Raw genomic sequence first — 171,528 nt, 5'->3', positions numbered from 1 at the left:
TGTTTGACAATGAATATGATTTAGCCCTGGCTGTGATGGAGGGCATGGAATCACGAAGTGAACAAGGTGGGTATACGATGGAGCGTTTTAGGTTTAAATCATCCTAGCTACTTAGCGTCCATTAAGATAAAGAGCGATCGCTTCCCTATGCCTACCTGCATCAAACTGAAGCTAGAGTAGGTTACACAAAGCGATCGCTCTAAAAATTCACTTTAAACTTACCTGCCCGATTATCAAGATAAAGCTCCGAACTTCTTTCAAATAAGCTAAAAATCACTGGATATATTCTTTGTACACAACTTGTACCCAAAGGTTATTTCTAGCTTATCAAAGATTCTTCATCAGCAAAATCCCCTGTAGTTTTAGATTTCTTGAAGGGTAAAGCGTGAACAAGCATACTTAAACCTATTACGGCAAAAAGACCTCCCATTCCCAATAAAAATATCGCCGCAAACCAAAGTGACCAAAAAGAGTTTATCTCTGCTTCGCTCGGATTATTAGGGCTATAAATAATCGGCACGGATTGCCCAATTTCATATCCGGGTGGATTACTCCCCATATTAGATTCAACCTTTATCGTTTCTCCATTGGGGGTTTGAAATTGGAATACAGGGAAATAAGCCCGCGATTTTCTAGATACTTGAAGTTTTAAATTAATGATTGTACCTGTAGTAGAGGATGAGCTTTTAATAAAATCTTGCTTTTGATGGTAATTTACAAAACTGCCAAGTACCATACCCGCTCCAACTACAAAAAATATACCCCCCAGTCCCATTAACCCTGGCTTATCAGACATTTTTAACTTGTTTTCCTTTCTCTAAATATTTTTAACCTAAGTTGGCGACGGCTTAACTATCCAATTGCTCTCACCATTTTTGGGTCGGTAGTGTCAACCTCCCATCAGGTAAGGGAAGAACACCTGTCTGTCTGGATCGCCTGTCCGATTAAAGCTACAGGCTATCCGGTAATGATTCCGCGATCTTTTGTTTAATTTTGCTTAAATATCTGATAAAAGTTAACAATAGGTAAGGTGAGCGAGAGGAGAAGCAATGGCTGTTACTCAGCCAAATATTGATATTGCTCCATTTATCGATCATGCGCTGCTAAATCCAACGGCAACCCCAGAGCAGGTTAAGCAGTGGTGTGAAGAGGCTGACAGGTTTCAGTTCGCGGCAGTGTGCGTCTATCCGGCATACGTGCGGCAAGCGACTGAGCTTCTCAAAGGCAAGCAGCCGAAAGTTTGTACAGTGATCGGTTTTCCCTCTGGAGCGACAACATCGGCGGTTAAGCTCTACGAAGCCCAAGAAGCCGTGGAAAATGGGGCGGTGGAATTGGATGTTGTTATCAACCAGGGTTGGTTGAAAATTGGGAAGACTGAGGATGTCCACCGAGAAATTGCAGAAATTTGTGAAACGGGTCAAACCGTCAAGGCAATTTTGGAAACCACCCGCCTGACAGATGCAGAGAAACGACTGGCAGCGGAAATATGTATGGATGCAGGAGTAGCATTTTTAAAAACCAGCACTGGTTTCTTTGGAGGTGCCACAGTAGCGGATATCCAACTTTTGAAAGAAGTAGCACGGGAACAGGTAGGTATTAAAGCATCGGGGGGAATCCGTACCCCTGAGCAAGCCTTGGAGTTAATCATGGCAGGAGCGACGCGGCTAGGCACGTCATACGGTCCCGATCTGCTTCGTGAGCGCGATACGCTGGAGAAGGAGGGAAAGGGGAATTGGTAATGGGTAATCGGGAATGAGTCACTAACTCTTGACCAATTACCCATCACCTCTTGACCAATAACCCCACGTCATGAGCCGAACTTACAAAGTAACCGGAATCAATCTAAAGAGTATGGCGCTGGGCGAGTCTGACCGGCTGCTAACGATTTTGACGCCTGAATTTGGTTTGATTCGGGCTGTGGCTCCGGGGGCACGCAAGCACCACTCAAAGCTAGGCGGCAGGAGTGCTTTGTTTGTAGTGAATGAGCTACTGATTGCCAAAGGGCGATCGCTCGATAAAATTACTCAGGCAGAGACGCTAGAGTCCTACCCTGGCTTAAGTCAGGATCTTCAAAAACTGACAGCCAGCCAATACTTAGCGGAAGTAGTTCTTTGTCAAGCGTTGAGCGACCAGCCGCAAATGGAATTGTATGAGTTGCTTAACGAACATCTGCATCGATTAGAGCGGTTGCCTGCCAACAGCGCGGCTCTGGTTTTAGCTCACTTAGCCCACGGCGTGTTTCACCTGATGGCTTTGGCTGGTGTTGCGCCGCAGGTTCAACATTGTTGTGTCTCGCGGCATCCCCTGATGCCGGAATTTACCGATCCAGACTGGCGGGTTGGGTTTAGTACTGCTGCCGGTGGCACAGTGAGCTTACCAGCATTAGAACGCTTGCAAGCCGAAGCGCGATCGCGCACGTCTGGTATTACAGCAAAAGGCATGGCAGTACACGGGAAAGTCTCGCCTACAGCCATACGCTTTTCACCGCCAGGTCAAGGCACAATGCCAGAGGAACTCAGTGGGAACTACCAAACAGTTGTTCATCCACAAACGCCCGTGATGCTGAACACCAAACTGAACGCCGTTGAGCTAGCGCTGCTACAGCAGTTAGCTGAGCCAGAGCTACCCCAGAACGGAAAAAGTAATGAAGAATTAACTCATCCGACCTCCCTCATCTCTCATCCTTCCGAAGACGCCGCTTGGGTTTCAGTAGAGCAACTCTTACGTCAGTACGTCCAGTATCACTTTGGTCGGTCAATTCGCTCTGCTGCTTTGATGGATGCTTGTTTCTCGTCCCAGCTGAATTTATCCTGAACCATGATGCAACGGTATGATTCCGATCTACAAGCTCGAATGTCCCTAAGTCAGTCTAGACAGAAGATTGAGGATGGCGAACGGTGGACGGAGGAAGGGAAATTTCCTCGTTCTTCCGGATTCAGCATTCCCGCTTCCGAGCGCCCCCGCCCTGCTTTTACTGGATCGTCAACACCTACCACATTACGCCCCTTGTCTGACGAGCGCTTAACACCCCATGAAACCACTGAATGGGAAGAGGTTCGCCCGGCGATTTCTTTTCCCCACTCCCCGGTGGACGATGCTGTAACCCCAGAGATAGATACAGAAACAGAAACGGACGACCCTTCTGATGGAGGATTGAACCACAGCACCTCGGCGTCCAATCTGGTTGTCGATGAGGAAGTAGAGGAGGAAGCACAAGGGTTTTTGCCGGTTTTAAAAAACCGTAACTTCCTGGCTCTGTGGGGGGGTCAAGTTTTCTCGCAGATAGCCGATAAGGTTTATCTGGTGCTGGTAATTGCATTGATTGCTACTCACTTTCAAGCACCAGATCAGACGATCAGCGTGTGGGTATCGGCGATCATGATGGCCTTTACGATTCCCGCCATACTATTTGGTTCCGTTGCGGGTGTGTTTGTAGATCGGTGGCCCAAGAAGGCAGTGCTAGTGGCAACGAACCTGCTGCGGGGGGCACTGGTTTTGGCGGTACCGCCGCTGCTGTGGATCTCGCATGGCTGGTCAACTCTGGGAGGGTTGCCGGTGGGATTCTGCATTCTGCTGGGATTAACATTCCTGATTTCTACGCTGACGCAGTTTTTTGCCCCCGCTGAGCAGTCAGTGATTCCGCTGGTTGTGGGACGGCATCATTTGCTTTCGGCGAATTCGCTGTACACGATGACAATGATGGCTTCGGTAATCGTGGGATTTGCCGTGGGAGAGCCGTTACTGGGAATTGCAGATACCCTAGCAGGACGCTTGGGTGTGGGAGCGGACATTGGTAAAGAATTGGTGGTGGGAGGCAGTTATGCGATCGCAGGATTGCTGTTGCTGATCCTCCGCACGGGTGAAAAAACTAACACCCCCGAACACGAATCACCCCATGTTTGGGAAGATCTGCGTGACGGACTGCGTTACCTCAAAGAACAAAAGCGCGTCCGCAATGCCCTAATCCAACTGGTAATTTTATTTTCAGTTTTTGCGGCGCTGTCGGTTCTAGCTGTGCGGATGGCAGAAGTTATTCCTGGCTTGAAATCCTCTCAGTTCGGCTTTTTACTCGCGGCTGGTGGGGTTGGCATGGTGGGAGGGGCGACGGTTCTGGGACACTTTGGGCAGCGGTTCTCCCATAATCGGCTCAGCCTCTATGGTTCTATCGGAACGGCAGCCTCTTTGGTTGGTCTGGGATTGTTTACGAAGCAGCTATTGCTGGCATTCCTGTTGACCACGCTTTTAGGCTTTTTTGGGTCGTTGGTGGCTATCCCGATGCAGACAACCATCCAAGCCGAAACCCCCGACCAAATGCGAGGGAAAGTCTTTGGGTTACAAAACAACGTCATTAATATTGCTCTAAGCCTGCCTTTAGCCTTAGCAGGCGTTGCAGAGACGATTTTGGGGTTACAGGCAGTATTTCTCGGTTTAGCTGCGATCGCGATCGCAGGAGGACTCTTAACCTGGTATATTTCCGGTACAGGAAAAGAAAAGTGATGAGTTTTGAATAACGAGTTTTGAATGATTAACTCAAAACTCAAAACTCAAAGCTAAAAACTCAAAACTCTTAGAAAATGCATATAGCCTGGCTTGGAAAAAAATCACCCTTTTGCGGCAATGTCACCTACAGTCGAGAAATTACCAATGCGTTGTTAGCCCAGGGCCATCGAGTTAGCTTCCTCCACTTTGCCCAAGACGAAGAATCTGACCTCCAGGCTTGGCCTGGATGTGAGGAAGTGTCTCTACCGTTCCTGTACAAGTCCCAGGTTTATACAATTCCTACTCTGAGATCGAGAAAGGTTCTGACTCAGTCGCTCGATGAGCTAAAGCCAGACCTAGTACACGCTTCGCTCACTCTGTCACCTCTGGACTTTCTGCTGCCGGAAATCTGCGAAGAACTGAATTTACCCCTGGTTGCTACCTTCCATACCCCGTTTGATGGGAAGCGACGCAATCTCAAATCAGGGACGCAACTCCTGACTTATCAGCTGTATGCGTCTTGTCTAGTAGACTACGACCGAACGATTATCTTTTCTCAAGTTCAGCGGGATTTACTAGCACGGCTGGGAGTCGCTGCGTCAAAGGTAGCTGTGATTCCCAATGGCGTTGATGTCCAGAAGTATTGTCCAGGGCCTTCTAACATCAAATCTGAAGTAAACGCTAAGCGCCTGTTTGTCTACCAGGGTCGAATTGCCACCGAAAAAAATGTGGAAGCAATGCTCCGCGCCTGGAAAGAGTCAGAAATGGGGCCAGAGTGTAAGTTATTGATTGTTGGTGATGGACCGTTGAAACCGTCTTTAGAGCCGTTTTATGACTCAGAATACGGCATCATTTGGTGGGGAACCGAACCGGATGAGCAACGGCGAATCGAAATTTTGCGGGGAGCCGATGTATTTATTTTGCCTTCTCTGGTAGAAGGGCTTTCACTCTCCTTACTAGAAGCAATGGCTTGTGGCGTTGCCTGTGTAGCCACTGATGCCGGTGCTGATGGCGAAGTTTTGGAGGGAACGCCGTTGGAGGGAGACGCTGGGATAATTCTCAGAACTCAAGGGGTCGCTGGGCAGTTGCGAACCCTACTGCCGTTGTTACGAGGCAACCCGGAGTTTACAAAGCGACTAGGACAAAAAGCGATCGCTAGGGTTGTAGAGCGATACACCCTCAGCCGCAACATCGACCAATTGGTAAAACTTTATACTGAGTTGCTACAGGAACGGCGCGTCCAGTTGAGCGATTGGCGTTATCCAGGTAGAACGAAAATCAGCTAGTTATCATTCTGAAGGAGCTAGTTGTCCTTCAGAAGAGATGATCGCATGTTGTTGTCTGATTCCTGATTTCCGTTCTTAATTAGAGAAACGGCTTAACTTTCTATGAAATCCAAAGCGAATTTATACGCAGTCTTCCGTTAGGCTCCCAACCAATCTAGCTAATGATTGACGGCTTACAGGTGCGCCTCTAGCCCCACCACTGCACGCCTAGATGGCAGATGAGTTATTCACCAATCCTGTACGCTTGAGGTGGCTTTGGGTAGCATTTTGCAAAGGCCATCCCACTCGTGTTGGCTGTTCGTAGATCCGCTTGAGGGTGTTGATATCTCTCAAAGAAATTGGGGGAGGATTACGCACCTGGGAAAAATATAGGGCGTCTGTTTCTAAAGGACTGTGCCCCCAGATACCCAGTGCGTGCCCGAGTTCGTGACGGGCAGCAGATTGAATATAGTCGCCGGTTTGAGTCGGACTCAGTTGAATCGTAAATCGATGGGATAGAACAGAGGGTGTGCCTGTTACTGGGTTGAGATAGAATTCATAGCGGGTTTCAGCAGAACGAGCGCGAGGCAGATGAAATTCCCCAGTGCGGCGGTTAAAGGATGGCTTAAGGGAAGGAAGCGATCGCACGATCTTGATATCAGCCATCTCTGACTGCTCGACCACCTGGAGGGGCAAATAAACGCCCCATTCCTGCACAGCATTTAACACAGCACTTGCCCACTGTTGGCTTACGGTAGAAGTTTCTGACCTCTCTACGAAGACCTTAACCGGAAACTGCGACCAAACCAGATAGCCAACAGGGGTAGGCTTTACCTGAGAGAAGTAATCACCACTGTTGCTGGTATCTTGCCATTGCAACAGTGTCGGCGGTAGGACGTGGGCTTGGGGTGTCGGGAGCGAGGTTGCAGATAGCTGGCGTGACACTTCAGATGCCCAACCATCACCCGCGTCCACTACCCGAAAATGGGCTAAAACTACCAATAAGCAAGTTGCGATCGCGATTCCCGCCGTGATGAATCGTTTTGAGTTTTGAAAAGAGTTTTGATGTCGCAAGCGTTTCTGTAGGCTTCGTCTAAGAGTTTGAAAGTTTGATGCTTTCGCCTTTTCAACTTTCCTACTTTTCTCCTTTTTCCACTCAAAACCCATCATTGATCATGCATCCCAATTGGATACTATTGCCATAACCGATCCATGCTCAAAATTACCGACAAGCCCAGAAAGATGACAGTGAATATCCAGGTTACTCGATTCAGCGCTGTTTCTGCACTTCTGGTGCTGGTAAACAATTGAGCCTGTCCGCCAATCCCCCCAATTCCATCTCCTTTAGGACTATGTAGCAGCACTAAAACAATCAGAATGGCGGAAGAAGCCGCCCATATAATTTGAAGAATGCTATATAGATTCATAGTTGGTTGTTCGGTGTCAGTTTTTAAGAATCGTGAATTGCCGAGCGTGAAGAGCTAATCGCTAATTATCCGCAAAATGCAATCAGTCATTAGCCATTAGCTCCTAGCACTTTACAGAGAAACTCGCACGGGTGTGCGATTGGCGCGGACATCAAATTCCAGAGGAACCAGCATCGAACGACCTGTCATCTCTATTGGCTGTGGCAGCTTTAAAATTTCCAGAATCGTCGGTGCAATGTCCGACAAACGTCCATCAGTTCGCAAAGTTACTTCAGTCCCATAGCCGGGAATTTTTAACCCTTCCCCTTCCACCAGGATAAATGGCACAGGGTTCGTTGTGTGAGCAGTCCAAGGGTTGCCTTCTTTATCCTGCATATATTCAGCATTCCCGTGGTCGGCAATGATGATCGCTGTGCCACCCGCCTTACTGATACTTTCTAGAAGGCGTCCCAAACATCGGTCTACGGTTTCCAGTGCTTGAATTGTTGGTTCTATCTGACCTGTATGCCCCACCATGTCTGGGTTGGCGTAGTTGATCACCATGAGGGAGTAAATGCGTTTTTCAACGGCAGCGATCGCTACATCCGTCGCCGCTGCTGCTGACATCTCCGGTGCTTGGTCATAGGTTGGAACCATTGGACTCGGTACCAGTTCCCGGTCTTCCCCTTCAAAAGGCTGTTCCCGACCCCCGTTGAAGAAATAAGTAACGTGGGCGTATTTCTCGGTTTCAGCAGTCCGAAACTGGCGCAGTCCCCGATTGGCAATGACTTCCCCCAGGATGTTACTCAGATTCTGGGGTTCAAAAGCCACCAAAACTGGCAAATTCGGTTCGTACTGAGTAAAAGTGACAAAGCTCAGCGGCTCGATGTGCTGTCGTTCAAATTTCTTAAAACCGGGAGACACCAAGGCTTGAGTAAGTTGTCTGGATCTGTCGGGTCGGAAGTTAAAGAAAATGACGCCATCTCCTGCTTCCACAGCTCCAGGAGCAATTCGGGTTGGGATGATAAATTCATCGGTGACATTTTCAGCATAGGAAGCCTGTAAAACTTCCTGCGCCGAGCGACCGTCTCCCAAGCCATCCTGGGTCATCACATCGTAGGCACGTTTCACCCGATCCCACCGCTGGTCTCGATCCATTGCGTAGTAGCGACCGCTAAGGGTGACAATGCGTCCGACCCCAATCTGGTCAATGTGGTCTTGAATTTTCTGAATTGCCTCTATCCCCTCATGGGGATAGGTATCGCGCCCATCTGCGATCGCGTGGATACAAACTGAGGGAATCTCTTGCGCTTTCGCTAAATCTAGTAATCCTAAAAGATGCGCCAGATGAGAATGCACCCCACCTTCAGAACAAAGCCCAATTAGGTGAAGCTTACCACCCCGGCTCTTGACTTCCTGACAGACTTGCACCAGCGCGGGATTGCTCAGTAAACTACCGTCTTCCACGGCGTCTGAGATCCGAACTAATTCTTGCGGTACAACCCGACCAGCACCAATGTTGAGATGGCCCACTTCTGAGTTCCCCATCTGACCTTCTGGCAATCCTACAGCCTTGCCGGAGGTGTAGATGAGTGTGTGGGGATAGGCTGCCCAGAGGCTATCCATCACAGGTGTGTTAGCAGCGGCTATGGCGTTTCCATCGGTTTCTTCGCGGTACCCCCAGCCGTCTAGAATGACTAGCACCACGGGAGAGACAGGTGCTTGCGCCATACTCAATTGCCCTTTGTTTTCAGTAATTTCTCCGTCATGATATCATCGCGCTTTGTACTCGCAGTGTTATTTTTAGCAGCTTTTGCTAGCTTTTTTGTTTTTTTCCCTAGGACAGCACAGCAATTCTCTCTAGATGAGATGACTATTTTTTTACAGGTTTCGCAAGACTGTCCGAGTAGGGAGCGATCGCACGTTGAGAATAGCTGATTGCACACTTGCGATCGTCAATGGGTTTGCGAGTCACGTATCCTATACTGTGTTTAACTTATCGCGTTTACGAGGTTAGCTCTTTTCACCTATCTGAACGCAACTAGCACACAAGGGTGTCACAGACACAAGCGTTACTATCTGGCTTTTGGCTTTGCTAGGAGTTCGACGGTGGTATGTCAGAAAAACAAAACAATTTCCCCCCTCTCTACTTAGGCAACTGTTGCCTTATTTTAGCTTGCATCCCTCTAAAGGAGGGGGGTTTTCGATTTTTCAAACGCAAATCAGGCAAAGGCTTACGCCGAGTAGCGCTAAACAGGTAATTGGGAAAATATCCAATTCATGCTGTATTTATAAAAATAAATTGTGGTAACGTGACAATGTTTAAAAGGATTCTTCCAATCAAGAGGCAAAAGCTATGATAGTGCTGGGGTTCACGCTATTGTTATCTGCACTAAATGAACTTTGGCACGTCAGTAGGGTATGTTAGCAATCGCTTACCGCACCCGCCCATCAAGCACACTGAAGATTTTATTTTGCTTGATAATATTTTATGTGATTAATATTGTATACATAACAGAATATTATAAGTAGTATTGAACAAGCAATTCCTATTTTTTCATTTAGAAATCAATGAATTGGATAGTCAATTTTATAGATTTATAAACCGAAGTAGCTATATTTTCTTGAATAAAAAAATCAGAGAATTAGCTGCAAATAATCAGCTCGATTTACTAAGTTTGATATTATCTAAACAAACTGTAGGGTGGGCATTATCCACCCCACTAATTTATTTGCGCCTATTTGCGTTTGCTAGATTCCTTGGCAGCTTTCGCAGCTTTCTTGGTAGCTTTCTCAGCAGCGATCGCAGCTAATCTTGCCTCCTCTTTTTCCTCAGCAATTTTGTCCAGATAGTAATGGTAATCTCCTCGATACAGGCGGAATTCTCCATCGCGGATCTCGACAATTTTATTAGCCACTTTGGAAATAAAATATCGGTCGTGGGAGACTAAAATCACCGTACCCTCATAGTTTTGGATTGCCTCTTCCAACATTTCTTTAGCTGGAATATCCAAGTGGTTAGTAGGCTCATCCAAAATCATTAAATTAACTGGGCGCAAAAGCATTTTTGCTAATGCCAAACGAGCTTTTTCACCACCGCTGAGAGCCTCAACTTTTTTGAATACGGTGTCACCGCTAAACAAGAAGCGTCCTAGAAGTGTGCGAACTTCCTCATTTTTCCATTCAGGTACTTCATCATGGATAGTTTGCATGACAGTTCTAGAAAGATCCAACGCTTCCGCCTGATTTTGCTCAAAGTAGCCAGGAATAACATTGTGAGCCCCTAATTGAACTGAACCTTCAGTAGGTTTTTCCATGCCCATAATTAGGCGCAACAAGGTAGATTTCCCAGCACCGTTCGGGCCAAGGAAAGCAATGCGATCGCCTCGTTCCAGTAGCAGATTCGCATCTAAAAACAGAATTTTTTCGTCGTACATATGTACTAAATTATTGATTTCCACCACCTCGCGACCACTTCGGGGAGCAGCAGGAAAGCGGAAACGTAGAGTTCTTAATCCCCCAGTCGGTGCTTCAATCCGTTCGATTTTTTCTAGCTGTTTCTCGCGGCTTTTCGCTTGGGTGCTGCGGGTAGCACTGGCACGGAAACGGTCAACAAAGACTTGCTGTTTCTCTAGTTCTTTTTGCTGACGTTCGTAGGCGCTGAGTTGGGCTTCTTGGTTTTCCGCTTTTTGTTGTAAATAAGCAGAATAGTTGCCTAAGTAGGTGGTAGAAACGCCGCGCTCTGTTTCTACAATTTGGGTGCAAAGACGATCGAGAAATTCTCGGTCGTGCGATACTATCACAATTGGGGTTTTCAGCCCTTTGAGATAGGTTTCCAACCACTCAATCGTTTCTAGATCCAGGTGGTTGGTTGGTTCATCCAGCAGTAATAAATCGGGTTTTTGAAGTAAGATTTTGCCCAAACTCATCCGCATCTGCCAGCCACCGCTGAAAGCACTAACGAGGCGATCGCCATCTTCTGACGCAAACCCCATTTCTGGCAACATCTTCTCAATCCGTGCATCTAACCCGTAGCCATCCAGCGCTTCAAACTGCCGCTGTAGCCGATCCAATTTGTGGATCAGTCGGTCTAATTCCTCTGGATTAGCAGTTTCCATCTCTCTCGGCACCTTTGCCAGAGCGTGCTGTACTTCGTTGGCTTCTTTGAAAACTGTCCAAAGTTCTTCTCGCACAGTGCGCGTGGGATCTACCTCAAATTCTTGAGTCAGGTAGGCAATGTGCAAATTCGCAGGACGAATTACTTCCCCAGCAGTGGGTTCCATCTCCCCCGCAATAATTTTGAGCTGGGTTGATTTCCCAGCACCGTTAACGCCGACTAAGCCAATGCGATCGCCTGGTTTGACTTCCCAGTTGACATCCTTGAGAACTTCGCCGGTCGGGTAAATTTTACTGATATGTTCAAGTCGTAACATCAAGAGTCTCCAAGGATGCTGGGGGGATGAGCGAATTATTTGACGGATGTTAGTTGGTGTTGCCCGTAAGTCCGTCAGGCGATCGCAAGAGTCCAGTTCATCTTAACAAAATTTAATTCTAAAATAAGACCTAGCAACGATTGGGAGGCAGTTGAAGATCCAACAGCGCGATCGCCTTTCCCTAGATATACCGAGTGCAAGGCTAATTTTGTCTTATCTGAGTCCTTCTTCTCATCTATTCCTGCACGTGCTTTTGTTAGTAGCCAGTCAACGCCCATAAGAACTACTGGTATTCTTTGATGCAAGAAGATGATTAAAGATTGGGAATTTTTATGTGGCCCTACGTCCCCCTGATCACAAATTGTCTTTAATTCCGCCCCCTTACTCGCATTAGCCTCGCATTAGCGATCGCCTCTAGGAGGTGGCCCATCCCGCACTTCAATCAACTCTTCAATGGATTTCCCAATGATTCGGGCAATTGGCCCTAGCTGATTATCGTTGATTTCTTTTCCTAGAAAAATTTCTTTCAGCTCTTTCCAAGACAATCGATAAGAATCACAGAACCGGGCAAATTCTTTATCACTAATATCAAGTTCATCTTGTCTATCCTTTAATAGCAAGGCAAGCGCCGCCGATCCATATTTAGGACGTTCGGTACTTGCAATATATCTTTTCATTAAAAGATCAACTCTAGTCGTATCTCCCCCCGCTTCAGTTATCAAGTCAAAACAAGCCATTTTGAGAGCTTTGCGGAGCCTTTCATCTTCATTAAGAAAATCAACGATTCGGACTGCATATTCTGGTTTGATAAATCCAACAACTGCTCCCTTATAGTAAATTGGAGAATAGGGATCATTGGGATCGTAATTCCAATCCGAAGCTTGATTATTATTGTTTGGCATCTCGGCACCTCTGGTCAACGCTATCTATACAAGCCTTTAGAGCAAGTTTTTAATTAATTTCCACCAGTCTTTTTCACATCTGTTTTATTTAAGCCCAAAGTTAGAGAAACTTGACTTAATAGTGTTATTAATAATACATGAGTAATTATTGATATCTCTCTAATAAGAATAAAATACAAGAAAATAAGGCTTTTGAACAGTTTGATTCATCCTGCCCTCACTTTTAACCCAGATAGGGGGAAAAGTCAGCTCTTGGTTAGGCAAGGGCTATCACTATCCTGATTTTCGAGCCAGACAGCAGGGTATAACCGTTCCTTAGCTAATTTTGCCAGAATTTTAGCCTGCGGATAGTCATATAAAACGCAAAAACGCTGGTTTTGAAGCGATCGCCTTTAAGAGAAGGTGAGTTAGTTCTCCACAATGCTCTAGCAGGGCGAGTTTCTCCAATGGTGGGTAATTTACCAGAGATGATATGGAAAAAATAAAAACCCAGCCGTTTACACGTCGGCTGGGTTCGGGATGGCAAAAACGCGACTAATCGCGTTTTCCATACATTTAGCGCTCGTCTTAATTAAGCGACTCAGCGTTAGTAGTGGAAGCGGCTAATTCTGCCAAGCGTTCTTGCTGGTCTTGAGAAATACAAGCCTGAATAATATGTTCTAGGTCGCCTTGCAGAACCGGGTTTAGGCTGTAGTTCTGACCCAGCCGGTGATCCGTAACGCGGTTATCTTTGTAATTGTAAGTGCGAATTTTTTCTGAACGGGAGCCGGTACCTACCTGAGAACGCCGCATGGAAGTCACAGCTTCCTGTTGTTCGCGTAGCTTTATTTCGTAAAGCTTGGCACGGAGGATTTGCATAGCGCGTTCTTTGTTTTGCAACTGCGATCGCTCTTCCGTACAGAAAATCCGAATTCCCGTCGGTTTGTGGAACAGGTCGGCAGCGGTTTCTACCTTGTTCACGTTTTGACCGCCAGCACCGCCAGACCGAGCTGTGCTCATTTCAATATCTTTCGGGTCAATGTGTATCTCTACATCATCCACCTCTGGCATCACCGCAACTGTTGCAGTTGAGGTGTGAACCCGTCCTCCAGCTTCCGTCACTGGCACTCGTTGTACCCGATGGACGCCAGCTTCAAACTTCAGTTGGCTGTAAACGTTGTCGCCCTGGATTTCTAAGATGGCTTCTTTAAAACCACCTGACTCTGCCCGCGACTCGCTGAGTAACTTAATCTTCCAGTTTTGAGTTTGGGCGTAGTACGAGTACATTCGCACCAAATCGCCCGCCCAGATACTCGCCTCATCTCCACCTGTACCAGCGCGAATTTCCAACATGATGTTTTTGTCATCATTGGGATCACGGGGCAGAAGTAAAATCTTGAGGCGTGTTTCCAAATACTCAAGCTTGCTCTCCAGTTCTTCCACTTCCAAGGCTGCCATTTCCTGCAACTCAGGATCGCTGGCAGAGTCCTTATGTACGAGCCTTGCCCCCACCAAGTCTTGCTGAGTTGTTTTCCAGCTTTCGTAAGTGTTGACAACTTCCTCCAATGAGGAACGAACCTTTGCCACCCGTTGATACTCGTCTGGATTAGAAGCAGTATCAGGATCTGCCAGTCGGTGGGTTAACTCATTAAAGGTTTGCTCAACGGAATTTAATTTCTCCAGCAGGTATGTTTCAGCCATAGGAAATGCGATCGCTCCACAAAAACAGCAGGAAAGCTTATCATCAATAACTTCGACCCAACAGGTGAGCCGTGCTACGAGCAAGCCAACCCGCTACTTTTTGCCTTGGGAACCAGCATCATCACCTTGGGCTTGGGTAGTTTCCAACATTCCGTATTTCCGCATGAAGCGCTCTACCCGACCTTCGGTGTCAATGATTTTCTGGGTTCCGGTGTAAAAGGGGTGGTTGCCCGACCAAACATCAACGTGAAGTTCTGGCTGTGTTGAGCCAACGGTCATTACTACTTCTCCGTTGCAATAAACTTTTGCTTCTGGATACCACTCCGGATGAATTCCTTGTCTTGCCATGATTTCTCCTCGACTGGGAATGTCCCTATATAAATTCTAGCTTTCCAGTATTAGCGAGTGCGAGGCAGACCTCGCACCGACCATCGATCAACCACTCAAAAGCGATCGCTTTTTTATCGCTTCGAGTATTGCGGAGCTTTCCGGGCTTTGTGCAAGCCGTATTTCTTCCGCTCTTTCGCTCTGGGATCGCGGGTTAAATAACCCTCGCTTTTCAGCGGCTGGCGATTGTCCGGGTCGAGTTGGCACAAGGCTCTCGCCACTCCCAAACGAATCGAATCCGCTTGCCCGGTTAATCCACCACCGTGGGCTTTCACCAGAATGTCATACTCATTTTCCAGACCCAAGGTTTCCAGGGGGGCTTTTGCCGCTGACAGATAAGCCGCTTGGTAATTGAAGTAATTGTCGCCCGGTCGGTCATTGACAACCATCTGGCCGCTTCCGGGAACCAGGCGAACCCTGGCTACGGAAGATTTGCGGCGACCTGTTCCCCAATATACGACTCGATCGCTCTGTTCTACTGCTTGCATTAATTTTCTCCTCCTGGAATTGTTTGAATTTTGAGTTCCTGGGGCTGTTGAGATTCATGGGGATGGGATGGCCCTGGATAAACTTTCAGTTTGGTGAACAGTTGTTTCCCCAGAGAACTCTTAGGCAGCATCCCGCGCACGGCGTGTTCGATAATCCGCTCTGGGATACGACCTTGTAGCTTAGCAAAGGTTTCTGTCTTCATTCCGCCCGGACGCCCCGAATGTTTCCGATAGAGCTTTTGAGTGCGTTTTTTGCCCGTTACGACTACTTTTTCGGCATTGACGACAATCACAAAATCGCCGGTATCCAAATGAGGAGTGAAGGTTGGCTTGTTTTTGCCTCTTAGAATCATGGCAATTTCACTTGCCAAACGACCCAGACGCTGCTCTGCGGCATCGACAACGTACCAATTGCGTTCGATGGAATCTTGGGATGGGATGGGGGTTTTGTTCATGGTTCTTTTTATACGCTTCAAGAGGTGAGTCAAAAGTTGCTAAGTGGGAGATTTGAATGTTGAAGAATTTTTAAACTTCAACCTTCTCACCTTCAACTTTTCAACTTAGGCAATATTCGGCTGCGGTGACAGTCGGTAAGACCAACTTAGGCTGGGTGTCAAACCAGACTTCCGGGGGAAAGGGAAACTCAGGGTAGCCAACTCGCAACAGGCACAAACCTTTAGCGGGTGCAGAGTACTTCACTTCGTGACGGCGCTGGTTTACCCACAACTCGGTAAAGCTTTCTGGCGAAAGCTCTCCTTTTCCTACCTGCACCAGTAATCCCACCAGCAGCCGCACCATGCCATACAAAAATCCGTTGGCTTGAATCTCAATATGAATAAATGAGCCGTTTCGGTAGCACTCTGCCGCCTGCACGTCTACCCAGGAATGCGATCGCGCTGAATTCGCCCTGTGAAAAGCAGCTAGGTGGTGGCTACCTATCAAAGGGGTTAAAGCTGCCTGGATGAGAGATTCATCTAACGGTGCATAATAATAATGCCAACTAAAAGGCTGCACAAACAAGTTTGGCTTGGGATCTGTATAGATCGTGTATCGATACCGACGCCAGCTCGCAGAAAACCGAGCATGCCAGTTTGAACCCACAGCAGCTGAGGCTCGAATCAAAATATCATCGGGCAGATGAGAATTAAGAATCGCAGCCCACTTTTCAGCGGGAATCGGGCCTGTCACCTCAAAGTGTGCCACTTGGGCTGCTGCATGGACACCGCTATCAGTGCGCCCTGCACCATGTAGAGTAACAGCTCGCTCCTGCACCTTGGACAGGACGGTTTCAATCTCTTCCTGCACAGTGCGACCATTGGGTTGCCGCTGCCAGCCATGAAAATGAGTGCCCAGGTATTGGATTACCAGGGCAACTCGCTGGGTCGATAATGGCATGGCTTGTAACATGATGAGTTGCGAGTTTTGAGTTGTGAGTTTTGAATGCTCTCAGTCCTCAATCCCTCACTTTAAACCAGCTCGATAATAGCCATTTCAGCATTATCGCCCCGACGTGGCACGGTTCGCAGGATACGGGTGTATCCTCCGTTACGTTCGCCATAACGGCTAGCGGCTTGCTCAAACAGGGCATGAACCAACTGTTTGTCATAAATGTAGCCCAAGGCTTGTCTACGAGCTGCCAGAGATCCGTCCTTTGCCAGAGTAATCATTTTTTCCACTTCCGGTCGCAGCGCCTTGGCTCGCGTCTTAGTGGTGGTGATTCGACCCTGACGGATTAGTTCTGTTGCCAGCGCCCTCAAAAGCGCTCGACGCTGGTCGGCGGGTTTACCCAGTTTTGGAATACGACGACAGTGACGCATAACGATTTTGACTTGCTAATTGGTAATTGGTAACTGCTATGGGTACTCGGTGAAAAAGTAATTGGTAACAGGTAATTGATTTTACCCATTACCCCTTACTCCATACTTCAAGTTGTTTTCGCAACCTTTTCGTGGGGCAGGGTAATTCCTAGCCGCCGCTGCAAGGCTTCGATAACTTCTTCTGCCGACTTTTGACCAAAGTTTTTAATCTCTAGCAGATCCTCTTGGCTGTAATCCAGCAAGTCGGCTACAGAGTTAATTTGCGCTCGCTTGAGACAGTTGTATGCCCTCACCGAAAGCTGCAATTCTTCGATTGGAATCTGGCTGGTGGGATCTTCGTCATCGGTATAGTCTACCGTCATCGGATCGAGGGTGATATCTTTCAGGGGATTGAACAAATCCACCAAAATACTCGCTGCTTGAGAAAGTGCCTCTTGGGGACTAAGGCTACCATTCGTCCAGATTTCCAGGATTAGCCGGTCTCTTTCCAAAGACCCGTCAATTCGGGCATCTTCAATGCTGTAGTTAACTTTATGCACCGGCATAAACACAGCGTCAATCTGGAGGAAGTCCAAAGCAGCAGTTTCGTCTCGTGTCCGGTCTACTGCGCGATATCCCTTTCCTCGTTCGATACGAAATTCCATTTCCAGCCTAGCGTCGTCTGCTAGAGTGGCAACGTATTGATTGGGATCGACTACCTCAACTTCGGAGGGTAAATCAAATCGTCCCGCTGTCACCGTTGCTGGGCCTGTGACAGTTAATCGAGCAATTTGGGGATGGGAGGAATGACTTTTGAGTACAATGTCCTTCATGTTCAGCAGAATTTCTAGGACATCCTCCCGCACTCCCTCAACTGTGGCAAACTCATGATTAACCCCTGCAATCCGAACAGCTGTTACGGCTGTCCCTTCTAAGTTAGACAGTAGAACCCGCCTCAGCGCATTGCCAACGGTGGTGCCTTGACCGCGTTCTAGAGGCTCCAGGACAAATTTGCTATATTGGCTCCGATTATTCTCAGTTTTGGACTCTACACACTCAATTTGAAACTGCGCCACGGAGTGACCTCCCTTCTTCATAAAACCCCTGGAAAAAACGCTAAAAGCGCTTTCCTAGCATTGCCCTTGCTGTCTCAATGCCAACTCAGCAGTTAACTTGTTTGCCACTTGCTGATAATTAATAATTGCTTTGACAGCGATCGCTGTCAAAGCAATCCTAGACTCGACGTCGCTTGGGCGGACGACAGCCATTGTGGGGGATTGGCGTCACATCTCGAATTAAGGTAATTTCTAGCCCCGCCCCTTGCAGCGCTCGAATCGCGGTTTCCCGACCAGCTCCTGGACCGCTAACCATCACTTCAATCTGACGCATCCCTTGATCGGTCGCTCGGCGAGCCGCACTTTCAGCTGCGGTTTGCGCTGCAAAAGGAGTTCCTTTCTTAGCTCCCTTAAAGCCACTTGAGCCAGCTGAAGCCCAGGAAAGTACGTCCCCGTTCGTGTCAGAAATCGTGACAATCGTGTTGTTAAAAGTGGACTGGATGAAGGCTACGCCATTAGGTACGTTGCGTTTTTGTTTTTTTGGACCAGTTTTTTTTGTTGGTTGTCGCGCCATTGGGATCTAATTGACAGTAGTTATAATGGGTTGGCTGAATTGGTTGGTTAAGTTCGCCTTTAGCAAACAAACGAAATTCGAGCCTCTGCTTTTAGCTTTTCAGCTAACAGAAGCAGGTTATTTAGGCCCTGGTGCCTTTCTCTTACCTGCGACTGTGAGACGCCTGCCCCGACGAGTTCTCGCATTTGTACGGGTTCGTTGACCCCGAACTGGCAAGCCCATCCGATGACGCCGACCCCGATAGGTGCCAATGTCAATCAGGCGCTTGATGTTCATTGCCTCCCAGCGTCTGAGGTCTCCTTCAATCTGATAGTTGCTTTCCACTGCTTCGCGCAGGGCAGCAACGTCTGAATCACTTAAGTCTTTTACTCTTGTGTCTGGATTAACTTTGGATGCTACCAAAATTTCTTTGGAGCGCGAGAGTCCAATTCCATAGATGTAAGTCAGACCAATTTCTACGCGCTTATCGCGAGGAAGGTCTACCCCAGCAATCCGTGCCACGCTTGTTTTCTCCCTAGTCTTGCTTTTAGTGCTATAAACTTGTTCTGAGGTTCGGGTTGAGTTAACCTTGGCGTTGCTTGTGTTTTGGGTTAGAACAAATCACCATGACTCGACCGCGCCGCCGAATGACGCGGCATTTTTCACAAATTTTTCGGACTGATGCTCGAACTTTCATGCCTATTTTGGCTACATTGCAAGCTCTACATTATATCACTTTTTAAGTGTATTTTAAAGTTCATCTGCTTGACGAATTTTTTAATTAAGACAAGCTTTTTTAAGATGAGCGAATCGCTTTTTTCGCCACTACTTTTTGTTACGCAGTCGGTAAGTAATCCTGCCTTTGGTTAGGTCGTATGGAGTGAGTTCCACTTTGACGCGATCGCCCGGTAGAATTTTGATGTAATTCCGACGAATTTTTCCGGAAATATGGGCTAATACATTAAACCCATTATCTAAATCGACGCGAAACATCGCATTAGGCAGGGATTCTGTTACCGTGCCTTCCATTTCAATTAAATCTTGTTTAGCCAAGTTATCCTTTTCCTCAATTCTTCAGCTTGCCTACAGTCATTCACGGATCATGCCCCTGATTGACAGTCAAGGTCTTATTAACATATTTTATCAAAATTTACTTCGTTCAGTTGGGAGTCAGTCCCAGCCGCCAGTCTGGGAAGTGGATTGGCAGTAAACTGACTCCAAATATCTGGGAGATTGCACCCACTCTCTCAAGAATGAACAACTTGTTTGAGTGCAGAAGTAACTTCCTCTAGAGAGCGATCGCCATCAACTGAAACCAACTGTTGGCGTTTCTCGTAGAAATCAATTAATGGAGCCGTTTGGTTGCGATAAACTTCCAAACGGCGACGAATGACTTCTTCTGTATCATCCGCGCGTCCTTGCTTACGCCCTCGTTCCAGCATCCGCTCCACCAACACTTCGTCCCGAACTTCCAGGTTGAGAACGCAATCGGAGACTTGATCTAATTCCTGCAACAATTCATCCAGGAAAGTTGCCTGAGAGACGGTACGCGGGAAACCATCTAAAATCCAACCGGGTTGGGCATCCGTTTGGCTCAGGCGATCGCGCACCAGATCCAATATCAAAGTATCTGGAACCAACTCACCCCGATCCATAAAAGACTTTGCCTTTAAACCGAGTTCGGTTCCAGCAGCCTTGGCATTTCTCAAGATGTCACCCGTGGAAATATGAGGAATCTCCAAGTCTTGAGCGAGGATATGTGCCTGAGTTCCCTTTCCCGCCCCTGGCGGCCCCAAAAAAATCAATCGCGTCACTACTGCTTCACCATTCCTTCATAGCGCTGGGAAATGACATAAGTTTGGATTTGCTTCGCGGTATCAATTGCCACGCCCACTAGAATTAGCAAAGAAGTCGCTCCCAGCCCTTGAAAAGTTGTAATGCCGGTGGCTCTTTCTACAATTGTTGGCACGATTGCCACTAATCCCAAAAAGATAGCGCCTAAAAAAGTTAGCCGGTTCAAAACTCCTTCCACATAATCGCTAGTAGCCCGACCCGGACGGATCCCTGGGATGCTGGCTCCCATTTTTTTCAAGTTCTGTGATAAATCCACAGGATTTACAATTAAAGAGGCGTAAAAATAGCTGAAAAACAGAATCAAAATCAGATAAACAACCTCATAAACTCCAGGCGTCTGACTGTTCGGATTTAGAGCATTCGCAACTTGGTTGAGAACTTGATGAACTTGACTCAAAACCGGGTTATTGCCTGTGTTTTGAGTAATCTGAGCTAGGAAACCTGGGAAAATCAAAACGGAAGACGCAAAGATGATCGGCATAACGCCACCCTGGTTTAGCCGCAAAGGCAGGTAGCTAGTTCTTTCCCGGTAGAGCCGTTTGCCCACCTGTCGGCGTGCTGAAATAATTGGAATCCGTCTGGTTCCCTCCTGAACAAACACAATTCCCAGGATCATGACGAGGAAAACGAGCAGCAGAATGATCACTGGTCCCACATTGCGATTGTCAACCTGGGCGTAATTAATAGTTTGTCCAAGCGATTTAGGTAGAACGGCAACAATATTGATAAAAATCAACAAAGAAGCACCGTTACCAACCCCCCGCTCAGTAATCAGCTCTGACACCCACATAACAAACATCGAACCAGCTGTTAAAGCAAGTGCAGTCTCCGCAATGAACAGAGGTCCCTGAACGTTCGTTGCATAGCGTTCAAGCCATATCGAAATGAAGGTAGTTTGAATCAAAGCCCCTCCCAGCGCTACATAGCGAGTAATCTGAGAGATTTTTCGCCTTCCCGCTTCTCCTTCATCCTTCTGCAATTTCTCCAAAGCAGGGATAGCGGCTGTTAGCAGTTGGATAATGATCGAGGCATTGATATAGGGCAAAATCCCCAGAGCAAAAATCCCCAAGGCAGTAATTCCACCCCCAGAGAAGATGTCCAGAAATCCAATTAATTGGTTATTTTGAATATCTTGAGCAAACCTAGCCCGGTCAATTCCCGGTACTGGCAAAAAGATGCCAATGCGAACTAAAATCAGCAAGCCGATGGTGAGAAGCAGTCGACCTCTAAGACCGGCTGCTTGAGCCATCTGTGCAAAGGTTTCCTGAGCAGTTGGGCTTTTGTCTCGACTAACGACCATGAAGGGATACCTCAACGATGAGCAAGAGACGCTGGCATGCAATGTGCTTAACCCTTACGGGCACGGGCAGAAACAACTTCGCAACTGCCACCAGCAGCTTCAATCTTGCTGCGAGCCGAGCTAGTGAAAGCAGCTGCTTTTACGTTCAGAGCCACATTCAGTTCCCCGTCACCGAGTACTTTCAGCGAACCTTTATTGGCAGTGACAATACCCGACTCCATCAATGAGTCTAGAGTTACTTCCGTGTTAGCAGGGAGTGATGCCAGCTTACTTACGTTGATCGTAGTGTATTGCTTACGATTAATGACCGTAAAGTGCTTTAACTTAGGCAGGCGGCGGTACAGTGGCATTTGTCCACCTTCAAAACCGGGTCGTGTGCTCCGCCCCGATCTCGATTTTTGACCGCGCATCCCAAAGCCACCACTGGCCCCTTGACCAGCCGCTATGCCTCGTCCAATGCGTCGGCGGCGCTTCTTTGAGCCTTTTTTAGGAACTGCATCTTCTAATCTCATTCGCTTGACCTAGAGAATTGACGACTTAATTTTTTTTTGGGGAAGCTTTTAGCTATTAGTTGTTAGTTTTTGCCTTTTGTCTAAGATATTAAAGTTGCCTTTAAACTGAGAGCCACTAATAGCTAATCGCTGATGGCTAAATTTAGGCGTAGAGATTTTCGATAGGAATCCCGCGTTCTTCAGCCACTTCCGAAAATGTACGTAAGGTGGAAAGAGCATTAACGGCAGCTCTAGCATTGTTCAAGGGGTTATTAGAACCCAGCTGCTTTGCCAAGATGTTACGGACACCAGCCAACTCCAGCACAGTACGTACAGCACCACCGGCAATAACACCCGTTCCTGGGGCTGCGGGTCGCATCATCACTTGGGCACCACCCCCGGCTCCGTTGATGGGATGGGGGATAGAATTTGCCTTGGTCAAGGGGATGTCAATCAAGTGCTTTTTGCCGTCGGCAACGCCTTTGCGAACAGCTCCAATTACATCACTTGCTTTGCCAACCCCGACGCCAACTTGACCGCGTTCATTGCCAATGACCACGATGGCGCGAAAGCTGAGTTTTTTACCGCCTTTGACGACCTTACTAACACGACGAATCTGAATCACCCGTTCTTGAAAGGTGATTTCTTTTTCCCGACGCGCAGAACTTTTCCGACGCTCTTTTGCCATAGTTTTATCCTGAACCTTGAGAGTGAAAGTAAAAACTAAAAATGTAAAAAGGCAAAAGAAAGAGAAATCACAGGGAGAAATCTAGAGATAAAACTTCTTTCTTTTTACTTTTGCCTTTTGCATGCTTGGCTTTAGAAATCCAAACCAGCTTCGCGAGCAGCGTCTGCGAGGGCTTTGATTCGACCGTGGTAAAGGTTGCCGCCTCGGTCAAAGACAACCCTTGAAATGCCTTGAGCGATCGCTCGCTGAGCAATTAACTTCCCTACCTCAACAGAGGCGGCACAGGTAGCTCCTGTTGTTAACTGTGATTTTAGATCCGGCTCCAAAGTTGAGGCACAGGCAAGAGTCCGTTGTTGAGTGTCGTCAATTACCTGGACATAAATGTGCTGATTGGATCGAAAGACAGCTAACCGAGGACGCTCACTACTGCCATTTACCTTACGCCGTACCCGGTGGTGCCGACGTTGGATTAATTCTTTACGAGTTAGCTTCATCTTTACTTCTTACCTGCCTTTCCAGCTTTACGTCTTACCACTTCACCCGCATAACGGATGCCTTTACCCTTATAGACTTCCGGTGGACGGACAGCACGGATGCGAGCGGCAATGTTTCCTACGATTTCTTTATCAATGCCGCTTACAACCACATTCGTGTTGTTTTCCACGGCCATTTGAATACCGTCGGGAGGTTCAATCTGAACTGGATGGCTGTAACCCACGTTCAGAACCAGATTGCGACCTTGAACTGCGGCACGATAACCGACTCCCTGGATTTCTAGACGACGCTGAAATCCTTGGGAAACTCCATCGACCATGTTGGCAACCAAAGTCCGAGAAAGACCGTGGCGCTGACGAGCTGCACGAGATTCATCTCGCCGCTTGACCAGGATCGTTTCTCCCTCTTGCTCTATACTCACCTCAGATGGCAGAACCCTGGATAATTCTCCTTTAGGCCCTTTCACTGCAACATGTTGCCCTTCGATCGAAACTTGTACCTTAGCAGGAATATTAATAGGGCGTTTGCCAATACGAGACATGACTTAATCCTCCTAATCAATTAGCCGTTAGCCGTTAGCTGTTAGCTGTTAGCTTTTGGTCTATCGGTGAGTCCGAAAGTCTGTGCTTTTCTAGGTTGGTGAAACCTACCAGCCAATCAAGCTAATAGCTATTAGCTAATAGCTTATCTACCAGATGTAGCAAAGCACTTCTCCACCTACACCCTGACGCCGCGCTTCCCGGTCAGTCATAATGCCGCTGGAGGTAGAAATGATCGCAATTCCGATACCGCCCAGCACGCGGGGTAGTTCTTTGCGGTTAGAGTAAACCCGCAGACCAGGTTTGCTGACCCGCTTCAAGGTATTAATAATCGGTTGACGGTTTTTACCTTTGTACTTTAGAGAAATTAGCAAGTGTTGCTTGATCCCTTCGCCAACTTCTTCAAATTCAGCAATAAAGCCTTCCTCCCTGAGGACTTTGGCAATACTGCGAGTCATCTTGGTCGCTGGTATTTCTGTTGTTTGGTGCCGCGCCAGATTCGCATTCCGAATGCGAGTCAGCATATCTGAAATTGTGTCGTTCGCCGCCATTATTCCCTCCTTATTTTGACTGCCTCATTGATCCCGGAAAGGCATTCCCATTTCTTTTAGCAAGGCGCGGCCTTCTTCGTCGGTATTTGCTGTAGTAATGATGGAAATGTCCATACCCCGAATTTGGTCGATGCTGTCGTATTCTATTTCGGGAAATATCAGCTGCTCTCTAATGCCTAAGCTGTAATTCCCCCGACCATCGAAGCTTTTGGGACTAATGCCGCGAAAGTCCCGAATTCGTGGCAGCGACAGGTTAATCAATCGGTCGAGAAAGGCATACATCCGATCCGCACGCAAAGTCACCATCACGCCTACTGGCATACCTTGGCGAAGTTTGAATCCAGCGATCGCCTTTTTCGCCCGCGTCACTACTGGTTTTTGACCCGTAATTTTGGCAATTTCAGCGAGGGAAGATTCCAGCGCTTTGGCGTTGGTAGAAGCCTCGCCTAGACCTCGATTAACTGTGACCTTTATGACTTTGGGTACCTGATGGGTATTCGTGTAATTAAACTGAGTCATCAGTTTAGGAACGATCGTATCTTGGTACAGCGTTTTCAGTTTTTGTGTCATTGTTTTTTCCTTAATACCCCTGGGCTTGGTCAGGGAAAATAGAAGTTAGTAATTAGCAATTCGCTTTAACTAACAACTACTTAGTCAATAATTTCACCAGTTTTTTTGAGCATCCGCACTTTGCGTCCTTCGTCATTCAAGGTATAGCAAATACGACTGGCAATCTTTTGTTGAGTCGAGTAAAGCATCACGTTAGAGCTATGGATCGGTGCCTCCACTGTCACGATTTGACCCGATTCACCTTCTTGCTGAGGTTTAACGTGCTTGGTTTTAATGTTGATGCCTTTTACAATTACCCGACTTTCTTGGGGGATCGTCCGCAAGATTTCACCAACTTTGCCTTTATCACGACCGGCAATCACTTGTACTGTGTCGCCTTTTTTGACGTGCATTTTATAACGCTGGGGAAGCTTCGTCCCGTTTCTTTTAGACTGTTTTTTCGCGGCCATTAGAGTACCTCCGGAGCTAGAGAAACAATTTTGGTAAAGTTTTTGTCGCGCAGTTCGCGTGCAACTGGTCCAAAAACGCGCGTTCCCCTAGGGTTGCCATCTGCGTTGATGATGACGGCGGCGTTATCATCGAAGCGAATACTCATACCGCTGTCCCGGCGCATATTTTTTCGGGTACGGACAATCACGGCTCGCACAACATCTGACTTTTTAACTGCCATGTTGGGAATGGCGTCTTTGACAACCGCAATGATTACGTCGCCAACACCGGCATAGCGTCGGCCACTGGCACCTAAGACGCGGATGCACATTAATTTGCGAGCGCCGCTGTTGTCTGCGACATTAAGGTAGGATTGGGGCTGAATCATAGTTCTTAGCTATCGGATGCGTGAGTTTTGAATAATAGTTTTGAGTTGTAAGGTTTGAGTTTTTAACAAGAGAAAGAACTTGAACTGTGGTTTTTATTCCCGAAATTCTTTAACTTGAATTTTTCACTCAGAACTTTTTACAGGCAGGTTTACCTCATTAAAGATTCGGTATAAAAAAATCGAGATTTTCGATTAACCCGCCTTTACAAACTCAAAACCCATAACTTTACTTATTGAACCTCACGGTTGAGAATTTCAGCGACTGCCCATCGTTTGGTGCGGCTCAGAGGTCGTGTTTCCAAAATCCGGACGCGATCGCCTACCTTGCACTGATTTTCTTCATCGTGAGCTTTGTAACGCTTTGTACGCACTACAATCTTTCCGTACTTAGGGTGCGGCGAGCGGTTCTCGACGGTGACCACTACGGTCTTTTGCATCTTGTCGCTGACGACCACGCCAACTCGTTCTTTAACTGCCATTGGGGTCTACTCCTCGGATGTTGCATCTGGTTGTGGCTTTTGAGCCTTTGCAGCTCGTTGCCGCTCCCCTTCTACAGTTAGGAGCTGACCTAAACGATGCTTCGTATGCTTGAACTGGTGTAACTTTTCCAGGCGTCGAGTTGCCTGTTGCAGTCGTAAATCAAACAGCTGGCGCTTGACAGCTAAAATTTCTTCAGCCAGTTCTTGATCGCCTAAATTTCTGGCTTCTTCTATCTTGGGCAGAGCCATAACTCACACAGTCCCTTCTTCTTCACGAGTGATGAACTTCGTCTTAATTGGCAACTTGTGGGAAGCTAGACGCATTGCCTCCCTGGCGGTTTCTTCCGGAACCCCGGCAATCTCAAACAAGATCCGCCCGGGCTTCACGACAGCTACCCAAAATTCTGGAGAACCTTTACCAGAACCCATGCGGGTTTCAGCAGGACGCATTGTGACTGGTTTATCGGGGAAGACCCGAATCCAAATTTTGCCACCCCGACGGATGTAACGGGTCATGGCTCGGCGGCTGGCTTCAATCTGACGCGAGGTAATCCAAGAAGGTTCTGTGGATTGGAGGCCAAAGTCACCAAAGTTTAGGCTATTGCCCCGAGTCGCCAAACCGTTCATTCGCCCGCGCTGCTGTTTGCGAAATTTTGTTCTTCTGGGACTTAACATGACTTGGTAATGGGTATTTGATAATTGGTAATTAGTAATTGGTAACTGGTAATTGGGCGTTTTCTTTTTGATTACCCATTACCGATTACCGATTACCTATCAACTTATTCATTAGAGCGGTCTTCAAATTGCTGGCGGCGACGCTGTTGACGACGCTTAGGTTGAGCGTTGTTAGGAGCCGGAATTTCTTCCTGACCAGGAATCACTTCGCCTTTAAAGATCCAAACTTTAACGCCAAGAATGCCATAAATGGTTTTGGCGGTGCGGTAAGCGTAGTCAATGTTGGCTCGAAGGGTATGCAGAGGCACTCTGCCTTCCCGCGTCCACTCGGTTCGGGCAATTTCCGCCCCGTTTAACCGTCCGCTGACTTGGACTTTAATTCCCTGGACTTCAGCACGTTGGGCGCGTTGAATCGCTTGCCGGACAACGCGCCGGAAGGAAACTCGTCGCTCTAGCTGTTGGGCAATATACTCAGCAATCAGTCCGGCGTCGGCATCTACCCGTGCTACTTCGATCACGTTGATCCGAATTTGACGATTGCCACCGCCTAAAGCCTGTTGAAGATCGCCGCGTAATACTTCAATGCCAGTACCACCACGACCTACCACAACACCCGGTCGAGCGGTGTGGATTTCTAAGTCAATTTGATCAGCTTTGCGCTCGATCCGTACTTGAGAGATACCAGCGTTACTGAGTTTTTTCTCCACGACCTGCCGAATGGTGTGGTCTTCTTGCAGGAGTTCTGGGTAGCGCTTAGCATCCGCAAACCAACGGGAGCGGTGTTCTTGGGTAATCCCCAGTCGAAAACCAATTGGATGAATTTTCTGTCCCACGAATGCGTCCTCTTAAATCAGCGAATTGCTAATTGCTAATTGTTCAAAAGCTTGTTTCTGACAATTAGCGCTTAGCCAAATTAGTGTTATTCATCTGCCGCTGCTTGGGCAACAGCTACGGTGATATGACACGTTGGTTTACGAATTTGATATGCACGACCTTGAGCGCGGGGTCTGAAGCGTTTCAAGGTTGAGCCTTGGTCAGCATAAGCCTGAGAAACCACCAACCTGGCGGGGTCTAAACCGGCGTTATGTTCGGCATTGGCAGCTGCTGAGCGCAGTACCTTGCGGACAGGATCGCAAGCCCGATAGGGCATAAATTCCAGAACGATCAGCGCTTCCCGATAGGAGCGTCCCCGGATTTGGTCGAGAACCCGGCGCACCTTGTGGGGAGACATCCGGATGTATCGCGCGATCGCTTTCACTTCTTCTGTAGTATCAACTGCCATAGATTTCTCCCTTTTAATAATTTTGAATTTGGAATTCTGAATAATCTCAAAACCCAAACTTCAAAATTACCTCTTTGCCTTGGAATCTTTCGAGTGCCCCCGGAAGGTGCGAGTTGGAGCGAATTCTCCCAACTTATGCCCTACCATTTGCTCGGTGACGTAAACTGGCACGTGAGTCCGCCCATTATGAACCGCGATAGTATGACCCACCATTTGCGGTAATACAGTTGAAGCACGAGACCAAGTTTTAATAAGCTGCTTATCGCCCCTAGCATTCAAATTTTCAATCTTTTTCAGCAAATGGTCCGCAACAAAAGGACCTTTTTTAAGAGAACGACCCATACTTCAAATAACCCCAATTACTTTTGGATTTTCGGATTTCGGATTTTGGATTTTGGACTTATTACTAATCTAAAATCCAAAATCTAAAACCTAAAATTCTAGGACTCCCGACCGCCCCGACCGCGCTTGGAAGATTTGCGACGACGCCGGACAATCAATTTATTGCTTGGCTTATTTCGCTTACGGGTCTTGGCACCTAAAGTGGGCTTACCCCAAGGGGTCACTGGACCACTTCTACCAATCGGTGCCCGTCCCTCACCACCACCGTGGGGGTGATCGACTGGGTTCATGACGCTACCTCTTACCTTCGGACGGCGTCCCTTCCAGCGATTGCGACCAGCTTTACCGGCACTCAAGTTGCGATGATCGACATTGCCGACTTGTCCGATGGTTGCGTAGCACTCGCGACGAATCATCCGGACTTCACCGGAGGGCAGCTTGATCGTGACATAGTCGCCTTCTTTAGCGACCACTTGTGCACTGGCACCAGCCGCGCGAACAATTTGCCCGCCCCGTCCAGCAGTCAGTTCTACGTTATGAACGGCAGTTCCTAACGGAATCCTGCTTAAAGGTAACGCATTGCCAGTTTCAATTGGGGAGTCTGCTCCAGCAGTGATTACTGTACCCACCGTTAATCCGACTGGATGCAGAATATATCGCTTTTCCCCATCCCGGTAATAAACTAGGGCAATCCGGGCATTACGATTAGGATCGTACTCAATGGTTGCCACTTTCGCAGGAATATTGTGCTTGTCGCGGCGAAAATCAATCTCCCGGTAAAGCTGTTTATGACCGCCGCCCCGACGGCGGCTGGTGATCACCCCACGATTGTTTCGACCTTTGGGGCGATGCTTTGTGTAGGTTAGTGACTTTTCCGGCTCGCTCCGCGTAACTTCGGCAAAGTCCGAGATGGTAACTTGACGAGTACTGGGAGTATAAGGCCGATAAGAACGGGTACCCATAACTTAAAAAAGAGGTTTGAAGGTTGAAGGTCGAAGTCGCTTTTAGGGCGGCTTTCCATTGAGATTAAGTTGAAAAGAGTTGAGGTTTTAAATTTCAACTGGTCAACTTTCTCACTTATTAAACTTCTGGGAAAAGGGTAATGGTCTCTCCGCTTGCCAGAGTTACGATTGCTCGCTTGTATTGAGGCTTAAACCCTGCAAATTTGCCGACGCGGCGCTTTTTGCGCGGTAGGCGAAGGGTGTTCACACTTACAACCTTTACTTTAAACAGGTCTTCAATTGCTGCTTTAATTTCTGGCTTAGTCGCTTTAGGAACGACTTCAAAGACATACTTGTTCTGCTCCATCAGCAGAGTTGCCTTCTCAGTTACAATCGGTCGATACACCAGATCCGCAAGTGCGCGGGGGTTATACTCACTCACTGTAAACCTCCTGGATTTTGACAAGGGCGGATGGCGTCGTCACGATTTTGTCAGCTGCCAGTAGGTCAAAGACATTCAACTGGGTTGCAGGAATGATCTTCATCTTGGCAACATTCCGTGCTGACAAATAAACGTTTTCTTCACGTTCTGCTAAGATAAGCAGTACTTTAGAATTTGGTTCGACGCCCCAACGTGCGATCGCTTCCACCAATTCTTTAGTCTTAGGGCGAGGCAACTTGTCAGCAAATTCCTCTACCACAATCATGTCTTCGGCTCGGCTAAAGAAGGCGGTTCTTAGGGCTAAACGCCGTTCCTTCCGGTTCATCTTTGTGTCATAGTCTCTTGGCTTAGGACCAAAGATGACACCGCCACCTCGCCACAGTGGTGAGCGAATCGACCCAGCACGAGCGCGACCCGTTCCTTTTTGACGCCAAGGTTTACGACCTCCCCCCCTAACTTCTGCGCGGGTTTTGGTACTGGCTGTGCCTTGACGAGCATTCGCCTGTTGTCTTACCAAGGCTCGGTGGACGACATGAGCCGCATTCTCTTCTTTGGCAACCTTTAATTCTAGGGTTGCTTGTCCGACCTCTTCCCCGTTCCAGTTTCGTACTACACAGTTAACCATATCCGTTGTCCTTTGTTCGTTGCTAATTGCTAATTGCTAATTGAAGATTGCTAAGTATCAAAAGCTCTTAGCGATTAGCCAGCCTGACCTTAGAAAATGACTACTTTCGACCTACTTTCTTGGCAGGAACAATATTAACCAGCGCCCCTGGTTTACCAGGAATCGCTCCTTTGATCAGTAGTAGGTTGCGTTCTGCGTCTACCCGCACCACTGTCAATTTGCGAATGGTAACGCGCGTGCCGCCTAAACGACCAGCCATCCGCTTACCGGGATAAACACGCCCCGGTGTGGTTCCAGGACCGATAGAACCGGGTAGACGATGGTTTTTAGAACCGTGGGACATGGGTCCCCGCTTAAAGTTGTGGCGCTTTTGATAACCGGCGAAGCCTTTTCCGATGCTTGTGCCGATTACATCCACAATTTGGCCAGCAGTAAAAATATCTGGTTTGAGTTGTTGCCCTAGCTCGAACTCTCCCACATTCTCAAAGCGATACTCCCGCAGCTTCCGCAAAGGAGGAGCACTTGATTTTGCCAAATGCCCCAATTCAGGCTTGTTTAAACTTTTGGGTTTGACTTCTCTATAACCAATCTGGACGGCAGTATAGCCATCTGTTGCTTTGGTTTTAATTTGCGTAACGGTGCATGGCCCTGCTTGAATGACCGTCACAGGAATTGCTTTTCCTGTTTCGTCAAAAATTTGGGTCATGCCGAGTTTGGTGCCGAGGATACCAACAGACACGGCTTTCTGGTCTCTCCTTTCTACACAGTACAAAGAGGCGGTATTACGAGTATTTCGTAAATCCGCTTGCTTCAACAAACGTTGTTATCAAACCAGCGAGCTGTGGCACATCCTCGGATTGAGAGAGGCAAGCTTTTAAGTCAGCCTAATTTAGGCTTTTTCTTTAGCTGGTATGAAGCTATTCGACGGTCGGGTAAGCGCTAGAAGCGCGTTGCCTATATTCGCGGGGACTTAGGTGGCAAGCCATCCAGTATCCGAGAAAGCGAAAGGGCTTTTTCCGGCTTAGAAGAGTTCTTCTCAAGGAACCTTCTAGATGCGATCGCTAATCCTGAAATCGATGTCTCTGTTGCTTGACGCTCACTAGGGGCACTGAACTCTTCTGGGAAAGACTCAATCGTTTTTCACTGGTAAAGTCGTGCTGTCCCTGGACTCGATTTCAACTTTAGTTTTGACTTCAGCGGCAATAGCTGCTCGAATTTTGACCACAATCGTTAACTATAAACGATTTGTTACAACTTGTCTAGCAATTGTCCGAAAAAAAAATTAGTAGTCTGCTGGATCGTATGCCTCGCTTGAAGCCCAACTCCAAATCCAGAAGACGACTGTCCGCTTAGCGGCTCACTAACTCATAGAGTCACTGATTGATAGAGAAGAAAGCAATCGCTTACCAACGACCGGCACTTAGGTCGGTTATAGCATTTCACGATTTGTTTGCACAGTATTTATATACACAGTATTACAATGCCTATATGTTCCCAGAAGCCATAGGAACTACAAGAGATTGCAGATAGAAGAAAGCAAAAGCAAGCTTTCAAACCTAGATTCAGCCGTTCAATGTCACCTGTTTAAGCTTTGCCTTACCTACCTGGGGTATAAAATGCCACGAAGGAGTAGCAGAACATAATTTATAGGGTTGATTCGGATTTGTATCGATTGCTACTCACCTTCAAGAAAAGCCTGTTCCCTTAATGTGCGTTGATGTTGAGTCAAAATTAAGTTAAATCTTTTCTAACTCTAACTAGCGATCGCACCTCCACAAAAAGCGCGATCGCTCAACCCATTCGACAGCTTGATTGTCTGTAAGCCAAGTTGATAGGTGCCTCAGCGCCCAACTATAATAAATTGCCAGCAGCAATTAACAAAACTTAAAGCTGGTAGAACATAAAAATATGGCACTGATCACCATCGGCAATCAATTCGTCAAAGACTTAGAAAAGTCTGGTGCTTTAGGAACGTATGTACCCTTAGAAGGAGGTTTTGAAGGGCGTTACCAGCGGCGGTTGCGTGCAGCTGGCTATACCACTTTAAGCCTCTCAGCACGGGGGCTTGGCGATGTAGCAACGTATTTAACTGGCATACACGGCGTTCGTCCCGCGCATTTGGGCAAGAAAGACATTCGCGTCTACTACGTGCCACCTATCGTGAACTATCAGTTGGAACAACTACCTCCCAAATCGAAGGGATTGGTGTTGTGGATAATTGAAGGACACGTATTGTCGCGTGAGGAAGTGGAATATTTAACCACGTTGCCAAGTATAGAGCCACGCCTAAAAATTGCTGTAGAAATGGGAGGCGATCGCGCTTTCCGCTGGACACCCCTTAAAAACGCGATCGCTGCTGCTTAGAACAAGCGTCAAGTAATCCAATTTAAGCGTCGCATCCAAGCACTCAAGGACTGATGCGGCGCTAACTCATTCCGAGTCAAAACGAGGTGGAACGGCTGAATGGTGACGCTTTGTGACCCACCAGAACCTTTAGGCTTGGCTAGAGGATTTTGATACCTTTAAAGAAGTAAGCGAATTAGGAAAACTCTTATGGTTGAAAACCGCGACTATACATTAATTATTGACAAAAGCGGCAGCATGTCGATTACAGACCAGCCGGGTGGAAAAAGTCGCTGGGTCGTGATGCAAGAGTCTACTCTCGCCTTAGCCAGTAAATGTGAAGAATTTGATCCAGATGGCATCACTATTTACCTATTTTCCGGTCGATTTAAACGTTATGACAATGTGAACGCTAGTAAAGTCGCACAGATTTTCCGCGAAAATGAACCGTCTGGACGCACTGACTTAGCAGGAGTCCTTCTAGATGCGACGAATAACTACTTCCAGCGTAAAGCAGCCGGACAAACCAAGACAAATGGAGATACTATTCTGGTCGTCACAGATGGCGAACCGGATGACCGGAAAGCGGTCATGAAGGTAATTATTGAAGCATCTCGCCGTATGGAGCGGGATGAAGAACTGGCGATTTCCTTTATTCAAGTTGGCACAGATGCACAGGCAACGAAATTTCTTAAAGTGTTGGATGATGAACTGCAAAGTGCAGGGGCAAAGTTTGATATCTGCGACACAGTGACGATGGATGACATGGAGGACATGACCCTGACTGAAGTGTTGATAAATGCCATTACTGACTAGGGTTATATTCTAATTTGGGATTTGGGATTTTGATAGTGAAGAGAAATCTAAAATCTCTATGGAGGCGCTCAATTTATGGAATCGATCGATGACATACTCGCGGCAGTCAAGGCTGAGTATGAGACAAAAGATAAACCAAAAGAACTGCAAAAACCACCACAACTGAAAGAAGAACCAGTTAAACCACAACCGGCGAACTTCCTACAAAATCAATCGCCTAGTATCCCACTTGGCAATGCAATTCCGGAATTACCTCGGCAAAAGTGGCAAAACAATCCCATTCCCTCATCTGAAGACCTTGTTCTATCTCAAGTTAAGGCTGAGTTTGAAGAACAAGAACGTGCAGAACAGCTAAAAAAACAGCAACAACTCAGAGAAGAACAACTCAAACAGGAGCAACTAAAGCAGCAACAACAGGAGGTATTTAAAAACCAAGCGCGAGAATGGTTGAAAAATTTAAAGCCACTTTCAGAAGAAGGTCTTTGGTTTGAAGAGTTTGCCGATGCATACCCCTCTAAACTAGAGGCAGCGATTGATTATTTGCAAGCCTTGCGGGAAACTAAAGCATAAAAGCCACGTGCGATCGCCAGATAGATAATCGCCTCTCTCTGATGTAGAAATTTTAGGTTTCTTTTATCTAAACCAACGAGATAGTCACGGCAGGTGGGCTAGGCTAGATTGAGAAATCTTGACAAACACTGGAGGTTATCTTTGGTGGAAGGAGGATCTGTGGCAGAAGATCGTGACTATACATTAATCATCGATAAAAGCGGGAGTATGTCTACTCCAGAGCCACCGAGCGGTAGAAGTCGCTGGGAAACCGCAGAGGAATCTACTCTGGCGTTGGCGAGAAAATGTGAAAAATTTGACCCCGATGGGATTACGCTTTATCTGTTTTCTGGTCGCTTTAAGCGATTTGATAATGTGACCTCTAGCAAGGTCGCACAGATATTCCAAGAAAACGATCCCTCTGGCACTACGAATCTTGCCGACGTCTTGAAAAACGCTACTGACAACTATTTTGAGCGGAAGGCGGCTGGTCAGACTAAGCCAAATGGCGAGACAATTCTAGTGATTACAGATGGTGAACCCGATGACCGAAAAGCCGTGATGCGGGTGATTATTGAAGCCTCTCGCCGGATGGATAGAGATGAAGAATTAGCCATCTCCTTCATTCAAGTGGGTTCAGATCAAACGGCAAGTCGGTTTTTGAAAGCTTTGGATGATGATTTGCAAGATGCTGGGGCAAAGTTTGATATTTGCGACACTGTAACGCTGGATGACATGGAGGGGATGACTTTACAGGAAGTGCTGCTCAACGCTATTCACGACTAAGTGCTGTCTGTTTATTTTGGATTTTGGATTCCACATCTAAAATCCAAGATTTTGTTTGCCAGTGTTTAATCGCAATTTTGTTGTGGAATCAGCAGCAAATCGTTCAATCAAAAAAGTAATGTGGAGATTAGCTAATGAGCGCAGAAGATCGGGATTATACGTTAATTATTGACAAAAGTGGCAGTATGTCCACGCCAGACCAGCCGGGAGGCAGAAGCCGGTGGGATGCGGCACAGGAGTCTACCTTGGCGTTGGCGCGAAAATGCGAACAATTTGACCCAGATGGGATTACAGTTTACTTATTTTCCAGCCGATTCAAACGCTACGACAATGTAAATTCCAGCAAAGTCGCACAAATTTTTCAAGAAAACGACCCGGCTGGCACAACTAATTTGGCAGGTGTATTACAAGATGCGATCGCTGCTTACTTTCAGCGGAAAGCAGCAGGTCAGACTAAGGTGGGTGGCGAAACCATTTTGGTGGTCACAGATGGTGAACCCGATGACCGAAAAGGCGTGATGCGGGCGATTATTGAGGCGTCTCGTCAGATGGAACGCGATGAAGAACTGGCAATCTCAATGGTTCAAGTAGGGTCAGACTCCACAGCCGCCCGGTTTCTGAAGGCGTTAGATGATGACTTACAAGGTGCAGGGGCAAAGTTTGATATCTGCGACACGATAACGCTGGATGACATGGCAGATATGACCTTGGCGGAAGTGCTGCTCAATGCGATCGCTGACTAAAAGCAAACGTTAGATTTTGACGGTTTTTATGAAAGGGGGAGTAGTGAAAACTCCCCTGATTTTTACTGTTTGCATCTCCCCATTTATTCGGGAACGCATTAGCATATAAAGGTGACTGATACCTACTATCCCTTACGTTCCTTAAGAGAGGGTCACTGGTTTAAGCTCATTTGCGGAGCTAGTTTCCAACACCTCCCTGCCGTCCGAAATCTTACGTTGGCGTATACCCTAGCTGGGGCTGATTGTATCGATGTTGCCGCTGACCCAGCAGTGATTGCTGCGGCACAAGAAGGCCTAAGAGCTGCTGCTACCCTTGCCGATGTCGCTCGCGAACGCGGCTACTGCGTAGAAGGTTTGCCTTGGCTGATGGTCAGCCTAAATGATGGGGAAGATCCTCATTTCCGGAAAGCTGAATTTAACTCAACTGAGTGTCCGGCAGATTGCTGGCGACCTTGTGAAAGTATTTGTCCGGCTGATGCGATCGCTTTTGACTTTAGCCAGAACGGTTTCTCTGGCGTGATTGACAAACGTTGTTATGGCTGCGGACGGTGTATTCCCGTATGTCCAAATAATTTAATTTATACTCGTTCTTATGTATCCGCACCGGAAGCGATCGCACCTTTGGTATTTCAAAGCGGCGTAGATGCCCTAGAAATTCACACGCAAGTTGGCAGAGTAGAGGACTTTAAACGACTCTGGAGTGCGATCGCGCCTTGGGTAAACCAGCTCAAGCTTTTAGCCATTAGTTGTCCGGATGGTGAAGCAATGCTTGATTACCTCCGGACGCTATACGAATTGATGGCACCCCTACCTTGTCCTCTCATCTGGCAAACAGATGGGCGTCCGATGAGTGGCGATATTGGCGATGGCACAACGATAGCTGCTGTAAAGTTAGGTCAAAAAGTTCTAACTGCGGGATTGCCCGGATATGTGCAGTTAGCAGGAGGCACCAATCGCCACACTGTTGGCAAACTCAGGACAATGGGACTGCTCAACAGCCGCCAAAAGTCAGAAGTTGTAAGGGCATCTTTATCAGGCATCTCTGTAGGGAACCAGGGATCGAATAAAAACCCGCCCCAAGCCACTCAAACTTTTCCCCCTCAATCCCCTGCTATCGCCGGGATTGCTTACGGTAGCTACGCTCGTGTTTTGTTATCACCCATTCTGGATGAATTAGAAAAAATGAATATGAACGAAGTATGTGGGGATGCATCCGCGTCAAGTCGGACACCTTTACCTGGACGCTTGGAAGAAAAGCCAGATTTACTCTGGCAGGCTGTTGATCTTGCTCACTCGCTAGTTTTTCAACTCAAAACCTTGCCCCAATAGCCAATAGAAGCGCGATTTTAGATATGTCATCGATTAAAAGGTTGGAAGTTAAAAAATTGACGGTTAGCACAAAACAACCTTTCAACCTTGCGATCGCTAACTTGCAACAATTCCCAGGCAGAAAACAAACAGAAGTTATTTAATTCGCCGATTGTGGATAAAAACGTCACTGTACAAAGAATGCAGATTACAGACGATCTCCAGAAATTACTGGACGTGTTACCGAATGAAATTCGGCAACCTTTAGAGCAGCATCCCGGACGAGATAAGTTAGTTGAGGTTGTTCTAGACTTGGGGCGTCTTCCAGAGGCTCGGTTTGCTAAACAGGCAGAGTATCTCTCCGAAACGCCAGTGTCTAGAGAACAACTGAATTATTGTATAGACCGTGTAGGAAACTTTGGTGGGGATAACCGGGCGGGGCTAGAGCGAACTCTGCACCGGATTAGCGCTATCCGCAACCGAAGCGGCGAGATTATTGGTCTAACCTTGAGGGTAGGTCGAGCCGTCTTTGGTACTATCGGCATGATTCGCGACCTGGTAGAAACAGGTCAATCAATTCTGATGCTGGGGCGTCCCGGCGTTGGCAAAACAACAGCACTGCGGGAAATCGCCAGAGTTTTAGCCGACGATTTACAGAAACGAGTTGTAATTATCGACACCTCCAACGAAATTGCTGGGGATGGTGACGTTCCTCATCCAGCAATTGGTAGAGCCAGACGGATGCAAGTTGCCCGTCCAGAACTCCAGCATCAAGTCATGATTGAGGCAGTGGAAAACCACATGCCAGAAGTCATCGTCATTGATGAAATCGGTACAGAACTAGAAGCCTTGGCAGCTCGAACGATTGCGGAACGAGGTGTCCAACTGGTGGGCACGGCTCACGGAAATCGGATTGAAAATCTGATTAAAAATCCAACGTTATCTGACTTAGTGGGCGGCATTCAGGCTGTAACCCTGGGAGACGATGAAGCCAGACGCCGGGGCAGTCAAAAGACGGTTTTGGAACGAAAAGCCCCGCCAACCTTTGAAATCGCTGTTGAAATGCTAGAACGGCAGCGCTGGGTGGTGCATGAAAGTGTTGCCGATACCGTGGACACCCTGCTGCGGGGGCGTCAGCCGGGTTATCAAGTTAGGACAACCAGCGAAACTGGGGAAGTTACGATTACCCATGAGACCCCTCAAGCATCGTCACTCATGCGACCGGCGATGAGCGGAGGCAGTCGGATATCTTCCAACCACGACGCCCCAGCGCGACCAATGGGCTGGCGGGCTTCTGGGCAAATGACGCCCTTACCGATTCAGTCAGAACCAACACGAGGCATGAGAGCAGAACCGCAAAACCTATTGACTAGAGCAGAAGAATCTGCCTCTAGTACATTGCCTGTCTCTTCTAACCTTGCACCTTCTTTTGAGCAGATGCTGGATCAATCTTGGCATCAACCTCAGACGATTGGAAATGAAACCTTTGTGGGACCAAATGGCGAAGAGTTGCCGCTGCACGTTTATCCTTATGGGGTGAGCAGCCAACAATTAGAGCAAGTCATTCGGGTGCTGAATTTGCCTATCTTGCTGACGAAGGATATGGATAGTGCGGATGCAGTTTTGGCGATTCGGTCGCACGTAAAAAACCATTCCAAACTACGGCATATTGCCAAAGCCCGTCAGGTTCCCATCCATGCGATTAAGGCAAGTACCATTCCTCAGATTACCCGTGCCCTGCGGCGTTTGCTAGATATGGATGACTCGCACATCCTGGATGTCCCCGAACTTAGCTTATTTACCAGTAGTGGTAGTGAAGACGAGATTGAGGCTCTCGAAGAAGCCCGCCTTGCCGTGGAGCAAATCGTGATTCCCAAAGGACAGCCGGTGGAACTCCTGCCGCGTTCCTCTAAAGTCCGTAAAATGCAACACGAACTCGTCGAACACTATCGCCTCAAGTCTGACAGTTTTGGGGAAGAACCGAATCGACGGCTGCGAATTTATCCAGCCTAGTTGAAAAAGCTGTCACTCTATAGGGGCGTTGCACAGTAGAAGGATAAAAGGACGATAATTTCGCGCAAAAACGAGGCCCTTTGCTGCTTTGCGCGAAATTCAAAAGAAAATCATCCCCTGATTGTGCACCACCCGATATGAGTTTCAAAGAGCTATAAATGTCAAAAAAAGCTCAAACACTGTTCAAGTGGCCTTTCCGCAGGTAGAAGGGGAGCCTGTTATAAGAGCCACACTCTTGAACTGGTAAGCGTTGCAGCAGCTTTTTCTATGAGTCTACCCCCTAAAATCCATCTTGAGCTTTCAGCATTTATCCACTGGTGTAGAAGGATTTTCGAGAAATTTTCTGAAAATTGTTGACAATCCCCTAGTAGGAACTGCTACTATAACGAAGGTTGATGCGATGGGGTGTCGCCAAGTGGTAAGGCAGCTGGTTTTGGTCCAGCCATTCCGAGGTTCGAATCCTTGCACCCCAGTTGAATTTTAAAATCTAAATTTTAGAACACCAGTAGAGACGCGATGTATCGCGTCTCTACTGGTTATTGGGGTTGTTGGGCAAATTGTGCCAAGATAAACCGTAAAATTGCGGCTTTAGAACCATGCGTGCAAGTTATCCAAATATTCTCGCCCTTGACTTTGACGGTGTTATCTGTGACGGGCTAATCGAGTATTTTCAGACAGCTTGGCGCACCTATTGTCAAATTTGGGCACCTCCTAATCTCACACCTCCAGATGGTTTGGCTGAAAGTTTCTACCAGCGACGACCGATTATAGAAATCGGTTGGGAAATGCCGGTGGCAATCCGGGCGCTAATATTGGGCATTCCCGACGAAAAGATGTTGCAAGATTGGTCAGGGGTGGCTCAGCAAATCCTGCTAGAAGATAATCTGAATGCGGCTGATATCGGCACGAAGCTCGATCTCATTCGGGATGAGTGGATTGCTAGCGATTTAGAGGGTTGGCTAGCTTTGCACCGTTTCTATCCGGGTGTTGTAGAAAAAATGTATCAGATGCAATCGGAGAAGGCATCGCTTCCAGATACACCCATCCAAACGTACATTGTCACTACTAAAGAGGGGCGCTTTGTCCGCCAGTTGTTGCAGCAACAGGGCATTCAACTCCCCGATCGATGCATTATTGGAAAAGAAAATCGCCGTCCTAAGTACGAAATTTTGCGCGAACTCAGCGGCGATCCATCGGTTCGCCTTTGGTTTGTGGAAGATCGCCTAAAAACTCTGCAAACTGTACAGCAGCAACCAGACCTCAATCACATCGAGCTTTTCCTGGCAGACTGGGGCTATAATACTGCTGCTCAACGGGAGTCTGTCAGTTATCAGGAGCGAATTAAGCTTTTATCTCTCTCTCAATTTGCTCAAGATTTCCCGGCTTGGATTTAAATGAGGGCAGAGAGCTTTAGGGTACAGGAGTCAAGAAGTATCCAGTGTAAATTATAAATTTATCCCGATCGCCTTGATGTTTCATGCTTTAAGCTGAAAGCTGATAGGCGAAAAGCGGATAGCTGACTATGCTTGACCTAACCAAACTCTCGCGGGAAATGCAGGGGATTAGTCAACACCTAACGGTAGAGGCTGCTGCTAGTCGCCAACGCTTGGAACGCGCCCAGCAGTTGCTGACACTAGCTCAAAAGTCTCAGGCAGATTTGGTACAGATGCAAGAAAAGTGGCGCGATCGCATGGGGTTCGCAGCAGCCGCACCCATTGAGTCGCTAAGCACTGCCATTGACCTTCCTACCCCTCCGGCTGTTCATACGATTATCGCCACAGATGGATCTCAGATTGCTCCGAGTCACCATGAAATCGCCTACTGCTATCTGATTAACGTGGGTCGGGTGGTACTGCATTATGGACAAAGCTTGTATCCGCTCTTAGATAGTCTCCCAGAAGTCTTTTATCGCTCAGAAGACCTTTACATTTCTCGCCAGTGGGGAATTCGCACTGAGGAATGGATGGGCTATCGACGCACGGCTTCAGAGGCATCTGTATTAGCAGAATTGGCTGCTAGCTGGATTGACCGACCTTCAGAAGTCACATCAAAACAGGGAAATGGAAACAGGAAATCGAAAATTCCATCTTCAATTCCCGATCCCGAATCCCCAATCCCTGCCCTAGCAATGGTAGATGGATCACTAATTTATTGGTTTCTAGAGCAGCTACCGGGGGAAGCCCGCGACCATATTTTGCCTCCGATTCTCGAAGCCTGGGATGTTCTGCGCGACACAGGGATTCCGATCATGGGCTACCTGAGTGCTTCTCGCAGCAGCGAAGCACTGAACTTCCTGCGTCTGCCAGCCTGTCCGCATCCAGTTCCCGACTGCATGACTCATTGCCCTGGCCAGTTTGACCGGGCACCTTGTCAGGTTTTCGATCCCTTGCGAGATACTGCCCTCTGGGCATCTCAATTACAACCCGGTCAACGCAGCCCTCTCTGGCGTAGTTCTGCACGGATTCTGGAGTTGTACGGTGCCCATCAAATCTACTTCTGCTACGTCCATGTTGGGACTGAAATTGCTCGTGTGGAAGTTCCCGCTTGGGTGGCGGAGAATCCGGAGAAGCTGGATGTTTCGCTCAGCTTGATGTTAGCTCAGGTGCAGAAGGGTTATGGCTATCCGGTGGCGCTTGCAGAGGCACACAATCAGGCAGTGGTGCGAGGGGGCGATCGCGCTCGTTTCTTTGCCTTACTCGAACAACAGATGATTAAGGCTGGTTTGAGAAATGTTGGGACTTCTTATAAAGAAGCTAGGAAGCGCGGTAGTATCGCCTGATGCCATCTCTCAAAAGGACGTTGGTTCATCTGCCAGCGTCTCAATTAATAAATTCATCTGCTGTTGCCGCTCTTGTAGAAAGCTTTCACATTGACGCAAGTATTCTACCGCAGCGGTAAATTCTTCAAAAACGTCGGCAAGTTCTAGTTTCCCGGCTTCAATTTGCCGAATAATCCCTTCAACTTTGGCAACAGTCGCTTCGTAGTTCCAATCTTTCGGAAATTGGGTATCAATGCGGCGATCGCTTGAGCCGTCAGTGGTGCTGGTGGTTTTGCTCATAAAAAATACCCGTATCGCGTGAAATTGCTACTCTTTGCTATTTATAATTTCACTAATTTTGACTTTAATTTGTCCTGTGCCCAGCTGAACTTGTAGTTCCTGTCCGAGTGCCAAACCTTCTGTGGACCGCGCGATCGCGCCATCTTGTTGTCGGACTACGGCGTAACCTCGTTGCAGAACGCTTTCGGGGTCAAGGGTAGCTAGCTTTTGTCGGAGCATCTGACAGTGTTGGTTTGCCTGCGCTAAATGCCGCGCTGTTCCTTGTAACAGTTGCTGACGTTTCCAAGCGATCGCTTGTTTTTCTTGGTGAATTTGTCGGTCTAGGGGAATCCGTCGCAAGCGGCTTCGCACTCGTTGCAATTGTTCTTGAGCGTTTTCCATGTGTTGATTCACAGCTTCAGTCAAGGCGAGGACGCGCTCCTGGTGTTCTGCGTAAAGGCTTGCCAGCTCTGGAACCACCTGTTCGGCAGCGGCGGTGGGGGTGTGAGCATAAGCATCGGCAACTAAATCAGCCAAAGACTCATCTCGCTGATGACCAATCCCAGTAATCACGGGAATCGAACAATTTGCGATCGCTCGCACCACCCGCTCATCATTGAAGCAAACTAGCTCCTCTACCGCACCACCTCCACGCGACAAAATCAGTACTTCAGCGCGATCATCCCGCTCCACTCGCTCAATCGCCGAGACAATCGATGTCGGAGCTTGTTCGCCCTGAACTAACGCTGGTGAAAACAGAACTTGCAACCCAGGATAACGTTGTCTGAGCGTGCGTTGAATGTCTCCCCACGCAGCAGCTTGCGGCGACGTGACGACAGCGATGGTTTGGGGATGAGTAGGAAGCGATCGCTTGCGTTCTGGATCGAATAATCCTTCTGCCTCCAACCGATTTCGCAGCTGGCGATAGCGCAATGCCTGTAACCCCTCTCCCGCCGGTAGAGCCTGCCAGACAATCAGCTGGTACTGTCCTCGCTGGGGATAAACCCGGATACTGCCCAAAACAATTAGCTGCTCTCCTTGCACCGGCAGCTGCATCAGTTTATTTAGCTGGCTGTTCCATATCACACAACTCATTGCCGCCTTAGCATCGGGATCTTGCAGGGTGAAGAATAGTCCGCTGCGATACTGAGAGGCGCTGGAGACTTCACCTGTTACCCAGACTTGCTGTAGTTGTTCATCCTGCTCTAACAGCAGTTGTAGATAAGACGTTAACCCAGCCACTGATACAGCTGTATCTGGAACCAGCTGATTGGAAAGATAATAGTTCATCGCCTAAAGATAAGGAGAATACAGGAATTGAGACATCAGTCAATGCAGAGGATGCTCAAATCAGCTTAGATCAAGCCATTTGCAGTTTATGTCTCTAGATTAGCGAGACCCGGCTGCATTCGTTGACTTTTGACGAAACTGGCGTAACTGCGTCACTAAAGTGGCGATCGCGAATCCCATCCATTGCTTCAAACCGGCTAGGTGTTTCTTGACCGATTTTATCTCTCAGTGTTGGCTAAAAGTAGAACATTTGAACTACAATGGAGGTTCCCATCGCTAGCCTTGCCAGGGGGTTCCCCCATCCGTGTAAAGCTTGATGTAAGGGCACTTGCGGCTCTACTTTGTTGCCAAAAGTGATATAATAAATTATCTGAAACTAAAATTTGTCGCTGTTTGGGACAATTTTAAGTTTTGGTGCCAATTCTTGATGTAACCCTAGTTAGTGAAAATTTCCTACTTACTTACAAAGCCAAAAACTGAGTAACCCTGAGTAGGCAAATGGCTAGAACCAGCATTCATTCTGTATCAAAAGGCGGTGGATTCCATCGTTTCTGCCTGTGGAGACTGTGAGGGTGTCTTGTTAGACATCCCTTTTATAAGAAGAGTCATCGAAGCAGGAAGCTCCGATCCGCGAGGCGGAGAAGCCCACACTAAAGCAACTTTTGCTAAGTGTGGAATAAAATCTCACCACACCTGATTCTGTTCTTGAGGCATTAATGGCTATCCAAATCACGAACAATCCCGACAAGGACAAAGCCCTGAGCCTAGTGCTAAACCAAATTGAGCGCAGCTTTGGCAAGGGAGCAATTATGCGCCTAGGAGATGCCACCCGCATGAAGGTGGAAACAATTTCCACTGGAGCGCTGACACTGGATTTAGCTTTAGGGGGTGGCTTGCCAAAGGGACGGGTGATTGAAATATATGGCCCGGAAAGTTCCGGTAAGACAACCTTGGCTTTGCACGCGATCGCCGAAGTGCAAAAACTAGGAGGGGTCGCTGCTTTTGTTGACGCTGAACACGCCCTAGATCCCGCTTATGCAGCTGTACTGGGCGTTGATATTGACAATCTTTTGGTTTCTCAACCTGACACCGGAGAAGCTGCCTTAGAGATTGTCGATCAGCTAGTTCGCTCTGCGGCAGTGGATATCGTCGTCATTGACTCGGTAGCCGCTTTAGTGCCTCGAGCTGAAATTGAAGGCGAAATGGGTGATTCCCACATGGGCTTGCAAGCCCGTTTGATGAGCCAAGCTCTTCGCAAAATTACCGGAAACATCGGTAAATCAGGCTGTACAGTGGTTTTCCTCAACCAGCTGCGCCAAAAGATTGGCGTCACCTACGGGAACCCAGAAACAACTACTGGCGGTAATGCCCTCAAGTTTTACGCTTCAGTGCGCTTGGATATTCGTCGAATTCAAACGCTGAAAAAAGGCAACGAAGAATTTGGCAACCGCGCTAAAGTTAAAGTTGCCAAAAATAAAGTTGCCCCTCCCTTCCGCATCGCCGAATTTGACATTATTTTTGGCAAGGGGATCTCGACACTAGGATGTATGGTTGACTTAGCAGAACAAACTGGAGTCATTACCCGTAAAGGAGCTTGGTATAGCTACAACGGTGATAACATTGCCCAAGGTCGGGATAACAGCATTAAGTACCTGGAAGAAAACTCAGAATTAATTCAAGAAATTGAGCAAAAGGTACGTCAAAAGCTGGAGATGGGGGCAGTCGTTCCTGCCAACTCTGTCACGCGAGTTGACGCCGAAGACGAAGACTTAGAGGAAGAACTTCTAGACGACTAAAAGCACTTTAGGGTGGGTTTTCCTACCCTAAAGTGCTTTTTAGGAAGCTTAGGGCGACTCCTACATATAAAAAACCCCGGTTTCTACTTGAAACTGGGGTTTCTACATAAATTTTAGTTCTTTGTACCTTTAGTTCTTTGTACCGACATCAGAAATCTGTCTGCTGAAAAAACGGTCTAAAATTTCTGATTGCTGAGTGGGAGTTAGCTGAGGTTCTAACGGAGTTTCTACGACTGAGACTAATGGATCTCGAATAGCCGCAGAGTTAGCTAGAAAATGTGAAGTATCCTTCTGACACTCGGTGTTCGGTGTCTGAACTTTTGTCGGATGAACTTTTGTTGGAGCGGTCGGTATTTCTAAATCTGTAACCGGAAGCGGTGGCTCTGCATTGGTCAGGGCGTTAATTTCTGCCATCAAGCCAGCAGGAACATTATCCACCATGCAGATAGTACTTCCTAAGAAAAAGGAAAAAGCAAGACCACCTAGGCGAATGCGATCGCCATCCTTAAGAAGAACACGTTTATATACGGGTTCGCCATTGACGAAAGTCCCATTTGTACTCTTTAAGTCAACCAGATAAAAACCTTGGTTGTCGATATATTGAATCGCCGCATGATTACGAGACAACCGTCTATCCGGAATCGGTAGAGCAACTTGACGTGACCGTCCCATCGTCCAAGTCCGCTGCGGCTGACACAACATCTGCGTTTTAGCATCTATTAAGTTTGTGACTAGATAGACTTGCTGTTCCTGCGCCACGCCCTGTACATATCGCGGTGCAATGCCACTAAGAAATTTATTGCCGCTATCTTCTAGCTTAAGAATCTCATCTAGTAAACCACGATGATGCTCATAGAGCTTCAGGAATACCTGATATAGACCCAAGCGTTGTTCTAGTTCCATGTCTGGGGATGAACTCTATCTTAGGTTAGGCGTCTAGCCGATGAAGTAACGCAGAACTTTATCGGCTTTCAAGAAGGGAAGCCAAAGACTGCAAGAAGGTTGTTAAGCCAAATTACCGATCTAGCCTATTTTCCTCGCAAGTTCTAAAGATGTGAAATACTCACCAGATCCCTTCTTTCAAGCTTAAATTGTCTTACCCATTGGGGAATCCGCAAAATTACTGGAAATTCTCAGCCTTATAGCTTACGTTCAGATTTTTGTTCTAGGCGAAACAGCCAAACCATCAAAGCAACCACTCCAATTTGAAGCGCCAAGTTAGGCACGGCTGAGGAGATTTCCTGACCAGAGGCTAATTTAGCAAGAAATACCACGCCTCCGATGAAGCCAGAAGCGCCACACGCCACATAAACAAATTGTCTCAGACCTTTGTAGGGAGTAGCAAGTTCACCTTTGAGCCGTGCATACTGTTCAACGCTGACTTGCCGAGTGCCTTTGGTGTTGCGGGCACGATTTTTTAATTTTGGGTCTACCATCCGTCTCGATCCCCACCGACTTTAGATCCATCTTGACATGATGGGGTTCAGCAACGGCGGCGGTGGGTGCTAGAAAATTGGACGCGATCGCTTTTTTACCAAAAATTGGGTGCAACAGTTTTTATCTAAACCTGCTACGATAGTAAATCGGCAGTGCCGGTGTAGCTCAGTGGTAGAGCATTCGATTCGTAATCGAACGGTCGGCGGTTCAAATCCGCCCATCGGCTTGAATAAAATAAAATAAAAAACAACAACAGCCATAGGGAACAGCCAAAGAACTTCAAAAGGTCGCCCCATCATGCTCAGGATTATGCTTTTGGGTGCGGGACAGTGGGAACGGAATCAGGCTGAGCAAGGTGCATAAGAAAGAGGATGCAGTTGAAAGTTCTATCTCAGCAGCTATCAGTTTCCTAAATAAATGATAAAGCCGCCGTTGATGAACATCATCACTGGCTGATTTAATCGCTCAACAATAATGACGCTAAATATCAATTTACTGCCTCATCACCGTGCTAAAACGCTACGGGAATATGGAAAACAATTTTATGTGGATGCGAAAGGCGATCGCTTTCCCAGCGTCTCCACTATCCTCAACGCCACCAAACCGCAAGAAGATCGAGAAGCACTCTTCAACTGGCGCAACCGAGTCGGAGTAGAGGAAGCCAACCGAATTTCTGGTGCTGCTAGCCGTCGCGGCACGTCCACCCACAAGCACATTCAGCGCTATCTACTGGGGGAAAATGTCGCCTGTCCAGACGCGGCTAAACCTTACTGGGATAGTATAGAGCCGGTGTTGCAGGACATTCAAGAGGTGCGGCTGGTGGAAGGGTCTGTCTTCCACTACGATTTGAGTTATGCGGGTCGAGTGGATTGCGTTGCGAGTTATCAAGGCATTCCCTGCGTCTGTGATTGGAAAACTGCCGATAAGCCCAAAGGATCAGTCGAACGCCTCCGCGATAGCCCGATCCAATTAGCGGCTTACACGGGTGCGGTTAACCAATTTTATCAAGAGTCCGGCATCCATCTGAGTCATGCCTTGCTGGTTGTAGCGGTTCCGGAAATGCCTGCTGAGGTGTTCTGGTTTGAACCCGATAATATGATGATTTACTGGCAGCAGTGGGAGCGAAGAGTTAAGGAATTTTGGCAGCGTAGAGGAACAAGGACGCCTTCGAGCATCTAATTCTCCTTGAGATGATGCCATCCCCTGCGAACTATTAACATGGCTGCGGGCCGAATGCACGCACAATTGCGATCGCAAACTACCCTGGAATTATCAGTAGTCTGGATAAAACACTTGAAATGAAAACAAGCTCTAAAGTCTTGGCAGGGCTGATCGGTGTATGCGTCGGTGATGCGTTGGGTGTTCCAGTCGAATTTACTAACAGAATTGACCGGATAAAGTCACCTGTGACGAAGATGATAGGTTACGGAACTTATCATCAACCTGCTGGCACTTGGTCAGATGATAGCTCTCTTACCTTCTGTTTAGCGGACGCTCTGTGTAGTGGATTTTCTGTGGATGCGATCGCTAGCTCTTTCTGTCGTTGGTTTAACGAGGGTTTCTGGACTCCCTACGGCGAGGTTTTCGACATCGGGCATACCACCCATTATGCTATTAAGCGTTTAAAACAGGGCGTTCCACCCCTAGAAGCGGGAGGAAAAGATGAGAGGAGTAATGGTAATGGCTCATTGATGCGAATCTTGCCTTTAGTTTACTATCACAAAACCCTAGACTTTCCCGAACTAATAGAGCGATCGCATCAAGTCTCTTGCATCACTCACGCTCATCTAAGGAGCCAAATTGCCTGCGGAATTTATATCAGCATTGGTGTTTGTTTATTGAAAGGTCTTGCTCCACAAGCTGCTTATCTGCAAGGCATTCAAGATGTCAAAGAGATTTATTCCCAATCTTTATATGCACAGGAAAAGCATCACTTCCAACGAGTTAATAGCGGTGAACTTGCCAGTTTACCAATAGACTCGATCCGCTCTGGAGGCTATGTAATTGATACGTTAGAGGCGTCGCTTTGGTGTCTCTTAAATAGCTCCTCTTATGCCGAAGCAGTACTAAAAGCGGTAAATTTAGGTGAGGATACAGATACCACTGCTGCTGTTACTGGTGGTTTAGCGGGAATTTATTACGGTGTTGAAAATATTCCCGACGAATGGATCAATCAAATTGCCAGGATTGAAGACATCATTGACTTAGCAACACGCCTAGAAGCAGCTATCTACAGATAGCCTTTTACATTGTCTGCAATCCACTGAAGATAGGGCGGAAAGCCAGCTAAGATTGGCAAAGCAATGATTTCTGGTACTTCATAAGAATGCAACTCTCGAATCTTGGCTTCGAGAGCGGAAAATTGTGCTAAATCTGTTTTGATGGTTAGCTGCCACTCCTCTTCTGAGTTAACCTTACCTTGCCAACTATAAACAGAATGCACTGGCATGAAGTTAACACAAGCCGCTAGCTGGGATTCAACTAAATTTTGGGCGATCGCTTCTGCTTCTTGCCGCGAAGACGCCGTTACCAACACTACACCGTAACGAGTTGCACCCGAATCTCCATCCATAGCCTGTAACCTAGTCCACAGAAAAGCCTAAATCTATCAGCAACGCTCGGTTAGCGTTCTCTCAACTACCCAACCATTACTCTAACTGGTTGTTCAAACGGTGTCACATTGCCACTAATCGTTGCTTCTGACTGTGAGTTTCGGTGTTCTAACGGCAGCACAGCGCCATTCATCTGAGCATCTTCCAAGTTAGTTCCTACCAGCTTTGCCTCACTCAAATCTGCTTCACTCAAGTTTGCTCTACTCAGAATCGTCCAGCTCAAGTCTGCCCCCTCCAACGATGCCCTGGCTAGATTGGCTCCCCGTAAGTCTGCCCCTTTCAGATTGGCTTTACGCAGTGTCGCTTCGCTGAGATCCACTGCACTCAGGTTAGCGCCTTCCAGGTTAGCGCCGCTCAGTTTGGCATCATTAAGGTTGGCTCCCTCTAAATCGGCTCCACCCAGGTCTAATCCTTTTAAAAAAGCTTTTTTGAAGTTAACTCCACTCAAGGAAGCTCCATACAATTTCGCGCCCGTGAGTCTCGCTTCACACAAATTAGCCCAATTCAGGTTAACGCCGCTGAGATTCGCTTCCCGCAGGTTAATCCTTTGCAAATTTGCTCCACAGAGATTAGCACCCCAAAGGTTAGCAACTCGAAGATTGGCATTGCTGAGATTTGCACCGCTCAGTTTGGCTCCAGGCAGTTTTGATTTTACTAAGAATGCGCCACTGAGGTTAGCTTTCGTCAAGTCTGCCTCTACCAGTTTGCCTTCACTCAGCTTGACAAAACTCAGATCCGCCCAGTTCAAATAAGCACCCGTCAAGTCGGACTTCGTCAGGAAAGCCCGACTCAGATTGGCTCCCCTCAGATTAGCGCCCGTAAGATTGACCCCAATTAGCGTAACTCCCCTCAAGTCACTTCCGTTGAGATCGATCCCAGCAAAGTCTCTTTGCCCGTCTTCATAAAGCTTTAGTAAATGGCTTACTTCCATAGCGCGATCGCTCCCTAGTTTATATAAACCGTTGAAGAGGCTTGAAACAAATCTTACTTGGCTTAATAACTGCCTTTTTGGCGGTTACTTTTATAACAGAATCTTTCTTCACTCAGCTTCTATCTGTTACTCATCAATATTTTAAAAAATATTTTACTTCTCTAGACTACCCCCCCTAGAAGGCTCAAACAGATGATGTTACAAATATTTTTTAATCTTTTTTCAAAACTCAATAATTGAGTGATTTCTCTAATGATAATTCTATAGAAAACTTATTTTCCGTAAAAATACGGTGGTCACTTTATCTATAAATTCTTTGAGTTTTTATAAACAGTTGAAGCCTCGTTAAACAAGCAATAGACTCTGTGAGTCAAGATTCATCCATAACAGGGGCTTACTCTGTTTGCGTGTGGGGGCAGACTGCCATACATCTACACAGGTATCTGTTTCTCAAACCCTATCCCTCTTTTGTCACTTGGGAAAATTCAACGAATTTACGTTGTTATAGCCCACCAAAAATTAAGGTTTCACCCCAGTTTGACAAAAGAGGGCTATTTTAAACAAAGACGCAAAACTTCGGGTCTCTACTGATTTCTCAATTTTATTCAATCACTCTTGCAAACTCACTTGAATTCGCAGAATGCCACTACTGCCATCCATTCGATTCTCATCTTTCAGTGGCTGCTGTTGGCGTGAAGACGTAGCGCGAGCAAGTAAAGTATAACTTCCCGGCTGCTGGGGCATCCATAAATAACGCCAGAGCGTCCACTCGTGGGGAGACGCCGGTTGATTTTGCTCAGCATTCTGCCAAGTCTTACCATCGTTGGTACTGACCTCAATGGCTGTAATCGGACTAGATTTGTCTAAAGCAACACCAGCAATCAAAATGCCGTTTGCCCAACCTGTTTCACCTGTGCGCCCCAAATGCAACCGATGCTGTCGGTTCCAGACACGAGTGTTTTGTACTTGGCGCATCAGTGCATGAGTAGGAATTTCCGCTGTATCAGACCAGCCTTGACGTTCCCAAAAACCTCGCTTCTGGCTGCTGATAGCTTCAATCTCGACCAGCCATTTGGGTTGCTTCTGACCAAAGTGACCGGGAATTATGATGCGTAAAGGGTAGCCATGAGACTGAGTGAGAGCTTCGCCATTCATCTGGTGAACCAGTCGCACTTCTTTTCTCATGACTTCTGGAACTGGCAATGTTGTCTCGTAAGAATCAGCTCCGTGCAGCCTAAGTTCTATCGCCTCTGATTTAACGCCAGCTTGCTCTAGAAAAGGTAGCAAAGGGGTACCTGTCCACTGAGCGTTTCCAATCAGGTTGCCGCCACTGGGATTGCCAATGCACTCCATTGTCAGGTAAAAATTTTCCTGCGGCGCTGCCACAATGTCTTGAAAGGTCAGCGTCAGAGGCTGGGCAACCGCACCCGTAACTTTTAACCGCCAGTTGTCAAGATTAATCCTAGGCGGCAAGGCATAAGATTGCACATAAAATTCGCTCAATGACGTGAGCAGGTGTTCTGGCAGTTTTGAGTCTGGCTTGAGCAGGTCAAGCAAAAACAGCGGCTCCACTGACCCTGCTAACTGACAGCCTGGGAGTAAGCTAGCAGCAATCAGCCCGCCGGATGTTTGTAGCAGCTGTTTGAGAACTTGACGGCGTTTCACCACTGCCTCTTATAACGAATACACTTGACCATCAATCAGCAAGCGAGTAATTCCCTTCGCTTGCAGTTGCGAACAAGTTTTCTGAAGCATCCTGCCATCTGGAACTTTAATCACTCGTTGGGTGCGGTTAGAAAACCTTCGAGCTACCCGATGGTTATCGAAAACTGGGAGTGTTCTCTGCTGAACCTCTTGGGCAGGAATTTGTCCGAGGTCACTGAACTCTCGCATAGGTCTCGCTATCAATTCCGCTGCTCGGTCTACCACTAAATAGCAGGTTTTGGGAAGCACCGCGTTAGAAAGTGGTAAAACTTGAACACTAGCGCGATTTGCTCGCTTAAATGTTCCTGCTGGAATTGGACTTTCGAGAGTTGCTGTATCATCCTCCCAGTCGTCTTCATCTTCGAGGTCTTCTAAATCGTCGTCCTCCTCATCGTCCTCGCCGTCCTCGTCGTCCTCTAAATCAGTTAGGTCTTCCCCCAGCATCTCTTGTATGACACTGGCTTCTGTACTGTAATTTTTATCAAGTAAATTGGGACTATTACTTGGTACTGCATCTACAGCCACCTGAAAGAGGGGCATAGAGGAATCGATTCCAGAGAAAATTTCGACAGGAATGTTTTCCGGCTCTTGTGCCTTCTCTTCCTCAGTAGGAACTGAGGAACGCCTACGACGCCGCGGGGCGCTAGGGCTTGCATTCAAGGATTCTTCACTCTCTGCAAAGGACTCTTGGATGCCAAGAAAGAATTCTTCGTTCTCTGTCGATGTAGTAAGCGATGTTTCTACTGGCTCCTCATCAGCTTCAGTGACAGGTTCGGAAATCGAGTGGGAGCGATTGGTTCGCTTTTGCTGTATCAGAGCTTCATATTCTTGCTCGGATAGACGAGTTTTTAAAAGACGGCTAATCGTTGAATTACTGACATCATAACGACTAGCCAGGGTTGAGGTTGTCTCTCCTGGCTGTCGATACAGGTTGAGGATGTCGCGCTTATCTAATTCAGAGAGTTTTCTCACACTCATGCTACTTCCTAAGCACGTTTGCGTCCGGTACGACGGGAACGACTGGATGTATCAAATTCCAGGACAGCGCCGATGGCAAACAGGACGCCGCTGAAAACCCAAAATACTTCCAATAGTCCTCCGCTTTGATAATCATCAATGAAAGCATCGGCGTAGTTCAGCCACATATCGGCAACATAGTATGAAAAAGCTGCCCCAGCAATCATCCGCCAAGACTGAGAAAAACGACCTCCCCAAAATGCTAGCAATACAGTCGAGGCAACAATCAACAGAAAGATATCGCTAACAACGTAAAAAATGTTCAGAAATTGCTCTAATGGCTTTAGAAATTTTTCCACTGATAGAACCCAGGCTGGAGCCTGATTTTCTCTAGTAGGAGCCGAGGGTTTTGCTTGTGCTGTTTTTACTACAGTAGCGGTTTTATTCACTGCTGGTGCTTTGGTGGCAGCGATCGCTTTCTTGGATGAAGTCGCTTTAGCCACCTCTGTTGTTACTGCGGGTAAGGGTAGAGTTGCTGATGATTCCTTATCAGGGGCGGCAACGTGTAGCCAGACTGCTAAGGCAATTCCGGCAACTGCGATCGCTGCCACGACTGCCCACTGCCAAACTTCTAGATTCAGTCGCCGGGAGATGACCGCTAAAATCATTCCCCAGCCTAGAAACAAATAGGCAGGTACAAAAAACAAATCCCCAGGCGACACAATGGGGTCTTGATGTAAAACCAGTTCCCAGTAGCAAAACAACAGGTTTCCCAGAAAATAGCACAGCATCCCCAGCCCAAATCCCAGCCAGACGTTACGTCCGCTGACAATCTGGGGACTGCGCCAGTTTCTAAAACACAGCACTGCTGCCCCTAAGTAAGCCACCTCTTCAAAAATGTAAGTTCCAATCGTGTACCAAAGCGGAGGATTTTCGCCGGGCGCTGAAATGCTAAACAGTAGAAAATACAGCAGTGCTAGCACAGCCCAGGTTATTCCCGCAATGATTACGGTCTGTACGTTCAGAAAGGATTCTAAACCGGATGTTTTTTCCGACGACTTATCTAAAGAACTGCTCATAGTTTTTCAAAACAAGGATGCACGCAAGGTTTAATCGCCAATGCAATTCAATTAATAATCAACTAACAAATCTCCTCTAAGAAGCGCAAGTGTCTCATCTTAATGCAAGCTTTGGCACATGTCTTGAACATTTTTCAGATTATCGCCACAGCTTACCTAGGGGAGATTGATTCAGCCACTCCAGGAACTGAGACCGCTCTGCCGGTTGCATATCTTGTAATGTATCGTTTACTCCTTGGGCAAAGTGGGTATTGCCGAAATATTCCTTCCCCAGGCGATGCAATTCTTGTAACAAGGTGATCAGATGATGTTCCTCCCAAAGGGGAATTTGGAGGCTAGTCAAGGGGTCCATCGTTAGCAAGTTTTTTACAGCTTCCGCCCCATCTGCACTAGGAAAGTGCCACTGACGGAAGACATCACTCAGGTCTTTTTGAAATAATCCGGCTTGTCTGTTTCCTAATAAATCTTCAACGTCTATGTAAACCGCCTGGAGCAACAATAGGCAAGCTTGGGTTAGAGGAACAATTTTGACATCACTGCTAGCCTCCGCAGCCAGCTGATCTAGACGAATTTTGCCCCACACACTATACCGATCAGGCTCTTCCAGCAAAACGCAGGCTTTGCCACGGTTATCAGTAAGGTCTCGCCAAAAGGCTCTGGCTTCTTCTGCTTGATTAGCCGCAAATACACTGATCAAGCGAAAAGTTTGCCCCTGATAAGTGAGAATCGGGATCTGCTGCTCCCGCTTGGGGTGCTGAATGCTAGAAATTTCAACATCCTGCCGTTTCAGAATAAACATGACACTGGCAAATGACTCCTGACTTGACCGGGGGCGTTGTGCGGCTAAAAAGCGATCGCCACGCAACTATTCAAAGGTGCGATCCAGCCCTAGTGCTGGGTTAACATCGGACAACGCCGCGAGTGCGTCCGCGTAGCGCATATCACCTTGACTAATACACTATCCTATCCAAATGTCTGAATATGTTGGTTTCTAGTTTACATTGAGCTTAAAGCTGCTTGAGCGATATATTTAGAAAGCTTTGGCTTTCTGGGTTGCTTTGCAGTGCTCGACACAGATACAATTTACGACAGAGCAAATTTTGCTGATGTGTTTTTAGGTGGGTGCGTAACTCAGGTGGATAGAGTAGCTGCCTTCTAAGCAGTTTGGCGGGGGTTCGAGTCCCTCCGCACCCGTTTTAACTCAATACAAATCCTTATTTTCAAAAATTGGGTGAACAGGGGTTCAAGGCAAAAACACCCGCATATTTATCATCATAGGCTTTGTAAATAGTGACCATGTTAGCTATAACACCCACAACTGAGTTGATGTTTAGCCTGTAAATCAGGGTTCCTCAAAATCAGCCGATTCTTATAGGATCGGCGATACTCTACACGAGTTTTTCTCGTATTTTGTCCAAAGCCGGATTAGAGAAATTACCGTCATCTATTGCTTTTCGCTCCCCCTATAGTTGTGGTCTCTAAAAATTTTGTAAATAGCGGATAAATTGTTTTTTTGTTTGAGCGAGTCTGATATTCATGGGTTCTGGCAAAATCCTTCGTCATTTATGACTTGTATTGAGCCAGTCAGGAATCAAACTGCGTATTGCTTTTATCTCTACTCCATCATCCTATAGTTTTAACTGCTAAAGTTTTTCACGACAGCGCCTTTAAACGCTTTAGCAGTGGTCAATAAATGAGCTTTCCTTTGGGTATCTCTAGTGATAGAGCGATTTGCGTACTCGATTAATCAGAAAATGCTCACTGGATATCCCTAAGAGCAGATAGATCCCTAGAAATATTGCTTCTGAGGTAGGCTAATCCAGATGAAACTTCGATAGGTTATTCGCTTAAAAAGCCCGTGACGAGGATTGAACTCGTGACCTCACCCTTACCAAGGGTGTGCTCTACCACTGAGCCACACGGGCAGTTTTAGAAGTTGTAAGTGTTAAATTTTGAGCTGGTTATCTTGAAATAATAACTCAAAATTTATAACTCAGAACTTTTATTGTGTGGTGGGCCGAGCTGGATTTGAACCAGCGTAGGCATAGCCAGCGGATTTACAGTCCGCCCCCATTAACCACTCGGGCATCGACCCATTTGTTCCACGATTAATAATCGTAGCACAAGGTTTAGAAAATGCAAAAGTTTTTTTGCAAATTGATTTTATAGCTGTGGAAAAAGTGAGGGACAGTGCAAGTAGAAGGATGAGAGCGGGAACCTACATCGCTTAGTGCTACATTGATTCCTGTTCCTTGACTCAGCCGCCACCAGAGCGCGTGGCATTTCTGGTAGCGATCGCTCGACTGGGAAAATCACTCTCATCGTAAATTTCGCCAACTAGCTCCTCCAGAATATCTTCCAGCGTTATCAACCCCACCGTGCCCCCATACTCATCGACGACGATGGCAATGTGGAGGCGTTGTTGCAACATATCCTTCAGTAGATTGGCAGCCCGTTTCGTATCCGGCACATATACTGGCGGGTCCATCGCCTCTGTAACCAAGCCATTATCAATCCCTTCTTTTTTCAAAAACCTCAGCTGCTGGAGCGCTCGCTTCAGGTGAACAACGCCGACAATTTGATCCTTAGACTCCTCCTGCACAGGAATACGGGAATATCCTGTCTCCAGACACAGATTCACAAACTCCTGCAACGTCGCTTCATGGGAAATTGTCCTCATGTCAATCCGTGGCTTAACGAGATCGCGGGTGCTGAGGCTGTCTAGCATCAAGGCTTTATTCAGCAACTGGTGTCTGTGTAAATCTAGGTGCCCCTTGCCTCCCAAAATTTCAATCATCAGCTGGAGATCCCGTAAAGACTCTCCCTCTTGGACAACACCCCCCTGAAACAGGCGAATTACCCGCTGAGTTATTTTCTCAAATAAATAAACGAGTGGACCGAGAACGATAGATAGCAAGTAAATTGGGCGAACGGCAAACTTAAAAACTGGCATCACATTGTTGATTGCCAGAGATTTAGGTGTAACTTCCCCAAAAATCAGCACTAGAAAAGTAATAACAGCAGTAGCAATTCCTAATCCTGCATTCCCTAACCAGAGAGCAAATAAGTTACTAGTTAGAATCGCCGAAAAATTATTGACCAGGTTGTTACCCACTAGGAGGGTAGTGATAAATCGGCCCCGATTTTCTAAGACCAGCGCAAACATCCGGCGTGGGTCTCCCTGCTCTTGAATCATCGCCCTGAGTTTAAGGTTGTCGAGGGCTGTAATCGCCGTTTCCGAGCCGGAGAAAAAAGCAGAAAGTAAAAGCATCAATCCCAGTACCGCGATATCGAGCCAAATACTCCCTAAAAGGGGGCCAAGATCGGAAGTAACCAGAAGATATGACTGAACGGGTAAAAAAATCACGGGAAGCTGTAAAAGGCAAAAGTTAAAAAGCAAAAGGAAAAAGAAAGATTTTCACTTTTGCCTTTTTCCTTTTAACTTTAGAGTAGCTCACCTGTTTCTTGTAGGGAGTGCAAACGTCGGTAAATCCCTTCGTGGCGCAGTAGTTCAGCATGGCTACCGACTTCTACAATTTGACCTTGATCGAGAACGACAATTTTGTCTGCTTCCCGGATGGTACTAAGTCTGTGAGCAATGATAATGGTGGTGCGGGTGCCGAGGATGCTACGCATTGCCAACTGAATTGAGCGCTCAGATTCGTAGTCGAGGCTAGAAGTTGCTTCATCAAAGATGAGGATATCTGGATCGACCAAGAGTGCCCTAGCAATTCCCAAGCGCTGTCGTTGTCCCCCAGACAGGCGCATTCCCCGCTCTCCAACAACGGTGTAGTACCCTTGCGGCAGATGCTCAATGACTTCGTCTACTCTGGCAATGCGGCAAGCTTCCTGAACCTGTTCAACCGTAGCTTTGGGGTTGCCATAGGTAAGGTTTTCAAGCAAAGTCCCGTTGAAAATATCTACTTCCTGGTGAACAATTGCCAGACGCCGCCGATAGCCAGTGACATCCAAAGTGCGAATGTCTTGACCATCCATTAAAATCTGACCTTGATGGGGTTCAAAATACCGGAACAGAAGCTTGACTAAGGTAGACTTACCCGACCCCGAACGCCCGACCAGCGCTACAGTTTGATAAGGTTCGATGAGTAGGTTGATGTTTTCTAAAACTGGGCGATCGCTGTCATAGCCAAAGCTCAGATGGGAAAATTCGACTTTGCCGGTAAATTGATAGGACAATTCAGAACCACGAGAATCCTGAGTTCCTCCTTCTGCCGTCTGCGTTCTGGTTTGAGACAGAATGACCGCATCTACGCCTACAGGTACGTGCATGAACTCGTGGAAACGGAGCATGGAGGCATAGCGACGAGCAAATATCTCAGCCAGGTTGCTGATAGGTTCTAGCTCTGAGTACGCCATGCTGGAGACTGTCAACGTGGTAACGAAGTGTCCTAGAGAAATCTTTCCCTGTAAGGTGGCGCTGAGGGTCAAACCGAGTACCAAAAAGACACAAAACTGGATGATTGTCCTTTGGGTAGTAGCTAGGATGACATAACCTCTATGGATGCGGTAGTCAACGACTTTGAACTCCCGTTCTAGCCGCTGTCGTTGACGCTCTAGTTCTGTCTGTTCTGTGGCGAAGGCTTTGACTGTTTTAATGTTGGTAATAATTTCTGAAGTACGACTTTCGGTATTTTCCTGATATCGATCTAGTTTCTGTTCGCGATCGCTCAGTTGCTTGAGGTCTTTGAGGGTAAAGCTGAGGATGAAGATGAAGGAAATTAGGAAAATTGCGGCAATTCGCCACTCAATTAACCAGATCATCGCAAAGATGCCCAGCACTCGGACAAGTTTAGGAATCAACTGTCCAGCGACTTCAGGATAAGTCCAGGTGTGGTTAGCGAGTCCTCTAGCGACTCGTCCGGCAATCCGTCCGGGGTTGTTTTCTTCGTAGAATTCTAGCGGTAGAGTGACAATTTTTTCTAGGACTTTTATGCTATGATCTCGACGCGATCGCAAAGCTGTATCCCAGTGAAACCAAAGGCTGAACCAAGGCTGAATCGGCGCTCTAACGACGGTGACTAACAAGATTAATCCCATCAGCACAGACAGAGAGAGGAATCGATTTGCCGGTAAATTACTAACCTCAGCAACGAGAGCGATCGCCTTTTGCAATCCCTTATCCAAGGGTTGACTGGACAGCACGTTGAGAATCTGCCCAATGGTGTAAGGAACTACGAGATCGATGATTTCAAAGAGGCTAGATGCCGTAATACTTAAAAGCGCGACTATCCGATATTTTCGATAATAATCGAGGATATCCCGAATGCTTGCCATAATTCTTTTTTGATGAAAAATAGCCAATAAAAATTCCAGAGTCAATTTCAAAAAGAGACTCTGAAAAACTTGTATCTTGCATCCAGAGGCTTTAAATCACGGCTACACTACCAAACCCATCTCTGTGGGTTTGAAAACTTTTCACTTGTCTTTAGTCGAGCGAAATGTTTGTATAGCCCCATGCAGCCTGAGGGCATAAAGATACACGAAAGATATTTTGGGTTAAATAACAAAGTAACTCCCTGAACAAGGGAGTTTTACAGAAACTTTGAGATAACCCATCAATTGAACTTATGGCTTCATCAGCATCGGTGGTTGCCTCGGTTTAGTAACGGGTTACATAGCGTAGGCTGAATGGAGTGCCCACCAGACGAGGAAAGCAATACCGCCCAAAACTAACACGGATGAGATGGCGATCGCTTTTGGGCTATCAGCTCCCTCGAACTTCATAATTCCACGGTTCAAGTCTGACATAAGGCTGCGATCCTCCTTGGCTCGGAGCTAGACAACGATTTGTAAACATATCGTACTCATGACTAGGTTAGCCGGTAATGGAAAATTCGTCTATCACCCGAATGGGTCATCAATGGGTTGGGTTAAGATGGGAGCGACTTTTAAGACTGTAAAACTGAAGTGCTGCAATATCTAAGCTAGATCGGTTCACGATCTATGTACACCGGGAATTATCCATGAAAATCGCGCTGATTGTTTTGGCAGTTATTGTGGGGTTGGTACTGGCGATAGAGGTGGGATTGCGGCTGTTATTTGGTTTTGGAAATCCCTTAATTTATATTGCCGATGAACAGATTGGATATTTATTAGCGCCAAATCAGCGGACTCGCAGGTTTGGCAATCTGATAGAAATTAATCAGTTTTCGATGCGAAGCCCAACAACAACAGAAACTCGCCCAGAATCTACATGGCGGGTGCTGCTGTTAGGAGATTCCATCGCAAATGGTGGCTGGTGGACAGATCAGGCTATGACACTTTCAGCCATGCTGACTCAGCAGTTGCAATCATCTATCGATAGTAAAACTTTCAACCAGGTAGAAGTTCTCAACGCTTCAGCGAACTCCTGGTGTCCACGCAATGAATTAGCGTACCTAAAGCAGTTTGGCACGTTCGACGCTCAGGTAGTCGTATTGCTGATTAATACTGACGATCTGTTCGGGACTGCGCCGACTTCAATCCCTGTAGGGCGCGATCGCAATTACCCCAACCAAAAACCGCCCCTAGCGCTTGTAGAGGCATTCAGCCGCTATTTGTTAAAGGCACCGCCAGTACCAGAGATGAAAGCAGTGAACGCGGAATCAGGAGATCGCGTTGGCTTTAATTTAAAAGCCATTCAAGAAATCCAGACAATTGCACAGCAAAAAGGTGCCCGCTTCTTGCTCGCAATGACGCCCCTAAAGCGGGAAGTGGGTGAACCGGGTCCCCGTGATTATGAACTAAAAGCGCGAGTGCGCCTCATTGACTTAACCCAAAACCAGCGGATTGCCTACATAGATTTTCTGCCCATTTTCAATTCAAAAGAGCAGCCAGAAACCCTGTACCGAGATCATATCCATCTCAGCCCTCAAGGAAATCAGCTGATTAATGAAGAAATTGGGCGATCGCTCAATCAATTAAAAATGCAAAATTAAAAATTAAAAATCGCGGAATTTTTATTTTGGTAGTGGTAAACATATAGTGTTAATCAGTAGTAGAAGCTCTGTTATACAAAGGTTTCCAAGCTAATTAACACTACTTCTACAACACCCCTTCCATTTTTAATTTTTAATTTTTAATTTTTTAAAAGGAAACAGCTACAGCCGGAGAACTCAGACACCGACAATCCCAATCTGGTTGCTGCCAAACCTGACCATCAAGAGCCATTTGATCGATCAGACTCGCCAGACGCAACGCCTTAAGCGCCTGTTCGCCGCCTACAGAGGGTTGATTCCCACCGCGCACGCAGTTAACAAAATGCTCTAACTCCGCGTGAAGTGGCTCAATATTACTGGTGTAGACTTTCTCAATTAACCCATCCTGTCGGTAAAGCACCTGACCATAATCTGTCATATAATTGGCAGTCGTTTGCCGGTGAATCAGAATTTCATTGTTGAGAAAATCTGCCTCAGTTAGAGAATTTTTACAATGGGCAGCAATGCGACGAATTTTGCGGTGTGTCACCTTACTAGCTGTTAGCGTAGCGACAATTCCATTGGCAAAGCCAAGGGTAGCAGTCACATAATCTAGATAGCCAGAATCAGCGGCGCGGCTACCGCTGGCTGTTAACTTAACCACCGGCGCAGCAGAGAGTTCTAGCAGCAGGTCAATATCATGGATCATCAGATCCAAGACTACAGAAACATCGTTAGCCCGTTGTGAGTAAGGACTCATGCGATGAGCCTCTAGGGCAAGCAATTCTTCTGTTTTCAGAACTTTGCTGAGTTCTTGGAAAGCCGGATTAAACCGCTCAATGTGCCCTACTTGGAGAATACAGTGAGATTCGGCTGCGGCATTGACGAGGGATTCAGCCTCGGCAATACTAGCGGCAATCGGCTTTTCAATCAAGACATGAATCCCTGCTTGCAGGCAAGTCATGCCAACTTCGTGATGCAGCCTTGTCGGAACGGCAATGCAGACAGCGTCTACATAGGGGAGTAAGTCATGGTAATTTTCAAAAAAGCGGGCGCGATACTTACTCGCAGTATCCAAACCCCGTTCAACATTAATATCTGATACACCAACCAGTTCAACATCTTTAAGCAGACTCAGAACGCGGGTGTGATGCTGTCCCATATTGCCGACTCCAATCACGCCAATGCGGATTGGTTGAGGCTGGTTACGCTGCTGATGAGCGTCTGGCTGTCTTGCTGGCATGCTATCTTGCACTCCTGTATGCTCCTCCACCACTAGGATTAAATCAATTGGCAACGTTTAGTCGCTTGAGACGATCCAGATGGTATCATAGTGCCTTCTTTTGTGAAGAATTTCAAAGCTGTGTCTAACTTTCTCAAATTTGTGAGACTTAGCTCATCTTCCATTTTGTTGAGGTTTGTAAATCAGCAACTGGTAAATGTGTCACTTTCTCTCCCGTCCATTTGGCGAGGGCTGAGAATTGAGGGTTGCGGGTCGAGGACTTGAGGGCTGAGGAATTTAGTAGCCAATGAGCGGTCAATTATCAAGAAGTGATGGTGGGAAACATCTGAAAGTTGGCAGAAGTAAAAATCTGGGGATGAGGGGGCTAGGAAGTGAAAGCGGTTGTTTTGTTGTCTGGGGGGTTAGATTCTTCGACGGTACTGTACCAGGCAAAGGTTGATGGCTGTGAGTGTTATGCCATTTCATTTGATTACCAGCAGCGCCACCAGCGAGAGTTAGAGTCTGCGACAGCAATCGCTCACATGGCTGGTGTACGAGAACATCAGGTAGTGGCGTTTGATTTGCGTCTCTGGGGCGGTTCTGCGCTCACAGATAGTGCCATTAACGTACCTGAAGGGCGATCGCTTGATGAAATGGCTCAAAGTATCCCCGTGACCTATGTCCCCGCCCGAAATACCATCTTTTTGAGCTTTGCCCTCGCTTATGCAGAAACTATCAACTCCCAGCGGGTTTATATTGGCGTTAATGCTTTAGATTATTCTGGCTATCCAGATTGCCGTCCCGATTATGTCCAAGCAATGCAGGAAGTCTTTCGACTGGGAACGAGACAGGGACGAGAAGGACAGCCGATTAGTATCATGACGCCCCTAATAGACCTAAAAAAAACGGAAATCATTCAGCTCGGAAATCAGTTAGGCGTTCCTTGGGAGCAAACCTGGTCTTGCTATACCGGAGGCGAAGTGGCTTGTGGCGTTTGTGATTCCTGCCAGTTACGTCTAGCTGCTTTTGCTGAGCTGGGATTACAAGATCCGCTTCCCTATGCAGCGAAGAGTCATTAAAACTGGACATATCCCAGCTTTAAACGGGTGGCAAGTTGAAATCCAAACGCTATCATTCAAAATTTCTGCTGACTCCTGATTCCTGATTTGTCATTTCGGATTCCTCGGTGTCATCCCCTGCAACCTTGGCATCTATATCAGAATCATTCAAAATTTCTGCTGACTCCTGATTCCTGATTTGTCATTTCGGATTCCTCGGTGTCATCCCCTGCAACCTTGGCATCTATATCAGAATTTAATGTATCAGAATCTAAGCCATCAGACCCGTTGGCTTCGTTGCTAGGAAATGTCGTCTCCTGTTGTCGGTGAATGCGAATTTGGTGCAGTCGTGGACCTTCAGCGGAAACGATGCTCAGCTCAAGGTTGTCAAAGCGCAGGGTTTCGCCTTGAGTAGGAATTCTCTGATAGTGGTAAAGCACGAAGCCGCCCAAAGTTTGGTATTTATCAATCAGAGGCAAGTTGAGATCGAGAAATTCGTTGACTTCTTCCAAATTCATCTGTGCTTGCACCAGAAAAGTTTGCTCATCCAAAATTTGTACAGCGAACTCTTCTTTATCCTCAGATTTTGGCTCGTAGCCGATAATTTCAGCAATTAAATCCTCAATTGTTACTAACCCAGCGGTGCCGCCAAATTCATCCACAACGATTGCCATTGCCAGGTGACTTCGCTGCATCATTGGCAAAAGTTCGCTTAAAGGCTGTCCTTCCGGCACAAATCGAGCGGGTCTAATCCAAGGCTGAATCGCTGTATCTAGGGTTAGTTCGCCTTTGGCGAGAGGTTCAGCTAACTCTTTGAAGTAAATAATGCCGCGAATATCGTCGAGGGATTCTCCGGTGACGGGATAGCGGGAGTGACCCGTGGCGGTAATTTCATCTAGAAAGATTTGAAAAGTGGCGTCACAGGGAATAGAGGCAATGCTGGTGCGGGGAACCATCACCTCTTCCGCCAACACCTCACCAAACTCAAACACGTTGTTGAGCAACTCTCGTTCTTCGGCTTCCAGTCCTGTAGACTCGCGCTCTGTGGTGATAATCATTTGCAATTCTTCGGGGGTAACGCGCGCATACCAGCCTTGTCCGGTGTACTGAATGCCTACCAGCCGCAAGAGCAAGCGGGTTGATTGATTGAGAATCCAGATAAACGGGTTAAAAAAGCGGTCGATTGCTCTGATTGGAAGTCCCAAAAACCTTGCCATCTGCTCTGAGTAAAGCAGCGCCACTGATTTCGGGGAGAGTTCACCCAAAACAATTTGCAGATAGGCAATCAGGAAGAAAGCAACTGGCACTGAAAGGGAATGAGCGATCGCTGCTTTGACCGTCCAAGACAGAGGCAAGTGGGCAATTGAAGCGGATACTAAAATTGCCATTGTACTCTCGCCTATCCAGCCGAGAGCCAAACTAGAGAGAGTAATCCCTAGCTGAGTCGTAGAAAGCAGCCGATCGATGCTGCGTTGTAATTTTTGAACCGTTTTTGCCTGAATATCGCCCGCTTCGGCTAGCTGATTGATGCGCGATCGCCGCACCGAAACTATCGAAAACTCAGCGATCACAAAAAAACCATTAATCGCAATTAGCAGTAGCACCGATAATAATCGCAGCAAAACGTCTTGCGCGGTGAGCCTAGGAAAAGCATTCACCGTCAAGATCGCCAACACGGGGGTATCCATCCGTCACCAGGGTATTGGGTATTGGGCAATGGGCAACGAATTGTCGGTAATTGGTAGTCGGTAATGAGGAGTGGGTAGAATCTACTACCCACTGTGCAGTTACAGTACACAAAAAGCTCCTATTACCTACCACCTAACTCCTAACGCCTACTTCACCACTGGAATTCCAGACATTTTTAGCTGGAGTTTTTGATCGGGATAATCTGTCAGAGTCAAAGAAAGCTGCTTAGCATCTTCCAATAATGCCGTGGGAATACTCACTGTCCCCGAAAAGCTTTGCCCATTTGGTGGCAATTCTCCTGGCAAACCTTCAGTCACAGCACTTAAAGCTCGACCTTGGTCGTCGGTTACATTCAAGAAACTATACAGAAACCGTACAGCATTCCCTCCTTCATTCTTCATACTCACATTCAGCAACAAAGATCCTCCTTGCTGACGCGCTGAGCCGATCTCCAACTTCACCCCCTTGTCCTGACTTGTAATCGGGAAATTTTGCTGTTTACTTTCCGGCTCAGAGGTTGGCTCAGGAGTGCTAGGCTCGGTGTTGCTTTTGGTTTGCTCTTGTACCGGCTTAATAACGGGTTTAGCCTTGCCACTCATTTGTGCTCTGGCACTTGCTACGATATCAGCCTCGCGCAAAATTGCCAGTCCTTCTTTACCAGGAGTTGCCCGCTTGGTGCCAGCCAATTTATTGGTAGGGCGCACATCCGGCTGTGTTACTCCTTTAAGGGCTTCATGACCTACAGTAAACCCCCACATCGCACTTACAAAGCCAGCACCTAACATCATGGCAAGCAAAATTAACGTAAGTGCGACAGTTGAATTTAGTTTCATTGGTTGCTCAAGCTACAAAAATTGCCGCGACACTGACTAACTGCTATCCATAGCTTAGGACTGACAGCAGTGGAACCTATGATAGCGAATCACTCAATGTCACGGGGCTAATTTATCTCTATTTTAGAAAACAGCGTTTATAATTTGTTATCAGGAATCATACTACGCATCCGCTTTCGAGTGGACTTAGCGTGCATAATTGTATAAAATAACAATCCAGCCAGTATTGCTGGCGAGGAAATCAATCACGCGCCCTTGGCCGATTGGGGAGGCAGCGAACTCATAATTCGCCTTCAGACTGGTTCGATTCCGGTAGGGCGCATTCCAATAAATTCAATATCTTTGAAGCAAATTCCCCAGAACCGCGCTAGCGCTCAGGATGAATGTAGCTTACTAACGGAGCGTGAGTTTAAGAAACCAATTAATTGAATTATCTTGATAATTTACTTTTATGGGAAATTATAGGAGACTATCCAAAACGCTAGATATTTCAAAATGCTGGAGAGCAACTGAACAAAGTAAGTTGGAAGCTTAACGTCAATTCAAAAAATAGAATTTATAAAAAATAAGCCCTGCACGCTTGTTTAAATCTCGTCCTATGAATTTTGAAAAGCTTCAACTTTAAATCGCCACAAGGCAGAAAAAGAAGGAAAGGCAAGCAATGTTTGCTTGCCTTTCCTTCTTTTTCTGATTTACGGCTGTGGAGGGTTCTCAAATACGAACTCACTGCCTGTTAAGGGTCTACCAGTACCCGTAACGTTTACATTAATAGCCGGACTTTGCAGAATTGAGGTGTTGAAAGGATTAGGAAGATCGGGAGTGCGAATAATAAAGTCACTGGAAACCTGCTGCCAGAGTAGCTCCCGATAAAGGTTATCTAGTGTCTTAGCGTCTTGCTCGATCTCGTTTTCCGGGAAACTAGGGCCAATGATGAAATCTATATCTCGCCGGGTAGATTCGTTGCCGAAAAAGTCTTTAGATTTTTCAGTGATCGCTCGATTAAACAAGTCCGGAATCGATGTTTGCTGAGCGATCGCGCTAGAGGCAATGACAGTCGAAGCGGCACTGAGAACCAACACACTCATTAAATTAGTCAAGCGCATTCCCATCTCGTCCCTCAACTTTGGCTGAATACTATTCTTCAGTTTAAGTTTAGGATGATTGTTGGTCAAATTGTCATAGCTCTACTCTTTTTCTGTCCTAGTGATGATCCACGAAATCCAACCCCAAGCTGATTTAACTGGCTCTTATGCTACTGCTGATCTAACAACACTACGCCAGCAATTGCTGGATTTATTTTGCCATCTGGCTTATAAGGAGGGAGATTTTGTGCTGTCTTCGGGGCAGCGCAGTTCTTACTACATTAATGGCAAGCCAGTCACGCTCCATCCCCAAGGAGCTTTGGCAACGGGTCGTATTCTGTTATCGTTGCTGCCGATGGATACCCAGGCCGTTGCCGGATTGACGCTGGGAGCCGATCCGATTGTGACAGCGGTGAGTGTGGTTTCTGCTTATGAAAATCGACTGTTACCGGCGCTAATTATTCGCAAAGAAGCCAAGGGACACGGAACACAAGCTTATATAGAAGGTCCAATTCTCCCTGCGGGTGCGAAAGTGGTCGTTTTGGAAGATGTTGTCACAACGGGTCAATCTGCCATGAAAGCCGTTGAGCGGCTGCGAGATGCCGGATACAGCGTTGATGAGGTGATTTCGCTGGTAGACAGGCAGCAGGGGGGAGCGGAGTTTTATCAGTCAGTTGGGCTAAAGTTTCAGGCAGTATTTTCGATTCCAGAGATTCAGGAGCGATCGCGTCAACTTAGATAAGATTTTTCAACGCAAAGGAAGCAAAGGTTTTCGCAAAGTAACGCAAAGTAATTATGCTCTGCGTTACTTTGCGTTTAAAAGAACTAGCTTTGGGTTACTGGTTCTTTCGCCAAAAACTTCTCTAGTTCTGTCAAAGCATCGGCATCCACTTTTGTCTGCATCGGGCAGAATTTGGGGCCGCACATCGAGCAGAATTCAGCAGTTTTGTAAATATCTGCTGGCAGAGTTTCGTCGTGATATTCTTTGGCGCGTTCGGGGTCGAGGGACAATTCAAACTGGCGGTTCCAGTCGAAATTGTAACGAGCTTTAGAGAGTTCGTCATCGCGATCGCGTGCCCCCGGACGATGCCGTGCGATATCGGCAGCATGAGCCGCAATCTTATAGGCGATTAATCCATTCCGCACGTCTTCAGCATCCGGCAATCCCAAGTGTTCCTTGGGTGTCACATAGCATAGCATCGCCGTACCGTACCAACCTGCCATTGCTGCGCCAATTGCGGAGGTAATGTGGTCGTAACCGGGGGCAATGTCTGTTACCAATGGTCCCAGCACGTAGAAGGGCGCTTCTGAACACTCTTCCATCTGCTTTTTGACATTGAACTCGATTTGATCCATTGGGACGTGTCCTGGCCCTTCCACCATCACTTGCACGTCATGTTCCCAGGCTTTGCGGGTCAATTTTCCTAACGTTTTGAGTTCGGCTAATTGAGCGGCATCTGAGGCGTCGTGCTGACAACCGGGACGCAGGGAATCTCCCAGACTGAAGGAGACATCGTATTTTTTGAAAATTTCGATGATGTCTTGGAAGTGGGTATAAAGCGGATTTTGCTTGTGATGATGCAACATCCAGCGTGCGAGAATGCCGCCGCCACGAGAAACAATCCCGGTGATGCGATCGCGCACCAAAGGCAAATGCTCAATTAATATCCCAGCGTGGATGGTTTGATAATCTACTCCCTGCTGTGCGTGCTTCTCAATGATGTGGAGAAAGTCATCAGCGGTGAGGTTTTCAATCGTTCCGTGGACGCTTTCTAAAGCTTGGTAAACTGGCACTGTGCCAATGGGAACAGGCGAGGCGTTAATAATTGCCGTGCGAATCTGATCCAGGTTGCCGCCGCCAGTGGACAAGTCCATGACGGTATCAGCGCCATACTTGACTGCCAGCTTTAGCTTATCGACTTCCTCATCCAGATTGGAAGAGTTGGGAGAAGCACCGATATTGGCGTTCACCTTACACTTCGAAGCGATGCCAATCGCCATCGGTTCTAGGTTGGTGTGGTTGATGTTAGCGGGGATAATCATTCGTCCTCGCGCCACTTCATCCCGAATCAGCTCAACTGGGAGATTTTCCCGTTTTGCTACATACTGCATTTCTTCAGTAATCACACCTTGACGGGCGTAGTGCATTTGAGAGACGTTGCTCTGTCCACGCCGCTTAGCGATCCATTCAGTCCGCATATTGAATTCCTCAATTAACAGCTTCCCTCCGCCGGTATTAGCCGGACTCAGGTTCTAAGGGTGTAATCTCAGCCTGTGAATCCAGGCACCCCTAGCTTGATTGACAATATTACCATCAAGCTCCGGTTAGGGCTTGATGGTTCCAAAAACTTGATATTTTGCATTACTCTGTGAGGTGGCTACAGAGCGATCGCCATATAATCGGTAATAACCCAAGCACAAGCGACGCTACAGTATGAGTACATTTGTACCGAACCATGAAGCATACCACCCAGAACATTTAACAGATGAGGAACAGGAAACACAAATTGAAGAAAGCTTAGAAGAAGATGATGACATTCTCCCTTCCAGGTTCTCTATATCAGTTTCTCGAACAGATTTTGATGTTGATGGCATAGTTAAGCGTCTGAGAAATGGGGACATATATATTCCTAATTTTCAACGTGCCTATGTATGGAAACCCAAACAAGCTTCGCGTTTGATAGAGTCTCTTTTGCTTGGTCTGCCAGTTCCAGGCATTTTCTTGGCAAGAGAGTCAGAAACAAACAAGTTGCTGGTGCTTGACGGTCAGCAAAGATTAATTAGCCTTAAATCTTTTTACGATGGTAAATTTCCAAGCAGTCGGACATCATTTTCTTTAAAACTGGTCAATTCAAACTTTGATAGTCAGAAATATACATCACTAACGGATATCCAACGACGGCAACTAGACAATTCAGTTTTGTCGGCAACTATTATTCAGCCACATGATAACAATGAAGAGAGTATTTACCACATTTTTGAAAGGCTAAATACGGGAGGTACTTTACTAAAACCCCAGGAAATTCGTGGTTGCATTTATCACGGAGAATTTAATGATTTGCTTGAGCAAATGAACAAAAACGGGGCTTGGCGTAACATATTTGGCAACAGTGATAAAAATAAGAAAGACCAAGAATTAATTTTACGCTTCTTAGCAATTTATTTTGAGGGAAACAATTACAAGCCATCAATGAAAGAATTTCTCAATAGATACATGACTAAAAACAGACACCTCAAGTATCAGGCTAAAGACACACTTATAAAAACATTTATCCCAACAATTGAAATAATTTATAAATGCGTCGGTCCTAAAGCTTTCAGGCGAGAAAAGGCATTTGTTCCTACATGGTTTGAGGCGGTTATGGTTGGTATAGCCAAAAGGCTGGAAAAAGGTACTATTCAGAATGTTGAGGAATTCCAAGAACAATATCAGCGTCTAGTGAATAATGAAAGTTTTTTGGGTGTGTCGGTGAAAATACGCGATCTTACTAATGAATATAATGTAAAGGAAAGGCTAAGACTGGCAACGGAAGCTTTTGCTGATTTAACATAAAGAGCATTGCAGTTTCAGGTTGTCATAATAGTGAAAAATTAACTTGATTCCAGAAAATGCGATCGCTCATCGCCAATCAGCAATTTATAAAAGCATATTATATAGAAAAAGTAGATTTGAAAAACTAACAACTAAAAAGAGCGGGTCAAATATTTGACCCGCTCTTTTTGGTGCAATAAATTGTAATGAACAACATTTTTTGGGTCTTCGCTGATGGGTTGGGATATTACCAACCCTCAATTGCTCTGACATGACTTTCTTGCTCCTCGCCGAATCATCAAGCCTTATGCAGTTTCCAACCAGTCATAGATTTGATCTAACTGTTCCAACGTTACTAAACCGTATTGCCATAGGATCATCGGCAACGGACCGGGATCTTGTTCCCGACGCCGCAAAGCGATCGCAATCGATGCCTTGGATATTGCTAAATCTTCTTGAAGAAACCGGAGAAATCGAGAAAAATTTGTAGGTGCCATGATGGCTTTTACCTCCTTTGTAGAATCTATTTTGTAATTGAAACCCTGGTTTGTTGAGTGATGGTAGTCAGTATTTTATCTGTCCACCTAGACTCGGTTCCTTTATACTATTTTGCCGCTACTCTCTGTAACGCTAGTGTCACAGATCACCAACCTGGTGTGACAATTACGGCAGTCGGTATGGGTATTAACTCCAACAATGCTCAGACTAGATTCAGCACTTTAGGCATACTTTCCGGGTAGACCTAGAGAATGAGACTGAAAACTTAGGCTCACTCCACTTGTTTCTGAAATCCTAATGCGGACTGTTGCTAGTGAACTTTGCTTAATATTCTCTTTAGCAATTCACTGGAATCCCTCTGTATTAGGAGAGATTTGCTTGCCTAAAGCTATCTATTTCACTGACCTCACACCAAATCCCAGGCAAAGCACTCTCATCCTTGGAAGAACCATGTCTCTGGAAGCGAGAATCTAGGTTTAAGGGTAACAATAATTGAAATTTGCAGCCTTAAACTCTCTCTTGGGAAAGAGTACCTTATTTTTGCGACAAATACGTCTAAAGATAAAGTAAATTTTTAAATCGTCTTGATAAGAACTCTAAAAGAGAGTGCTAAAGCCTGTCTGTGTTGGCATCGAGTTACTGAATGGTCACGCGATCGCCTGGTTTCAAACCAAGTTCTGCTGCGCGTCCTCCCCGGAGTTCAATCACCTGGTTAACGGGTGTATTGGGACCATAGGTGGGGCAAAGACTGGTTTTACAAGGAGGGACATCAGCCGCGATCGCTTTCACCACTCCATCCAGCATAAAAACCATATCCAGCGGGATAAGCGTATTCTTCATCCAGAAATTGATCGGTTGCGGTGGGTTGAAAAGAAATAACATCCCCCGGTCGTCCGCCAAAGACGTTCTGTACATTAACCCCATTTGCTGTTGTTGGGGTGTCCGCGCTACTTCCAGATGAATCACTTGACCTGCCATCGTTGCCTTGGCTGAAATTGGCAAAGTTTGACCCCTCTGATTCTGTGCGAGTGATGCTTCCGGTGATGCCTGCGCTTGTCGTGCAGGGGTTGTCGGTGCTGATACTGGCGATGCCTGCTGCAATGGCTGTGCGGGTTCCCCACTCTGAGATGAGGTTGATGGCACCGATGCCGAACATCCCATCAGCAAAACTGCCAGCATCATGACGACTAAACTTGCCTGCTTTTTCATATTGCGATCGCTTTTGGCAGATGTGCTTAAGCGCTGCTCTCTCCAGTCCAAATTCATCCTTAATCCTTGATATTTACGCCCAAAACTCAAAACCTAAGCTTCCCGTAAAACGTATCCGACGCCTCGCACTGTCTGAATCAAGCGCTTTTCGCCCTCTTCTTCGATTTTGAGACGCAAATAACGGATATATACCTCAATCACATTCGACTCTCCCATAAAGTCGTATCCCCAAACATTTTCTAGAATCTGTTCGCGGGTTAAGACTTCGCGGGGATGCGACATCATATATTTTAGAAGTTCAAATTCCTTCATCGTCAGGTCAATCACTCGCCCGTTCCGCATTGCTCTGCGAGTGGACAAGTCTAAAATCAGTTCGCCAAACCGTAACTGTTCGCTAGCACCCGCTTCCGGCTGTAAGTAGAGGCGCACCAGTTGCAAAAAGGCGTCGGTACGATAGGGTTTAAGGAAGTAATCATCGGCACCCGAATTCAAACAAGCAACCCGGTCTTCTACGGTATCGCGAGCCATCAACAGCAGCACTGGCACACGAGAGCCTGCATTCCTCAGTTGGTTGCACAACTTCAGTCCAGAATCTCCTGTTAGCACTCTATCTACGACGACTAAAGCTGGCTGAAGTTCGCAAGCTTGATGAAAACCACTGGTGGTGTCTGGCGCAACCACAGTCGTATATCCAGCCTCTCGCAAATCCATGCTGACACGTTGGACAAGAATTTCGTCGGTTTCGACAAGTAAAACACAGGGAGTGCGGTCAAAAGTAACAGGAGACATAGGCTGCATTGGGGCGCTTTTGCTGCGTTGTTATCTCAGTTTAACTACACTGGCAAGCGTTAGCGAAGCGGGATGCGGTAGCGTCCGTCGCTGCTTTCTTCAATATAGGTAAGTATTCATGCTTAGTATAGGTGAGAGGGCAGGAAGAGTGAGAGGCAAGTAGCGATCGCCTAAATTCAGTTAATAGACTCAAAATCCCCCTAACTCTCCGATGAATTTGGGAGAATCGGAAAAGTCGCTCTTTTGAAGGGGGATTAAGAGGAGTCTCTGGGGAAAATGCTCGTTAGGGGAAATGACGACATGAAAAACCCCTTATAGATGCACAGTCAGCATAATTTAATTTCACAAAAACCCTTTTTTTACGAATAAAAAAATCGATTTAATCAGGAGCGATCGCTTTCTTCATCAATTCTTTATAAAAGTCTACTCAAGCTTTATTAAAGCTAAGTGGAAGATGCGATCTCTCGCCTTCCCCGGATCGGGATTTTGCAAATTTTGTCTAAGTCTTGCCTTCAATAAATGCAAAGCAGTTCTCAAACTGATGGATTAGATTTTCTCAATTGAACTACTAATTTCGGTTAAAATAGATTCTGGCTTCTTGAGGAACTGACTGCTATGCAACAAAAGACGTCGTTACAGTCTGCACGTTCATGGTTTTAGTTACTCCCGAAAGCGAGAAATTCTGCAAAATAGATTAAGCTGATCGTTCAAAGCCTAACGCAACTAACTATTCATAAAGACGTCGCCATCTATGACCAGCCCCTTCTTGACTCGCCTCCACAGTCCTGAACGTCCTGTCATCGTCTTCGATGGCGCAATGGGAACCAACCTGCAAACTCAAAACCTCACCGCCGCCGACTTCGGAGGGCCAGAATACGAAGGATGCAACGAGTATCTGGTACACACCAAACCAGAAGCGGTGGAGAAGGTGCATCGGGACTTTTTGGCAGTTGGTGCCGATGTGATTGAGACAGATACCTTTGGTGGTGCCTCGATTGTACTGGCAGAGTATGACCTGGCGGATCAAGCCTACTATTTGAATAAGAAGGCGGCGGAACTAGCGAAGCGCGTGGCTGCGGAATTTTCGACGCCGGAGAAACCCCGGTTTGTAGCGGGTTCGATAGGGCCAACGACCAAGCTGCCGACACTGGGACATATTGACTTTGACACACTGCAAGCTTCCTTTGAAGAGCAAGCCGAGGCACTTTACGACGGCGGCGTTGATTTATTTCTAGTCGAGACTTGTCAGGATGTGCTGCAAATTAAGGCAGCATTGAATGCGGTTGAGGAAGTCTTTCAGCGCAAGGGGGAACGACGCCCGTTGATGGTGTCGGTGACGATGGAAGTCATGGGTACGATGCTGGTCGGTTCTGAGATTAGCGCCGTAGTGACGATTTTAGAACGTTACCCGATTGATATTCTTGGACTTAACTGTGCTACCGGGCCAGACCGGATGGCTGAACATATCAAGTATCTTTGCCAGCACTCGCCGTTTGTGGTTTCCTGCGTTCCCAATGCTGGCTTACCAGAAAACATTGGTGGTCATGCTCACTACAAGCTGACGCCGATGGAATTGCGGATGGCGCTGATGCACTTTGTAGAAGATTGGGGCGTGCAGATAATTGGCGGCTGTTGCGGCACGCGCCCTGAGCATATTCAACAATTAGCAGAAATTGGCAAAACTCTGAAGCCAAAGGAGCGCCACTTTAGTTATGAGCCTGCGGCGGCATCAATTTACAGCGCCCAGCCTTATGAGCAGGATAATTCATTCCTAATTGTGGGCGAGCGATTGAATGCGAGTGGCTCTAAGAAGTGCCGCGACTTGCTGAATGGGGAAGATTGGGATGGGTTGGTTTCTTTGGCAAAGTCGCAGGTGCGGGAAGGGGCGCACGTCCTCGATGTCAACGTGGATTATGTCGGGCGCGATGGCGTTCGGGATATGCACGAATTAGTATCGCGGTTAGTAACAAATGTCACGATACCCCTGATGCTCGACTCCACAGAATGGGAAAAGATGGAGGCGGGTTTGAAGGTTTCCGGGGGCAAGTGCCTGCTGAATTCGACTAACTATGAAGATGGAGAGGAGCGCTTCTTCAAGGTGTTAGAGTTAGCGAAGAAGTACGGTGCGGGTGTCGTGATTGGGACGATTGATGAGGAGGGGATGGCGCGGACGGCTGAGAAAAAGTTTGCGATCGCGCAACGTGCCTACCGTGCCGCTGTCGAATATGGCATCCCATCCCACGAGATATTTTTTGATACTCTTGCCTTACCGATTTCTACGGGTATCGAAGAAGACCGAGCGAATGGAAAAGCGACCATTGAATCCATCCGTCGCATTCGAGATGAACTCCCCGGTTGCCACGTGATGTTGGGGGTTTCTAACGTTTCCTTCGGTTTAAACCCAGCGGCACGAGTTGTCCTCAATTCCATGTTTCTGCATGAAGCGATGGTGGTAGGGATGGATGCGGCAATTGTCAGCGCTAGCAAAATTCTGCCACTCGCGAAAATTGAGCCAGAGCATCAAGAAGTCTGCCGCAAGTTAATCTACGATGAACGGCAGTTTGATGGAGACATCTGCACCTACGATCCGCTGGGAGAATTGACAACGCTATTTGAAGGGAAAACCACAAAGCGCGATCGCTCTGGTGATGAAAATCTCCCTGTAGAAGAACGTCTGAAGCGTCACATCATTGATGGCGAACGCATCGGTTTAGAGGAACAACTAACCAAAGCTTTAGAGAAATATGCGCCGCTGCATATTATTAATACCTTCTTACTAGATGGCATGAAGGTTGTAGGCGAGTTGTTTGGTTCCGGACAAATGCAGTTGCCTTTCGTATTGCAATCTGCGGAAACGATGAAAGCAGCCGTGGCTTATTTAGAGCCGCTGATGGAAAAGAAAGATGCTGGAAATAATGCCAAAGGAACTGTAGTAATTGCCACTGTTAAAGGGGATGTCCACGACATCGGTAAAAACTTGGTGGATATCATCCTGTCAAACAACGGTTACAAGGTAGTTAATATTGGCATCAAGCAGCCCGTTGATAACATCGTTGATGCTTTTGAGCAGCACAACGCTGATTGTATTGCGATGAGCGGTCTGCTGGTAAAATCAACCGCTTTTATGAAAGATAATTTGGAGGTTTTCAACCAAAAAGGAATTACCGTCCCAGTAATTTTAGGCGGTGCAGCACTGACCCCTAAATTTGTCTATGAAGATTGCCAAAACACTTACAAAGGTAAGGTTATTTATGGCAAAGATGCATTTTCCGACTTGCATTTCATGGACAAATTAATGCCTGCGAAATCCGCTGGAAAGTGGGATAATTTGCAGGGATTTTTGGATGAAGTTGAGGAAAATGGTCATGCACCTCTTGTCGAGGAGGCGTCTTCTCTGCCATTAGAGAATAGCACTCAAGAAGCTCAACCTGTAGAAGTAGATACGCGGCGTTCTGAGGCTGTAGCGATTGAAATTGAGCGTCCGATTCCGCCCTTCTGGGGGACGAAATTATTACAGCCTGAAGAGATTCCATTAAAAGAGGTGTTTGAATATCTGGATTTGCAGGCTTTGATTGCTGGGCAGTGGCAATTCCGCAAGCCGCAGGAACAGTCTCGCGATGAGTACAATCAGTTTTTAGAGGAAAAGGTTTACCCGATTTTGAAGGAGTGGAAACAACGGGTTGTAGAGGAGAATTTGCTGCATCCGCAAGTTGTTTACGGGTATTTTCCGTGTCAGGCTGAGGGAAATTCGCTGCATTTGTACGAGCCGGAATTTATAAACCGCAAAGACGCGAAGGACGCGAAGGAAGAGAGAGAGAAGAATGTTGTCGCTACGTTTAATTTCCCTCGTCAGAAGTCTATGCGTCGTTTGTGTATTTCTGATTTCTTCGCACCTGTGGAGTCGGGACAGGTTGATGTGTTTGCGATGCAGGCGGTGACTGTGGGGGATATTGCGACAGAGTTCGCGCAGAAGTTGTTTTCAAATAATCAATACAGCGATTATTTGTATTTCCACGGCTTGGCGGTGCAAACGGCGGAGGCTGTGGCGGAGTGGCTTCACGCCCGAATCCGACGGGAGTTAGGCTTGGCTGCATCGGAACCGGATAATATTCGCGATATTCTGGCGCAGCGTTATCAGGGTTCTCGGTATAGTTTTGGATATCCGGCTTGTCCGAATATTCAGGATCAGTATAAGTTGTTGGAGTTACTGGGAAGCGATCGCATCAATCTCCACATGGATGAAAGCGAACAACTGTATCCCGAACAATCTACAACGGCGATTATCACCTATCACCCAGCGGCTAAATACTTCAGCGCTTAAATAGTAAGGTGTAGGGTGGGCAATGCTCACCCTACATATCATTAATTATTCCAAAACAAATTAATAAGGCTGTCAAGATTATCTGCAAGCAGCAGACTTGTTAAAGCAGATAATCGAGGATCGTGCTGCGCCAGATAGCGATCGCGCACCGTCTCAGTCCGAAAATTTCAGTACGAAAATTGCTTAAAAATAATATCCAACGAACGGAAAATGAATCCAGGCATTTGTAGGTAAATATCAGTTATCTACAGAGGAGGTTCTGCATCGCTTTAAAAACGCTCGGATTTAACCCTGATCCGATAGGGAGTTTGCAGAGTAAATTGGATAATTTCCGATGCTGTACCGGCTGTGCAAACCAGACAGCTTAAAAGGAGTCAAGTTTACCCAATTTACAACTTTGAACATTAGAATCCTTCTTTTTTAGGGAGTCTAAATTTGTACAACTTATACCATTTTAGATTTTGACTGTTGGATTGCGGAAGCCTTGCCTATAGGGAGTTTTAATTCTTCAAATTTTGCATTCATAAACCTGAATGGTATTACGTATGCGCTCCTTTAACCTGCTTTTTAGGAAGGTCGAACAAAGTTGTATCTTGCGCGAATTTGTTAATTGATGATTATTTTCAGCAATTTCTTGAGTATCTTGCTTTCTTCAATAGAAACACAGACACCAATAACATGAAAGAACCAATTCTTGACCCAATCCAAGCTGTACCAGGCTGCTGTCCGCCAGTTCCAGAGTCAATCATGACAGCGAATCGCTACGAACTCAGCGACATCAAAATGCAGATTCGCGGAGAACTACCAGATGATTTGCAGGGTCACATCTTTATCGTTGCGCCAGTAGGCTCTGTCAATTCTGGAGATGCTCCAGATGCTGACGGAACTTCCCTTTTGGGCGGCGATGGCATGATTTATCGGCTTGACTTCGATCGCCAAGGTGAAGTGGGATTAAAAACACGGCTGGTTAAGCCGCCCTGTTACTACGCTGATAAGGCAACCCGACCGGGAAGCCAGTATGCTAAGTATCAGTTTCGCAATCATGGCATTTCGCGGTTTTCCCTCTCTCTGGGCTTCCGCAACGAGTTGAATACAGCTTTTCTGCCAATTAAATTCCGAGACGATGCGAACGAGCGTCTGCTAGTCACCTATGATGCTGGTCGTCCTTACGAGATTGATACCGAAACGCTGGAAGTTGTAACTCCAATTGGAGCCAATACAGAGTGGCGATCCGAGACTTCCCTGAAGTTTCCCCTTCCACCCGTTTTGAGTACCGCACATCCTGTTTTTGACCCTGAAAAAAGCGAAATGTTTACGGTCAATTACGGCAAATCCGTAGGGAATCTTCTAGAAACTATCCCATTTATTTACGACCTAGATGAACTTCCAGAACAAGTAGAAGAACTCCTCAAACAGCTTGCACGGTTTATCGAAGCACAGGATTTTGTGCAAGATTTTCTCAAGGCCTTCTCCACTATCTCTGAAGAGATTTTGGAATTTTATATGAGGTTGCTTGAGAGAACCACCAACATAGAATTTAAAGATTTCGTTTATTTAATCCGTTGGGATGGTGGAAATAACTTAGAGCGATGGAAGCTGGTATTACCAGATAAAACCCCCGTCAAAATCAAGCAAACTATTCATCAGATTGGGGTGACAAAAGATTATGTAATCTTGATGGATACCGCCTTTACCACTGGGGTAGAGCAGTTGCTTAATAACCCTATCCCCAAGAGTAGGGCAACCAAAAGACTCATTAGAGATTTACTTACACATCGAGAGTTAGCTGATTCTGTCGTGTACATTGTGCGCCGCGCTGACCTAAAAGTGGGACAACGCCCAGCGTGCAGTCAGCAAGAAGTTGAAGTTGTAGCGCGTCGGATTGTAATTCCCCTGGAAGCGGCTCACTTTCTCGTGGATTATCCAAATCCAGATGGACACATTACCCTCCACGCATCTCATATTTGTGCTTGGGATGTCTCTGAATGGCTCCGCGAGTATGATGTATCTGCCTACAACCCTAAGATTTCTGTTCCGCCTCGCCTGTGTGGGATGCAACACAATGAGATGGACATCAGCCGGATGGGACGCTATGTAATTGATGGAGAAAGCGGTCAGATTCTGGAGTCGAAGTTGATTTCCGATGCTGAGTGTACTTGGGGCGTGGGACTTTATGCTTACTGCAACACCTTGTCGGAACAGCCTACGAAACCGCTCGATAATATCTACTGGATTTCTTTTGGACTATGGAAGCAGTTGCTAACACAGTTTGTCTTTGACCTGTACAAAGATTACAAGTACCGGCTAGTACCACGAGCGGAGATGCTTCGCCTTGCAGAGGCGGGTATACCCGCCTCTTTGTTCCGGTTAAACACCTCCGCGAACGAGTCGCTAAAGATTGGCGATCGCTATCAGTTCCCTGCTGGCTATATTGTCAGTTCGCCGCAGTTTATGCCGCGCCGTGACAGCAAAGATAGTTCAACCGACGGTTACATTGTTTGCACCGTTTTCACGCCAGACGGCAGCGAAATCTGGATTTTCGACGCTCAAAATCTGACCCACGGTCCCCGGTGCAGATTAAGCCATCCTTCACTGAAGTTTAGCTTGACGATTCACACGGCGTGGCTGCAACAAATCGCCCCCCGCACAGCCAAGTACAACATCCCTGTGCGTCAGGATTACAAGGATTTAGTCAAGCAACAGTCTCCAGAAATACAGGAGCTATTTGAAACTGAGGTGTATCCCCATTTTGAGCCAGTTTCTCGATCTCCCTGTTGAGTGAACCGCTGGCTACCCTTCGTAACGGCGAATCTTTTGAGGCAGTAAATTTCTTATAGTTATACAGATACAGACGCGATATGTCGCGTCTGTATCTGTCTTAAGGGGTATCTTTTGATATATAAGATTAACAGTGCGGTATCTTTTGGTTTAAAAGCCGTTTTGCGAATACCATTTCACTTTACATCTGTAACAGCTCCATCTAATGCCCGTCTTTGTTATCGCGCTGGCTTGTAAGCGCAGAGATTGAGGGAGCAGCCGAATCATCGCACAACAGGAAGGGTGCATCTGCGCTATTACGCGATCACGATCGCAAACCTTGCACTATAAAGAATCAATTGGTAAAATTTTACATTTTTTTAAAATTTTAAAAAAGAGCAAAAATCATGATCTTAATTCCGGGATACGAAATCACAAATAAAATTTACGAAGGTACCAGAACGGTTGTTTATCAAGGAAAGAGGCATCAAGATAAAAAACCGCTTGTATTTAAGTTAATTAAGAATAATTATCCAAATCCCAAAGAAATTGCTAGGTTTAAAAATGAATATGAAATCATTAAGAATTTAAATAGTAATGGAGTTATCAAAACTCTGGGTCTTGAAAAACATGAAAATGGATTTGTTCTAGTTTTAGAAGATTTTGGGGGGCAATCGCTTGATAAAGTTATTGCCGACAAACCTATGGATTTTAAAATAGTTGTTAACATAGGTCTTCGGATTTCAGCAATTCTTGAAAAACTACATCAACACAATATTATTCATAAAGATGTTAAGCCCCACAATATTATTTTTAATAAACAAACCGGGGAAGTTAAAATTATTGATTTTAGCATTGCATCGCGTCTCTCTCTAGAAAACCAAACAATCAGCAGCCCTAATCTGATCGAAGGCACGCTTGCCTATATGTCACCCGAACAAACGGGACGGATGAATCGTTCTATTGACTACCGTACCGACTTTTATTCCTTGGGCGTCACTCTCTATGAAATGCTCGTGGGGAAGCTGCCGTTTGAAACTACTGACGCAATGGAATTAGTTCACTGTCATATTGCGAAACAACCAATCCCTCCTCATGTGCTGGTTCCAGAAACTCCTCGCCCTGTTTCTGACATCGTGATGAAGTTACTTGCCAAGACAGCTGAAGACAGATATCAAAGTGCTGCTGGTCTAAAATTTGACCTAGAGAATTGTTTAATTCAGCTCGAAAAAACAGGAGAGATTGAATATTTTATCTGCGGTCAGCGCGATCGCGCAAGCCTTCTACTAATCCCTCAAAAACTCTACGGACGTGAAACCGAAGTAGCCACCTTGATGGATGCTTTTGAGCGTGTCAGCCTTGGAGCAAATGAGATGATGCTGGTAAGTGGTTACTCAGGAATTGGTAAGACGAGTGTAGTTAATGAAGTTCATAAACCAATTGTCGGAGCGCGAGGATATTTTATCAACGGTAAGTTTGACCAGTTCAAGCGGAATATTCCTTATGCTGCTCTAATTCAAGCTTTCTCTGAATTGATGCGACAACTGTTAACTGAAAGTTCAGAACAGATTGAGGTTTGGAAAGAAAAGCTTGAAGCTGCTATAGGGGAAAATGGTCAGGTTATTATTGATGTCATTCCCGAAGTAGAACTCATTGTCGGCAAACAACCAGAGTTAACACAACTAGGGCCATCGGAAGCACAAAACCGATTTAATCGGGTGTTTCAACAATTTATTCGGGTTTTTTGCAAAAAAGAACACCCGTTAGTTTTATTCCTAGATGACTTACAGTGGGCTGATTCTGCATCGCTGAAGTTAATTGAATTGTTGGTAGCGGACTCGGATAGCCAATATCTGTTAACAATTGGGGCTTACCGAGATAACGAAGTCAGCCCAACGCATCCATTGATTCAGACACTTGAGAAAATACAAGCCTTAGGCTCTGTTGTGAATAACATCACTCTTCGACCTTTAGAGAGCGATCGCGTCCTCTTGTTAGTTGCAGACACTCTGAATGAGAGCGTAGATTCATCGATACAACCCTTGGTCGATCTTCTTTTTAATAAAACTCAAGGCAATCCTTTTTTCTTGACCCAACTGCTGAAAGCTTTATACACCGAAAAACTGCTGACTTATAACTTCAGGCAGGGCAGATGGCAGTGGGATATAGAAGAAATTCAAACAGTTGGAATTACAGATTATAACATTGTTGAATTGATTGCTAGAAATATGCAAAAGTTGCCTGAAGCAACACAAGAAGTTTTAAAACTAGCTGCTTGTATTGGCAACCAGTTCAACTTAGATGTTCTGGCAATTGTAAACGAGAAATCTCAATCAGATACAGCAACGAATTTGTGGGATGCACTACAGGCAGGGTTAATTTTGCCTTTGAGTGATGCTTACAAAATCCCACTATTTTTTGATAAATCACACCAGGGAGCTTTAGTTCTTGATGATTTAAAGGTTAGTTACAAGTTTTTGCACGATCGGGTACAGCAAGCAGCCTATTCCTTAATCCCTGACTTTGAGAAAAAAGCTACTCACCTAAAAATTGGTCAACTCCTATTGGAAAATATTTCTCCTGAAGAAAGAGAAGAAAATATTTTCGCTCTAGTTAACCAGTTAAATTTTGGTACAGAGTTACTAACGTACCAGTCCCAAAGAGATGAACTGGCTAAATTTAATCTTATCGCTGGTCAGAAAGCTAGTACAGCAACAGCATATCAAGCCGCAGTCAATTATCTCAATATCGGTTTGGGACTTCTAGCAGCAGATAGCTGGATTCGCAGTTATGAGCTAACCAATAAACTTTATGTATCAGCAGCAGAAGCTGAATACCTCAACTCCAACTTTGAACAATCAAGTATATTAGCTGACGTAGCGCTTCAAAATGCAAAAACTTTATTAGATAAAGTCAAAGTTTATGAGATAAAAATTCAGTATCACATTGCCCAAAATCATTTGTCAGCAGCCATAGAACTCGGTCAACAAGTTTTGGAAATGTTGGAAGTGTCCTTAGAGCAAGAACCATCACCCCATCTAAATATTGAGGACTGTTACAACCTTCCAGATATGACCGATCCTTACAAAATGGCAGCTATGAAGATTTTGATAACAATTTCTCCGCCTGCTTTTATTTCAAGTAGCGCGATCGCGCTACCAATTGTCTACACAATGGTCAAGCTGTGTAGTCAATACGGAAATTCCTCCTTAGCTATCTATGCCTATAGCACTTATGGCTTGCTTCTGTGTGGGCCAATGGCAGACATAGATTCCGGATATAAATTTGGCAAACTAGCTTTTCATCTATTAGATAAGCTCTATGCCAAAGAAATTAAATCGAAAATCTACAGCAGCTATGGTGCTTGTATTCTGCATTGGAAAGAGCATACTAGGGAAACAATAGAATTATTGCAGCAATCAATTCAAAGCGGGCTGGAAGTCGGTGATATAGAATTTGCTTGTCATTCGGCTCTGTTTTACTGCGAACATTCCTTTTTCGTTGGCGAGTATCTAGAAAGTGTTACGCATAAACAAGCTAAATACATTGAAATGATCGGCAAATTTAAAAAAGAATTTCAGTTCTACTATTCCAGCATAGGTGGACAAGTTGTTTCAAATCTACTTGATGAATCAACTGAAAAATCTCGCTTGTCAGGTAAATATTTTAATGAAGCAGAAATGCTACCCTATTTAATTGAAACTAATAATTTACAATCTGTTTTTGCTGTATATTTTTATAAATCTATGCTTGCGTATTTGTTTAAAGATTACGACCAAGCTATAGAAAATGCTAGGTTAGCATCACAGTATACTCAACCTATCACAGCTCTGATAGTATTTGTTGAATATAATTTTTACTATTCTTTAGCCCTCCTTGCCAAGTATCCCAACCTTACAGCCACACAGCAACAGGAATACATGGCTAGTGTGGCGGAAAATCAGGAAAAAATGCAGCAATGGGCAACTCATGCCCCTACAAATTATCAACATAAATATGAGTTAGTGCAGGCAGAGATTTACCGAGTCTCCAGTCAAACGCTCAAAGCAATGGAGTATTATGACCGAGCAATAAATGGAGCAAGAATTCAAGGGTATATCCAAGAAGAAGCGCTAGCTTATGAACGGGCGGCTGAATTTTATTTAGCTCTGGGAAGAGAGAAAATCGCTAGAGATCATATTAGTGAAGCATATTATGGCTATGTTCGCTGGGGAGCAACAGCAAAATTCCAAAAATTAGAAACAGAATATCCCTACTTAATTTCCCAGAGGTCATTAACAGCTACAAGCTTGAGTGAAGATACTGCCACCACTTCAAAAATGACTACCAGTGGTGAAGTTTCAGTGCTGGATTTAGCCACCGTAATGAAAGCATCTTTGGCGATTTCCGGAGAAATCGTGCTGGATAAGTTACTTGCTTCTTTAATGAAAGTATCTATTGAGAATGCAGGAGCGATTAAAGGCTTTCTCATATTACCAAAGAATGGAAGTCTGTTGATTGAAGCTGCTGCATTAATAGATTCGCCGGAAGTAATCGTACAACAATCTATTCCGCTTGAGACCAGCCAAGATTTGCCCGTAACAGTGATTAATTATGTGGCCAGAGCTCGCTCTAGCGTGGTTTTGCAAAATGCAGCCTACGAGGGAACATTTACCCAAGATATTTATATTAAAAAGCAGCAATTGAAATCCCTCTTATGTATTCCTATTATTAACAGCGGCAGACTTATTGCTATTCTTTATTTGGAAAATAATTTAGCGGTTGGTGTATTTACTCATAATCGGATGGAAGTACTAAAACTGTTGTCTTCTCAAGCTGCTATTTCTCTAGAAAATGCCCTACTTTACACTAATTTAGCTACAGCTAACGAGCAGCTAGAAGATTATTCGCGTACTTTAGAACAGCGAGTACAGGAGCGCACGCGAGAACTAAAACAAAAAGAAGCTAGGCTTGCAGAGGCTCAAAGACTGGCACATTTAGGTAGCTGGCAATTTGATATAGAAACCTATGAAATTAACTGGAGCGATGAACTATTCCGAATCTTTGGCCTCCACCCCGAACAACCTGAACCTACTTTTAGGGAACATCGAAAACTGTTTCATCCAGATGACGTCAATGTGTGGTTAGAGGCAGTAGACCTAGCGATTGAAAGAGGAAAAGCTTATGAGTTAGAATTGCGGATTTTTCGCCCAGATACTTCTATTAGATATATTTTTGTCAAGGGGCAACCTATTTCCAATGCTTCTGGGAAGGTGACTAAGTTGTTAGGGACGGCGCTGGATATTACCGACCGCAAGCTAGCCGAGTTGGCACAACAACAATCAGAAGCACAATTGAGAGAACAAGCGAAAAAGTTAGAATTGACTTTACGCGAACTACAACAAACTCAATCCCAACTCATTCAAACTGAAAAGATGTCTAGTTTGGGACAGATGATTGCTGGAATTGCTCACGAAATTAATAACCCTGTCAACTTTATCTATGGCAATATTGACTATGCCAATAACTATATCCAAGACCTGCTTGCTTTGATTGGCGTCTATCAGCAGGAGTATCAAAATCCTACACCTGCGATTCAGAAGGCGATGTCAGAAATCGAGTTGGATTTTGTGGTAGAAGACTTGCAAAAACTTTTTGATTCCATGAAAGTAGGGGCAGAGCGCATCAGAGATATTGTCCTTAGCTTGCGGAATTTTTCACGGCTGGATCAAGCTGAAATGAAACCAGTTGATATCCATGAGGGCATCGAATCTACTTTGCTGATTTTGCAGCATCGGCTCAAGAAAGATAGTTTGCATTCTGGTATTGAAGTAATCAAAGAGTACGGTCAACTGCCACGAATTTTTTGTTACGCTTCTGAGCTAAATCAGGTATTTATGAATCTTCTAAGTAATGCAATTGATGCTTTAGAGGAAATAAGAAACTCTGGAGAAGAATCTGATAAAAAGCCTACTATTAGTATTTACACAGAAATGGCTTCTTCAAATTTAGCCAGAATTAGAATTGCTGACAATGGATCGGGAATGACTGAGGATGTAAAAAAGAAAATATTTGACCCATTTTTTACAACCAAGCCTGTAGGTTCTGGTACTGGTTTGGGATTATCGATTAGCTACCAGATCGTGGTAGACAAACACAATGGAAAGCTCAGTTGTGTTTCTTCTTCAGGTCTTGGTACTGAATTTATCATTGAGATGCCGATAAGTCAGTAACCATTGCCAATGCAGTTTGTCGGAATATCCAGGATGCAATATCAACAGAGCGATCGCACTTTACAACCGTTAGGGGTTAATCCCTCGTTCTCACAGCAGCGTTCCTCATTTGATAGCTGGCGCGGTATCGATTGCTAGTTTTGTACCATATTGCGATGCCTGGAGCTTAGGGTGGTTTTAGTTGTAGCGATCGCATCTTTGACGATTTCAAGAATGCGATCGCATCTCACTACAAATTAGACAGAAGCGCTTAACTGTTCCTCAGAAACCCATGCACCGTGGAACCCGTAAGGCACCCGCTGGGGGATGAGGACACGCGCCACTGGTTCCGATGTCATGTTTTGGGCATTTACGACCACCAGTTCCGAAGTGTCTACCTCATCATCGTGGACAAAAGTCATCAGCCAACCGTCATCCTCAGCAGTCGCATCGGGATGAGGAACAAATACCGCTTCGCCACCATAGCGTCCGCATCCGAATTCGTGAGTTTCGGACTTACCATGATTAAAGTCATACTTGATGACCCCTTCAAACAGAGGCATCGGATTATTTGCCATCTTTGCGGTATAACCGTAGCGCATCGGTCGTCCCATTCGCTGTTCGTTCAGACGGGGGAAATCTGATGGCGCATCGTCCAGCATTTCCTCTTTTACCTTACCCGTGCTGAGGTTAAAGCGCCATTGGTACAAACGACCCGCGTCTCCCTCATTTTCGCCGGGTGTCATATCAGTCGTTAAAACACTGGTGGAACTCATGCGACAGGCAACAAGCACCACTTCATCTCCCTCCTCGTAGGCATTGAGAGTATGGAAGACGTAGCAGGGGGGACTTTCAAACCAACGAATGTTGCTGTTATCGCCATGACGGGGGACAATCCCGAAACGACTAGGGCGATCGCGTTCAAACATCAACGCTGGTTTACCCTGATGCATTCGTACCATGCTAAAAGTTAGCGGCAGATCCATAAAGATCGTGTAGTGTTCGGTGATGGCAAAATCGTGCATCATCACTCCCATTGGCAAGTCGATGGGAACTGTCCGCAACAGCTCACCCTTTGCTGAAACAACGCTGTATTTTAGGTACGGAGGAGCAAACGAGTAGCCGAAGAACATCATCTCTCCCGTTTCAGCGTCTACCTTCGGATGGGCGGTAAAGGCAGAAACTAGTTTGCCATCGTAAGTGTAAGCGCCTGATGTCTCTAAGCTGGGAACCTCGATCGCGTGAGGTTCGCCTCCTTCCCAAAGCGCCAGCAGTCGTCCATCGTGCCACACTAGAGCCGTGTTAGCGGTATTTTTAGGAAAGTTGTAGGGATTGTTACCTCGTGACGGTTCCATCAAACCCGTCCAAATCGCCTTACCTGCTTCCCGCTCAATATTAAATCCCCGCGTCCGGATATAACGGTTGCGATATTGAGCTTTGCCGTTATTTATTCGCACTCCATGCAACATTCCGTCCCCATCAAACCAGTGATAGTTGCCGATAGGTGGGAATTGAGGATTGGGGCCATTCCGCACAAACATCCCGGATAAATCGGGAGGTAGTTCGCCGATTACTTTCAGATTGGTGGGTGTGATTTCTTCCCGTACTGGGGCAAAATTGCCATCTAGATAGGGATTGACTGCGGTTGTGGTCATGCGTTGTGCTGAATCGATTGTCTTATCTATATTTATTTATTTTGATTGAGCGATCGCGATCGCGTCTCACACTGTGGTTGTGGAAACAAGCCAGATGAAGTGGTTGGGGTGGATTCGCCAAGTTTAGGGAAAGATGCGATCGCATCCTTCTCTATCTCTATATGGATGAATACAAACAACTTTTACCCTAAATCATCTAAAGCAATCATGATTGACTACCAGTAAATCGCAAAATATTTCTCTGGCTAAGCCTATTGGTTGAAGAATTTTCCTGTGCCAAAACGCTAATCTACTGGCATTAGCAAGACTATCGCTTAGCGCTTAGACTTCTGCAAGTAAGGACGATTCGCCAATCACCCCCTATCAATCGTCATTCGCTGACACTAAAGACGATGAAACTTGAGAGTACGGCTTTTACTGAAAACAGTGTAATTCCGTCTAAATACACCTGCGACGGCTCAAACATTTCCCCCTCTCTTAGCTGGAATTCCCCGCCAGAGGGGACTCAGAGCCTCGCTTTGATCGTTGACGATCCGGATGCGCCTGGAGACATTTTTGTCCATTGGGTTCTCTACGATCTTCCACCTGAAATTCGCCATCTACCTGGAGGCATTCCCAGTGAAGCAAACCTAGCGGAAGGGGGCGTCCAAGGTAAAAATGATTTTGGCAATTTAGGTTATGGTGGCCTTTGTCCGCCTAGTGGTACGCATCGGTACTTTTTCAAACTCTACGCACTAGATCGACTATTAAATCTAGCAGCAGGTGCCACTAAAAACAAGGTAGAAGCGGCAATGAATGGTCATATTTTGGCAGCAGCAGAACTTATTGGACGCTATAGCCGCCAGCGATAATTTGCCTTATTTCACAATTTATCTGCAAAAAAAACACCTTGAAAAGGTGTTTTAAGCGTTGGCTAAAATAAGCCTGAGAATTTGATTTTTGAGTCAGCGATTCTTATGTGTAATGTCTAGGAGTCCGGGCACCTATAGATGAGCCGATCAACGATGCCGCTAAACCTAATAGAGAACCGATTGTAAACGACCAACCTGCCTTCGCCGTTGCACCTGCAATATCACGAGCTTGCTGAGCTGTTACATTAGGCGGGTTGTTGGGTACATTTACCGCACCCTGTTGTACTTGATTGGCGATTTCTCCAGCATTAGCTCCCAAAATGCCGAATGTACCCGATATTCCACTTGCCAATAACCAGGAACTCAATGCCAAAGTAGTTGCCCACAGAATGGCTCCATTTAACATTGCCGTATTCCGGTTCATCGGGCCACTAGCACGAGCTGCCACCCAACTACCAATCAAAAGAGAAAGGAACAAAGAGATAATTGACCAAATTCCAACTGCTCTGCCAACGTCATCCGCATAGGTTCTCGGTGCGCCGGAACCGGAAATATTCGTAGCACCAATTGCAGCCCCTAACGCACTTAAAATTAGCTGAGAAGCTAAAGCTGTGACAATACCGGCGAAAATGGGACCCCACCTTACACGATCGTGGTATTCAACAATTTGATTGCCACCAGTTGGCTCAACAACAACCCTGTCTTCTCGATTTGTGTATGACATCGCTCACCGCCCTTCCTACTTTTATTTTTTATAGAGCTACTTTTTTCTAACTTTCACCCTTGAGTTATACTTTATACTGGGATTTTTATGGGTATATCTGCCAGTAGGAAGAATCCGGTTATCTATCTCTAGAAATAAGTGTTCTTTTTAGTTGAAAATAAGAAGCGCGATCGCAATCATTAACAAATTACTTGAGCTTTATGGCGGCTTCGGTAGCAGCGCACGTCAATAAAAAGCCAGACTCGTCAGCGACTCCATACGCCCCTAATATCCGAAATCCCTGCAAAAATACCCGTTAAGAATCTTGCAGGGCATGACGACTCTAGACGACTTCAGCGATGACAATTGCTAAAAACGCTCTTAACACAGCTTTATGAAGGACATCAGTTGTTGTTACAATCATTAACTGTCCTCGTCAAAAATTTCTTTGTAGGCAAAATTGGGGTATATGACGAGGTAAAGCCCATCCCTCTGTTGTGTTTAGCCATTCTGGATTCATGCTTCCGGAATAGAAACACTGAGCCATTGTAGAAACTCAAGATAAATCGACCGTGCAAAAACAGACTTTATTAGTAGCCAGTCTCTTGTTAGTGCCAGCGATCGCTACCATCAAAATGCCAGTTGTCCAAGCGGCTCCACTGGTAGCCCAAGGCAATCAACAGCAGGTGAGCGAACTGCTGCGGCAGGGGCGTAAGTTGGTGGATGCGGGAGATATTGCCAGAGCCTTGGCAGTTTATCAACAAGCTGTGGCTCTCGATCGCGAAAATGCCCGCATCTTCTCCGCCATCGGCTATTTACAAGCAGTTCAGGGCAACTACCGAGAAGCCGCTAAAGCTTATCAACAGGCTGTCACCCTCGAACCCAAGAATGCTGATTTTCAGTATGCTTTGGGTTACACTCTCGCGAATCTTGGAGACAATGACAGTGCGGCAACCGCCTACCAGCGTGCTGCCAAGCTCAACAACAAGAACCTGAATGCCTATCTAGGATTAGGGGTGGTATTACAGCGTCTGAAAGATTATCAAGGCGCGATGCAAGCCTATGAAACTGCCCTCAAGCTCGATCCAAAAAATTTACAAGCTTATGAATTTATCGGCTCCGCCCTCCTAAAACAGGGGCGTCCCGCAGAAGCTATTCAAGCGCTCCAGCAGGCTGTTGCTCTCGCCCCAAATGACAGCGGCGTACAGTTGAACTTGGGAGACGCTTACATGAAGCAAGGCAACGTCACGGCTGGGATGGCGGCTTTAGAACGGGCAGCCAAGATCGAACCTCGCAATGCTCAGATTAACCTCCAGATTGGCAAAATTTTGCAAACTGGGAATAATCTGGATGATGCCTTAAAGGCTTATCAACAGGCAGTGAAGATCAAACCTGATCTCGTGGAAGCTCAAACAGCGATCGCTGATATTTTGCTGAAGCAGCAGGACTACTTAATGGCAATTGTTGCCTATCGACGACTGATAGAAATGTCGCCGGAAAATGCAAAAGCCCACTACAATCTAGGCGTGGCGTTGAGAAAGCGAGAAAGGGTACCCGAAGCGATCGCTGCTTTTGAGCAAGCCCGCGACCTTTATCAGCGTCAAGGTCAGAAGGAAGGCTCTCAGAGAGCGACTTCCGCCCTTAGAGAGCTTCAAAAAGACAAAAGCTAAGGGCAAATGGCGAATAACTGATGGATAGCTTCTTAAGAACTTATTAAGAGTCATAGCTTGTGGAAATTTCTGCGGATAACTTGGACTGCAAGATACCTCCTAACTGCGTCCTTAGCCCCATCGATGTCAGAACAATTTAGAGCATCTAATGAGGCTTCCGTATTTTAAATTTTGGATAATTAGGCTGGGGTTGAGCAACAGATAGATTCTGGTTGTTCGCCGGTAGAACCTGCTTGAAAATCTAAAATTTTGACCAAAGCATCTACACTGGCATCCGATAAATCCGCCAGGGAAACCACCCGCTCTAAATTAGGAAAACAGCGGCGGATAGCGTGGTTGTAGCTCGGATCGTAGTGGCACTCTAGCAAGTCTCTCACCAATTTTTCCCACTGGCCAGCATCAATGAGCTGGTACCATTCGTGGAGTTTTTCCCAGCCATAGCGGGATTTAAGCCTGTGCAGCTTCGCTTTTAAAACCTCTGGGTGGGCGATTAAGTGAGGATATTCCTGCAAAAGCCACTGAATTCTGGCTTCTACAGGCATCTCAATTTCCACACAGCTCGCTTGTTTCATTTGCTGCCAGAGAGATGGGGGCACATAAATGCGCCCAATCTTATTACTCTCCGCTTCCACCCATACGGGAAAGTTGGGATCGAGGCTTTGCAACTGTTGCAGTAGCAGGGATTCAAAGTGTTTTTGGGATGGCTGAGGCTGGGCATGGGTTATTGGCGATCGTCCCTCAGCTCTAGGTGCGATCGCGACAAGCTGCTTCTCCGCGCCTTGGCTCCCACTCTCCCACTCTTCACCCAGAAGAGAACCGCGATGGTTTGCCAAACCTTCCAGATCCAGCATCTGAATCCCAAACTCAGCCAGACGGCGCAAAATGTGGGTTTTCCCGCTGCCGGTCATTCCAGATAATATCCGGAAGGTAAAGCGTTCTGGTAGGTCTTGCAGTTGCTCGCGTACCAAGGAACGATAGGTTTTGTAGCCACCTTGGAGGACAGTCACTTGCCAACCAATTTGACTCAAGACGGTCGCAAAACTGTTAGAACGCTGTCCTCCCCGCCAGCAGTAGACAAGGGGATGATAGTCTTTGTCTTTTTCAGCAAAGTGATGAGTGAGGTGACGGGAAATATTTTGAGCGACTAAAGCAGCGCCTAGTTTACGGGCGGTGAAAGGACAAACTTGTTTGTAGAGCGTTCCGACTTTAGCGCGTTCCTCGTCATCCAGTACAGGCAGATTAATCGCACCGGGTATCCGATCTTCAGCGAATTCGCTCGGTGAGCGAACATCAATAATTTCGCTGTAAGTTTCTGTCTCAGATAGCTGAGTATAATTAGGCGATCGCGGCATTGTTAAATATTAATGACTAATTGCTGATGGCTAACTGTTAATTGTTCAAGAGCCACTTTTCGATTAGCCACTCTTCGATTAGTTATTCCCTCATACCATTTTAGGTTTGGGATTTTAGGTTTGGGATAAACGTTTGAGAGTTTGACCGCCTAGCAGTCGGTCAGTTTCTTCTAGCAATGCGGGAATTTTGTCGGCGTGGGGGCTATGGGCGAGACATTGCTGGAAGTCTAGTTCTCGCACCCGATCCGCTTTGGCTCCGGGAAACCAGTGGCTGGCGTTGCCCAGCAGGTTGTAGCGCATTTTAGCGTACTCGATCATATCGTAGGCGATCGCTAGATTTCTCAGCCACAAAATCACTTGGATATTCAGTCCCCCCGGCGTTGCTTCTGGCTTTGGTAAGCCAACGTGCCAGGTTTTTACCCAGTCTTCTCCTAAGGTAGCGATCGCTGCTTTCTCCAAGCGAAGCAGAATTGGCACCAAAACCGTCTCTGCTTTCTCTAGCAGCGGCAAGGTTTTCAAGTGTTCGTCAAAATCCTCTGGTCGTGAAGCCCCCACACTAAGAGTATGCACCTGCGGATGACTCAGACAGAATAAATCGTTAAACACGATTGGGCTGAGGGGATAGCACAAATCGACCAATTTTTGCGGCGGTTTAAACAGCATTCCTCCTTTCTCTGAAGGACTGATAATAAAAACGCCCATATCGTGCCGAGAAGCTGCCTCAATGGCAGACCAGTTGAATTGATTGATGTAGTACCAGTGCAGGTTAACGTAGTCAAACTGGTTCGTCTCAATTGCCTCCACAATCACATCACTCGGCCCGTGAGTCGAGAAGCCAATAAACCGAGCTTTACCTCGATCTTGTAGCTGTCGCGCCACCTCCAGACAGCCACCCGGTTTAATGCTATCGTGCAACAAATCGGCGTTATTAATCCCGTGTAGCGACAGCAAATCAACGTAATCTAGCTTTAAATAAGCCAGCGACTTCTCAAATTCTTGGCGGAATTCTTTAGCGTCTGCTTTAGGACTGATTTTCGTCTGTACAATCAGTTTTTCACGGGGAAAAGTTGGCAAAATCCGCCCCAACTGCATCTCGGAGGTGCCGTAGCCACGGGCAGTTTCAATGTGATTAATTCCGACTTCTAAGGCTCGGCGAATCGTTGCTTCTACATTTTGTTGGTTATCACGGGGAATTCGCCATCCGGGGACATCCTGCCACTTAAACTGATAGCGCATCCCTCCACAAGAAAACACGGGCATTTGTAATTCCGTACGCCCAAATCGCCGATACTGCATCTTACTAAATACATAAGAAAACTACTGCATTGTGCCTGTAGTTAAGCACAACTATTTTTAGGGTAATTGATGATGCTTGCAAACGTTGTTCGCGCTACCTTTTTATCTTTTCTACCAGTAATCGGGTTGCTAACATTGAGTTCGGCGATTCTGGCTCAGAATCGCCCCAGTTCCGAAGGAGCTTTGAATTGGGTAGGCGCATCGAATGGAGAAATCCCAGCCAATGCCATGGTCGGTGGGTCTGAACCGGGGCGTCGTTTGTATATCTGTCGCGCCGAATATAACGGTGGCGTGCATCTGGGAAAAGTTGTCGCCGAGAATTGCAATTTTGGTTGGGGAGGAAAGGAAATTCTCAGCCCTTTCTATGAAGTTTTAACCGCGCCGCAAAGCCTTCGGATTGTTTGGATAGCAGCATCGAACGGACGGGTGCCAGTAGGTGCGATCGCTGGTGGTATCGAAGCAGATCGAGATCAATTTATCTGTCGGGCATCTCACCAGCAGGGCGTCCATCCCGGAAAAATTATCGGTAGCAATTGCAATATTAGTTGGGGAGGACAGGAGATTCTCAAGCCCAACTATCAGGTAGCTGTGCTAAGGAGAAATCGTTAAAAATCCGAGTTTAAGCTGCTGCGATCGCTAGAAGTTAGCATAAACAAGAAAATCCCTGAAACCAGGATAGGGCCGGATTTTGTCTCGCACGGGAAAAGAGACAAAATCCTGAGGAGCAGATTAGTAATTTTGCTCAGAGGCTCGCAAAAGAAGATTAAGCTTCTCGCACAATGGGCTTCCCATCTACCACTTCGCCCACTAAAACCAAATCTGTGACGCCTACAAATAAACCATTTTCCAAAACGCCAGGGATATTATTGAGCGTCTTTTCGAGTTCTCCAGGATTATCAAGGGTGTCAAATTTTACATCAATGACCAGATTGCCTTGATCGGTGACGACAGGACCTGCTTTTTTGACGCCCATCCGCAGTTCTGGCTTACCGCCTAGCTTTTCGAGCGCCCGCATCACGGGTGTCATCGCCATCGGAATTACCTCTACGGGCACGCGAAAGGTGGAACCCAGCTTGTCAACTAGCTTGGAACTATCAACCACGACGATAAATTGCTCTGCCAAACAATCTACTATCTTTTCCTGGGTGTGAGCAGCACCGCCCCCTTTAATCAAATTGTGCTGCGGATCGACTTCATCGGCTCCATCAATGGCAATATCAATCCGATCGGCTTCATCCAAGGTGGTTAAGGGAATTCCGTACTGTTTAGCCAGCACGGATGCCTGAAATGAGGTGGGGATACCTTTGATGTCTTTGAGGTCACCGGACTTCAAGCGATCGCCCAAAGATTCAATTGCATAAGCAGTCGTCGATCCGGTGCCCAGCCCTACTATCATCCCTGACTGGACGCGGGCGGCGGCGGCTTTCCCGACTTCCTGCTTCATCACCTTAACGGGATCTTGTTCTGCACTCATTCTTAAAACTCCTGGCGATATTGACAACTTAGCTCTGTAGGCTAGGATCGCTTTGCAATACTACTCGGTCACTTGTCCCCATCCCTCTCCACCTCTGCCTAAACCACTTCTAAAAGACGGGTGTTTTTAGCGACGAGGAGAGTCCAACCCCCCTTCCCGTGAAGAGAAGGGGGGTTTGAGGGGTTTGCTCCGATCCGAAAAGTATGCGATCGCGTAAACCTAAACCAACTCAGCTGCAACAGTCAGTCTACTATCTGGAGTTCCCTTCCTATGACTCAGGGTGAAAATTTTTCTCAGGAAGATTATCAAGACGACTCAAATCTGACTCCAGACGCACACCATCAAAAAATTCAGGATGAGCAAACAAGCCCTACACGCAAAGCCTTAGCGCTGTTTGAAGAAGGATTAAAATTAGCGGAAGCAGGAAAGTATAAAGAGGCTGTTGCCCATTATCAAGAAGCTTTAGGTATTCAACCAGATTCCGAGAAAACTTTATACAACTATGGACTTTCCTTATCTTATCTAAGCCGCTACAACGAAGCAGTTAGCTGTTATGACAAAGCTATAAATTTAAATCTAAATTATTCCGAAGCTTGGACTGAGCGTGCCTATGCACTGATGATGTTGAATCGTGGCAAAGAAGCCCTGGCTAGTTGCGACAAAGCTTTGCAAATTCACCCAAAATCTTATCAAGCCTGGTACAAGCGGGGCTGGGTGCTGAGTAAGTTAAACCGCCGCCAAGAAGCGATCGCTAGCTGTGATAAAGCTTTGGAGATTAATCCTAATGGCTATGAAGCCTGGTGTACCCGTGGGGCTGTGCTACCGTTACCCAAACGCCGCCAAGAAGCACTTTCCAATTTTGACAAATCTTTGGAAATCAATCCAGCCTACCAGCGAGCTTGGTACAATAGAGGTTCGTTACTGGTAAAGTTAGGGCGAAATGAAGAAGCACTGGCTAGCTTTGAAAAAGCCACTACAATTCGACCAGATTGTCAAGAATTTTGGTTTCCCCAAGCCTGGTACGGTCGAGGCTTTATCCTAGCAAAATTACATCGCTATCAAGAAGCGGTCGCAAGTTTTGAAAAAGCCCTACAACTTAAGCCAGAATACGCAGCGGCTGCGTTCTATAAACTCATCTGCTTGCTCATAACAGGTAAGATTTTTCCGCATTTAGTACATTCTGAAAAAAGAAAGCACCTATTTAACGATCTAAAAATCATTGTCAATGCGTTTAAGTATCAGTTTTTATTTCTCGCAACACTTATTTTTGTCATCAGTTCTGCTCAATCACCTTGGGCAACAAATTTTAAGCAATTATTTTCTACCTTATTTTCGATTGGAATCATTTGGTTTATCTTAGGGGATCTTTGGAAAAACAAGTCCCAATTAAGCTGGGTGCTAGCAATTTATTTTAAAAGCGGGATTCTAAGTTACGTCCGGGCAGCTTTTATTCTTTTTATTACCCTAACGACATTTGCAGTCGTAAATCCATACGTCCCCCAATTTATGCAATGGGGATGGGCTAGTGCGGTTTTCGGAAATTCTGGAAATATTATATTTCAACCGTTTGATACGATTAAAAGCATTCAACCTCCCCCAGAGGATATCAATTCTCAACTTCCCAGCCCCAGTGAAAGCGTATCATCTAATGAAAAAGTTGCAACCCAACCCAAGCAGTCACCCGGTGAAAAGGTTGTAACCCAACCCAAGCAATCACCCAATACAAATGTTGCAACTCAACCTCGTCCGATACCCAAGGAAAAGTTTGCATCTCAGACTTATAAAGCAGTACCGATCAAGAATAAGACGCAGAAACCCCCTTTTGATTACACAAAAGTTTTGATGGTTATTTTTTGGATATGTTTAATTTTAATGGTTCCATTTTGGGCTGGATTGGAGGAAAAGATTTTTCGTCAAGGTGCTAACACCTGGAAGCAGATAATCGGAAATTCTACAGCTTTTGGCTTAGTCCATATCACCGTAGGAATTCCAATTTATGCAGGCTTTCTGTTGATTATTCCTGGTTTCTTATTTGCTTGCCGCTATAAATTTGTACACGACCAGTCTTTCAGAAAAAATAATAACGAAAAAATAGCTCAGGAAGCAGGAGTTCAGGCAAGTACAGCAGATCATGCAATCTACAATGCAATCCTGATCACTTTTCTAGTTTTTGTAATGTTAACTACATAATCCGAGTAAGGATGCGATCGCGTCCTCTGTTCTCCTGTCACTCAACGAATGCCGCGCCACCAGTAATTCCCTTCACCAGCAGCGGCGAAAGAAGCGTCCATCTAGCCACAACAGACGTCTTTACTTGCAAGACTTTACTTTCAAGATTAAGATACTACCGGCTTCTGTAAGATCGAAGCCTGTAAGCGCACTGACGCAACTCTTGCCCATACTTATACTCACCTCTTCCCTCAAACCCACAGAATGAAATTCTGTGGCGATCGGTATTCCTAGTCAGAAAAGCACAGAATCACCGAAAATCAAGGGTTGTGCAACTTACTCACGGCATGTTTTGTTTGTATGCTTGCTGTGTGGTTCCAAGCGCCGGGTTCAAGATGCCTACAAGTTCCTGGATATGGATAAGACAAAGTTATTGCCTAAAACGTCTCATACCTTCTTGACAGCAGCCTAGAACCGAATAATGTTTGCTACGAGCTTCCCATTTTTAGAAAACTAACTTATAGTACCGTTGGGAATACCTATTACACCCTCAGATAGAAGACAGTTTCAATCGATACAAGGTATTCCCTGAGTTGATATATCTTTATTCGTTAGAAGAAAATTGGTAGTCTCTGCTGTAATGTCACAGATTCATCCGCTTAATCTGGTTATCCAACCAGATGACAAAGAAACTAGCTGCTGTCTATCCAGCATTGGGTTTCAGGAGCTTCCTGCCATGCCTCAGCTTCTCTATCAAACCGTAAATAATCATGAATTAGTTAATATTTTTCTCAAGATCAGCCAAGTCCTCTCCGAAACCAGTCAAGCTTCCTCACGCTTTTTCCTGACGCGAACTGAGCAGAGAGAATCTTCCATTGAAATATCGCCACGCGATTATCAAAATTTACTAGGAGATTTTTTAAAAGCGCAACCGATTAGCACGATTACCCAGGCGGTTAAATATGCTTGGTTTTTTCAGATTTTAGCGAAGCAGCAAATATTTTTTCACTATCAGCCTATTTTTAATTTATCATCCGGGGAAATAATCGCTTATGAATGTTTGGCACGCGCCAAAGATGATCGGGAAGGGAACTTCAGCGGATATCAGTTGATTGAAGCAGCTCTTTCAACGAAATTAGCTTACGAGTTTGATGAACTGGCTCGGACAATCTGTTTACAATCAATTGCGGCTACCAAGAGTCATCAAACCTTTTTTATCAATATATTACCGAATGTAATTAGTAAAGATCCTGCATCTCTAGAGCAGAACATCCAGCTAATTCTCGATCTAGGATTACAGCCCGAACAAATTGTATTTGAATTAACTGAAGTAGAAGCGCTGGTAAGTTGCCCAAAACTCTTGAAAACCATCAACCGCCTGCGAGAAATGGGGTTTGGGATTGCTGTGGATGATTTGTGCGCCTGTGTTTCGCCAGATAACTACTTCATGGAGTTTTGTCCCGATCTGATCAAGATAGATCGTCGGTTAGTACATGGTTGCAGTCAGCATTCTCTCAAGCAGGTGATGCTCAAAAGTTTAGTAAATTCTGCTCATAACTTGGGTATTCGAGTCGTTGCTGAGGGACTTGAAGAAATGGAAGATATTGAGTTCTGCTGCGAGATAGGGGTTGATTACGGTCAGGGATTTGGCTTGGCAATGCCACAGGTAACTTTGCAGCAGCAACGGCTCGATTTTCGGAAGTCCTCGTTGAGGATTTTGTCTTACACAGATCCCTGCACCTGTTAAAACCAGATGCTGTAAGATGCTTTCCTGGTACAACTGACTTCTAATCTATGCAGCTTGAATTTATTCCAGTCGAAGAATTTTATTTTGCACTAACCTTAGCCGTAAAAACTTTGGAGGAAGTAGAGCAACCGGGCTTAATAGAACAAGTGCGATCGCGCCTCAACCTCAAATACGGTCAGCCTTCTACGGTCGCCGCAGCCACCCAGAATACGTTTAACTACGTATTTCGGGTTCTAGAGCTAGACAACAGCCCTGCAAGTCAGCTGATTGTCTCAGTAGCAGACTGGCAAGGCAAATTGCGTCTAAGCAGTGATTATGGCTGGACTCTCGATCAAGATCGCAAGCCCGTTCGCACCGAACGATTTCAGCAGCGACCAGAATTTGCTAGGCAGCTACGCAGCTACCTGCAAGACTGGTTGCAAGTCCCTCTAAGTAATTAGCTGTTAGTCGTTAGTCTTTAGTCGCTAGTCTTGCGTCCTTGACTAATAACTAATGACTAATGACTAATTGCTTTGAGCAGCCAACAGTTCCTTCAGCTTCGCCAATTCGCCCGCCCAGCGAGGATCTGGTTGAAAGGTATCTGATTCATTCGATGTTGACCCTTCAGAGCGCCGTGACTTCTTGTTGCTGCCACCACGACGGCCACCGCCGCCAGTAGGAGCAGGAGCGCTACCGCCACCGCCACCGGCAGCTTTGTCGCTTTCCTTGATCGGAGCTGGAGCGGCTGGACGAGGTTCTTCTTCCCCTTCACCCTTCGCTCTTGGCAATGCCTTTTCTATTTTCAAAGGGCTTTCTTGGAACATCTGACCGTTGAACTTTTCAATAATTTCATCAGCTAGTTCATCTGTCTTCACAGTTACAAAAGCAAAACCCCGACATTTGCCGGTTTTCCGGTCTTTAATTACCTTGGTGGAAACAGAATCGCTCATGTCCCCAAACAGGGCTTGTAACTCTTGACGGTCTACTTCTTCTTTGGGCAAGTTGCCTACATACAAACGGATAGACATGGAAAAATACCTCCAGACTTAAATCTCTTTAAACAAAAATTGCGATCGCAGAGCGGATGCCCGATTGATCTGTTCGCACAGCAGATGCCCAATTGGCCTGCCCGCAGTAAACCCGATCTTCAGTGACCGATTCTCCCAATCAACCTTACGGCTTATTTGGAGAGTTCTCGTTTTAGCGAGAGTTTTTCGGTCTACCTTAATCCGACAGCCTAATGGGATAACCGCCACCTTTTCCTTCATTTTCCTGAGAACGTTTTCATCTCGATTAAGAGCTAATCTGCCATCAGAATAGGAAAGCCATCTATCAACCTGCGTTTTGGAAAATTCCGCCTCACAGATAGAATTTTCTGGAATCGTGTCAGATGGATGCATCAGCCCATAGAAATGCCTTCCTGCGATCAAGCATTTAAACGCCAAATAGCGCTTCTTCCCAGCACCGATGAGCGCCAAAACAGACAAGGATTGTTGCCATCTAGCACTTGTAACAAACTTTGCCAATTTGCTCCCGGCGAGTTTTTTGTTGATCAAATCCCAATCGGCAACCACCATTAATTGCTTCAATAGCCAGTTGGCAACTTGTTGGTAAAAATTTTGACGCTGGTTTGCAACATTTAACGGTGACAATTTAATCTGCTGGACAGCTTTAACTCGACACTTACTGCCCTGTTTCTGGCGAGACAACTGACGCTGTAACCGCTCAATCCGCTTCTGGGCTTTCCTATTGTATCGAGGGATTGCCAGCTGCTCAATGCAGTTTTGTAATATCTCAAAAAAAAGTCTTTTATCGGATGGAAATAAAGGGTTTGTTTTTTTAAATTTGCGCTTTTGGCTGCAAGAATCTGGCTTGTCTTTAATTGATGCGATTAAACAACTGCTTTGGCAATAGCAGTTGGTGTTGCAATCTTTTTGCTCCCACCAGTTAAAGCGTTCAGCCAACCTATAATTGTACTGCCATCTGAGCGCTCCTATCCACTCCTTCATTCTAACTAACTGCTGCTGAGTTGGGCGCAATCGATACTGATGGGCGATTCTCATTAGAGAATTGTATCCTAAATTACTGTAATCTTTGCACTCAACCTTTAGGGATGTTGAGTTTTCTACAGCAGTATCGAGGCGAGACGTTTTGAGTCCCTCCTAATTATTGCAATATATTTACATTATTTTTAAAGGTATCACGGTCTCTGCTACGGGGCTAGCTCAAACAGCAGATTTCCATCTTTAGCAGTATCTTTCAAACTGAAACACTCAACCCCCATGCCCAAGTGGATTCGGTTCTCAAGATACTGCCTTGTGTTCTCTCCAGAACGGTCAAATAACTTCAAAGGTAATCGACATCGCCGCCATCTGAGTAGTATCCACGTTGCTTATGCCTTGTGACGAGGTTCCAGAGGTGCCGCGCGTGCCTTCTGTGAGGTCATCGAGTAAATCGCCGATCACTTGAGTTGGCTCCGAAAGAGATACGGGACCTCTTTTATCCGAAGGTGCTAGGTTTCGCAGGGCTTGCAGGGCTTTTCGTAGGGGTGTGCTACTGGCGACAATCAGGACTTCTGCGACTCCTTTGGGTTCTTGGGTGACGAGGTTAAATTGATCGTCAGTCCCAGGAATTTGTAATGTCTGCCCCGCCCTCACCTGCGTAACATCATCGGTTGCTGTCCATTGATTCGGAAAGATCGCTGATATTTCTCCATCTGGGTCAATGACTAGGACGCTGAAATAGAGATCGCGTGGCTCGTTATTAGTAATCTGGAACTGCACTGACGTTCCGATTGGTAATTTGCGAGAATCTGAGGGAAGATTCCCCGAAGAATTATTGGAAGAACTTCCTTGACCGATACCGCGATCGCTACCGCGAACGGTGAAAGCACTAGCCAAAATTTCATTTTGACCGGCTCGATTCATCGAAGCATTGACGTTTAGGCGCGATGAATTGGTATTTAGAGTGAGTTTGACAATCCTGGCTGCTAGTAATGATTTCAGTTTGGCTTGCAGGCGACTGACCGCATCGGCTACGGTTTCACCGGCAGCACCAAAGGAGCCAGAAATCGGCTCCATCGCTGGAGAAAATAAACCTAAACTGCCGTTACTCTTCATCCTTCCAAAGATGTATTGCAGCTCTTGCTGTTGTAAAGGTAGAGCTTCAATCCGCTTGATTGATTGTAAAGCTTGTTTCGCCTGGGCGGTGTCATCACCTAAAGAGGGGTCAAGACCAATTTTTAAAGTTACATCAGTGGGAATCCCGCGAGTGCGTTCCTGCAACAACGATCCGGGTTTGGCAGTATTTAACAATTTACCTCGCCCGATTAAGCCTTGACGAGATTCTAACTGCACGGCTCCTTGTTCGCGCCCTTGCGAGTCTACTACGGTCAGAATGGCATCTTGATCGAAGGCGGCTAAACTTTGGGGGTTGAGTCCCCCTAGCCATAATTGCGCTTGGTTGCCTTCTACTTTAGTGATTACAGCTTCTGCTGGAGGCGTCTGTTGACCAACAAAGTAAATGGGTTGCTTGAGATTATTGCTGCCTGGTTTCCCCTCAAATTCTGGGTTTTGACGAGATGACATCCGTGTGGTGTTACGACCAATATTAGGTAGGGCGCTGGCAAAAGATTCGCTGCCAGTTTGTTGCCACAGATATTGAGTCATTAAATAAGTAAAAGCACCGGCATAAAAGTCGCTAAAGGGGGCATCTGCGGCATACTGTTCCCGCTTGGCGGAGGCGATGACGACACCTTTGGCGACACCCTCACGACGGCGGCGCACAAATTCAGCAGGTGAGAGATTCAAGCGCGATCGCCATTGCTGCTGATATTCTATTTCGGCGGGAACTGGTTGGAGTTGGGAACCGCCATCACGCGATCGCACCACTAAATTCCCCCGTTTGCCGCCGCCTGAATGACAGCTATCTAGCACTGCGGTCACGTTTTCGGTCTTCAGGGCATCCATCAACAAAAATAAGGTGTGCCCCATAATGTCCTCGACAACGCCTCTTTCATTGGGAAATCCGGTAGGCAGCGAACTATCGATGGGCACAAAGGTACTATTAAGACATTTCCCTGTCGTCGGGTCTTTGAAGTCGCAGTCGGGATCAGTTACTTGGGAACCATGCCCAGAGAAGTGAAACACCACGACATCACCGGCTTTAGCTTGTTTAATCAGGTGTTCTTCAAAGGCATTTAGGATGCCCTTACGGGTCGCCTGCCCATCAGTTACGAGCAGAATGTCTTTCGGATTAAAGCCAAATCGGTGAATCAGCAGTTGCTGCTGCAACTCGACATCTGTGACGCATCCTCGCAACGGTGCTGTTGGATAGGCATTAATCCCCACCAGCAAGGCAAGTTTCCGAGGCGTTCCTTGAGCGATTGCCCTCCCAAAGCGATCGCCTTGTTGCATAATATCCAGATGGCTCAAACCCAGCGTTGCCAAAGTAGATCCAGCAAACTGCAAAAACTGACGACGCTTAATGTGAGGCATAATCACTTCTAACTAGATTGGTATTACTGTCTTAACTCAAAACTCAAAACTCTTTAAAGTCCATTTCCTATCAAAATAAACGGTGCCCAATAATAGGGGTGAGAAAATTTTGAGCCGTTGCTGGGGGTTATCGGCGGTCGAGAGCCAGGTATTTGTTCGACAATAATGCCACCACGAGGATTGCTATTGGCTGCTGTTGAGACATTACCTTGTAGCAGATTGAGTTGAGCTTGGCGCAGTGCTTCCGCTTTGGTCATCGGTTTTTCAGAGGTGCCGTTGGCTAAATTTTTATAAAATTGCTGCATTAGGAAACTGGTACTGCTATCGTCCACAAGCCACAGGGAAGCCATCACCGCCTTTGCGCCCCGGTTTAAGAAGTGGTAAGCCATACTAGCAATTTCTATGCCGTCTTGACGGGGGCCAGCCAAAGCGGTTTGGCAAGCTGACAATACTACCAAATGAATGTTGCTTAACCCGGTTAAGGTTTTTATCTGGGGAATCGTGAGTTGTTCGCCGGTTCCTAATAGGAGGTAGGATTTATCCGCGCTATCCGGAACAAATACACCATGAGTCGCTAGGTGTAAAATTCTATAACCCTTTAGGTTATCTTGCAGGGTAGCGAAATCAAAGGAACGGTTCAGGAACTTTTGACCTGGATAAATTCCCTGGTTATTTTTGGTTTCTTGACGCACAATTGCATCGATTTCAGCAGGCACATTTGGTAGAGAACCGAAACCAGAGACAGCATCAGACAATCCCATTGCCAAAACAGGGCTATTTTGAGTACCGACAGGTAGTTTGTCGCGGGTGTCGGTATCCTCTGTCAATACATTGTAGACGGTGTATTTTTCAATTAAATATTGTTTTCCGTCATAAAGGGCACTCATAGGGATATAGCGCGTCACCCTATCAAGAGCAAAGACCAAGTTTTTTACCTGGTTATTCTTGTTCTGAAGTTCTACCTCTAAATCTCTGATTAGCCAGTTATAAAGTTTTAGGCTAACTGCTTGTATTTTAGTAGCTTCAGCAGAACTACAATGAGCAACCTTCTCACACTCCTTCATTAAATCGCGAAACTTTTTAACCGTCTTTCCTAATTCATTTCGGCCAACGTTAACTTTAACGGTTTTGACGGCACCTTCTTGGACATATAGTTGTAACCACAGTTCATTTTCTAGCACCAAAGGGTAAATCATTACCGTGCCTGGTTGTGCTTCGACAATTTCTTGAGCTTTTGCCAGTTTGTTTGGGTCAAAGAAAGCGTCATCTTTGGCACGGTTAGCGCGAATTTCTTGGTCAATTTTCTGCAATTGTTGGTCAAACTCAGCAATCAGAGAGGTACGGCGAGTAGTAAGCTCTTTAAGTTTGCTACAGTTAGTGCGATCGCATTCATTAATTTGTCTTGCTAAGGCAATGATTGACTCGCTTTGAGCAGGAATCTTTGTCTCCGTTGGAGAGAGTGGAATATTAAGTTTATCCCCCGTAGCACCTTTAGGACTGATGGCTTCGCGAATTTCCTGCTCTCTCAATAGTTGCTGCACTTGCAGCGCTTCTTTATCCCGTCCTTGGGAGAGCAACAAGGCTGCTAACTGACGATAAATATCAGATACTTTCACCTTGTCGAAATCAACTGTTGCATCCAAGAAAGAGTTTTGTAACTCTTGTGGTAAGCCTTCGATACCACGTCTGACTTCCTCAATTTTGTTAACCGATTGCTTGTAGTAAGTAATGGCAACACTTGACTGATCTAAATCTTGATAGATACGCGCTAACCCTGAATAAATGAAAGCATCAGCGCCAGGAGCTTGATTATCTGTTGCGATCGCAAGTGCTTGCTGATATACCTCAATGGCTTCTTCTTGGCGTCTAAATTTGCGATGGATATGTCCAACCAAAGTAAGAGCTTGTTTTTCCCAAACTTTATTTTGGACTTTTCTAGCAAAATTCAACCAAGTTTGGCCAGCTTCCATTGCTTGTTTGTCATTACCCAATTGCCCGTAACCAAGACTCAGCAAGATATTAGCAAATGCTTGGACTTGTGGCTGTTTAATTTCTCCAGCAATTGCTAATCCTTTTTGAGCGGATTCAATGGTTTTTTGGGGATTACCTTGGGCAAAATAGTTTTGAGCGATAAAAAGCAGCACCAGGCTTTCGTTAAAGCGATTTTTGAGTTGACGTAGTATGGGCAGTGCTTGTTGATAGAATTCGTTACTTTTTTGATAATCCCCCAGCTCAGCATAAACAATCCCCAGAGAAGTTAGAGGGAAGGTTTGTGCTGCTGGAATATTAGTTTCACGGGCAATTTTCAAACTTTGCTGAAGTGAATCCCATGTTTTCTGATATTCACCTAAATCTTTGTAGCGGTTACTCAATCGAGCTAAAGCATAAGATTCTAGCCTACGATTTTTCAATTCTCGCGCAATTGCTAATCCTTGCTCTCCTAACTGTTTGCCTTCTGTGGATTTGCCAATAATTCCGTAAGCGTTGCCTAAATTGATTAGTAACTCTGCTTCTTGTTCGCGATTATTTATTTTCCTTGCCTGTGCTAAACCTGGTTCTGCAACTGCAATTACTTTTTGGTATTCTCCCAACGCCTCATACATTTCACTAAGATTAGTTGCCGCCGCTACTTCTCCAATGAAATCTTTGTTTTTGCGCGATATCTCCAAAGACGTTTGTCCTACTGCTATCCCCTGTTCGTATTCTCCTTGAACTCGGTAGGCGTCGCTGAGAGTATTTAAAGCTAGGGCTTCCCGAGCAGAATTTTGTCTTTGTTGTGCTAAAGTTAAGGCTTGCTTGGCTGTTTCTACGGCTTTGGTAGTATCACCTAACAAGCCATAACTCTGGCTTAGAGACGTTAAAGCACTGATTTCATAGGTGTTCAGTTTTGCCTTTTGCACTACTGCCAACCTAGCTTGAGCAAACTCCACCGCTTTTTGATAGTTACCTTGGTTGGAGTAAATTTCTTCAAGAACATCCAAAGCACTGTGCTCTAGTTGGGGGTTTTCTAGCTGCTTGGCAATTGCTAAACATTGCTCAGCCGACTGCAGCGCTAAGGGATAGTTTCCCTGTTTGTTGTAAGCGCTGCTCAAGCTTGCCAGTGCCTTTGCTTCAAGCGAGGATTCTTTGATTTGCCGCGCAATGGTTAAGGCTTGCTGACTGACTTCAATGGCTTTCGGGACATCTTTGAGAGGTACATTGTATAAGAAAGCCAACCGCAGCAGCGCGTCTACTTCTAATTCAGGTTTACGGAGGGTTTGTGCACGCTTCAATAGCTGTTGCGCCCAATCAATCGCTTTGTCATATTCCCCAAGATTGCTGTAACTCAGGCTTAAGCCAGATAGTGCACTCGGCTCTATCCTTAAAGCGCTATCTTGTAAATTTGGCAATAGTTTAGCGATTTCGATTTGTCGCGCTACGGCTAATGCTTGCTGGTAGGTTTCAACTGCCTTTTGATTTTCTCCAAGTACGTTATAGGTGCTGGCGATAGTGAGTAAAACATCTGCCTCGCCCCGTTTATTATTTTGCTGTCGCGCAATTTCGACTTGTCGCAATCTAATTTCAATATATTTGTGAGAGTCATCCTGAGTGTTATAGATGCTGGCAAGCTGAGTCAGAGCTGAGTCTTCAATACCTAAATCCTTGGTCTCTCGCGCAATGTTCAGTGCTTGTTGTACGACTTCAACCGCTTTTCGCTCGTCTTGAAAAAAGCTGTAAGCTGCTCCCAAATGAATTAAAGCACCTGCTTCTGATTTTGGGTTTTTCAACTCTCTGGCAAGGGTTAGAGCTTCCTGTGCCAACTCTATCAGGCGAGAATAATCTGCTTTTGCTTGAGAATATATCCCTCTGTTTTGAGATAATATGGCTGTTGTGCTATATATTGCACTTAGCAATATTAGGCTTTCTAATTGCGCTGGTTCATCCTTGATTCCTCGGTGAATAGCTAATGCTTGCTGGTGAAATTCAATTGCGCGATCGCTATTGCTTTGCAAATAGTAAGCGCTTCCTATCAGAGAGAGAAGCTTAGCTTCTTGCGATTTGTTATTTAGAATTTCTCGCCCAATATTCAGTGCTTGTTGGTAAAATTCAATAGCGCGATCGTATTGATTTTGAAAGAAGTAAGAAATTCCTATTGAGGTGAGAATGGTAGCTTCTTGTGACTTATTATTGGCTTCTCGCTCAATTGGCAGTGCTTGCTGGTAAAACTCAAGCGCTCGATCGTATTGTTTCAGATTTCTGTAAGCATCTCCCATCCAGAAGAGAACACTAGCCTCTAATGAGCGAATTCCCGCTTCTTGAATCACGGGCAATGCTTGCTGATAAAGTTCTAAAAAGCGGTCATATTTTTCTAAATAGTAGTAAGCGTCTCCCAAGGCAATAAAGCTTTCGCCCTCACTAGCACGATTTTTTACCTCTCGGTTGACAGCCAACGCTTTCTCGCCCCATTCCAAAGCACGGGGATAGTCTTTCAGGCTCTCATAAACCCTGCCGATTCTTCGCAAGGTAATTCCTGCTTGGAACTTATCCCCTAGTTGTTCGTGTATCACCTGTGCTTGCTGTAAATTTTCTAAGCCTTTAGGATATTGCTGTAAGCCAAAAGCATAAGTCAGCCCAATATTACTGAGGGTTTGACCTTCCCCTGCTTTGTCTCCTACTTCCCGACGAATTACCAAGGCTTCCTGGAAGGTTTCTAAAGCTTTGTCCTGTTGCTGTTTCAAATAGTAAGCAAAGCCAAGGTTATCTAAGGTTTCCCCTTCTCCTCTACGGTCTTTTAATTCTCTACGAATTACCAAAGCTTGCTGCAAGACTTCTAAAGCTTTGTCATGTTGCCGCAACCAGTTGTAAACCTCTCCCAAATGGTTGAGAGTTTGCCCGATTCCGGTTTTATCGTTCAGTTTTTGGCGTATCTCCAGCACTCGTTGATAGGTAGCGAGTGCCTTCGGGTATTGCCCTAGCCGGTACTGCTGTACGCCTTGTTGAAAAAGTCGATCCGCTTCAGTTTTTCGGTCTTGAGACGTTGGTGCCTGTGCTAAAGCGCTTTCAGAAGGATCAAGGATCAAGGATGAAGGGTGAAGGGTAAGAAGCAGGGTAATCGTGAGAAGACTGAGGTGATAGACACGACGATGCATTTGGCAACTCCTCCACAAGCGGTTTAGCAGATGGCTGGCTTAGAAATTGGTCATTTCATCAGTAAGAAATCGGCAAAAAGCAGATGCTTTCTGAGGAAATCACGGTTGGCAAGCAGAAAATTTCTATGCTACCGGAAGAGATCCACGCTTGCGATCGCTTGTTACGGAAGAATCGCACTGAGAATAGCCCTCTCGCAGGCAGAAGAGTCATCTGAGGATCTCCGGAGGCGATCGCGCTCAGTCTAGAGGTACAATCCTCTAGGTGTACTGAGGACGATAGGCAACGTGTCAGAAGAACCACAAACCTCGCCATCACTGCCACCGACGGGCGCGATTGAAAGCGTATCTCTAACAGCTACGACAGAGAACTGGTTTGAATACCCAGTCAAAGCGCATCCTCACCATACTGACTATGCAGGGATTGTCTGGCATGGCTCGTATATTGCCTGGATGGAGGAAGCGCGGATGGAATGCTTGCGCTCGATTGGCATCGAATTTGCAGATTTAGTTGCCTTGGGATGCGATATGCCAGTTGTGGATCTTTCGGTGCGCTACCACCGCCCTTTGCGGATGGGAATGAGTGCTGTGCTGAAGACGCGCATGGCAGATACTGAGGGCGTCCGCATCAATTGGGATTATCAGATTCAATCTACCGATGGGCAAGAGTTGTACGTCACTGCCAAAGTCACGTTAGTGGTAGTAGATCGAGAGAAGGGTAAGATTATGCGCCAGTTACCACCCACCATGAAGGATGCGTTAGCACGCCTTTCGGCGGTTTAACTAATTGGTAAGCTTTTGTACCTAATGCTCCCTAAAATGTTAAGTCAATAGTTTTGATTGCAGGTAAAAGCTTAATTGTGAAGTTATTTGTCTACCACACACCCGAATTGACGCCCTCCGACAGCGTACCGGATTGCGCGATCGCTATCGACGTACTCCGCGCCACGACTACTATCGCCACCGCCCTGAATGCGGGTGCTGAGGCTGTCCAAGTCTTCAGCGATATGGAAACTTTGATGCAAGTCAGCGAACAGTGGCAAGCCGATCTCCGGTTGCGTGCCGGTGAACGAGGCGGTGCTAAAGTGTCTGGCTGCGATTTGGGCAATTCTCCCCTAGATTGTACGCCAGAGCACGTACAGGGACGGCGGTTATTTATCAGTACTACGAATGGCACTCGCGCCCTAACACGAGTACAGAAGGCTCCAGTGGTTCTGGCAGCAGCGCTGGTGAATCGTCAAGCAGTGGTGGAATACGTTCTCAGCAAGCAGCCGGAGACGGTTTGGCTGCTGGGATCGGGTTGGGAAGGTAGTTTTTCCCTGGAGGATACGGTGTGTGCAGGTGCGATTGCTCATTCTTTGCAAGAAAAAGGGTCGCTAGAATTAGCGAATGATGAAGGATGTGCTGCGATCGCTCTTTACCAGCAGTGGCACAATAATTTACTAGAGTTGTTCCACCACGCCAGTCACGGTCAACGCCTGTTACGCCTCGACTGTCAAGAAGACCTAAAATATTGCTCTCAAACCGATATTTTAGACGTGCTGCCGATCCAGCGGGAAATCGGAGTGTTGGTCAAGAATATCTAAGCACGCTTTTTCACTTTTCCCTGTCTGTACAATGTAGTTTATCAAGCGAATACGAACGGGAAATTTAGCGTTTATTGAGTCATGAGGCATCTAACTGGGTGGATTTGCGATCGCTCGATTAGATGCATCACGATTTTTAGAATCTAGCAGCTGTTTGATTTGATTCAAAATGATATCTAATCCTGCATCTTTCGCTAAAAAAGCATCTGCTTCTGGACAAATTTCCCGACCGAACTCTAACTCGTTGGCACTAATAAATCCGGTTGCTAAAACTAATAAAGGAGGATTTATCAACTTGTCTTTTATATGATTGATAATCTCGCAACCATCCATGCCTTTTTCATAAGGAGCCGGTGGAAGAGAAAAATCGATAATCAGTAAATCGTAACTTTCTATTTCTTGTAAAAATGTAAAAACTGTTTTATAAATATGAACTTCAAAATCTTTTCGTAAAAAGCGCTCTACAATCAAACACCAATTTTCATCATCATCCAATACACCTATCTTGTACATGGATTTTGATCCCTCTCTAATCAATGGCTGGATGAACCCAAACCTAAAATTTTATTTGCTTAAGCCAAGCAATCTCTTCTTAAAGAAACTTATCCTCTATTCTCTATTATAGTTTGGACATCAACTCAATGAATAAACGGATTGAGTATAAGTTGGCTAATCATTCCTTTCAACAAAGCTGAGGAAGCGTAGGGGAGGAACAATTTTGCTCCCCTACTGCCACTGAGAAATCGCAAGAATTGAACCTAAGGTCAAATGTAAAAACCCAACAAACGTTCCATTACACAAGCAGCAATCCGCTCCGCAGCTCCTGCTTCCCCCATGCGGCGGCGACCATTTTCAGCAATTAGTTGTAGCCGATCGGGATCGTGTAATAAATATTGCACAACCCCGGCAACTTTAGCGGGTTGTTCTACCAAAATCAGGGAAGGGCCCAGCAGGCGAGATTGAGCTTCGGCAAAGGCGTAGGTAAACTGAGGACCTTCTCCTGGAATCGCGATCGCGGGTTTCCCCAATCCAACAAACTGCTCAGTTGCTGTACCAGCCATTGCGATCGCTAAATCTGCTTGATTCAAACAATCGTTATAAGCGTGCTGAGTCAGAATCAGAGTGCCATTATCTTTCGTAAAAGTTAGGGCTTCTGGGTCAGAAATTGGTAAAGGAGATTTCTCACTTTCTCTCGGTGCATTGGATTCTCGCCAACCCTGAGCTTCAAGGGTTTGGCACAAAGGGTCTAAATTTAACCCAAGTGCGATCGCGCCCAGAAATAGGACGGGTCGAGGTGCAAACGCCTGCATTAACCCCACACAAGCTTGCATAATTTGCTGCCAATTGGCATAAGCTTCTGGAGGTCTAGAACCGGGAAGCAGCGCCACCATTAGCGATCGCCTCATCTCTTCTTGTTCAGCATTTGACGAATAAAATATTGCTTTTGGTCTGGGTGGTTGCAGGCCATCCATCATCGGGTTCCCTAAATCAAACGCCGGGATAGACCACTTCTTTAACATCTGAGTTGTCAGCCCATCTCTAGGAAACACCGCTTTACAACGCCGTTGACTCATCAGCCAACGTTCCCAAGGCAAGTAAACCGACCCAGACCAACCTTCCCAGCGCCCTCTTTGGTCGCGCCGTGGCAATGGCCCCGCTTCATCTCGCAAATAATATTCTGATTTAGCCGTACCCACAAAAGCATAGGGAACACCGCTTAACCAGCCAAACAATAGCGGGACAATATCCCCCACCGCCAGGATGACCCCTCTGCTTCGCTCCTTGGGTCTGCCTGGGGACGCCCACTTTCGGATCGCACGATGCTGGGCGAGGGTGAGCTGTAGTAAACCGCCCTGTACATCTCGCACTAGTTGACGCCCATCCATATAGATAAAGCCACCGGAGGGCATCGTTTGCACGTGACTAATGATGGGGATATCTAACTCAGCGTAAGCTCGCCCATCACCCACCAATGGCAAGGCTGCTAGTTCCAAAGAATGAGACTGTTGCTGAAGTTCTTGCAAAATCCGGACGGCAATAATGTCCTCCCCATGACCATTGCTGAGGCACAGTACCCTCATCCCAGACCTCCACAGATTTTAGATTTTCGATTGTTTCTCCATCGCCAATCCAAAATCCAACCTTCCTTGCTCCAGAGAAGCCAGGGAGAAATTTCAAAATTCAAAATCGACGAATGGAACCAGAAGGCAATAGCGAGTGTCAAATTTAACAAAACCTCATAAGCGATAAGCAATTAGCGATTTTACACTAGCTACCGTCTTATACCATTTCGCTGGATATCTGTATGCAATCTCCTTCTCCTCCTCTCTCTCCCTGGTTTTCTATAATGCGCGTTCCTTCTCTAGCTATTTGTACCTTAGCGGTTTTGGCTGCAAGCGATCTCGGTTCCCTTGCTAGCGCGAGTACAACTTCTACCACCCCGACCCAGACACCAAACGCTGAAGAAGTTGTCGTTGTCCCAGTCACTTCCGATGTGCCCTCCTCAACAGCCGCAACTCAAAAAATAGCAGATGCTCAGGTAGTTGTCCCGGTTACTTCGGGTACGCGCCGGTCATCCGCGCCAGCTCAACAACCCGTCAATAGCCAGGTAGTTGTTCCAGTTAATTCTGTCACTACCCGCCCCGCGAGAGCCATTGCTGCACCCGAAACCCGGACACTGCCTCAATTTACGCAGACGACTCGCGTTCCCCCAAAAGCGCCTGCTAGCTCTATCAATTCACCAGATTTGGTCGTAACCGCAACAGATATTGAGGTAGCGGGAGCAACACCAGAGTTGCAGCAAATTGTCCGTCAAACAATTAAAACTCGTCCGGGCGGCGATACCACTCAAAGCCAGCTGCAAAAGGATGTGACCGCGATTTTAGCGACCGGGCTATTTACTGATGCCAACGTAACCAGTTATACCGAGCCAAATGGACTGAGGACAGTCTTCGAGGTGAAACCCCTAGTGGTGCGATCGCTCAAACTTTCCGGTGCCCAAGCCTTGACCCCAGCAGTTGCCAATGACCTTTTCAAATCCCAACTGGGGACAAAAATTAGCCCCAATCTCCTCAACCAAAGTGCCGAACAAATCAACCAATGGTACAAGCAAAATGGTTATGTGGCAGCACAAGTGCTAGCCGTACAACCCAGCCGGGATGGGGTCGTCACCATTGAAGTTGCTGAGGGCACCGTTGGGGATGTGAAAATCCGCTTTTTAGACAGTGAGGGAAAGCCAACCAAAGGACGCACCCAAGAAAATTTCGTCCGTCAGGAGTTAAAACTGAAGCCGGGTCAACCTTTCCGGGTCGATGCGGCACGGACAGACTTGCAACGGCTGTATCAGTTAGGGCTGTTTGAGAACGCGGATGTTTCTCTCAGTGGCGATTCTCGAAAAGTTGACGTTAGCTACGACCTTACCGAACGCACTTCCCGCGCCGTCAACGTCGGTGGCGGTTACAGCGAGAACAGTGGCATCTTCGGCAGCATTAATTATAAAGACCAGAATTTCGGGGGCATTAACCAGCAGGTGGGTTTGAATGTCCAAGCAAGCCGCAGCGACTTACAGTTTAATGGGAATGTTACCAGCCCCTATCGCGCCAGCAATCCAGACCGCCCTGGATATAGTATCGAGGCATCTCGACAGCGGCAACTTTCCGAAACCTTTAATGAAGATGTCAAGTTGCCAAATGGGGACAAAGTTCGGGAAGGGCAGTTTGGCGGCGGTGTCACCTTCACGAAACCTGTGGGCGATGTGCAGGCATCGGTAGGAGTGAACTACACCCGCACCAGTATCCGCGATAGTAAAGGCAATCTCTCACCCGTAGATGAATTAGGAAATCGCCTTTCCTATAGCCAAAACGGTATCGACGACAAAGTTTCTGTGTCTGCTGGGATCGCACAAGATAAACGAGACAATCCGATTAACCCAACGAAAGGCTCGGTTGTCAGTCTCAGTACAGAACAATCGATCCCGGTTGGGAACGGCAGTATTTTGATGAACCGGGTTAAGGCAAACTACAGCCAGTACATACCCTTTAATTTAACCAACGGTGCAACTCCAGATGTATTAGCCTTCAACGTGCAGGGAGGCACAACCATCGGTAATCTCCCGCCCTATGAAGCCTTTAATCTCGGTGGCATCAATTCTGTACGGGGCTACGGAAGTGGTGATGTTGCCAGCGGTCGCAGCTATGTGTTAGCCTCTGCCGAGTATCGCTTCCCAGTTTTTAAGCCGGTAGGTGGCGTTTTATTCGCTGACTTCGGCTCCGACTTAGGCTCTGGCGATACGGTGCCGGGAGAACCTGGAACCGTTCGTGGCAAACAAGGAACTGGCTTCGGCTACGGAGCTGGTGTGCGCGTCCAGTCCCCGATTGGCTTGCTCAGGGCTGACTTTGGCATCAACGACCACGGTGAAAGCCGACTCCAATTCGGGATCGGTCAAAGGTTCTAACATCGGAAGGAAGAGAAATTTAAATGAGTTCAAATTAGCTCATCCTTCATTCTTGGTGATTGCATGGACACGCTAGTTGGCAAAACTTTGCAGGGTGGCAAATACACTCTCGATCGAGAACTGGGACGGGGTGGCTTTGGCGTTACCTTTCAAGCCACCCACCACTACTTGGGTCAACCTGTAGTCATTAAAACGCTCAACGATTCCCTCTGTCGGCATCCTGACTTTGCCCGATTTGGACGTCAGTTTCAGGATGAAGCAAGACGTTTGGCGTTGTGCGTCCATCCCAATATCGTTCGGGTTAACGATTTCTTTTTGGAAGCTGGGTTGCCCTACCTGGTAATGGACTATATTGCTGGTCAAACTTTGCAAGAGGTCGTGTTTCCGGACAAACCTCTGCCAGAGTCCGCTGCTATCCACTTCATGCAGCAGATTGGGGCAGCAGTCAAAGTGGTGCATCAAAATAATCTGCTGCATCGGGATATCAAGCCCCAGAACATCATTCTGCGCCAAGGAACTCAAGAGGTGGTGCTGATTGACTTTGGGATTTCGCGGGAGTTTACGCCAGACTCAACCCAAACTCACACAAGTATTGTTTCTGAAGGGTATGCCCCCATTGAGCAGTACCTACCCCAAGCAAAGCGCACCCCAGCGACGGATGTTTATGGGTTAGCCTCCACACTTTACGCGCTTTTAACGGCAACAGTTCCGACGCCTGCGGTACTCAGAGACAGGCAACCGATGCCAGCACCGCGCGACTTGAAACCTTACCTGAGTCCGGCGATAAATCAGGCAGTGATGCGCGGGATGGCTGTGGATGCTCAATATCGACCCGGCAGTGTGGATGAATGGCTGTCTCTGTTGCCGGATCTTCAGTTTGCAGGTTCCGTTGCCGAAATAATGCCTCCAACTCATACAGCGGCAACTGTGCCGGTTATCCCCATGTCACCGCCTAGAGGCGAAGCTTTGGCGGGAAAAAATTCGGGTTCAAGAAATGGAAACGCGATCGCATCGCCCGTCTCAGAAGCCAGAAACCATCAATCCCGTCCTTCCACCTTCCGAAGTCCCCGCAGTCTTTTCATTGCGACAGGAGTCGCGATCGCATCCGGTTTAGCGATCGCGTTGAGTTTTGTCGGGCGTCAGTCTCAACCGCCCGACGCCTCCTCTGTTGCCCCGGTTTCCCAGCCGCAAAATCAGCCGCAAGAGCCGCTAACTGTCACTCCCGAACCCATAGAGAAAATCAATAGCACCTCTGCTGAGTCTGAACGGAAACCCGTTGAAGTTCAAAAATCCTTCCGCAGAAAATCTCAGCAACAGCGCGTTAACCGGAATGTTCCAGCATCCAACGCTTCATCGAACTCCTCTAACTCGAACAAGCCGCAATCGAATGGTGAGACGAACAAGAACGCTGGACAGGCAGAAATAGAACCTCAGGAGCGAAAACAGCCGGTTCCTACATCCGAACAAACCCCACCGGCTGCTACCAATTCACAATCTTCTCCCGCTTCGGAACAGCCACCACCCGCCCCGGCTGCCACTCCACAGCCTCCTCCCGCTTCGGAGATAACGCCGCCATTCCCTCGTAGCGATCAAAAGCCGACGAATCCGGCACCCTCATCTTCTGCACCAGAGGCTTCCGCACCGCCGAGTTCAGTGGTTGTGCCCATTACAAAACCAAAACTAGAAACTCCATCCCAACCGGAATCGGAAAAGAAGTCTAAACCGGACAAACTGGACAAGCGGGATAAACCAGAGAAAGCGGAAAAGCAAGACAAGCAGAAGGATAATTAGCGACTGCTTGTATCACACGTTTGCACAGTTGGCAGTGATCGCGTTTCCCTCTAAATCTGGAATGCCAACTGGAATGCCAACGCCGATTAAACCGAACTTAATCGTTCGGCTATTACACCCCGAAAATCTCTCTGGAAATCTTCCTATCTCCAGCCACTCTTTCAACAAATAACTATAATAGGATATGTAAGACAGGGGGCCTTCATGGTTTCGACAGGTTGGCGAACGCTGCCCCGTGATTCAGGTCGAGAGTGAGTCTTCTCTCGTTAATACTGGACTCAAAAAAAAGTAACTGCGAAAAACAACATCGTAGCATTCGCTCGTCAGGCAGCTGTCGTTGCCTAAAAACCTCATCTTAGGTTTCTGAGCGTCTGTAGTCTGACTCCGTTAAGGGCTACAGAACAACCCCAACGGATGCAATAGCAAGTCGTCTCTGGTAGATTTGCTAGCTAAGACCTCATCAGAGAATCCTGTCATCCGGGATAATGGATGGTTCCCGCCTTGAGGATTAGATAGGCTAAACCTGTGAATGAGCGATAGGTTAATACCCAATTTGGACACGGGTTCGATTCCCGTAGGCTCCACTTTTAATTACTTTCTCAAACCACCTTCTACCCAAAAGTAGAAGGTGGTTTTTGCTTTGGGTAAAGCTCAGTTTTTATGATTTATACCAATTTTTCTGAGAAACAAACTTAGAAAAGCTTTTGGGTGCTGGTGCCCAAACTTCGTTAGACATCAGACTTAGGCTTGACATCTTGTTAAATCTTACTTAATCTATCATTAACTTATCCTTAATTATTCTACGTGTGGTTTCTACAAAAACACGAGCGGAACTCGTGTAATTTTTGCTGGAGATCGCCGCTAGCGGAGAAATCGTACACTTCTACTTCTTAATCGCCATTAGCACTCAAATAGCCCTTTAAAAATCAGGGGGATTTTTAAATCCTCCGTTTTACCGAGCTTAAATTTTTTAAGAGAGGTTTCAAAATGCAGTTTTTCATCTCTCCAAAGAAAGCTAGGAAATTTTTGACTTTTGTAGTAACGGGGTTCATCTTTGCCAGCCTTGCCAGCCAGTTAACAAGGCATTTCCTGTACCAGCAAGGCTATAAGCTCTTATGGTTAAATAAATTAGTAGAGCTATTCAACATCGATCGCGAGAAAAATTTTCCGGCATTGTTTTCAGCATCGCTGTTATTACTTTGTTCAATTTTGCTAGCGGTTATTACCTACGCAAAGAAAACTGAAAGCGATGGCTATACGTTCCACTGGGGCACTCTGTCGGTTCTTTTTCTCTTTCTATCGGCAGACGAATGGCTAAGTTTCCATGAAAAGACGATTGAGCCACTTCGAGATACATTTAAGGCTACCGGATTTTTATACTATACCTGGGTAATTTTCGGCATCGCTTTTGTAGTTCTTGTCTTGCTATTCTTTTTGAAATTTCTCGCCCATCTTCCTGCAAAGACACGGCGTTTATTTCTGATTGCCGGAACTTTCTTTGTTGGAGGCTCGATTGGCATGGAGCTAGTGAGTGGTTTTTACGTATCTAACTATGGTCGTTTAATTTGGGGAGCTACCTCAACCAAACAGACAGTAGAGGCAATCGTATATATGCTGATGTCAAGTCTGGAAGAGTGTTTAGAGATGGTGGGTGTTGTTGTCTTCATCTATGCACTGATGTCTTACATGAGTTCCTATGTCAAAGAAGTGCAAATCCGCATTGAGGAGGAAACACCGAAAGTTCCCTCCATCAAGTACCCAGAAAAAGTTTAAATCTTGATTTACCCAGCTTTTGATTCTGGTGCAGACTCTGCCTCTAAAGAGGCTAATTTCCCCTTGCTGCGGTGCCGCATAGACTCTCCCACCGTAACGTTTAACTGATCGCCAATCAGCAGTACCAGAGAACTCATATACAGCCATAACATTAAAACAATAACGGCACCCACTGCGCCATAGGCTTTGTTGTAATTACCAAAGTTAGAGACGTAAAGCCGAAACAAAGCTGATATGATAGCCCAGGATACCGCCGCCACTATTGCGCCTGGCATGATGGGAGTTCCGGCAACCCAGCGGCTGGGACCATAACGATAGATGAAGGCAAAAGCTGAGGCGACGATGCCTAATGCCAAAGGCCAGCTCAAAAGCCGCCAAATACTCAACAATTCCAATAGTCCACTTTGGCTGATTAATAGCTTCACAATCAAGTCGCTAATAAACACTAAAAAGGAAGCAATGATCAGTAGCACAATGGTGCCAATCGTCAGAGCAATAGAAATTAACTTGGCTTTCCAAAAAGGTCGTGTTCTTTCTGGCGGAATCTGATGGATTTGATCGAGGGCGGTCATAGCAGCACTCAACGCCCCAGAAGAAGCCCAAATAGCGGCAACAAAGCTGAGGGAAAACAGCCCTTGATTTTGCGATTGACTGATTTCGTGGGCAAAACCTTCTATGAGGAAAAGAGCTTCTTTAGGGGCAATTTCACCTAATTGCTTCGCTAACCCTTCAAAAGTGTCTGTTGAGGATTGAAACAGACCGATTGCAGTCAAGATTGCCAAAATAGCTGGAAACAAAGCTAACATGGCGTTGTATGCCATTTCTGCCGAAAGCCCCGTTAACCGCCGTTGACCTACGCGCTGGAAGGTTTTCTTTAAGGTTGTCCAGCTTAAATGTCGAAAGAAACGGAAAAAACGGATTGAGGCTAAGAACGAGCGCATTATTGTTTAATTCTGTATACAACGTTTTTTATACTGTGCCAAATCAACTACTAAGGTTACAGAGGTTTTGTCAAACTATCCATAGCGTCTATGACAAATCGGCAAATTTTGTTAAAAATTGATCGTTGTAATCGATGAGGAGTGGTTTTTAATGGCCCACGAGGTAGCGCAGTGGTTGGCTGAAATTAAGACGCTGAAACAGCAGGTAGCAGAGTTAGAGCGCGATCGGGATGTTGCTTTGGAAAGTGCGGCAAACTGGCGTCAACTGTATACCACAGAAGCACAACAACGCCGAACTGAGGCAAAGCTAGCTCAACAACAGATTGAAAAGCTCGCTAGCCAACTACGACAACTCCAGAGTTCACCGCAATCCACAGAGGACAATCCGGGTGCTGTGGAGGCGGTTCGTGCCGAAGTAGAACAACTAGAAAATCTGGAGGACTTAAAAGCAAAACTAACCGAGGCGATGGTTGAGCGCGATCGCCTTACCCAGGCTTTAAAATCTGAGCAGACCAACCATGCACAAACCCGCAGAAGTTTAACTACGGCGATTGGGGATACCCTCGATCGGCTCAGCCGAGAGCGTATAACCCGCCAACCAGCAGCAAATTCAGGTCAGTCGGTTCCTCGCGGTCAGTGGGTAGGGGTGACAACTCAAGCTAGCAAAAACAACAAACAAACCCCTCCGTCTTCACAAGAAGAGGAGGGGCATAATCCCCGGCGAAAAGCTTAACAAAAAGCTTTTCAAGACTTAGATTCCCTCCCTTGCCGCCTTGATAAGGGAGGCTTGGAGGGAGCGCACACGCTAAGAATAACCGATGAAACCGAGGCTAACTGCTCAAAATCCCATTGCCTGAGCCACGGTTGCCAAATCTGGCTCAATACCCTGTTTAAATGAATTTTTGCTGTGTTTAATTGCCGTATCGGGGTCTTTTAACCCATTCCCGGTCAGGACGCACACCACGGTAGCACCTGCGGGCACTTGATCTTTTACTTTCAGCAACCCAGCCACGGAAGCCGCACTCGCCGGTTCGCAGAAAATACCTTCTTCAGATGCCAAGAGACGATAGGCTTCTAGAATTTCGGCGTCTGTCACCGCGTTGAACTGACCCATGCTGGCTTGTTGAGTCGCGATCGCGCGTTCCCAGTTAACGGGGTTGCCGATGCGAATCGCCGTTGCCAGAGTTTCTGGATTCGGCACTGCCTGACCTGTAACCAAGGGAGATGCGCCAGACGCTTGAAATCCCATCATTCGGGGCAAGCGATCGCATTTACCTTGCTGATGGTATTCACAAAAACCCATCCAGTAAGCAGTAATATTTCCGGCATTTCCTACGGGGATGCACAGCCAATCGGGAGCATTCCCTAACACTTCTACCACTTCAAAAGCAGCAGTTTTTTGTCCTTCCAAGCGATAGGGATTTACCGAGTTCACCAACGTGATCGGGTAACTTTCTGCCATCTCCCGCACGATTTCTAGCGCCCGGTCAAAATTTCCTTTAATTGCCAAAACTTCCGCCCCATACAGCAACGCCTGGGCTAGCTTGCCTAGCGCCACGTAGCCATCGGGAATCAGTACAAACGCCCGCATACCGCCCCGACGGGCATAAGCAGCAGCAGCCGCTGAAGTATTGCCGGTACTGGCACAAATGACAGCTTTGGCACCCGCTTCCTTTGCCTTAGAAATTGCCATCGTCATCCCCCGGTCTTTGAAGCTACCAGTAGGATTGAGACCATCATACTTCACCAAAACGCGCACCTGTTTTCCCACAATCTGAGCGATCGCAGGAACCGGGATCAGGGGGGTATTGCCTTCAAGCAGTGTCACGACCGGCGTTGTGTCCGTTACTGGCAGATATTGCCGGTATGCCTCAATCAGTCCAGGCCAGGACTGCCGTCCAACAGGGTTGTTTAGGGCAGGGGAATTCGCAGCAGATACAGTTAAAGCCACAGGAGTCAGAGAGGGGAAAGGGATTGTCGGAGTGGGTTCCATCCAGAGTCGGTTTTATAGAAACTGACCCTTGAACTAAACCCACCCTTTTCAAACAGACGGAGAGGGGAGAAGGGGAGAAGTTCACCCCTGTCACTTATTGTCTCTCCTTAAACAGAAGCTAAGAGAAATTTTCCTTACCTAAGCTACTTAATTGCGAATTTCTTCGGGCTTCTGCCTTCTGACTTCTGTGTTCTCGGTTTTCGCTTCTGGTTTGGGACGCTTGATCAGCTTCGGCTTGCTAGACATTCCTCGGTCGTCCATTTGTGCCTCTTGTTCGCTGGACATCCAAGAGGGACGAGTTTGGTCGTACACCATTTGCAGTGCTGCTGCTGCGATCGCGTGGGCGTCGTATTCTTCGCTCAGTTGTGCCACAACGGGCAAGAACGAAGCCATGCGCTCCCCACTCAATACTTCGCGTACTTGAGCTTGCAGTTTTTCCAGACGTCGCCCTTCAATTTCCGCCCGTGTGGGGATTTGGACAATTTTCAAGGTTTGTCGAACTTTGCGCTCAATTAGCACCAACTTTCGGCGATCCATTGGGTGAATCAGGGAAATGGCTGTTCCTGCGTTACCAGCGCGACCCGTGCGACCGATCCGGTGGATGTAGCTTTCCACGCTATCTGGCAGATCGTAGTTGATCACATGGCTCAGGTGGTCAACGTCTAAACCCCGCGCCGCAATATCGGTAGCAACTACCCAGCGTACTTGGTGTTGGCGGAACCGCATCAGCAGCCGTTCCCGGGCTTGTTGATTGAGGTCGCCGTGGTACTCGTCTACACTGTGACCGGCAGCTTGCAGTTGGTTGGTCAGTTCAGCGGCTGTCTTGCGTGTCCGCACGAAGATTAAGGCAGATTCGGGATCTTCCAGTTCTAGGATGGGCAGCAAGGCGCGAGATTTTGACCAGCCACGGGGCACCATGTACACCGCTTGGTTAATCCGGGAGGGAGCGGCTTTGGGCTGCTCCACGGAGACGTTCATCGGCGATCGCAAGAACTTTGCAATCAATTTTTGAATCGTCGGCGGCATTGTCGCCGAGAAAAATGCCGTCTGACGTTCGGCAGGAACTTGCTTGAGGATGGTTTCCACATCGTCAATAAAGCCCATGCTCAACATTTCGTCGGCTTCGTCCAGCACCAGCCAGTTGACCTGCTCAAGCTTGAGATCCCCTCGATTGAGCAAATCAATCACCCGTCCTGGGGTTCCAACGACAATCTGAACGCCTTGTCTGAGGCGCTGGATTTGGCGGTCAATGGCTTGACCGCCATACACTGTCAGCACGCCCAACCGGCGATCGCTGCTAAAGCTACGGATTGCCAGAGCCACTTGCTGAGCTAGTTCCCGCGTAGGTGTCAAAATCAGGGATTGGACTGCGGGATTTTTGACATCGATCCGTTCCAAAATCGGCAGCGAAAAAGCCGCTGTTTTGCCGGTTCCGGTTTGGGATTGTCCCACTACATCCCGACCAGCCAACAGATGAGGAATGGCTTGGGATTGAATTTGTGTGGGTGCAGTAAAGCCTAGTTTTTCTAGTTGCTGAATGCGAGCTTCTGAAAGGCCTAGGCTTGTGAACGAAAGGGTCATAATTTCTTGTTAGTTGTTAGTGTTCGCGAATTGTAAATGGCGAAGTATGAAGTTTTTAAGTATGAAGTATGAAGTATGAAATAATACTTGCCTTGGTTCTTCAGCCTTCATTCTTGAGTTGTTATTCTTCATGCTTCGGGCTTGGCGACATGACCATAGAGGTCGTAGATGTCAGTGCTTGTGATTTCCACTGATGCTATAGAACCCAATGGAACGTCGCCTTGGACGTAGACTAATCCGTCTACCTCCGGAGAAAATCGGGCAGAGCGACCGATTAATTCCCCCGTCTCTGGATGTTCTTGCTCAATCAAGACATCAACAATCTTGCCGACACAAGCTTGATTTTTTCTCAATGAAATTGGCTGCTGAACCTCCATCAGGGCATCCCTACGGATATCCATGACTTCTTGGGGCAGTTGATTGGGCAAGGTGAAGGCAGGGGTACCTTCTTCTGGGGAAAAAGTAAACACACCTACATGGTCAAATTCATGGCGTTGGACGAACTGTAGCAAGTGTGCAAAATGCTCTTCCGTTTCGCCAGGGAATCCGACAATGAACGTGGTTCTTAACACAGCATCAGGCAGGTCTGCCTTAATCCGCTCAATAATTTGATCGTTGACCTGTCCCTGCCAAGGTCGGTTCATGGCGCGGAGAATTTCCGGATGGGAGTGCTGTAACGGCAAATCCAAGTAAGGCAATACGTTAGGAGTCTCCTGAATTGCTTCGATCACGGCTGGGGTTAAGCCAGTGGGATAGGCATAGTGCATCCGAATCCACGGAATATTTACCTTTCCCAATTCCCTTAGAAGTTCCGCTAGTTTCGGCTTCCCGTAAATATCCAGACCGTAGTTGGTGGTGATCTGGGAGATGAGAATTAACTCTTGGACTCCTTCGGAGGCTAGCTGGTGGGCTTCGGCGACGATGGATTCAATGGAGCGCGATCGCTGATTTCCCCGGAGATGAGGAATAATGCAGAACGCACAGCGGTAATCACATCCTTCCGCTACCCGCAGGTACGCGACACCTTCCGATGTCGTGCGGTAGCGAGGCGTTGTTTCATCGGCTATGTAGGTCGGCAGCTCTGAAACTTGCGTGACCCGTTCACCGCCTTCCACTCGTTGAACCACATCGACGATTTGGTGATAATCGCCGGTGCCCACCACGGCAACCGCTTCTGGTAATTCATCCAGCAGCTGCTCCTGGAAGTGCTGCGCCATGCAGCCTGTGATTACAATCTTTTTATTCGCTTCCGCCAGTTCTACTAAGGTGCGGACAGATTCTGCCCTTGCCGCCTCAATAAAACTACATGTATTAACTATAACATATTCTGCTAATTCTTCATTACTGTCTACCTGGTACCCAGCTTGTACCAATAGACCCAACATATGTTCGGTATCAATACGGTTTTTTTCGCAGCCCAAGTGAGAAATTGCAATTGTTGGCTTATTGCCCATGCGGTTTAAATACAGCTAAAGAAAATCTGGGGAAAGCTGAAGCCAAAATATTATACCCTATTCTAGGCACAGCAGTTTACTACCCAGTTGGACGTTGGTTGTCAAACTGGGGGGATTGAGTATGGAGATGGAGGTGAGTCGTTGAAGAATCTATCTTCCACTCACCAACCAGAATCGGGAACTGGATAGTGGTATCTTCCCCTGTCTCCATTCTAGATAAAATTCTAGAATGGCATCATCCGAGATGCGATTCATTTCACTGCTATTTTTGCCGCTTGAAGGAGAATAACCAACAGGTGTTGCAAGAATGCGCCGGTGTTTTCAGGTAGACAAGTGGACTTAAATCAAATCTTCAAGACACCGAATCCCATCATTGGCGTGGTTCATCTTCTGCCGCTGCCGACATCTCCCCGCTGGGGAGGTAGCTTGAAAGCGGTAATCGATCGAGCTGAACAGGAAGCAACAGCGCTGTCAGCGGGCGGTGTGAACGGCCTTATTGTGGAAAATTTCTTCGATGCCCCTTTTACCAAAAACCAGGTAGATCCAGCGGTCGTTAGTGCGATGACACTCATTGTCCAGCGGCTGATGAATTTGGTGACGTTACCTGTGGGCATTAATGTATTACGCAATGATGCTCATAGCGCGATCGCAATTGCATCCTGCGTCCACGCTCAGTTTATCCGCGTTAACGTCCTCACTGGCGTCATGGCAACTGACCAAGGGCTGATTGAGGGAGAGGCGAATCAATTGCTCCGTTACCGTCGAGAATTGGGCAGCAATGTAAAAATTTTGGCAGATGTCTTAGTCAAGCACGGTCGCCCCTTAGGTACCCCAAATCTAACCACAGCAGTGCAAGAGACGATTGAGCGGGGTTTGGCAGATGGCGTCATTTTAAGTGGCTGGGCGACGGGTAGCCCTCCGACTCAAGAAGACTTGGAACTAGCCACCGCCGCTGCCAATGGGACGCCCGTATTTATCGGCAGTGGTGCCAACTGGGAAAATATTTCTACGCTGATGCAAGCCGCAGATGGCGTGATTGTTTCCAGCTCTCTAAAGCGCCACGGGCGGATCGAGCAGCCCATCGATCCGATTCGGGTCAGCCAATTTGTGGAGGCAACCCGACGCAGCTTTGCAGGCAAAGCGGAACCCAAGCCAGTGTCCTCGGTCACTTATTAGTTGTTAGTTGTAGTTGTTAGTTGTTAGTTTTTAGTTGTTGGTTTTTTAATTAACTCCAGAAAACTAACATCTCAAAATTCTTGACTAAGCCCTCTCGCCTGCTAAAGTTTCACTCCTCAGTTTTCAATTCACTCTTCTCAGTCCTCCTACCTCAGTTTTGACATGAGCCGCCGACGTTCTACTCCTTGGATTCATCGCTGGTCCCGTCTACTGATTGCGGCGATCGCTATTTTAGGTGCCTTAGTGACAGGCTATCTAACCGTAGTCAAGCTAACCGGAGGCTCTGCTGCCTGTCCCACCAGCGGGTGCGATCAAGTCCTCTCCAGCCCCTACGCCAGTATCTTTGGTTTTCCCTTAACTTTGTTTGGCTTACTGGCTTATCTCAGCATGGTCGCTTTTGCCCTCGCTCCAATGGCAGTCAACCCAGTTGAAAATAAAGACCTGCATTCTCAACTAGACCACTGGACATGGCTGTTATTGTTTGCCGGTGGCACCGCCATGACGGTCTTCAGCGGCTACTTGATGTATTTGCTGGCATTTGAAATCAAAGCTGCTTGTCTCTACTGTCTTGCCTCCGCTTTCTTCTCCCTTAGCTTGTTAGTATTGACCTTGATCGGTCGCGCTTGGGAAGACTGGGGACAACTATTTTTTACCGGCATCATCGTAGGAATGGTAGCCCTGGTTAGTACTCTGGGCGTCTATGCCACTGTGAAGTCACCCGTCGCTTCAGGGGATGGCTCCGCCGGATCGCAAACATTTCCCATTACCACCGTCTCTAGCTCCGCAGAAGTTGCTTTAGCGAAACATCTTGAAGCGGTAGGAGCAAAGATGTACGGGGCTTTCTGGTGTTCTCACTGCCACGATCAAAAACAATTGTTCGGGAAAGAGGCATTCAGCCAAATCAATTATATTGAGTGTGCCGATCCCAAAGCACCACAGCAGCAGGCAGAAATCTGCCAAAAAGCAGGGATTCAAAGCTACCCTAGCTGGGAAGTCAACGGTAAATTGGTCGAGCCTGGTGTGAAATCTTTAGAAAAGCTGGCTGATTTATCGAGCTACACAGGTCCGCGCAACTTTCAGAACTCCTTGCCAGGGCTTTAAATTTGGCTGACCTAGGAAATAGGGATGTCACCCGAACTGGAAAAGATATTTGCCGTAGAAGTATTTGGCATTTTCGACATTTGCTAAAATGAAGCCCGAATACTTTAACGGCAAAATCTTGGCATGGTGAGGGATCTTTTCACGAGCTAGTTATGTTGCACTATCCTGAGCCTGAAAAAGTCTCCTAATTGAAAAGAGTTAAAGTTTTTTCCGAGCCATCCACACCTATTTAGGGAAGTTGTATCACGAGGGTGTACACAGCAAAATTGTTTGCATAATCCTGCAACCAGGTCGATGCTAAAAAAAAGTATATGGGCAAGATTGAAGCAACGGCTTCAACAAGATCGCCGGATCCCGATCGCTTCGTCGGCTGTTGCCAGCTGCATCATTATCTTGCGGATGGCTGGGCTGTTTCAGCCCTGGGAGTTGGCAGCCTTAGACCAGTTGTTTCGTTTGCGTCCTCCAGAACCCATAGACCAGCGCCTGGTAATTGTCGAAATTAATGAAAAAGACTTAAAGCAGGTAGGACAATGGCCCATTCCTGACGGCGTCATGGCAACTCTGTTGCAAAAATTAAATGCCTTTGAGCCACGGGCGATTGGTTTAGATATTTATCGCGATCTCCCTGTCCCACCCGGTCATGAAGAATTCATCAAAGCTGGTCAAACTATCCCTAACTTAATCGGGATTGAACTACTGAAACCTGAAAAAAGCTTGGGCGTCGCACCATCCCCAGTATTAAACCTTCTCAAGCAAGTTGGTTTTAATAATGTACTCATTGATGCTGATGGGAAAGTGCGCCGTAGCTTTTTATATGCACACGTAAATAACAAGCTATATACAAGTTTTGCGCTCCAGTTGGCGTTAATTTATTTGAAGGAAAAAGGAATTACTCCTCGTCCGTCGCGGGTAAACCCCGATTATCTACAACTAGGAAAGGGCGTCTTTCCAACCTTCAGGTCAAATGATGGGGCTTATGTGAAGGCGAATGCTACAGGTTATCAAATATTAGCCAACTTTAAGCAGCCCAATAGCTTTCAGATTGTTTCAATGGTAGATATTCTGGCAAACCGCGTACAACCCAGCCTTCTGCGCGATCGCATTGTTTTGATTGGTTCAACCGCACTTAGCCTCCAGGATTTTTTCTACACCCCTTACAGCAGCAGGCTCAACCAAAGCGCACAAAGGATTTCAGGTGTTGAACTCCAAGCCAATTTTACCAGTGCGATCCTGAGCGCCGCCCTAGACGGACGCCCCTTGATCAATACTTGGCCCGATCTAGCGGAATCCTTATGGATTCTGGTTTGGTCGTGGATAGGTGCTTGTATTAGCTGGCAATCGCGTCTCTCCAGGAAGTCTGGTCTAAGTATTCTATTGGCTGGGGCTGGGTTGCTGGGTATTTCTTACCTCGCCTTTCTCTTCGGTTGGTGGATACCACTGATCCCTCCACTTCTGGGGCTTGGGGGATCTGCGATCGCAATTGTGACTCATCTAGCTTATTTGGAGGAGGAGTTAAAGCGATCTAAAGAGTTTTTGCAGAAGGTAATTAATACTATCCCCGACCCAATTTTTGTTAAAGATAAAGAACATCGTTGGATTATTTTAAACCAGGCATATTGTAAGTTTATTGGCTATCCTTTAGAAACCTTACTTAAAAAGTCTCCTTATGATTTTTTTCCTAAACATGAGGCTGAGGTTTTTTGGCAGCACAATGAGCAAGTATTTCAAGGGGGTGAAGAGCAAGAAAATGAAGAAGAATTTACGGATATCTTGGGCACGACTTACTTAATTGCTACCAAGCGATCGCTCCACAAAGATGCTGCTGGTAATATCTTTTTAGTTGGCGTCATCCGAGACATCACTGAACGCAAGCGGATAGAAGAAGAACTGAAGCAAACGGCGGCAGAGTTAATCCGTTCTAACGCTGAATTAAAGCTTTCAGAGGATCAGATGCGGCATCTGGCTTATCACGATCCGCTAACTGGTCTACCTAACCGCAAACAATTCTATGAACGCATGATTCAATCTCTAGAATGGAGTAGTAGTAATAACCAGGTGTTTGCTCTTTTGTTTCTTGACCTGGATGGCTTTAAGCAGGTTAATGATACGCTCGGACATGACATGGGCGACCTATTGTTGCGAATGGTTGCTCAACGGCTCACGGGTTGCTTGCGGGGCAGCGATACCGTATCACGTTTGGGTGGTGACGAATTTACAGTAATTTTACCTGCCATTAGTAGAGTGCAAGATGCTGCCAGAGTCGCAGAAAAGACTTTATCAACTCTATCTCAGGCGTTCATCCTCAACGGACAGACTATCTTTTTAACTGTCAGTATTGGTATTAGTATTTACCCTCTCAATGGAAATACTGTGGATACCTTAATTAAAAATGCTGACTCTGCTATGTATCGTGCTAAAGAGCAAGGTCGGAATCGATTTGAGTTCTTTTGATACTGTTTTTTGCTGAGCTATACTTTAATTGCTGTTGTTAATAAAAAGTGTAATGATTCCTTAGTCCTTAACTTAATTCCTATTAACCGAAGATGAATCAATAAGGATGCTTAAAACCCTTTAAAAAGAAAATTCAATAATACATTAATGATCATTAATTATACGATAAATAAGATTAAATTATTCATGGAGATTGGCAAGGCTACGATAAGTGATTTTTTTCTAACAGGACTTACGCACTGAAAGCTTGAAACCTAGATGCTCCTAACCCCTTAAGAAGAGCATACGGAAAAGCCCCACTTTTTTCTAGCGTTAGTGATCGCATAGCAACGCGGATGCGCTCTCTTCGCGGGGATGTAAAGGGGCTCTCTGCGAAAGTGCTATATAAAGCCAGATATCTTAGGACTATTATGTCTTGACAGCGAACTTTAAATTTTTAGCAATTAATACCAAAGCAAGAGGCTCAATGATTTTTGAGCCAAAGATTTCGTTGTCGAGATGACCAAGATACGAAATATTAAGTTTATGAGAATCTTCCGGATTTATTGCTAGGCCTATCGTTGAAAATACTGAACACTAAACCTAAAAATAAACGTTTAGTGGACCACTACACAGAAGCGCCTGCTATTTTCAGAAAATTGCTGAAACAACTGCCAAACCCTTGCTTCCCTTACCTTCTGCAAATTAAAACTTTACAAAATCTTTGTGAAAGCTCAAGATTTCATTAAGAAAATGCAAAGAAAAAGATTTAATGAAGGTACTGGCTACCGAGGTTTTCAGTGGATATACTGATAATACTGGCACTCCCAAAAGTGGCACTCCCAAAAGTCTAGGAACTGTAACGGGTGTTATGAGTAATTACTTTCGACTCGCAGGAATAGCAACTTTACTGATTGGGTTGCAACTGTTCAGCCCCCAGGTGGTGTCTGCCAAAATCAACCCCAATCTTGCCAACAACAGCCCGTCAGATAGCTTTTGGAGTGCTGAGAAGACCCAAAATTCACTAAAGTCTGGTAGGGCAACGAAAGCATTTGAACCGAAAGATAACGGTCCCCCTCCTAATGATGGAGCAGGTGCAGGAACGCGCTGAATTAGGTAAAAGTCAGGAGAAAGAAGTTTGTTCTTTCTGGGAACTGCCTAGTTTTGTAGTGGTGGAGATTTCCACCAATGCTGGTGTTGAACTAAGGTGTGAACTTGCCAGTGTTGCGAGGTTTGAGGGAAGTCAGTTCGGTAGTGTCCCCCTCGGCTTTCTGTGCGAAAAGCAGCACTTTTGAGAATTAGATACGCTACATCTAGTAAGTTGTGAGTTTCTCCCCAAGTTCGCAGTTGCTGGTCGGCATCGGGTAAATCGAGACTAGCACTCTGACCAGGAATTAAATTCATCAGATACTGACTCAGAGATAAAGCAGCAAATTCTTTTTGCCAGACTTCGATTTGAGCGATCGCATTCTCTAAAACCTCTTGCGATCGACAAATTCCAGCACTTTGCCATACTAAGCGCGGTAACTCTTGCCGTAAAGCTTCAATTTTGTCTCCTTCACTAGGATGACAGATGAAGGATGAGGGCTGAGAGCGAGTTAAAGGGGAAATATCTCCCATTCTCTCAGTGTCCGATTTTTCCTTTGTTTTTTCATCCTTCAGCTTTCCTGCTTTATACTTTCGAGTCTTTCCTTCTTCTTTTTGGCTGTTTTCTAAATGAGCTAGCTGGGCACCAAACACCAAACATTCCAGCAGCGAATTACTGGCAAGACGATTGGCACCGTGAACGCCAGTACTGGCTGTTTCCCCAATTGCATATAAACCGGGAATCGAGGTGCGATTCATCAGATCGCTGGCGACGCCTCCCATCCAGTAATGAGCCGCTGGCGCAACTGGAACGGGTTCGTGAAACAGATCAATTCCCCACCGCTGACACACCTGGATAATATTAGGGAAACGGTGGCGAATCTTTTCTTCTGGAATCGGGCGGAAATCCAAGAAAACATGACCTGTGGCAGGATCGGCGGCGATTTTCTGTAAGTGACTGAAAATCGCTCGACTGACGACATCTCTCGGTGCAAGTTCACCGGCTGGATGGTAATCAAAGGCAAATCGTCGCCCTTGAGAATCGACCAGATGAGCGCCTTCCCCCCGGACTGCTTCGCTAATCAAAAAACGAGGCGCACCCGGCTTGGTGAGGGCTGTAGGGTGAAATTGGACAAATTCTAAGTCTCGCAGGATAGCCCCAGCACGCCACGCGATCGCTACCCCATCTCCCGTACTTACCGATGGATTTGTCGTTTGAGCAAATACTTGACCTCCGCCGCCTGTCGCCAGCACCACCGCACCCGCTCTTACCCAGCTAATATGATTTTGGTAAACCAGGCAAATTCCCTGACACTCACCAGTTTCAGGATTCAGCCACAGACTTAGCGCAAATGCTTTGGAGATCACTTGGATATTCTGGCGGCGCAGCACTTGTTCAGTTAAAGTACTCACCATTGCTCGACCCGTTGTATCGGCAGCATGAAGCACGCGGGGACGAGAATGAGCCGCCTCTAAGGTCAAAGCGAGATGCGTTCCTTTGCGGTCAAAGGCGACGCCCATATCCACTAGCGAATCAATGCACGAGGCTGCCTCCTCTACAAGAAACTGTACGGCTTTTTGGTCACACAAACCCGCGCCTGCCCGCATTGTGTCCTCAACGTGCAGCGAAGATGAGTCTGCCGGGTCAATGGCTGCTGCGATGCCGCCTTGTGCCCAGTCGCTGGCAGAAAGGGGCAGAGAATCCTTTGTAATTAAACCAACTTGATATGAGTCTGGCAGACAAAGCGCCGCATAAAGTCCTGCTGCACCAGCGCCTACTACCAAGACATCAAACTGGATGGGTATTTCCTGCTGAGATAAAGATTCTGAGCTTATAGAGTTCAACGATACGTTCCTTAATACTTTTACTCATAATAAATAACCCACTCCATTGAGGAGTGGGTGATGAAAATCGAGTCGTGAGGGGCGAATGTTCTTTTTGTGACCTAGATTCCGAGTTTGAGATGAGTTTATTTAGCTCACCCGACTTACGGAATCTTTTCCTGGATAGTCACGACTCAGCACGATTAGCAAATCGCTAAGTTTATGCTTACAGGGCTATAGCACTTAGCACCTTATCAGCACTTTAGTAGTAGCCGTTGTTATAGCGATCGCCACCTTCCACGAAGCTTGATTCTATTTCCGTCACTGTGAAATTATCCAGATTAGCTTGGAGCCGTTCTTTTTGGCTCTCACTCAGCCCTGGAATTTGCAGGACATCTTCTACCTTCTTGTAAGGTGCATGATCGACAACTTTGCTAGCCAGAGTGGGGTACAGCCCTGGATATTGCCGAAACGCTCTCACGTTGGTATTGTTCAAGTCAATCTTTTTCCCAAACTCAGTGGCTAGCTTATCGTCCGCCCGGTTCCGGAGGGGTGCCTCGACTGCTGCCAACACTGATGAAGAGTGCAGTGCTACACCCATCAAATCGGCTGCAATAGCGCTTTTAGGCAGTCCCATCCATCCGAAGCAGCTCACTAACATAGCCAAAACTGTCAGCAGACGAACCAATCGTTTCATAAACTTAAATCCTCCTGACACAGCATGATTGAGGGTACCATGTCCTCAACTATTAGTTTAATTTTTGTTTTCTATCCTCTCATCTTATTACCTCTCGGCACCCACTCCACTTCGACTCTGGAACAATTGGGAATTAGGTATTTTGCCCAAATCTTAATAAAGAGCTAAACTCCGACCGGGAAACTGGGGTTTTGTGGCAAGATAGAAGATCGTTCCTCAAGGTAGTTCACAGGAAATTCGATATGGTTCTTAGATTAGGCGACCAAGTACCTGACTTCACTCAAGATTCGACAGACGGCACCATCAACTTTTATGAGTGGGCTGGCGATAGCTGGGTAGTGCTATTTTCTCACCCCGCCGACTTCACGCCCGTTTGCACCACAGAACTTGGCGAAGTCGCCCGCCTCAAGCCAGAATTTGACAAGCGCAACGTGAAGGCGATCGCTCTCAGCGTCGATGATGTTGACTCCCACAAAGGCTGGGTAGGGGATATCGAAGAAACTCAGAGTGTTGGTCTTAACTACCCAATTCTGGCAGATCCGGATAAGAAAGTCTCTGACCTTTACGACATGATCCACCCCAACGCCGCCAACACCGTAACGGTAAGATCGGTCTTCGTCATCGATCCGCAGAAGAAACTGCGTCTCACCTTCACCTACCCCCCCAGCACCGGACGTAACTTCGATGAATTGCTGCGGGTAATCGATTCGCTGCAACTAACGGATCACTACAGCGTGGCCACTCCAGTTAACTGGAAAGAGGGAGACGATTGTGTAATCGTTCCTTCCCTGAAAGATCCGGAAGTGTTAAAAGAGAAATTCCCTAAAGGCTACACGGAAATCAAGCCTTACCTGCGGATGACTCCCCAACCGGACAAATAGTTTTGGGTGGATCAGTGGGGGTAAGTGGGCGATCGCTTACTAGATTGCTGACTAGATAATTAACAATAGCCTGATGGATCTAATAGCTAATCGTCCGTCGGGCTATTTTCATTGGTTTGAGTGAGCCAACAGTAAAATTTTGGAGTAGGCTTTGCCCACTCTAGCTAAATCGAGGAAGTCCAGAATGTTTTCTTCTCCTCTAGTTTTGAGAATTCCGCCATCAATGCCAATGACAGACGAGCAGTTTTTTGAGTTCTGTCAGATTAACCATGACTTACGCATTGAACGGAATAAAACTGGAGAAATATCAATTATGCCCCCGACTGGTTCAGAGACAGGAAACCGGGAAGGTAACATATTCGGGCAGCTATGGTTATGGTCAGAACAAGACGGTACCGGGATAACTTTTTCTTCCAGCACAGGATTTACTTTATCAACGGGTGCAGAAAGGTCGCCTGATGCTTCATGGATAAAACTGGAACGATGGAATGCTTTATCCCCAGAACAACAGCAAAAATTTGCCCCCATTTGCCCGGATTTTGTGATTGAACTGAGGTCAGCTTCGGACAACTTAAAGCCTTTGCAAGAAAAAATGCTCGAATACATGAGCGAGGCAGGATTCCAGCTAGGTTGGCTGATTGACCGGAAAAACCGCCAAGTTTATATCTATCGTCCCGATCGAGAAGTGCAATGTCTAGATAATCCCGACAGAGTGAGTGGTGATCGCGTTTTACCTGGATTTTTCCTCAACATGGCTAAAGTTTGGTAAAAGTCGAGTCGGACTACCGGGATACGCCAAAATTTTTATAGGGAAGAACTTAGGTAATTTCAGAATGGATATCAAAAAGGGTTTTGTAGAGACAGTTGGCAACACGCCGCTCATCCGCTTAAACAACTTCAGCGATGAAACAGGTTGCGAAATTCTGGGAAAAGCAGAATTTCTCAATCCAGGCGGTTCTGTGAAAGACCGAGCAGCACTTTATATGATTGAAGACGCCGAAAAAAAAGGTTTGCTCAAACCTGGCGGTACAGTCGTTGAGGGAACCGCTGGTAACACTGGCATCGGTTTAGCTCATATTTGCAACGCTAAGGGCTACAAATGCCTGATTATCATCCCCGATACCCAGTCTCAGGAAAAGATGGATGCTTTGAGGACACTTGGCGCAGAAGTCCGTCCGGTTCCAGCCGTACCTTACAGCAACCCCAACAATTATGTGAGGCTCTCCGGCAAAATTGCGTCTGAGATGGAAAACGCAATTTGGGCGAATCAATTTGATAATTTAGCGAATCGACAAGCTCACTACGAAACTACCGGAAAAGAAATCTGGGAACAAACGGATGGGAAGGTTGATGCTTGGGTTACAGCCACGGGGACTGGCGGCACTTTAGCGGGTGTAGCGATGTACCTGAAAGAAAAAAATCCTGCGGTTAAAACCGTCTTAGCAGACCCGATGGGCAGCGCCCTCTACAGTTATATCAAGACAGGTGAAACGAAGAGTGAGGGCAACTCAATCACAGAAGGGATTGGCAATAGCCGCGTCACCGCCAACATGGAAGGCGTACCCATAGACGATGCTATCCAAATTGATGACACCGAAGCTGTACGGGTTGTCTACAGGCTGCTGAGAGAGGAAGGACTGTTTATGGGTGGCTCCACAGGAATCAATGTAGGAGCAGCCGTAGAACTCGCCAAGCAGATGGGGCCAGGTCATACGATTGTGACTATCCTCTGCGATAGCGGCGCTCGTTATCAGTCGCGGCTGTTTAATCAAGAATGGTTAGCATCAAAGGGACTTTCACCAGATTAGAAAGCGAAGCAGGGGGAGGCGGTGAGAATTTTCACCGACTACCTACCCTCAGTATTTAGCCGTTTTTATCCACCCATTGCCAGCAGCGGGTGCAAGTGCCACTTCCTTCCACAGCCAGAGCGGCTATGTAGTCGAGTTCCGGTGTCAGTTCTTGGAGTGACCAGCGATCGCATTGAAAGCGATCGCCTTCAATGCTCAGCAGCATCGCTGGTTCCTCTGGAGCCAGCGTTACTTCAATTTGATCTAGAGGTCGAGCTAGCCCTTCTCCAATTGCTTTTAGATAAGCTTCTTTGCGAGTCCAAGCGTTTAAAAATGCCTGCTGCTTCTGATTTGCAGGCAAAGCACGCAAAACGGCATTTTCTCGCGCCGAAAAGAACCGTTTAGCGATCGCTTCAACTTCAGTAACAGAACGAATGTATTCAACATCGACACCGATCTGGCGATCGCGTGTTATTGCATACAGGCAGATATCCTGAGAGTGAGATAAATTAAACCGAAGGTTACTTTCTGCGTGCGTTCCAGCCAATGCTGGTTTGCCACGGGAGCCATAGCAAAATTGCACCTCGACTGGATTGATTTCTAAGTAGCAACCCAGAATTGTCCTGAGCAGACCCCGCCCAATGATGAAACGCTTCCTGTCCCGCTCGAAGTGGAAACGCTCAGCTCTTATTTGCTCATCTTCAGAAAGGATTTGTTGCAGATGCTGAACGTGAAATGCCGATTGGTCGAGGGAAGCACGCCAGACATGGACATCATTGCTCGATAGCACTAAGTCGGTTGGTGGAGGACGCCACACACAATCAATATCACTCATCAATCCGATCTATCATCAATCTGAGCCTGTCGTTATCTCCCATAGGGAACCAATCCCTCAAAGAGAATTTTAGGGCGATCGCATTCCCAGTCACAAAACCGCAGATTAACCGAAAGTCAAGGGTTCTGTAAGCTGCTCGCAGCCGGTTTCGTTTTTGTGCTTGCTGTCGCTGTGCTGTTTCAACCGCTAAGAGCAAGAGGTGAGGTTGTCCAACTCCAATCCTGGACCATTTTGAGTCCGGAGAATTACTGAAGGAAAGCTCCTGCCTCAGTGTGCCATTATCATTGAATCTATACGAAACTGACAAAAACTCTTAAGCCTTTTCACGGGTTCGACTCATATAGTTCGCTTCACTTGCTTTGTGTTGGTAGATTTATTGAGAAGTCACCTATCCCTTCCCCTTTGGCTTTTTCAGTATATTTGTTCCGCTCTGTGTAAATAAATATACATTTAGAACATTCTTTTATATATCTTGACAGTTATATAAAAGAATTTATATATTTTCTGATTGCCAATCAAAAGCGTAGTCAAAAAAATTATCTGAATCTAGATTTTAGAAGGTTACTTCAGTCTAGGCTTCAGAAGTCCTTGCCAGTAAAGGGGATTGTCACTTTTGTCATCTTCCGTGCTGTCATGCATGGCAGCGAAGTTAAACCCCTTTGCTGGTAGTTCCGTCTTCGACAAACCAGCTGGTGCAGTAAAGATTTTATGGTTTGTAATTTAGATGACAGATTAATCTGGTTTAACAATGAAATAACTTTACAGAATCTTCATCGATTTTTCGGGTGTTATCTCAAGAAAAGCAATGTAGGATAAGTTATTTGACGTATTTAGTCTAGGGATTCAAATATATTTTTTTGGTGAAGATTCGTAGAATTACTAGGCTTAAAGATAGACATCAGACCAAAATTGGAAAACTACCTAAAGTTAGATTGATATTTTCACTGCATTTTCGCTGCAAGACCTTTATCTGTATCTTCCAGGGTTTTTCAAGTTAGACGCTTTTTTAAAATCTGAGCAAAAACAATAAAGAAAATGAATCGTAGTTGTTAGCCTAGTTATTCAAGTTTCTGGTGCCACGACCACTTCCAAATAAAACTAGCAGGTTTCCATTAGTACTTATGAACACCCTTACACCTGGCGATATTAATTCTTCTACAACTCAAAATTTTTCTACCCTAGTTGAACTGCTGCGGTGGAGGGCACTCCAGCAGCCGGAAAAGGTAGCCTATACTTTTCTGATTGATGGCAAGAAAGAAGGTTCCCAGCTCACTTATGCTCAGCTCGATCGTCAAGCGAGAGCGATCGCTGCCTTGCTACAACAGCATAATGCAAGGGGAGAGCGGGCACTACTGCTTTATCCACAAGGCCTAGAGGTTATTGCCGCTTTTTGCGGTTGTTTATACGCTGGAACGATTGCTATTCCCGTACCCCCACCGGAAGCGGGGCGACTGAAGCGAACTTTGCCTAGACTGCAAGCGATCGCGAAAGATGCCCAAGCCTCATTGGTGCTAACTACCTCTGGAATTCTTTCCCTAGTTGAAGAGTACGACGAGAAGATTCCAGAATTTCAGGCAATGCGCTGGATTGACACCGAGCAGGTAGACCTGTCTCTGGCTGAGACCTGGAAAGATCCCGCTGCAACCAGCGATATGCTGGCGTATCTCCAGTACACCTCAGGCTCTACCTCCACTCCCAAAGGTGTAATGCTCAGCCACGGCAACGTGATGTTTCACTCAGCGAACCTCCAAAAAGCCTGTGGCTACACTCCAGACAGCGTAACTGTGGCGTGGATGCCTTACTTCCACGATTACGGACTGGTCGAAGGACTCCTCCAACCCCTCTACAACGGCATCCCCTGCTACGTGATGTCACCCTTCGCCTTTATCAAACGTCCGTTCCATTGGCTCCAGGCAATTTCGCGATACAAAGTGACCCATAGCCAAGGTCCTAACTTTGCCTACGATCAATGCGTGCGGAGGGTTACACCAGAACAACGCGCCACCCTAGACTTGAGTAGTTGGCGTGCAGCAGGCAATGCCGCCGAGCCAATTAACCCCCAAGTCATGGAAAGTTTTTACGAAACTTTTGCACCATCTGGGTTTCAGTGGAATGCCTTTTGTCCTGCCTACGGATTGGCTGAGGCAACTTTATTAGTATCCTTCTCTGCACAAACCGCAACGCCCGTTTTGTGCAATCTCGATCCGGCAGCATTAGAGAAAAATCGCGTTGTTCCAGCCTCCAAAAATCAAGATATTGTGCGGACAGTTGTCGGATGCGGAACTAAAGTTTGCGACACCAAGATAGCGATCGTGCATCCTGAGAAATTCACCCGATGTGCTGCTGATGAAGTCGGAGAGATTTGGGTATCCGATCCTAGCGTGGCTCACGGCTACTGGCAGCGACCCGAAGAATCGGAACGCACCTTCCGGGCACGCATCGCAGATACAGATGAAGAACCATTTCTACGTACCGGCGATTTGGGATTTTTAAAAGATGGCGAGCTGTTTATCACGGGGCGCATCAAAGATTTAATTATCATCCGAGGCACCAATCACTATCCTCAAGATATTGAATGGACGGTGCAAGAAAGTCATGCAGCGCTTCGACCCGAACATGGTGCAGCGTTTTCAGTGATGGTGAACGGCGAGGAGCGACTGGTAATTGTCCAGGAAGTCGAGCGCCATACCCAGAATCTAGACAACAATGAGGTGATCGGAGCCATCCGTCAGGTGGTATCGGAACAGCACGAGCTACAGGTTTATGCTGTGGTATTGGTGAAGCCTGGGAGTATCCTAAAAACTTCTAGCGGCAAGATTCAGCGTCAAGGTTGCCGAGCCGCTTTCTTGGCAGGAAGTCTGGATGTCGTCGCGGATTGGAGCGAAAATCCTCAAGCTACGGCAAAGTTTCAAAGTCTCCAGGGAGAAGTAGAATCCCTGTTACAGAAAGTGCAAACTCCTAAATAGCGATTGGGAATTGCTAATTGCGATTACCGATTACCGATTACCGATTACACGGAGAATTCAATGCATCAACTAAAACAGTACTGGGTCGCTGAAGCGCTCGAAAAGGATTTAGGCGATCCAACACAGCCGGAAAGCGTGATGTCCTTCAAAAGCGTCATGGAGTTAGATGAGCGCGAAGAATTTCCAGAAAAAGACGTTGAATGGCTTTATAACTGGAATCTTCATCACTACCACATCCCCGTGGAATATGGTGGAGAGCTGAAATCTTATGAGGAATTCGTCGCTTTTGTTAGAGTTTTATCCAGACGTGACCTCACGACATCGATAACTTTTAGTACGCTTTTCTGGTCTGGTTTAGTTTGGATGGCAGGCACCCACGAACAGAAACAAAAGCTGGCAAAGTTTATTAAAGATAAGCATGGTGCCATGTGTCTTGCTTATTCAGAAAGGGCACACGGCAGCGACCTGGTTGGCAGCGATGTCCAGGCAACTAAGGTTCCTGGTGGTTATCTCCTGAATGGGGAAAAATGGCCAATTAACCGAGCGACCATTTCTGGAATCTCGGTTGTGCTTGCCAAAACAGATGATAGTGGCGGGGCACGTAGCTTGTCTCTGTTTGTTGTTGATAAAAGTGAAATCGATCCAGCGGGTTATTCCAATCTTCCTAAGATAAAGACTTTGGGAATTCGCGGTTCTGACATGAGCGGAATCCGTTTTGATAATTGCTTTGTGCCTGAAGAAATGCGTCTGGGGCAAGAAGGCGCGGGTTTAGAATTGGGGCTGAAAGGCTTTCACCTAACCCGGACGTTGTGTGCAGCTTTTTCTTTAGGCTCTGCGGATACAGCACTTAGAACGGTGCTGAAATTTGCTCTAGGCCGGAAACTGTATGGCAAAACAGTTTTCGATATTCCCCACCCTCGGACTACTTTAGTAGAGGCTTTTTTAGATATTTTGGTCTGCGATTGTGTCACAATTGCGGGGGCAAGAAGTTTTCATGTCGCGCCGGAGCAATCTAGCGTTTCATCTATCTTCGTGAAATATTTTGTGCCGACGGCTGTGGAAAAGGTTGTTCAAAACCTTTCCGTAATTCTAGGGGCACGCTTTTATTTGCGCGAAGGTCACGATGAAGGGATTTTCCAAAAGGTTGTTCGAGATAATGCCATTATTAGCGTGTTTGATGGCAGTACGGTTGTCAACTTGCACGCGCTGATTTTACAGCTTCGTCAGATGGCGAAATACCGGGCGAAAAGAAATGCTGCCACTTATGAAAAATTGCGATCGCGTCTAGAATCCAGATTTTCTCTAGAAGCACCGCTGCCGCCCTGCGAACGGGCGAAATTTGAGCTGTTCAGTCGGGGATGCGATGACGTTTTACAAGGTCTAGAAATCTCTCTAGAACACTTGTATGGTTTAAAGACGGATGCTAGTGTCGATGCTGAAGTGTTGCAGAAGCTGATAACACTGACAAGCACTGTTCTCGAAGAACTCGACGCCCAGGATGAATTCTTGGCAAGCTCAGGCTTTGAATACGGGCACGATCAGTCTCCAGAGTCATTTGAACTAGCCAAAAAGTACTGCACATTGCATGCAGCAGCAGCTTGTGTACATATGTGGGTTTACAACCGAAAAATCTTAGGTGGCTTTTTTGCTAAAGGTGAATGGTTGGCAATTTGTCTTAACAGACTGCTGATGACTTTTCGTCCTTCATCAGGTATCATTCCTAGCATTTACATCGAAAATGTTGCCCAAGAGCTTCTCAAGCTTGACAGAGAAAACAAGATGTTTTCGATTGTCCCCCTCCAACTAGCCCAAGCCCAATCACCAGAGGAGAAAACCCATGCAGCTTCAGAACTCCAGCTCCAAGCCTAGTGAAGATTTAAGCAAAAACCATTTACAAGACGACAATATGATTGTTGAAAACTCCCCGGCTGAAGCGATTCAAACTTGGCTAGTTACCAAGCTTTCTAAGCAACTTTCACTCAATGCAAAAACCATTGATGTTCGCGAACCTTTGACGCGCTACGGTCTAGATTCCATCGATGCTGTCACCTTGGTTGGCGATTTAGAAGATTGGCTAGGATGCGAGCTTCCTTCTACTCTGCTGTGGGATTATCCGACTATTGAAAAATCTGCTGAATACTTGGTTAAAGAGTTTGATGTCTCAGCGGCAGTTTCTCCAGTTGCGTCTAGCAATGTCAAGGATGCTGGTAGCGACAAAACTGAAAAAGTAGAGGCATCTTCCAAGTCTTCTGGTTGGGGCGGTCTGTGGAACCGGATTAGCGGCAGCTAGAGAAAGATAAATGGGTTGGTAATTGGGAATCGGTAACTGGTTAAAAATTTTGTCCGTTATTGTGGAAACTGTAAATCTTCAACTTTGGACAATAAACGATTACCCATTCCTGATAACTAATTACCAATCGCTAAAAACTCGATAAGATACTAACTTTTAAACCCTAAAGAATAGGGAGGAAACAGTCAATTGAATTTCTCTGATTTCTCCTTCTGGTGGGTACTTCTTTTAATCAGCGTTCCCCTCTTCACGGTTCGCTATATCGGCAAGTACCTGAACATTTGGCGAGATTACTTTGATAGCATTGGGTTGATGGTGCTGTCGCTGATGCTGTTTGTAAATGCGTCGCGATCCAGCTTTATTATCTTCGCCTTTGAGATTATCTTGAACTACTTGATGGTGCGGCTGATGTTGCGCCGTCGAGGTTGGGAGTCGCAAGCGATCGCAGCCGTGGTAATCGGGATCGACGTCGCCATCCTTGCCTACTTCAAATACGTGAACTTCTTTGTGGAAGATGTTCTGGGACTATTTGTAGGGGGGGTTGCTGAGAGTTGGCAGCAGAGAGGCGGCATTCCCGGCGCAGGTGCAATTCCTCCAGGCATTTCGTTCTACACCTTCCAGATGGTTGCTTTTGTCGTGGATTCATTCAAAAGCAAAAAGAAGCAGCCAATTGGAGTTGTTGATTACATCAACTTTGTTTCCTTCTTCCCGCAAGTCGTCGCTGGTCCGATTGAGCGTCGAGCTGATCTGTTTCCTCAAATTGAATCATTCCGCTTTAAGTTCTCCGCAGAAAACTTTGAGGATGGTCTCAAGTGGCTGTCTTTGGGCTTGTTTATGAAGTTGGTACTGGCAGATAACTTGTCGCCGTACATCAACTTGCAAGAAACAGGAAATGTCTGGCTGGTGTGGTTATCTATCTACTTGTTCACTCTGAGGATTTACTTTGATTTTGCTGGATATAGTTTCATCGCACTAGGTTTAGCTAAATTTGTAGGCGTTCAGCTAACACTCAACTTCATCGCCCCTTACACTTCACCCAGCATCCAAGAATTTTGGCGTCGCTGGCACGTGACGCTGAGTACCTGGTTTAGAGACTACGTTTTCCTCCCCCTAATGGGCGCAAAGAAGCAGTGGGCTGCCTTCTATCTGTTCGTCACGTTTACGCTCTCAGGCTTTTGGCACGGAGCCGCTTGGAATTTCATCATTTGGGGTGCCTATCATGGCTTGTTACTGCTAGTTTTGCGATATGCGGGTCGCCCTTTTTACCGATTCGTTGGCGAACGCCTATTCATGCCTCAGTTCTTATCGTGGGCGCTAACATTTGGTTCGGTGATGCTTGGCTGTCTGTTCTTCATGGAGTCAGATATGACTCGACTGGGACAGAAGCTGCAAACACTGGTGACGCCTTGGGCGTACTCGTTCTCCAATTTGGGGGAAGCAATGAGTTCCTTTAGCCAGAATGAGGGAGCTGTCTTAGTTTTGATCCTCTTTCTCACAACGGTGGAATTGTTCCTGGAACACCTGGCTGTTTGGCAGAAACGGACGAATGAATATGATTTGCTGTTATCTCCTTGGGTAACTCGCGTTCTGTTGGGTTTGACCATCTTGCTAGCTGCAAATACCCCCTCTAAATTTATTTACTTCGAGTTCTAATGTGGAAACCTCTAAAGCTTGCGAGTTGGATAGCGGTTGCTGGCTTAGCCTGGTCTGTTGGGTACCTTTATAACGTTCGCTACGGCGGAGAACTGAGCTGGCTGCGTGCTATGTACGAACGCAAGGTGGCGCTGGCAAGCCAAATTGAAGCACCCCACCGCCTGCTGATAACGGGTGGTTCTGGAGCGCACTATACGTTGAATACCAAGCTAATGGAGCAAGAACTCGGCATTCCCGTATTCAACATGGGGTTAGATGGCCCAATTGGTCTAGATGTCATCCTTCCGAGCGTATTGAGCCAAGTTCGCCGGGGCGACATTGTACTTCTGATTCCAGAGTACCTACTGCTGTTGGATGAGGATGGGTTGGGCGATCGCTCTGGTTCATTTGGGATGGCAATTGGACAGCCCGGTTTAGGAGGTATCCCTCCCAAGCAGTTGGCTCTAGACGCAATGATGCTAGGGGTTCCCACTCTAAGAGGAATTACTAAGTCAAGCTTGGAGGTGATGGAAAATGGAAAAATGACCGGCTACTACTCCGATCCGGTTGACGAACGTGGCGACCCCACAGTGACGAAAGAACGCGCTGGGAAGTGGTGGCAGATGACATTTCAAGAACCCGTATCCAAACACGCGCTTCAGCGGATCGCTAAATTCCGCAAAGAAGTCGAGGCAAAGGGAGCGACTTTAGTGCTGTCATTGCCGTGGGTATATGCGAACAGCAGCGACGAGAAGACGATTCGTAACGTTAAAAAGACGGCTGAGGAACTGAGCAAAATCGCTCCTTTGCTCTACGAAAAAGACTCGTTGAACTTGAAAGATGACTCTAGCTTGTTTGCCGATACCCACTATCACTTGAAGCCGGAAGCCAGAACCATCCGGGCAATGGAGCTGGTTCAACAGCTAAAACCAGCGATCGCTTCGCAACTGACAACACCCAACTCCCCAACTAAAGTGCCGCAATAGTGAATCGCTTTAGCCATTTGCGTTCGATATCAAGCTTATTTATCTAAACCCCTGTCAATGGTATGGACGGCAAGCTAGACAGTACAAGGCATCAGAGAAGGGTCAGTTCTGCCCCTTCTAACTCTGGGAGCGCCACTCCCACCCGGATTTGCATTCTCGGTGGGGGCTTTGGCGGTCTTTACACTGCTTTGTACCTGCGCCGTTTTCCCTTACTCAAATCAAGTCAATGCGAAATTACCCTAGTTGAGCAGAAAGATCGCTTTCTGTTTACCCCCTTGCTATACGAACTGGTGACAGATGAATTGCAAGCGTGGGAAATTGCTCCTTCTTATCAAAAGCTATTAAAGAACACTAATATTCGGTTTTGTCAAGACACAATTCAGGAGGTTGATTTACAAACGCGCCAGGTAAAGCTTGAATCCGGTGAGGGTCTTGCTTACGACTACCTCGTTTTGGCAGTCGGGGGAGAGACGCGCTTAGAAGGCGTTCCCGGAGCTGGTACTTATGCCCAAACCTTTCGCAGTTTGGCGGATGTAGAGCTTCTGAAACAACAGCTACGCGAGTTTGAGATGTCCGACCGGGAAAGCATTCGGATTGCGATCGCGGGCGCTGGTCCTAATGGCGTAGAACTCGCTTGCAAAATCGCCGACCGGCTACAGAAACGAGGGCAGGTACTGCTGATTGACCGGGGCAATCAAATTTTAAAAACCTTTTCCGCCCATACTCAAGCTGCGGCTCACCGTGCTTTATCAACTCGTGGTGTGGGTGTAGAGTTAGAAACAAGCATCCACTGCATTGAACCTGACCAAATTACCCTGATTCGGGAGGGTCAGATTAAAACTTTGCCTGTAGATTTAGTATTTTGGACGGCTGGAACCCGTCAGATCGATTGGGTGCGCGAACTTGATTGCCAGCATAATAACCAAGGACAACTGATTTCTTGCCCTACCTTACAGTTAGTTGACTATCCAGAAGTTTTTGCTTTGGGGGATTTGGCGGAAATTTACAATCCTCGTGGCTCACGGGTGCCAGCAACCGCTCAAGCCGCTTTTCAACAGGCAGATTGTGCTGCTCGCAACATTTGGGCAGCGATTGCAGGCAAACGCTTACGGCGCTTCCGCTACTTGCACTTGGGAGAGATGGTGACGTTAGGAAAGGGTGCAGCTGCGGTTTCTAGCTTTGGTCTGAATTTAGAAGGGCGCTTGGCATCGATTACCAGACAAGTCGTTTACCTCCAGCGGTTGCCAACCGTGCCTCACCGCCTCCAAGTGGTGAGAAATTGGATTCACCAAGCGATTCGACGGGTTATCTTAACAGTCTGGAAGTGGCTAGCGGCGATCCAGCGGCAGTTAGTCAGGCTGGGGTTCAAGAGTTCGAGAAAGCGGTGATTTAGCGGTGAACCACTCCCGGCGATCTAAGGATTAAATTTAACAAACAGCGAGTCGGTGACTACTATTAACCATGAAAAAATTTTCCCCTAAGGTCTAACGTTTTATGGCTTCTACTCAGCAAAAATCTAAAGCCATCTTTACTTCCAAGCTTGAGCAACTGTTTGGGTTAGACCTGCGATCGCTAGCCCTGTTTCGGATTGGCTTGGCGCTGGTTGTGCTTGCCGATTTAATCATTCGGGCGGGGGATCTGACAGCACATTATACCGATGCTGGGGTGATGCCGCGATCGCTACTAGCTACTATCTTAAAACCTTGGTATTGGTCAGTTCATGCGCTGGGCGGTCAAACCTGGTTTCAAGTTATTCTGTTTTTGTTGGCTGGATTCGTGGCTTTAGCGCTGTTGGTGGGATATCGAACTCGGTTGGCAGCGATCGCAACTTGGGCACTGATGGTATCTCTCCACAACCGGAACCCAGCTTTGATTTTTGCGGCGGATGATGTACTTCGCGCCCTGCTTTTCTGGTCAATGTTTTTGCCCTTGGGTGCTTATTACTCTATGGATAGTGCCCTGAATACATCCACCCAAAAATTACCCAAGCGTATCCTCTCCGGTGCCACCCTAGCACTGACGCTACAGCAATGCTTTATCTACATCTTTTCGGCGGCTTTTAAAGCGAAGAGTCCGCTTTGGTGGCCTAATGGCAGTGCGGTTTACTACGCTTTGAGTTTCGACCAATACGCTACACCCTTTGGTCAATTCCTACTTAGTTTACCTTCTGCACTTTTAGTCCTGCTCACCTTTAGCGCCCTATCGTTGGAAGCAATCGGTCCCCTGTTCCTCTTCGTTCCCTTCCGTACCAGCTTTTTCCGCTGCTGTGCAATCATCTCGTTTATCCTCTTACATATCGGGTTTGGCTTGTCGTTTGTGCTGGGGATTTTCCCTTTTCTCAGTACAGCCAGCTGGCTAGCTTTCATCCCAACTGAAGTGTGGGACTCGGTATCTAAGCGGCTGTATACTCCAGAAAGAGCCGGACTCCAGATTTACTACGATGCCGACTGCGGCTTCTGCAAGAAGGTTGTCCACCTGATTCGCACTTTCTTGATATTGCCTGCACAGACGCCACTGCTTTTAGCTCAGGACGATCCCTCGATTTTTGCAGATATGCAAGCGAAAAATTCTTGGGTAGTCGTGGATTGGCAAGGAAACAGGCATTTTAAGTGGGAAGCGATCGCCTACGTCTGTAGTTTATCCCCAATATTTAAACCACTGGTTCCCCTTCTCAAATGGGGACCCGTAATGTCTGTAGGAACGAAATTTTACGAGACAATTGCATCTAACCGTAGGGCTGCTGGTAACTTCACCAAACCCTTCAAGTTCCGTCCCCTTGAGGTGCGTTCTTCACGACCGATGAATATAGTGACGTTACTCTTGCTAGCTTATGTCACTATCTGGAACTTCAGAAGTTTTTCCCCGGAAAAATTTAATCGAAAAGCATTAAATTCGATTGACTGGATTAGCCGCATTTTGAGGGTAGACCAATCTTGGAGCATTTTTGCCCCTGCTCCCCCCAGAGATGATGGTTGGCACGTAATCCCAGGCAAGCTTCAAGATGGAACTGAAGTCGATGTTCTGAGAAATGGCGATCCTGTGAGTTGGGAGAAGCCGAGTCGAAAGATGCGAAACACCCTCTATCGAAATATGCAATGGCGCACCTATTTCATAAATCTCAATCGCGCCATCGGCAAAAAGCTTTATCCCTACTATGGGCAATACCTCTGCCGCGACTGGAACGCTCGGCACCAAGGTTCAAAACAACTAGATAACTTTGAAATTGACTTTATGACCGAGAGAACCGTGCCACCCGGTCAACCTCAAAATGTTGAAAATAAGCCCGCTTGGCAGCAATCCTGCTCTCAGAATCCCGAACTAAACAAGTGAGACCATTATAAAAAAAAGCTGCTCAATGTAGGTTCCGTGAAGTTATATTCAAAAAAAATTCCTACTCGTTACCGATAACTTAGTTCGCTTCTTAGTGCCATCTTTAAAAGAGTATCGCTTTTCAGCAAATCCTTTCAGTTTAATTTTGGCAACTTTCACACCCAAAACACACATTGAGCTATTTAGCTTTATCGCTCTTGTATAAGTTCCTCAGTCCAGATATAGGCTTAAAAAATTTTATCTTCCTCTCTCACCTAACGAGCTGAAAATCATTTATAGCGATAAGATGCTAAAAATTATGGAAATCAAATTGAGAAAGGATAGTAAGCTTACTCTAACTGCTTTGCAGTTTTTAATTGTCAGCTTGTTAGTATTAGGCGTGTTCTTCCGATTCGTCAATCTCGATCGCAAAGTTTACTGGATTGACGAGACTTCCACTTCCTTAAGAATTTCTGGTTATACCGAGTTAGAGCTTATCCAAGAATTCCGCAATGGAGATTTTCGCAATGGAAAAATAGTTAGTGTTGATGATTTGCTAAAGTATCAGCGACCCAATCCTGAAAAAAACTTGGGTGATACAATTAAGGTTTTAGCAGGAAGACCTGAGCATACACCACTCTACTACCTGATGGCTCGATTTTGGGTGCAGTGGTTTGGTAGTGATGTAGCAGCGATCAGAAGTTTGTCGGCTTTGATTAGCTTGCTAGCCTTTCCCTGCATTTATTGGTTATCCAAAGAATTATTTGACGCATCGTTAGTAGGATTGATAGCGATCGCATTGGTAGCGATCTCACCCTTCCATGTTCTTTACGCTCAGGAAGCGCGGCAGTATAGTCTATGGATAGTGACTATCTTGCTATCAAGTGCGGCACTGTTGCGAGCAATGCGCGTCAAGACCAAACTTAGTTGGGGAATTTATGCAGCAACTGTATCGTTAGGCTTATATTCTCATTTATTTCATGCCTTGGTTGCAATTTCCCATGCCATCTATGTAGCGGTAATTGAAAGGTTCCGCTTAAGTAAAACGTTTATTGCCTATTTAATATCATCGGCGTTGGGAGCTCTAGCTTTCATCCCGTGGGTTTTAGTTATTCTTACCTATCTGGATCGGTCTAACTTGCAGGAAGCGACCTCATGGGCTTATTCGCATCCGAGCCTGTCATCTTTAATTAAAAGTTGGCTTATTAGTCTCAGCCGGATTTTTTTCGATTTAGATCGAGGCTGGTGTTTTGGTTTGGAGACTTCATATTGTCGGTATCCTCTCAATCTGCGCGAACCACTACTATATTTGAGTCTCGCATTTGTAATTTTGGTGGGATATTCACTTGATTTCCTCTGTAAGAAAACTTCTCAGCGGGCTTGGCTATTTATCTTGACTCTTATTGGAGTTACAGCGTTAGCGATCGCTCTACCAGATTTAGTTTCAGGAGGGCAACGATCGGCTATGACTCGCTATTTCATTCCTTGCCTCTTGGGAATTCAGCTAACTGTTGCTTATTGTTTCGCCGTTCAAATTAACTCTATCGCTGCAAGTATCTGGCAACAGAAGGTATGGCAGTTTGCTTTAGTTTTACTACTTTCGGGCGGGGTTTTATCCTGTGCAGTCAGCTCTCAATCAGTAGCTTGGTGGAATAAAATTCATAACTACGACACTTACTCGATTAGCCATATTATTAACAAAGCTGAGCGACCTCTTTTGTTCTATCGATTTTCCGATAAATTTGGCACAAACGGTAACTATATAATGCCTATCGCCCGTTTACTAGAACCAAAAGTACAAATTCAGTTTCTGTTTCAACAAAAAGACATCCCACAAATTCCTGATAATTTTAGTGATGTATTTATCATTCAACCTAATAAAACATTTAGAAGTAATCTTAATAAGCAGCCAAACTATACAATGAAGCTTGTTTACGATCCTCGTGTGGAACTAAAACCTGGCTTTAATATGCCTACTAGATCGATTTGGAAAATAGAAAAAATTTTAAAAAATAATTAAAAAAGTTATGCATTAAGACATTGGAGTTTTATCCTCATCTGGGAATTCAACAAATCAATTGCTACGTTATGTACAAAAAGAGAACAATGCCAAGCAGTTAAAAGTTAAACTATTACCGATAAAATTTAAAATAACTTGCCTCAATATAAAAAGAGCCAAAATGATTAAAAACTCAAGCTTTAAAATTTGTTTAAGCATATTTTGTTTTTTCTGGGCATTTTTTGCTCTTACTAATTGCGGATTTGATTATGCAGAAGGCTCCTTTCACTACAAACTTGCAGAGCATATTGTTACTACAGGAGAACTAGGTTTTGATACTCCACAAGAGGGAATTTTTTCAATAGCGCCCAATGGGAGGACCTATGCTTCCCAAGAAATTGGAAATACAATATTTTTTCTACCCACTGCCTTTTTTAATGTAATTTTAGAAAGAATTTTATCTCCTTTCACTACGGTGAAAGCTATATCTATAACGAAAGAATTTATACGTTCGTTTCAACCTGGATTTTATTCGGCGCTTACAATCACTGCTTTTTTCGGTATCTTGCGGTTTCAGTTTGGTCAAGCTATCTTACCCAGCTTTCTAGCAACCTTGTCTCTAGCTATTAGCACTTATTTTTGGACTTATACTAGGGAATCCTTTGATGGAGTTCTCTGTTCTACATTATTGACTACATCTTTTCTGTTGTTATTAAATTTTAGAAACAACAAAAAAAATCAATATTTAATATTGGCTTTTATTTGTTTGGGGTTTTCTTTGATTACCAGGATCTCAATGATTTTAGCTATAGTAGCTTCACTTGGTTATCTAGTGCTTATTAGCAGACCATCTTTAATAAGCCGAGTAAAGAATGTCGCTACTGCATTACTGATAATCTTCCCTTTTTTAGTATGGCAATCTTGGTATAACCATCTAAGAACTGGATTTTTCCACCTTTCTCCGGTTCAAACAGATGCCAAGTATTTGGCTAACAATGCGTTGGATGGAAATATTTTTATAGGATTAACAGGTCTTTTGCTGAGTCCTGGAAAAAGCCTATTTATATATGCTCCTTTATTAATCCTATCTGTTGTTCTATTTAGAAAATTTTTTAAGGAGCATAAAAAAGAAGCTTTGTATATATTGGTACTTACAATAGCTTGGTTTCTACTCCATGCAAGGTTGAGGAGTTGGTATGGTGGTGGGGGATGGGGTCCCCGTTATCTAGTGACTATCATACCCATTCTCTTTTTGCCCTTTGCAACTAATATGGAATATGTTTTACAAAGAACCTCCTTAAGGCTCTCAGCAATTTTTCTAGCTGGTTTTGGTTTCATTATCTCATTGTCATCAATTATTTCACATTGGTACTGGAGACTAGAATTTGCTCGAAAAGATGAAGTAGCCTATGTCTGGAAGTTCTCAAATAGCCAGTCATTGGATATGTTGAAGAGTGCAGCGAGAAATCTTCTCACTTCTTTTAAAATTGCTACCCATTCTCCAGGAATTCAAAACCAAAATTTATGGTATTTAAATTCTGGCATAGAAGCATACGGTAGTCATACTGTAAATCTCTGGCCTAACTCTCTTGTATTTATCGGTATTCCTTGGTATCTAGTAGCGACTTCAGTTGCTTTTTTATTGTTGATGATGTACCTATCTATTCGGAAAATTTTCAATCTGGAAGTTATTAGCAAAATGGCAGATTAAATTAATTTTAGCGACAAAAAGAAAAAATAAATTTTTTAAGGAATAGGGTTAAACTAGTGTTCAATCTTAAGAAGAATCCAGCCAACATTACTGCATATACTTTAATCGCATTATCCTTACTTCTTGGCTTTTTGATACGCCTATTCAGTGTTCTCAGATATACCACTTTTTTTTATTACGATCAGGCCAGAGATGCTGAAATCTACATGAAGATGTGGCAAGGAAATTGGCCTATATTAGGTCCTTCTGCCTCGGTCGGAGGATATCATCTACCGCCTCTTTATTATTATCTAGTTTTTCCTTTTACTATATTTGGCTCAGATCCAGTTTTTACAGCTATACCTAATGCTTTATTCTCTTTTTTATCTATTCCGCTTTTAATATATTTAGTTTATGAACTATTAGAAAATGTTGAGTTTTCAAAACGCCTTCTTCTGGCAGGCTTAGCGGGTTTATGGTACAGTCTAATTTTTGGAGAAATTTTTATAAGTACTTTTCAGTGGAACCCCAGTCCTATTATATTTTTTCTGCTTTGTTTTACTCTACTCTATAAATACCAGTTGGAAACTAGATTTTCTCTGGTTCCTCAATGCTTCTCCTGGATACTTTATGGAATTGTTTTAGCAATATTAATTAGCTTACATTCCACAACTCTTTTTGTAATGCCAGTAGTTTTTATTGCCAGCTCTATTTTATTCATCTCAAAAAACCGCAGAACTCCTATTAGGTTTTTACTACCTATCTTGTCCGTTTTAGCAGCATTTGTAGCTTTGTTTCCTTATTGGAAAGGAGAGCTTAGTCGCGGTTGGTTAAATACCAAACAAATTATTGCTACTTTAACCAGCTCTAATCAAGAAGCTCCTTCTAATGTTTTGAGTAAGATGGGTAGGCTGGTCTTTAATTATGTTGAACTAGGACAACAAGCCTACTTTACCGGAGAAGGTTGGTTTTATATTTTAATTTCTATTATTTTCTTAGCAGTGGTTTTAACGGTAGGAATAGCCAAATTCAAAGGAAACAAAACTATTTTTGCTTTTTTAGCATTTACTTGGTCTATTTATTTATATGCTGCTTCAAATTATCAAGGAGTTTATTACATTCATTACAAGCTTTTAGTTTTAATTTCCCCAATAATTTTGACTATTTTGAGCCTAGCTTACTTAGATTTATCTAGGAAAACGGATAAGTCGTTGGGGGCTTTTTTAATTACAGGTATTGTGTTGTCAATCTTGATTAATACAAGCCATGACTATCAGTATTTAACCAGCAAATATAGCCAAAATAGACTGGTATCTACTTCTGATATTACTCAAATTTTAAGTCAATTACCTGCAAACTCAACAATCTGTACATTTGATCCGAAACCTGTCGGTTGGATGTCCATGTACCAGCCTTATAAATATATTGATCAATACATTACTAAAAAGAATTTCAATATTGTTAAAACTTTTTGTCAAGCAGGTAACTACCTAATTTATCCAAAATCCTACATGGTACAACGTACTGATAACCTTTTTCCTGTTTTTAATGTTTATAGAAATCCAGATTTAACACGAGCTCATAGTACGGTTTTAGAAACTCAAGTTGCCGAGGTTTATCTTCTCCAGTAAAGAGACCTTATTTTTAGCTAGGTTAAATATTTAAGGACTGAAATGAAAGGACTAACCTCATGATAAGAAAACAGGAAGGGAGCAACGGTTTTTACTCAAAAGAGTTACGATTTTTTATCGCAATCTTGTTAATCATAGGTTTTTTCTTTCGATTTTCTAATCTTGACAAGAAAGTTTATTGGGGTGATGAGAGTAGCACTTCACGTCGGATTTCGGGTTATAAAATAGAAGAAGTTAAGCAGGAAGCTTCTCATACTGGTGAAATCTCTGCTAAAGATTTGCAGAAATATCAGCGCCCTAATGGTGAAAAAGATTTAACTGATATGATTACTTCATTAGCAGCAACTGCTGAGCATCCACCACTCTATTTTTTGCTAGCTCGATTTTGGGCACAGATGTGGGGGAACTCAGTGGCAGTGATGAGGAGTCTACCTGCTTTAATTAGTCTACTTGCGTTTCCTTGTATTTATTGGTTATGTGTAGAATTATTTGAGTTGCCTTTGGTGGGGTGGATGGCAACTGGACTGATAGCTATTTCACCATTTCATATCTTATATGCTCAAGAAGCGCGTCAGTATAGCTTGTGGACAGTAGCGGTTTTAATATCTAGTGCATCGCTTTTGAGAGCAATGCGAGTAAAAACAAAATCTGCCTGGAGTATTTACGCAGCAACCTTAATTTTAGGTCTTTATTCTCATTTATTTTTCCTATTGACTGCAATTAGTCATGGAGTTTATGTATTTTCGCTAGAAAAGTTTCGAGCAAGTAAAACATTTGTCTCCTATCTGCTGGCATCTTTAGCTGCTATCTTACTTTTTGTACCTTGGCTTCTGATTGCTCTTGCTAATTTATCAACAGTTGATGAAGCAACAGAGTGGACTCGATCGAGTTTTCCGATACAATCTTTAGTAAAAACGTGGATTTTAAATCTTAGTCGTATCTTTATTGATTTTAATTATAGTTTTAAGTATAGAAATTTTGGGTTATATATTGCAATCTTTCTGTCGTTAATTTTAGTAAGTTATGCAATTTACTTTCTTTGCCGTCAGACTGAAAAGCGCGTTTGGTTGTTTATCTTGACGATGGTTGGAGTTACAGCGATCGCATTGACACTACCAGATTTAATTTCTGGAGGAAGGCGCTCCGGCGTTGCTCGATATCTCATCCCGTGTTACTTAGCTATAGAAATAGCAATTGCCTACCTTCTTGCTGTCAAAATATCCTCGCTTTCTGCTGAAATATGGCAACGGCGGCTATGGCAAATTACTACAGTCGTAATCATTACGGGAGGAGTTTTATCTTGTGCAGTCAGTTCTCAAGCACAAGAATGGTGGAACAAATATAACGGTTGTCACTACAACGAAATTGCTCAGATTGTTAATCAAGCTACTCAGCCACTCTTCATCTGGTACAACTTCCCTCCTCTTTCTCTGACTTATCTGCTCGCTCCAAAAGTTCGACTCCAGTCAGTATTTAGCCAACCTCTCATAACGCCCAATGAAGAGATTGAAAGCAAGATACCTATAAATTATATTGCTGATAATTTCACTGATGTATTTGTTAATTCTAAAAAAGCTTTGAACGCTATTCTCGATCAAGAACCAAGCTACCAGATAAAGAAAGTATATGAGTGGGAGCAGCAGATAGATCCTGTTTACATCACTAAGGCTACTCTCTGGCACTTAGCTAGAAAAGTTAATTTTTGAAAAATTGTCTGCTTAGCAAATTACAAGGTGATCGCATACTCTCTCAAGAATGCCATTAATCTAGCATCGTCGTCTTGTGCAATTGCCTTGCCCTGCGTGGGAATCTGCCTGAGCTACCCTAGAATTGTAGGCTTCGGCTTCTTTCCCAAGGAGCGGAAATTTTTCTAATCCTTACCTTGTCTTGCTCTAAAAGTATTTTAATTTGCCAAAACCGCAGCTGCCGCAAGCAAGGTGCAGCTAAGGTTTTGGCAGCTTTCCAGGCGTCTGAAGTTCCCGGCGTCACTGTAACAGGTAGCCAATGTTTAGGACAATGTGGCAATGGCCCGATGGTAGTGGTGATGCCAGAAGAGGTTTGGTACAACCACGTCCATCCTGATGAAGTGCCAACAGTGATAGAACGACATTTACGGGGTGGAAAACCTGTTGCAGCTATGCTTTATCGCAAATTTCACCAGCGTTCGTAGCAGTATTGTCCCTAAACGTAGTCGTGTGTCACGAATGGCACCGCAACGAGTTCACCCTGGCTTTCCCCTACTTGTACTTTCAGCCCTTCACCACCGGCTTTGGTGCGGATGTAGCCGAGTCCAAAGGAACCTTGGTCGGTTTTGGTGTAGCTGGTGAGTTTGCCGACTTTTTCTTCTCCAATCGTAATTACACTTCCTGGGTCGGCGGGTGCGTTGAGTCGGACACCCCAAAGGTGTTGTTTGACTCCTTTATAAGTGTTTAAACGGGCAATTGTCTCCTGTCCGATATAGCAGCCTTTTTCAAAGGAGATGGTTTGCCACAAGCCTGCTTCTAGAGGATTGTAATCCTCAGTTAGCTCAAGGTCAGGTGCGGGGCGTCCTTGTTCAATTCGCAGATGTTCCCAAACGCGATCGCTCATCGGCACTGCCCCAGCTTGCGCTAAAGTATTCCACAACGTTTCCTTATCAGCAGCGGAGAGGATCAGAGTGTATCCCGGCGTTGCCAAACCGCTGCCCACAGCTACCCGCACCTCGGTATCCCCCACTGTCAATTGCTGATGAGAACCATCAGGTTGACCAATCATGACACCCGCACCCAACTGTTCTAATAGGGCATCACTCCCTGACCCAATCAAGCTGAAGGTGGCAGTATTATCAGTTATATCGGTTAATTGCACCTTGTCAGCGAAAAAAATGTATTGGTCTAGCCATTTCATCAGCTTCTCGCGCCGATTGGGTGAAACCAACAGCAGGACTGCATCTTCCATCACATAGGCGGTGGTTAAGTCAATCGTTCGCGCTGTGGATGTGACAAAAACCGTATCGCAGCCTTGTCCTGGCTTGAGTCGCTGGAAATCGTTTGTACTCTGGTTGTGCAAAAATCGGATGCGATCGCCTTCGGAAACTTGAATCCGTCCCCAATGAGAGCGATCGCATACAGCAACCCCCTCCCGCGCCGCTTGGATAGCTGCTGCACTCTTGTCGTCAAAATTGCCGTCAATTGCAGATGTAGGCATGGTGATTGTTGCTAATAGTTTCAATTTTTATCTAGCATTTCTGCTAGTTTCTCTGACTTGAAAATCTTATCAAATAAGACTAATCAGCTTCAATCCGCTATTCCATATGAAGCTAACAACGTATCGAGACATTGATACTATTGCCGATTGAACCAGATGAAGCTTGAAGAAGGATCGTGCTTTGTAAAGAGAATGTGCTCGCTTCCCCAAATGTAGTGTAATTTCTGGGAGAGCGAGCGCTATGCCTGGATTTGATGATGGAGGAATGACTTTTAGTGTTATTTTTTTTACACTTTCAACATCGCTAACCTCTACGAAAAAAGATTAATAATTTGTGTTAGCTTCATCCTGGCAAAGAATTTTTCTATCTGGGATGTTCATGCATAACTTAATATCAAACATATTTTTTCTATTTTATAGGATAAAACTGGTGTAATCGTCCTTGTTTTACTCCTAGTACATAAGTTACGCCGTTCACAACTCCATTAACTTGAGCAGTTCCAAAGCCGATTCTGCTAAGCTTTTGGCGATTTTGATTCGCTACTGATATGACTGCATTAGAAATAGAATCAACTGTCATATTTTCTCTAAAGAAGGTTTGTACCTTCTTTTTTTTATTCGGGTTTCCTAGGTTCCAGAACCTAGGGTGATGTTCCCGAAGGATGTGTCGCATATCGTTTGGACCCAAAGTGAAGTTTGTAGAGCCAATTTTTACTCTTCTGGTTCTAAATGTGGATAAAGCGGCTCTTAGCCTGTTTGGTTGTATCCGTATTGATGGAACCTTCCTAGCTAGGAGTTGCTCTTCATTCATCTGTACACTACCAAGATCGGCTGTGAACAGATCGCGACTGTGTAGATTTTTCGCTTCAGCTTGTAAAGAGACGCTGAACAGTAAAAGTAAAGATGTGGTAATTTTGATTGATATTTTCATGTTGGAGGTTATGAAAACTTAACTTGAACGATAATATCTCGGCGGGGTTGACCGCCAGCTTCAACTATAAGCTGAACTTCACCACGCCCACCACGACCGGGTTGGATGAGGTCATAGCGAGAAGTAACTTCGCCTAAAAGTGTGAGGTAGTTTGTGAAACCCACACCATAACTTGCACCGATAGATGGATCGTTGTCTCCTTCCCACGTTCCCCAATCATCAAACTGCGATCGCACTGGCATAAGCGATCCTGCTACCTCACTAGGTGAAAGTCCTTGTTTCGCCAGAAATTGAGAAGCGACGTGAATTCCTGTCATCGTAGGGCCAGAAATTTTAGCGGTGCTAATCTCATCCTGATATTCCTGAACAAAGCCGAACCCGACATTTGGTCCCCACTTATCTTGCCTTTGCTGACCCCAGAAAATAGTTGATTCAGCTTGTGCGAACTGAGTTCTATTTTGAGTAAATCGGCGCTCTATAAAATCTTTGTCAGCTAGTTGGATCTGTAAAAGTTCTTCTTGAGAAGGACCAAATGCGCCGGATAATGCACCTCGAATTACTCTGCCAGCGGCAAAACGTACCAGACTGCCAAAAACTCCAGGAGCTGTTAATCCCCTCAGCGCCAAGCCCCAGATAACTGCTTCAGATGGTTTTGGGAAAAAAATACCAGAACTAGCTGCAAAAGAAGCCCCGCCTATAAGTGCAATGCGAGTAAACTTGCGTCGGTTAAGTGTCATGGTTATCTTCTCTGACCTGGGCGTGAAGAAATAGGCTCAAGAAGTGCCTGGAAGACATGAACAAAAACTGGACATTTGCTAGAACAACTTGTTTCTAAGGCAAGGCTACTTGCTTTAGAAACGTCAATTAATAGCAATTCTTTCTCTCCAGAAGAAATGGTTCGAGACGCAACTTGATTCCCATCTAAATGAACAGAAACTGTGACTTGACCTTTCCTGGCACTGTCGTCAATCCCAAATGCTAACCGTAGTGTTTTAAATTTAGATGCGGAGCCAGCGGGTCTAATTCTACAGGTCATTGAGGAGGGCTGACCATCCCCACCATAATAACCAGATGTTATATACATAACAGAGGTAAAAAGTTCTTTACCTACAGAAATTTCTTCACGAGATGTCCCCCACCTGCCACTCGTTTTAACACATGTATTTGACAGTAAAAAGGCAGGCTTCTGTGCGTGTGCTACTTCTTCAGCTATTCCAGCACCAGCCAGATATATCGCACTAACTACGGCAATTTTACGGATCAACTTCATTTTATTCATGGTTACTGCGGCTCGTGAATTCTGGCTGAAGATACGGCATTGTATCTACGTGAGCCTAAGTTAACACTCCAAAAATGGTTTGAGGTCAGTAATATTGCGTAATTTTAATATCTCCAGTTGCAAATTGCAACGTCGTTACAATAGATTCACTGATGCGCGATCTCATCCTTTCCTCACCTTTTAACTTGCGGACTTTTTAACTAGCTGGTAAGTCCGCAAATACCTTCTCCACCAGATGTCGTGCTTTAGCGTCTAAGAGGTTCCAGTCTACATCGCCAGTGTCCTCTTCAATTAAGCTAGTATCAATCTCGACTTGCTGATTTTCGGGGTGAGCGATCGCTCGATCGTAATTGCGAAAACAGACTTGATAACAAAGTTCCCATAAATCAACAGTAACTTGCTGGTCTTGATGCTTCAAACAAAGGAGATAACCAGGATAGGGATTGGGCATTGCCATCAAAGCTTGTTCTATCTCCGAAGCTTCTTCTGGAGAAGCCGCTGCCATCTGTTCTCTTAATAACGTAAAAGTGGTTTTAGTTTCCTCCGGCGTCCCCTCAGGCCAAATTAACACATCTTGGTAAGTTCCCCTCCAGCTTGATTCGTCTAGCTGTTTGCGAATCTGGTCGATGATTCGGATAAAAGCTGGTTGCATAAGCAATTCAGCTTGTTCCCAACTGGTAATATTTGTGAACTTTGGCATCATTTTTATCTTAAAAAATTGAAAAAAATGTGATAGAAAAAACTTAAGGTTGAGGTGAAGAGGGTGACGAGGCTGGCTCTTCTCGTTGTACCGTTTCAACTTGACTAACTTGAAAAATCAAGGTAAAAGGTTGACCCATCTTTTTGGCAACAAACTCTTCCAACAACCGCACTTGTTTAGGGGTTAAAACTTGCTGAGCGCGAACAGTGAGATAAACTTCAGGGGGGTTCGTTAACCAGTTGGACTCAGTTTTAACCAGTTCTACTCGCTGAAAAGTAATCGTATTCTTCAGTAGCGCCTGCTTCAAACTCGCTTCCAGTCGGGCTTGCCGGAGTAATTCTACAAAACTGATCCCTAAAGGAATCAAAAGTATCGCCGTCAAGGCAAGCGTCCAACTTAGGGCTTTCCTTGCTTTCGCTAGGGGGGTATAGCCTGACAATAAAAAAGTCAGCATACAGGCAAGAGTAATCCCCAGCAAGTTCGTCATGTACAGCAGCGCTGCACCCAGACTCAGCGACCAATTCGCTTGGGCAAGCCCCAAACCGATGACACAAATCGGAGGCATCAGTGCCACAGCGATCGCTGTCCCCGCCAAAGTCCCAGAAATTTTGGGCTGCACTTTCGCAAAGCCACTAATGCCCCCAGCGGCTACAGCAATTCCCAAATCGAGTAGAGTCGGTTTAGAGCGAGACAGCACTTCGCTGCCAAATTCTGGGAGTCCAACAAAAGAACCCAGAAGCATCGCTAAAACAATCGCCAGACACGTCCCCACAACGACCGCAACCAAGCCTTTGCGAAACAGAATCACGTCGCCTTCTAAAGCGGCAAAGGCTAATCCTCGAATGGGGAACATCAACGGGGCAACAATCATCGCACCAATAATGACAGCCGCACTGTTAGTCAACAATCCCAAAGTTGCGATCGCGCAGGAACCAATAATCAACACGATGTAGTTCAAATCCATCGTGGATTCTTCCAACAGCCCCTCTCGCTGCACGCCTAACTCCTGCTGTGCCTTTTGTCGCCATCGCCGATATTTCGACCACTTCCAATGAATATTTTTTAGCAAATGAAAATAGTACCCTAAAATTCTATCTGAAGCCTGATAAAAGCTCCGCTTGATGCTCAATATTCACAATGATCGCAATCCCTCCGCAAAATTCAGCTACTTCTCTGGGTGGAAATCAGCAGTGAATCATCGGTGTTTACAGGCACGCTTCCCGAACGCTTCACACCCCAAGCCGCAAAAATTAGTGAAATCTTTGACAAACTCTGCGGATTCGTTGAGTTTATCCGAGTGGTATTAATATTGAGCGTACATTCTTTTTTCAGCAGGTCGCACCATGATCGGGCGTTTATTAGACCAGCGTTACCAAGTTGTCCAAGCCTTAGGTGCCGGTGGATTCGGAAAAACTTACATCGCCAAAGACACCCGCCGTCCTGGTGCCCCAACTTGTGTTGTCAAGCACCTCAAGCCTGCTAGTAGCGATGTTAATTTTTTGGAAACGGCTAGACGGTTATTCACCAGCGAAGCCGAAACCCTAGAACAACTAGGAAATCACGACCAAATCCCTAGATTATTAGCCAACTTTGAAGAAAACCAAGAATTTTACTTGGTACAAGAGTTCATCGATGGGCATCCCCTCAGCGCCGAACTCTCACCCACTTATCGTTGGCAAGAAGGTCAAGTCATCCAAATGCTACAACAAGTTTTGAGCGTTTTGGAATTTGTCCACTACAACGGCGTCATCCACCGCGACATCAAACCAGACAACTTAATCCGACGCAACTCAGATAACAAGTTAGTTTTAGTTGACTTTGGCGCAGTCAAGCTACTGCGGACTCAAACCCTCATCAATCAAGCACAAGCCAGTGCCACCGTTGCCATTGGCACTCCCGGCTATATGCCAACTGAACAAGCGCAAGGCAGACCCCGCCCTAATAGCGATATTTATGCTTTGGGCATGATTGGCATCCAGGCGCTGACGGGGCTAATGCCACTGCAATTGCACGAAGATCCCCAGACGGGCGAGACTCTCTGGCAGCATCTGGTGGCGGTCAGTCCAGGGTTAGCAGGTGTTTTAACAAAAATGACCCGCTACCACTTCAAAGACCGCTATCAGTCAGCAACGGAAGCACTACAAAACTTGCAACAGCTACTCTATGGGGGTGGACAGCCAGGAGTGGGGGTTGGATATCCACCCATCGAGTACACACCCACTCCCCCACCGCCGCCAACTCCACCGTCTGAACAGAAAACCTTTGCAGTCGTTCCTCCACAACCCACATCACAACCTACTCCAAAACCAATCAGTCACGAGTACAGTCCTCCTGTTGTTGCTCCCTCGTCTAATAAATTTCCCCTAGCGATGGGGGTCATTGTGACTGGTTTGGTTTTTGGCGTCGGGGCATTCTTCGCTATTTATCCACAATTTCAACAAAAGAGTGATGGAGGGTCTAAGAGCAATCCGAATGAAGTGGTAGACAAACCACAAGAAACTTGCAGAGTTTCAGAGGGTCCCTTAAATGTACGTTCTAGCCCTAACGCTAGGGTAGTAGGCAGCGTCAAACAAGGGACAAGTTTATCTGTTACCGGGACTGAAAAAAATGGGTGGGTGCCGATTAGTTCGCCCGTAAAGGGATGGGTCTTTAGCAAGTTTATCGATTGTGGCTCATCTGCCTCAGCAACTCCCAAGCCTTCTCCCACAACCACTCCTAAACCTTCTCCAGAAACGCCGAAACCTGCCGTCGATCGGGGACGGGAGATTATTGCACAAGCAACGGAAAAATTTCAAGCGGGAGATTTCGGCGGCGCGATCGCTCTCGTTAGATCCATTCCTGCTAACAGTCCTGCTTTCGGACAAGCGAGGGAAGCGCTGCAAGAGTGGCCCCTGAATTGGTCAGTTGCAGAAGGGATATATAAGGATGCCCAAAGAGCTTTCGAGCAAGGTCGGTGGCAAGACGTCATTGCTGCTGCAAAAGACCCTGGACTTCCGCAGATTAAATTTTGGCAAGATCAGTTACGCCAATTAGCTGCACAAGCCGAGCAAAAACAGAACCAACAAACACCTTCTCCCAGTCCCAGCGAAAGCCCCACCGAGAGTCCCAGCCCCACTGAAAGTCCTAGTCCAATTGAGAGTCCCAGTCCCAGCGAAAGCCCTAGCCCGACTGAGAGTCCAACAACTGAGCCTTCCTCGTGACGACACTCATATAAGTGCAAAGTGATCGCTCTCGACAAGAGGCGATCGCTTTGCGCTCAAATCGGGCACATTTCCTTACTTGCTCTCATCAGGAGGTGGAGGGAAAGGCACCAGCGCCGCTTGGAAAAAATAAACGCGACCGCAATATTGCGACCTGTTAGAACAGATCGTTTCTATCGCCACATTATTGACATTAGTCACATCAAATGACAGGGAATCTTTCTGCCCAGGAACAATCGTGCGAGAATGCTTACGCTGTCCATCTAAATAAATATTGACCGTGGTGGGAGGACTACCGCTGTCGTTATCCCGCATTCCATATTCCAAATTCAGAGTTTGGAAGTAAGTGTTATAACCCTCCGGCATGATTCTACAGGTCATCGACACAAAAGCGTTGCCTGGAGCCAGACTGAGACGGCTGGTGTAGACGGCTCTACCCACAGCAACATCTGACTTATAAGGACGCCAACGACCAGGGCCAGTACTCACGCATTTAGTCTCTGGTAGAGAGACTGTACGCCGTGCCTGTACAGCTTGATTGCCCAGAGTCGCCAAGACAAAGGACAGCAGCCCGCCAATAAGAAGTTGACTGATCAACTTGGTTTTTTGCATGGAGAGATCGCCAAGTTAAAAGGTAACAATCTTTACTAATGATACCGAATCCCCAGCCCCTGAATTGGCACCGACTCCAATAATAATCAGAATGGGAGCGCTTGAGTTAGAGAGAGCGCGATCGCGATGTGCTGACTGACAAATCAGATCGGACTAAAGGCAAAATCCCGGACTTCTCAGAAGTCCGGGATCTAAACCGCTGGCATCTCACTACTCAAATAAGACTGCAATATAAAATGCCTGCAACTATCCAAACCCCAAGAGACAGCTCTAGTGGGTGCTAAATACCCTAGCGGCAGCGGCAACACCGGCTCCGGGAGTAAAGCCTTCGTATCCGACTTCTCGCAGTGTCGCTTCCAGAGCGGCAACGGCAGCGAGGATATCGCGATCGCTCACAAAGCCCAAGTGCCCAATCCGGAAGATTTTGCCTTTGAGATGGTCTTGTCCGCCAGCCAGAACGATGTCGAACCGCTTTTTCATCACGCTACGGATTTGCTCGGAATCCACCCCAGTCGGTGCCACAGCGGTAATCGCTGGACTACCTGCACCTTCAGGCGCAAACAGCGGCAACGAAAGCGCATTCATCGCCTCGCGGGTCGCAGTCATCAGCCGCTGGTGACGGGCAAAAATCGACTCCAAACCCTCAGCTTTCATCATTTTCAGGGCAACGTGCAGCCCCACAAATAAGTTCACCGGCGGGGTAAAAGGAGTCGTGTTTTTGGCGGCATCTTTGCGGTACTTGCCTAAATCCAAGTAGTAGCGGGGCAACTTAGCCGTTTTGTAAGCTTCCCAAGCTTTCGGGCTGACAGAGACAAACGCGAGTCCTGGGGGAATCATGTAACCTTTTTGGGAACCAGATCCCACCACATCAATACCCCATTCATCAATCGGCAGATGAACAGCTCCCAAGCTGGTAACAGCATCAACGATCGTTAAAGCTTCACCGTGAGCTTTAACGTGACGAATGATCGTTTCCAGATCGTTGAGAACGCCGGTAGAGGTCTCGCTATGGGTGACAATGACCGCTTTGATTTGTTTATCGGTATCGGCTTCGAGTTTTTCCCGGAATTGTTCTGGGTCGAGAGCTTGACCCCACTCAGCTTTTACCGTATCAACATTCAAACCAAAAGCTTGGCTAAGTTCCGCCCAGCGATCGCCAAATTTGCCATTACAACCAACCAAAACGCGATCACCTGGACTCAGGAAGTTAATGATGCCAGCTTCCATCGCCCCCGTGCCACTGGCAGTCAACATCAGCACGTCATTCTCGGTTTGGTGCAACCATTTCAGGTTTTGCGTCACCTCAGCCATCAGTTTGCTAAATTCACTGCTGCGGTGCCCAAATGGATGCTTGGCTAAGGCGAGTAATACCTGTTCCGGCACGGGTGTCGGGCCGGGAATCATCAACATTAACTTATCGTCCATCGATCTGTCCTTAAACTTGAAGAGCGCATACTCCAGAATCGCATATCTTTTCCAATCCATTCACCAATTAGCAATCAGCTTTTTAGCTTTTCGGAGTAATTGAGTAATCGGTAGTCGGTAGTGGGTAATCGGTTTACGGTCTATTTACGAGCTAGTACTGACAAGTAAGGAGTTAATGAATACTGAAAGATTGACAAAAAGCCAAATCTTTACTCTAATTTCTCCGGTGGATTTTTTCTTAAAAAAGCCGGAAGGTCTACCTGTAAATGTTTGTTGGGTTGAGGGGATGGAAAAGGAGTTCGGTTGATTGGCTGAGGAATCTCAGCCGCAGTTGGGGGTTCTATTGCCATTAGCAGTTCTTCCAGATCCTCAGGGCTATCTGCTAGCACTCGTTGCAAGAAATCCTTTAGTTTTTGAGCGCTGCGAAGGCTAGCATTGCAACGGTCTTTCCAGTACTGGATGGCGGCTTCGTACTCATTTGCTTGCTGGGCTTGCATGAGAATTTGCTCTTGCAGCGTCGCAGTGTGAGTTTCTAATTCAGTTGTCTGGGCTTGATAGCGATCGCGCGACTCTGCCAAGTCGTGGCAAGCTTGTTGCAATCGAGCCTGAATTTTTACTTGCTTGTCTAGCTGGTTTTCCAGGTCTTCAATCTGGCGGTGAAGAGCTTTAATGGCTGCATCCTGTTCCGCAACCAAGTCTTCAGTCTCGAAGAGGTTTGCCAACAGTTGTTGCTGTTCTTCCAGAGTTTCGTTGGCTTCTTGGAGTTGATCTTCTAGCTGATTGATAACTATAGCGCGATCGCTACATCGACGATAAAGCGCCTGCATTTGCTGCTCCTGTTCTAGCGCCTGCACCTCCAAACGCCTGACTACAGTTCGAGCTTCCAGAATTTGAAATTCTAGCTCCTGCACTCGTTGTTGCTGGGCTTCTAAGGCGGTTTGCCGGTTCGCTAGCTCTTGTTCCAGCAGCGTTTGACTGTTTTGGATAGTCTGGCGGCTCTGAGCCAGCTGCCTTCGCAAACCCCCTAATTCCCCTTGCTGCGCCTCAGCTAAAGTTTCAATTGTCGCTAACAATTCTTGAACCGTTTCGTCTTTGAGAACCGCTTGCGATTGATGACTCTCTAGCGCTTGCTGCTGCTCGAAAAGCTGTTGCTTGAATTGATCGAGCGCCCGCTGTTGAAGATTCGCGGCTTCCTCTGTCGATGCCAGCTGAGTTTCTAAAAGATGTTGCTCGCTCAGTTGGAGCCTCAACTCACTGACACAAGCTTGGGATTCCTCCAACGCCTGCTCTAACTGATGAATGCGAGCTAACTGCTGCTGTTCTTGCGAAGGCGATCGCGCCAATTCCAGCGGTTCTGGAGGCTCCTGTTCCCAGGATTGTCCTTGTGGGTCTTGCGGGGATAATTCGCTGGGTTGAGGCTGTGCAGAGGCAAGAGCATCCCTTGCCTCTGCGTCTGCTGAAGCTTCCTCTGCGTTTAACCAAAAACGATCGGCTGAATCTGGTTCAGTCACTCCGAACCTCCCAGAAGTCAATAACGGTCTTGGAGAATCCAACAGCCATCTCGTATTTCCGAGTGATGAATTAGCAGTTATCTGTTCTCGGAGCTTTTATCACCAAGTTAAGTAGAAAGCATTGACCCTAATTCTATGGCTTTCCGGCGATTTTTCTGCATTGAGGACGAAGCATCAGTGCCAGCATCTAAACGTAAAATTCAGGTATTTAAAAACTCTTGTGCCCCTACACCCTGTTCTAATCTCGAAATCTTTTATACCTTGGGTTCCCGGTGTCCGGTGACAATATCCGGGGACGGTGGTTGATCGAATGGTTGCTCGAAGGCAATATTATTCAGAGACCAACGGTAATCAACCGGCAAATTTGTTCGTTCGCAAGTTTGTTCCAGTTGCTTCTGTTGAGCCATTGCTTTACGGAGAGTGCTAATTAGCTGGTGAACTTGCTCTCGCACTGCCGGTTTTTGACTAACCGCAAATGCAGTTTGGCGCTCTAACACTTGCAAGAGTAGTTCGTAGTGGATACGAGACGGAAGAGGAATTGGCTCCATGAAACCTAATTTACCTATAGAAGTCGGGATATGGGGCAAGGATGAAGGCGGAAGGGGGAATGAAAAAATTCTGGATTCCTCTTTCATCCTCGATCCGGCAAAAGCGTTCTAATTTTAAGAAAACAGCTTGGCAATGCCAACAGCAGGGTCGGACTGTTTCACCAAAGACTCACCAATCAGCACCGCATCAGCACCCGCTTGCAGAACCAAGTGAAGGTCAGATGGGGTGTGCAGACCTGATTCGCTAACGACAGCGATCGCCCGATCCCGCAACTCGCTACCTCGCGCCGCTAAAATCTGGCAGGTTGTTTGCAAGTCTACGGAAAAATCTTCCAGATTGCGATTATTTATACCAACTAGGGTAACGCCTTCTAGGGATAATACCCGGTCTAATTCGGCTAGAGTATGCACCTCAATCAGCGGTGTCATCCTCAAAGCATTGGTAATTTTGACAAAGTATTGGAGGTCTTGATCGCTGAGAATTCCTGCAATCAGCAGCACGGCATCGGCTCCGTGGCGTCGGGCGAGATAAATTTGGTAAGGATATATCAAAAAATCCTTACATAAAACCGGCAAGTCTACGGCAGCGCGAACAGCCGTCAAATTTTCAAAACTCCCAGAGAAAAATTTTTGATCGGTTAAGACTGATAAACAGGTGGCTCCCCCTTGCTGGTAAGCAGTCGCGATCGCCACTGGATCGAAATCTTCCCGAATCACTCCTTTGCTGGGGGAAGCCTTTTTGACTTCTGCAATTAAGGCAGGTTTTGTCTTCCCTTGTCGCAAAGCTCCGATAAAATCGCGAGGCGCAGGCGCATTCTGCACTTGACGCCGCAACTCCACTAAGGGGAGGCGTTCTCGCATCTTGTCAACTTCCGTTTCTTTCTGCCAGACAATTTCCTCCAGAATGTGGAGTGGTTTGGCATCAGGTACGGCAACCTGGTAGCGTAAAGTGCTGATGGCAATCGATGGATTTGGGGGACGACGGCGAATTTGCATATTTCTTAGTTTGGCACAATTATTCAGAGGGAATCGGAGATAGGGAATGGGTCATTCGTCCAAGCTAATTCGTCATTAGTCGATTGCGAGTGACTAATGACGAATGACGAATGATTTTTAGCCTTAATGAGAACCTACAGCGCGTTTGTATGCTTCATCCAATACTTCTGAGAGGGTGGGGTGTGCGTGGACAAAGTATGCCAGAGTCTGGACAGAATTGCGTTGGGCGATCGCGTTTGCGGCTTCGTGAATCAAATCCGCTGCGTGCATTCCGATGATGTGGACGCCCAGCACTTCGCCTGTATCTTTGCGGTAAATTACTTTTGCCATCCCATCGGCTTCCCCTTCTGCGATCGCTTTCGAGTTTCCTTTGAAATAACTCTTCGCCACCGCAACTTCAAATCCTTCCTCTTTCCCCATTTCTTTCGCCGCGAGTTCTGTCTTGCCGACAAAGCTAATTTCTGGGTGAGTAAAGGCGGCAGCGGGGATGCTGTGATAATCGATCAAACGGTGACGCCCGCAGATATTCTCTACCGCCACAACACCTTGAGCAGAAGCCGCATGAGCCAGCTGCATCTTGCCCGTAGCATCTCCAATCGCCCACAGGTGAGGCACGGGTTCGCCGCCAGACAAGACTGCCATCCGGTCATCAACAGGGATAAAGCCCCGGTTTGTCTCAACGCCGATAGCGTCCAGCCCTAAGTCCTTCGTATCCGGAATGCGACCTGTAGCGACCAAGCAAGCGTCTACTTCCAGCACATCCACAACTTCTTTAGTTTTGGCGTCGGCTAGCTCAATGACCACGGGAGAACCGGGTTTAACGCTCTTCGCCAAAGTGCCTACTTTCGTTTCAATGTCGCGCGGCTTAATCAAGACTCTTTCGGCAATTGTGGCAATATCCCGGTCAAACCCTGGCATCAGCTGGGGTAAAGCTTCAATCATGGTGACTTCAGCGCCTAATGCCGTGTAAACATCTGAAAATTCTAGACCAATGTAACCGCTGCCAATAATCGCAATCCAGGAAGGTAGCGACTCCAATCTCACGCCGTCGTCGCTGGTAAAAACAGTTTTGCCATCAATTTCAATTCCGGGTGGTACCCAAGGAATTGATCCAGAGGCAATGATAATGTCTTTTGCCGTAACGGTTTTTTCACCCGATCCCGTGCTGATGGTGACTTTTTGCGGTCCCGCGATTTTCCCCCGACCTTGGAGAATCTCAACGTCCAGCCGTTTCAAACTGTTTGTCAAATCGCCGCGAAGCTTGGAGACAAGGTTATTAGCATGGTCTGCGATCGCTTGTCGGTCAAACTCAACGCCTGCAACTTGAATCCCCAGCGATTTCAGATGGTGGGCATTGCGTAACTCTCGCACTCGACCGGATGCTGCCAACAAAGCTTTAGAAGGAATGCAGCCCCGATTCACGCAGGTGCCGCCCATATCGGCTGCTTCCACAATGGCGGTTTTGAGACCGCAGGAAACGGCGTGTAGGGCAGCGCCATGTCCGCCGACACCGGCTCCAATAATCACTAAATCGTAATCAAATCCTTGAGTCACGTTACTCTCCCCTAGACGACGATGCCCTCCTCATTTTCAGCTTGACCAACGGTGAGCGCAAGTCCCCAATCGGTTGTGGAGTGAAAGAGTGCAAGTTATTCTCCTTACAATTTTCTCTAAAAAAATTACGAATGAGTCATCCCTTCAGCCGCGTGTTATATCTTAGAAACTAAAAGAAATCCAGCGATCGCTTGAATTGAGCGATCGCTGTCAATTACTAGGGTGCCCTGCCATCAAAAGCAGTGTTTGTGGAACCAGCGTAATGAATCAGAGTGACCAAGACCATCGTCGCGCCGCTGATAAAGCGTTTAGCGAATCGCTTGAGCAATTGCAGGATTTATTGGAATTGCCGGACAATCAGACGGCTCGATCCCAGTCAGAGTCGGACAGCGGTAATCATCAAAAAGAATTGACTGAAGCAGATGAGCTGGAACAAGCCGCTGCTGACATTGAGGAATATATGCAGAAAAAGACTAAATCATCGGGGAACGGATAGCAAGTAATTGGTTGGGAAAAGCGAAAAAAACACTAACCATTGTTGACCCATAACTACTGATTAGTGCCTACTTCCTAACTTCTGCCATTCTGACGCTTTACTTCGTACAACATCAAAGCAGCTGCTACAGCCACGTTTAGCGACTCGACTCCTGGACTCAGGGGGATGGTCACTTGCACCTGTGCCAGTGAAACTAACTCTGAAGACAATCCAGCACCTTCATTGCCCATCAAAATCAGCGTGGGACGGCGTAAGTCTACCTCCCAGTAGGTTAAAGTCGCACTAGGCACAGTTGCCACGACTTGCATTCCTCGTTCCCGACACTGAGAGATATCTGCGATCAAATCGGAACTGATCCGCATCGGTAGCCGAAACCATTGTCCAGCAGAGGCTCGCAGCACCTTTGGATTGTCCAGATCCACACTATCTTCACTGACACACAACCAATCCGCACCCGCAGCGGCGGCAGTACGAATCATCGTGCCGAGGTTGCCCGGATCTTGCACGGTTTCCAAAATTAGCCCCAAACCCGTAACTGGCAATGGGGACACCTGGCGGCTCATCCGGGGTGCTGTCGCGATGACACCATCGGGTTGAATCGTGGTAGCGATCGCTTTCACAATTTCCTCGCTCACCACTTCCGCCCTCTGACACCGATTACAAGCTTCTTCCCACAGTTGCTGGTGACGTTCTTGCCATTGGGGTGTACAGCATACCGTCTCTAACGGATAATCAACCGCACACGCTTCTTCCAGCAAATGCGTTCCTTCCAACAAAAATATTTGCTGCTCCCGCCGTTCCTTCGAGCGGTGTAACTTGCGAATTTGCTTGACCAGAGGATTCTGGAGACTCGTCAACATCAACAAGAATTAGGACTGACCTAGTAGGACTGAAGGATTGAGGTATCAGGACTGAGGGTTGAGAAAGTATCAAAACAAAAGAAAGAACTTTTTCCCAATCCGGCAAAGGATTGAGTTCTGAGTGTTACATAAGTGACGAAATTCTTTGTTGCTTCTTGCTACCCTATCTTGATCGCCGCTTTCTTCTACTCAGTCCTAATCCTTAGCCCTGTATAGCTAACCCCTAAAAATGCGGAACCCGGGACTTGAACCCGGAAGTCCTTGCGAACACTAGAACCTGAATCTAGCGCGTCTGCCAATTCCGCCAGTTCCGCTTAATCTCGATTTATATCACCGATTTACTATCCTGCAACATATTCCATAATTTGTCAACTCCTTTTATCCGGAAAAGTGAACCGATACAAGGTACAATGCTTCATCGATTGACAATGAAGCTAGATCGCTAATCTAGACATTTGAAATCTTTCCTGTAGAATCAAAACCAAATTTAAAAAAAGCCACCCTATTCCGTGAAATTTGGAGGACAGACCTATTAACCCCCCTCTCAGCCTGACCGATACCCAATCTCTGCCCGAAGAAGACAAGTCCGTTTTGCACATTTGGGGTAGAGCTTCCTTGCAAGGGCACGTCAAGATTAGCGGCGCAAAGAACGCGGCACTAGCGATCATGGCAGGAGCCTTGCTGTGTCCTGAAGATTGCCGAATCCGTAACGTTCCCTCGCTTGTCGATGTCAAGCGCATGGGTCAAATTCTGTCGTCCCTAGACCTGAAGCTGGAATGGAATGGCGACATCCTCGACATCAACGCTAGCCACATTGGACAATCAAAAGCGCCCTACGAGTTAGTTTCTCAGCTACGAGCCAGTTTCTTTATCGTTGGCCCAATGCTGGCGCGACTGGGTGTAGCAAGAGTTCCACTCCCAGGCGGTTGTGCTATCGGTGCCAGACCCGTCGATCTTCATGTCCGAGGTTTGCGGGACATGGGGGCAGATGTCCAAATTGATCATGGGATGGTCAATGCCCATGTAACCGGCAGCAATCGAAGATTAAAGGGAGCCAAAATTTATCTAGACTATCCCAGTGTTGGTGCGACAGAGACACTGATGATGGCGGCAACCCTAGCAGAGGGAGAAACAATCCTAGAAAATGCCGCTCAAGAGCCAGAAGTCGTGGATCTGGCTAATTTCTGCATTGCAATGGGAGCGCGGATTCGTGGTGCAGGCACCAATACAATTGTGATTTCTGGCGTCCCCAGCTTACATTCTGTGGACTACAGCATCATTCCCGACCGGATTGAGGCGGGGACATTACTCGTTGCTGGGGCGATTACCCATTCAGAACTGAGCCTGTCCCCAATTGTTCCAGACCATCTCACCGCTGTGATTGCCAAGCTGCGGGAAATTGGGGCAACGGTACTCGAAGACGCACCCGACCGCCTGCGGATTATCGGAGGGCAAACACACGCAGCAACAGATATTGAAACATTGCCCTATCCTGGTTTCCCCACGGATATGCAGGCACAGTTTATGGCTTTGCTAACCCTCAGTGAAGGGGACAGCGTGATTAGCGAAACGGTTTTTGAAAACCGATTGCGTCATGTGGCAGAGTTGAATCGCATGGGTGCAGACATTCGCGTCAAAGGCAATCATGCAATCGTGCGAGGGGTGCCAATGTTATCGGGGGCACCTGTATTGGCTACTGATTTACGTGCTTCGGCGGCGTTGGTTTTGGCAGCGCTGGCGGCAGAAGGAAAAACAATCATTCGAGGATTGCAGCATCTAGATCGGG

At 46.3% G+C, this 171,528-nt stretch carries 148 protein-coding genes, 7 tRNA genes, 1 other RNA gene, 1 pseudogene and 1 riboswitch (1 of these 158 cut by a window edge); of the genes and pseudogenes, 62 read left to right on the top strand and 95 right to left on the bottom strand.

All coding sequences use genetic code 11. From position 1 onward, the window contains the following. Positions 1-319: 319 nt before the first annotated feature. Positions 320-796, bottom strand: a complete 477-nt coding sequence (locus H6H02_RS05590; RefSeq protein WP_190427354.1) for a DUF3592 domain-containing protein — start codon at positions 794-796, stop codon at positions 320-322. A gap of 253 nt (positions 797-1,049) precedes the next feature. On the opposite strand from H6H02_RS05590, the gene deoC reads away from it, so the two are divergent. The 4 genes and pseudogenes from deoC (at position 1,050) to H6H02_RS05570 (ending at position 5,765) form a co-directional block, all read left to right on the top strand. After that, on the top strand, positions 1,050-1,739 hold the full coding sequence (gene deoC, locus H6H02_RS05585; protein WP_190815417.1) for a deoxyribose-phosphate aldolase: 690 nt from the start codon (positions 1,050-1,052) through the stop codon (positions 1,737-1,739). A 70-nt stretch (positions 1,740-1,809) separates the two neighbouring features. Then, positions 1,810-2,834 (top strand): annotated as a pseudogene (recO, locus tag H6H02_RS05580) (DNA repair protein RecO). Continuing rightward, positions 2,821-4,497: an MFS transporter gene (locus H6H02_RS05575; protein WP_190815477.1), complete on the top strand. Its 1,677-nt coding sequence runs from the start codon at positions 2,821-2,823 to the stop codon at positions 4,495-4,497. The pseudogene recO and the gene H6H02_RS05575 overlap by 14 nt, the downstream one beginning before the upstream one ends. A gap of 77 nt (positions 4,498-4,574) precedes the next feature. Then, positions 4,575-5,765 (top strand): glycosyltransferase family 4 protein, encoded by a 1,191-nt coding sequence (locus H6H02_RS05570; protein ID WP_190815412.1) that lies wholly within the window; start codon positions 4,575-4,577, stop codon positions 5,763-5,765. 207 nt (positions 5,766-5,972) lie between these two features. On the opposite strand, the gene H6H02_RS05565 is transcribed toward H6H02_RS05570, so the two are convergent. The 37 genes from H6H02_RS05565 to rplC all read right to left on the bottom strand — a co-directional run bounded on the left by H6H02_RS05565 (position 5,973) and on the right by rplC (position 31,274). Further along, positions 5,973-6,818, bottom strand: coding sequence for a peptidase (locus H6H02_RS05565; RefSeq protein WP_190815410.1), 846 nt, complete (start codon positions 6,816-6,818; stop codon positions 5,973-5,975). Between the two features lie 119 nt (positions 6,819-6,937). Continuing rightward, complete coding sequence (secG, locus tag H6H02_RS05560) at positions 6,938-7,171, bottom strand: preprotein translocase subunit SecG (protein WP_190815408.1); 234 nt, start codon at positions 7,169-7,171, stop codon at positions 6,938-6,940. 111 nt (positions 7,172-7,282) lie between these two features. Then, entirely contained in the window at positions 7,283-8,881 is a 1,599-nt protein-coding gene (gpmI, locus tag H6H02_RS05555; protein WP_190815406.1) for a 2,3-bisphosphoglycerate-independent phosphoglycerate mutase, read from the bottom strand. Positions 8,882-9,888: 1,007 nt separating this feature from the next. Next, a complete protein-coding gene (locus tag H6H02_RS05550) occupies positions 9,889-11,583 on the bottom strand; it encodes an ABC-F family ATP-binding cassette domain-containing protein (protein ID WP_190815405.1) in 1,695 nt (564 codons plus the stop codon). A 74-nt stretch (positions 11,584-11,657) separates the two neighbouring features. Then, positions 11,658-11,861: a hypothetical protein gene (locus tag H6H02_RS05545; RefSeq protein ID WP_190815403.1), complete on the bottom strand. Its 204-nt coding sequence runs from the start codon at positions 11,859-11,861 to the stop codon at positions 11,658-11,660. A 123-nt stretch (positions 11,862-11,984) separates the two neighbouring features. Continuing rightward, positions 11,985-12,485 (bottom strand): hypothetical protein, encoded by a 501-nt coding sequence (locus H6H02_RS05540; protein ID WP_190815401.1) that lies wholly within the window; start codon positions 12,483-12,485, stop codon positions 11,985-11,987. Positions 12,486-13,052: 567 nt separating this feature from the next. Next, positions 13,053-14,165, bottom strand: coding sequence for a peptide chain release factor 1 (gene prfA / locus H6H02_RS05535; protein WP_190815399.1), 1,113 nt, complete (start codon positions 14,163-14,165; stop codon positions 13,053-13,055). Positions 14,166-14,258: 93 nt separating this feature from the next. Further along, a complete protein-coding gene (rpmE, locus tag H6H02_RS05530) occupies positions 14,259-14,513 on the bottom strand; it encodes a 50S ribosomal protein L31 (RefSeq protein WP_190815397.1) in 255 nt (84 codons plus the stop codon). A gap of 113 nt (positions 14,514-14,626) precedes the next feature. Beyond that, positions 14,627-15,040: a 30S ribosomal protein S9 gene (rpsI, locus tag H6H02_RS05525; protein ID WP_190815395.1), complete on the bottom strand. Its 414-nt coding sequence runs from the start codon at positions 15,038-15,040 to the stop codon at positions 14,627-14,629. Further along, complete coding sequence (gene rplM, locus H6H02_RS05520; RefSeq protein WP_190411874.1) at positions 15,040-15,495, bottom strand: 50S ribosomal protein L13; 456 nt, start codon at positions 15,493-15,495, stop codon at positions 15,040-15,042. Before rplM ends, rpsI begins: the two co-directional genes overlap by 1 nt. Before the next feature lie 100 nt (positions 15,496-15,595). Further along, a complete protein-coding gene (gene truA, locus H6H02_RS05515; RefSeq protein WP_190815393.1) occupies positions 15,596-16,447 on the bottom strand; it encodes a tRNA pseudouridine(38-40) synthase TruA in 852 nt (283 codons plus the stop codon). Positions 16,448-16,506: 59 nt separating this feature from the next. Continuing rightward, positions 16,507-16,857 carry a 50S ribosomal protein L17 gene (gene rplQ, locus H6H02_RS05510; RefSeq protein WP_190815391.1) on the bottom strand — a complete coding sequence of 117 codons (351 nt, stop codon included), beginning with the start codon at positions 16,855-16,857 and terminating at the stop codon, positions 16,507-16,509. A gap of 107 nt (positions 16,858-16,964) precedes the next feature. After that, positions 16,965-17,933, bottom strand: coding sequence for a DNA-directed RNA polymerase subunit alpha (locus H6H02_RS05505; RefSeq protein WP_190815389.1), 969 nt, complete (start codon positions 17,931-17,933; stop codon positions 16,965-16,967). 136 nt (positions 17,934-18,069) lie between these two features. Further along, entirely contained in the window at positions 18,070-18,465 is a 396-nt protein-coding gene (gene rpsK, locus H6H02_RS05500; RefSeq protein ID WP_190411878.1) for a 30S ribosomal protein S11, read from the bottom strand. A 117-nt stretch (positions 18,466-18,582) separates the two neighbouring features. Then, positions 18,583-18,966, bottom strand: a complete 384-nt coding sequence (gene rpsM / locus H6H02_RS05495) for a 30S ribosomal protein S13 (RefSeq protein ID WP_190815386.1) — start codon at positions 18,964-18,966, stop codon at positions 18,583-18,585. Positions 18,967-19,027: 61 nt separating this feature from the next. After that, positions 19,028-19,141: a 50S ribosomal protein L36 gene (rpmJ, locus tag H6H02_RS05490; protein ID WP_071782548.1), complete on the bottom strand. Its 114-nt coding sequence runs from the start codon at positions 19,139-19,141 to the stop codon at positions 19,028-19,030. Between the two features lie 128 nt (positions 19,142-19,269). Then, positions 19,270-19,497, bottom strand: coding sequence for a translation initiation factor IF-1 (gene infA, locus H6H02_RS05485; protein WP_015203280.1), 228 nt, complete (start codon positions 19,495-19,497; stop codon positions 19,270-19,272). 194 nt (positions 19,498-19,691) lie between these two features. Continuing rightward, complete coding sequence (locus H6H02_RS05480) at positions 19,692-20,258, bottom strand: adenylate kinase (RefSeq protein ID WP_190815384.1); 567 nt, start codon at positions 20,256-20,258, stop codon at positions 19,692-19,694. After that, positions 20,258-21,598, bottom strand: a complete 1,341-nt coding sequence (gene secY, locus H6H02_RS05475) for a preprotein translocase subunit SecY (protein WP_190815382.1) — start codon at positions 21,596-21,598, stop codon at positions 20,258-20,260. The genes H6H02_RS05480 and secY overlap by 1 nt, the downstream gene beginning before the upstream one ends. Positions 21,599-21,645: 47 nt before the next feature. Then, positions 21,646-22,110 carry a 50S ribosomal protein L15 gene (gene rplO / locus H6H02_RS05470; protein ID WP_190815380.1) on the bottom strand — a complete coding sequence of 155 codons (465 nt, stop codon included), beginning with the start codon at positions 22,108-22,110 and terminating at the stop codon, positions 21,646-21,648. A gap of 142 nt (positions 22,111-22,252) precedes the next feature. After that, positions 22,253-22,777 carry a 30S ribosomal protein S5 gene (gene rpsE, locus H6H02_RS05465; RefSeq protein WP_190411883.1) on the bottom strand — a complete coding sequence of 175 codons (525 nt, stop codon included), beginning with the start codon at positions 22,775-22,777 and terminating at the stop codon, positions 22,253-22,255. 131 nt (positions 22,778-22,908) lie between these two features. After that, positions 22,909-23,271: a 50S ribosomal protein L18 gene (rplR, locus tag H6H02_RS05460; protein ID WP_190815378.1), complete on the bottom strand. Its 363-nt coding sequence runs from the start codon at positions 23,269-23,271 to the stop codon at positions 22,909-22,911. Between the two features lie 2 nt (positions 23,272-23,273). Then, entirely contained in the window at positions 23,274-23,813 is a 540-nt protein-coding gene (rplF, locus tag H6H02_RS05455; RefSeq protein ID WP_190815376.1) for a 50S ribosomal protein L6, read from the bottom strand. A 147-nt stretch (positions 23,814-23,960) separates the two neighbouring features. Continuing rightward, entirely contained in the window at positions 23,961-24,362 is a 402-nt protein-coding gene (gene rpsH, locus H6H02_RS05450) for a 30S ribosomal protein S8 (RefSeq protein ID WP_190411886.1), read from the bottom strand. Positions 24,363-24,386: 24 nt separating this feature from the next. Further along, the gene (gene rplE / locus H6H02_RS05445) at positions 24,387-24,932 is read right to left on the bottom strand and encodes a 50S ribosomal protein L5 (RefSeq protein WP_190411887.1); all 546 of its coding nucleotides are present in this window, start codon (positions 24,930-24,932) and stop codon (positions 24,387-24,389) included. Positions 24,933-25,012: 80 nt separating this feature from the next. Beyond that, positions 25,013-25,381 carry a 50S ribosomal protein L24 gene (gene rplX / locus H6H02_RS05440; protein WP_242040566.1) on the bottom strand — a complete coding sequence of 123 codons (369 nt, stop codon included), beginning with the start codon at positions 25,379-25,381 and terminating at the stop codon, positions 25,013-25,015. Beyond that, complete coding sequence (gene rplN / locus H6H02_RS05435; protein WP_190411889.1) at positions 25,381-25,749, bottom strand: 50S ribosomal protein L14; 369 nt, start codon at positions 25,747-25,749, stop codon at positions 25,381-25,383. The genes rplX and rplN overlap by 1 nt, the downstream gene beginning before the upstream one ends. 230 nt (positions 25,750-25,979) lie before the next feature. Further along, entirely contained in the window at positions 25,980-26,228 is a 249-nt protein-coding gene (rpsQ, locus tag H6H02_RS05430; RefSeq protein WP_190815374.1) for a 30S ribosomal protein S17, read from the bottom strand. Between the two features lie 6 nt (positions 26,229-26,234). After that, positions 26,235-26,477, bottom strand: coding sequence for a 50S ribosomal protein L29 (gene rpmC, locus H6H02_RS05425; RefSeq protein ID WP_190815372.1), 243 nt, complete (start codon positions 26,475-26,477; stop codon positions 26,235-26,237). A gap of 3 nt (positions 26,478-26,480) precedes the next feature. Further along, positions 26,481-26,903 (bottom strand): 50S ribosomal protein L16, encoded by a 423-nt coding sequence (gene rplP, locus H6H02_RS05420; RefSeq protein ID WP_190815369.1) that lies wholly within the window; start codon positions 26,901-26,903, stop codon positions 26,481-26,483. A gap of 104 nt (positions 26,904-27,007) precedes the next feature. Beyond that, a complete protein-coding gene (gene rpsC / locus H6H02_RS05415; RefSeq protein ID WP_190815367.1) occupies positions 27,008-27,736 on the bottom strand; it encodes a 30S ribosomal protein S3 in 729 nt (242 codons plus the stop codon). 86 nt (positions 27,737-27,822) lie between these two features. Further along, positions 27,823-28,185, bottom strand: coding sequence for a 50S ribosomal protein L22 (gene rplV, locus H6H02_RS05410; RefSeq protein WP_190815365.1), 363 nt, complete (start codon positions 28,183-28,185; stop codon positions 27,823-27,825). A gap of 66 nt (positions 28,186-28,251) precedes the next feature. Then, positions 28,252-28,527: a 30S ribosomal protein S19 gene (gene rpsS, locus H6H02_RS05405; RefSeq protein ID WP_190815363.1), complete on the bottom strand. Its 276-nt coding sequence runs from the start codon at positions 28,525-28,527 to the stop codon at positions 28,252-28,254. 98 nt (positions 28,528-28,625) lie between these two features. Then, positions 28,626-29,489, bottom strand: a complete 864-nt coding sequence (rplB, locus tag H6H02_RS05400; protein ID WP_190815361.1) for a 50S ribosomal protein L2 — start codon at positions 29,487-29,489, stop codon at positions 28,626-28,628. A 118-nt stretch (positions 29,490-29,607) separates the two neighbouring features. Next, complete coding sequence (locus H6H02_RS05395) at positions 29,608-29,910, bottom strand: 50S ribosomal protein L23 (RefSeq protein ID WP_190815359.1); 303 nt, start codon at positions 29,908-29,910, stop codon at positions 29,608-29,610. Beyond that, a complete protein-coding gene (gene rplD, locus H6H02_RS05390) occupies positions 29,903-30,535 on the bottom strand; it encodes a 50S ribosomal protein L4 (RefSeq protein WP_190815357.1) in 633 nt (210 codons plus the stop codon). The genes H6H02_RS05395 and rplD overlap by 8 nt, the downstream gene beginning before the upstream one ends. Before the next feature lie 100 nt (positions 30,536-30,635). Then, complete coding sequence (gene rplC / locus H6H02_RS05385) at positions 30,636-31,274, bottom strand: 50S ribosomal protein L3 (protein WP_190815354.1); 639 nt, start codon at positions 31,272-31,274, stop codon at positions 30,636-30,638. Between the two features lie 1,169 nt (positions 31,275-32,443). Between rplC and H6H02_RS05380 the strand changes: the two genes are divergently transcribed. From H6H02_RS05380 to H6H02_RS05335, 10 genes are all read left to right on the top strand, one after another. Further along, positions 32,444-32,899 (top strand): NAD(P)H-quinone oxidoreductase subunit N, encoded by a 456-nt coding sequence (locus tag H6H02_RS05380; protein ID WP_190815352.1) that lies wholly within the window; start codon positions 32,444-32,446, stop codon positions 32,897-32,899. Between the two features lie 189 nt (positions 32,900-33,088). Further along, the gene (locus H6H02_RS05375; protein WP_190815350.1) at positions 33,089-33,694 is read left to right on the top strand and encodes a VWA domain-containing protein; all 606 of its coding nucleotides are present in this window, start codon (positions 33,089-33,091) and stop codon (positions 33,692-33,694) included. Positions 33,695-33,769: 75 nt separating this feature from the next. Then, positions 33,770-34,264, top strand: coding sequence for a hypothetical protein (locus H6H02_RS05370; protein WP_190815348.1), 495 nt, complete (start codon positions 33,770-33,772; stop codon positions 34,262-34,264). Positions 34,265-34,423: 159 nt separating this feature from the next. After that, a complete protein-coding gene (locus H6H02_RS05365) occupies positions 34,424-35,029 on the top strand; it encodes a VWA domain-containing protein (RefSeq protein ID WP_190815346.1) in 606 nt (201 codons plus the stop codon). 134 nt (positions 35,030-35,163) lie between these two features. Next, a complete protein-coding gene (locus H6H02_RS05360; protein ID WP_190815344.1) occupies positions 35,164-35,772 on the top strand; it encodes a VWA domain-containing protein in 609 nt (202 codons plus the stop codon). 111 nt (positions 35,773-35,883) lie between these two features. Next, the gene (locus tag H6H02_RS05355) at positions 35,884-37,101 is read left to right on the top strand and encodes an LdpA C-terminal domain-containing domain (protein ID WP_190815342.1); all 1,218 of its coding nucleotides are present in this window, start codon (positions 35,884-35,886) and stop codon (positions 37,099-37,101) included. A 180-nt stretch (positions 37,102-37,281) separates the two neighbouring features. After that, positions 37,282-39,093, top strand: a complete 1,812-nt coding sequence (locus H6H02_RS05350; protein WP_190815473.1) for a R3H domain-containing nucleic acid-binding protein — start codon at positions 37,282-37,284, stop codon at positions 39,091-39,093. A gap of 401 nt (positions 39,094-39,494) precedes the next feature. Next, positions 39,495-39,566: transfer RNA gene (locus H6H02_RS05345), tRNA-Gln, on the top strand. A gap of 123 nt (positions 39,567-39,689) precedes the next feature. Then, complete coding sequence (locus H6H02_RS05340; protein WP_190815340.1) at positions 39,690-40,487, top strand: HAD family hydrolase; 798 nt, start codon at positions 39,690-39,692, stop codon at positions 40,485-40,487. A 128-nt stretch (positions 40,488-40,615) separates the two neighbouring features. Beyond that, complete coding sequence (locus tag H6H02_RS05335) at positions 40,616-41,872, top strand: DNA double-strand break repair nuclease NurA (RefSeq protein WP_190815338.1); 1,257 nt, start codon at positions 40,616-40,618, stop codon at positions 41,870-41,872. A gap of 9 nt (positions 41,873-41,881) precedes the next feature. On the opposite strand, the gene xseB is transcribed toward H6H02_RS05335, so the two are convergent. Further along, positions 41,882-42,151 (bottom strand): exodeoxyribonuclease VII small subunit, encoded by a 270-nt coding sequence (gene xseB / locus H6H02_RS05330; RefSeq protein WP_190815336.1) that lies wholly within the window; start codon positions 42,149-42,151, stop codon positions 41,882-41,884. A gap of 27 nt (positions 42,152-42,178) precedes the next feature. Beyond that, positions 42,179-43,420 (bottom strand): exodeoxyribonuclease VII large subunit, encoded by a 1,242-nt coding sequence (gene xseA / locus H6H02_RS05325; protein ID WP_190815334.1) that lies wholly within the window; start codon positions 43,418-43,420, stop codon positions 42,179-42,181. Positions 43,421-44,136: 716 nt separating this feature from the next. On the opposite strand from xseA, the gene recA reads away from it, so the two are divergent. Continuing rightward, positions 44,137-45,216: a recombinase RecA gene (gene recA / locus H6H02_RS05320; RefSeq protein WP_190815333.1), complete on the top strand. Its 1,080-nt coding sequence runs from the start codon at positions 44,137-44,139 to the stop codon at positions 45,214-45,216. Positions 45,217-45,345: 129 nt separating this feature from the next. Here the strand turns inward: recA and H6H02_RS05315 are convergent, their stop codons facing one another. Together H6H02_RS05315 and H6H02_RS05310 are read right to left on the bottom strand one after the other, a co-directional pair. Beyond that, complete coding sequence (locus tag H6H02_RS05315; protein ID WP_190815332.1) at positions 45,346-46,119, bottom strand: FHA domain-containing protein; 774 nt, start codon at positions 46,117-46,119, stop codon at positions 45,346-45,348. Positions 46,120-46,355: 236 nt separating this feature from the next. Beyond that, complete coding sequence (locus H6H02_RS05310) at positions 46,356-46,652, bottom strand: DUF3493 domain-containing protein (protein ID WP_190815331.1); 297 nt, start codon at positions 46,650-46,652, stop codon at positions 46,356-46,358. A 155-nt stretch (positions 46,653-46,807) separates the two neighbouring features. Here H6H02_RS05310 and H6H02_RS05305 point away from each other — a divergent pair. From H6H02_RS05305 to H6H02_RS05295, 3 genes are all read left to right on the top strand, one after another. After that, a tRNA-Thr gene (locus tag H6H02_RS05305) sits at positions 46,808-46,879 on the top strand. A 248-nt stretch (positions 46,880-47,127) separates the two neighbouring features. Continuing rightward, positions 47,128-47,832, top strand: coding sequence for a PD-(D/E)XK nuclease family protein (locus tag H6H02_RS05300; protein ID WP_190815330.1), 705 nt, complete (start codon positions 47,128-47,130; stop codon positions 47,830-47,832). A gap of 119 nt (positions 47,833-47,951) precedes the next feature. Continuing rightward, positions 47,952-48,893 (top strand): ADP-ribosylglycohydrolase family protein, encoded by a 942-nt coding sequence (locus tag H6H02_RS05295; RefSeq protein WP_190815329.1) that lies wholly within the window; start codon positions 47,952-47,954, stop codon positions 48,891-48,893. Here H6H02_RS05295 and cutA read toward each other — a convergent pair. The 6 genes from cutA to H6H02_RS05265 form a co-directional block, all read right to left on the bottom strand. Then, a complete protein-coding gene (gene cutA / locus H6H02_RS05290) occupies positions 48,884-49,225 on the bottom strand; it encodes a divalent-cation tolerance protein CutA (RefSeq protein ID WP_190815328.1) in 342 nt (113 codons plus the stop codon). The two genes, H6H02_RS05295 and cutA, sit on opposite strands and share 10 nt — an antisense overlap. Positions 49,226-49,290: 65 nt before the next feature. After that, a complete protein-coding gene (locus tag H6H02_RS05285) occupies positions 49,291-50,196 on the bottom strand; it encodes a pentapeptide repeat-containing protein (RefSeq protein WP_190815326.1) in 906 nt (301 codons plus the stop codon). Positions 50,197-50,805: 609 nt separating this feature from the next. Next, on the bottom strand, positions 50,806-51,861 hold the full coding sequence (locus tag H6H02_RS05280) for a molybdopterin-dependent oxidoreductase (protein ID WP_190815325.1): 1,056 nt from the start codon (positions 51,859-51,861) through the stop codon (positions 50,806-50,808). A 9-nt stretch (positions 51,862-51,870) separates the two neighbouring features. Then, positions 51,871-52,878: a transposase gene (locus tag H6H02_RS05275; RefSeq protein WP_190815323.1), complete on the bottom strand. Its 1,008-nt coding sequence runs from the start codon at positions 52,876-52,878 to the stop codon at positions 51,871-51,873. Positions 52,879-52,886: 8 nt separating this feature from the next. Then, positions 52,887-53,936 (bottom strand): hypothetical protein, encoded by a 1,050-nt coding sequence (locus H6H02_RS05270; protein WP_190815321.1) that lies wholly within the window; start codon positions 53,934-53,936, stop codon positions 52,887-52,889. A gap of 139 nt (positions 53,937-54,075) precedes the next feature. Then, positions 54,076-54,735, bottom strand: a complete 660-nt coding sequence (locus tag H6H02_RS05265; protein WP_190815319.1) for an Npun_F0813 family protein — start codon at positions 54,733-54,735, stop codon at positions 54,076-54,078. 321 nt (positions 54,736-55,056) lie between these two features. On the opposite strand from H6H02_RS05265, the gene H6H02_RS05260 reads away from it, so the two are divergent. After that, positions 55,057-55,130 (top strand) — tRNA-Arg (locus H6H02_RS05260). Positions 55,131-55,789: 659 nt separating this feature from the next. Here the strand turns inward: H6H02_RS05260 and H6H02_RS05255 are convergent. From H6H02_RS05255 to H6H02_RS05235, 5 genes are all read right to left on the bottom strand, one after another. Continuing rightward, positions 55,790-55,861: transfer RNA gene (locus H6H02_RS05255), tRNA-Thr, on the bottom strand. 85 nt (positions 55,862-55,946) lie between these two features. Further along, a tRNA-Tyr gene (locus H6H02_RS05250) sits at positions 55,947-56,031 on the bottom strand. Positions 56,032-56,193: 162 nt separating this feature from the next. Beyond that, entirely contained in the window at positions 56,194-57,303 is a 1,110-nt protein-coding gene (locus H6H02_RS05245; RefSeq protein WP_190815317.1) for a CNNM domain-containing protein, read from the bottom strand. Positions 57,304-57,380: 77 nt separating this feature from the next. Next, a complete protein-coding gene (locus tag H6H02_RS05240; protein WP_190815315.1) occupies positions 57,381-59,231 on the bottom strand; it encodes an ABC transporter ATP-binding protein in 1,851 nt (616 codons plus the stop codon). 336 nt (positions 59,232-59,567) lie between these two features. Continuing rightward, the gene (locus H6H02_RS05235; protein ID WP_190411922.1) at positions 59,568-59,705 is read right to left on the bottom strand and encodes a hypothetical protein; all 138 of its coding nucleotides are present in this window, start codon (positions 59,703-59,705) and stop codon (positions 59,568-59,570) included. A 215-nt stretch (positions 59,706-59,920) separates the two neighbouring features. On the opposite strand from H6H02_RS05235, the gene H6H02_RS05230 reads away from it, so the two are divergent. Then, on the top strand, positions 59,921-60,874 hold the full coding sequence (locus H6H02_RS05230) for an SGNH/GDSL hydrolase family protein (RefSeq protein WP_190815313.1): 954 nt from the start codon (positions 59,921-59,923) through the stop codon (positions 60,872-60,874). A 148-nt stretch (positions 60,875-61,022) separates the two neighbouring features. Here H6H02_RS05230 and H6H02_RS05225 read toward each other — a convergent pair whose 3' ends face one another. Next, entirely contained in the window at positions 61,023-62,096 is a 1,074-nt protein-coding gene (locus tag H6H02_RS05225; RefSeq protein ID WP_190815311.1) for a Gfo/Idh/MocA family oxidoreductase, read from the bottom strand. Positions 62,097-62,467: 371 nt separating this feature from the next. Between H6H02_RS05225 and queC the strand changes: the two genes are divergently transcribed. Beyond that, positions 62,468-63,154 carry a 7-cyano-7-deazaguanine synthase QueC gene (gene queC / locus H6H02_RS05220; protein WP_190815309.1) on the top strand — a complete coding sequence of 229 codons (687 nt, stop codon included), beginning with the start codon at positions 62,468-62,470 and terminating at the stop codon, positions 63,152-63,154. Positions 63,155-63,297: 143 nt separating this feature from the next. Here queC and H6H02_RS05215 read toward each other — a convergent pair whose 3' ends face one another. Together H6H02_RS05215 and H6H02_RS05210 are read right to left on the bottom strand one after the other, a co-directional pair. Next, positions 63,298-64,821 (bottom strand): hemolysin family protein, encoded by a 1,524-nt coding sequence (locus H6H02_RS05215; RefSeq protein ID WP_190815305.1) that lies wholly within the window; start codon positions 64,819-64,821, stop codon positions 63,298-63,300. Between the two features lie 147 nt (positions 64,822-64,968). After that, a complete protein-coding gene (locus H6H02_RS05210) occupies positions 64,969-65,655 on the bottom strand; it encodes a hypothetical protein (RefSeq protein ID WP_190815304.1) in 687 nt (228 codons plus the stop codon). 249 nt (positions 65,656-65,904) lie between these two features. On the opposite strand from H6H02_RS05210, the gene H6H02_RS05205 reads away from it, so the two are divergent. Then, positions 65,905-65,977 (top strand) — tRNA-Met (locus tag H6H02_RS05205). A gap of 370 nt (positions 65,978-66,347) precedes the next feature. Here the strand turns inward: H6H02_RS05205 and H6H02_RS05200 are convergent. Then, on the bottom strand, positions 66,348-66,758 hold the full coding sequence (locus tag H6H02_RS05200; protein ID WP_190815303.1) for a hypothetical protein: 411 nt from the start codon (positions 66,756-66,758) through the stop codon (positions 66,348-66,350). 103 nt (positions 66,759-66,861) lie between these two features. Between H6H02_RS05200 and pyrE the strand changes: the two genes are divergently transcribed. Next, the gene (pyrE, locus tag H6H02_RS05195) at positions 66,862-67,479 is read left to right on the top strand and encodes an orotate phosphoribosyltransferase (protein WP_190815299.1); all 618 of its coding nucleotides are present in this window, start codon (positions 66,862-66,864) and stop codon (positions 67,477-67,479) included. 83 nt (positions 67,480-67,562) lie between these two features. Here the strand turns inward: pyrE and thiC are convergent, their stop codons facing one another. After that, positions 67,563-68,936, bottom strand: a complete 1,374-nt coding sequence (thiC, locus tag H6H02_RS05190; protein WP_190815298.1) for a phosphomethylpyrimidine synthase — start codon at positions 68,934-68,936, stop codon at positions 67,563-67,565. Positions 68,937-68,942: 6 nt separating this feature from the next. After that, positions 68,943-69,039: riboswitch (TPP riboswitch) on the bottom strand. A 132-nt stretch (positions 69,040-69,171) separates the two neighbouring features. On the opposite strand from thiC, the gene H6H02_RS05185 reads away from it, so the two are divergent. Next, positions 69,172-70,290: a DUF262 domain-containing protein gene (locus H6H02_RS05185; RefSeq protein WP_190815297.1), complete on the top strand. Its 1,119-nt coding sequence runs from the start codon at positions 69,172-69,174 to the stop codon at positions 70,288-70,290. Between the two features lie 284 nt (positions 70,291-70,574). On the opposite strand, the gene H6H02_RS05180 is transcribed toward H6H02_RS05185, so the two are convergent. The 3 genes from H6H02_RS05180 to nblR form a co-directional block, all read right to left on the bottom strand. Then, positions 70,575-70,766 (bottom strand): DUF2949 domain-containing protein, encoded by a 192-nt coding sequence (locus H6H02_RS05180; protein ID WP_190411931.1) that lies wholly within the window; start codon positions 70,764-70,766, stop codon positions 70,575-70,577. A gap of 637 nt (positions 70,767-71,403) precedes the next feature. Continuing rightward, entirely contained in the window at positions 71,404-71,976 is a 573-nt protein-coding gene (locus tag H6H02_RS05175; RefSeq protein ID WP_190815471.1) for a DUF192 domain-containing protein, read from the bottom strand. A gap of 93 nt (positions 71,977-72,069) precedes the next feature. Beyond that, complete coding sequence (gene nblR / locus H6H02_RS05170) at positions 72,070-72,765, bottom strand: response regulator transcription factor NblR (RefSeq protein ID WP_190815296.1); 696 nt, start codon at positions 72,763-72,765, stop codon at positions 72,070-72,072. A 751-nt stretch (positions 72,766-73,516) separates the two neighbouring features. On the opposite strand from nblR, the gene metH reads away from it, so the two are divergent. The 3 genes from metH to H6H02_RS05155 all read left to right on the top strand — a co-directional run bounded on the left by metH (position 73,517) and on the right by H6H02_RS05155 (position 86,055). Next, positions 73,517-77,086, top strand: coding sequence for a methionine synthase (gene metH / locus H6H02_RS05165; RefSeq protein ID WP_190815295.1), 3,570 nt, complete (start codon positions 73,517-73,519; stop codon positions 77,084-77,086). Positions 77,087-77,764: 678 nt separating this feature from the next. Further along, positions 77,765-79,864 (top strand): carotenoid oxygenase family protein, encoded by a 2,100-nt coding sequence (locus tag H6H02_RS05160; RefSeq protein ID WP_199328991.1) that lies wholly within the window; start codon positions 77,765-77,767, stop codon positions 79,862-79,864. A gap of 386 nt (positions 79,865-80,250) precedes the next feature. After that, positions 80,251-86,055, top strand: a complete 5,805-nt coding sequence (locus tag H6H02_RS05155; RefSeq protein WP_190815294.1) for an AAA family ATPase — start codon at positions 80,251-80,253, stop codon at positions 86,053-86,055. Positions 86,056-86,291: 236 nt separating this feature from the next. On the opposite strand, the gene H6H02_RS05150 is transcribed toward H6H02_RS05155, so the two are convergent. Beyond that, a complete protein-coding gene (locus H6H02_RS05150; RefSeq protein ID WP_190815293.1) occupies positions 86,292-87,689 on the bottom strand; it encodes a carotenoid oxygenase family protein in 1,398 nt (465 codons plus the stop codon). Positions 87,690-87,721: 32 nt separating this feature from the next. After that, positions 87,722-87,868: a hypothetical protein gene (locus H6H02_RS05145; RefSeq protein WP_190815292.1), complete on the bottom strand. Its 147-nt coding sequence runs from the start codon at positions 87,866-87,868 to the stop codon at positions 87,722-87,724. Positions 87,869-88,081: 213 nt separating this feature from the next. On the opposite strand from H6H02_RS05145, the gene H6H02_RS05140 reads away from it, so the two are divergent. Then, positions 88,082-88,540 carry a YbhB/YbcL family Raf kinase inhibitor-like protein gene (locus H6H02_RS05140; protein WP_190815291.1) on the top strand — a complete coding sequence of 153 codons (459 nt, stop codon included), beginning with the start codon at positions 88,082-88,084 and terminating at the stop codon, positions 88,538-88,540. A 103-nt stretch (positions 88,541-88,643) separates the two neighbouring features. Here the strand turns inward: H6H02_RS05140 and H6H02_RS05135 are convergent, their stop codons facing one another. Then, on the bottom strand, positions 88,644-89,264 hold the full coding sequence (locus H6H02_RS05135) for a hypothetical protein (protein ID WP_190815290.1): 621 nt from the start codon (positions 89,262-89,264) through the stop codon (positions 88,644-88,646). 551 nt (positions 89,265-89,815) lie between these two features. Here H6H02_RS05135 and H6H02_RS05130 point away from each other — a divergent pair. Then, the gene (locus H6H02_RS05130; protein ID WP_347342564.1) at positions 89,816-90,913 is read left to right on the top strand and encodes a tetratricopeptide repeat protein; all 1,098 of its coding nucleotides are present in this window, start codon (positions 89,816-89,818) and stop codon (positions 90,911-90,913) included. A 179-nt stretch (positions 90,914-91,092) separates the two neighbouring features. Here the strand turns inward: H6H02_RS05130 and mnmH are convergent, their stop codons facing one another. Further along, positions 91,093-92,265 (bottom strand): tRNA 2-selenouridine(34) synthase MnmH, encoded by a 1,173-nt coding sequence (gene mnmH / locus H6H02_RS05125; RefSeq protein ID WP_190815289.1) that lies wholly within the window; start codon positions 92,263-92,265, stop codon positions 91,093-91,095. Positions 92,266-92,379: 114 nt separating this feature from the next. Further along, positions 92,380-93,561 (bottom strand): aldo/keto reductase, encoded by a 1,182-nt coding sequence (locus H6H02_RS05120; RefSeq protein ID WP_190815287.1) that lies wholly within the window; start codon positions 93,559-93,561, stop codon positions 92,380-92,382. Between the two features lie 69 nt (positions 93,562-93,630). Here H6H02_RS05120 and H6H02_RS05115 point away from each other — a divergent pair, with 69 nt between their 5' ends. Further along, entirely contained in the window at positions 93,631-94,170 is a 540-nt protein-coding gene (locus H6H02_RS05115; RefSeq protein ID WP_190815285.1) for a DUF3421 domain-containing protein, read from the top strand. A 154-nt stretch (positions 94,171-94,324) separates the two neighbouring features. On the opposite strand, the gene rpiA is transcribed toward H6H02_RS05115, so the two are convergent. Beyond that, the gene (rpiA, locus tag H6H02_RS05110) at positions 94,325-95,035 is read right to left on the bottom strand and encodes a ribose-5-phosphate isomerase RpiA (RefSeq protein WP_190815283.1); all 711 of its coding nucleotides are present in this window, start codon (positions 95,033-95,035) and stop codon (positions 94,325-94,327) included. Between the two features lie 270 nt (positions 95,036-95,305). On the opposite strand from rpiA, the gene H6H02_RS05105 reads away from it, so the two are divergent. The 3 genes from H6H02_RS05105 (at position 95,306) to H6H02_RS05095 (ending at position 99,391) form a co-directional block, all read left to right on the top strand. Next, a complete protein-coding gene (locus H6H02_RS05105) occupies positions 95,306-97,225 on the top strand; it encodes a tetratricopeptide repeat protein (RefSeq protein ID WP_190815282.1) in 1,920 nt (639 codons plus the stop codon). A 715-nt stretch (positions 97,226-97,940) separates the two neighbouring features. Beyond that, on the top strand, positions 97,941-98,951 hold the full coding sequence (locus H6H02_RS05100; protein ID WP_242040565.1) for an EAL domain-containing protein: 1,011 nt from the start codon (positions 97,941-97,943) through the stop codon (positions 98,949-98,951). 47 nt (positions 98,952-98,998) lie between these two features. Beyond that, positions 98,999-99,391, top strand: coding sequence for a hypothetical protein (locus tag H6H02_RS05095; protein ID WP_190815277.1), 393 nt, complete (start codon positions 98,999-99,001; stop codon positions 99,389-99,391). 63 nt (positions 99,392-99,454) lie between these two features. On the opposite strand, the gene H6H02_RS05090 is transcribed toward H6H02_RS05095, so the two are convergent. The 5 genes from H6H02_RS05090 to H6H02_RS05070 form a co-directional block, all read right to left on the bottom strand. Then, positions 99,455-99,958, bottom strand: coding sequence for an RNA-binding protein (locus tag H6H02_RS05090; protein ID WP_190815276.1), 504 nt, complete (start codon positions 99,956-99,958; stop codon positions 99,455-99,457). 18 nt (positions 99,959-99,976) lie between these two features. After that, positions 99,977-100,993: a helix-turn-helix domain-containing protein gene (locus H6H02_RS05085; protein ID WP_190815274.1), complete on the bottom strand. Its 1,017-nt coding sequence runs from the start codon at positions 100,991-100,993 to the stop codon at positions 99,977-99,979. Positions 100,994-101,266: 273 nt separating this feature from the next. Continuing rightward, the gene (locus tag H6H02_RS05080) at positions 101,267-103,426 is read right to left on the bottom strand and encodes a caspase family protein (protein WP_190815271.1); all 2,160 of its coding nucleotides are present in this window, start codon (positions 103,424-103,426) and stop codon (positions 101,267-101,269) included. A 53-nt stretch (positions 103,427-103,479) separates the two neighbouring features. Then, complete coding sequence (locus tag H6H02_RS05075) at positions 103,480-108,555, bottom strand: tetratricopeptide repeat protein (RefSeq protein ID WP_190815270.1); 5,076 nt, start codon at positions 108,553-108,555, stop codon at positions 103,480-103,482. Between the two features lie 58 nt (positions 108,556-108,613). Then, on the bottom strand, positions 108,614-108,766 hold the full coding sequence (locus H6H02_RS05070) for a hypothetical protein (RefSeq protein WP_190815268.1): 153 nt from the start codon (positions 108,764-108,766) through the stop codon (positions 108,614-108,616). Positions 108,767-108,840: 74 nt separating this feature from the next. On the opposite strand from H6H02_RS05070, the gene H6H02_RS05065 reads away from it, so the two are divergent. Both H6H02_RS05065 and H6H02_RS05060 read left to right on the top strand, forming a co-directional pair. Then, on the top strand, positions 108,841-109,335 hold the full coding sequence (locus H6H02_RS05065) for a thioesterase family protein (RefSeq protein WP_190815266.1): 495 nt from the start codon (positions 108,841-108,843) through the stop codon (positions 109,333-109,335). A 77-nt stretch (positions 109,336-109,412) separates the two neighbouring features. Next, positions 109,413-110,138, top strand: a complete 726-nt coding sequence (locus H6H02_RS05060; RefSeq protein WP_190815264.1) for a 2-phosphosulfolactate phosphatase family protein — start codon at positions 109,413-109,415, stop codon at positions 110,136-110,138. Between the two features lie 90 nt (positions 110,139-110,228). On the opposite strand, the gene H6H02_RS05055 is transcribed toward H6H02_RS05060, so the two are convergent. Both H6H02_RS05055 and H6H02_RS05050 read right to left on the bottom strand, forming a co-directional pair. Further along, positions 110,229-110,651 carry a response regulator gene (locus tag H6H02_RS05055; RefSeq protein ID WP_190815262.1) on the bottom strand — a complete coding sequence of 141 codons (423 nt, stop codon included), beginning with the start codon at positions 110,649-110,651 and terminating at the stop codon, positions 110,229-110,231. A gap of 251 nt (positions 110,652-110,902) precedes the next feature. Next, entirely contained in the window at positions 110,903-112,219 is a 1,317-nt protein-coding gene (locus H6H02_RS05050) for a lipid-A-disaccharide synthase-related protein (RefSeq protein ID WP_190815260.1), read from the bottom strand. Between the two features lie 224 nt (positions 112,220-112,443). Here H6H02_RS05050 and H6H02_RS05045 point away from each other — a divergent pair, with 224 nt between their 5' ends. The 4 genes from H6H02_RS05045 to H6H02_RS05030 all read left to right on the top strand — a co-directional run bounded on the left by H6H02_RS05045 (position 112,444) and on the right by H6H02_RS05030 (position 118,155). Further along, a complete protein-coding gene (locus H6H02_RS05045) occupies positions 112,444-114,591 on the top strand; it encodes a BamA/TamA family outer membrane protein (RefSeq protein WP_242040564.1) in 2,148 nt (715 codons plus the stop codon). Positions 114,592-114,654: 63 nt separating this feature from the next. Next, positions 114,655-116,382 (top strand): serine/threonine-protein kinase, encoded by a 1,728-nt coding sequence (locus H6H02_RS05040; RefSeq protein ID WP_190815258.1) that lies wholly within the window; start codon positions 114,655-114,657, stop codon positions 116,380-116,382. A gap of 195 nt (positions 116,383-116,577) precedes the next feature. Continuing rightward, positions 116,578-116,969: a transfer-messenger RNA gene (gene ssrA / locus H6H02_RS05035) on the top strand. 439 nt (positions 116,970-117,408) lie between these two features. After that, a complete protein-coding gene (locus tag H6H02_RS05030; RefSeq protein WP_190815256.1) occupies positions 117,409-118,155 on the top strand; it encodes a hypothetical protein in 747 nt (248 codons plus the stop codon). A gap of 8 nt (positions 118,156-118,163) precedes the next feature. Here H6H02_RS05030 and H6H02_RS05025 read toward each other — a convergent pair whose 3' ends face one another. Next, a complete protein-coding gene (locus H6H02_RS05025; RefSeq protein WP_190815254.1) occupies positions 118,164-119,096 on the bottom strand; it encodes a YihY/virulence factor BrkB family protein in 933 nt (310 codons plus the stop codon). A gap of 151 nt (positions 119,097-119,247) precedes the next feature. Here H6H02_RS05025 and H6H02_RS05020 point away from each other — a divergent pair, with 151 nt between their 5' ends. Further along, a complete protein-coding gene (locus tag H6H02_RS05020) occupies positions 119,248-119,829 on the top strand; it encodes a hypothetical protein (RefSeq protein ID WP_206757263.1) in 582 nt (193 codons plus the stop codon). 105 nt (positions 119,830-119,934) lie between these two features. Here the strand turns inward: H6H02_RS05020 and thrC are convergent, their stop codons facing one another. The 3 genes from thrC to rimO form a co-directional block, all read right to left on the bottom strand. Next, entirely contained in the window at positions 119,935-121,089 is a 1,155-nt protein-coding gene (thrC, locus tag H6H02_RS05015; protein ID WP_190815252.1) for a threonine synthase, read from the bottom strand. A 147-nt stretch (positions 121,090-121,236) separates the two neighbouring features. Next, positions 121,237-122,670: a DEAD/DEAH box helicase gene (locus H6H02_RS05010; protein WP_190815250.1), complete on the bottom strand. Its 1,434-nt coding sequence runs from the start codon at positions 122,668-122,670 to the stop codon at positions 121,237-121,239. 128 nt (positions 122,671-122,798) lie between these two features. Next, complete coding sequence (rimO, locus tag H6H02_RS05005) at positions 122,799-124,124, bottom strand: 30S ribosomal protein S12 methylthiotransferase RimO (RefSeq protein ID WP_190815249.1); 1,326 nt, start codon at positions 124,122-124,124, stop codon at positions 122,799-122,801. 333 nt (positions 124,125-124,457) lie between these two features. On the opposite strand from rimO, the gene btpA reads away from it, so the two are divergent. The 4 genes from btpA (at position 124,458) to H6H02_RS04985 (ending at position 129,942) form a co-directional block, all read left to right on the top strand. Further along, a complete protein-coding gene (gene btpA, locus H6H02_RS05000) occupies positions 124,458-125,300 on the top strand; it encodes a photosystem I biogenesis protein BtpA (protein ID WP_190815247.1) in 843 nt (280 codons plus the stop codon). 162 nt (positions 125,301-125,462) lie between these two features. Further along, positions 125,463-126,401 (top strand): vitamin K epoxide reductase family protein, encoded by a 939-nt coding sequence (locus H6H02_RS04995; protein ID WP_190815245.1) that lies wholly within the window; start codon positions 125,463-125,465, stop codon positions 126,399-126,401. Positions 126,402-126,695: 294 nt separating this feature from the next. Continuing rightward, on the top strand, positions 126,696-128,852 hold the full coding sequence (locus tag H6H02_RS04990) for a CHASE2 domain-containing protein (RefSeq protein WP_190815243.1): 2,157 nt from the start codon (positions 126,696-126,698) through the stop codon (positions 128,850-128,852). A gap of 751 nt (positions 128,853-129,603) precedes the next feature. Next, positions 129,604-129,942: a hypothetical protein gene (locus H6H02_RS04985; protein ID WP_190815241.1), complete on the top strand. Its 339-nt coding sequence runs from the start codon at positions 129,604-129,606 to the stop codon at positions 129,940-129,942. Positions 129,943-129,989: 47 nt separating this feature from the next. Here H6H02_RS04985 and nadB read toward each other — a convergent pair whose 3' ends face one another. Together nadB and psbU are read right to left on the bottom strand one after the other, a co-directional pair. Further along, the gene (gene nadB, locus H6H02_RS04980) at positions 129,990-131,762 is read right to left on the bottom strand and encodes an L-aspartate oxidase (protein ID WP_190815239.1); all 1,773 of its coding nucleotides are present in this window, start codon (positions 131,760-131,762) and stop codon (positions 129,990-129,992) included. A gap of 241 nt (positions 131,763-132,003) precedes the next feature. Continuing rightward, positions 132,004-132,438 carry a photosystem II complex extrinsic protein PsbU gene (gene psbU, locus H6H02_RS04975; protein WP_190815237.1) on the bottom strand — a complete coding sequence of 145 codons (435 nt, stop codon included), beginning with the start codon at positions 132,436-132,438 and terminating at the stop codon, positions 132,004-132,006. Positions 132,439-132,680: 242 nt separating this feature from the next. Between psbU and H6H02_RS04970 the strand changes: the two genes are divergently transcribed. The 3 genes from H6H02_RS04970 to H6H02_RS04960 all read left to right on the top strand — a co-directional run bounded on the left by H6H02_RS04970 (position 132,681) and on the right by H6H02_RS04960 (position 135,127). Continuing rightward, positions 132,681-133,319: a peroxiredoxin gene (locus H6H02_RS04970; RefSeq protein WP_190815235.1), complete on the top strand. Its 639-nt coding sequence runs from the start codon at positions 132,681-132,683 to the stop codon at positions 133,317-133,319. Positions 133,320-133,503: 184 nt separating this feature from the next. Next, positions 133,504-134,088, top strand: coding sequence for a Uma2 family endonuclease (locus H6H02_RS04965; RefSeq protein WP_190815233.1), 585 nt, complete (start codon positions 133,504-133,506; stop codon positions 134,086-134,088). 64 nt (positions 134,089-134,152) lie between these two features. After that, a complete protein-coding gene (locus H6H02_RS04960) occupies positions 134,153-135,127 on the top strand; it encodes a cysteine synthase A (RefSeq protein ID WP_190815231.1) in 975 nt (324 codons plus the stop codon). Positions 135,128-135,182: 55 nt separating this feature from the next. Here H6H02_RS04960 and H6H02_RS04955 read toward each other — a convergent pair whose 3' ends face one another. Continuing rightward, positions 135,183-135,941, bottom strand: coding sequence for a 4'-phosphopantetheinyl transferase superfamily protein (locus H6H02_RS04955; protein ID WP_190815229.1), 759 nt, complete (start codon positions 135,939-135,941; stop codon positions 135,183-135,185). A gap of 1,121 nt (positions 135,942-137,062) precedes the next feature. Here H6H02_RS04955 and H6H02_RS04950 point away from each other — a divergent pair. The 12 genes from H6H02_RS04950 (at position 137,063) to H6H02_RS04895 (ending at position 154,614) form a co-directional block, all read left to right on the top strand. Next, complete coding sequence (locus tag H6H02_RS04950) at positions 137,063-138,907, top strand: fatty acyl-AMP ligase (RefSeq protein WP_190815227.1); 1,845 nt, start codon at positions 137,063-137,065, stop codon at positions 138,905-138,907. Positions 138,908-138,967: 60 nt separating this feature from the next. Beyond that, complete coding sequence (locus H6H02_RS04945; RefSeq protein ID WP_190815225.1) at positions 138,968-140,776, top strand: acyl-CoA dehydrogenase family protein; 1,809 nt, start codon at positions 138,968-138,970, stop codon at positions 140,774-140,776. Continuing rightward, on the top strand, positions 140,745-141,197 hold the full coding sequence (locus H6H02_RS04940) for an acyl carrier protein (RefSeq protein WP_190815223.1): 453 nt from the start codon (positions 140,745-140,747) through the stop codon (positions 141,195-141,197). The genes H6H02_RS04945 and H6H02_RS04940 overlap by 32 nt, the downstream gene beginning before the upstream one ends. A 189-nt stretch (positions 141,198-141,386) precedes the next feature. Continuing rightward, entirely contained in the window at positions 141,387-142,850 is a 1,464-nt protein-coding gene (locus tag H6H02_RS04935; protein WP_190815221.1) for an MBOAT family protein, read from the top strand. Continuing rightward, entirely contained in the window at positions 142,850-143,815 is a 966-nt protein-coding gene (locus H6H02_RS04930) for a hypothetical protein (protein WP_190815219.1), read from the top strand. Before H6H02_RS04935 ends, H6H02_RS04930 begins: the two co-directional genes overlap by 1 nt. 62 nt (positions 143,816-143,877) lie before the next feature. Next, entirely contained in the window at positions 143,878-145,203 is a 1,326-nt protein-coding gene (locus H6H02_RS04925) for an NAD(P)/FAD-dependent oxidoreductase (protein WP_190815217.1), read from the top strand. A gap of 106 nt (positions 145,204-145,309) precedes the next feature. Then, the gene (locus H6H02_RS04920; protein ID WP_190815215.1) at positions 145,310-147,145 is read left to right on the top strand and encodes a DCC1-like thiol-disulfide oxidoreductase family protein; all 1,836 of its coding nucleotides are present in this window, start codon (positions 145,310-145,312) and stop codon (positions 147,143-147,145) included. A gap of 568 nt (positions 147,146-147,713) precedes the next feature. Further along, positions 147,714-149,144: a glycosyltransferase family 39 protein gene (locus tag H6H02_RS04915; protein ID WP_242040563.1), complete on the top strand. Its 1,431-nt coding sequence runs from the start codon at positions 147,714-147,716 to the stop codon at positions 149,142-149,144. Positions 149,145-149,202: 58 nt separating this feature from the next. Continuing rightward, entirely contained in the window at positions 149,203-150,834 is a 1,632-nt protein-coding gene (locus H6H02_RS04910; RefSeq protein WP_199328988.1) for a glycosyltransferase family 39 protein, read from the top strand. A 56-nt stretch (positions 150,835-150,890) separates the two neighbouring features. Beyond that, positions 150,891-152,444 carry a hypothetical protein gene (locus H6H02_RS04905; protein ID WP_190815211.1) on the top strand — a complete coding sequence of 518 codons (1,554 nt, stop codon included), beginning with the start codon at positions 150,891-150,893 and terminating at the stop codon, positions 152,442-152,444. A 59-nt stretch (positions 152,445-152,503) separates the two neighbouring features. After that, positions 152,504-154,150, top strand: coding sequence for a glycosyltransferase family 39 protein (locus tag H6H02_RS04900; RefSeq protein ID WP_190815209.1), 1,647 nt, complete (start codon positions 152,504-152,506; stop codon positions 154,148-154,150). A 176-nt stretch (positions 154,151-154,326) separates the two neighbouring features. Next, positions 154,327-154,614, top strand: a complete 288-nt coding sequence (locus tag H6H02_RS04895; RefSeq protein WP_190815207.1) for a (2Fe-2S) ferredoxin domain-containing protein — start codon at positions 154,327-154,329, stop codon at positions 154,612-154,614. An 11-nt stretch (positions 154,615-154,625) separates the two neighbouring features. On the opposite strand, the gene H6H02_RS04890 is transcribed toward H6H02_RS04895, so the two are convergent. From H6H02_RS04890 to H6H02_RS04865, 6 genes are all read right to left on the bottom strand, one after another. Beyond that, on the bottom strand, positions 154,626-155,630 hold the full coding sequence (locus H6H02_RS04890) for a folate-binding protein YgfZ (RefSeq protein WP_190815205.1): 1,005 nt from the start codon (positions 155,628-155,630) through the stop codon (positions 154,626-154,628). A gap of 409 nt (positions 155,631-156,039) precedes the next feature. Then, entirely contained in the window at positions 156,040-156,561 is a 522-nt protein-coding gene (locus H6H02_RS04885) for a hypothetical protein (protein WP_190815203.1), read from the bottom strand. Between the two features lie 8 nt (positions 156,562-156,569). Then, positions 156,570-157,298, bottom strand: a complete 729-nt coding sequence (locus H6H02_RS04880) for a Tat pathway signal protein (RefSeq protein ID WP_190815201.1) — start codon at positions 157,296-157,298, stop codon at positions 156,570-156,572. A gap of 2 nt (positions 157,299-157,300) precedes the next feature. Continuing rightward, positions 157,301-157,840: an NPCBM/NEW2 domain-containing protein gene (locus H6H02_RS04875; RefSeq protein ID WP_190815199.1), complete on the bottom strand. Its 540-nt coding sequence runs from the start codon at positions 157,838-157,840 to the stop codon at positions 157,301-157,303. A 196-nt stretch (positions 157,841-158,036) separates the two neighbouring features. Then, entirely contained in the window at positions 158,037-158,543 is a 507-nt protein-coding gene (locus H6H02_RS04870; protein WP_190815197.1) for a hypothetical protein, read from the bottom strand. A 40-nt stretch (positions 158,544-158,583) separates the two neighbouring features. Then, on the bottom strand, positions 158,584-159,609 hold the full coding sequence (locus H6H02_RS04865; RefSeq protein ID WP_242040562.1) for a DUF389 domain-containing protein: 1,026 nt from the start codon (positions 159,607-159,609) through the stop codon (positions 158,584-158,586). 274 nt (positions 159,610-159,883) lie between these two features. Between H6H02_RS04865 and H6H02_RS04860 the strand changes: the two genes are divergently transcribed. Further along, positions 159,884-161,740 (top strand): serine/threonine protein kinase, encoded by a 1,857-nt coding sequence (locus H6H02_RS04860; RefSeq protein ID WP_190815195.1) that lies wholly within the window; start codon positions 159,884-159,886, stop codon positions 161,738-161,740. Between the two features lie 75 nt (positions 161,741-161,815). On the opposite strand, the gene H6H02_RS04855 is transcribed toward H6H02_RS04860, so the two are convergent. The 6 genes from H6H02_RS04855 to lpdA all read right to left on the bottom strand — a co-directional run bounded on the left by H6H02_RS04855 (position 161,816) and on the right by lpdA (position 168,386). After that, a complete protein-coding gene (locus H6H02_RS04855; RefSeq protein ID WP_190815193.1) occupies positions 161,816-162,352 on the bottom strand; it encodes a hypothetical protein in 537 nt (178 codons plus the stop codon). A gap of 270 nt (positions 162,353-162,622) precedes the next feature. Then, positions 162,623-163,777, bottom strand: a complete 1,155-nt coding sequence (locus tag H6H02_RS04850) for an alanine--glyoxylate aminotransferase family protein (protein ID WP_190815191.1) — start codon at positions 163,775-163,777, stop codon at positions 162,623-162,625. A gap of 209 nt (positions 163,778-163,986) precedes the next feature. Further along, on the bottom strand, positions 163,987-165,288 hold the full coding sequence (locus H6H02_RS04845; RefSeq protein WP_190815189.1) for a hypothetical protein: 1,302 nt from the start codon (positions 165,286-165,288) through the stop codon (positions 163,987-163,989). Between the two features lie 254 nt (positions 165,289-165,542). After that, the gene (locus tag H6H02_RS04840; RefSeq protein ID WP_190815187.1) at positions 165,543-165,836 is read right to left on the bottom strand and encodes a DUF5340 domain-containing protein; all 294 of its coding nucleotides are present in this window, start codon (positions 165,834-165,836) and stop codon (positions 165,543-165,545) included. Positions 165,837-165,950: 114 nt separating this feature from the next. Further along, positions 165,951-166,832: an indole-3-glycerol phosphate synthase TrpC gene (gene trpC, locus H6H02_RS04835; protein ID WP_190815185.1), complete on the bottom strand. Its 882-nt coding sequence runs from the start codon at positions 166,830-166,832 to the stop codon at positions 165,951-165,953. A 123-nt stretch (positions 166,833-166,955) separates the two neighbouring features. Beyond that, positions 166,956-168,386 (bottom strand): dihydrolipoyl dehydrogenase, encoded by a 1,431-nt coding sequence (gene lpdA, locus H6H02_RS04830; RefSeq protein ID WP_190815182.1) that lies wholly within the window; start codon positions 168,384-168,386, stop codon positions 166,956-166,958. Positions 168,387-168,648: 262 nt separating this feature from the next. Between lpdA and H6H02_RS04825 the strand changes: the two genes are divergently transcribed. Further along, positions 168,649-168,882, top strand: a complete 234-nt coding sequence (locus H6H02_RS04825) for a hypothetical protein (protein WP_190525746.1) — start codon at positions 168,649-168,651, stop codon at positions 168,880-168,882. Positions 168,883-168,956: 74 nt separating this feature from the next. Here H6H02_RS04825 and H6H02_RS04820 read toward each other — a convergent pair whose 3' ends face one another. Together H6H02_RS04820 and H6H02_RS04815 are read right to left on the bottom strand one after the other, a co-directional pair. After that, positions 168,957-169,742 carry an RNA methyltransferase gene (locus H6H02_RS04820; protein ID WP_190815457.1) on the bottom strand — a complete coding sequence of 262 codons (786 nt, stop codon included), beginning with the start codon at positions 169,740-169,742 and terminating at the stop codon, positions 168,957-168,959. Positions 169,743-169,972: 230 nt separating this feature from the next. Next, positions 169,973-170,056, bottom strand: a tRNA-Leu gene (locus H6H02_RS04815). A gap of 202 nt (positions 170,057-170,258) precedes the next feature. Here H6H02_RS04815 and murA point away from each other — a divergent pair. Then, on the top strand, positions 170,259-171,528 hold the 5' portion of the coding sequence (gene murA / locus H6H02_RS04810) for a UDP-N-acetylglucosamine 1-carboxyvinyltransferase (RefSeq protein WP_190815180.1). The gene runs 140 nt beyond the window's last position; 1,270 of the gene's 1,410 nt are visible here — the first part of the coding sequence; it begins with the start codon at positions 170,259-170,261; the stop codon falls past the right edge of the window.

It is taken from the genome of Coleofasciculus sp. FACHB-1120, assembly GCF_014698845.1.
Classification (GTDB): domain Bacteria; phylum Cyanobacteriota; class Cyanobacteriia; order Cyanobacteriales; family FACHB-T130; genus FACHB-T130.
Note: the sequence above shows the minus strand (reverse complement) of the source record. Positions and strands in the feature narration are given on the sequence as shown.

What these genes read in the sequence shown, in the direction of transcription:
- H6H02_RS05590 (WP_190427354.1), bottom strand. Translation starts at nt 796, where the DNA reads ATGTCTGATAAGCCAGGGTTAATGGGACTGGGGGGTATATTTTTTGTA.
- deoC (WP_190815417.1), top strand. Translation starts at nt 1,050, where the DNA reads ATGGCTGTTACTCAGCCAAATATTGATATTGCTCCATTTATCGATCAT.
- H6H02_RS05575 (WP_190815477.1), top strand. Translation starts at nt 2,821, where the DNA reads ATGCAACGGTATGATTCCGATCTACAAGCTCGAATGTCCCTAAGTCAG.
- H6H02_RS05570 (WP_190815412.1), top strand. Translation starts at nt 4,575, where the DNA reads ATGCATATAGCCTGGCTTGGAAAAAAATCACCCTTTTGCGGCAATGTC.
- secG (WP_190815408.1), bottom strand. Translation starts at nt 7,171, where the DNA reads ATGAATCTATATAGCATTCTTCAAATTATATGGGCGGCTTCTTCCGCC.
- gpmI (WP_190815406.1), bottom strand. Translation starts at nt 8,881, where the DNA reads ATGGCGCAAGCACCTGTCTCTCCCGTGGTGCTAGTCATTCTAGACGGC.
- H6H02_RS05550 (WP_190815405.1), bottom strand. Translation starts at nt 11,583, where the DNA reads ATGTTACGACTTGAACATATCAGTAAAATTTACCCGACCGGCGAAGTT.
- H6H02_RS05545 (WP_190815403.1), bottom strand. Translation starts at nt 11,861, where the DNA reads ATGGGCGTTGACTGGCTACTAACAAAAGCACGTGCAGGAATAGATGAG.
- H6H02_RS05540 (WP_190815401.1), bottom strand. Translation starts at nt 12,485, where the DNA reads ATGCCAAACAATAATAATCAAGCTTCGGATTGGAATTACGATCCCAAT.
- prfA (WP_190815399.1), bottom strand. Translation starts at nt 14,165, where the DNA reads ATGGCTGAAACATACCTGCTGGAGAAATTAAATTCCGTTGAGCAAACC.
- rpmE (WP_190815397.1), bottom strand. Translation starts at nt 14,513, where the DNA reads ATGGCAAGACAAGGAATTCATCCGGAGTGGTATCCAGAAGCAAAAGTT.
- rpsI (WP_190815395.1), bottom strand. Translation starts at nt 15,040, where the DNA reads ATGCAAGCAGTAGAACAGAGCGATCGAGTCGTATATTGGGGAACAGGT.
- rplM (WP_190411874.1), bottom strand. Translation starts at nt 15,495, where the DNA reads ATGAACAAAACCCCCATCCCATCCCAAGATTCCATCGAACGCAATTGG.
- truA (WP_190815393.1), bottom strand. Translation starts at nt 16,447, where the DNA reads ATGTTACAAGCCATGCCATTATCGACCCAGCGAGTTGCCCTGGTAATC.
- rplQ (WP_190815391.1), bottom strand. Translation starts at nt 16,857, where the DNA reads ATGCGTCACTGTCGTCGTATTCCAAAACTGGGTAAACCCGCCGACCAG.
- H6H02_RS05505 (WP_190815389.1), bottom strand. Translation starts at nt 17,933, where the DNA reads ATGAAGAAGGGAGGTCACTCCGTGGCGCAGTTTCAAATTGAGTGTGTA.
- rpsK (WP_190411878.1), bottom strand. Translation starts at nt 18,465, where the DNA reads ATGGCGCGACAACCAACAAAAAAAACTGGTCCAAAAAAACAAAAACGC.
- rpmJ (WP_071782548.1), bottom strand. Translation starts at nt 19,141, where the DNA reads ATGAAAGTTCGAGCATCAGTCCGAAAAATTTGTGAAAAATGCCGCGTC.
- secY (WP_190815382.1), bottom strand. Translation starts at nt 21,598, where the DNA reads ATGGTCGTTAGTCGAGACAAAAGCCCAACTGCTCAGGAAACCTTTGCA.
- rplO (WP_190815380.1), bottom strand. Translation starts at nt 22,110, where the DNA reads ATGAGATTAGAAGATGCAGTTCCTAAAAAAGGCTCAAAGAAGCGCCGC.
- rpsE (WP_190411883.1), bottom strand. Translation starts at nt 22,777, where the DNA reads ATGGCAAAAGAGCGTCGGAAAAGTTCTGCGCGTCGGGAAAAAGAAATC.
- rplR (WP_190815378.1), bottom strand. Translation starts at nt 23,271, where the DNA reads ATGAAGCTAACTCGTAAAGAATTAATCCAACGTCGGCACCACCGGGTA.
- rplF (WP_190815376.1), bottom strand. Translation starts at nt 23,813, where the DNA reads ATGTCTCGTATTGGCAAACGCCCTATTAATATTCCTGCTAAGGTACAA.
- rpsH (WP_190411886.1), bottom strand. Translation starts at nt 24,362, where the DNA reads ATGGCGGCGAACGACACAATTTCAGATATGCTGACTCGCATTCGGAAT.
- rplE (WP_190411887.1), bottom strand. Translation starts at nt 24,932, where the DNA reads ATGACACAAAAACTGAAAACGCTGTACCAAGATACGATCGTTCCTAAA.
- rplX (WP_242040566.1), bottom strand. Translation starts at nt 25,381, where the DNA reads ATGGCCGCGAAAAAACAGTCTAAAAGAAACGGGACGAAGCTTCCCCAG.
- rplN (WP_190411889.1), bottom strand. Translation starts at nt 25,749, where the DNA reads ATGATTCAGCCCCAATCCTACCTTAATGTCGCAGACAACAGCGGCGCT.
- rpsQ (WP_190815374.1), bottom strand. Translation starts at nt 26,228, where the DNA reads ATGGCAGTTAAAGAACGAGTTGGCGTGGTCGTCAGCGACAAGATGCAA.
- rpmC (WP_190815372.1), bottom strand. Translation starts at nt 26,477, where the DNA reads ATGGCTCTGCCCAAGATAGAAGAAGCCAGAAATTTAGGCGATCAAGAA.
- rplP (WP_190815369.1), bottom strand. Translation starts at nt 26,903, where the DNA reads ATGTTAAGTCCCAGAAGAACAAAATTTCGCAAACAGCAGCGCGGGCGA.
- rplV (WP_190815365.1), bottom strand. Translation starts at nt 28,185, where the DNA reads ATGGCAGTTGATACTACAGAAGAAGTGAAAGCGATCGCGCGATACATC.
- rpsS (WP_190815363.1), bottom strand. Translation starts at nt 28,527, where the DNA reads ATGGGTCGTTCTCTTAAAAAAGGTCCTTTTGTTGCGGACCATTTGCTG.
- rplB (WP_190815361.1), bottom strand. Translation starts at nt 29,489, where the DNA reads ATGGGTACCCGTTCTTATCGGCCTTATACTCCCAGTACTCGTCAAGTT.
- rplD (WP_190815357.1), bottom strand. Translation starts at nt 30,535, where the DNA reads ATGGTTAACTGTGTAGTACGAAACTGGAACGGGGAAGAGGTCGGACAA.
- H6H02_RS05380 (WP_190815352.1), top strand. Translation starts at nt 32,444, where the DNA reads ATGGCACTGATCACCATCGGCAATCAATTCGTCAAAGACTTAGAAAAG.
- H6H02_RS05375 (WP_190815350.1), top strand. Translation starts at nt 33,089, where the DNA reads ATGGTTGAAAACCGCGACTATACATTAATTATTGACAAAAGCGGCAGC.
- H6H02_RS05370 (WP_190815348.1), top strand. Translation starts at nt 33,770, where the DNA reads ATGGAATCGATCGATGACATACTCGCGGCAGTCAAGGCTGAGTATGAG.
- H6H02_RS05360 (WP_190815344.1), top strand. Translation starts at nt 35,164, where the DNA reads ATGAGCGCAGAAGATCGGGATTATACGTTAATTATTGACAAAAGTGGC.
- H6H02_RS05350 (WP_190815473.1), top strand. Translation starts at nt 37,282, where the DNA reads ATGCAGATTACAGACGATCTCCAGAAATTACTGGACGTGTTACCGAAT.
- H6H02_RS05340 (WP_190815340.1), top strand. Translation starts at nt 39,690, where the DNA reads ATGCGTGCAAGTTATCCAAATATTCTCGCCCTTGACTTTGACGGTGTT.
- H6H02_RS05335 (WP_190815338.1), top strand. Translation starts at nt 40,616, where the DNA reads ATGCTTGACCTAACCAAACTCTCGCGGGAAATGCAGGGGATTAGTCAA.
- xseB (WP_190815336.1), bottom strand. Translation starts at nt 42,151, where the DNA reads ATGAGCAAAACCACCAGCACCACTGACGGCTCAAGCGATCGCCGCATT.
- xseA (WP_190815334.1), bottom strand. Translation starts at nt 43,420, where the DNA reads ATGAACTATTATCTTTCCAATCAGCTGGTTCCAGATACAGCTGTATCA.
- recA (WP_190815333.1), top strand. Translation starts at nt 44,137, where the DNA reads ATGGCTATCCAAATCACGAACAATCCCGACAAGGACAAAGCCCTGAGC.
- H6H02_RS05315 (WP_190815332.1), bottom strand. Translation starts at nt 46,119, where the DNA reads ATGGAACTAGAACAACGCTTGGGTCTATATCAGGTATTCCTGAAGCTC.
- H6H02_RS05310 (WP_190815331.1), bottom strand. Translation starts at nt 46,652, where the DNA reads ATGGTAGACCCAAAATTAAAAAATCGTGCCCGCAACACCAAAGGCACT.
- H6H02_RS05300 (WP_190815330.1), top strand. Translation starts at nt 47,128, where the DNA reads ATGACGCTAAATATCAATTTACTGCCTCATCACCGTGCTAAAACGCTA.
- H6H02_RS05295 (WP_190815329.1), top strand. Translation starts at nt 47,952, where the DNA reads ATGAAAACAAGCTCTAAAGTCTTGGCAGGGCTGATCGGTGTATGCGTC.
- cutA (WP_190815328.1), bottom strand. Translation starts at nt 49,225, where the DNA reads ATGGATGGAGATTCGGGTGCAACTCGTTACGGTGTAGTGTTGGTAACG.
- H6H02_RS05285 (WP_190815326.1), bottom strand. Translation starts at nt 50,196, where the DNA reads ATGGAAGTAAGCCATTTACTAAAGCTTTATGAAGACGGGCAAAGAGAC.
- H6H02_RS05275 (WP_190815323.1), bottom strand. Translation starts at nt 52,878, where the DNA reads ATGAGTGTGAGAAAACTCTCTGAATTAGATAAGCGCGACATCCTCAAC.
- H6H02_RS05270 (WP_190815321.1), bottom strand. Translation starts at nt 53,936, where the DNA reads ATGAGCAGTTCTTTAGATAAGTCGTCGGAAAAAACATCCGGTTTAGAA.
- H6H02_RS05265 (WP_190815319.1), bottom strand. Translation starts at nt 54,735, where the DNA reads ATGTTTATTCTGAAACGGCAGGATGTTGAAATTTCTAGCATTCAGCAC.
- H6H02_RS05240 (WP_190815315.1), bottom strand. Translation starts at nt 59,231, where the DNA reads ATGGCAAGCATTCGGGATATCCTCGATTATTATCGAAAATATCGGATA.
- H6H02_RS05235 (WP_190411922.1), bottom strand. Translation starts at nt 59,705, where the DNA reads ATGTCAGACTTGAACCGTGGAATTATGAAGTTCGAGGGAGCTGATAGC.
- H6H02_RS05230 (WP_190815313.1), top strand. Translation starts at nt 59,921, where the DNA reads ATGAAAATCGCGCTGATTGTTTTGGCAGTTATTGTGGGGTTGGTACTG.
- H6H02_RS05225 (WP_190815311.1), bottom strand. Translation starts at nt 62,096, where the DNA reads ATGCCAGCAAGACAGCCAGACGCTCATCAGCAGCGTAACCAGCCTCAA.
- H6H02_RS05215 (WP_190815305.1), bottom strand. Translation starts at nt 64,821, where the DNA reads ATGGATACCCCCGTGTTGGCGATCTTGACGGTGAATGCTTTTCCTAGG.
- H6H02_RS05210 (WP_190815304.1), bottom strand. Translation starts at nt 65,655, where the DNA reads ATGAAACTAAATTCAACTGTCGCACTTACGTTAATTTTGCTTGCCATG.
- H6H02_RS05200 (WP_190815303.1), bottom strand. Translation starts at nt 66,758, where the DNA reads ATGCGCTTGACTAATTTAATGAGTGTGTTGGTTCTCAGTGCCGCTTCG.
- pyrE (WP_190815299.1), top strand. Translation starts at nt 66,862, where the DNA reads ATGATCCACGAAATCCAACCCCAAGCTGATTTAACTGGCTCTTATGCT.
- thiC (WP_190815298.1), bottom strand. Translation starts at nt 68,936, where the DNA reads ATGCGGACTGAATGGATCGCTAAGCGGCGTGGACAGAGCAACGTCTCT.
- H6H02_RS05185 (WP_190815297.1), top strand. Translation starts at nt 69,172, where the DNA reads ATGAGTACATTTGTACCGAACCATGAAGCATACCACCCAGAACATTTA.
- H6H02_RS05180 (WP_190411931.1), bottom strand. Translation starts at nt 70,766, where the DNA reads ATGGCACCTACAAATTTTTCTCGATTTCTCCGGTTTCTTCAAGAAGAT.
- H6H02_RS05175 (WP_190815471.1), bottom strand. Translation starts at nt 71,976, where the DNA reads ATGAAAAAGCAGGCAAGTTTAGTCGTCATGATGCTGGCAGTTTTGCTG.
- nblR (WP_190815296.1), bottom strand. Translation starts at nt 72,765, where the DNA reads ATGTCTCCTGTTACTTTTGACCGCACTCCCTGTGTTTTACTTGTCGAA.
- metH (WP_190815295.1), top strand. Translation starts at nt 73,517, where the DNA reads ATGACCAGCCCCTTCTTGACTCGCCTCCACAGTCCTGAACGTCCTGTC.
- H6H02_RS05160 (WP_199328991.1), top strand. Translation starts at nt 77,765, where the DNA reads ATGAAAGAACCAATTCTTGACCCAATCCAAGCTGTACCAGGCTGCTGT.
- H6H02_RS05155 (WP_190815294.1), top strand. Translation starts at nt 80,251, where the DNA reads ATGATCTTAATTCCGGGATACGAAATCACAAATAAAATTTACGAAGGT.
- H6H02_RS05150 (WP_190815293.1), bottom strand. Translation starts at nt 87,689, where the DNA reads ATGACCACAACCGCAGTCAATCCCTATCTAGATGGCAATTTTGCCCCA.
- H6H02_RS05140 (WP_190815291.1), top strand. Translation starts at nt 88,082, where the DNA reads ATGAAACTTGAGAGTACGGCTTTTACTGAAAACAGTGTAATTCCGTCT.
- H6H02_RS05135 (WP_190815290.1), bottom strand. Translation starts at nt 89,264, where the DNA reads ATGTCATACACAAATCGAGAAGACAGGGTTGTTGTTGAGCCAACTGGT.
- mnmH (WP_190815289.1), bottom strand. Translation starts at nt 92,265, where the DNA reads ATGCCGCGATCGCCTAATTATACTCAGCTATCTGAGACAGAAACTTAC.
- H6H02_RS05120 (WP_190815287.1), bottom strand. Translation starts at nt 93,561, where the DNA reads ATGCAGTATCGGCGATTTGGGCGTACGGAATTACAAATGCCCGTGTTT.
- H6H02_RS05115 (WP_190815285.1), top strand. Translation starts at nt 93,631, where the DNA reads ATGATGCTTGCAAACGTTGTTCGCGCTACCTTTTTATCTTTTCTACCA.
- rpiA (WP_190815283.1), bottom strand. Translation starts at nt 95,035, where the DNA reads ATGAGTGCAGAACAAGATCCCGTTAAGGTGATGAAGCAGGAAGTCGGG.
- H6H02_RS05105 (WP_190815282.1), top strand. Translation starts at nt 95,306, where the DNA reads ATGACTCAGGGTGAAAATTTTTCTCAGGAAGATTATCAAGACGACTCA.
- H6H02_RS05100 (WP_242040565.1), top strand. Translation starts at nt 97,941, where the DNA reads ATGCCTCAGCTTCTCTATCAAACCGTAAATAATCATGAATTAGTTAAT.
- H6H02_RS05095 (WP_190815277.1), top strand. Translation starts at nt 98,999, where the DNA reads ATGCAGCTTGAATTTATTCCAGTCGAAGAATTTTATTTTGCACTAACC.
- H6H02_RS05090 (WP_190815276.1), bottom strand. Translation starts at nt 99,958, where the DNA reads ATGTCTATCCGTTTGTATGTAGGCAACTTGCCCAAAGAAGAAGTAGAC.
- H6H02_RS05085 (WP_190815274.1), bottom strand. Translation starts at nt 100,993, where the DNA reads ATGAGAATCGCCCATCAGTATCGATTGCGCCCAACTCAGCAGCAGTTA.
- H6H02_RS05080 (WP_190815271.1), bottom strand. Translation starts at nt 103,426, where the DNA reads ATGCCTCACATTAAGCGTCGTCAGTTTTTGCAGTTTGCTGGATCTACT.
- H6H02_RS05075 (WP_190815270.1), bottom strand. Translation starts at nt 108,555, where the DNA reads ATGCATCGTCGTGTCTATCACCTCAGTCTTCTCACGATTACCCTGCTT.
- H6H02_RS05070 (WP_190815268.1), bottom strand. Translation starts at nt 108,766, where the DNA reads ATGACTCTTCTGCCTGCGAGAGGGCTATTCTCAGTGCGATTCTTCCGT.
- H6H02_RS05055 (WP_190815262.1), bottom strand. Translation starts at nt 110,651, where the DNA reads ATGTACAAGATAGGTGTATTGGATGATGATGAAAATTGGTGTTTGATT.
- H6H02_RS05050 (WP_190815260.1), bottom strand. Translation starts at nt 112,219, where the DNA reads ATGAGGGTACTGTGCCTCAGCAATGGTCATGGGGAGGACATTATTGCC.
- H6H02_RS05045 (WP_242040564.1), top strand. Translation starts at nt 112,444, where the DNA reads ATGCAATCTCCTTCTCCTCCTCTCTCTCCCTGGTTTTCTATAATGCGC.
- H6H02_RS05040 (WP_190815258.1), top strand. Translation starts at nt 114,655, where the DNA reads ATGGACACGCTAGTTGGCAAAACTTTGCAGGGTGGCAAATACACTCTC.
- H6H02_RS05025 (WP_190815254.1), bottom strand. Translation starts at nt 119,096, where the DNA reads ATGCGCTCGTTCTTAGCCTCAATCCGTTTTTTCCGTTTCTTTCGACAT.
- H6H02_RS05020 (WP_206757263.1), top strand. Translation starts at nt 119,248, where the DNA reads ATGGCCCACGAGGTAGCGCAGTGGTTGGCTGAAATTAAGACGCTGAAA.
- thrC (WP_190815252.1), bottom strand. Translation starts at nt 121,089, where the DNA reads ATGGAACCCACTCCGACAATCCCTTTCCCCTCTCTGACTCCTGTGGCT.
- H6H02_RS05010 (WP_190815250.1), bottom strand. Translation starts at nt 122,670, where the DNA reads ATGACCCTTTCGTTCACAAGCCTAGGCCTTTCAGAAGCTCGCATTCAG.
- rimO (WP_190815249.1), bottom strand. Translation starts at nt 124,124, where the DNA reads ATGGGCAATAAGCCAACAATTGCAATTTCTCACTTGGGCTGCGAAAAA.
- H6H02_RS04995 (WP_190815245.1), top strand. Translation starts at nt 125,463, where the DNA reads ATGAGCCGCCGACGTTCTACTCCTTGGATTCATCGCTGGTCCCGTCTA.
- H6H02_RS04990 (WP_190815243.1), top strand. Translation starts at nt 126,696, where the DNA reads ATGCTAAAAAAAAGTATATGGGCAAGATTGAAGCAACGGCTTCAACAA.
- H6H02_RS04985 (WP_190815241.1), top strand. Translation starts at nt 129,604, where the DNA reads ATGAAGGTACTGGCTACCGAGGTTTTCAGTGGATATACTGATAATACT.
- psbU (WP_190815237.1), bottom strand. Translation starts at nt 132,438, where the DNA reads ATGAAACGATTGGTTCGTCTGCTGACAGTTTTGGCTATGTTAGTGAGC.
- H6H02_RS04970 (WP_190815235.1), top strand. Translation starts at nt 132,681, where the DNA reads ATGGTTCTTAGATTAGGCGACCAAGTACCTGACTTCACTCAAGATTCG.
- H6H02_RS04965 (WP_190815233.1), top strand. Translation starts at nt 133,504, where the DNA reads ATGTTTTCTTCTCCTCTAGTTTTGAGAATTCCGCCATCAATGCCAATG.
- H6H02_RS04960 (WP_190815231.1), top strand. Translation starts at nt 134,153, where the DNA reads ATGGATATCAAAAAGGGTTTTGTAGAGACAGTTGGCAACACGCCGCTC.
- H6H02_RS04955 (WP_190815229.1), bottom strand. Translation starts at nt 135,941, where the DNA reads ATGAGTGATATTGATTGTGTGTGGCGTCCTCCACCAACCGACTTAGTG.
- H6H02_RS04950 (WP_190815227.1), top strand. Translation starts at nt 137,063, where the DNA reads ATGAACACCCTTACACCTGGCGATATTAATTCTTCTACAACTCAAAAT.
- H6H02_RS04945 (WP_190815225.1), top strand. Translation starts at nt 138,968, where the DNA reads ATGCATCAACTAAAACAGTACTGGGTCGCTGAAGCGCTCGAAAAGGAT.
- H6H02_RS04940 (WP_190815223.1), top strand. Translation starts at nt 140,745, where the DNA reads ATGCAGCTTCAGAACTCCAGCTCCAAGCCTAGTGAAGATTTAAGCAAA.
- H6H02_RS04930 (WP_190815219.1), top strand. Translation starts at nt 142,850, where the DNA reads ATGTGGAAACCTCTAAAGCTTGCGAGTTGGATAGCGGTTGCTGGCTTA.
- H6H02_RS04925 (WP_190815217.1), top strand. Translation starts at nt 143,878, where the DNA reads ATGGACGGCAAGCTAGACAGTACAAGGCATCAGAGAAGGGTCAGTTCT.
- H6H02_RS04920 (WP_190815215.1), top strand. Translation starts at nt 145,310, where the DNA reads ATGGCTTCTACTCAGCAAAAATCTAAAGCCATCTTTACTTCCAAGCTT.
- H6H02_RS04900 (WP_190815209.1), top strand. Translation starts at nt 152,504, where the DNA reads ATGATAAGAAAACAGGAAGGGAGCAACGGTTTTTACTCAAAAGAGTTA.
- H6H02_RS04890 (WP_190815205.1), bottom strand. Translation starts at nt 155,630, where the DNA reads ATGCCTACATCTGCAATTGACGGCAATTTTGACGACAAGAGTGCAGCA.
- H6H02_RS04885 (WP_190815203.1), bottom strand. Translation starts at nt 156,561, where the DNA reads ATGAAAATATCAATCAAAATTACCACATCTTTACTTTTACTGTTCAGC.
- H6H02_RS04880 (WP_190815201.1), bottom strand. Translation starts at nt 157,298, where the DNA reads ATGACACTTAACCGACGCAAGTTTACTCGCATTGCACTTATAGGCGGG.
- H6H02_RS04875 (WP_190815199.1), bottom strand. Translation starts at nt 157,840, where the DNA reads ATGAATAAAATGAAGTTGATCCGTAAAATTGCCGTAGTTAGTGCGATA.
- H6H02_RS04870 (WP_190815197.1), bottom strand. Translation starts at nt 158,543, where the DNA reads ATGATGCCAAAGTTCACAAATATTACCAGTTGGGAACAAGCTGAATTG.
- H6H02_RS04860 (WP_190815195.1), top strand. Translation starts at nt 159,884, where the DNA reads ATGATCGGGCGTTTATTAGACCAGCGTTACCAAGTTGTCCAAGCCTTA.
- H6H02_RS04855 (WP_190815193.1), bottom strand. Translation starts at nt 162,352, where the DNA reads ATGCAAAAAACCAAGTTGATCAGTCAACTTCTTATTGGCGGGCTGCTG.
- H6H02_RS04850 (WP_190815191.1), bottom strand. Translation starts at nt 163,777, where the DNA reads ATGGACGATAAGTTAATGTTGATGATTCCCGGCCCGACACCCGTGCCG.
- H6H02_RS04840 (WP_190815187.1), bottom strand. Translation starts at nt 165,836, where the DNA reads ATGGAGCCAATTCCTCTTCCGTCTCGTATCCACTACGAACTACTCTTG.
- trpC (WP_190815185.1), bottom strand. Translation starts at nt 166,832, where the DNA reads ATGCAAATTCGCCGTCGTCCCCCAAATCCATCGATTGCCATCAGCACT.
- H6H02_RS04825 (WP_190525746.1), top strand. Translation starts at nt 168,649, where the DNA reads ATGAATCAGAGTGACCAAGACCATCGTCGCGCCGCTGATAAAGCGTTT.
- H6H02_RS04820 (WP_190815457.1), bottom strand. Translation starts at nt 169,742, where the DNA reads ATGTTGACGAGTCTCCAGAATCCTCTGGTCAAGCAAATTCGCAAGTTA.